The 230,686-nt window shown below is 51.5% G+C and carries 210 protein-coding genes and 13 tRNA genes (2 of these 223 running past the window's edge); 71 read left to right on the forward strand and 152 right to left on the reverse strand.

The genetic code is table 11. The features are described 5' to 3' along the window. Positions 1 to 590, reverse strand: the 5' portion of a protein-coding gene (gene rnm, locus SAMA_RS11120; RefSeq protein ID WP_011760241.1) for an RNase RNM. It extends 271 nt beyond the left edge of the window; the window shows 590 of its 861 coding nt (coding positions 1-590); its start codon is at positions 588 to 590; its stop codon lies beyond the left edge, outside the window. Between the two features lie 353 nt (positions 591 to 943). Here rnm and SAMA_RS11125 point away from each other — a divergent pair, with 353 nt between their 5' ends. The 7 genes from SAMA_RS11125 (at position 944) to SAMA_RS11155 (ending at position 8,423) form a co-directional block, all read left to right on the forward strand. Continuing rightward, complete coding sequence (locus SAMA_RS11125; protein WP_011760242.1) at positions 944 to 2,527, forward strand: anthranilate synthase component 1; 1,584 nt, start codon at positions 944 to 946, stop codon at positions 2,525 to 2,527. Further along, the gene (locus SAMA_RS11130) at positions 2,524 to 3,123 is read left to right on the forward strand and encodes an aminodeoxychorismate/anthranilate synthase component II (protein ID WP_011760243.1); all 600 of its coding nucleotides are present in this window, start codon (positions 2,524 to 2,526) and stop codon (positions 3,121 to 3,123) included. Before SAMA_RS11125 ends, SAMA_RS11130 begins: the two co-directional genes overlap by 4 nt. Further along, complete coding sequence (gene trpD, locus SAMA_RS11135) at positions 3,120 to 4,154, forward strand: anthranilate phosphoribosyltransferase (protein WP_011760244.1); 1,035 nt, start codon at positions 3,120 to 3,122, stop codon at positions 4,152 to 4,154. The genes SAMA_RS11130 and trpD overlap by 4 nt, the downstream gene beginning before the upstream one ends. Before the next feature lie 13 nt (positions 4,155 to 4,167). Then, positions 4,168 to 5,556 (forward strand): bifunctional indole-3-glycerol-phosphate synthase TrpC/phosphoribosylanthranilate isomerase TrpF, encoded by a 1,389-nt coding sequence (gene trpCF, locus SAMA_RS11140; RefSeq protein WP_011760245.1) that lies wholly within the window; start codon positions 4,168 to 4,170, stop codon positions 5,554 to 5,556. Positions 5,557 to 5,628: 72 nt separating this feature from the next. Continuing rightward, entirely contained in the window at positions 5,629 to 6,822 is a 1,194-nt protein-coding gene (trpB, locus tag SAMA_RS11145) for a tryptophan synthase subunit beta (protein WP_011760246.1), read from the forward strand. An 11-nt stretch (positions 6,823 to 6,833) separates the two neighbouring features. Next, a complete protein-coding gene (gene trpA / locus SAMA_RS11150) occupies positions 6,834 to 7,634 on the forward strand; it encodes a tryptophan synthase subunit alpha (protein WP_011760247.1) in 801 nt (266 codons plus the stop codon). 255 nt (positions 7,635 to 7,889) lie between these two features. Next, on the forward strand, positions 7,890 to 8,423 hold the full coding sequence (locus SAMA_RS11155) for a cysteine hydrolase family protein (RefSeq protein ID WP_011760248.1): 534 nt from the start codon (positions 7,890 to 7,892) through the stop codon (positions 8,421 to 8,423). A gap of 123 nt (positions 8,424 to 8,546) precedes the next feature. On the opposite strand, the gene SAMA_RS11160 is transcribed toward SAMA_RS11155, so the two are convergent. Beyond that, positions 8,547 to 9,854 carry an alpha/beta fold hydrolase gene (locus SAMA_RS11160; protein ID WP_011760249.1) on the reverse strand — a complete coding sequence of 436 codons (1,308 nt, stop codon included), beginning with the start codon at positions 9,852 to 9,854 and terminating at the stop codon, positions 8,547 to 8,549. Between the two features lie 182 nt (positions 9,855 to 10,036). Between SAMA_RS11160 and SAMA_RS11165 the strand changes: the two genes are divergently transcribed. From SAMA_RS11165 to xthA, 3 genes are read left to right on the forward strand one after another with little or no spacing between them, the layout of a single operon-like run. Then, positions 10,037 to 10,582: a septation protein A gene (locus SAMA_RS11165; RefSeq protein WP_011760250.1), complete on the forward strand. Its 546-nt coding sequence runs from the start codon at positions 10,037 to 10,039 to the stop codon at positions 10,580 to 10,582. Further along, positions 10,582 to 10,881, forward strand: coding sequence for a YciI family protein (locus SAMA_RS11170; RefSeq protein WP_011760251.1), 300 nt, complete (start codon positions 10,582 to 10,584; stop codon positions 10,879 to 10,881). The genes SAMA_RS11165 and SAMA_RS11170 overlap by 1 nt, the downstream gene beginning before the upstream one ends. Next, positions 10,881 to 11,687 carry an exodeoxyribonuclease III gene (gene xthA / locus SAMA_RS11175; RefSeq protein WP_011760252.1) on the forward strand — a complete coding sequence of 269 codons (807 nt, stop codon included), beginning with the start codon at positions 10,881 to 10,883 and terminating at the stop codon, positions 11,685 to 11,687. Before SAMA_RS11170 ends, xthA begins: the two co-directional genes overlap by 1 nt. Before the next feature lie 133 nt (positions 11,688 to 11,820). Here the strand turns inward: xthA and SAMA_RS11180 are convergent, their stop codons facing one another. The 3 genes from SAMA_RS11180 to SAMA_RS11190 all read right to left on the reverse strand — a co-directional run bounded on the left by SAMA_RS11180 (position 11,821) and on the right by SAMA_RS11190 (position 14,719). Beyond that, the gene (locus SAMA_RS11180; RefSeq protein WP_011760253.1) at positions 11,821 to 13,260 is read right to left on the reverse strand and encodes a methyl-accepting chemotaxis protein; all 1,440 of its coding nucleotides are present in this window, start codon (positions 13,258 to 13,260) and stop codon (positions 11,821 to 11,823) included. A gap of 119 nt (positions 13,261 to 13,379) precedes the next feature. Further along, a complete protein-coding gene (locus SAMA_RS11185) occupies positions 13,380 to 13,844 on the reverse strand; it encodes a DUF1097 domain-containing protein (RefSeq protein WP_011760254.1) in 465 nt (154 codons plus the stop codon). Positions 13,845 to 14,074: 230 nt separating this feature from the next. Beyond that, positions 14,075 to 14,719 (reverse strand): MBL fold metallo-hydrolase, encoded by a 645-nt coding sequence (locus SAMA_RS11190; protein ID WP_011760255.1) that lies wholly within the window; start codon positions 14,717 to 14,719, stop codon positions 14,075 to 14,077. A gap of 172 nt (positions 14,720 to 14,891) precedes the next feature. Between SAMA_RS11190 and SAMA_RS11195 the strand changes: the two genes are divergently transcribed. Both SAMA_RS11195 and SAMA_RS11200 read left to right on the forward strand, forming a co-directional pair. Next, positions 14,892 to 16,211: an alpha/beta fold hydrolase gene (locus SAMA_RS11195; RefSeq protein ID WP_011760256.1), complete on the forward strand. Its 1,320-nt coding sequence runs from the start codon at positions 14,892 to 14,894 to the stop codon at positions 16,209 to 16,211. A gap of 189 nt (positions 16,212 to 16,400) precedes the next feature. Then, positions 16,401 to 16,589: a DUF4250 domain-containing protein gene (locus tag SAMA_RS11200; RefSeq protein ID WP_011760257.1), complete on the forward strand. Its 189-nt coding sequence runs from the start codon at positions 16,401 to 16,403 to the stop codon at positions 16,587 to 16,589. A gap of 235 nt (positions 16,590 to 16,824) precedes the next feature. On the opposite strand, the gene SAMA_RS11205 is transcribed toward SAMA_RS11200, so the two are convergent. Then, positions 16,825 to 18,837, reverse strand: coding sequence for a DNA topoisomerase III (locus tag SAMA_RS11205; RefSeq protein ID WP_041409827.1), 2,013 nt, complete (start codon positions 18,835 to 18,837; stop codon positions 16,825 to 16,827). Positions 18,838 to 19,027: 190 nt separating this feature from the next. Between SAMA_RS11205 and SAMA_RS11210 the strand changes: the two genes are divergently transcribed. Beyond that, on the forward strand, positions 19,028 to 19,249 hold the full coding sequence (locus tag SAMA_RS11210; protein ID WP_157608325.1) for a hypothetical protein: 222 nt from the start codon (positions 19,028 to 19,030) through the stop codon (positions 19,247 to 19,249). A 98-nt stretch (positions 19,250 to 19,347) separates the two neighbouring features. On the opposite strand, the gene purF is transcribed toward SAMA_RS11210, so the two are convergent. The 9 genes from purF to fabB all read right to left on the reverse strand — a co-directional run bounded on the left by purF (position 19,348) and on the right by fabB (position 30,937). Then, positions 19,348 to 20,862: an amidophosphoribosyltransferase gene (gene purF, locus SAMA_RS11215; RefSeq protein ID WP_011760259.1), complete on the reverse strand. Its 1,515-nt coding sequence runs from the start codon at positions 20,860 to 20,862 to the stop codon at positions 19,348 to 19,350. 44 nt (positions 20,863 to 20,906) lie between these two features. After that, positions 20,907 to 21,395, reverse strand: coding sequence for a CvpA family protein (locus SAMA_RS11220; protein ID WP_011760260.1), 489 nt, complete (start codon positions 21,393 to 21,395; stop codon positions 20,907 to 20,909). Between the two features lie 104 nt (positions 21,396 to 21,499). Further along, positions 21,500 to 22,171, reverse strand: coding sequence for a cell division protein DedD (gene dedD / locus SAMA_RS11225; protein WP_011760261.1), 672 nt, complete (start codon positions 22,169 to 22,171; stop codon positions 21,500 to 21,502). A gap of 12 nt (positions 22,172 to 22,183) precedes the next feature. Then, positions 22,184 to 23,431, reverse strand: a complete 1,248-nt coding sequence (gene folC / locus SAMA_RS11230; protein WP_041410370.1) for a bifunctional tetrahydrofolate synthase/dihydrofolate synthase — start codon at positions 23,429 to 23,431, stop codon at positions 22,184 to 22,186. Between the two features lie 128 nt (positions 23,432 to 23,559). Next, positions 23,560 to 24,345 carry a tRNA pseudouridine(38-40) synthase TruA gene (truA, locus tag SAMA_RS11235; protein ID WP_011760263.1) on the reverse strand — a complete coding sequence of 262 codons (786 nt, stop codon included), beginning with the start codon at positions 24,343 to 24,345 and terminating at the stop codon, positions 23,560 to 23,562. Between the two features lie 118 nt (positions 24,346 to 24,463). Then, the gene (locus SAMA_RS11240) at positions 24,464 to 27,277 is read right to left on the reverse strand and encodes a FimV/HubP family polar landmark protein (RefSeq protein ID WP_011760264.1); all 2,814 of its coding nucleotides are present in this window, start codon (positions 27,275 to 27,277) and stop codon (positions 24,464 to 24,466) included. 178 nt (positions 27,278 to 27,455) lie between these two features. After that, positions 27,456 to 28,472, reverse strand: coding sequence for an aspartate-semialdehyde dehydrogenase (locus SAMA_RS11245; RefSeq protein WP_011760265.1), 1,017 nt, complete (start codon positions 28,470 to 28,472; stop codon positions 27,456 to 27,458). 5 nt (positions 28,473 to 28,477) lie between these two features. Continuing rightward, the gene (locus SAMA_RS11250; RefSeq protein ID WP_011760266.1) at positions 28,478 to 29,605 is read right to left on the reverse strand and encodes a 4-phosphoerythronate dehydrogenase; all 1,128 of its coding nucleotides are present in this window, start codon (positions 29,603 to 29,605) and stop codon (positions 28,478 to 28,480) included. Positions 29,606 to 29,725: 120 nt separating this feature from the next. Then, the gene (gene fabB / locus SAMA_RS11255) at positions 29,726 to 30,937 is read right to left on the reverse strand and encodes a beta-ketoacyl-ACP synthase I (RefSeq protein ID WP_011760267.1); all 1,212 of its coding nucleotides are present in this window, start codon (positions 30,935 to 30,937) and stop codon (positions 29,726 to 29,728) included. 142 nt (positions 30,938 to 31,079) lie between these two features. Between fabB and mnmC the strand changes: the two genes are divergently transcribed. Next, positions 31,080 to 32,855 (forward strand): FAD-dependent 5-carboxymethylaminomethyl-2-thiouridine(34) oxidoreductase MnmC, encoded by a 1,776-nt coding sequence (gene mnmC / locus SAMA_RS19160; protein ID WP_198134278.1) that lies wholly within the window; start codon positions 31,080 to 31,082, stop codon positions 32,853 to 32,855. Between the two features lie 77 nt (positions 32,856 to 32,932). Here mnmC and SAMA_RS11265 read toward each other — a convergent pair whose 3' ends face one another. The 5 genes from SAMA_RS11265 to prmB all read right to left on the reverse strand — a co-directional run bounded on the left by SAMA_RS11265 (position 32,933) and on the right by prmB (position 37,665). After that, on the reverse strand, positions 32,933 to 33,196 hold the full coding sequence (locus SAMA_RS11265; RefSeq protein ID WP_011760269.1) for a YfcL family protein: 264 nt from the start codon (positions 33,194 to 33,196) through the stop codon (positions 32,933 to 32,935). Between the two features lie 3 nt (positions 33,197 to 33,199). Further along, positions 33,200 to 34,324 carry an ATP-NAD kinase family protein gene (locus SAMA_RS11270; protein WP_011760270.1) on the reverse strand — a complete coding sequence of 375 codons (1,125 nt, stop codon included), beginning with the start codon at positions 34,322 to 34,324 and terminating at the stop codon, positions 33,200 to 33,202. A 47-nt stretch (positions 34,325 to 34,371) separates the two neighbouring features. After that, positions 34,372 to 35,523 carry an MFS transporter gene (locus SAMA_RS11275; protein ID WP_041409832.1) on the reverse strand — a complete coding sequence of 384 codons (1,152 nt, stop codon included), beginning with the start codon at positions 35,521 to 35,523 and terminating at the stop codon, positions 34,372 to 34,374. A 26-nt stretch (positions 35,524 to 35,549) separates the two neighbouring features. Continuing rightward, on the reverse strand, positions 35,550 to 36,647 hold the full coding sequence (gene aroC / locus SAMA_RS11280) for a chorismate synthase (RefSeq protein WP_011760272.1): 1,098 nt from the start codon (positions 36,645 to 36,647) through the stop codon (positions 35,550 to 35,552). Between the two features lie 73 nt (positions 36,648 to 36,720). After that, positions 36,721 to 37,665 carry a 50S ribosomal protein L3 N(5)-glutamine methyltransferase gene (gene prmB, locus SAMA_RS11285; RefSeq protein ID WP_011760273.1) on the reverse strand — a complete coding sequence of 315 codons (945 nt, stop codon included), beginning with the start codon at positions 37,663 to 37,665 and terminating at the stop codon, positions 36,721 to 36,723. 79 nt (positions 37,666 to 37,744) lie between these two features. On the opposite strand from prmB, the gene smrB reads away from it, so the two are divergent. After that, positions 37,745 to 38,275: an endonuclease SmrB gene (gene smrB / locus SAMA_RS11290; RefSeq protein WP_011760274.1), complete on the forward strand. Its 531-nt coding sequence runs from the start codon at positions 37,745 to 37,747 to the stop codon at positions 38,273 to 38,275. A 125-nt stretch (positions 38,276 to 38,400) separates the two neighbouring features. On the opposite strand, the gene sixA is transcribed toward smrB, so the two are convergent. Then, positions 38,401 to 38,871, reverse strand: a complete 471-nt coding sequence (gene sixA, locus SAMA_RS11295; protein WP_011760275.1) for a phosphohistidine phosphatase SixA — start codon at positions 38,869 to 38,871, stop codon at positions 38,401 to 38,403. 165 nt (positions 38,872 to 39,036) lie between these two features. Here sixA and SAMA_RS11300 point away from each other — a divergent pair, with 165 nt between their 5' ends. From SAMA_RS11300 to SAMA_RS11310, 3 genes are all read left to right on the forward strand, one after another. Then, entirely contained in the window at positions 39,037 to 41,826 is a 2,790-nt protein-coding gene (locus tag SAMA_RS11300; protein ID WP_011760276.1) for an insulinase family protein, read from the forward strand. 331 nt (positions 41,827 to 42,157) lie between these two features. Next, the gene (locus SAMA_RS11305) at positions 42,158 to 46,453 is read left to right on the forward strand and encodes an EAL domain-containing protein (protein ID WP_011760277.1); all 4,296 of its coding nucleotides are present in this window, start codon (positions 42,158 to 42,160) and stop codon (positions 46,451 to 46,453) included. A 91-nt stretch (positions 46,454 to 46,544) separates the two neighbouring features. Beyond that, positions 46,545 to 46,976 (forward strand): hypothetical protein, encoded by a 432-nt coding sequence (locus tag SAMA_RS11310; RefSeq protein WP_011760278.1) that lies wholly within the window; start codon positions 46,545 to 46,547, stop codon positions 46,974 to 46,976. Positions 46,977 to 47,191: 215 nt separating this feature from the next. On the opposite strand, the gene SAMA_RS11315 is transcribed toward SAMA_RS11310, so the two are convergent. From SAMA_RS11315 to fadI, 3 genes are all read right to left on the reverse strand, one after another. After that, positions 47,192 to 47,395, reverse strand: a complete 204-nt coding sequence (locus SAMA_RS11315) for a hypothetical protein (RefSeq protein ID WP_332249005.1) — start codon at positions 47,393 to 47,395, stop codon at positions 47,192 to 47,194. A gap of 172 nt (positions 47,396 to 47,567) precedes the next feature. Continuing rightward, positions 47,568 to 49,688, reverse strand: coding sequence for a fatty acid oxidation complex subunit alpha FadJ (gene fadJ, locus SAMA_RS11320; RefSeq protein WP_011760280.1), 2,121 nt, complete (start codon positions 49,686 to 49,688; stop codon positions 47,568 to 47,570). A gap of 6 nt (positions 49,689 to 49,694) precedes the next feature. Next, positions 49,695 to 51,005: an acetyl-CoA C-acyltransferase FadI gene (gene fadI, locus SAMA_RS11325; RefSeq protein ID WP_011760281.1), complete on the reverse strand. Its 1,311-nt coding sequence runs from the start codon at positions 51,003 to 51,005 to the stop codon at positions 49,695 to 49,697. Positions 51,006 to 51,232: 227 nt separating this feature from the next. Here fadI and SAMA_RS11330 point away from each other — a divergent pair, with 227 nt between their 5' ends. The 17 genes from SAMA_RS11330 to SAMA_RS11410 all read left to right on the forward strand — a co-directional run bounded on the left by SAMA_RS11330 (position 51,233) and on the right by SAMA_RS11410 (position 72,446). Beyond that, positions 51,233 to 52,189 carry an AAA family ATPase gene (locus SAMA_RS11330; RefSeq protein ID WP_011760282.1) on the forward strand — a complete coding sequence of 319 codons (957 nt, stop codon included), beginning with the start codon at positions 51,233 to 51,235 and terminating at the stop codon, positions 52,187 to 52,189. Continuing rightward, positions 52,189 to 53,145, forward strand: coding sequence for a DUF58 domain-containing protein (locus SAMA_RS11335; RefSeq protein ID WP_011760283.1), 957 nt, complete (start codon positions 52,189 to 52,191; stop codon positions 53,143 to 53,145). Before SAMA_RS11330 ends, SAMA_RS11335 begins: the two co-directional genes overlap by 1 nt. A 40-nt stretch (positions 53,146 to 53,185) precedes the next feature. After that, the gene (locus SAMA_RS19165) at positions 53,186 to 53,689 is read left to right on the forward strand and encodes a DUF4381 domain-containing protein (RefSeq protein WP_049757900.1); all 504 of its coding nucleotides are present in this window, start codon (positions 53,186 to 53,188) and stop codon (positions 53,687 to 53,689) included. Next, positions 53,683 to 54,666, forward strand: a complete 984-nt coding sequence (locus SAMA_RS11345) for a vWA domain-containing protein (protein WP_011760285.1) — start codon at positions 53,683 to 53,685, stop codon at positions 54,664 to 54,666. Before SAMA_RS19165 ends, SAMA_RS11345 begins: the two co-directional genes overlap by 7 nt. Further along, positions 54,663 to 56,768 carry a vWA domain-containing protein gene (locus SAMA_RS11350; protein WP_011760286.1) on the forward strand — a complete coding sequence of 702 codons (2,106 nt, stop codon included), beginning with the start codon at positions 54,663 to 54,665 and terminating at the stop codon, positions 56,766 to 56,768. Before SAMA_RS11345 ends, SAMA_RS11350 begins: the two co-directional genes overlap by 4 nt. After that, positions 56,762 to 58,384 (forward strand): BatD family protein, encoded by a 1,623-nt coding sequence (locus SAMA_RS11355; protein WP_011760287.1) that lies wholly within the window; start codon positions 56,762 to 56,764, stop codon positions 58,382 to 58,384. Before SAMA_RS11350 ends, SAMA_RS11355 begins: the two co-directional genes overlap by 7 nt. A gap of 163 nt (positions 58,385 to 58,547) precedes the next feature. After that, the gene (locus SAMA_RS11360; RefSeq protein ID WP_011760288.1) at positions 58,548 to 59,111 is read left to right on the forward strand and encodes a sigma-70 family RNA polymerase sigma factor; all 564 of its coding nucleotides are present in this window, start codon (positions 58,548 to 58,550) and stop codon (positions 59,109 to 59,111) included. After that, entirely contained in the window at positions 59,104 to 59,808 is a 705-nt protein-coding gene (locus tag SAMA_RS11365; protein WP_011760289.1) for a DUF3379 domain-containing protein, read from the forward strand. The genes SAMA_RS11360 and SAMA_RS11365 overlap by 8 nt, the downstream gene beginning before the upstream one ends. A gap of 272 nt (positions 59,809 to 60,080) precedes the next feature. Next, positions 60,081 to 61,529, forward strand: a complete 1,449-nt coding sequence (gene putP / locus SAMA_RS11370; protein WP_011760290.1) for a sodium/proline symporter PutP — start codon at positions 60,081 to 60,083, stop codon at positions 61,527 to 61,529. 347 nt (positions 61,530 to 61,876) lie between these two features. Beyond that, positions 61,877 to 63,178 carry an OmpP1/FadL family transporter gene (locus SAMA_RS11375; protein WP_041409835.1) on the forward strand — a complete coding sequence of 434 codons (1,302 nt, stop codon included), beginning with the start codon at positions 61,877 to 61,879 and terminating at the stop codon, positions 63,176 to 63,178. 124 nt (positions 63,179 to 63,302) lie between these two features. After that, the gene (locus SAMA_RS11380) at positions 63,303 to 63,680 is read left to right on the forward strand and encodes a VOC family protein (RefSeq protein ID WP_011760292.1); all 378 of its coding nucleotides are present in this window, start codon (positions 63,303 to 63,305) and stop codon (positions 63,678 to 63,680) included. A gap of 77 nt (positions 63,681 to 63,757) precedes the next feature. Further along, positions 63,758 to 64,474 (forward strand): SIMPL domain-containing protein, encoded by a 717-nt coding sequence (locus SAMA_RS11385; protein WP_011760293.1) that lies wholly within the window; start codon positions 63,758 to 63,760, stop codon positions 64,472 to 64,474. 135 nt (positions 64,475 to 64,609) lie between these two features. Then, positions 64,610 to 65,605, forward strand: coding sequence for an efflux RND transporter periplasmic adaptor subunit (locus tag SAMA_RS11390; protein ID WP_011760294.1), 996 nt, complete (start codon positions 64,610 to 64,612; stop codon positions 65,603 to 65,605). A gap of 10 nt (positions 65,606 to 65,615) precedes the next feature. Next, a complete protein-coding gene (locus tag SAMA_RS11395; protein ID WP_011760295.1) occupies positions 65,616 to 68,837 on the forward strand; it encodes an efflux RND transporter permease subunit in 3,222 nt (1,073 codons plus the stop codon). A gap of 25 nt (positions 68,838 to 68,862) precedes the next feature. After that, on the forward strand, positions 68,863 to 69,078 hold the full coding sequence (locus tag SAMA_RS11400; RefSeq protein WP_011760296.1) for a YgaP family membrane protein: 216 nt from the start codon (positions 68,863 to 68,865) through the stop codon (positions 69,076 to 69,078). Positions 69,079 to 69,110: 32 nt separating this feature from the next. After that, positions 69,111 to 69,500 (forward strand): rhodanese-like domain-containing protein, encoded by a 390-nt coding sequence (locus SAMA_RS11405; protein ID WP_011760297.1) that lies wholly within the window; start codon positions 69,111 to 69,113, stop codon positions 69,498 to 69,500. Between the two features lie 534 nt (positions 69,501 to 70,034). Further along, a complete protein-coding gene (locus SAMA_RS11410) occupies positions 70,035 to 72,446 on the forward strand; it encodes a S8 family serine peptidase (protein ID WP_011760298.1) in 2,412 nt (803 codons plus the stop codon). Positions 72,447 to 72,562: 116 nt separating this feature from the next. Here the strand turns inward: SAMA_RS11410 and SAMA_RS11415 are convergent, their stop codons facing one another. The 9 genes from SAMA_RS11415 to queA form a co-directional block, all read right to left on the reverse strand. Then, a complete protein-coding gene (locus SAMA_RS11415) occupies positions 72,563 to 73,102 on the reverse strand; it encodes a YaeQ family protein (protein WP_011760299.1) in 540 nt (179 codons plus the stop codon). A gap of 18 nt (positions 73,103 to 73,120) precedes the next feature. Further along, a complete protein-coding gene (locus SAMA_RS11420) occupies positions 73,121 to 74,032 on the reverse strand; it encodes a precorrin-2 dehydrogenase/sirohydrochlorin ferrochelatase family protein (protein ID WP_011760300.1) in 912 nt (303 codons plus the stop codon). 8 nt (positions 74,033 to 74,040) lie between these two features. After that, on the reverse strand, positions 74,041 to 74,400 hold the full coding sequence (locus SAMA_RS11425) for a rhodanese-like domain-containing protein (protein WP_011760301.1): 360 nt from the start codon (positions 74,398 to 74,400) through the stop codon (positions 74,041 to 74,043). Positions 74,401 to 74,477: 77 nt separating this feature from the next. Beyond that, positions 74,478 to 74,795, reverse strand: a complete 318-nt coding sequence (locus SAMA_RS11430; RefSeq protein WP_011760302.1) for a putative signal transducing protein — start codon at positions 74,793 to 74,795, stop codon at positions 74,478 to 74,480. A 200-nt stretch (positions 74,796 to 74,995) separates the two neighbouring features. Beyond that, on the reverse strand, positions 74,996 to 75,943 hold the full coding sequence (gene secF / locus SAMA_RS11435) for a protein translocase subunit SecF (RefSeq protein ID WP_011760303.1): 948 nt from the start codon (positions 75,941 to 75,943) through the stop codon (positions 74,996 to 74,998). Between the two features lie 13 nt (positions 75,944 to 75,956). Beyond that, entirely contained in the window at positions 75,957 to 77,807 is a 1,851-nt protein-coding gene (gene secD, locus SAMA_RS11440) for a protein translocase subunit SecD (RefSeq protein ID WP_011760304.1), read from the reverse strand. Between the two features lie 18 nt (positions 77,808 to 77,825). Continuing rightward, positions 77,826 to 78,161 carry a preprotein translocase subunit YajC gene (gene yajC, locus SAMA_RS11445; RefSeq protein ID WP_011760305.1) on the reverse strand — a complete coding sequence of 112 codons (336 nt, stop codon included), beginning with the start codon at positions 78,159 to 78,161 and terminating at the stop codon, positions 77,826 to 77,828. Positions 78,162 to 78,187: 26 nt separating this feature from the next. After that, positions 78,188 to 79,312, reverse strand: a complete 1,125-nt coding sequence (gene tgt, locus SAMA_RS11450) for a tRNA guanosine(34) transglycosylase Tgt (RefSeq protein WP_011760306.1) — start codon at positions 79,310 to 79,312, stop codon at positions 78,188 to 78,190. Positions 79,313 to 79,464: 152 nt separating this feature from the next. Continuing rightward, on the reverse strand, positions 79,465 to 80,502 hold the full coding sequence (gene queA / locus SAMA_RS11455; RefSeq protein ID WP_011760307.1) for a tRNA preQ1(34) S-adenosylmethionine ribosyltransferase-isomerase QueA: 1,038 nt from the start codon (positions 80,500 to 80,502) through the stop codon (positions 79,465 to 79,467). Between the two features lie 485 nt (positions 80,503 to 80,987). Here queA and SAMA_RS11460 point away from each other — a divergent pair, with 485 nt between their 5' ends. The 3 genes from SAMA_RS11460 to SAMA_RS11470 all read left to right on the forward strand — a co-directional run bounded on the left by SAMA_RS11460 (position 80,988) and on the right by SAMA_RS11470 (position 82,830). Further along, positions 80,988 to 81,581 carry an acyl carrier protein phosphodiesterase gene (locus tag SAMA_RS11460; protein ID WP_011760308.1) on the forward strand — a complete coding sequence of 198 codons (594 nt, stop codon included), beginning with the start codon at positions 80,988 to 80,990 and terminating at the stop codon, positions 81,579 to 81,581. After that, on the forward strand, positions 81,582 to 82,094 hold the full coding sequence (locus tag SAMA_RS11465) for a protein disulfide oxidoreductase (protein WP_011760309.1): 513 nt from the start codon (positions 81,582 to 81,584) through the stop codon (positions 82,092 to 82,094). A gap of 61 nt (positions 82,095 to 82,155) precedes the next feature. Beyond that, entirely contained in the window at positions 82,156 to 82,830 is a 675-nt protein-coding gene (locus SAMA_RS11470) for an RluA family pseudouridine synthase (protein ID WP_011760310.1), read from the forward strand. A gap of 20 nt (positions 82,831 to 82,850) precedes the next feature. Here the strand turns inward: SAMA_RS11470 and SAMA_RS11475 are convergent, their stop codons facing one another. The 8 genes from SAMA_RS11475 to SAMA_RS11510 form a co-directional block, all read right to left on the reverse strand. After that, complete coding sequence (locus tag SAMA_RS11475) at positions 82,851 to 83,192, reverse strand: hypothetical protein (RefSeq protein WP_232280485.1); 342 nt, start codon at positions 83,190 to 83,192, stop codon at positions 82,851 to 82,853. A gap of 417 nt (positions 83,193 to 83,609) precedes the next feature. Then, the gene (locus SAMA_RS11480) at positions 83,610 to 84,113 is read right to left on the reverse strand and encodes a CIA30 family protein (protein ID WP_011760312.1); all 504 of its coding nucleotides are present in this window, start codon (positions 84,111 to 84,113) and stop codon (positions 83,610 to 83,612) included. 92 nt (positions 84,114 to 84,205) lie between these two features. Next, the gene (gene sstT / locus SAMA_RS11485) at positions 84,206 to 85,423 is read right to left on the reverse strand and encodes a serine/threonine transporter SstT (RefSeq protein WP_011760313.1); all 1,218 of its coding nucleotides are present in this window, start codon (positions 85,421 to 85,423) and stop codon (positions 84,206 to 84,208) included. A gap of 167 nt (positions 85,424 to 85,590) precedes the next feature. Continuing rightward, positions 85,591 to 86,490, reverse strand: coding sequence for a chemotaxis protein (locus SAMA_RS11490; protein WP_011760314.1), 900 nt, complete (start codon positions 86,488 to 86,490; stop codon positions 85,591 to 85,593). A 17-nt stretch (positions 86,491 to 86,507) separates the two neighbouring features. Continuing rightward, the gene (locus tag SAMA_RS11495) at positions 86,508 to 88,034 is read right to left on the reverse strand and encodes a phospholipase D family protein (RefSeq protein WP_011760315.1); all 1,527 of its coding nucleotides are present in this window, start codon (positions 88,032 to 88,034) and stop codon (positions 86,508 to 86,510) included. A 21-nt stretch (positions 88,035 to 88,055) separates the two neighbouring features. Continuing rightward, on the reverse strand, positions 88,056 to 88,532 hold the full coding sequence (locus SAMA_RS11500) for a phosphatase domain-containing protein (RefSeq protein WP_011760316.1): 477 nt from the start codon (positions 88,530 to 88,532) through the stop codon (positions 88,056 to 88,058). 88 nt (positions 88,533 to 88,620) lie between these two features. Then, the gene (locus SAMA_RS11505) at positions 88,621 to 89,160 is read right to left on the reverse strand and encodes a methylated-DNA--[protein]-cysteine S-methyltransferase (RefSeq protein ID WP_011760317.1); all 540 of its coding nucleotides are present in this window, start codon (positions 89,158 to 89,160) and stop codon (positions 88,621 to 88,623) included. Between the two features lie 129 nt (positions 89,161 to 89,289). Further along, positions 89,290 to 90,741 (reverse strand): DNA-3-methyladenine glycosylase 2 family protein, encoded by a 1,452-nt coding sequence (locus SAMA_RS11510; protein WP_011760318.1) that lies wholly within the window; start codon positions 90,739 to 90,741, stop codon positions 89,290 to 89,292. 202 nt (positions 90,742 to 90,943) lie between these two features. Here SAMA_RS11510 and SAMA_RS11515 point away from each other — a divergent pair, with 202 nt between their 5' ends. Beyond that, on the forward strand, positions 90,944 to 92,782 hold the full coding sequence (locus SAMA_RS11515) for an ABC transporter ATP-binding protein (RefSeq protein WP_011760319.1): 1,839 nt from the start codon (positions 90,944 to 90,946) through the stop codon (positions 92,780 to 92,782). A gap of 376 nt (positions 92,783 to 93,158) precedes the next feature. Here the strand turns inward: SAMA_RS11515 and SAMA_RS11520 are convergent. The 13 genes from SAMA_RS11520 to gltX all read right to left on the reverse strand — a co-directional run bounded on the left by SAMA_RS11520 (position 93,159) and on the right by gltX (position 96,162). Then, a tRNA-Ala gene (locus tag SAMA_RS11520) sits at positions 93,159 to 93,234 on the reverse strand. A gap of 37 nt (positions 93,235 to 93,271) precedes the next feature. Further along, positions 93,272 to 93,347, reverse strand: a tRNA-Glu gene (locus tag SAMA_RS11525). Positions 93,348 to 93,381: 34 nt separating this feature from the next. Then, positions 93,382 to 93,457, reverse strand: a tRNA-Ala gene (locus tag SAMA_RS11530). Positions 93,458 to 93,494: 37 nt separating this feature from the next. Then, positions 93,495 to 93,570, reverse strand: a tRNA-Glu gene (locus SAMA_RS11535). 34 nt (positions 93,571 to 93,604) lie between these two features. Further along, a tRNA-Ala gene (locus SAMA_RS11540) sits at positions 93,605 to 93,680 on the reverse strand. A 114-nt stretch (positions 93,681 to 93,794) separates the two neighbouring features. After that, a tRNA-Glu gene (locus SAMA_RS11545) sits at positions 93,795 to 93,870 on the reverse strand. A gap of 34 nt (positions 93,871 to 93,904) precedes the next feature. After that, positions 93,905 to 93,980, reverse strand: a tRNA-Ala gene (locus SAMA_RS11550). A gap of 37 nt (positions 93,981 to 94,017) precedes the next feature. Next, positions 94,018 to 94,093, reverse strand: a tRNA-Glu gene (locus SAMA_RS11555). A gap of 36 nt (positions 94,094 to 94,129) precedes the next feature. Then, positions 94,130 to 94,205 (reverse strand) — tRNA-Glu (locus tag SAMA_RS11560). Between the two features lie 163 nt (positions 94,206 to 94,368). Beyond that, positions 94,369 to 94,444 (reverse strand) — tRNA-Glu (locus SAMA_RS11565). Positions 94,445 to 94,480: 36 nt separating this feature from the next. Further along, positions 94,481 to 94,556: transfer RNA gene (locus SAMA_RS11570), tRNA-Glu, on the reverse strand. 16 nt (positions 94,557 to 94,572) lie between these two features. After that, a tRNA-Ala gene (locus tag SAMA_RS11575) sits at positions 94,573 to 94,648 on the reverse strand. A 104-nt stretch (positions 94,649 to 94,752) separates the two neighbouring features. Beyond that, complete coding sequence (gltX, locus tag SAMA_RS11580; RefSeq protein ID WP_011760320.1) at positions 94,753 to 96,162, reverse strand: glutamate--tRNA ligase; 1,410 nt, start codon at positions 96,160 to 96,162, stop codon at positions 94,753 to 94,755. Positions 96,163 to 96,403: 241 nt separating this feature from the next. On the opposite strand from gltX, the gene SAMA_RS11585 reads away from it, so the two are divergent. The 6 genes from SAMA_RS11585 (at position 96,404) to SAMA_RS11610 (ending at position 103,323) form a co-directional block, all read left to right on the forward strand. After that, positions 96,404 to 96,631, forward strand: coding sequence for a hypothetical protein (locus SAMA_RS11585; RefSeq protein WP_011760321.1), 228 nt, complete (start codon positions 96,404 to 96,406; stop codon positions 96,629 to 96,631). Between the two features lie 268 nt (positions 96,632 to 96,899). Continuing rightward, a complete protein-coding gene (locus SAMA_RS11590) occupies positions 96,900 to 97,919 on the forward strand; it encodes a TRAP transporter substrate-binding protein (protein ID WP_011760322.1) in 1,020 nt (339 codons plus the stop codon). A 96-nt stretch (positions 97,920 to 98,015) separates the two neighbouring features. Continuing rightward, the gene (locus tag SAMA_RS11595) at positions 98,016 to 98,657 is read left to right on the forward strand and encodes a TRAP transporter small permease (protein WP_011760323.1); all 642 of its coding nucleotides are present in this window, start codon (positions 98,016 to 98,018) and stop codon (positions 98,655 to 98,657) included. Continuing rightward, positions 98,654 to 100,054, forward strand: a complete 1,401-nt coding sequence (locus SAMA_RS11600) for a TRAP transporter large permease (protein ID WP_011760324.1) — start codon at positions 98,654 to 98,656, stop codon at positions 100,052 to 100,054. The genes SAMA_RS11595 and SAMA_RS11600 overlap by 4 nt, the downstream gene beginning before the upstream one ends. A gap of 91 nt (positions 100,055 to 100,145) precedes the next feature. Next, positions 100,146 to 101,948: a sensor histidine kinase gene (locus tag SAMA_RS11605; protein WP_011760325.1), complete on the forward strand. Its 1,803-nt coding sequence runs from the start codon at positions 100,146 to 100,148 to the stop codon at positions 101,946 to 101,948. Further along, positions 101,938 to 103,323 (forward strand): sigma-54-dependent transcriptional regulator, encoded by a 1,386-nt coding sequence (locus SAMA_RS11610; RefSeq protein ID WP_011760326.1) that lies wholly within the window; start codon positions 101,938 to 101,940, stop codon positions 103,321 to 103,323. Before SAMA_RS11605 ends, SAMA_RS11610 begins: the two co-directional genes overlap by 11 nt. Here SAMA_RS11610 and SAMA_RS11615 read toward each other — a convergent pair. Further along, positions 103,298 to 104,527, reverse strand: a complete 1,230-nt coding sequence (locus SAMA_RS11615; protein WP_011760327.1) for an MFS transporter — start codon at positions 104,525 to 104,527, stop codon at positions 103,298 to 103,300. The genes SAMA_RS11610 and SAMA_RS11615 overlap by 26 nt on opposite strands. A 122-nt stretch (positions 104,528 to 104,649) precedes the next feature. On the opposite strand from SAMA_RS11615, the gene SAMA_RS11620 reads away from it, so the two are divergent. Continuing rightward, complete coding sequence (locus SAMA_RS11620; RefSeq protein WP_011760328.1) at positions 104,650 to 105,531, forward strand: LysR family transcriptional regulator; 882 nt, start codon at positions 104,650 to 104,652, stop codon at positions 105,529 to 105,531. 41 nt (positions 105,532 to 105,572) lie between these two features. Here the strand turns inward: SAMA_RS11620 and SAMA_RS11625 are convergent, their stop codons facing one another. The 7 genes from SAMA_RS11625 to phhA form a co-directional block, all read right to left on the reverse strand. Further along, positions 105,573 to 106,034: a hypothetical protein gene (locus SAMA_RS11625; RefSeq protein WP_011760329.1), complete on the reverse strand. Its 462-nt coding sequence runs from the start codon at positions 106,032 to 106,034 to the stop codon at positions 105,573 to 105,575. A 10-nt stretch (positions 106,035 to 106,044) separates the two neighbouring features. Then, complete coding sequence (locus SAMA_RS11630) at positions 106,045 to 108,162, reverse strand: S8 family serine peptidase (RefSeq protein ID WP_011760330.1); 2,118 nt, start codon at positions 108,160 to 108,162, stop codon at positions 106,045 to 106,047. Positions 108,163 to 108,585: 423 nt separating this feature from the next. Then, positions 108,586 to 109,227, reverse strand: a complete 642-nt coding sequence (maiA, locus tag SAMA_RS11635; RefSeq protein ID WP_011760331.1) for a maleylacetoacetate isomerase — start codon at positions 109,225 to 109,227, stop codon at positions 108,586 to 108,588. A gap of 91 nt (positions 109,228 to 109,318) precedes the next feature. Further along, positions 109,319 to 110,305: a fumarylacetoacetate hydrolase family protein gene (locus SAMA_RS11640; protein WP_011760332.1), complete on the reverse strand. Its 987-nt coding sequence runs from the start codon at positions 110,303 to 110,305 to the stop codon at positions 109,319 to 109,321. A gap of 238 nt (positions 110,306 to 110,543) precedes the next feature. Then, entirely contained in the window at positions 110,544 to 112,082 is a 1,539-nt protein-coding gene (gene tyrR, locus SAMA_RS11645) for a transcriptional regulator TyrR (RefSeq protein WP_011760333.1), read from the reverse strand. Positions 112,083 to 112,286: 204 nt separating this feature from the next. Continuing rightward, on the reverse strand, positions 112,287 to 112,625 hold the full coding sequence (locus tag SAMA_RS11650; protein ID WP_011760334.1) for a 4a-hydroxytetrahydrobiopterin dehydratase: 339 nt from the start codon (positions 112,623 to 112,625) through the stop codon (positions 112,287 to 112,289). 27 nt (positions 112,626 to 112,652) lie between these two features. Beyond that, the gene (phhA, locus tag SAMA_RS11655) at positions 112,653 to 113,444 is read right to left on the reverse strand and encodes a phenylalanine 4-monooxygenase (protein WP_011760335.1); all 792 of its coding nucleotides are present in this window, start codon (positions 113,442 to 113,444) and stop codon (positions 112,653 to 112,655) included. A gap of 358 nt (positions 113,445 to 113,802) precedes the next feature. Between phhA and galU the strand changes: the two genes are divergently transcribed. The 6 genes from galU to SAMA_RS11685 all read left to right on the forward strand — a co-directional run bounded on the left by galU (position 113,803) and on the right by SAMA_RS11685 (position 120,639). Continuing rightward, a complete protein-coding gene (gene galU / locus SAMA_RS11660) occupies positions 113,803 to 114,711 on the forward strand; it encodes a UTP--glucose-1-phosphate uridylyltransferase GalU (protein ID WP_011760336.1) in 909 nt (302 codons plus the stop codon). Positions 114,712 to 114,713: 2 nt separating this feature from the next. Beyond that, entirely contained in the window at positions 114,714 to 115,724 is a 1,011-nt protein-coding gene (gene galE / locus SAMA_RS11665) for a UDP-glucose 4-epimerase GalE (RefSeq protein WP_011760337.1), read from the forward strand. 28 nt (positions 115,725 to 115,752) lie between these two features. Next, positions 115,753 to 116,250: a ferredoxin-type protein NapF gene (gene napF / locus SAMA_RS11670; protein ID WP_011760338.1), complete on the forward strand. Its 498-nt coding sequence runs from the start codon at positions 115,753 to 115,755 to the stop codon at positions 116,248 to 116,250. Between the two features lie 357 nt (positions 116,251 to 116,607). Continuing rightward, entirely contained in the window at positions 116,608 to 117,024 is a 417-nt protein-coding gene (locus SAMA_RS11675) for a bactofilin family protein (RefSeq protein WP_011760339.1), read from the forward strand. Between the two features lie 211 nt (positions 117,025 to 117,235). Beyond that, positions 117,236 to 118,216: a LysR family transcriptional regulator gene (locus SAMA_RS11680; protein ID WP_198134279.1), complete on the forward strand. Its 981-nt coding sequence runs from the start codon at positions 117,236 to 117,238 to the stop codon at positions 118,214 to 118,216. 155 nt (positions 118,217 to 118,371) lie between these two features. Continuing rightward, complete coding sequence (locus SAMA_RS11685) at positions 118,372 to 120,639, forward strand: OmcA/MtrC family decaheme c-type cytochrome (RefSeq protein ID WP_011760341.1); 2,268 nt, start codon at positions 118,372 to 118,374, stop codon at positions 120,637 to 120,639. A 124-nt stretch (positions 120,640 to 120,763) separates the two neighbouring features. On the opposite strand, the gene SAMA_RS11690 is transcribed toward SAMA_RS11685, so the two are convergent. The 5 genes from SAMA_RS11690 to SAMA_RS11710 form a co-directional block, all read right to left on the reverse strand. After that, positions 120,764 to 121,456 (reverse strand): DUF2982 domain-containing protein, encoded by a 693-nt coding sequence (locus tag SAMA_RS11690; RefSeq protein ID WP_011760342.1) that lies wholly within the window; start codon positions 121,454 to 121,456, stop codon positions 120,764 to 120,766. Beyond that, positions 121,453 to 122,190: a YdcF family protein gene (locus SAMA_RS11695; RefSeq protein WP_011760343.1), complete on the reverse strand. Its 738-nt coding sequence runs from the start codon at positions 122,188 to 122,190 to the stop codon at positions 121,453 to 121,455. Before SAMA_RS11695 ends, SAMA_RS11690 begins: the two co-directional genes overlap by 4 nt. Positions 122,191 to 122,329: 139 nt before the next feature. Beyond that, positions 122,330 to 123,229, reverse strand: coding sequence for a fructokinase (gene mak / locus SAMA_RS11700; protein ID WP_011760344.1), 900 nt, complete (start codon positions 123,227 to 123,229; stop codon positions 122,330 to 122,332). 27 nt (positions 123,230 to 123,256) lie between these two features. Next, positions 123,257 to 124,048, reverse strand: a complete 792-nt coding sequence (cysQ, locus tag SAMA_RS11705) for a 3'(2'),5'-bisphosphate nucleotidase CysQ (RefSeq protein ID WP_041409837.1) — start codon at positions 124,046 to 124,048, stop codon at positions 123,257 to 123,259. A 238-nt stretch (positions 124,049 to 124,286) separates the two neighbouring features. Further along, entirely contained in the window at positions 124,287 to 125,042 is a 756-nt protein-coding gene (locus SAMA_RS11710) for a phosphatase (RefSeq protein WP_011760346.1), read from the reverse strand. A gap of 136 nt (positions 125,043 to 125,178) precedes the next feature. Between SAMA_RS11710 and SAMA_RS11715 the strand changes: the two genes are divergently transcribed. Further along, a complete protein-coding gene (locus tag SAMA_RS11715; protein WP_011760347.1) occupies positions 125,179 to 125,787 on the forward strand; it encodes a copper resistance protein NlpE in 609 nt (202 codons plus the stop codon). A 97-nt stretch (positions 125,788 to 125,884) separates the two neighbouring features. Here SAMA_RS11715 and SAMA_RS11720 read toward each other — a convergent pair whose 3' ends face one another. The 30 genes from SAMA_RS11720 to rfaH all read right to left on the reverse strand — a co-directional run bounded on the left by SAMA_RS11720 (position 125,885) and on the right by rfaH (position 158,042). Continuing rightward, positions 125,885 to 126,889, reverse strand: coding sequence for an NAD-dependent epimerase (locus SAMA_RS11720; RefSeq protein WP_011760348.1), 1,005 nt, complete (start codon positions 126,887 to 126,889; stop codon positions 125,885 to 125,887). 40 nt (positions 126,890 to 126,929) lie between these two features. Next, the gene (locus SAMA_RS11725) at positions 126,930 to 128,288 is read right to left on the reverse strand and encodes a UDP-glucose dehydrogenase family protein (protein ID WP_011760349.1); all 1,359 of its coding nucleotides are present in this window, start codon (positions 128,286 to 128,288) and stop codon (positions 126,930 to 126,932) included. Positions 128,289 to 128,394: 106 nt separating this feature from the next. Further along, positions 128,395 to 128,925, reverse strand: a complete 531-nt coding sequence (gene rfbC / locus SAMA_RS11730) for a dTDP-4-dehydrorhamnose 3,5-epimerase (RefSeq protein WP_011760350.1) — start codon at positions 128,923 to 128,925, stop codon at positions 128,395 to 128,397. Between the two features lie 289 nt (positions 128,926 to 129,214). After that, positions 129,215 to 130,120 (reverse strand): dTDP-4-dehydrorhamnose reductase, encoded by a 906-nt coding sequence (gene rfbD / locus SAMA_RS11735; protein WP_011760352.1) that lies wholly within the window; start codon positions 130,118 to 130,120, stop codon positions 129,215 to 129,217. A gap of 470 nt (positions 130,121 to 130,590) precedes the next feature. Then, positions 130,591 to 131,508 carry a glucose-1-phosphate thymidylyltransferase RfbA gene (gene rfbA, locus SAMA_RS11740; RefSeq protein WP_011760353.1) on the reverse strand — a complete coding sequence of 306 codons (918 nt, stop codon included), beginning with the start codon at positions 131,506 to 131,508 and terminating at the stop codon, positions 130,591 to 130,593. Positions 131,509 to 131,512: 4 nt separating this feature from the next. Beyond that, positions 131,513 to 131,878: a four helix bundle protein gene (locus SAMA_RS11745; RefSeq protein ID WP_011760354.1), complete on the reverse strand. Its 366-nt coding sequence runs from the start codon at positions 131,876 to 131,878 to the stop codon at positions 131,513 to 131,515. A gap of 53 nt (positions 131,879 to 131,931) precedes the next feature. After that, positions 131,932 to 133,065: a dTDP-glucose 4,6-dehydratase gene (locus tag SAMA_RS11750; protein WP_011760355.1), complete on the reverse strand. Its 1,134-nt coding sequence runs from the start codon at positions 133,063 to 133,065 to the stop codon at positions 131,932 to 131,934. Positions 133,066 to 133,579: 514 nt separating this feature from the next. After that, positions 133,580 to 134,938, reverse strand: a complete 1,359-nt coding sequence (gene glmM / locus SAMA_RS11755; protein WP_011760356.1) for a phosphoglucosamine mutase — start codon at positions 134,936 to 134,938, stop codon at positions 133,580 to 133,582. A gap of 110 nt (positions 134,939 to 135,048) precedes the next feature. After that, positions 135,049 to 136,983, reverse strand: coding sequence for a polysaccharide biosynthesis protein (locus SAMA_RS11760; RefSeq protein ID WP_011760357.1), 1,935 nt, complete (start codon positions 136,981 to 136,983; stop codon positions 135,049 to 135,051). A 51-nt stretch (positions 136,984 to 137,034) separates the two neighbouring features. Beyond that, positions 137,035 to 137,613 carry a PglD-related sugar-binding protein gene (locus SAMA_RS11765; RefSeq protein ID WP_011760358.1) on the reverse strand — a complete coding sequence of 193 codons (579 nt, stop codon included), beginning with the start codon at positions 137,611 to 137,613 and terminating at the stop codon, positions 137,035 to 137,037. A gap of 9 nt (positions 137,614 to 137,622) precedes the next feature. Beyond that, positions 137,623 to 138,456, reverse strand: coding sequence for a formyltransferase family protein (locus tag SAMA_RS11770; RefSeq protein WP_011760359.1), 834 nt, complete (start codon positions 138,454 to 138,456; stop codon positions 137,623 to 137,625). Between the two features lie 13 nt (positions 138,457 to 138,469). Further along, complete coding sequence (locus SAMA_RS11775) at positions 138,470 to 139,036, reverse strand: sugar transferase (protein ID WP_011760360.1); 567 nt, start codon at positions 139,034 to 139,036, stop codon at positions 138,470 to 138,472. Positions 139,037 to 139,042: 6 nt separating this feature from the next. Beyond that, positions 139,043 to 139,720, reverse strand: coding sequence for a PIG-L deacetylase family protein (locus tag SAMA_RS11780; protein WP_011760361.1), 678 nt, complete (start codon positions 139,718 to 139,720; stop codon positions 139,043 to 139,045). 9 nt (positions 139,721 to 139,729) lie between these two features. Further along, the gene (locus SAMA_RS11785) at positions 139,730 to 140,653 is read right to left on the reverse strand and encodes an NAD-dependent epimerase/dehydratase family protein (RefSeq protein WP_011760362.1); all 924 of its coding nucleotides are present in this window, start codon (positions 140,651 to 140,653) and stop codon (positions 139,730 to 139,732) included. Next, positions 140,650 to 141,381, reverse strand: coding sequence for an SDR family oxidoreductase (locus tag SAMA_RS11790; protein ID WP_011760363.1), 732 nt, complete (start codon positions 141,379 to 141,381; stop codon positions 140,650 to 140,652). Before SAMA_RS11790 ends, SAMA_RS11785 begins: the two co-directional genes overlap by 4 nt. Then, the gene (locus SAMA_RS11795) at positions 141,378 to 142,238 is read right to left on the reverse strand and encodes a UDP-3-O-(3-hydroxymyristoyl)glucosamine N-acyltransferase (RefSeq protein WP_011760364.1); all 861 of its coding nucleotides are present in this window, start codon (positions 142,236 to 142,238) and stop codon (positions 141,378 to 141,380) included. The genes SAMA_RS11790 and SAMA_RS11795 overlap by 4 nt, the downstream gene beginning before the upstream one ends. Further along, on the reverse strand, positions 142,239 to 142,868 hold the full coding sequence (locus SAMA_RS11800; protein WP_011760365.1) for a PIG-L deacetylase family protein: 630 nt from the start codon (positions 142,866 to 142,868) through the stop codon (positions 142,239 to 142,241). Then, a complete protein-coding gene (locus SAMA_RS11805) occupies positions 142,865 to 144,025 on the reverse strand; it encodes a glycosyltransferase (protein ID WP_011760366.1) in 1,161 nt (386 codons plus the stop codon). Before SAMA_RS11805 ends, SAMA_RS11800 begins: the two co-directional genes overlap by 4 nt. Next, positions 144,015 to 145,217, reverse strand: a complete 1,203-nt coding sequence (locus SAMA_RS19935) for an oligosaccharide flippase family protein (RefSeq protein ID WP_011760367.1) — start codon at positions 145,215 to 145,217, stop codon at positions 144,015 to 144,017. The genes SAMA_RS11805 and SAMA_RS19935 overlap by 11 nt, the downstream gene beginning before the upstream one ends. Next, a complete protein-coding gene (locus tag SAMA_RS11815) occupies positions 145,210 to 146,409 on the reverse strand; it encodes a DUF6369 family protein (RefSeq protein WP_011760368.1) in 1,200 nt (399 codons plus the stop codon). The genes SAMA_RS19935 and SAMA_RS11815 overlap by 8 nt, the downstream gene beginning before the upstream one ends. Next, entirely contained in the window at positions 146,402 to 147,442 is a 1,041-nt protein-coding gene (locus SAMA_RS11820) for a glycosyltransferase family protein (RefSeq protein WP_011760369.1), read from the reverse strand. The genes SAMA_RS11815 and SAMA_RS11820 overlap by 8 nt, the downstream gene beginning before the upstream one ends. Before the next feature lies 1 nt (position 147,443). Next, positions 147,444 to 148,517 carry a DegT/DnrJ/EryC1/StrS family aminotransferase gene (locus SAMA_RS11825; RefSeq protein WP_011760370.1) on the reverse strand — a complete coding sequence of 358 codons (1,074 nt, stop codon included), beginning with the start codon at positions 148,515 to 148,517 and terminating at the stop codon, positions 147,444 to 147,446. 9 nt (positions 148,518 to 148,526) lie between these two features. Continuing rightward, on the reverse strand, positions 148,527 to 149,108 hold the full coding sequence (locus SAMA_RS11830) for an acyltransferase (RefSeq protein ID WP_011760371.1): 582 nt from the start codon (positions 149,106 to 149,108) through the stop codon (positions 148,527 to 148,529). Positions 149,109 to 149,111: 3 nt separating this feature from the next. Beyond that, positions 149,112 to 150,068: a Gfo/Idh/MocA family oxidoreductase gene (locus SAMA_RS11835; protein ID WP_011760372.1), complete on the reverse strand. Its 957-nt coding sequence runs from the start codon at positions 150,066 to 150,068 to the stop codon at positions 149,112 to 149,114. 12 nt (positions 150,069 to 150,080) lie between these two features. Next, positions 150,081 to 151,358: a Vi polysaccharide biosynthesis UDP-N-acetylglucosamine C-6 dehydrogenase TviB gene (gene tviB, locus SAMA_RS11840; RefSeq protein WP_011760373.1), complete on the reverse strand. Its 1,278-nt coding sequence runs from the start codon at positions 151,356 to 151,358 to the stop codon at positions 150,081 to 150,083. A 16-nt stretch (positions 151,359 to 151,374) separates the two neighbouring features. After that, positions 151,375 to 152,496, reverse strand: coding sequence for a non-hydrolyzing UDP-N-acetylglucosamine 2-epimerase (wecB, locus tag SAMA_RS11845; protein ID WP_011760374.1), 1,122 nt, complete (start codon positions 152,494 to 152,496; stop codon positions 151,375 to 151,377). A gap of 188 nt (positions 152,497 to 152,684) precedes the next feature. Next, on the reverse strand, positions 152,685 to 153,668 hold the full coding sequence (locus SAMA_RS11850) for a Wzz/FepE/Etk N-terminal domain-containing protein (protein ID WP_011760375.1): 984 nt from the start codon (positions 153,666 to 153,668) through the stop codon (positions 152,685 to 152,687). A gap of 141 nt (positions 153,669 to 153,809) precedes the next feature. After that, positions 153,810 to 154,196 (reverse strand): four helix bundle protein, encoded by a 387-nt coding sequence (locus tag SAMA_RS11855; RefSeq protein WP_011760376.1) that lies wholly within the window; start codon positions 154,194 to 154,196, stop codon positions 153,810 to 153,812. Between the two features lie 241 nt (positions 154,197 to 154,437). Then, positions 154,438 to 156,921: an SLBB domain-containing protein gene (locus SAMA_RS11860; RefSeq protein WP_011760377.1), complete on the reverse strand. Its 2,484-nt coding sequence runs from the start codon at positions 156,919 to 156,921 to the stop codon at positions 154,438 to 154,440. A gap of 617 nt (positions 156,922 to 157,538) precedes the next feature. Beyond that, a complete protein-coding gene (rfaH, locus tag SAMA_RS11865) occupies positions 157,539 to 158,042 on the reverse strand; it encodes a transcription/translation regulatory transformer protein RfaH (RefSeq protein ID WP_011760378.1) in 504 nt (167 codons plus the stop codon). Positions 158,043 to 158,467: 425 nt separating this feature from the next. Between rfaH and SAMA_RS11870 the strand changes: the two genes are divergently transcribed. After that, positions 158,468 to 159,940 carry a peptide MFS transporter gene (locus SAMA_RS11870; protein WP_011760379.1) on the forward strand — a complete coding sequence of 491 codons (1,473 nt, stop codon included), beginning with the start codon at positions 158,468 to 158,470 and terminating at the stop codon, positions 159,938 to 159,940. 335 nt (positions 159,941 to 160,275) lie between these two features. On the opposite strand, the gene SAMA_RS11875 is transcribed toward SAMA_RS11870, so the two are convergent. Together SAMA_RS11875 and SAMA_RS11880 are read right to left on the reverse strand one after the other, a co-directional pair. Further along, positions 160,276 to 161,379, reverse strand: coding sequence for a response regulator (locus SAMA_RS11875; RefSeq protein WP_011760380.1), 1,104 nt, complete (start codon positions 161,377 to 161,379; stop codon positions 160,276 to 160,278). Between the two features lie 69 nt (positions 161,380 to 161,448). Then, positions 161,449 to 162,213 (reverse strand): MlaA family lipoprotein, encoded by a 765-nt coding sequence (locus tag SAMA_RS11880; protein ID WP_041409839.1) that lies wholly within the window; start codon positions 162,211 to 162,213, stop codon positions 161,449 to 161,451. Between the two features lie 358 nt (positions 162,214 to 162,571). Here SAMA_RS11880 and SAMA_RS11885 point away from each other — a divergent pair, with 358 nt between their 5' ends. Together SAMA_RS11885 and SAMA_RS11890 are read left to right on the forward strand one after the other, a co-directional pair. Further along, positions 162,572 to 164,362 (forward strand): hypothetical protein, encoded by a 1,791-nt coding sequence (locus tag SAMA_RS11885; RefSeq protein ID WP_041409840.1) that lies wholly within the window; start codon positions 162,572 to 162,574, stop codon positions 164,360 to 164,362. A 2-nt stretch (positions 164,363 to 164,364) separates the two neighbouring features. Continuing rightward, positions 164,365 to 164,667 carry an EscU/YscU/HrcU family type III secretion system export apparatus switch protein gene (locus SAMA_RS11890; RefSeq protein ID WP_011760383.1) on the forward strand — a complete coding sequence of 101 codons (303 nt, stop codon included), beginning with the start codon at positions 164,365 to 164,367 and terminating at the stop codon, positions 164,665 to 164,667. Between the two features lie 110 nt (positions 164,668 to 164,777). On the opposite strand, the gene SAMA_RS11895 is transcribed toward SAMA_RS11890, so the two are convergent. The 50 genes from SAMA_RS11895 to SAMA_RS12140 all read right to left on the reverse strand — a co-directional run bounded on the left by SAMA_RS11895 (position 164,778) and on the right by SAMA_RS12140 (position 212,760). Next, complete coding sequence (locus SAMA_RS11895) at positions 164,778 to 165,182, reverse strand: DUF2802 domain-containing protein (RefSeq protein ID WP_011760384.1); 405 nt, start codon at positions 165,180 to 165,182, stop codon at positions 164,778 to 164,780. 69 nt (positions 165,183 to 165,251) lie between these two features. Continuing rightward, on the reverse strand, positions 165,252 to 165,746 hold the full coding sequence (locus SAMA_RS11900; RefSeq protein ID WP_011760385.1) for a chemotaxis protein CheW: 495 nt from the start codon (positions 165,744 to 165,746) through the stop codon (positions 165,252 to 165,254). Positions 165,747 to 165,753: 7 nt separating this feature from the next. Next, positions 165,754 to 166,833 carry a chemotaxis protein CheW gene (locus tag SAMA_RS11905; protein ID WP_011760386.1) on the reverse strand — a complete coding sequence of 360 codons (1,080 nt, stop codon included), beginning with the start codon at positions 166,831 to 166,833 and terminating at the stop codon, positions 165,754 to 165,756. Continuing rightward, a complete protein-coding gene (locus tag SAMA_RS11910; RefSeq protein WP_011760387.1) occupies positions 166,817 to 167,608 on the reverse strand; it encodes a ParA family protein in 792 nt (263 codons plus the stop codon). The genes SAMA_RS11905 and SAMA_RS11910 overlap by 17 nt, the downstream gene beginning before the upstream one ends. 22 nt (positions 167,609 to 167,630) lie before the next feature. Further along, a complete protein-coding gene (locus SAMA_RS11915; RefSeq protein ID WP_049757908.1) occupies positions 167,631 to 168,059 on the reverse strand; it encodes a hypothetical protein in 429 nt (142 codons plus the stop codon). Beyond that, the gene (locus SAMA_RS11920; RefSeq protein ID WP_011760389.1) at positions 168,052 to 169,167 is read right to left on the reverse strand and encodes a protein-glutamate methylesterase/protein-glutamine glutaminase; all 1,116 of its coding nucleotides are present in this window, start codon (positions 169,165 to 169,167) and stop codon (positions 168,052 to 168,054) included. Before SAMA_RS11920 ends, SAMA_RS11915 begins: the two co-directional genes overlap by 8 nt. 30 nt (positions 169,168 to 169,197) lie before the next feature. Further along, positions 169,198 to 171,477: a chemotaxis protein CheA gene (locus SAMA_RS11925; RefSeq protein ID WP_011760390.1), complete on the reverse strand. Its 2,280-nt coding sequence runs from the start codon at positions 171,475 to 171,477 to the stop codon at positions 169,198 to 169,200. A 15-nt stretch (positions 171,478 to 171,492) separates the two neighbouring features. Next, a complete protein-coding gene (locus SAMA_RS11930) occupies positions 171,493 to 172,230 on the reverse strand; it encodes a protein phosphatase CheZ (protein WP_011760391.1) in 738 nt (245 codons plus the stop codon). A gap of 13 nt (positions 172,231 to 172,243) precedes the next feature. Then, complete coding sequence (gene cheY, locus SAMA_RS11935) at positions 172,244 to 172,627, reverse strand: chemotaxis response regulator CheY (RefSeq protein WP_011760392.1); 384 nt, start codon at positions 172,625 to 172,627, stop codon at positions 172,244 to 172,246. Between the two features lie 44 nt (positions 172,628 to 172,671). Further along, a complete protein-coding gene (locus SAMA_RS11940) occupies positions 172,672 to 173,391 on the reverse strand; it encodes an RNA polymerase sigma factor FliA (RefSeq protein ID WP_011760393.1) in 720 nt (239 codons plus the stop codon). Continuing rightward, positions 173,384 to 174,265 (reverse strand): MinD/ParA family protein, encoded by an 882-nt coding sequence (locus SAMA_RS11945; protein WP_011760394.1) that lies wholly within the window; start codon positions 174,263 to 174,265, stop codon positions 173,384 to 173,386. Before SAMA_RS11945 ends, SAMA_RS11940 begins: the two co-directional genes overlap by 8 nt. A gap of 4 nt (positions 174,266 to 174,269) precedes the next feature. Beyond that, entirely contained in the window at positions 174,270 to 175,661 is a 1,392-nt protein-coding gene (flhF, locus tag SAMA_RS11950; protein WP_011760395.1) for a flagellar biosynthesis protein FlhF, read from the reverse strand. A gap of 12 nt (positions 175,662 to 175,673) precedes the next feature. Beyond that, positions 175,674 to 177,773 (reverse strand): flagellar biosynthesis protein FlhA, encoded by a 2,100-nt coding sequence (gene flhA, locus SAMA_RS11955; protein ID WP_011760396.1) that lies wholly within the window; start codon positions 177,771 to 177,773, stop codon positions 175,674 to 175,676. Between the two features lie 99 nt (positions 177,774 to 177,872). Beyond that, positions 177,873 to 179,006, reverse strand: coding sequence for a flagellar biosynthesis protein FlhB (gene flhB, locus SAMA_RS11960; RefSeq protein ID WP_011760397.1), 1,134 nt, complete (start codon positions 179,004 to 179,006; stop codon positions 177,873 to 177,875). A gap of 1 nt (position 179,007) precedes the next feature. Continuing rightward, complete coding sequence (gene fliR / locus SAMA_RS11965; RefSeq protein WP_011760398.1) at positions 179,008 to 179,796, reverse strand: flagellar biosynthetic protein FliR; 789 nt, start codon at positions 179,794 to 179,796, stop codon at positions 179,008 to 179,010. Continuing rightward, entirely contained in the window at positions 179,796 to 180,065 is a 270-nt protein-coding gene (fliQ, locus tag SAMA_RS11970) for a flagellar biosynthesis protein FliQ (RefSeq protein ID WP_011760399.1), read from the reverse strand. Before fliQ ends, fliR begins: the two co-directional genes overlap by 1 nt. A 5-nt stretch (positions 180,066 to 180,070) precedes the next feature. Next, entirely contained in the window at positions 180,071 to 180,802 is a 732-nt protein-coding gene (gene fliP / locus SAMA_RS11975; protein ID WP_041409842.1) for a flagellar type III secretion system pore protein FliP, read from the reverse strand. Between the two features lie 14 nt (positions 180,803 to 180,816). Further along, positions 180,817 to 181,170 (reverse strand): flagellar biosynthetic protein FliO, encoded by a 354-nt coding sequence (fliO, locus tag SAMA_RS11980; protein ID WP_232280550.1) that lies wholly within the window; start codon positions 181,168 to 181,170, stop codon positions 180,817 to 180,819. 38 nt (positions 181,171 to 181,208) lie between these two features. Next, positions 181,209 to 181,583, reverse strand: coding sequence for a flagellar motor switch protein FliN (gene fliN, locus SAMA_RS11985; RefSeq protein ID WP_011760402.1), 375 nt, complete (start codon positions 181,581 to 181,583; stop codon positions 181,209 to 181,211). 11 nt (positions 181,584 to 181,594) lie between these two features. Then, the gene (fliM, locus tag SAMA_RS11990; RefSeq protein WP_011760403.1) at positions 181,595 to 182,623 is read right to left on the reverse strand and encodes a flagellar motor switch protein FliM; all 1,029 of its coding nucleotides are present in this window, start codon (positions 182,621 to 182,623) and stop codon (positions 181,595 to 181,597) included. A gap of 38 nt (positions 182,624 to 182,661) precedes the next feature. Further along, entirely contained in the window at positions 182,662 to 183,189 is a 528-nt protein-coding gene (gene fliL / locus SAMA_RS11995; RefSeq protein ID WP_011760404.1) for a flagellar basal body-associated protein FliL, read from the reverse strand. A gap of 85 nt (positions 183,190 to 183,274) precedes the next feature. Beyond that, the gene (locus SAMA_RS12000; RefSeq protein ID WP_198134280.1) at positions 183,275 to 185,017 is read right to left on the reverse strand and encodes a flagellar hook-length control protein FliK; all 1,743 of its coding nucleotides are present in this window, start codon (positions 185,015 to 185,017) and stop codon (positions 183,275 to 183,277) included. 155 nt (positions 185,018 to 185,172) lie between these two features. Further along, entirely contained in the window at positions 185,173 to 185,619 is a 447-nt protein-coding gene (fliJ, locus tag SAMA_RS12005; protein ID WP_011760406.1) for a flagellar export protein FliJ, read from the reverse strand. 3 nt (positions 185,620 to 185,622) lie between these two features. Beyond that, a complete protein-coding gene (fliI, locus tag SAMA_RS12010) occupies positions 185,623 to 186,963 on the reverse strand; it encodes a flagellar protein export ATPase FliI (RefSeq protein WP_011760407.1) in 1,341 nt (446 codons plus the stop codon). After that, positions 186,932 to 187,834, reverse strand: coding sequence for a flagellar assembly protein FliH (fliH, locus tag SAMA_RS12015; RefSeq protein ID WP_011760408.1), 903 nt, complete (start codon positions 187,832 to 187,834; stop codon positions 186,932 to 186,934). Before fliH ends, fliI begins: the two co-directional genes overlap by 32 nt. Continuing rightward, the gene (fliG, locus tag SAMA_RS12020) at positions 187,834 to 188,871 is read right to left on the reverse strand and encodes a flagellar motor switch protein FliG (protein ID WP_011760409.1); all 1,038 of its coding nucleotides are present in this window, start codon (positions 188,869 to 188,871) and stop codon (positions 187,834 to 187,836) included. Before fliG ends, fliH begins: the two co-directional genes overlap by 1 nt. After that, positions 188,864 to 190,549, reverse strand: a complete 1,686-nt coding sequence (fliF, locus tag SAMA_RS12025; protein WP_041410389.1) for a flagellar basal-body MS-ring/collar protein FliF — start codon at positions 190,547 to 190,549, stop codon at positions 188,864 to 188,866. Before fliF ends, fliG begins: the two co-directional genes overlap by 8 nt. A 36-nt stretch (positions 190,550 to 190,585) precedes the next feature. Further along, positions 190,586 to 190,921: a flagellar hook-basal body complex protein FliE gene (gene fliE, locus SAMA_RS12030; protein WP_011760411.1), complete on the reverse strand. Its 336-nt coding sequence runs from the start codon at positions 190,919 to 190,921 to the stop codon at positions 190,586 to 190,588. 123 nt (positions 190,922 to 191,044) lie between these two features. Continuing rightward, positions 191,045 to 192,385, reverse strand: a complete 1,341-nt coding sequence (locus SAMA_RS12035; protein ID WP_011760412.1) for a sigma-54-dependent transcriptional regulator — start codon at positions 192,383 to 192,385, stop codon at positions 191,045 to 191,047. Next, positions 192,378 to 193,451 (reverse strand): sensor histidine kinase, encoded by a 1,074-nt coding sequence (locus SAMA_RS12040; RefSeq protein ID WP_011760413.1) that lies wholly within the window; start codon positions 193,449 to 193,451, stop codon positions 192,378 to 192,380. Before SAMA_RS12040 ends, SAMA_RS12035 begins: the two co-directional genes overlap by 8 nt. A gap of 92 nt (positions 193,452 to 193,543) precedes the next feature. Continuing rightward, positions 193,544 to 194,974, reverse strand: a complete 1,431-nt coding sequence (locus SAMA_RS12045; protein ID WP_011760414.1) for a sigma-54 interaction domain-containing protein — start codon at positions 194,972 to 194,974, stop codon at positions 193,544 to 193,546. A gap of 289 nt (positions 194,975 to 195,263) precedes the next feature. After that, positions 195,264 to 195,674 carry a flagellar export chaperone FliS gene (fliS, locus tag SAMA_RS12050; protein ID WP_011760415.1) on the reverse strand — a complete coding sequence of 137 codons (411 nt, stop codon included), beginning with the start codon at positions 195,672 to 195,674 and terminating at the stop codon, positions 195,264 to 195,266. A 6-nt stretch (positions 195,675 to 195,680) separates the two neighbouring features. Beyond that, entirely contained in the window at positions 195,681 to 196,001 is a 321-nt protein-coding gene (locus tag SAMA_RS12055) for a magnesium transporter CorA family protein (RefSeq protein ID WP_011760416.1), read from the reverse strand. 29 nt (positions 196,002 to 196,030) lie between these two features. After that, the gene (gene fliD / locus SAMA_RS12060) at positions 196,031 to 197,395 is read right to left on the reverse strand and encodes a flagellar filament capping protein FliD (protein ID WP_011760417.1); all 1,365 of its coding nucleotides are present in this window, start codon (positions 197,393 to 197,395) and stop codon (positions 196,031 to 196,033) included. A gap of 25 nt (positions 197,396 to 197,420) precedes the next feature. Beyond that, positions 197,421 to 197,828 carry a flagellar protein FlaG gene (locus tag SAMA_RS12065; protein ID WP_011760418.1) on the reverse strand — a complete coding sequence of 136 codons (408 nt, stop codon included), beginning with the start codon at positions 197,826 to 197,828 and terminating at the stop codon, positions 197,421 to 197,423. A 125-nt stretch (positions 197,829 to 197,953) separates the two neighbouring features. Beyond that, positions 197,954 to 198,772 (reverse strand): flagellin N-terminal helical domain-containing protein, encoded by an 819-nt coding sequence (locus SAMA_RS12070; protein ID WP_011760419.1) that lies wholly within the window; start codon positions 198,770 to 198,772, stop codon positions 197,954 to 197,956. A gap of 249 nt (positions 198,773 to 199,021) precedes the next feature. Next, the gene (locus SAMA_RS12075; protein WP_011760420.1) at positions 199,022 to 199,843 is read right to left on the reverse strand and encodes a flagellin N-terminal helical domain-containing protein; all 822 of its coding nucleotides are present in this window, start codon (positions 199,841 to 199,843) and stop codon (positions 199,022 to 199,024) included. Between the two features lie 92 nt (positions 199,844 to 199,935). Further along, on the reverse strand, positions 199,936 to 201,141 hold the full coding sequence (gene flgL / locus SAMA_RS12080) for a flagellar hook-associated protein FlgL (protein ID WP_011760421.1): 1,206 nt from the start codon (positions 201,139 to 201,141) through the stop codon (positions 199,936 to 199,938). 12 nt (positions 201,142 to 201,153) lie between these two features. After that, complete coding sequence (flgK, locus tag SAMA_RS12085) at positions 201,154 to 203,070, reverse strand: flagellar hook-associated protein FlgK (protein ID WP_011760422.1); 1,917 nt, start codon at positions 203,068 to 203,070, stop codon at positions 201,154 to 201,156. A 21-nt stretch (positions 203,071 to 203,091) separates the two neighbouring features. After that, positions 203,092 to 204,210: a flagellar assembly peptidoglycan hydrolase FlgJ gene (gene flgJ / locus SAMA_RS12090; RefSeq protein WP_011760423.1), complete on the reverse strand. Its 1,119-nt coding sequence runs from the start codon at positions 204,208 to 204,210 to the stop codon at positions 203,092 to 203,094. Between the two features lie 27 nt (positions 204,211 to 204,237). Then, positions 204,238 to 205,329, reverse strand: coding sequence for a flagellar basal body P-ring protein FlgI (locus tag SAMA_RS12095; protein WP_011760424.1), 1,092 nt, complete (start codon positions 205,327 to 205,329; stop codon positions 204,238 to 204,240). A gap of 12 nt (positions 205,330 to 205,341) precedes the next feature. Next, entirely contained in the window at positions 205,342 to 206,016 is a 675-nt protein-coding gene (gene flgH, locus SAMA_RS12100) for a flagellar basal body L-ring protein FlgH (protein ID WP_011760425.1), read from the reverse strand. A 12-nt stretch (positions 206,017 to 206,028) separates the two neighbouring features. Beyond that, entirely contained in the window at positions 206,029 to 206,817 is a 789-nt protein-coding gene (gene flgG, locus SAMA_RS12105) for a flagellar basal-body rod protein FlgG (RefSeq protein WP_011760426.1), read from the reverse strand. Between the two features lie 12 nt (positions 206,818 to 206,829). Further along, positions 206,830 to 207,573, reverse strand: coding sequence for a flagellar basal-body rod protein FlgF (flgF, locus tag SAMA_RS12110; RefSeq protein ID WP_011760427.1), 744 nt, complete (start codon positions 207,571 to 207,573; stop codon positions 206,830 to 206,832). Positions 207,574 to 207,739: 166 nt separating this feature from the next. Continuing rightward, a complete protein-coding gene (flgE, locus tag SAMA_RS12115; RefSeq protein ID WP_011760428.1) occupies positions 207,740 to 209,101 on the reverse strand; it encodes a flagellar hook protein FlgE in 1,362 nt (453 codons plus the stop codon). 33 nt (positions 209,102 to 209,134) lie between these two features. Next, positions 209,135 to 209,863 carry a flagellar hook assembly protein FlgD gene (gene flgD, locus SAMA_RS12120; RefSeq protein WP_011760429.1) on the reverse strand — a complete coding sequence of 243 codons (729 nt, stop codon included), beginning with the start codon at positions 209,861 to 209,863 and terminating at the stop codon, positions 209,135 to 209,137. A 26-nt stretch (positions 209,864 to 209,889) separates the two neighbouring features. Beyond that, positions 209,890 to 210,303: a flagellar basal body rod protein FlgC gene (flgC, locus tag SAMA_RS12125; RefSeq protein WP_011760430.1), complete on the reverse strand. Its 414-nt coding sequence runs from the start codon at positions 210,301 to 210,303 to the stop codon at positions 209,890 to 209,892. A 2-nt stretch (positions 210,304 to 210,305) separates the two neighbouring features. Then, the gene (flgB, locus tag SAMA_RS12130; RefSeq protein WP_011760431.1) at positions 210,306 to 210,704 is read right to left on the reverse strand and encodes a flagellar basal body rod protein FlgB; all 399 of its coding nucleotides are present in this window, start codon (positions 210,702 to 210,704) and stop codon (positions 210,306 to 210,308) included. Positions 210,705 to 210,845: 141 nt separating this feature from the next. Then, the gene (locus SAMA_RS12135; RefSeq protein ID WP_011760432.1) at positions 210,846 to 211,679 is read right to left on the reverse strand and encodes a CheR family methyltransferase; all 834 of its coding nucleotides are present in this window, start codon (positions 211,677 to 211,679) and stop codon (positions 210,846 to 210,848) included. A gap of 160 nt (positions 211,680 to 211,839) precedes the next feature. Next, a complete protein-coding gene (locus tag SAMA_RS12140) occupies positions 211,840 to 212,760 on the reverse strand; it encodes a chemotaxis protein CheV (protein WP_011760433.1) in 921 nt (306 codons plus the stop codon). 203 nt (positions 212,761 to 212,963) lie between these two features. On the opposite strand from SAMA_RS12140, the gene flgA reads away from it, so the two are divergent. The 3 genes from flgA (at position 212,964) to SAMA_RS12155 (ending at position 214,624) form a co-directional block, all read left to right on the forward strand. Next, on the forward strand, positions 212,964 to 213,671 hold the full coding sequence (gene flgA / locus SAMA_RS12145) for a flagellar basal body P-ring formation chaperone FlgA (RefSeq protein ID WP_011760434.1): 708 nt from the start codon (positions 212,964 to 212,966) through the stop codon (positions 213,669 to 213,671). A gap of 74 nt (positions 213,672 to 213,745) precedes the next feature. Continuing rightward, complete coding sequence (gene flgM, locus SAMA_RS12150; protein ID WP_011760435.1) at positions 213,746 to 214,081, forward strand: flagellar biosynthesis anti-sigma factor FlgM; 336 nt, start codon at positions 213,746 to 213,748, stop codon at positions 214,079 to 214,081. Positions 214,082 to 214,189: 108 nt separating this feature from the next. Continuing rightward, on the forward strand, positions 214,190 to 214,624 hold the full coding sequence (locus SAMA_RS12155; RefSeq protein WP_011760436.1) for a flagellar protein FlgN: 435 nt from the start codon (positions 214,190 to 214,192) through the stop codon (positions 214,622 to 214,624). A 132-nt stretch (positions 214,625 to 214,756) separates the two neighbouring features. Here the strand turns inward: SAMA_RS12155 and SAMA_RS12160 are convergent, their stop codons facing one another. Both SAMA_RS12160 and SAMA_RS12165 read right to left on the reverse strand, forming a co-directional pair. Then, complete coding sequence (locus tag SAMA_RS12160) at positions 214,757 to 215,212, reverse strand: LPP20 family lipoprotein (protein WP_011760437.1); 456 nt, start codon at positions 215,210 to 215,212, stop codon at positions 214,757 to 214,759. Continuing rightward, positions 215,209 to 215,829 (reverse strand): FlgO family outer membrane protein, encoded by a 621-nt coding sequence (locus SAMA_RS12165; RefSeq protein ID WP_157608328.1) that lies wholly within the window; start codon positions 215,827 to 215,829, stop codon positions 215,209 to 215,211. Before SAMA_RS12165 ends, SAMA_RS12160 begins: the two co-directional genes overlap by 4 nt. A gap of 297 nt (positions 215,830 to 216,126) precedes the next feature. On the opposite strand from SAMA_RS12165, the gene SAMA_RS12170 reads away from it, so the two are divergent. Beyond that, entirely contained in the window at positions 216,127 to 217,302 is a 1,176-nt protein-coding gene (locus SAMA_RS12170; RefSeq protein WP_011760439.1) for a flagellar assembly protein FlgT, read from the forward strand. 54 nt (positions 217,303 to 217,356) lie between these two features. Further along, a tRNA-Arg gene (locus SAMA_RS12175) sits at positions 217,357 to 217,432 on the forward strand. 618 nt (positions 217,433 to 218,050) lie between these two features. Here SAMA_RS12175 and SAMA_RS12180 read toward each other — a convergent pair. After that, positions 218,051 to 219,715 carry a methyl-accepting chemotaxis protein gene (locus SAMA_RS12180; protein WP_011760440.1) on the reverse strand — a complete coding sequence of 555 codons (1,665 nt, stop codon included), beginning with the start codon at positions 219,713 to 219,715 and terminating at the stop codon, positions 218,051 to 218,053. An 825-nt stretch (positions 219,716 to 220,540) separates the two neighbouring features. On the opposite strand from SAMA_RS12180, the gene SAMA_RS12185 reads away from it, so the two are divergent. The 10 genes from SAMA_RS12185 to SAMA_RS12230 all read left to right on the forward strand — a co-directional run. Further along, positions 220,541 to 221,722 (forward strand): UDP-N-acetylglucosamine 4,6-dehydratase, encoded by a 1,182-nt coding sequence (locus tag SAMA_RS12185; protein ID WP_011760441.1) that lies wholly within the window; start codon positions 220,541 to 220,543, stop codon positions 221,720 to 221,722. A 10-nt stretch (positions 221,723 to 221,732) separates the two neighbouring features. Further along, complete coding sequence (locus SAMA_RS12190; RefSeq protein WP_011760442.1) at positions 221,733 to 222,890, forward strand: LegC family aminotransferase; 1,158 nt, start codon at positions 221,733 to 221,735, stop codon at positions 222,888 to 222,890. Next, a complete protein-coding gene (locus SAMA_RS12195) occupies positions 222,883 to 223,890 on the forward strand; it encodes a GNAT family N-acetyltransferase (protein WP_011760443.1) in 1,008 nt (335 codons plus the stop codon). The genes SAMA_RS12190 and SAMA_RS12195 overlap by 8 nt, the downstream gene beginning before the upstream one ends. Beyond that, positions 223,883 to 224,881, forward strand: coding sequence for an N-acetylneuraminate synthase (neuB, locus tag SAMA_RS12200; RefSeq protein WP_011760444.1), 999 nt, complete (start codon positions 223,883 to 223,885; stop codon positions 224,879 to 224,881). Before SAMA_RS12195 ends, neuB begins: the two co-directional genes overlap by 8 nt. Next, on the forward strand, positions 224,881 to 226,047 hold the full coding sequence (neuC, locus tag SAMA_RS12205; protein ID WP_011760445.1) for a UDP-N-acetylglucosamine 2-epimerase: 1,167 nt from the start codon (positions 224,881 to 224,883) through the stop codon (positions 226,045 to 226,047). The genes neuB and neuC overlap by 1 nt, the downstream gene beginning before the upstream one ends. After that, on the forward strand, positions 226,028 to 227,017 hold the full coding sequence (locus SAMA_RS12210; RefSeq protein ID WP_011760446.1) for a hypothetical protein: 990 nt from the start codon (positions 226,028 to 226,030) through the stop codon (positions 227,015 to 227,017). The genes neuC and SAMA_RS12210 overlap by 20 nt, the downstream gene beginning before the upstream one ends. Then, positions 227,014 to 227,511 carry a GNAT family N-acetyltransferase gene (locus SAMA_RS12215; protein WP_011760447.1) on the forward strand — a complete coding sequence of 166 codons (498 nt, stop codon included), beginning with the start codon at positions 227,014 to 227,016 and terminating at the stop codon, positions 227,509 to 227,511. The genes SAMA_RS12210 and SAMA_RS12215 overlap by 4 nt, the downstream gene beginning before the upstream one ends. Next, the gene (locus tag SAMA_RS12220; protein ID WP_011760448.1) at positions 227,504 to 228,562 is read left to right on the forward strand and encodes a nucleotidyltransferase family protein; all 1,059 of its coding nucleotides are present in this window, start codon (positions 227,504 to 227,506) and stop codon (positions 228,560 to 228,562) included. Before SAMA_RS12215 ends, SAMA_RS12220 begins: the two co-directional genes overlap by 8 nt. Next, complete coding sequence (locus tag SAMA_RS12225) at positions 228,562 to 229,260, forward strand: acylneuraminate cytidylyltransferase family protein (protein WP_011760449.1); 699 nt, start codon at positions 228,562 to 228,564, stop codon at positions 229,258 to 229,260. Before SAMA_RS12220 ends, SAMA_RS12225 begins: the two co-directional genes overlap by 1 nt. Positions 229,261 to 229,667: 407 nt before the next feature. Then, a protein-coding gene (locus SAMA_RS12230) for a motility associated factor glycosyltransferase family protein (RefSeq protein ID WP_011760450.1) crosses the window boundary here: on the forward strand, positions 229,668 to 230,686 show its 5' portion. The gene runs 1,462 nt beyond the window's last position; 1,019 of the gene's 2,481 nt are visible here — the first part of the coding sequence; it begins with the start codon at positions 229,668 to 229,670; the stop codon falls past the right edge of the window.

A 230,686-nucleotide genomic window follows, 5' to 3' on the forward strand; every position in this document is an offset into this window, starting at 1 on the left:
GGGTGGGCAAGCACTGCCACACCGCCGGCACGATGAATAATCGCAATCGCCGAGGCCATATCGCCCCAGTTATTGGGCACATAGCCGGTTTTGTTGCGGGCCAGAAAGCGCTTGAATACCCCGGCCATGTCTGCGGCAATGCCCCGCTCAACCAGTACCCTGGCGTAGTGGCCGCGGCTCACAGCCGCGTTTCCGGCCAGTTCCTTTGCCGCTTCAAAGGTACCTTCGATACCGGCCTTGGTCAGACGATTGCCTATTTCACGGGCACGGATTTCCCTTAGCTCCCGTTGCCGCGCAAGAAACGCCTGTAACTCAGGGTGATGCCGGTCCACCTGCAGCGCCACAATGTGGATATCGTAACTGTGCCATCGGGTTGAAATTTCTACCCCGTCAACCAGTTCGAGCGGCGACTGCGACGCATTGTTGGTGCCGTGGGCCTCTTCAAGCCCGTCGAGGGTGTCGTGATCGGTAATCGCAAGCAAATTCACGCCGCGTTCAATGGCGCGGGTGACCACATCCGAGGGCGAAAGTTGTCCGTCGGACGCTGTGGTATGGCAGTGGAGATCAACCAAATAATTTTCATCGTTCATAGGCTTATTCTACTTGAAAGCATTATGAAAAGCGCCTCAAACTTTCAGCTCTTCCCGACCGTATTCAATGGCCGAATCAGTGAGTTCCCATAGATTATGATAAATATTCAATTGACAATCCCCACCGCCTGGGTTTTTCTATAGGCCAACAACAAATTTCACAAGATAAACGCAACATGAACCCAATCATTGCTTCTTTCATCAACTGGTGGTGGCACTTCCCGAATACGCGGGTGGTGTGAAGCTTGGTGTGCGTTTAACAGACACAAGATTCATCGAAAAGGCCCGCACTACGCGGGCCTTTTTGCATCTGGCCCGGTGAAAAGCGGCACAAAAACTTGAAGGATAACCGGATGACACAACAGGCGTTTGATGCCAAGGCAGAGGGAAAGCTGGCCACAGGCAAATTGACCAAGCAGCCCTTGCCTTACCAGGATGACCCGCTGGCCCTCTACGAGAGCCTGACTCAGGATGCCCACCACACACTTTTGCTGGAATCGGCTGAAATCGACAGCAAAGAGAACCTGAAAAGCATCATCATGACCCACGCGGCCCTGAAAATTGCAGCCCAGGGCTATCGGTTGGAGTTTACCGCGCTGGACGACAATGGCCGGGTGCTGCTGCCTGCCATCGCCGGTTTTTTTAACTGCGAACTGACTGAAACCAATTACCTTGCCGTGACCTTAACACGCGACACCGGTCTACTGGATGAAGATGCCAGGCTAAAATCCACCTCGCCTCTGGATGGCCTGCGGGCACTACTCAAACATATCCATGTGGGTGAAAAGGTTGCCTTTGAGGATCTTTTCCTCGGTGGCGTACTGGCATACGATTTGATTGATACCGTTGAGCCACTTCCCAAAGCAAGGGACGGCGCCAATACCTGCCCGGATTATCTCTTTTATCTCGCCGACACCCTGGTGCTTGTGGACCACAAGGCCAAACAGGCCGAGTTGGTCTTGTCGACCTTTTCCGCGGACGGGCAAATATCCCCCTTCATAGAAGATGAACTCAAGCGCCGCGCCAAGGTGATCGAGGCCATCGCCAATCGTCCCCGCCCGGTTAAAGCCCTCAAACCGGTGAATGTCGAGGCCAGCGTCAGCATCAGTGACGAAGACTTTAAAGACGCGGTGAACGCCCTGAAAGAGCACATCATCGCCGGCGATATTTTTCAGGTGGTGCCTTCAAGAAGCTTCAGTCTGCCTTGCCCCAATACCCTTGGCGCTTATAGAGCACTGCGTAAAACCAATCCCAGCCCCTACATGTTTTATTTTCGCAGCAGCGATTTCACCCTCTTTGGCGCCTCACCTGAAAGCGCGCTCAAATACGATGCTGACAGTAATCAGGTGGAAGTCTACCCCATCGCCGGTACCCGTAAGCGCGGCAAAGATGCCAGTGGCAACATAGATCACGACCTGGATGGCCGTATCGAGCTGGAGCTGCGCCTCGATAAAAAGGAACTCTCTGAGCACCTGATGCTGGTCGATTTGGCCCGAAATGATATAGCCCGTATCAGCCAAAGCGGCACCCGCAAGGTAGCAGAGCTGTTGAAAGTTGACCGCTACAGCCACGTGATGCATCTGGTCAGCCGGGTCACAGGTCAACTGAGGCAGGATCTCGACGCCCTCCATGCTTATCAGGCCTGCATGAATATGGGCACGCTCACAGGCGCACCCAAGGTCAGGGCTTCCCAGCTTATCCGCGAAACGGAAAAGACACGCAGGGGCAGCTATGGCGGCGCCGTGGGTTACCTTTCCGCCACCGGTGACATGGATACCTGTATCGTTATTCGTTCGGCCTTTGTGAAAGACGGCCTTGCCCATATCCAGGCCGGTGCCGGTGTGGTGTATGACTCAGATCCCCAGGCAGAGGCAGACGAAACCCGTCAAAAAGCACAGGCAGTGATCTCTGCCATCAAACTGGGAGGTGGCCTGTGAAACTCTATTTACTCGATAACTTCGACTCTTTTACTTACAACCTGGTCGACCAATTCCGCGCGCTGGGCTTTGAGGTAGTGATTTACCGTAACGACGTTGACCCACAGCAGCTGGCAGCCAAGTTACTGGCCGAGCCTCAAACCGCACTGGTACTCTCCCCTGGTCCGGGTGCTCCCCACGAGGCGGGTTGCATGATGGCACTGATTAAACTGGTGGCAGGAAAGCTGCCAATTCTCGGGATATGCCTGGGTCATCAGGCGTTGGTTGAGCACTACGGCGGCAAGGTAGAGCGCGCGCCAAGTGTGGTACACGGCAAGGCGAGCCCCACGGTTCATGACGGTCAGGGGATTTTCCGAGGGCTGCCCTCCCCCTTGCCGGTGGCACGCTATCACAGTTTGGTCGCAACCAAGGTGCCTGACGCCCTTAAGGTCATTGCCACTACCGAAGGCATGCCCATGGCGGTGCTCCACGAAGAAGACAAGGCGCTGGGTTTCCAGTTTCACCCTGAGTCGATTCTGACAACCCTTGGCAGTACCTTGCTGGTGCAAAGCCTGCAATACCTCACCGGCTTGGCTGCCAAAGGAGAGCTGCAATGAGCAAGGATGTAAGACAACTCCTGGATAAAACCTACGGCGGTAACCCATTATCCCGCGAAGAAGCCAAATGCCTTTTTGCCTCGCTGGTGAGGGGCGAGCTCGATGAGGTCACCATAGCGGCGCTTTTGATGGCCCTCAAGGTGCGGGGCGAAACCATCGACGAAATCAGCGGCGCGGCCGATGCCATGCGCGAAGCGGCCAATTCCTTCCCCCGGCCCGCACTTGATGGTGGTATTTTGGATATCGTCGGCACCGGCGGTGACGGCTTCAACACCATCAACATTTCCACCACAGCGACCTTTGTGGCGGCGGCTGCAGGCGCCAATGTGGCCAAACATGGGAATCGCAGCGTATCGTCCAAATCCGGATCGTCGGATCTCCTCGGCCAGTTCGGCATCGAGTTAACCATGGCGCCACAAACGGCGGCCAATTGCCTTGAAGCCCTGGGTATTTGTTTTCTGTTTGCTCCCCATTACCACGGTGGAGTAAAACATGCGGTGCCGGTACGGCAAAAGCTCGCTACCCGCACCCTGTTCAATGTACTCGGGCCCCTGATTAATCCCAGTCACCCCGACTTTATGCTGCTTGGGGTGTACAGTGAGACGCTGGTCCGCCCCATCGCCGAGGTGCTCTGCGCCCTTGGGGTAAAACGCGCCATGGTGGTACATGGCGAAGGGCTGGATGAAGTGGCGCTCCACGGCACAACTCAGGTGTGCGAACTCAGAAACGGTGAGCTTGTGGATTACTCGCTGTCACCAAAAGACTTTGGGCTTGAACCTGTCCAGGTAACTGAACTTGAAGGCGGTAGTCCCGAAGACAATGCGCTCATCACCGCGGCCATTTTAAAAGGCGAAGGCAAGGCAGCCCACCGGGATGCTGTGGCACTCAATGCAGGCTGTGCGCTCTATGTGGCAGGGCTTGCCGACACGCCCCAGGCAGGATTCAAGCTTGCCATTGACACCCTCGCCTCCGGCAAGGCATATGAAAAACTGATTGGCCTCGCCGCCATGAGTCAGCAGGACAAGGCGTAAGGAATTAAGCCCCATGAGCAATGTGTTAACCAAGATTATCGACACCAAATACGCCCATATCGATGCCCTCAAGCAGCGATTCCCGGAAGCCAGCCTGACGCCGAAAATCTCTGACCGCAGCCTCTATCAGGCGCTGGCAGCACCCAACGCAGGTTTTATTCTGGAATGTAAAAAGGCCAGCCCATCCAAGGGGCTGATCCGTGCCGACTTTGACCCTGTGGCCATCGTCAGCATTTACAGCCGTTATGCTGCCGGCATATCAGTGCTGACCGATGAGCAGTTTTTTCAGGGCGACATGGACTATATCCCACAGGTGCGTGCCGCTGTCTCCCAGCCAGTGCTGTGCAAAGACTTTTTTATCTCGCCCTATCAGGTCAGGCTCGCGGCCCATCAGGGCGCCGATGCCATACTCTTGATGCTGAGCGTGCTGGATGACGATGATTACCGACGCCTTGCCGACGAAGCCGCCAAATATCAGCTCGACATTCTCACCGAAGTGAGCAACGAAGACGAGCTTCGCCGCGCCATCGCTCTCAGAGCTCCCATTATTGGCATCAACAACCGTAACTTGCGTGACCTGAGCACAGACCTCGCCACCACAGAAGCCCTGGCACCTCACATCCCCGCCGATACCCTGGTCATCAGCGAATCCGGAATTTACACCCACGAACAGGTAAAGCGCCTCGCCCCTCTGGTGCAGGGATTTTTGGTGGGCAGCTCCCTGATGGCGGAAGCGAACCTGGATTTAGCCTGTCGACGCCTGATTTATGGCGAAAACAAGGTCTGCGGCCTGACCCGAGAGGCGGATATCACGGCCGCCGCCAACGCTGGTGCCGTCTATGGCGGACTGATTTTTGCCGAAAAATCCCCTCGCTGCGTATCAGAAGATAGAGCACGGGCCCTGAGCGCATTCAATCGCGCCGCAAGCCAGCCGCTGGCGCTCGTAGGCGTATTTGTGGATGAAGCTGCGGCCAAGGTAGTCAGTCTTGCCAAGACGTTGGGACTGGCGGCAGTGCAACTGCACGGCAAGGAAGATGAAGCTTATATCGATGACCTGCGAAGCCAGTTGTCACAGGAGTTACCCGAAGGCTGTGAGATTTGGAAAGCCGTGGCCGTTGAAGCAGGCAAGGCATCTGCCATCCCCCATGGGGCAGACCGCATTGTATATGACAGCAAAAACAGTGCTGGCTTTGGCGGGACAGGTGTGTGTTTTGATTGGCAACTGAATCTTGCAGACAAACACAGGGCCATGCTGGCCGGTGGTCTCAATGCAAACAATGCCGCCACCGCCGCCAATCAGGGCTTTTTGGGGCTGGACTTTAATTCAGGATTGGAGGAAGCGCCCGGCATCAAGTCTGCCGCGCTTATCGAGCAGGCATTTGCCAGCCTTCGCAACTACTGACAAGCACTTAACCGAACAGAATTATTGGTGGTAAAGCCGCCATAGCAGATTGACTGACTTTGGAGAGATACAATGAGCGAGCTGAAACTCGATCCCTACTTCGGCGAATACGGCGGTATGTACGTGCCGCAAATTCTGATGCCGGCGCTGAAGCAACTGGAGACCGCCTTTGTTGAGGCCCAGCAAGACCCAGAGTTCTTAACAGAATTCCACGACCTGTTGAAAAACTATGCGGGCCGCCCCACCGCCTTAACCTTGACCCGTAATCTGTCTCCCAATCCCAAGGTGAAAATCTACTTAAAGCGTGAGGACCTGCTGCACGGCGGTGCCCACAAGACCAATCAGGTGCTAGGTCAGGCGCTGCTTGCCAAACGCATGGGCAAGAAAGAGATTATTGCCGAGACAGGCGCCGGGCAACACGGTGTGGCCACAGCGCTGGCTTGCGCCCTGTTGGGGCTCAAGTGCAAGGTATACATGGGTGCCAAAGACGTAGCCCGCCAGAGCCCCAATGTGTTTCGTATGCGTTTGATGGGCGCGGAGGTTATCCCGGTCACCTCCGGCTCTGCCACCCTCAAGGATGCCTGTAACGAGGCCATGCGTGACTGGTCCGGCAGCTACGACCGCGCCCACTATTTGCTGGGTACTGCCGCAGGGCCTCATCCCTTCCCCACCATAGTACGGGAATTCCAGCGCATGATTGGCGCCGAAACAAAAGCCCAAATGTTGGAGAAAGAAGGCCGCCTGCCGGATGCCGTTATCGCCTGCGTGGGTGGCGGCTCCAACGCCATCGGTATGTTTGCTGACTTTATCGACGAACCTTCGGTGAAGCTTATTGGGGTAGAGCCCGCTGGCAAGGGCATTGACACACCGATGCACGGTGCGCCGCTCAAGCATGGCAAGACGGGTATCTTCTTTGGTATGAAAGCCCCCTTGATGCAGGATGCGCATGGCCAGATTGAAGAGTCCTACTCGATTTCTGCCGGTCTGGACTTCCCGTCCGTTGGACCCCAGCACGCCTATCTCAATGCCACCGGCCGCGCCACCTATGAGTCGGCCACCGATGACGAAGCGCTGGAGGCATTCCAGCTGCTTGCCCGCAGCGAAGGCATTATCCCGGCACTGGAATCGGCTCACGCGCTGGCGTATGCACTGCGTCTGGCCAAAGACGCCACCGAAGAGCAAATCATTGTGGTCAATCTCTCTGGCCGCGGTGATAAAGACATTTTTACCGTATCTGACATTTTAGACGGCAAGGCCAGCGCATAAGGAGTACTGCCATGAACCGATATTCGAACGCCTTTGCCCGCTTAAAAGCCGGATCACGGGGCGCCTTCGTGCCTTTCGTCACCCTGGGTGACCCAGGCATCGACGAGAGTCTCGCGATTATTGATGCCCTGGTTGAAGGCGGCGCCGATTGTCTTGAGCTGGGCTTTCCCTTCTCAGACCCACTCGCCGATGGCCCGGTGATCCAGGGCGCCAATATCCGCGCCTTGGCCGCCGGAACAACCCCGGATACCTGTTTCAAGATGATTGAGCAAATCCGCGCCAAGTATCCCGAACTGCCCATTGGCCTCTTGCTGTACGCCAATTTGGTATTTGCCAATGGCATAGAAGCCTTCTACCAACGCGCCAAGGCTGCCGGGGTCGATTCTGTGCTGATTGCCGATGTGCCGGCAGAAGAGTCAGCGCCTTTCGTTGCCGCCGCCAGGGCCGAAGGCATAGCGCCGATTTTTATCGCGCCCCCAAATGCCAGCGCCGACACCCTGCGACTGGTCGCGTCCCTTGGGGAAGGTTACACCTACCTCTTGTCCCGCGCCGGAGTGACAGGCGCCGACAACAAAGCCGGTATGCCACTGGACTCGGTACTATCGGCCCTGAAGGAATTCAACGCGCCTCCACCGCTGCTGGGATTTGGCATTGCCGAACCTTCACAGGTTCAGGAAGCGATTGCTGCCGGGGCAGCCGGTGCCATTTCCGGCTCCGCGGTAGTCAAGCGTATCGAAGCCTTAAAGGACGATATGCCCAAGCTCCTGACTGAACTCAAGTCCTTTGCCAGCGCCATGAAGGCAGCCACCTGAGGGTCTGAATGACGCAGCTTTCCCTCAAAAAAAGGGAACGAAGACAATAGATACAGCGGGCATGCCCGCTGTTTTTTTGCCAAAAAAAGGTGGTCGACGTTGCAGTAAAAGCACATAAAGCCATGCACGACTGCAATAGATTGATTTTCTTGGCAGCGATGCCCGAAAGGTTGACTCTCAGTGGCAGCTGAAATACAACTTAATCTATCCGGCACCATTCGGCACTGAGCCGACGCAGCAGCTAAGGAGTGGCCAATGGCCAAGGCACTGCTAGTGATAGATGTTCAACGACTGCTTTTTGAAGGCGCCACGCCGCCATTCGATTCCGCCAATATCATCAAGCGTATCAATCAGCTAACAAAAACCGCCCGCACAGAAGGGGCCGTGGTTATCTTTATTCAGCATGAACAGCCAGGCACCCCCATCGCCCGCGACGCAGAGGGCTGGGAATTGGTGAGTGACCTGATACAAGATGAGAACGACTACTTCGTGGGAAAAACCACTCCGGACAGTTTTCAGGGAACCGGGCTGAAAGCCTTACTGGATGAACTGGATGTGGATGCACTGGCTATTTGCGGCTATGCCAGTGAGTTTTGTGTTGATACCACGGTAAGACGCGCCCTGGCGCTGGGATATCCCGTGGACCTTATCAGCGATGCGCACACCACAGCAGACAAGGCGCATCTGGATGCCAAAAGCATCATTGCCCACGAAAATGTGACCCTCTGCAGTATCAAAAGCTTTGGGGTTGTCGCTTCAGCCGTGAATGCAAATGCATGGCAGCCGTGAGTGACATCTCTGAGAAACCGCCTGCCACAGTAAGCTGTAAATCTCCCCGATCAATGGCCACTCCATGTGGCCAATTGTTTTTTACCCGCAGCCGAGCCTTTAGCGCCGGGCATATTATCAAGCCTACTGCGACGCTTTATCACCCGTGTCATTCATGTCAGCTTGAGGCTCAGAAGCTGATTGGGGCTCAACCAAAAGCGGCGATTCGGATAAACCGGAGTTCGTAAAGTCTGCTGTAACCAAGTCTGAGGGCTGCTCGGGTTCGATGGCATCTGGTATTGCGGCGGTAAGTATTTCCCCCTGCCATTTATTTCGCCAGCTATTAAGGGCCGCAGCCAGGGCAACGCCCTGCACTTCGGTCAGGATACCGTTGTGACCGGCAATCACCCCATCGGCAACCGCCAGCACCCATACTGCCTGACGGTTGGCATCCTCGCAGCTTTGTACGGTTTTGCGGGCGTGCAGACGAGCACGGATCTTCCAGCCCGGGCCATCCAGCACCTGCATACAGCCGGGTTTGGCATCATGGTCCTGCAGCGCCTTGGGGAGCATAAGCGTGCGGCTGCAATCCCTCCCCGGACAGGGGTCAATATCGTGGGTAATCGCCCAGGAGTTGCCCACAGCACGCTCTCCTTCTTTGAGCCAATTGAAGGCCTCAAGCACGGCATAATCCGTTTTGGACTGCAACACCAGCATGGCTGGCCCGGTATTGTCTGGGCTGCACCATTTATCCAGCGGTTGGTATTCCCTGGCTGAGGCTGCGGGGTTAAGCAGCACGGTAAGATGCCGCTCGCCCTGGCCCTTTGCCAGATTCTCCAGCAGGCTTTGTTTACGGGCATGGAGCGCCACCACGCCACCGAGGCTGTGACCTATGAGGGTATAACGACCCAGGATGCCTTCATCCGCGAGGGTATCGAGCTCAGCCAGTAAGGGCTTTACACCCCGCTCACCAACCTGTTTTGCCACTCGCTTGCTGGTGAATATGGTGGGAAAGTCCAGTGGCTCAACCACACTGTCAGGGTCGTCAGAGCCATCGAGCCAAAAAGGATCGTACTGATCGCCACGCCAACCGATATAGAGGCCCAACAGCGATGGGTTAGTCGCCGACATTTGCCGGTAAAAACGCTGAAAGGCAACAAAATTATCATCCGTTGGCGCTGCATTGTGATGCCAGCCATGGATAAAAATCAGCAGATTTGAACCCGGAGTCGTCCTCAGGCGCGCCTTCAGGGCATCAAACTGCGCGGGCAGATGCATTTGCCCGTCATCATTGAATTCGATGACGTGGAAATTGGCGAGAGCCTGTTCAGGCAAAACAGGATGATAGGCAATATCAGGGATACGAGTGGACCAAATGGACAGCCCAAGCAGCACAATCAGGGCAAATTTTACGGCCGCGATGCCTTTCAACCACTTACGCAAAACACACATCCACAAGATCAAAACCCCTGCTGGGGCGGGCGGCCATTATAGAGGTGTGAGCTGGCTTTCACCAGCGGGTAAAGTGCCATACCCAGCGGCCAATCCCCATGTTACACTCGGTTTCTCGCTGACGGCACAACACAAGCTTGCAGGCCGTCAAAGGCTTACACTTTGGGACTTCACAGGACGCCATGAAACAGCTGCTCGATTTTTTACCGCTTCTGGTCTTTTTCGCCGTTTACAAGTTTTTTGATATTTATGCCGCCACCGGCGCCCTGATTGTTGCGACGCTCATCCAGCTTATCGCCACCTACGCGCTGTATAAAAAAATCGAAAAAATGCACCTGATCACCTTTGCCCTGGTAGCCAGCTTCGGTACTGCTACCCTGATTTTCCACGATGATGCTTTTATCAAGTGGAAGGTGACCATAGTCTATGCCCTGTTCGCCATCGCCCTCATTGCCGGGCAGTTTTTAGGAAAGCCCATTCTCAAATCCATGCTCGGCCAGGAAATGCCAGTGGACGATAAGATTTGGGCCAGACTCACCTGGTACTGGGTGCTGTTTTTTGTCGCCTGTGGGCTTATCAACATCTATGTGGCTTTCAGCCTGTCCCAGGAAACCTGGGTGAACTTCAAGGTATTCGGGCTGACCGCCGCCACCCTCGTGAACACACTGCTTACCGTGGTTTACCTGTTCAAACATCTTCCCGAAGATAAAAAGAAGGAACTCAAATAATGTGGTACATGATTTCATCCCAGGACGTTGCCAACAGTCTCGAAAAACGCCTTGCGGCCCGGCCAGCTCACCTTGCTCGCCTTCAGGAGCTCGCCGATGAAGGTCGACTGATGATTGCCGGTCCACACCCGGCTATCGATAGTGATAACCCCGGTGAAGCCGGCTTTACCGGCTCTTTGGTTGTAGCCGAATTTGAATCACTGGAACTCGCCCAGGCCTGGGCCGATGCCGATCCTTACATTGCCGCTGGGGTGTATGAAAAGGTGATCGTAAAGCCCTTTAAGCGAGTGTTGCCCTGATGAAGGTCGTTTCATTTAACATCAATGGCCTGCGATCGCGCCTGCATCAACTTCAAGCGCTGATTGATACCCAGGCGCCTGATATCATTGGCCTGCAGGAAACCAAGGTGCACGACGAAGCCTTTCCCCTCGCCGATGTCGAAGCCATGGGTTACAAGGTGTATTTCCACGGGGGCAAGGCCCATTATGGGGTGGCGCTGCTGTCGAAGGTTGAACCTGAATCCGTGGAAAAGGGTTACCCATGGGATGCAGAAGATGCCCAAAGGCGGATGATCATCGGTAAATTCCGCCAGCCAAATGGCCGCTTGCTTACCGTGATGAACGGCTACTTCCCCCAGGGTGAAAGCCGGGATCACGAAATCAAGTTTCCCGCCAAGCGTAAGTTTTATGCCGATCTCCAGCGACTCCTGACCGAATCCTACAGTTGCGATGACGACATCATCATCATGGGGGATATCAACATCTCGCCACTGGATTTGGACATAGGCATTGGTCCGGATAATGCCAAACGCTGGCTCAGAACCGGTAAATGCAGTTTCCTGCCGGAAGAGCGCGAGTGGCTGCAAACCCTGAAAGACTGGGGATTTGACGACAGCTTCCGGGTACTGCACCCGGAAAAAGACGCTACCTATTCCTGGTTCGATTACCGCAGTAAGGGCTTTGATGATAACCGCGGGCTGCGTATCGATGTGATCATGACAACAAGGTCACTCACAGGCAGGCTGGTTGCGTCCGGTGTGGATTACAATATTCGCGCCATGGAAAAGCCGTCGGATCACGCCCCCGTCTGGAGCGAGTTCGAGTAAGCTGGCTGTTGGTCATAAAAAAGCGCCGATAACCGGCGCTTTTTTTATGTCTCATGCTGAATTTTCGTCAGCCATCAACGACTGAGGCTCGTTCGAGATAACCAATACCAATCAAGCTATCAGCTGCCGGACATCAGGTGCGGTACTGTCCCAGGATATCCGTCAACGCCACCGAGGCCTGTGCCAGTTCATGGGCCAATTCCAGCGCGTTGTGCGCATTATCACTGATAACGCCCGACTGGTTTCTGATTTCAGCAAGCTGCGCTGCAATCTCACGGCACGCCACACTCTGCTCCTCGGCCGATGCCGCTATATGGCTTGCCATATCAAACACCTGATTGATGGAATCTGCAATATTTCCCACATCCTCACCCACCAGCGAAACCGCACTCTTTCCCTGCTCTGCCCGGCTGACAATGTCACCCGTTATGCCGGACAGCGCCTTACTGCCGGATTGCAGGCTTTCAATCATGGATTGAATTTCCACAGTGGCCTGTTGGGTACGGCCAGCCAGGGTACGGACTTCATCGGCCACCACCGCAAAGCCCCTTCCCTGCTCACCGGCGCGGGCGGCCTCAATGGCTGCGTTCAGGGCAAGCAGGTTGGTTTGCTCTGAGATGCTGTCGATCACTGTGACCACGGCGCTTATCTCGGTTGCTTCACGTGACAGTGCATCCACCGAAGACGATGCATCCCCTATCTTGCCGGACAGTTCGGCAATGCCTGACACCGTATTGGTAATACGTTTTTGGCTTTCTTTAACTGCCCCTGCGTTGGAGCGGGTTTGAGTGGATGTTGCCGAGGCATTGGCCGACACTTCTTCAATGGCCGACGTCATCTGTGACATGGCCACAGCCACTGAATCGAGAAACTCGTGTTGCCGCCGTGCGAGACTGTCACTGCTTTGGGCCTGATTGGAAAACGCCGAGGACGCACGTTTCAGGGTGTCGGCGTTGTTACGAATGGCAGAAAGCATATCACTCATGTTGTCTGCGCAGCGGTCAATTTCCCGGGCAATGAGACTGAAGTCATCGGTGCCGAAAAAATTCAGTCGCTGGGTCAGGTCGCCATCGGCCAAACGCTTGATGGCCATGTACATATCCCATAGGCCGCCACCAAGGGACGTGGACATCCAGTAGCTGAGCTGAAACAGCGGCAGCAATCCCAAAGCGGCCCACCAGAGCATCATACTGGCATCGCTGCGGGACTCACTCTCCCAATCAGCCACATTGCGGCTAAGCGCCAGCAGCGAACCGTCAAGGTTGGTCACTGCCGTGACTGTATTGCCTTTGCGCCCGCTCTGGCCGGACTGAGACAAACCATGGCGCGTGGCAAATGCCCTGAGCGCGTCCCCTTGCAGATCGTTGTCCCGGGCGATTTCTGCATAGGCATCGAGGGCTGCGCTGACCCGCGCGTCACTGGCGGATTCTATGGTGGCCAGCTGCAGGCGATAATTCGCCAGCGCCACAACGGCTGTGATGGCAGCCACCATGGAGCACACCAACCAAAATTTACCGTTAAGACTGAATTTGATCAGAATCGCATCAATTTTACGAAAAGTTATTTGTTTCATTGATTATTCTCCGGCCCGGTCAGCGTTCCTGGTCATGGGTAAGTATAGATGGTGACCGGGCTGAGCTGAGCAAAGCGGCATATTTAGCCATGCAACATTAAAATCGCCAGACGCGAGACTCAGTCTGCTACAGCAAAGGGCATGTAACGCGCCAGCAAGCCAGAGAGAAGACTCATGGCGTATCCCATCAATGCGCCCACGAGTAGCGGCGGCAATACCACGAGGAAGTCACCATGTAATGCAAACATGGCGCAGCAACCCAAAAAGGTGCCGGGAATAAAGGCGAGCAGGCGTTTACTGGCCTGCAGGCACATAAACGCAGTCACTATGCCGGTGAGAATGGCTGCGCTGTACCCCATGGTCAGCATTTCAGCACCATGGAGAATAAGCCAGGCCCAGAACACCCCCGACAGTGTGGTTGCCCAGGTCGACATAACGCCCCGCGGGCTCAGCTCCCCTTGGGCAAAATAAGCACTGCATCCCAGAAACCCCACCCAGGTAACCCAGGAAAGTTGGCCGGATACCGCCACCCATAGGGCAGCAAGCAAGCCGGCGGCCAGTGCCACAGGCAAACGTTCAAACATAGTTGGACCCCGTTGTCTTTGTGTTATGACGCTAACAATAAGGCAAACAGCAGTGCGAAAAGCTGATCTGATTCCAAAAAGTGTAATTAAATTACCGAATATACATCACTGTTTGATCAAAGAGGCGGCTGCCGGCAGGCAATGAACAGACTGATGGAAGAAGCAGCGACAAAGAATAGAATGGCTCCGATGACAGAATCTCACGGAGCCAGGATAAGCAGAAACAGGTGTTAACCCAGCAGCTGGTCGGCCACGAAGGGGTTGTGAGCCCGCTCTTCGGCAAAGGTAGACATGGGGCCGTGCCCGGGGATAAAAGCAACCTCTTTACCCAGAGGCCAGAGCTTGGTAGTGATGGAGTTGATGAGTGCTTTGTGGTCTGAGCCGGGGAAGTCGGTTCGGCCAATTGAGCCACGAAAGAGCACATCCCCCACCAGGGCCAACTTGGTGACAGGCTCGAAAAACACCAGGTGTCCGGGCGTATGCCCGGGGCAATGCATCACAGCAAGCGATACATCGCCAATACGCAGACTCTCGCCTTCCTCCAGGTAGCGGGAAGGGGCAAAGGCGTCGCAATGGGCAAACCCAAAGTTTTGGCTCTGACGGGGCAGGTTTTCCAACCAGAAGGCGTCATCCACGTGGGGGCCTTCAATGGCAACGCCGGTTTCCGTTGAGAGCTTGGCGGCGCCGCCCACATGATCTATGTGGCCATGGGTCAGCAGAATTTTATCCAATGTCAGTCCATGTTTTTCCAGCGCCTCGTAAATACGCTCGAGGTTTCCACCCGGGTCCACCACCGCAGCCTTGCGGGTGTTTTCACACCAAATGAGAGTGCAGTTTTGCTGAAAAGGCGTCACGGGAATTATCTGGTATTTCATAGTCGCATTCTCTTTTGTATTTTGGGCGCTAGATTAAGTGATTCTAGCCATTGTGTGCCAGTTTTCCCGGGCAGAAATTGATCTTGATAGGGCTTTGGCAAGATTGATGACTTGCCAGATAGAGGCATTTGTATACAATCCGCAACAAGATGCCAGCCAAAGAGTCCTGCCCATGTCTGTTTCAAGCAAACACCCCAATGCCACAGGGTCAAAATCCACCCTTCCACAAATGATTGCGGAAAAGCTGACCTTTACCCTGCCCCTGGATTATCAGGACGCAGCAAAAGGAGAGATTAACGTCTTCGCCCGTACTTTGGTACACAAGGACAAGCAACATTTGGAATTGCCCTGGCTGGTGTATTTCCAGGGAGGCCCCGGCTTTGCCGCCCAGCGCCCGGTCAGTCACAGTGGCTGGATAAAGCGGGCGCTGACAGAGTATCGGGTACTGCTGCTTGATCAGCGCGGCACAGGGCTTTCAACCCCAGTAAACGCCACAAGCCTTGCACACCTGGATGATGCAGGGAAAGCCGACTATCTCAGTCACTTCCGCGCCGATAACATTATCAGAGACGCCGAAGCCATTCGCGCCATTTTAAGCCCCGACACCCCCTGGACCATTCTGGGCCAAAGTTTTGGCGGCTTTTGTGTACTCAGGTACTTGAGTGTTGCCGCCCATGGCTTGAAAGAAGCCTTTATCACGGGCGGTATCCCTCCCCTTGGGCGCAGTGCAGACGAAGTTTACCGGGCAACCTATAAACGGGTATTGCAGAAGAATCGTGACTTCCATCAACGCTTCACGGATGCGGCCCCACTGCTTGCTGATTTGCACCGCTACCTGCTTGAGCACCCTGTGTTATTACCACCTGGACAGCAATTAACACCGCAGATGTTGCAGCTGCTGGGAATACATCTGGGGATGGAAGATGGCCCAGAGAGCGTCTATTACCTGCTTGAGCAGGCATTGCAGTTCACGCCCTCCGGGAACCGCATCAACCCACTTTTCGTAGAGCGCTTCGCTCAAATGCTGGATTACAACACCAATCCACTCTTTGCCGTGCTCCATGAGGCCATTTACTGCGAGCAGCAGGCGTCCAATTGGGCGGCGCACCGTATTCGCGCTGAATATCCGCAGTTTGACGCCGCGCCCCCTGCACCTTTGCTGCTCACGGGCGAGATGATTTTCCCCTGGATGTTTGACTGCTTTGAACACCTCAAACCACTGAAAGGATGCGCGGAGTTACTCGCGGCGAAAACAGATTGGCCACCGCTCTATGACCCAGCGGCGCTCGCCAACAATACCGTGCCGGTTGCTGCCGCTATTTACAGTGAAGATATGTTTGTGGAAATGGACTTCAGCCTGGAAACAGCCAAGCAGGTGGCCAATCTCAAGTATTGGCTGACGTCCGAGTATGAACATAATGGCATTCGTATGGATGGTGAACGCATATTCGATCGCCTCATCGCCATCAATCGCGGCGCCTGTTTACGCTAGTCAATAGGCGCTCAGGTGATTTTAAGAAAGGCTTAAGCCCGAGTTGGCACACTCATATAGGTTCCTCCTCTATGAGCGTTTGTGTTAACCGCTTTTGGTTATCGCTTTTTGAGTGGAGTAAGCCAGGACCTTGGCTTACTCCTTTTTTTACCCAATACTGACTCTAGTACCTCAGTATGGGAGCCGCCCATGGAAATCCGTCATCCTTCACAGTTAAGCCCCGAAATCCTTGTTGGCATAGTCAATGAAAAACTTCGCCTGCAGTGTCCCGACAAGGCATCGCTTTTATACGAGCTGGGCATGCCTGAAGCCGAATTGGACGCCAAACTGGCTGACTTCGATTACCACCCCGAGACCAATCAATATCGCAGCCGCTGAGTCATCATCGGTACAACATTGACAGCCCTTAAGCTGAACTTTGAGAACAACTGTAGAGAGTGATTTTGGGGGCATTAGGGGTTGAGAAGCGATTGGTTTTATATCCTGGCTGAGATTACTCTATGCACCAGCTTCATACCAAAGTGAAGCTATTCTGAATCCTGGGATACCCTGGGTATCGCCTGATGGGTGCTTCAGTTCATCTCGGCTAGCTGGCTCACGTTGCCATATCTGCTCAAGTTGCAACCTTGCCGCTTGGGCTTGACCGGCTTTTGCGACCTCTGCCAGCACTTGCCCCGGGAGCACGCCCTTTCCCCTTGCCAGCTCTGCCTCTGAAAGACCGTTTAGGCCCTGCCGCTGTCACGCCGGCCAGAGCGGTCGGTAAACTGGCAGCGGCCTGCTCAATCAACTTTTCAAGTTCCAATACCAGTGGTGTCATAAAGCCTTTATAGGAAAGCTGACGTTGGCAAATATCGCTGAGCTGACGCTCCCACAGGGCGGTCATATCGGCAGTGGTGGCCACCTCAGGCAAGCTGGCAATTAACCCCCGCCCGGCTTGGGATGCCACGATGCTTTTACCCTGGCGCACCAGAAAGCCACGTTTAAACAGAAGTTCGATGATCCCGGCCCGGGTCGCTTCGGTGCCAAGGCCATCCGTGTCCTTCAATATACGTTTAATGTCCGGTGAACTCACATAACGGGCAATGCCGGTCATGGCACTGAGCAAGGTCGCATCGGTAAAGTGTTTTGGGGGTTGGGTTTGCTTTGCCAATAACTCACCATGACAGCACCGGGCAATGTCGCCCTTATTCAGGGCTGGCAAGGGCGTCTTTTGGCTGGCATCAGTCTCTTGTGGCTCTTTCGCCTCGTCCTGCTCTGTGCTGCGTCCCTGAAACAATACCCGCCAACCTGGGGCTCGCTCAACCGACGCCCTTGCGATAAAGCTACCGCCTTCGATAATCAGCTGGATTTCGGTATCTGCCAGAAGGCGATTGGGGTAAAACTGCGCCAAATATTGCCGTGCAATGTGCAAATAAAGCTGACGCTCCCGCTGGTTAAGTTGCGACAGCGCCGTTCGTTTGCCCGTTGGCACTATGGCGTGGTGGGCATCCACCTTACTGTCATCCCAGGCCTTGGACACCAAGTGCAAATCAGGTGACGGCGCCCCTTCCAAAAGCTCAGGGGCGTTGGCACTGACGGCCGACAGCACATCAGGCACCAAAGCAAGTTGTTCTTTGGGTAAATGACGGCTGTCAGAGCGGGGATAGGTAATCAGCTTGTGTCGCTCATACAGGCTCTGGGCCGTATCCAGCACCTCTTTGGCACTCATCCCAAAACGTTTGGCGCAATCGATTTGCAGCGCCGAGAGGCTATACAGCAATGGCGGCGCCTGCTTCTTGTCTTTATGGCTGACATGCTCAACCAGTGCCGGCTTACCGCCAATGCGGCTCACCACAGTTTCGGCGAGGCGGCGTGAAAGCACCCGCCCCTCTTCATCCATGTACGGCTGACAAGCTTCGCTGGGTTGCCACTTGGCACAAAAGGACTCGCCCTTGTCTGTGGTAATGTGAGCAAGCACCTCATAGTGATCTTTGGGCTCAAAGTGCTCAATGTCCAGGTCACGGCGAACCACCAAACCCAATAATGGGGTTTGCACCCGTCCGACAGACAACACCCCTGCATACCCCACCTTTCTGCCCTGAAGCGTGTAAGCACGGGTCATATTCAGGCCGTAAAGCCAGTCGGCACGACTGCGCGCCAATGCCGATGTGGCAAGCGGCACAAACTCCTTATTGCTGCGAAGCTGTCCCAGTGCGCGGCGCACCGCGTCGGGGTTTAAATCGGAAATCAATAAGCGCTGGGTGGAGGCCAATTTGGATGCAGAAACCTTGGCGTGGGAAATTACCTCATCCACCAGAAGCTGTCCTTCGCGGTCCGGGTCCCCTGCATGAACCAAAGAAGAAGCCTGTTTAATCAGGCGCTTTACGACTGCCAGCTGACTTTTGGCCGAACTTCGTGGAGTGAGTTTCCACTCGGCGGGAATAATGGGCAGATGGGCAAGCTGCCACTGCTTGTATTCGGGAGAATACGCATCCGGCTCGGCCTGCTCCAGTAAGTGGCCAATACACCAGGTGACACAATCGCCGTTGCCAAGCTCAATATAACCCTCACCCTTTTTATGGGGTTTGGGTAACACCTCAGCGATGGCGCGGCCGAGGCTCGGTTTTTCGGCGATATAGAGGATCATGGCGGGATATTCTGGTGCAAAAGCACTGGATGAATTTACAGTAAATGTAGCGAAAATTCCCGGTGGGCGCAACGCGCAATCCTGGCCAAGTGCAAAGCCAAGGTCAAATTTACCCTGATCCTATGTAAATTTTGTTGAGAATAGTTCTCATCAAAGCTGAAATGACCGATATCTCCCGCTCCCGGATTTTATGATGCAAAGTTCAGTGTCAATCATTCGCCATCAATGGCTGTTATATGCGGCCCTGTTAACCCTTGGATTAGCCCTGTGTCTTCCTTCGGGAGAGCGACCGTGGGTAATGCTGCCACTGTGTGCAATTGGGGTAAACTTTCTGCGGGCGACGCCTGTGACGCATCTGGGTATGGCCAGCTTATTTGCCATTTGGCTGCTGTGTTTTGCCAATGCCATGTGAGTGTGAATGTTAAATTCCCAAAAACAAAAACCAGCACCTGAGTGCTGGTTTTGATTTGCCTTGATCTTTTAGCTACCCATCATTATGGGTGTAACCCATTACGGGTGACAGACGTTGTGCAGCTCGAGATTCGTGCCCACATCGCTGTTGCGATTTGCCTTGGCATCATCGTTTCTCAGCTGAGTGAGGTGGTCAAGATACGCCTGAGTCACATCACCAGTGATGTAATCACCGTCAAACACCGATGTTTCAAAACGCTTGATTTCGGGGTTTTCCATACGCACAGCTTCAACCAGATCAGTCAAATCCTGGAAGATGATACCATCGGCACCAATCAGTTTGGCAATTTCATCCGCATCACGTCCGTGGGCAATCAGCTCATTGGAAGTGGGCATATCGATGCCGTACACGTTGGGGAAACGAATTTCAGGGGCAGCAGAGGCGAAATACACCTTCTTGGCACCGGCTTCGCGGGCCATCTCGATGATTTGCTCTGACGTGGTACCACGCACGATGGAGTCGTCCACCAAAAGCACATTCTTGCCCTTAAACTCGGTGTTGATGGCATTGAGTTTACGGCGCACTGACTTCTTACGCTCCTGCTGACCAGGCATGATGAAGGTACGGCCAATGTAGCGGTTCTTTACAAAGCCCTGACGGTAAGGCAAGTCCATAACACGGGCAATTTCCAGTGCGATATCACAGGAGGTTTCAGGAATGGGGATAACCACATCGATGTCGTTGTCGTACCATTCTTTCTTGATTTTCTCGCCCAGTTTGGCGCCCATATTTACCCGGCTGGCGTACACAGACACCTTGTCGATGGTGGAGTCTGGACGGGCAAAGTAAACAAATTCGAAAATACAGGGCGAATAGAGCGGCGCTTCGGCGCACTGACGGGTAAACAGCTGACCGTCGAGGGTGACGTATACGGCTTCGCCCGGCGCAACATCACGAATGACTTCAAAACCCACGGCATCCAGGGCCACACTCTCTGAGGCCACCATGTACTCTGTGCCGGTGGCGGTTTCATTTTTGCCAAGCACCAGCGGGCGAATGCCATTGGGGTCACGGAAGGCCACAAGACCTTCGCCAACAATCATGGCCACTACCGCGTAAGCACCACGGGTTTGGGCGTGCACTTTTGCCACGGCATCAAACACCTGATCGGCGCTCAGATGGGCGCTCTGTACCTGCTGCAGCTCATCGGCGAGCAGGTTCAGCAGCACTTCAGAATCCGACGTGGTATTCACGTGTCGACGCTGCTGCTTAAGACGAGCCGACAGGTCTTGAGTGTTGGTCAGGTTGCCGTTGTGCGCCAGAGAAATACCAAAAGGCGAGTTAACGTAAAAAGGCTGGGCTTCTGAGGAGCTGGAGCTCCCGGCGGTGGGATAACGCACATGGCCGATACCGGCGTTACCCTGCAGGCGCTGCATGTGTTTGGGTTCAAACACATCACGCACCAGTCCGTTCGCCTTACGGAGCCTGAACGCGTCATTGTCTACCGTGACTATCCCGGCTGCATCCTGACCACGGTGTTGAAGCACTGTCAGTGCGTCATAGATGGTCTGATTAACCGAGGAATGGCCAACTATTCCGACGATACCACACATGGGAGAGTGTCCTCTTTTAAGATGTTCTGTTGTTTAGCTAATTTTTATATTTTGGGTACGAAGCTTGAGGTGTTTTCCAGATAGTGGAAGAACCACTGGATCACAACCCCGAATTCGGGCACCAGTCGGGACTCCTTCCACCAGGGGGTGTTGGGAGCGCCGGTAAAGGCATCCATGAAAAACAAAATCGCACTGACAATCAGTGCGCCGCGCAAGGCACCGAAACACAAACCCAGGAGTCTGTCGGTACCCGATAAACCGGTTTTTGCCACTAATTGGCCCAGGATGTAATTCACCAGGGCGCCGAGGATAAGGGTGGTTACAAAGAGAATAGCAATGGCCACGCCGTTGCGAAGCATTTCATCCTGCAGCTGAGTCAGGTGAACGGCGAGATCTTCATAGAATTGGCTGGCGACAAAAAAGGCAGCAAACCACACCAGCAAAGACATGGCTTCTTTGGCAAAGCCGCGGATCAGACTGATAAGGGTGGACAGTCCGATAATAAAAATAATGGCGTAATCAATCCAAACCATGGAAGGTCGTTTTCCGGGTGGCTTTTCGAATCGGCGCGATTCTACCAGAGAGTGACAAGATTCTCACCCCCGTTGCCGAAATAAATCCCACGGGGGCGATTGACTCAACGCTCCAGCGGGTTGTAGGCAATGACCTTGCCCTTAAGCTGAGTGAGGGCTTCCACTTCAATTTTGAGGCGTTCAATTTTGGACTGAGACACATCGGGCCCAACAAATACCTTGGTGAGGCTGCCATCAACCGGCTTGGTGGGTAGCGTGTATGCCTTGAAACCGGCACTGCGCAGCTTTTTAACCAACGCATCCACATTGGCGGCATTACTGAAGGCCCCCAGTTGCAAGGTCCAACCGGCTTGCTGTGCCGGTTTGGGCTCGGATTTGGGCGGTGTCGTCACCGCTTTGGCAACTACAGGCTCTTCTTTGGGCTTGTCGTTTACCTTGGCGCTTTGTATTGTGGGCGGGTTTGAGGCTTGGCTTGAAGATGCCGTAGTGGATGCCTTGTCGTCTTTGAATTTATCAGTGGTAACAGCCGCCAGTGCCTGGGTTTGCTCACCATCGTCGTCAGCATCCTGGGAAGCGAGTTCCAGACTGCCCAGTTCTTCCACCTTAAAGCTTTCCTCCGGTGCATTCATCACCGGGGTTTGGGGCCTTAATGGGATCTCGGCAAACTCTTCCTGCACCCGGTCTTTTTTGCCATCCAACAAGTCGGGCAAAAAAATCACTCCCAATGCGACCATCACTATGGTGCCAACCAAACGGTTTTGAAACTGACTGGACAAAATGGCTTCCCTTTAAGCTAATGATTTAAATCCGGATACAGTGTAAAAAGAACCGAAGACAATTACCACATCCCCCTCGCCTGCATCCTTGAGTATCGCCTCTCGGGCCTGCTCAATAGTGTCGAAGGTATGGGCCTTGGCCCCGGCAGGTAGCGCAGCGGCCAGTTCAGATGCGCGGGTGCCGCGCTCGCCTTCCAATGTCACCAGATACCAGTCAGCAACCGCCGGATGCATAATATTCAATACTTCACGATAATCTTTGTCTTTGAGCATACCGCAAAGTGCCAGCACACGTTTACCCGGCCAGCGAACCAACTCAGACTTTAAAAAACGCGCCGCATGGGGGTTGTGAGCCACATCGGCAATGACCAGCGGCGATTGGCTGAGTTCCTCGAGTCGACCCGCAAGGCGCGCCGTGACTATCCCCTCTATCACCACCGTATCAGACAAATTCAGACGCTCGCCAATGGCTTCGCAGGTAGCAATTACGGTTGCGGCATTGGGCAGTGGCAATTGTGGCAGTGGCATATTGGTCAGGCTACGCAGCTTGCCCTGATACGACCATGAGCTCTGTTCCCGCTGGTAACGGAAGTCCTGCCCTACACGATATAGCAAAGCGCCACAGTGGTTTGCCACCTCAGCCACGGTTGAAGGCATATCGGGCTCGCCGACAATGGCAGGTCGACCCGCGCGGAAAATTCCGGCTTTTTCCCGTCCTACCGACTCACGGGTATTGCCCAAATAAGCCTGATGGTCGAGATCCACCGAGGTCACCACCGCAATATCGGCGTCCACCAGATTGGTCGCATCCAGGCGGCCGCCGAGGCCTACTTCCAAAATAGCCACATCCAATCCGGCCTGTTTGAACAGCAAAAGCCCCGTCAGCGTCGCAAACTCGAAGAAGGTCAGCGAAATGTCACCCCTTGCTTCTTCAATGCGCTCGAAGGCGTTAATAATGTCCGCATCGAGGGCATCAACACCATCAATACGAATGCGTTCGTTGTAATGAAGGATGTGGGGCGAACTGTATACCCCGACACGGTAACCCGCGCGGCGCAATATGTTTTCCAGCATGGCACAGGTACTGCCCTTGCCGTTGGTACCGCCCACGGTGACCACCAGGATATCACCTAACGATTTTACCCTCAGTCGCTGTGCCACTTCAGTGACCCGGGCCAACCCCATATCAATCTCGGTGGGGTGAATTGCAAGCAGATAATCCAACCACTCGCCAAGGGTGGCACCTAAACCCGGGGACATGGCTTGCTCCTGCGTCATCGATTTATCCTTGCTTCCACTGAATTTGATATGTTGTTGTGGTTGTGACTTGTTACTGACGTTCGCTTAAGTAGGCTGCCGGCTTATCCGAGGTGAATGTCGCCGCAGCCTCAGTCTGGCATAAAAAGCGGGCCGAGGGACAGCTTGGGCAAACCAAAACTCTCCGGGTAAGTCACATCGACCAAATAAAGTCCGTGAGGCTTGGCGGTGGCGGCAGCCTGGCTTCTGTCTTTGGCCTCAAGCAAGGTTGCCATCCAGTCAAGTGGTTGGTTGCCAAGGCCGATTTCCAGAAGGGAACCTACGATATTGCGCACCATATGGTGCAAAAAGGCGTTGGCCTGGATATCGACCACGATATACATGCCATGGCGGCTTACGCTGACCTTATGTACATTGCGAAACGGCGTATTGGACTGGCAGCCAATGGCGCGAAAACTGGTGAAGTCCCGCTCACCTATTAGCGCCTGTGCGGCATCATGCATGCGCTCGACATCGATATCGCCGTGATAATGGCTCACGCCCTTGCGCAAAATGCCGGGACGGAAATTATGATTGAAGATAACGTACCGATAACGGCGGGCGGTGGCAGAAAAACGGGCATGGAAATCATCGTTCACCGGCATGGCCCAGCGAACGGCGATGTCATCGGGCAGGTGAACGTTCACACCCAGTGTCCAGGCGCCTTCTTTTCTTACGGCATTGGTATCGAAATGCACCACCTGGCCGGTGGCGTGTACCCCGGCATCGGTACGACCGGCACACTGGACCTCAATGGGCTCGTTAGCAACGATGGAGAGCGCGCGTTCGAGCTCTGCCTGTACCGAGTTCACTTCGGCCTGACGCTGCCAGCCATAAAACTTGCTGCCGTCGTATTCAATCCCAAGAGCAATGCGCATTTCTATATTTCCTGCCAGTCAAAATCGATAAAGCGCGGCGATATTACCACATTCGCTGCCTATCGAGGGCATAAAAAAACGGCGCTCGGGGCGCCGTTTATGTCGGGGCTTGCCAGGATTAGCCTATGTCTTGCAACAGATTGGCCGCTTCCTGTTTTTGACGCTCGTTACCGTCCATTTCCACTTCTTTGAGCAGGGCTTTGGCGCTGTCTTTGTCGTCAATTTCGATGTAGGCACGGGCCAAATCCAGTTTGGCATTGACCGAATTTTCCTCATCGTCCACGTCGACCATGGCGGCACCGCCAATCAGGCTTTCAACTTCGCCTATATCCATATCCAACTCGCGATAAGGTTCTGGTTCGGTATCATCTGCATCATTGAGCAGCTTATCGATATCAATAAAGCCATTCTCTTTTTGGAAGTTACTGAGATCAGCATCTATTTCTGCTTTACTCTGCCGCTTGGACTTTTCACTGGCGTCGAGTGCGGCCAGCGCTTCATCCACTGTCATGCTGTGGTCGGCATCCACATCCAGCACAAAGGCATCGTCATCTGAGTCATCATGTTCTGCAGCAAAGGCCGACAGCAGCTCATCATCACTCACATCCAATGAAGGCTTTTTGGTATCCGGTGGAGCGATACTTTCCCACTCCAGCATATTGCTGCCGGCAGCGCCTTTTTTACCCTTAAGATCATCAAAGAAGCCTGAATCTTTGGCTGACACGGCCACAGGATCGGCATCATGCGCACCTTTCTCAGCGGTCTTGTCTTTCTCTGATGCTTTCTCGGACTCTTTATTTGATGTGGCCGCACTGATTGAGGCCGCCGTGGCTACCGCAGCTGCCGCTAACGCAGCGTCTTCAAGCCCAGTCTCTTCTTCTTTATCAAAACCTGCCAGTAAAGAATCAAGATCGTCATCTTCATCGCTGAGCGGCAGCTCATCACCAAGACCCGCAGTAATATCCTCAATCGGGGCTTCATCGCCTTTGTCTAAGTCAGTCAGCAGTGCGTTCAGGTCTTCGTCAGCGTTTTCGTCGGCTAAAGAAAGCTCACTTTCAAGCACGTTGGCAAAGGCATCATCAACCGGGCTGGTTGTTTCATCGGCAGCCAACACGTCATCTGCGGAGTTTTCCAGGCCGTTTGATGCTTCAGACTCGCTTTCAGTCGCGAAGCTTGCCAGCAGCGCATCAAGATCCTCTTCTGCTTCTGCTTCGGCCGCGACTTCGCCTTCGAGCTCTGCAGCAATGGCCTCTGACCAGTCCGCTTCGAGGGTTTCCGTTGACGGCGTTTTAAGGTCATCCTCGCCATCGTCGCTTGCTGATGGGGCATCAAACCCCGCTAACAGCGCGTCCAAATCCTCATCGCTGCTCACCTCATCATTGCCCGCCAGTTCAGACTCAAGTTCGGCGGCAATGGCCTCTGCCAGATCATCACTTTGAGCCTCATCGCTATCAGCCACAGACTCTGCCATGGCTTCAACCGGCTCATTAAAGCCCGCCAGCAGTGCATCGAGGTCGTCTTCGCTGACAGTGTCATCCGCAACCTCTGTCTCGAGCTCAGCCGCTATGGCATCACTCAATTCATCTTTCTCAGGCTGGGACTCTTCAGTCGTAGTGATGGTCTGCTCTGGCTCGTCAAATCCAGCCAGCAGCGCATCCAAATCTTCTTCTTTCGCGACGTCAGGGGTCTCTTCTTCAAAGCCCGCCATCAAGGCGTCCAAATCAGCTTCCGCCTCTGCGTTCAACTCACCTTCGTCCTGCTCGCCCATCGCCTCGGCCCAGAGATCATCCAGAGACTGGCCATCATCGGCAAAATCATCAGCTTGCTCGACAAAAAGATCTGCAGACGTTTCTTCAGGTAAGGTTTCAGGCGCCAGATCAACATTGCCCATGTCCAGCAGCGAATCCAGAGACTCCTCTTCTTCTGGATCCAAACGGATGGCCATTTCTTCCTCGTCGGCGCTGGCTGCCACCGCAACAGCCCCCGCGGCAGCGGCCGCTGCCAGGGGCGCATCAGCAGATTTGGCTGTCTCACCCACATCGCCATCAGCTCCGCCACGGCGACGGCGCAGGAACAGCCATACCGCCATCAAAATAAGGAGTGCGGGCACAACGGCACCCAGGATAAGCATAAGGGGGCTGTCCATGAGACTGCGCCACAGTTCGCCGGGCTTATTGGCTTCAACCTCAGCCAGTGCCTGTGCCTGCTTCAGCGTTTTATTTTCAGTCCTCAGTGCTTCTGACTCTTCCGTTGTCGCGGCCAGGTTGGCTTTCAGGGTTTGCACTTCTTCGGTCAACTGCTCAACCTGGGCGCTCAGCGACTCAACATCATTTTTGCGTACATTGAGCTCTTCGGTCAGACGACTTATCTCGGCCGACAGCGCCTGGTTCTCTTCAACCAGCTTGGGATCTACAACAGGTACGGGAGCGGGTTTCGCCTCAACTTTAGCAGGTTCGGTAACGGCTTTGGGCGCTTCCTGCGCAGCAGGTTTAGCTGTGACGGGCTTGGCTGTAGCCTGCTTTGGTTCAACCTTGCCGGTGCGCCATGCCCTGTCTTGCTCCAGTGCTCTTTGCTGAGCCAGATTTTTGGGAATGGCCAGCATTACTTCCTTGGACGGAATGAGCAGTATCATGCCCTTTTCGAGGGTATTGTAATTGGCACTGCTGAAGGCATGGGGGTTGGCATCATAAATCGCCGCCATTACCTGATAAACACTGACACTGTTATCCGGGCGAACTTTTTGGGCAATGCTCCAGAAGGTATCCTGCACCGTAGTAGGACCATACTGGCGCGACTGGGTTTCACGACTTTGACCGTCCGGACCTGTGATTTTGAGCGGCTCAGCGGCTCTGACTTCGGAGAACTGGGGAATGGTGGATACGGCCAGGACAGAGGCCAGAATGCCCACGAGATAGGAGGTACGAAAGTTCATCAATTATTCCCTTTCAAGCGCTCAAGGTACGCCCGATGACGACTTGCTTTAGGCAATTGTATTTATTGAGATTACTATAAACCAGAATTCCAAGCCCTGCTACTGTTCACAAATGTAAAACAAAAAAAGCCCGCTTATTGCGGGCTTTTTCAACAAAGTCAGCGACTTCGGTGTATTTTTACAGATAATCGCGGATGAGAATTTCACCAATTTGTACGCTGTTTAGGGCAGCACCTTTGCGAATGTTATCTGACACCACCCAAAGGTTGATCCCGTTGGGATGAGAGATGTCGTTACGCACACGGCCAACGAACACAGGATCCTGGCCAGCACCGTCGGTAACGGCGGTTGGGTAATCATCATCGTCTTCAAAAAGCACGACACCGGGGGCATCGCGCAGCAATGCTTTCACAGTGTCGGCATCCACCGGGTCACGGGTTTCGATATGCACGGCTTCGGAGTGACCGTAAAACACAGGTACACGCACCGCCGTAGGGTTCACCAGAATAGAGTCGTCACCGAAAATTTTGCGGGTCTCCCACACCATTTTCATCTCTTCTTTGGTGTAGCCATTATCCTGGAATTTATCGATATGTGGCAGCACGTTAAAAGCTATCTGCTTTGGATAAACGCTTGGCTCGATTGGCAGTCCCTGGAGCAGCTTGGCACACTGGCCCGCCAGCTCTTCGATAGCCTTTTTACCGGTACCGGACACCGACTGATAGGTGCACACGTTGATGCGATCGATTCCGTAGGCATCGTAAATGGGCTTCAGTGCCACCAACATCTGAATGGTGGAGCAGTTGGGGTTGGCAATGATATTACGGTTACGGAAATCGGCAATGGCCTCAGGGTTCACTTCTGGCACCACCAGCGGGATATCCAGGTCATAGCGGAAGTGTGACGTGTTGTCGATAACTACGCAGCCGTGCTCTGCCGCGATGGGGGCCCACTTAGCAGACACATCACCGCCCGCGGAGAAGAAACCGATTTGAGCCTGTGACCAATCAAAGGTTTCAACGTCAAGAATTTCCACCTGTTTACCGTGGAAGCTTACGGTATCACCGGCGCTGCGGGCACTGGCCAGAGGGAACAGCTTGGCAACCGGGAAATTGCGCTCTTCGAGGATCTCGATCATGGTCTGACCCACGGCGCCCGATGCACCCAAAACTACGACATTAAATTCCTGCGACATAATACTCAACCGACGTTAGAAAAACCCAAAAAGGACAACCAATTTACCTCAGATCCCTTAGCATTTTCCAGCTTAAGGGCGCTGAATTCGCGTCTGTGACGGTGATTTTTTCTCATTTTGTCAAATCCGAGTCTGTCGGTGCCCGATTGCCTGAAGTGGATATCGTCATCCCGCAGATCGTATACCGTCCGGCACAGTGTCAGCAGTGCCCTCTCGTCCCCCAACTCCCGAACTTGCATTGAGCCCAAAAAGAAGGGGGGCAGCAGGCTGTGGAAGCTATTTTCACCAGTCTTACCCATTACCCGGCAAAGCGCTTCATACAGCATAAAAGTGCCTCTGGCCTTACCTTCCAGGCTATAACCGGCAATGTGTGGCGTGGCGATATCCACCAGCGGCACCAGCGCCAACATGGGACTGGGCTCGCCTTCCCACACATCCAACACCAGTTTGATGTCGACCCGTCTTTGCTTAACTTCGATAAGGGCTCGATTGTCTATCACCTCACCACGGCAGCAGTTGAGCAGCCAGGCACCGGTTTTCAGGGCTTCAAGTCGTTGTTGGTCGAACAAATACCAGGTGGGATGATCGCCACCTTTGGTAATTGGCACATGCAGGCTTATCACATCGGCCCAGGCAATAAGCTCATCGAGCTCGTAAAATTGGCGATTGTCGCCCTGTGCTGCCAACACGGGGTCGCACAGCCGGTGTTCGACCCCATATGCTTCGAGACAACGGGCTGTGGCAGTGCCAGTGTTCCCGGCACCTATTACCGCGACTTTTTTATCTTTCAGCGGCTGCCGATAACGCTGAGCAAGCTCCAGCATGGCAATAAACGCATATTCACCTACTGCAGTGGCATTGCACCCGGGCGCATTGGTAAAGGGGATACCCCGGCTTTTCAGATAGGCTGTGTCCACATGGTCTGTCCCTATGGTGGCGCTGCCAACAAACTTAAGCTGTTGGTTTTGGCACAATAGTGCTTCATTGACCTGAGTTACCGAGCGTACCAGCAGCACATCGGCATCGGCTAACTGCTCAGGTGCCAGAGTGCGGCCATTGACGTATTCAATCTCCCCAAGCTCTCCGAAGAGTACATCCACATAGGGCATATTCTCGTCCGCGATAATTTTCATCTCTGTCGGCTTTCCTTCTTTGGCGATTGGGGCGGATTGTAACAGACAATAAAAAAGGGAAGCCTGGCTTCCCTTTTGATTTTGCGAAAACTGTGGTCGCAAATGAGATTATCGAGCCGCTTAGCGGTACTTACGCATCACCAGCGTGGCGTTGGTGCCACCAAAACCGAAGCTGTTGCTCATCACTGTGGTGAGCTCAGCATCGCGGCACTGTGTCACGATTGGCATATCTGCAGCCTGAGGGTCAACGTTTTCCACGTTGGCAGAAGCGGCAATAAAGCCATTTTCCATCATCAGCAGGCTGTAGATGGCTTCGTGCACACCGGCAGCGCCCAGGGCATGGCCCGTCAGCGATTTGGTGGAGGCGATTGGCGGAACCTGGTCTTTAAAGACTTCACGAATGGCTTCCAGCTCGCGCACGTCACCCACTGGGGTAGAAGTACCGTGGGTGTTGATGTAGTCGATTGGGGTATCCACATCGGTCAGCGCCATCTGCATGCAGCGCATGGCGCCTTCACCACTTGGGGCAACCATGTCGTAACCATCTGAAGAAGCACCGTAACCGATAACTTCAGCATAAATCTTGGCGCCGCGTGCAAGAGCATGTTCCAGCTCTTCCACAATCACGATACCGCCGCCACCGGAGATAACGAAACCATCACGGTCAGCATCGTAGGTACGTGAGGCTTTTTCAGGGGTCTCATTGTACTTGGTAGACAGTGCGCCCATGGCGTCAAAGCCCATTGTGAGTGTCCAATCCAGCTCTTCGGCGCCGCCGGCAAATACCATGTCCTGTTTACCCATTTGGATAAGCTCGGCAGCATGACCGATACAGTGAGCAGAGGTGGCGCAGGCAGAACTGATGGAGTAGTTAAAGCCCTTGATTTTGAAAGGAGTTGCCAAACATGCAGAGGCAGTAGATGCCATGATGCGAGGCACAATGTAAGGGCCTACGCGCTTAACACCCTTTTCACGCAGCGTGTCGGCAGCCTGTACCTGGTTAGAAGAAGAGGCACCGCCGGTACCCACAACCAGGCCCACACGTGGGTTGGAATACTGCTCTTCAGTCAGGTTGGCATCGCTGATGGCTTCCTGCATGGCGAGGTAAGCATAGGCGGCTGCATCGCCCATGAAGCGCAGCGCTTTTCTGTCGATGTGCTCAGCGGGATCCAGCTTGATATCGCCCCACACGTGGCTGCGAAGCTGCATCTCTTCAAACTGAGCGGAATGGGTAATACCGCTGCGTCCGGCCTTGAGTGATTCGGTCACTTCTTGTTTGTTGTTACCGATACTGGAAACGATGCCAATGCCGGTGATAACGACTCTTTTCATGTTTTACTATCCATTCCGTACTGGGAGTACCAATTTTAGTGCGCCAATAGTATCCCCTTTGGCGCTTTTAAGTGGTCAGCTTTCCATAAAGGGCGGTAAAATAATGCCAATTTCGCGACATCGAGTAAATTTTTTTAACCCCATGCCCGAGTTTTTTGCCATCGATATGGCCATGCCATTATCACTGCCCCTGCCTGAAGGCCCCTGTGTTGTGCTGTTTGAGGCGCTGCCTGAACCACCGCTTTGGCAGTGGCTGCTCGCTGCGGCGCAGGTGAATTCTGCTTATCCAGAAACAAATGCTGCCTATGCCAGCAACGCTTCAATCACCAGCATACAGCATACGAGCAAAAAGCCATTACAGATCATCATGCTGCTAAAAGATGAAGCTGAGCTTAACGCCCTGGCTATGGATGCCAGCCACCCGCTCTCGCCTTTTGCCATGGCCGCGAGCCACATTAAAGGCGGACAAAGGTTTCATCTTGATGACAACTGCTGGCTGGACTTTTACCTTTGTGAACCAAACAAAGCTGCCACACTCGCTACCTTTGATAAGGCCAGTATCGATGTGCTCATCTGCCCCAAGGGCGAATTTGAGCAGGCAGCGCTTGAGCTTGCACACCAAGGCAGCATCCTGATTGGTGATACCAAGCCAGACATGCCAGCAGCGCTTCCCATTAAGCCGCCCTTCAAACCAAGAGATATCAGCATTGTCGGCGCTGGCGTGGCCGGGGCAAGCCTTGCACTGTCGCTGCTTCGCCGTGGCCACAAGGTGACACTTTACTGCGCCGATGCCGCCCCCGGCATTGGTGCTTCCGGCAATCGGCAGGGTGCCATCTATCCGCTGCTGACGCCAGAGGACGACCATCTGACCCGGCTGTTTGTACCGGCATTTTTGTATGCTAAACGCTTTGTCGAGTCGCTGGCACACCACCCCCTGCCCTTTGATTTTTGCGGCGTACTGCAAACCGGCCATGATGAACGCGCCACTGAACGCATTGAAAAACTGTTGAGTAAAACCTGGCCCAAACAAGTGGCGGTCAGGGTTGATGCCGATGAGGCAAATCACATCGCCGGCGTCGCCATCGATAAAGGCGGTATTTATTACCCCCAAGGCGGCTGGGTTTCACCGGCCAAGCTGTGTGAAGCAGCCATTGAAGAAGCCAAAACTATGGGCCTTGAGTGCCATTTCGATGTGAACATCACATCCATAACGCGCGCTGATGAGGGCTGGCGACTGAACACTCAGACAGGCGAGATAGACGCCCATGAATTGGTGCTGGCTACCGGCCACAGGATCACTGAACTTGCACAAACCAAGTCGCTGCAGCTGGCGCCATTTCGCGGTCAGGTGAGCCATGTGCCCACCCGGGGTAAGCTTGAGCAGCTTAAAACCGTTCTCTGTGCACACGGTTATTTCACTCCGCGCGACGCTAGCAGCGGTAGCCACTGCATGGGCGCAAGTTATGTGCGCGGTGATACTTCAGTTGAGTATCGCGAGCAGGAGCAGCAGGAAAACCTGCACAAGATGCAGGAAAGTTACCCAGGCAAGGATTGGGTAGAGTATTTGGATATCAGTGAAGGCAGCGCCCGCGCCGGTATTCGAATGGTGAGCCGCGATCACCTGCCGATGGCGGGCGCCGCGCCGGATGTGGCGGCAATTCAGACACAATATCAGGCCATTGGCCACGGCCCCAAGGGAGCCCAGTACTGGCAAACCCACGCTGCGCCTGTGCATCCGGGGCTTTATATCTTCTCAGGCCTTGGCTCACGGGGATTATCCAGCGGCCCGCTGATTGCCGAATGTCTGGCTGACAGCCTCTCAGGCACACTGCCTGTGCTGGATGGCGACGTGATGGAAGCCTTAAACCCCAATCGAATGTGGCTTAGAAAGCTTAAAAAAGGCAAGGCACTGGACTGATAACAGCTTACCTACGAAAAGCAAAAAGGCAGGTTTAACCTGCCTTTTTTGTATTCAACACCTGGCGACTTCTACCGTTAAAACTGGCCGCGCAGCTGAGCCCAGGCGGCTTCCACCAGCGCATAGTCAGCATCAGACAACTCGCCGCGGGCAGTCTCGAGGCACTTTTCCATTTTGCCGTCCAAAAGTGCATTATCGATGCCGCCTTCGGTTTCAAGTTCAGCCAATGCCACGGCAAAGTGGCCCTGCAAATAGCCGCTGGCGAACAGAGCGTCATCATCGCCGCTCGCTACAATGCCCTCAATCCAGTTATCCAGGGCGGTGTCGTATTTCTCAAACATCTGTTACTCCGTCGGATTTGCGACCTGATACATCACATAGTCGCGGTAGCCTGTCACTACCCGATAATAGCCAATCAAGGCCTGGTCCAGCTCTGGGTCGCCACTATCCACGATAAGCGGTCGCCCTTCAAGGGCTTTAAGCTTGGTTTTGGTGGCAACAATCAAAATATTTTCTTTGCCCACGCGGCGAATAAGCGCCGGTGACAACTGCTGATTACCCCGGCCAAGGATATGTCCCTGGCCGCCAATGAGGGTGATAACCAGCTTAAGTGGCTGATTTTCCGTTTGCTCAAGCAGTTGCTGAGCAGTCAGATCCGAGGCGATAAGCCCGCGGTCCTGAACCAGGTCCACCCCGAGCAGGGTGTTTTCGAGCCCAAGTTCCTCCATCACGGCAGCCACTGTACTGCCAGAACCCATGATGTAAAGGCTGTCGTCCATTTCAGACACGATTTCGGCAGCAATGTCGCTGAGCACCAACTCATCGACTTCTTTTCCGCCCATTTTTACTGCCTGCACATAACGGGGCTCGGCCGGTACCAGCATCTCGCCAAAACGGCGGGCACGTACCCTGCCCTGACGAAACGCCTCTTCATCGATATCCATGACATCGGCACTCATAAGCGACACCAGTTCGCCCTGCATCAGCATCTTCAGCACCAGCCCGGAGGCTTTTGGGGTAATGCCATACACCCCTGAGTGAATTTTCACCCCGGCCGGCACCCCGAGCACCACCTGCCGCTCATCAACTTCGGCGAACACATCCCGGGCTGTGCCATCTCCGCCTGCAAACAGCAGCAAATCCAGGGTCTCACTGGCCAAGGCTTTTACTGCCTCACGAGTATCCTCGGCGGTGGTGTGCTCACTATGAGGTTGATAATACACCTGCACCTCGAAGCCAAGCTCGCGGCAAAGGTCTTCACCCATGCTCCCCGCTGCGGTATGGACGATAAAACGTTCTTTATATGGCAGTACCTGCTCCAGCGCTGAGCGCATCCGCAAATGCGCTTTGGGCTCAGCACCAAGGGCCAGAGCCTCTTCCGCCACACCATCACTGCCTTTGAGGGCTACGCTGCCGCCAAGACCAGCCAGCGGGTTAATAATCAGGCCCAATCTGAACTTATTGGCCATGGACTTCCTCTTTATTAGGGTACTTCTTATTCTGTTCTAACTTGTCTTTAAACGGCTGCCGTTTCGACTCTACGTCCCGGCAAAGGCAACACAAGCAGCGCCGCCACAAAGGCAAATCCAGCCGCCAGCACCCAACTCAGGCTGGGGTTATGGCTGTAGACCAGGCCGCAGGCCCAGGTCCCCAGCGCACCACCAACACCAAAACTGAGACTGGCATAGAGCGCCTGCCCTGTGCTGCGGCGGCTCACATCAAACTGTTGGTGAATAAACTGAATAGAGGCGGCATGCACTAAGCCGAAGGTAAAGGCATGCAACAGCTGACTCAGCGACAACCAGAAGAGACTCTCAACGCCCCAGGCCATCATCAACCAGCGAAATGCGGTAAATAAAATGCTGATAAACAGCAGCGGCTTGATGCCGTATTTGCCAAGTAGCCTCGGCGCGAGCATAAACATGACGATTTCGGCAATGACTCCGAGGGCCACAAAGAGACCGGCTGTCGCCTCGCTGTAACCGGCGTGTTTCAGATACAGCACGAAAAAGCCGTAAAAAGGTCCGGCGCTCATTTGCAGCAAGATGGCCGACAATAGAAACCAACCGATGGGACCGGCCAGTTTGACTTTCACCTTGGGCGTATCCCGGCTTAGCTTCACCCTATTGGCAGGCAGCGGCAAACAGGCCGCCAGCATTCCGGCAAAGAGGCCCATGCCGATGTAGGGCAACACTTCCGGGCCCCAGTGACCGATGGCAAAGCCGGCGGCCACCACCAGTACAATGTAACCCAGACTGCCAAAGCTTCTGATGATGCCGTAGCGCTGCGGCTTATCACCGAGGGTCTCAAGGGTTATCACCTCAAGCTGCGCCAAAATCGCATTCCAGAAAAAGGTATACACAGTGAGGCTGACCACCATGTACCAGAAGGCGCCCGGATGGAAAAAGCTCAAATAGGTAAGTGCACCGGCACCAGCACCGATTTTAATCAGCTCACTGCGCATCCCGGTTTTGTCGGCAACTATGGCCCACAGATTAGGCGCAATGATGCGGGTGGCCATTAAGATGGCAAGCAGAGAGCCGATTTCAGTGGCGTTAAAGCCGCGGGATTCGAAGAAGACGCCAAGGTAAGGCACCATGACGCCAAGAATGGCAAAGAAGAAGAAATAACAGGCGCCGAGCCAGCGTAGCTGAACCTCGGCGCTCATGGGTGACGTCTTGAACACGGTTTTCCTTAAGAGCGCATCCCCAGCACAGGGGTTTCGCTGTGCACGTGCTGATTCTGAGCACGGTGTCTGAGCAGATGATCCATCAATACAATCGCCAACATGGCCTCGGCAATAGGCACGGCGCGAATGCCCACGCAGGGGTCGTGACGGCCCTTGGTAACCACTTCCGCAGTATTGCCCTGCACTGTCATGCTCTCGCCGGGAATGCTGATACTGGAGGTTGGCTTAAGCGCCATATGGGCCACAATTGGCTGACCGGATGAAATGCCGCCAAGCACGCCGCCGGCATGGTTGCTGGCAAAGCCCTCGGGTGACATCAAATCACGATGCTCGGAGCCCTTTTGGGTCACTACCGCGAAACCATCGCCAATTTCCACTCCCTTCACGGCATTGATGCCCATCAGCGCATGGGCGATGTCGGCATCAAGACGGTCAAACACAGGCTCGCCCAGGCCCACTGGTACATTGGTGGCAATCACGCTGACCTTGGCACCGATGGAGTCGCCGGATTTTTTCAGCTCGCGCATATATTCATCCAGCGCTTCAAGCTTGCTGGCATCAGGGAAGAAAAAGGCGTTTTGCTCAATCTGCTCGCGGTCGATGTGCTCTGCCTCAATGGGGCCAAGTTGCGACAGGAAGCCGTAAATTTCGATCCCGTGAACGGCCTTGAGGTACTTTTTCGCCACAGCGCCGGCGGCAACCCGCATGGCGGTTTCTCGGGCGGACGAACGGCCACCGCCGCGATAATCCCGCAGACCGTACTTTTGTTGATAGGTGTAATCGGCGTGACCGGGGCGGAACAGGTCTTTGATATTGCTGTAGTCCTGGCTGCGCTGATCGGTGTTTTCGATAATCAGACCAATGGAGGTTCCTGTTGTTTTGCCTTCGAAAACACCTGAGAGAATACGCACTTCGTCCGGCTCGCGGCGCGCCGTGGTGTAGCGGGACGTGCCCGGACGGCGACGGTCAAGATCGTGCTGCATATCAGCTTCGGTAAGCTCGAGGCCCGGAGGGCAACCATCGATAATGCAACCGAGCGCCACCCCATGGCTCTCGCCAAAGGTAGTAACCACGAAATTCTGACCTATGCTGTTCCCCGACATCCGCGCGCGTATCCTCTTGTCTGTTTAATGTGTAACCTCAGTGGCGTGCCCCGGCGCTACCGGGGCAGCCCCATTATTCCCTATCTTTATAGATGGCGAACAGTGATTCATTTTCAACTAGCTGGTCGTAAGTGAGCACAAACACCCCATCTCCGCCACGCTCGAAGCTCACCCAGGTGAAAGGCACTTCGGGGAATTGCTCCATCAGGTGCACCATGGAGTTGCCCACTTCCACCACCAGAATGCCCGATGGCGTCAGGTAGTCGGCGGCATTGGCCAGAATGCGCTTGGTGATGTCCAGGCCATCACGACCTGAGGCCAAACCAATGGCGGGTTCATGGTGGTACTCGTCCGGCATATCGCCGATATCTTCTTCATCCACATAAGGCGGGTTGGAGACAATCAGATCGTACTGCGGGCCTTTTGGGATAGCTGAAAACAAATCAGACTGCATTGGGAACACCCGCTCTACCAGACCATGGGATTCCACGTTAATCTGGGCGACATCCAGTGCATCTTCACTGATGTCCAGCGCGTCCACTTCGGCGTCTTCAAAGGTGTGGGCGCAGGCAATAGCAATGCAACCACTGCCGGTGCACAAATCCAGCACACGGTTTACAGGCTTGTTGTATAGCCAGGGACCGAAGCGATCTTCTATCATTTCTGCGATGGGAGAGCGTGGTACCAATACCCGCTCGTCCACATAAAACTCGAGACCGGCGAACCAGGCGCGGTTGGTCAAATAGGGCACTGGCAGGCGTTCACGCACCCGACGGATAATCAGCTCAACAATTTTGTGTTTTTCGCTGCTGGTAAGGTTGGCGCCAATGACTTCACGGCCCAAATCGTCAGGCAAGTGCAAGGCATGAAATACCAGAGCGACAGCCTCGTCCCAGGCGTTGTCGGTACCATGACCGTAATATACCTTGGCATCGTTAAAGCGGCTCACGGCCCAGCGCAGCATATCGCCGATGGTGCGAAGCTCGGTAACAGCTTCATCAACAAATATCTTATCCAAAACAAGCTCCCGCTCTAAGGTTTGCGGGCATTGTAACTGAACTCTGTTCTCTTGGCACAGGATTCAATAAAATAGCGCCATGACTAAGATTATCTCCCACGAAGGCCTGGAGGATTTTCAGGCGCTGGTCGATGGCATTCGCCCTCTGACCCAGGACAAACAACACTTTGGCACGCCGCTGAAAACCAAGGCCGAGCTCACGGAGCAGGCGCCACAGCTCGCGGCCAATCATTATTTCTCCGATACCTTTCAGCCGCTATTGCCGGTAGATGGCCCCATGCGCTGGCGTGCCGAACATGCGGATAATCTGGTGCTTAAACGCTTGCGCCGGGGCGATTATGTGCCTGATTTGATTTTGGATGTGCACGGCATGCGTCAAACTGAGGCCAAGCTTGAACTTGCAGCGCTTATTGAAGCGGCCATTCGCGAGCAGTGCCAGTGTGTGAGTGTGATGCACGGCTATGGCACTGGAGTGCTGAAACAGCAGATCCCCCTGTGGCTGGCACAGCATCCCAAGGTGTTGGGATTTCATCAGGCCCCCAAAGAATGGGGCGGCGATGCCGCACTGCTGGTGTTGATTGACCTGGGCGACCAGCCCCACCGGCGCTGACCAACCCGCGTTGCAAAAGGCGATGAAGCTCAATCAGCAACCCAGACTCAGGGCCTTATCAACAAAAAAGCAGCCGGATGGCTGCTTTGCTCGATAAATATTGCCTTCAGAATGATGTGCAATGCTCAGCTGATAGTATGAGGATTATGCATCCACACCTGATGACATTGCTCAGCATGTTTATCCAGCAAGCATATACCTGAAGTAGCAAACAGCGGCGGCTCGGTTCCCGCCACCAATTCACTCACCAGATATCCCAGCAGTGGCATGTGCGAAATCACCAGCACCTTATCCGCCTTGTATTGCTCGGCATACGCCAGGATAAGACTCGCTGCTGTCGCCGGATCGGCTGAAGGCACCAATTCATCGGCCGTAACCCACTTACGCGGTTCAGGGAAATGGGTGGCAACTTCCTGCCAGGTCTGTTGCGCCCGTAAATAAGGGCTGACCAACACCAAGTCAAAATCGGTAACGAGACGATTCAAAAAGTTACTCATGAGCCGGGTATGATAACGCCCGGTATCGGTAAGGGTACGGTCTCTGTCGGATTGGGCCTGATAACCCGCCTCACCATGTCTCATCAAAAATAGCTGCATACTTCTTTTGCCGCCTCTACTGTTATTTCGCGCCAATTGTAGCCCGAATTGATACGGTGACAAACTGAAAAAGCGTTAATCTTTAGTCGACAGTCCCACGGATTGTTTGCCAAAAACCTGTCTGCCTATCAATATATAACGAACTCTTGCCGACGGAGACTTGCCTTGCCAGTCAACCAGTTCCCTCTCACCAGTCCCAACGATCACCGTCAATACCAGTATCTGGTTCTCGACAATGCATTGAGGGTACTGCTGGTTTCGGATCCACAGGCAAGTCAGGCGGCAGCCTCTATGGCCGTGAATGTCGGTCACTTTGACGATCCCGCTCAGCGCCTGGGTATGGCGCATTTTTTGGAGCACATGCTTTTTTTAGGCACCGAAAAATACCCTGACCCAGCCGAATACCATGCCTTTATCAATCAGCATGGCGGCAGCAACAATGCCTGGACGGGCACTGAGCACACCAACTTTTTCTTTACCATCAATGCAGACGTTTTTGATGAGTCGCTGGACAGGTTCAGCCAGTTTTTCATTGCCCCGACCTTTAACCGTGAGTTGGTTGACCGAGAGCGGCAAGCCATTGAGTCTGAATACAGCCTTAAGCTTAAAGATGATGTTCGTCGTATGTATCAGGTGCACAAGGAAACAGTCAATCCGGCCCATCCCTTTTCCAAATTTTCGGTCGGAAATCTTGATACTCTTGGCGGGGATCAGGATGAACTGCGCGAAGAGCTGCTGCAGTTTTATAAGACTCATTACAGTGCCAACCTGATGACCCTGTGCCTGGTTTCACCCGAGCCGCTGACAAGTCTGGATGCGATGGCACGACAATACTTCGGGGCTATCAAAAATACCGGACTGAAGAAGCACTACCCCGATGTCCCGCTTTATACCGAAACCGAACTTGGTACCTGGGTACAGGCGATTCCCCTCAAGGAGCAAAAACGCCTGACGCTCACCTTCCCCTTACCCGGCATTGATAGGTTTTACCGCCACAAACCCCTGACCTTCTTAAGCCATCTTTTGGGTAACGAAAGCGAGGGCAGCCTGCAGGCACTGTTAAAAGAAAAAGGCTGGGTAAATCAGCTCTCTGCAGGTGGCGGTGTGAATGGTTATAACTTCAAGGATTACAATATCAGCTTCCAGCTCACCGACCGGGGACTGGGCCAACTGGACGATATTATTCGTCTGACCTTTGAATACCTTGAGATGATCAGATCTCAAGGCCTGGAAGAATGGCGTTATCGCGAACGAGCAAGCCTGCTTAAACTGGCATTTCGCTATCAGGAACAAATCAAGGCCATGGATTTGGCGAGCCACTTATCCATCAACATGCATCACTATGGCGTGGAAGACCTGATTTTTGGTGACTACCGCATGGATGGGCTGGACATTGCAGAGTGCGAATCGCTTCTGTCACAGATGTCGCTGGATAACCTTCGCGTCCAATTGGTCTGCCAGGAGGTTGATACCAATCGGCAGGCAAACTGGTACCACACACCTTATGCATCGAGGCCTCTTGAGGAACAAGAAATCAACCGCTGGCGTCCCAAAGGGGAGACCAGCGGGCTAAGACTGCCGGAGCCAAACCCGTTTATCGTTGAAGATGCACAGGCCCGGCCAGATAAGAGTCAGTCACCGGTTCCAACTGTGGTCGCCGAGGCAACAGGTTACAGACTGTGGCACAAAAAAGACGACGAATTTAATGTCCCCAAGGGGCATCTGTTTTTATCACTCGACTCAGATCAGGCCAGTCAGGATCCGCGTAACGCCGCCCTAACCCGCCTCTATGTGGAAATGCTGCTGGACTACCTCACCGAGTACACTTACCCCGCAGAAGTCGCAGGCCTAAACTACAACATCTATCCCCATCAGGGTGGATTAACCTTGCATCTGAGCGGTTTTACCGGCAACCAGGAAACCTTGCTTGCCCTGCTTATCAGCAAAGCCAGAGAACGCAATTTCACTCAGGAGCGCTTTAATGTTATCAAACGGCAGCTCCTTCGCAGTTGGTACAACGCCGCTCAGGCAAAGCCTATTTCACAGCTATTCACCAGCTTAACGGTTACCTTGCAGCGCCGCTCCTATGAACCTCTGCGTATGGCAGAAATGCTGGAAGAATGCACTCTGGAAGATTTGCATGAGCACGTTCGGGCGTTCTACGAAAAAATCTACCTCGAAGGCCTGGTGTACGGTGACTGGCTCACTCAGGAAGCCCAAACTCTCGGACACCGCCTGAGTCACATTCTGTCGTTGGTTTCCACACCCAGTGGCGAGTCAGCCCGCGAGCTGGTTAACCTTACAGGTAAAGGGACCATGCTGCGCGAGCTCACTATCAGCCATCAGGACAGTGCTATTATCGTTTACTATCAGTCGCCCAGCGCAACACCTGAAAAAATGGCTCTGTTTGCACTGATGAATCACACCATGTCGTCCACTTTCTTCCACGAGCTCAGAACAGAGCAACAACTTGGATATATGGTCGGCACCGGCTATTTGCCACTGAACCGGCACCCCGGAATGATTTTTTACATCCAATCACCTTCGGCCGGACCATTACAGTTGCTTGAAGCCATTGATGAGTTCATTGCTGACTTCAGCTATGCGGTCATGCAAATCACCAAAGAGCAGTGGGAGTCCACCAAGACGGGCCTCATCAACCAGGTGATGGAACATGACGCCAATTTAAAGACCCGTGGACAACGCTACTGGGCGAGCATAGGTAATAAGGACTATGGGTTTAATCAACGGGAATTGGTGGTGGCCGAAATCGAGAAACTGACACGTGCCGACTTGATAAAATTCATGATGCAGCGGATGCGCACCAAGCACTGCGACCGACTGGTACTCTTCAGCACCGGAGAGCAGCACAGGCACCTGCAGGCGCTAAGCTCGGACAAGATGATCACAGACCTGCGGACCTTTAAGCTGCATTCAGATAAATTCCATCTGTAAGGAATTGAAAGCATGTAGGTGGTGACCCGTGAACAGGGTCACCAAGATCATCCAATTTGGGATATGTGGCGTAGAGAGGCCAGTAGCCGTTGACATGTATCTGAAGAGCAATTTCCAGCAATGATAGGCTGACCCGGGCGCTCCGTTCTTTGACATGTTCCCCAAAAAACAGTTCTTAGGCACGTTACACATAGAACGCGCGTGCTTTTTGTCCATCTGATTGCCATGAAAAGAAAAATTATTCTCAAGTGTTTTGACAAACCACCACTTTTCTGAAAAAGTGGGATAACACTTAAGTGCAATCTTTGTACGCATACAAAATCAACAACATATGCATAAAGTTCTTGCTAATCTCATAACTCTCCTATTGCTGGTAACTTGGTATGTAGATGCACATCAAGAGCCCGTGAGTATTCTGCCTCAACCGCCATCTTTAATACACTTGAACGCAGATGCATTCAGCACTGTGCAGGGATTATCTCAGAATACTGTTACATCCGTAGTTGAAGACAAAAATGGATATATCTGGTTAGGAACACTAAACGGTCTTAATCGGTTCGATGGCTCTGAGTTTAAAAAATACTACTCTGAGGATTTTAGCAACTTGAGTAGCGCTTTTATTCATAGTTTGGAAATTTTCGATGAAAAGCTAATAATTGGTACTGACAACAGTTTATTAGCTATGGATCCAGACACAGAAAAGTTAAAATTAATTCTTGAATCAAAAGAAGCAATCACTTTTTTAAAAAAAGAAAACAATAACTTGCTTTTAGGCTCAAGTAATTCAATTAAAGTCCTTGATTCAGATTACAATATCATTTTCGAGATCAAAAGCAATAAAATAGATTTTGTTAAACAGATTGTGAAAAATGATGAGCACTACTTAATTAGAAACCATGATGGTACCATTTTAAAAACCAAGAATTCTGAAAAAGATGTCGAATACATAACTAGAGAATCAATTTCCATTGGTTTTGATGGAGTTAAATTAGTTATCGATAAACCTGATGGAATTTATGAATACACAAGAAATAATGAGTTAATAAAAATCAGCAACACTGTTTATGATAACGTGACATATATAGAATCCGGAAAAATATCACTTAAGAAGAATATAGTAACAATAACAGAAAACAAAATAGAAATCTCAGGTGAAATTGACAGTACATTTTCTTTGCTATCCCCACTTATTTTTAGAGTTAAAAATGGCATCATAATTGCCAGTATGAATAATGGATTTTTATATATACAAGATCACAAAAACATTGTAAAAACTGGCTCCGCACAGAAAAATAACAATATTTGGTTCATAGAAAATCATAATGAGAATTTGTTTGTAGCCGATGAGACAGCCAACATTAAAATATACAGTAAAGAACAACTAGAACTTGTTGGCGAAGTTGACACTAAAGCAATAGGTTTTAAGGCAATATCTATTATAAACGATGATGAATTGATTTACTGCTCTACATATGGAATATTCAAACATAACCTATCAAATAAAACTCAAATTAAAATTTCAGACCGTATAGCTTACGCGTTGGCATACAACGAAAACTCCAATAAAATTTATATTGGAACCAACGATCTAAAGCTGGTATCAATAGATTTAAACTCATTTGAAGAAATTATCTTAAACTCTAGCAATCTACCTATTTTTCAGCTTAAAATATCACCAAAAGGTGGTGACTTATACATTTCACATCAAGGCGGACTATCCGTTATTAGGAATAATGAAGCGGCGATTAAAGATATCATATCAGAGCATATTGTTTATGGTATTGAATTTTTTGATACATATATAGCCGTTGCAACTAATAGCGGAATATTAAAGCACGAAATCAGTTCTAATAAAACTGAAACATTAGTTAATATGGATAAACCCGTCTATAGTTTAGGAGCATATGATGGTTGGATCTTCGGTTCATCCATTAATAGCATAGTCGTGGCGGCACAAGAGAGAGTCTATACTTTATATTCGAGTAATGGTGCTCAAGCTGAGTATAACAATCAAAGCTTTGGAACATTTGCAAATGGCGTTATCTTAGGTGGAATTCAGGGTTTATCCATTTTCAATAAAAAAGATTTTCAAAATTTTATGATGAAGGTCCCTGAAAGGCTAAACACTAACCTTACAGGGCTTTATCTTTTTAATAAAGAGGTTAAAAATGACTCTGAAATAATGAAAAAATCTATCAACTCTTCTGAGTCAATAACCTTGAAGTATTCTGACTACCCTTTTGCCATTCAGTTTTCATCGCCACTTTATAGCAATAGTAACGTTACTCATTATTACAGGCTTAAAGGACTATCTGATGAGTGGATTGCGGCGCAAAAAACAAAAATTGCCACCTACACTAACTTATCCGCTGGTAAATATAATTTTGAGGTTTATGCAAAGGACAACTTAAGCCAATTATCAGGCCCTATTAAATCAGTATCAGTGATAGTAACGCCGCCGTGGTGGATGTCTCTCGAAGCCAAGCTAGCCTACGCCTTAATTTTCTTATTAATTACATCAGGCATAATTAAAGCGGCATTGCGTCGCCGTGAAGTCCAGCGCCAAATCGCCATCAGTGAAGAGCGCCTCAAACTGTCCCTGTGGGGTAGTGGCGATGAAATGTGGGACTGGGACATAGAAACCGGAAAAATTTATCGCTCCAATATCTGGGGTTCGCTTGAGTTTCCCAAAGATGGCCATCGCTCAGGGAAAGATGATGAGGAGAGTAATATTCATCCACAGGATCAGGAGCGGGTGCGCGAGGCATTGAATCGCCACTTTTATGGTGAAACCGATCACTTTGAAGCTGCATATCGTGTCAAAGGCAAGGATGGTCATTGGGTCTGGATTTTGGACAGAGCCAAAATTGTTGAGAGGGACGACAGTGAAAACGCCCTGCGGATGACAGGGACAATCAAGAACATCAATAATTTCAAACAGGCAGAAGAACAACTGCGACTTTTCGAACGTGCCATCGAAAATATCTCTGAAGGCATGTTTATACTCGACCATGAGTTCAGATTTGTAGAAGTCAACGAGGCGTGCTGCGACATCTGTCTGATGGACAAAGACAGTTTTATTGGCACCCAACTTCAGTTCAGTTGTTACCCGGATGCCTATTCCGAGCAGGTACGGATCATTCTTCGCCAACAGGGGCGCTGGAGCGCTGAGGTAGAATCCCGCCGCGGAGACAACTCCACATTCCTGATGGAGCTCACTGTCGATGCTATTTACGACGAACAGGGCACTCTGAGCCACTTCGTTGGCGTATTCTCCGATATATCAAGACGTAAACAGCAGGAAGAAGAACTCAGAAAACTGACCAACAACGATTTGCTGACCGGTCTACCAAATCGTTCCAACCTTCAGGTCTCTCTGAACAACCTGGTGAAAAAAGATACTCACCATACCCTGATGGTACTCGATTTAGATAACTTCAAAAAAATCAATGACTCACTTGGACATCAGGTTGGTGATGAGTTGTTGCAGCTTGTTTCCAGACGTATGTCAGCTGCATTGCCGGGCCACACCAGTCTCTATCGCCTGGGCGGCGATGAATTTGCGGTGCTTCTCGACAAAGACCCGGATATCGGCAGCGCCGCCGCAATTGCCAAAGGATTGGTGGATGCCTTTGTCGCACCGTTTGAACTTGCCGGGGAAAAACTGGTGGTAGGCGTCAGTATCGGTATTGTGCTCTATCCTGAAGATGAGCAAAACGAGCAGGCGCTGCTCAGAAAAGCCGATATAGCCATGTACCACGCCAAGTCAGCTGGTGGTAACAGATACCAATTTTATTCCGAATCACTAAATCGAAACGCACTGCGTCAGCTGGAAGTCGAAAATCTTATCCGTGATGGCCTCAGGGACGACCTCTTCGAAGTCTATTATCAGCCTAAAGTCGACTTAAGAAACTCCCGTATGGCCGGCATGGAAGCGCTGGTCCGACTGAATCATCCCACTCAGGGTTTAATCCCGCCGTCAGAGTTTATTCCGCTGGCAGAAGAGACTGGGCTCATTGTTGAAATTGGCGATCTGGTGATGCGTAAAGCCTGTTTTGCTGCCCAGCGTTGGCGTGAGCAGGGCTTGTTTGATGGGCGTGTTGCCGTCAATTTGTCGTCGCGTCAGTTTGCATTAACTGATTTGCAACAACGTATTGAGTCAATTTTACGTCTGACCAAACTGCCTGCCGCCAACCTCGAATTGGAAATTACTGAAGGCACCGTAATTAAGCAGCCTGAAAAGGCCATCAAGGTGATGCAGCAACTGGCAAAGATGGGAGTTAGCCTGGCGCTGGATGATTTCGGTACCGGTTATTCGTCATTGTCCTATCTCAAGCGCTTTCCGATCCATACTCTGAAAATCGACAAGGCCTTTGTTGATGACATAGATAAATCAGACAGGGATCTTAAGATGGTAGACTCCATCATCACCATAGCCCATAACATGGGACTGACAGTGGTAGGTGAAGGCGTAGAGGTGCCCTCGCAGCTGAATATTCTAAGAGCACTGAAATGCGAAGAGGTTCAGGGGTACATCTACAGTAAAGCGGTCCCTGAAGCTGAGTTTACCACGCTGCTGAAGCAGGATATGGGTGAATTCCTGAACCAAAAATACAATCAGCGATAGATTTATTCATCAATTTGCCAACATTGGCACAACACCTGCAGTAAGTCTCTCAGAGTCAATAATCAATCACTGAACTGAGAGACTATAAAAAATGATCAAAGGAATTCTGACTACTGTTGCCCTGATGTCTGTTGCAGCTATGGCGCTCGAAGCTGATACAAAAAACGCTGGAACTCCCAACATCAAATTCTCTAATACTCAAACTGCAGGTACTCCGAACATTAAGTTCTCTGACACCCAAACTGCAGGTACTCCGAACATTAAGTTCTCTGACACCCAAACTGCAGGTACTCCGAACATTAAGTTCTCTGACACCCAAACTGCAGGCACTCCGAACATTAAGTTCTCTGACACCCAAACTGCAGGCACTCCGAACATTAAGTTCTCTGACACCCAAACTGCAGGCACTCCGAACATTAAGTTCTCTGACACCCAAACTGCAGGCACTCCGAACATTAAGTTCTCTGACACCCAAACTGCAGGCACTCCGAACATTAAGTTCTCTGACACCCAAACTGCCTAAGCAGCGGAAACTTCAAGGGAGATTAGGTTATGTTTGATTCAATCAAGAAAGCACTGGGTCTGGCCAAGCAAGAACGCAAAAAAGTGAAACTGCCAAAAGGCATCACTGAGCTTCAGGTAGTAAATGCCAAAGGCTGGTGGAATTGAGTTTCCCCGCACCCAACACAAAGGGAGCCAGAAGGCTCCCTTTGTCGTTTTAATATCGGGTGAATCGGTTCAGCAGCGGAAATCACGGCCCGACAACAACCCAGCCTTGCGCGCATTCAAGCGTTTGTGAGTCGTAAACAGCGGATACCCTACAGGCCCCATCATTGCCCCCACAAATGCCCATCGCTTTACCGGCATTCCCTGGGAAAAAGCCAGCACGCCCAAATACCAGGCAGAACCCAGACTCACAAGCAGGATCAACAGCATCAACATAAACAACCTCTGTAACGTTACGGCGCATCCTGCAAAGTACAATTCTTCATCGCGGCCGACGAGTCTACCCCAAAGACCAATAAAAATCGAACAATTTTCAGGCAAAAGTTTGCCTCGAGGCAATAAAAAAGCGGCATGATTTTGCCGCTTTTTTGTTCAAATGGCATACTGGTTAATAAAAGGTTTTGCCCTCTGCGGCCATGGCTTTAAGCAGTGCTGCTGGTGCAAACCTGTCACCATACTTGCTCTGATAACCTTCCAGCAGTCTTACCATCTTAGCGGCGCCCAAAGTATCCATATAACGGAAAGGCCCCCCCAGGAACGGCGGGAAACCAATGCCAAAGATAGCGCCAATATCACCATCACGTGGAGATGCAATTATGCCTTCCTCCAGGCAGCGAACCGCTTCATTAAGCATCTGCACCACACAACGCTCGGCGATTTCACCGGCTTCTTTACCGGTTGCCGGTGTTAAGCCAAGCAAGCTGTAAACACTTTCGTCGACTTTTTTACCTTTTTTGGCGGCTTTACCGTACAGGTAGAAACCCTTACCGTTTTTACGACCTTTGCGATCGTCGGCCATGAGTTTGTCAAACGCAGCCGGAGCCTTGAACCGCTCACCTAACTCTTTTTCAAGAATGGGCGAAATCTTGGCGCCCACATCAATGCCCACTTCATCCAGCAAGGTCATGGGACCAACAGGGAAACCAAACTTCACCAGTGCCTTGTCCAAATGATCAACTGCCTGCCCTTCCAATAAGAGCTGAGCGGCCTCATTCATGTAGAGCGCCAAAATACGGTTCACATAAAAACCGGCACAGTCCTTAACCACAATCGGGGTTTTCCCCTGCTTACGGGCAAAGGCTACTGTGGTTGCAATGGTCTCTGGCGATGTCTTCTCATGGGCAATCACTTCTACCAGCGGCATTTTTTCCACCGGCGAGAAGTAATGCAGACCAATCACATTTTCAGGACGGCTGGCCGCCGCCGCGATTTGGGTAATAGGCAAAGACGAGGTGTTGGAGGCAAAAATGGTGTGCTCGCCACATTCTCTCTCAATATCGCGCACCATCTGATGTTTGAGATTCAGGTCTTCAAATACCGCTTCGACCACGATATCGGCATCCTTCACACCACGATATTCAGTGGTGGTGGTCATCAATGCCATCAACTTGTCACGCTCTGCGCTCGTCATATGGCGGCGCTTCACGCCCTTATCCAGCAGTTTATACGCGTAGCCAAGGGCATTGGACAGGCCCTTATCGCTGATATCCTTCACCCGCACAGGCACTTTAGCCTTGGTGGTTGTAACAGAGGCAATACCGCCGCCCATCAGACCGCCACCCAGCACCACGGCTTTGGCCACCTTGCGGGGCTTGGCATCTCCGGCACCGGTTTCTTTTTTCATTTCGGTGGTCGCAAAGAAAATAGAGCGCAGCGCCGCGGACTCAGGGGTAGCCACCAAGGCGCCAAAGTGCGCCGCTTCGACTTCCAGGCCTTTCTCCATGCCCTTGGCCATACCTTCCCGCACGCAATCAATAATTTTCAGTGGTGATGGATAGTTGCCCTGCGTCTTTTTCAGAACTTGCTTGGTGGCCTGATCGAACATGATGTTGCGACCAACAGGCGTGCCTTCCAAAAGTTTGGTCACCAGCGGTTGCTTCAATGGCTTGCGGGTCTTTTTACCGGCTAACGCCATCTCAATGGCGGTATCGAGCAGAATGGACTCGGGCACTACATCATCCACCAGCCCCATTTTGACGGCCTGCTTGGGGCGCACCTGCTTACCGGTAAGCATCAAATCGAGCGCCTTGGCAATACCAATCAAGCGCGGCAAACGCTGGGTTCCACCGCCGCCGGGCAGCAGGCCTAACTGCACTTCCGGCACGCCAAGCATGGTTTTGCTGCTGTCGCTGCACACCCGCTGATGGCATGCCAGTGCCAACTCCAAACCACCACCAAGGCAGGCACCATGAATGGCGGCCACCACCGGAATATTCAGCCCTTCCAACTCGGCAAACACGTGGTGACCCTGACGGGACAGCAATCTTGCGTCTTCTGCGGTTTCACAGGCATCCAACATGGAAATATCGGCACCGGCCACAAAGGAGTCGGCTTTGCCGGAAATCAGAACCAGGCCCTTGATGCTGCTATCCGCTTTGATTTCCTGCAATATCGCGGTGATCTCCGGAGCAAACTGCGCCTTCAGGGTGTTCATGGTTTCACCGGGCACATCCATGGTCAGCAGCGCGATGCCGTCGTCACGGCGGCTTAGGCTAAAAGTCTTTTCCATTGTCTGTTACTCCACTTCCAGGATCATTGCCGCACCCAGACCACCAGCCGCACAGGCGGTAGTCAGACCCACACCGCCGCCGCGTCGCTTAAGCTCGTTACACATCTGGGTAATCAAACGGGCGCCGGTTGCCGCAAAGGGATGGCCATAGGCCAGGGAGCCACCCAGCACGTTGAATTTGCTCATGTCGATTTCACCGATCGCACGATTTTGACCAAGCTTTTCTTCGGCAAACTTCTTGGATGCAAACATCTTCATATTGGCAAGAGCCTGAGCCGCAAAGGCTTCATGCATTTCAATCAGCGTCAGGTCTTCAAGCTGCATACCGGCACGCTTAAGCGCCATGGGCGTGGCATAGGAAGGCCCCATCAACATGTCTTCCCACACATCGATGGCGGCAAAGGCATAACTCTTGATGTAACCGATTGGGGTGTACCCCAGCGCCTTGGCACGACCTTCGCTCATCAGCAAGAGTGCTGAGGCACCGTCGGTCAAAGGTGTACTGTTGGCGGCAGTGACGCTGCCGTGCTTGCGGTCAAACACCGGACGCAGCTTGGCGTACGATGCCAGATCCGAGCTTTCGCGGATATTGTTGTCTTTTTCAATGAACTGGTTGTATGGCGGCACGTGGGCCACCATTACTTCGTTTTTCATCACGCCGGAGGCCCAGGTTTGGGCGGCAAGGGTGTGAGAGCGGTGCGCCATAGCGTCCTGATCCGCACGGCTGATACCGTGAGTCTTGGCCATCTGTTCAGCCGTCTGCCCCATGGAAAGGCCAGTGGAGTATTCGGCCACCGCAGGCGGCACTGGCAGCAGGTCTTTGATACCCAGGCGTCTAAAAATTGCCAGTTTCTGACCAAATGTTCTGGCCTTGGTCAGGTCAACCAGGGCATGGGCCAGTTTTTTGGACACTCCGATAGGCAATACAGAAGAAGAGTCAGCGCCACCGGCAATACCAATTTCAATATTGCCGGTCATGATGCTTTCGGCGATGTTGACTGTTGATTGGAAACTGGTGGCACAGGCGCGGGTAACGCTGTAAGCATCGGTAGCCACATTCATGCCGGTACCCAACACGATTTCGCGGGCAATGTTCGGCGCAGCCGGCATTTGTACTACCTGGCCATAGACCAGCTGTTCAACCAGCTTGGGATCAAGCTCGCTGCGGCTTAAGAGTTCGTTCACCACCATCTTGCCCATGTCCAGGGCTGAAACCCCATGGAATGCAGTCGCCTGCTTGGCAAAAGGGGTTCTCAGGCCCGAGACGATGGCAATACGCTCGCCTCTGGCATTGGTTACCTGTTGTCTGTCACTCATTTGTCACCCTCTTTATTCTCCGCATCCGGCCGCTGTCCGTCTGCTGCTGTTTCCTTGCTGACCTGACGACTCAACAGGTCTGACCATTAAAAGTGTGACCCGATTCTAACTTCTTGTCATCGGGTTTTAAACACTTGTTTGCATTTTTGCCACTAGCCAAGGGGTAAGGGAATTTTTTACCATAGGGGATGTCTCAAGCTTATCAATAGAATAAATCGAGTTGCATCATGCCTTTGAGCCGTTTTCAAGCCTTAAGAAAATACCTGAACACCCTGATTTTGGGTCAGCCTGTTCTCACGGAAAACCTGCTTATTGCGCTGGTAGCCAATGGTCACCTGTTGGTAGAAGGTCCACCGGGCCTGGCCAAGACCCGCGCAGTCAAAGCCTTGTGTGATGGGGTGGAGGGCGACTTTCATCGCATTCAGTTTACGCCGGATCTGCTGCCCGCTGATTTGACCGGTACCGATATCTACCGTGCCCAGACAGGCACCTTCGAATTTGAGTCCGGTCCTATCTTCCACAATCTTATCCTTGCCGATGAAATCAACCGGGCGCCCGCCAAGGTACAATCGGCTCTGCTGGAAGCCATGGCCGAAGGTCAGGTCACTGTGGGCAAGAAGAGCTATAAACTGCCCAAATTCTTTTTGGTCATGGCCACCCAAAACCCGCTGGAAAACGAAGGCACCTACCCCCTGCCCGAGGCACAACTCGACCGCTTTTTGATGCATCTGAATCTTGACTACCCCGATGCCCAAACCGAGAGGCTCATCCTTAAGTTGTCGCGAAACGAGGCCCTGCAAGGCGAGTTGCCCTCGGTCGAGCCCATAGCGCAGGCAGACATCTTTGAGGCCCGTACAGAAGCTTTGGAGCTCTATCTGGCGGAGCCGCTGGAGCAATATATCGTCGACATCATCATGGCGACCCGTGAGGGCCATAAGTACAGCGAAGAGCTGGGCAACTGGCTCGATTATGGTGTCAGCCCCAGGGCCAGTCAGGCGCTGGAACGTTGTGCCCGCGCACGTGCTTGGCTCGATGGTCGCGATTTTGTGTCACCGGAAGACATTCAGGCCGTCGCCCCCAATGTGCTGCGCCACCGTTTGCTGCTCAGTTTCCGGGCGCAGGCCGAAGGTGTCAGTGCCGATGCGGTGATTGACCATATTTTGTCACAGGTGGCTGTGCCCTGATGCGAGCCCCAAAATCAGAGCGTAAAGCCTCTGCACTGTCCCTGCCGCTCTTTGCCGATGGGGTGCATCTGGATACCCCGGAGCTTTTGGCCTGCCAGGAGCTGGCCAGGGCACTGCCGGATGTGCGCAGTCAGGCCCGCGCCAGTATGGCTGGCCACAGGGCCAGTCAAATCAAAGGCAGGGGGATGGAGTTTGCCGAAGTGCGCCAGTATCAGAAAGGCGATGATGTGCGCACTATCGACTGGCGTGTTACCGCCCGCACCGGCAAGACACACACCAAACTCTTTGTGGAAGAGCGTGAACGCCCCGTGCTGCTTCTGGTGGATTTAAGCCACAGCCTCTATTTTGGCTCCACCCTGATGCTGCAGGCAGTTCAGCTGTGTCATTTGGCCACAACCCTCGGCTGGCGGGCCATAGGCCATGGCGATCGCATCGGCGCTCTTATCGCAAGCGAACATGAGCACCTGGAACTCAAGCCCAGAAGCCGTAAATCCGGCATGTTGCAGCTCATCAGCGCGCTGACCGAAGTGCATCGTCATCAGTTAACCGCCTTTGATGCGATGCCCAGAGACCCAGAGCATTTGCTGCGGGCCTGCCAGCGTCTGGAGCGTATCGCCAAACCCGGCTCACTGATTTGGCTTTTGTCTGATGGCTCTGGCTTCAGCGAGTCCTGTGTCGGCCCACTGATGAACCTGAAACGCCACTGCGAGCTTGGCGCATTTCTGGTTACAGATCCTCTCCGTGATGGACGCCTTCCTCTGGCCGACAATCTGGCACTGCCGGTACGGGAAGCCGGCAAAGAGAAACTACTCGACCGCAGAGGCTATCAGGCATGGCTTGAGCGGCAAAAGGAGCAGACCAGGGCGTTTGAACATCTCACTCTGCGGCTGGGCATCCCCCTGAAAACCATTGATTCGGGCCAACCTCTCTCGGCTCAATTGGACATATTGCGTTAATAACATGATAAATCCTTCGGCAACTTCTGCAGGCAATCCAATGCTTGCACAAATGAAAGACATTCAGCTGCCGCCAGAGGTGTCAGCCTGGCCACCCGCACCCTGGGTATGGCCCGCCCTGGCAATTCTGCTTGGCATATTGGCACTGGGATTCTGGCGCTGGCGTAAATACAGGGCAGAGAAACAGGCATTGCTCAAACCCAGAGCCGAAGCCCTTGCTTTGCTAGCCCAGCTCTCACCCACAGAGCCGGGGTTTGCGCTCGCGCTCTCAGCGCTGCTCAAACGCGTGGCCATGCGCTATTACCCAAGGGAGCAAATCGCTTCACTAACGGGGCATGCCTGGGCCGAGTTTCTCGCCACGCAGCACCCCACACCACAAGGGTCAGATGTATTTCAGCAGATGGCTCAAGCCGCGTATCGGCAAGCCCCCCTCGCTGCTGTTGATGCCGAGGCCATGAAACAGCAGGCACAATTGTGGATAGCCTCCCTACCCCACAAGTCATCGGCAGCTGACACCATCTCCGGGGAACTCAAGGCATGTTGACCCTGGCATTCCCCTGGCTCCTTTTGCTGCTGCCATTACCGCTTTTGATAAAGCCGGTTCAGCGCCAAACTCGGGGTGGATTTCTTCATTTGCCCGGTAGCGCCGATCTGGTCGCCGATGTCAGTAAAAGCACACCCAAAGCAAGGGATATGCTCAAGTGGCTGATGTGGACAGCGCTGGTGCTTGCGGTCGCCCGCCCGCAGTGGCTTGGCGACCCCATAGAGCTGCCGAGTAAAGGGCGAGACTTGATGGTTGCGGTGGACCTTTCAGGCTCAATGCAAATCGAAGACATGGTGCTGGACAACAAAACTGTGGACAGGTTTACCCTGGTTCAGCATGTAGTGAGCGACTTTATTGAACGCAGGGTCGGCGACCGTATCGGGCTTATCCTGTTTGGCGATCACGCTTACCTGCAATCGCCCATGACACAGGACAGGCGCTCCGTCGCCCAGTATCTGCGTGAAGCCCAAATCGGCTTGGTTGGCAAGCAAACTGCTATCGGCGAGTCCATTGCGCTGGCGGTGAAGCGATTTGAAAACCTTGAAGAAAGTAACAGAGTGCTGGTACTGCTCACCGACGGCACCAACAACGCAGGCAGTATTTCACCAGACAAAGCCGCTGCCATTGCCGCCGAACGCAAGGTCACCATTTATACCATAGGCGTCGGGGCAGAGATGATGGAGCGGCGCAGCTTTTTCGGCCGCGACAGAGTCAACCCATCGATGGATCTGGATGAAGAGCAGCTTCAGCGCATTGCCAATGCCACCCAAGGCAAGTATTTCAGAGCCCGCAGCAGTGAGGATCTTGCCGCTATCTATCAGGAAATCGACAAACTCGAGCCCGTGAGCCGCGATACCCAGAGTTTCAGACCCAAGCAGGAGCTGTTTTTCTATCCCCTTGCCCTCGCCTTATTCTTGAGCCTATTGGCGGCGCTGCGGGAAGGCGGTCTGTTTGCTTCCGGGAGGAATGCGCCATGATCCACTTTATCCGGCCTGAATGGCTGCTCTTGTTTATCCCGCTGCTGCCTGTGCTGTGGTTTTTAAACCGACGCCAAAGCGTATCCTCTGCCTGGCAGGGCTATATCGCGCCCCACCTCGCCAGAGTGCTGCTAACCGAGGGCGAAGGGCGCCGTTCAGGCGTCGGTCTGTGGTGGCTCGGCGTTGCCTGGACTGTAACCACCCTCGCTCTTTCCGGTCCGGCCATCACCAAGGAGCCCATGCCAGTGTTCTCAGCCGGTGCGGCCAGGGTATTGGTTATGGATATGTCCATTTCCATGTATGCCACCGATTTGCCACCGAATCGATTAACTCAGGCCAGATTTCGCGCCATCGACCTGATAAATCAGCTCAGCGACGGTGACACGGCGCTGGTCGCCTATGCGGGGGAGGCCTTTGTCATCAGCCCACTCACCCGCGATAAGGCCACCCTACTCAATCTGCTGCCCTCACTCAGCCCCGACATCATGCCGCTGCTGGGCTCATCTCCCGCCGCCGGCATTAGCCTTGCCAGAGATCTGCTGACCCAGGGCGGACATCCCGACGGCGACATAGTGCTGATGACTGACGGCCTTGATGCCGTGGACGTGGCAGATGTGAAGCGGTCACTGAAAGGCAGCCCGTTTCGGTTAACGGTTTATGGTTTTGGTACTGCGCAGGGTGCGCCCATGAAGCTGCCCAATGGCAGTTTCGTGAGAGGCAATGACGACAATCTGGTGCTGCCCAAGCTGGACGCCGAGCTTTTAGCCGGATTGGCCCAGTCAGAGCGCGGCATTTGGCAGCCATCAACCCTGGATGGCTCTGATGTCAGTCGCCTCGTTAAGTGGTTATCGCGGGAAGGCGAAGCCACTGATACAGAGCTCACCGGCGACACCTGGCAGGATTTGGGGCCATATCTCGCCCTGTTGCTGCTGTTGCCTGCCCTGCTGAGTTTTCGCCGGGGCGTGCTGGCGTCAATGCTGTTGCCGGCGATGCTGGCACTTTCCCTGAGCAGCCAAGAAGCCGAGGCCAGTATCTGGCAAACCCCGGACCAACAGGCCATGGAGGCATTTCGGCAGAAAGACTTTACCACCGCCGCCAATGAATTCGAGCGGGAAGATTGGAAAGCTGCCGCCCATTACCGGGCCGGTGACTATGAAGCGGCGCTGAAGGGCTTTGAGCAAGATAGCAGTGCTGCGGGTCTTTATAATCAGGGCAATGCCTTGATGCAGCTGGGTCGTTACGATGAAGCGGCGAAGCGCTATCAAAAAGCACTTGAGCAACAACCGGATATGGAAGATGCCAAGCGCAATGCTGCCCTCGCCAAGGCGCTCCAGGAGATGCAAGAATCTCAGCAAGAAAAACAAGGTCAGGATGGACAGTCCTCATCTGACGACTCACAGCAGCAAAACTCTCAGTCACAGCAGCAAAACTCGCAGCAATCTGGCACAGAGCAAGGCCAGGACTCGGAGCAAGGCGCTGAAAACAACAATGGAGATCAGTCGCAAAGCAGCCCACAGTCAGGAGACGAGGGCTCGCAAAGTGCCCAGGACGGACAAAGCCCCGGCGAATCACAGCAACAACACGAAAGCCAGCAAAACGAAAGCCAGCAAAACGAAAGTCAGCAAGGCGATGCCGCGCAGGAGACAACCTCCGCTGACGACGTGGCAAACCAAGGCAGCTCTGATTCAAAAAGCGAAGACACAAATAACAGCGAGTCAGACAGCGGCAAGGGCGATGGCAATAACGACGCGCCCATGAGTGCCGATATCAACGCAGAGCAGCCAAAAGCGCCAGCTCCCAACGGTGAGTCTGCCGTGAGCAGTGGCAGCACTGAGGCCGATGAGCAAACCAGTCCAGCCGAGCAGGCTGGCAGCCAGACAGTCGCAGAGCTCGCCGAGGGCGAGTCAGAAGCGGATGCAGAGCAAGCTCAGGTGGGCGTGATAGATCCCAGCCTGAAAGAATCAGATCTGCCGCCGGAGATGCTGAGGGCGCTAAAATCCGTAAACGACGACCCCTCTGTACTGCTTCGCAATAAGATGCAATTGGAATATCAACTTCGCCGCGCCCGCGGTGAACACAGACAGGAAAAAGAAAAGTGGTAAGGAATCTGATACTGGGACTCACCCTGTTTTTTTTCACCCTCCCGGGCTGGGCACTGAACCGGATAGAGGCCACCGTGGATAAAAATCCGGTGGGCCGGGACGAGAGCCTGGTTCTTACTGTGATTGCCGATGATGAAGTAGAAGCCAATCGTCTCGACACCTCGGCGCTGCTGCGTAACTTTTTAGTGGGCCGCACCAGCGTCAGCCGCTCCACCCGTATCATCAACTTCAACAGTGAAAAAGAAACCCGCTGGCAAGTACTGCTGACACCGCGAACCACGGGCACCCTCACTATCCCGGCATTTACCATTGACGGCGTATCCTCAGCCCCCATTACGGTGGAAGTCTCTGAGCAGGACAAGGTTAACCGTGATGCCCAGTACCTCTATGTTGAGGGCGAGCTGCTCACCCCCAGCGTGCATGTGGGCCAGTTGGCATTGTACAAAGTCAAACTCTTTCTGGGCCTGGACCTGCAGCGGGGCGAACTGTCAGCGCCAAAAATGGCAGGCGCTCAAATTAAGCAGCTCGGTGAAGACAAAGATGGCAGCGACATTGTCGATGGCCGCCGATTTCGGGTGATCGAAAGGATGTACGGCATTATCCCCGATAAAGCAGGCACCCTCACCCTGCAGGCACCGGTGTTTGAAGGGGATGTACTGGTGCCCGCCCCCCGTAACGGCGGTATGTTCAACTTTAACGAAAGCCGTCCCATGCGTACCGCAGGCAAAGACGCCGCTATCGAGGTGCTCGATAAACCAGAGGGATGGCAAGGACATTGGCTCGTAGCCAATCTGGTGGCACTGAAAGATGAGTTTCCTTCTGATATTGAGGAGTTTACCGTGGGTACCCCCATTACCCGCAGCATCACCCTGCTCGCATCCAATGCCGATGAAACCAGCCTGCCAAGCCTCAATCTGCCGCTGCCAGCAGAGCTTAAGTCCTATCCGGAAAAGCCCGAGACCAAAAGCTTTTTACGGGAAGGCCAGTTGGTGGCGCAGCTGAGACTAACCCAAGCCATAGTGCCCACCGAAGTGGGAACCTTTGAACTTCCCGCCATCGAAGTTCCCTGGTGGAATCCCCATTTGAAGCGGCGTGAAATCGCCACGATTCCAAGCCGAACCATCAGAGTTACGGGGCCAGCGCCCGCTGCACCTTTGCCCGCGGCTACCGAGGCAGCAGCACCTGCAGCCACATACTGGCCCTGGCTGACAGCCTTTTTGGCGCTGGGCTGGCTTGCCACGGCGCTGGGCTGGACGATGAGCGCAAAACGTACATCGCAGCAGCCAGTGGCATCTATTGAGCCGCAATCTCAGGATGCGACTGAACTCAGGCAACAGCTCGCCAGGGCGTGTCAGGGGTCAGATGGCAGTGCCATGTTAAGTGCGGCCGCCGACTACCTGTCGGCCCGTTACGGGACTAACATTACCCTCGATAAAGCCAGCGCATTGTCCGAACCACTCGGGAAGGCGCTTGGCCAGATACAACGCGCCCGCTTTGGTCAGCACAACGCAGGCAATGAGGTACCTGACGGCGGCGCTCTGATGGTGGCCATAGAAACTTTGGAGAGAGAAAACCGTCCCAACTCAACGGCCTCGCTCGGCAGTCTCAATCCCTGAATGCTGACAGCGTTTAAGGGATAGGCATTGGCTCGTCGTACCGACGTTTAAAAGTCATCTGTCCTGTGACCCAAGACATCGCTTTGGGTCACAGGCTGAAACTACCCAACACCAAGATGCCCTCGTCAACCGGGAGCTGGACACAGGCACTACAGGGATAAAAATGTTTGCATCGCTGCGAAAGAAATTCGCAACCGGGTCGGTCTCCTCTGACATGCTGACAAAACAACGACGTTACGACAGCCTGGTCAGGGCGCTTCATGCCGATGTTTACCGCTTTGCCTATTGGCTGTGCGGCGATAAACACATCGCGGAAGACATCACCCAGGAAACCTTTTTACGAGCATGGAAGTCTTTGGATTCCCTCAAGGATGACAAGGCTGCCAAGGCTTGGCTCATCACTATTTTGCGGCGGGAAAACGCCCGCCGCTTCGAGCGTAAACAGTTCGACTACAGCGACATAGAGCAGGATTCATTGGAGGATGTGTTAAGCCATACCACGGAAGATGAAACCGAGCACTATTGGCTCAGAAGACAGATAGCCAAGCTGGAACCTGAATATCGCGAACCCCTGGTACTCCAGGTCATTGGCGGCTTCAGCGGTGATGAGATTGCCGAACTGCTTGAGCTTAACCGCAACACCGTCATGACCCGGCTCTTTCGGGCCCGTAACCAGCTAAAAGACGCACTTGAACAACCAGAAAGCCGAGGTCAATCCAATGGATGAACTTGAGTTTCGCCGCCGAGCCTATGGCGAACCGCAAAGCCAGGATCCTGAGTTTTTACAGGCTCAAAAGGAGGCCAGTGGCCGCGATGCATTTGTTAACGATCTTAAGGCGCTGGACAGAAAAATCGCCAAAGCACTCAAGGTGGATGTCCCTGAAGATTTGGCCGACAAGCTACTGCTGCGCCAACAGTTGACCGTTCATCACAAACAGCGGCGCCGTACCACTTTTTTAGTGGCCATGGCGGCTTCCGTGGCTTTTGTTTTTGGTTTGAGCTTCAGTCTGCTTCGACTGGGGCCTGTGGACTTGGGTGAACATGCCCTCAGCCACGTGTATCACGAATACAAAGCCTTGCAGAGTGAAAGGGATATAGACCTTGCCGATATTAACGCCAGTCTGGTGAGTGTGCCCGGCCTGGAGTCTGCCCATTTCAGCAGCGCGCCCGGCCGGGTGGTGTTCAAGGCCTACTGTGATTTTCAGGGAGTGCGCAGTTTGCATCTGGTGCTGGAAGGCGACGCCGGTAAGGTCACCCTCTTTATCGTGCCGGTGGAAGAGCGGATGCAACTGCCCACCCAATTTGCCGACAACCGCTATCAGGGTATTGGCGTCAAAACTGAGGATGCCTATCTGCTGCTGGTTGGCGAAGAAAAATCCGCGCTCGAACACCTCGAACAAAACCTGCTGCAAAGCTTTATTTAAGTGACCAACACAGACGGCCAATCGGCCGTCTGCTTATTTTTATGCGACACAACTTCGCGCCACGCTGGCCTGTCATTTACCAATTCGACTCTCTTCATTAAGCATTCAGGCTCAGTGCTATGGCACTGCCTTTGAGCACAGCCATTTAGCCCATCAGCACTGCACTGGTCAGATATGCATCACAACTCCTGCGGCAATTGGGATCCGACCCAAACTTCTGATAGCATGCGTTGGCGAAAGTATTCCAATAAAAAACCTATGGTTGACACAGCATGAGCATAGATACACCTATTTTAGTCACCTTTGTGGGCTATTTAGCCCTGATGATGGGGATAGGATTCTGGGCCTACAAGGCCACAGACTCCGTTGATGATTACATTCTTGGTGGCCGCAAAATGGGCCCGGGCGTAACCGCTCTGAGTGTGGGCGCCTCTGATATGTCCGGCTGGTTGTTGCTGGGTTTGCCCGGTGCTGTTTACCTTGGTGGTCTCGGTGAAGCCTGGATTGGTATTGGCCTGGTGATTGGCGCCTGGTTGAACTGGCTCTTTGTGGCAAAGCGCCTGCGTATATACACCCAGCTTGCCGATAACGCCCTGACTCTTCCAGACTTTTTCGAAAAACGCTTCCACGATAAAGCGGGTCTGCTGCGCTTTGTCTCTGCCCTGACCATACTGGTATTTTTTACCTTTTATGCCTCCTCGGGCATGGTGGGCGGCGCCATTCTGTTCGAAAAGGTATTTGGTCTGGATTACACCGCCGCCCTGGTGATAGGTTCTGCTATCATCGTCGGCTACACCTTTGTGGGTGGATTTTTCGCCGTAAGCTGGACCGATTTTTTCCAGGGCTGTTTGATGCTGATTGCCCTGCTGATTGTTCCCATGGCCATTTTTACCAACAGCGAGAGCCACGCCAGCATTGACACCCTCTCACCGGAAATGCTGTCCCTGATTGGCGAAGGCACCACACTCATGGGCGTCGCCTCCCTGATGGCTTGGGGCCTGGGGTATTTTGGCCAGCCCCACATTTTGTCACGCTTTATGGCCATTGAGCGCCCGGAGCATTTGCCGGTGTCACGCCGCATTGCCATGAGCTGGATGATAGTGTCCCTAATGGGGGCATTGGCCACTGGCCTTGCCGGCAGCCTCTATTTTGCCAAAGAACCGCTCGCCAATGCCGAGACCGTCTTTATTCATCTGGCTCAGGTGGCGTTCAATCCCTGGATTGCGGGCCTGCTCATTGCCGCCATTCTGTCGGCTATTATGAGCACCATCGACTCCCAACTGCTGGTGTGTTCCAGCGTGGTGACCGAAGACTTCTATCGCAAGCTGCGCCCCAAGGCCGATGACAATGAACTAATGCGTGTCGGTCGTATCGGAGTGCTGGCCATCGCTATCATCGCCGGCGTCGTGGCATTGGATCCCCAAAGCAGTGTGCTCGGGCTGGTGAGCTATGCCTGGGCCGGATTTGGTGCAGCCTTCGGCCCTGTGGTGCTCTTGTCGCTGTTTTGGCGTGGCTACAGCAAAACAGGAGCTCTGGCGACTATCATCACAGGTGCAGTAACGGTAGTGGTATGGAAACAGCTCAGTGGCGGCTTCTTTGATCTGTACGAAATACTGCCCGGCTTTATTCTGGCCACACTGGCCGGGGTGCTCATCAGCTTGGTCGCACCAGCAAATGACAGTGTCCGGGCCGAGTTTGACAGCTTCCAAAGCAAACTCTGATAGCCCGTTTCAATCCACACATCCAAAAAAGCGTACACATGTACGCTTTTTTATTGGGTGAAGTGTAAGTTTTTGTATCTCAGCGCCTTGAACCGCTCACAGCTTTCTCAAACAAAGGGCTCGGCGGCACACCCCAAACTGGCCCGGCCAGACGGGGGTTTATAGGCTTGCCTTAAACATAGGATTGACTGGCAAAAATTCAAATTAACTGATTAATAACAATTTTTACCTAGAGTTAATACTCTGGTCGGACTTGTTGAGGTACACGCATACTCCTATGATGCCTTCCTTCATAGCCGGATGGCATCGGGGTTTCACCGGCGATAATGACAACAAGAGAAGAGACGATGAAGTACTTCAACAAGACACTGCTTGCAGCCGCCATTGGTTTGGCAAGCACCCAAACCCTGGCTGCCGGTTTTCAACTCAACAGTCACTCTGCCACCGGTGTTGGCCGCGCCATTTCCGGTGATGCCGTTATTGCCGACAACGCCTCCGTGTTGTCCCGTAACCCAGCTGCCATGGCGCTGTTTGACAACACAGCCCTGTCTCTGGGCGTGACCTATGCCGACATCGATGTGAGTGTAAAAGATGTCTGTAAAGCCGGTACCCCTATTTGTTTCGGTAGCGACACCGATGCTGCGGAAGATAAAATCATCCCCAATTTCTATTACATCAACCCCATTAACGATAAATGGGCCTTTGGTGTAGCCGCCTTCTCCAACTTCGGCACAGGTACCGATCCTGGCGCTCTGGCCAACAATGCAGTCACTCTGCCTGGCCTTGGTACCATTCCTGCGCCAGTTGACCTGCTGGGTAACACAGAAGTTATCACCATGAACCTGAATGCCAGCCTGTCATATCGTGTAAACGAACAGCTGAGCCTGGGCGCCGGTGTGGATGTGATTTACGGCCAGGGCACCCTGACCCGTAAAGGCAACCTGCCTTTTGGCCCGAACGGTGAAATGGTGCCGGTAAGTCTGGTGAACGTGGATGCCGACGGTTGGGCACTGGGCGGGATCCTGGGCGCGGTGTATGAATTTAATGCAGACCACCGTTTAGGGGTGAGCTACAGATTCAGCCCCGAGTTTAAAGCCAGCGGCGATGTGCAGACGTTGGTGCCACAGGCTCAGGCGTATGCCAACTTTGATGAGATTGTTATTCCGCTGCCGGACATTTTCCAGGTGGCCGGTTTCCACCAGCTGACCGAAAAGTTTGCCCTGCACTATACGGCGCAACTGACTTCCTGGGGCGATTTCAAAGAGATCACCCTCGAAAATGGCACTCTGGGCCAGACCAGCATTCCGTCTTCTCAGCTCAAGCACTATGCCTGGGATGACTCTTGGCTGTTCAGCATCGGTGGTACTTATCAGCTGTCTGATGCCTGGACACTGCGTGCTGGCTACATGCACGATCAGGGTGTAGTGGATGAGATCAGCTCGATTTCTATCCCTGATTCAGATCGCAACTGGTACACCCTTGGCGCAAGCTATGCACTGTCTGCCAATGCCACCCTGGATCTGGGGGTAGCACTGGTACGCGGTGAAGACACCCAGGTGCTGGAGCAAAGCGCCATTATCGGTGACGTGATTGCCCACACCCGCTCCAACGCCGTGTACTATTCACTGCAGTACAACTACAAGTACTGACAGGCAAAAGTCAGGACTGTAAAAAGCACTGAAAAGGCCGCGATTATCGCGGCCTTTTTGTAACTGTCGTCTGCCTCACCTACCCTTAAAGCTGTATTTCAGCCAATGAAAGGGGAACAGGTTTATGGCAAAGGTGATTGGCTTGGGCGGTGTCTTCTTCAAGAGTGCAGATCCCGAAGCACTGGCAAACTGGTACAAGACTCACTTGGGTATGCCGGTGGAGCATTGGGGAGGCTGTGCCTTCAGGGCACTGGACTTGCCTAAAGGCAGTTACAGTGTCTGGAGTCCGTTTGCGGCTGGCAGCGACTATTTTCACCCCTCCCGCCATCCCTTTATGTTTAATTTGGTTGTGGACGACCTAGAGGCAGTGCTGGCCCAGGCTGCAGCTGGTGGGGCCGAGGTGCTGCCCGGTCGGGAGGACACTGAATTTGGTCGTTTTGGTTGGTTTATCGATCCCGATGGCAATAAGGTGGAACTCTGGCAAATGAGTGTCAATTCGTAACTCAGTCACACTCTTGATGCAAAGCCTTGGCAATTTGCGTATTCTGGAGCGAAAACGCCGTTGAAACAGGAACTTTCATGGACAAGCCTCTTACTCCCGCCGCCCTGGTGCTGGGCGCTTTCCTGGCTGGCGGTCTGGGATTTATCGGACACAGCATTACTGAAGCCGCCACCAATTTAAAAGCCCTTGACCGCACGGTCAGCGTCAAGGGGCTGGCCGAGCAGGAGGTGATGGCCAACGTAGCCATCTGGCCAGTACGTTTTGCCGAAGTCGACAACGATTTGGCAAGCCTCTACAACACAGTGCAGCAAAAAACCGACAAGGTGGTGGCCTTTTTAAAAGCCCAGGGGTTCAGCGACGATGAAATCACCCTGACAACACCTGCTATCGAAGACAGAAGCACCCAGGGCTACTCCGACCCCAACCTCAAATATCGCTACGCAGCCAGAGTCACTGTCTCGCTCTATACCCATCAGGTCGATAAATTGCTACAAGCCCGAAAACACATCGGCGTGCTCGCCCGTGATGGCATCGCCATTGGCGGCAACGAATACGAATCCCGCAGCGAGTTCTTATTCACTGAGCTCAACCGCATCAAACCGGCCATGGTGCAACAGGCCACCGAAAACGCCCGGGAAGTAGCCGAGAAATTTGCCAGGGACTCAAGCTCAAGCCTTGGCAAAATCAAAACCGCCAGCCAGGGGCAATTTATCATCACTGACAGGGACAGTAATTCGCCCCATATTAAAAACGTGCGAATTGTCAGTACGGTTACCTATTATTTAACTGACTGATTTTGATTGAAAGGAGCCATTAGGCTCCTTTTTTATGTGTGTGAGTCACATTCCATAATTTTTTTCTAATGAAATGATTGCCGCCGTGGCAACTTTTCATTAGAATTTTCTCATAGATTAAGCGGGAGCCTTTTTATGACGACTTTCAAACAGCTCTTGGGACTGTCTCTGTTGGCCCTTGGCCTGAGTGCCCATGCTGGCCAAACCCTGATAGTAGAACACACAGAAGAAGACAGATATTTAACCCTGGACGCCCTGATTGAGCCAGTTCAGGCCGCTACAGTCTCGGCGCAAACGTCGGGCCGGATCCTGAAAATCCATTTTGACGTCAACGACACTGTGCCTGCCGGTGCTGCCCTGCTGGAAATCACCAGCAAGGAGCAGGGCGCTGCATTGGCAGCCGCAGAGGCCGACTACGCCCGCGCCCTGGCGGTGAACACTGAAGCACAGGCCACGTTGAGGCGCTATCAGGATCTTTTCCCCAAGGGCGCAATTTCCCGTGGCACCTTTGATGAGGCCATTGCCCGCGCCAAGAGCAGCGAACAGGCCGTGACTGCCGCCAATGCCGCCATAGTGCGCGCCCGCGAATCCTTAAGCTACACCACTGTGTATGCCCCATTTGGCGGCGTGCTCACCGAGCGCCATGTGGAACAGGGCGAAACCGTTAACCCAGGCCAGCCACTGCTGTCCGGCTTCAGCGCCGATAAAATGCGGGCCGTGATGCAAGTGCCCGGTCGTTATCTCGCCGCCTTGAAGGCCGCCGGTGCCGTGAGTGTGGAACTGGCGGATGGCCGCAGCATCGACAGCAATCAACTGACTATTTTCAGCTTTGCCTCCCCCCAAAGTCACAGCTTCCAGGTACGTATCCAACTGCCAGACAATGCCGATGTGCAACCGGGCAGCTGGGCCAAGGCCAGTTTTGTACAGGGTAAACGCCGCATGCTGCTGGTGCCCCAACGCGCCATTGTTTCCCGTGGTGAACTCACCGGTGTTTATATGATGCAGGGCGATAAAGCCGTGTTGACCCAGGTGCGACTTGGCAAACAACAGGGTGACCGGGTACAGGTGCTCTCAGGCCTCAATGACGGTGACGTTATTGCCGCTGATGCCTATGCCGTAATTGCCCAGTGAGGAATACAGGATGACGAGCGAAAACCTCCAACAGCTAGGGATTTCAGGCCGCATCGCCCGCGCGTTTCAGGCCAGTGCCATCACACCGCTGCTGGCGCTGTTGGCACTGCTTCTGGGGATGTTTGCCGTGATGGTGACCCCAAAGGAAGAAGAGCCACAGATTGATGTGACCTTCGCGGATGTGTTTATCCCCTTCCCCGGCGCTACACCTGCGGAAGTGGAGCATTTGGTTACCCTGCCAGCAGAGCAGGTTATTTCTGAAATCAAAGGGATAGATACCCTTTACTCCTTCTCACAACCCGATGGCGCGCTCATCATTGCCATCTTCGAAGTGGGTGTAAAACGCAACGATGCCATAGTCGCGCTTTATAACCAGATTTATTCGAATATGGACAAGCTCCCACGTGGCGCCGGTGTGGGAGAGCCTCTGATTAAGCCCCGAGGTATCGATGATGTGCCTATCGTCAGTCTGACCCTGTGGTCAGAGGCGCAGGACATCACCCCCGAACAACTGACTCATGTTGCCCGTGGACTGGAGACAGAACTTAAGCGCATTCCCGGCACCCGAGAGATCTACACCCTCGGACAGCATGAGTTGGTTCTCAATGTGCGTATCGACCCGGCCGCCCTGTCGGCCTACGGTCTGAGCTACAGCGACATCAACCGCGCCCTCTCCGGTAACAACCAAATTTCCATGCCGGTACCACTGATCCAGGACAATCAGGAGATCAAGGTACAAACAGGCCAGTTCTTAAGACGTCTGGAGGATGTTCAGGAGTTGGTGGTGGCGGTGCGTCAGGGCGCCGATGGCTACAGCGAACCGGTTTACCTCGCGGATCTGGCCGAAGTCACCCTGAAAAGCGACCTGCCACGGGCTCAGGTTCAGCACGTCACCAAAGATGGCAGCTATCCAGCAGTCACCCTTGCCATCGGCAAGCAGACCGGCATGAACGCGGTGGACATTGCCGACGCCGTGATTGAGCGTATGGGAGCGCTGGAAAACACCCTGCTGCCTGCCAATGTACACGCCACTGTGTCGCGCAACTACGGCGATACCGCGGCCGACAAGTCCAATACCCTTATTTTCAAACTGATATTTGCTACCACAGCGGTGGTGATCCTGGTGCTCTTTACCATGGGGATGCGTGAAGCCCTGGTGGTGGGCATTGCAATTATCATCACACTGGCACTGACCTTGTTTGCCAGCTGGGCCTGGGGCTTTACCCTCAACCGGGTGTCGTTGTTCGCACTCATTTTCTCCATCGGGATCCTCGTGGACGATGCCATTGTGGTGGTGGAGAACATTCACAGGCACATGAGTATGGGTAAACGCTCGCTGCGTGAACTCATTCCCGTTGCCGTTGACGAAGTGGGTGGCCCGACTATCCTCGCCACCTTCACCGTGATAGCTGCCCTGCTCCCCATGGCCTTCGTATCCGGACTCATGGGCCCTTATATGAGCCCCATTCCCATCAATGCCAGTATGGGCATGCTGATTTCGCTGGCAGTTGCCTTTATCCTTACGCCCTGGCTCAGCGGCAAGCTGTTAAAAGCCCATCCCCATGAAGGCACCAACCAAGAGAATGAATCGCCCCATGGCGGCGAAGACCCGCGCATGGTGCGGATTTTTACCCGTCTGATTGGCCCCTTCCTCAATGGCAAAGCCGGTCGTAAGGCGCGTCTTGGCCTCGGCCTGGCCATCATTGGCCTGATTATGGTGGCCGTTGCCCTGCCGGTCATGCAGGCGGTGGTGCTCAAGATGTTGCCCTTTGACAACAAGTCAGAATTCCAGGTGATGGTGGATATGCCGGAAGGCACCACCTTTGAAGAAACCCACAAGGTACTGCAAGCTCTGGCAGACGAACTGGCCACGGTCGAAGAAGTGCAGCATATGCAACTCTATGCTGGCACAGCTGCCCCCATGAATTTCAACGGCCTGGTTCGCCATTACTTTTTGCGCTCAAGCCCCGAGCTTGGCGATATTCAGGTCAATCTCAGCGATAAAAAGCACAGAAGCAGAGACAGCCACAGTATCGCGCTGGCGGTACGGGGCCCATTGCAGGAGATTGGCCGTCATTTCGGCGCCAACGTCAAGGTGGTGGAAGTCCCACCCGGACCGCCTGTATGGTCGCCTATCGTTGCCGAAGTCTATGGCCCCAACGAAGCCATGCGTCAGGACGCGGCACGTAACGTCCTTGGGGTATTCAATACCACTCAGGACGTGGTGGATATGGATATTTTCCTCCCCAGCGGACAACATAAATGGCAGGTACTGATTGACCGCAGTAAGGCCGCACTGCTTGGGGTTTCCTATGCTGAGATAGTTGACCTTGTTGCCACCTCAGTGGGCGGAAGAGATGTGAGTGTGCTGCACCTGGAGAATCAGGCCCGTCCCGTTCCCATTCGTCTGCAACTCGAGGAAAGCAGTAAGCTGGATCTGGATGCCATCATGGGCATGACACTGCCGGGTAGTCGTGGACTGGTCGCCATTTCCGAGCTGGTGACTATACGTAAAGGCGTGATAGATGCGCCCATCATCCATAAAAACCTTATCCCCATGGTGATGGTAGTGGCCGATATGGCAGGGCCGCTGGACAGCCCGCTGTACGGCATGTTTGAAATGGCCTCGACCATTTCAGACAGTGAAGAGATGGGCTACGCCCAGCATTATGTCAATCAGCCCTCAGGCCTGACCGATGTGGCCGTACTCTGGGATGGTGAGTGGAAAATCACCTATGAAACCTTCCGCGATATGGGGATAGCCTATGCGGTAGGCATGATTGCCATTTACCTCTTGGTAGTGGCCCAGTTCAGATCCTATCTGGTGCCGCTGATTATTATGGCGCCTATTCCGCTGACGGTGATTGGGGTAATGCCCGGGCACGCACTCTTTGGCGCCCAGTTCACGGCCACCTCCATGATAGGCATGATTGCCCTGGCCGGGATTATTGTCCGCAACTCGATTCTGCTGGTGGACTTTATCAATCAGGAAGTCGAGCGCGGAGTGCCCTTTGCCCAGGCCGTGATCCACTCGGGCGCCGTCAGGGCCAAGCCCATTATGCTCACGGCGCTGGCTGCCATGATTGGCGCCCTCTTCATACTGGACGATCCCATCTTCAATGGCTTAGCTATCAGCCTGATTTTCGGGATATTTATTTCAACCTTGCTGACCTTGGTCGTGATCCCCGTGCTGTACTACAGTTTTATGAGACACGGCCATGAAACCGAATAACATGCCCTACATCAGGAGAAACACTATGTCACTTGAACGTTCTATTATGGCTTTTGCCGGCTTTATGGTGCTGCTGTCTTTGGTTCTGACCGCACTGGTCCATCACAATTTTGTCTGGCTTACTGCTTTTGTCGGCGCTAACCTGTTCCAGAGTGCCTTTACCGGTTTTTGCCCGGCCGCCATGCTGATGAAGAAGCTGGGGGTAAAAACCGAGGCCGAACTTTGTAAGTTAAAACAGTAGCTGTAAATGAAAACAGTCACCAAGGAGACGCTGTGAACCCACTGGCTAAAGTCGGGCAACTTGCCCTGATTGGTCTGATGCTGATACTGACAAGCACGTTGGCTATCGGACAGGACAAAGATGCTGCCACCGCCTGGAAACTGATTGAACAGGGCGCCATGCTGGTCGATGTACGTACACCGGAAGAATATGCTGCAGGACATATCGAAGGGGCCATCAATATTCCCTACGAGGAAGTCGCCGCTGAATTTGCCAAACGTGCCATCGACAAGAACACTTCGGTGGTGCTCTATTGTCGCAGCGGCAGACGCAGTGGTGTAGCCAATGAAGCCCTGAACGCCGCTGGCTTTACCCAGGTCTACAACGGCGGTGGCTACGAGACTTTGGCGCAATCGGGCAAATCCGGGCAAAGCCAAAAGTAACGCCCTGCCACAACACGTTATCCCCATCCAAAAGGCACCCTATGGGTGCCTTTTTGTTATCAGCTTGTTTCAGGGGCGCCGCACGGCAAGCGGTATCCCTATGACTAAAGCCATAAAAATGGCGCTTAAGCGGTGATTTAGTCGCGTAACAACAGAAACCAGCCCCGACTTCACCAAAAACGAATAAGTTATAACCAAATAAAATAAAAGGCATAAAATTTTAATATTTTCACAAATTTAATATCAAAATCTTGTTTCAACTGTGTTTCACCTGCTTGTTCGAGGTTCCATTCAAGGATCCGAATATTCATTCAGCAAGCTAACAGGCGAACGAATACAGCTCACTCAATTTGCATAAATATTCTAATTCAGCACTTTTTCACCCAATCATACCCACACGCCATTCTGTTTACATTGCGTTTACAAATGTTTCATCGATGGATACATTCACTGCCGAAAATGGATTTCAGGCTTTACCGGATGGATGCCAGATAACAACGACAAGTTCTGCCTCTTGCAACATGGAAGACGAGTATGACAATGAAACACAAAAAAACTTTAGCCCTGGGTTTATCGACCCTCGCACTGGCAGTCTCTGCCGGTGTTCATGCCGCACCTACCGACGCAGTCTTCGCCAAAGGCGAAAACTCCCCGCTACCAAAGCGCTATGTAGTTAAATTCAAAAACAATGCCGCCACCGAGCTTTACAATGCTGAAGACACACTCAACAGCATGCAGTATCAGCCACGCAGCCATGAAGTCTATGGTCACCACCGTGCCCTGAATGCCGCCAGTGCCAAAGAAATGAAGCGTATCGGTCGCAGCAACGCTTACACCGTGAAGCTGGACAACAATGGCATCAAGGCCCTGCGCGCCCGTGCCGATGTTGAATTTGTGGAAGAAGACGTGCCACGTCGTCTGCTTGCTGAAACCACCCCCTGGGGTCAAACCTTTGTTGGTGCAACTCAGCTGGCCGATAACCTGAGCGGCAACCGCACCATCTGTATCATTGACTCAGGCTATGACCGTGGTCATGCCGATCTGTCAGGCAACAATGTGACCGGTACCAATAACTCAGGCACCGGCAACTGGTTCGAACCAGGCAACAACAACGCCCACGGCACCCACGTAGCTGGCACCATTGCGGCCATTGCCAACGGTGAAGGCGTGGTGGGCGTGCTGCCAAACCAAAATGCCAATATCCATATTATCAAAGTGTTCAACGAAGCCGGCTGGGGTTATTCTTCAAGCCTGGTCAGTGCCGTGGACACCTGTGTGGCTAACGGCGCCAACGTCGTCAGTATGTCTCTGGGCGGTGCCAGCTCAAGTACCACTGAGCGCAACGCCCTGGCGGCCCACTACAACAACGGCGTGCTGCTGATTGCTGCCGCGGGTAACGACGGTGATAACACCCACAGCTACCCGGCATCTTACGATAGCGTGGTATCGGTTGCTGCCGTAGACAGCACCAAGCAGCATGCTGCGTTTTCTCAGTACACCAATCAAGTGGAAGTATCCGGCCCCGGCGAAGCCATTCTGTCTACCGTGACCCGCGGCGAAGGCCGTTTGTCTGACATCGTGGTTGCTGGTCAGTCTTACTTCAACAACGGTGTTGTACCTCATAACCGCTTGGTAAAATCCGGTACCAGCTATGCTCCAGCACCAATCAACGGCACTGTGACGGCCACCCTGGCCGAGTGCAGCGTGTCTGGCAGCACCTTTAACTGTGGCAACATGGCCGGCAAGGTGTGTCTGGTTGAGCGTGTAGGCAACCAGGGTTCAAGCTACCCTGAAATCAACGCGGCCAAGGCCTGTCAAAACGCCGGTGCTTCTGCCACCATCGTTTACTCAAACACCGCCCTGCCCGGCCTGCAAAATCCCTTTGTGGTGGACACCAACAGCGAGTTGACCAAGGTGTCAGTGTCGGTTGACCGCGCCACCGGTTTGGCGCTGCGCAGTCATATTGGTTCCAGTGTGACCGTATCCAGCGAAGGCGGAAAGGACTACGAGTACTACAATGGTACGTCCATGGCGACCCCGCACGTTTCCGGTGTAGCCACTTTGGTGTGGAGTTATCATCCGGAGTGTAGCGCCGCTCAGGTGCGTGCTGCCCTGCGTACGACTGCCGAAGATCTGGATGTAGCTGGCCGTGATGACAAGACAGGTTATGGTCTGGTTGATGCAGTTGCCGCCAAAGAGTATCTGGACGCTTCCTGTGACGGCCCAACCAACGGTGGTGGCAACAATGGCGGCTCAGACGCCGAGATGACCAATGGTGTTGCCAAGAGCAACCTCGCCGGTGCCAAGAATGAAGAGCTGCACTTCTTCATCGATGTGCCTGCCGGTGCCACCAACCTGAACTTTGCCATGAGCGGTGGCAGCGGTGATGCGGATCTGTACGTTCAGTACGGTGCGGCTCCAACCACCAGCAGCTATGATTGCCGCCCATGGAAAGGGGGTAACACTGAGTCTTGCCCAATCACCACCGCACAGGCCGGTACCTACTATGTCATGGTACAGGGTTACAGCGCCTTCAGTGGTGTGAACCTGGTGGCAAGCTACACTGCCCCCACCGGCGGCAGCACTGGCGGCACCACGGGCCCTGCGACTTACACCAACACCGATAACTACAGCATTCCGGACAACAACACCGCCGGGATCAGCAGCCCTATCGATGTAAGCCGCACTGGCGATGCGGGCACTGTCACTGTGAAAGTGAACATCGTACACACCTACATTGGCGATTTGCAGGTCGAACTTATCACTCCAAGTGGTCAGGTAGCCGTGCTGCACGACAACACAGGTGCAGGTACCGATAACATCAACAAGACTTACACTGTGAATGCCACAGGTGTTGAGTCTCAGGGTACCTGGAAGCTCAAAGCCGTTGACAGCTCACGCCGCGACACTGGCTACATCGACTCATGGGAAATCTCGTTCCAATAATCGGTTGAGTCTGTGAAAAAGGAGCCTTGAGGCTCCTTTTTTATTGATGGGATATTCAGTCTGTAAATACCGCAATGTTAAGATACGCCGTGTTCTGCCGAGGCGATTGAATAGCGCTATTTGAGAACCCGGGGGACAACCACCACGTCGTATTGACCATTGGATATTCTCACGCTGCCATCCTCATCGATATTGACCGCCAGCGCCATGGTTTTGGCCACGAAGGGCAACAGGGTCTCCAGGCTTGGATTATCAAACGCGAGCACAGACAGGCTGTCGATTCGGGTGCATTTTCCTGCCATATCATCCCACCAATGAGCTAAATCCTGCCCGCCGTAGGCGAACACGACCACCTTATCGGCCCGGTGGACAGCGCGCTTTATCCGCCGCTCATCCGCCAGACCAAATTCTGCCCAAAACAGATAACGACCATCCAGCGCCTGTTCACAGAGCTCGGGCTCGTCCTGATTACACAGCTCACCGACAAATTTAAGCTCGGCCGAGGCATAGAGTGCAAAGGCCAGCAGTCTCAGCATCAATCGCTGCTCGGTCTCGGATGGATGCCGTGCCAGTGTCAGTTTGTGATAGCCAAAGTAGCCACGGCGCAGATCGGCAATCTCAAAGCTGACTTTATGGACATCGGACTTAAGCGTCATGGCGATGACGAAACGGCGTTAAAGCGCGCCAGGCCTCAGATGCCTGGCCTGAGGGAAATGGGCCCGCAGCGCCTTTATCTGGGCCGAATCAGCGTATACCAGCACACGTTTACCCGTTTCCAGCGACTTGTCCAGAGCAGCGAAAGAAGAAGGTGGCCTGCGCTCGGCGTCACGTCTGAGCAGTTCATTGAGCTCTGTCGGCAGACTGGCGTCGGTTTCAATAATATCGAGGCGCTGCAACATGGCCATGGCGGCAATGGGCAACAGCCTCGGTGAAGTATCCTCATCAATCAGCAGCAGCTCGCCCTGACCATCGAGGGACAAAAACGCATCTTCGAAATGAAGCTCTGTCTGAGCATCAAATCTGTCTCCGTTGAGGGCAAAAAACCGCTCCCAGAAACGTCGACGGGCTGGCACTGTGGCAAGGGTTTCCTGTACCTGTTGCCGCCGCGTCGCAATAAAGTCGAACAGGGGCGTCAGTGAGGGCGGCAGCCAGGCTTCCAGGCGTGCCCGAATGTCTCTGGCAAACACAGGGGCGGCGCCAGCCGTACTGATGGCGACAACCAGGCGGCCACGGTCGACGATGGAGGGCGTGATAAAGTCGCAATACGCTGGGTTGTCTACCACATTTGCCCAAATATTCCGGCGCCTGGCAACTCCGGCAAGACGCACATTCAGCGATTCGTCATTGGTGGCCAGGTACAGCAAATCCCAATCGCAAATATCATCCTCGTTGACGGGGCGCTCATGGAGCGTAATGCGGCCGCTGCGTTTTTGCGCCTGGATCTCAGCACAGGCTTCAGTGGCAATAACGGTGATCAGCGCGTCAGTGCGGCAAAGCAGCTCCAGCTTACGGGCGGCCACATCACCGCCCCCCACCACCAGAACCGAGCGATCGCGGGTATCAACAAACAGGGGAAAATATTGCATCTGCGGTCCTAGTCGGTCACCAGCGGCAGTTGACGGGCAACCCAGGCTTTGTAGCCCCCCACCAGAGACGCCACCTTGGTGTACCCCATGAGTTGCAGGTTATACGCCGCCAATGCAGAGCGATAGCCACCACCGCAGTAGAGCAACAAGGGAGTTGATTTATCGGGGAAACGGGTTTCCACATCCCGCTCAAGAATGCCGCGGCCCAGATGTCTGGCACCTGGAAGCCGGTCTTTAAGCCATTCGTGGTCTTCACGCACGTCGAGCAGTTGCCAGCTGTCGTCAGCCTGATACTCCTCAACGGTAATTTCTGTAACCTTGGGAAGTATTGATTCAACCAAGGCAACAAATCCGGGATTATGCTGCATTTTGAATTCCTTATGATGCCCTTTTGCGACCAGTGTAGTGCTATGGTCAGGGCTTCACAAGTGATGCATGCACAAGTTCAGTTATGGGCTTCGCTACGCTCAGAACTGCAGTGCCAACACAGCTCAAAGCTGGCCTCATTCATCTCATGGCAGTTCAAACATTGCCATTGGGGACGGTCGCCGCCCAGACTGTCGAGTTGGCTTTGGGCCTTGGCGAGCTCAGATTCATTGACCCACAACTCCACGTTTTGCAGATCCACCGGCAGTTCACCTACACCACCGAGCAGCGCCTCGCCTCTGAGTTCCACCTGTATACCGGCAACCTGTAACAGCCCTTTCCAGGTGTGGGCCTGCAGCAAATTGCCACCGGCCAATAAACATTTACGTTGTTCCATCGGACTTTCCTACAACTACTGCTGTCTCTTTTGATATATGCCCCACTCCCGGGCCAGCCCATGCTAGCGACAAATCGCTGTAAAATCGAGCACTGAAAAGCCGACATTGTTAACATTTTTAGAACATGCTGTTTGGTATTTACGAAAATGAGCCATAAAAAAACCACCCCGAAGGGTGGCTTTTAAGGTCGTTATGCCGCTTAAGGCATAATGGAAGGCTGGTCGGCGCCTTCCTTCTCGACTTCTACCGGCATCATGTGCTCACGGTTGATGCCAAGACGAATGGCCAGATAACTCGCCACGTAGATAGACGAATAGGTACCCACCACAATACCCAGCAGCAGCGCCGTGGCGAAGCCGTGAATAAGGGTGCCGCCCTTGAGGAACAAGGCCACCACGGTAATGAGCGTGGTACCTGTCGTAATGATGGTACGGCTCATCGTCTGGGTGATGGAGTTGTTGACCACCTCTTCCGGGGTGCCCTTACGCATCTTGAGGAAGTTCTCACGGATGCGGTCGAATACCACGATAGTGTCGTTTAGCGAGTAACCCACAACGGTCAAGAGACCCGCCAATACCGTGAGGTCAAACTCCAGCTGCAGCACAGAGAACACGCCCAGGGTCACGATAACGTCGTGAGCCAGTGCGGCTACCGAACCTGCGGCAAGACGCCACTCGAAGCGGAACGACACGTAAATAAGGATACAGATAAGCGCCACCAGTACCGCGAGGCCGCCCTGCTCTGCCAATTCCTTACCCACCTGCGGACCGACAAATTCCACCCGTTTCTGGGTAACTTCGGGGTCGAGTTCTGTGGCTTTGGCCATGACAACACGCACCTGGGCGTCACTCTTCACGCCTTCACGTACCTGCAGACGCACCAGCACGTCACGGCTCGAACCGAAGTTCTGTACCACGGCGCCGGCAACGAGAGGCTCGGTCAGGTTGTTGCGCAGTGTCTCGAGATTAACCGGCTTGGAGAACTCCATCTCCACCACGGTGCCACCGGTAAAGTCCAGACCCCAGTTAATGCCACGCGTCGCCAGCGACACCAGCGAACCCACCACCAAAATGGCAGACAGGATACTGATGGGCGCAGCGTGTCGTAAGAAATTGATGGAGCCTTTAATATCTAAAATCTGAAACATGATATGGGCTTCCTTAAATCGACAATTTCTTCACACGCTTACCACCCCAGAGGGCGTTCACGATAGCTCGTGTACCCACAATGGCAGTAAACATGGAGGTGGCAATACCAATCATCAGGGTCACGGCAAAGCCTTTTACCGCACCTGTACCCACAGCAAACAAAATCAGAGCCGTCAGGAAGGTGGTGATGTTGGCGTCGGCGATGGTCGACAGTGCGTTGCCATAACCTTCGTGGATAGCCTGCTGTACGCTGCGACCGGCACGAAGCTCTTCACGGATACGCTCATAAATCAGTACGTTGCCGTCAACAGCCATACCCACAGTCAATACCATACCGGCAATACCCGGCAGGGTCAGCACCGCACCCGGGATCATGGACATCACGCCCACCACCATGATGAGGTTGGCACACAGCGCCAGGTTGGCAATCACACCGAAGGCACGGTAGTACACCAGCATAAAGGCCAGTACCACAACCATACCCCAGATCATCGCCTGCAGACCGTTTTCGATGTTTTCGGCACCCAGGCTTGGACCAATGGTGCGTTCTTCCACGATGGATACAGGAGCAATCAGTGCACCGGCACGCAGCAAGAGCGCCAGATTCTGCGACTCGCTGTGGGTCAGACCGGTGATAACAAAGTTACGGCCAAGGCGTGCCTGAATGGTGGCAACCGAGATAACTTCCTCGATTTTACGCATCTTCACGCTGCCATCGGGGTTACGCTCACCGCTGTCCTTGTATTCAATGAACAGGGTCGCCATCGGCTTGCCGATGTTGTCCTTGGTAACGTTGGAGAAGATTTCCCCACCCTTGGCATCCAACTGAATAGCGACCTGTGGACGGCTGTATTCGTCGAAAGAAGGCTGAGCACCGGTAATATGGTCACCGGTCAGCATCACTTCTTTCTTCAGTACCACAGGGCCGCCTTCGCGGCGCTGATACAGCTCGCTGCCGGCTGGCACACGGCCATTGGCAGCAGCAGCCACGTCGGCTTTTTCATCCACCATATGGAATTCAATGGAGGCTGTGGCACCCAGAATTTCTTTGGCGCGGGCAGTGTCCTGTACGCCGGGAAGTTCCACGATGATGCGCTCAGCACCCTGACGCTGCACCACAGGCTCAGCCACACCCAGCTCGTTCACACGGTTACGGATGGTCGTGATGTTTTGCAGCAGGGCTTCCTCTTTGATTTGCTTGAGGTAGGCCTCGCTCATCACCGCCAGCAGTACCACGTTGTCACCACTGGAGATATCCGAAAACACCATGTCATTGCCACGGCTCTTCAGGAATCGTTCTGCCTGAGACAGAGTCTCGGCGTCACGGAACTTGATTTCGATACCGCGCACGGTGCGATGCACACCGGCATAGCGAATACGCTCTTCACGAAGCTGACTGCGAAAATCGGCAATCTTGGCCTCTTCCATCTTGCGGATGGCTTCGCTCATGTCCACTTCCATCAGGAAGTGCACACCGCCGCGAAGGTCGAGACCCAGCTTCATGGGGCTGCCGCCCACTGACTCCAGCCACTCAGGAGTGGCCGGTGCCAGGTTAAGGGCTACTGTGTATTTGTCGCCCAGCAATTCGGCAATGGTTTCTTTGGCTGTGAGCTGATCTTCAGCATTGGCCACACGCACCAGCAACTGGCCATTTTCAAGCTCAGATCGCTTGATGCCAATGCCCTTGGCGGTCAGCGCTGCTGACACGTCAGATTGGGTAGTTGCGGTAACGTCTGCACCACGGGTAGCCACGACCTGTACGGCATGATCCTCGCCGAACAGGTTGGGCAGCGCATAGAAGCCACCAATGGCGATGACCAGCACCACCATGATGTTCTTCCACATTGGGTATTTATTTAGCACGCCTTTCGCCCTCTTGGCTTACAGGGACTGGATAGAGCCTTTTGGCAATACCGCTGCGATGTAGTCCTTTTTGATGGTGATGTTGGTGCTGTCATTCAGCGCCAGCAGTACGTAGTCACTGTCTTCGGTAATCTTGGCGATTTTACCGAGGATGCCACCGCTGGTGAGTACTTCATCGCCCTTGGACAGGGAAGACATCAGTGCCTTGTGCTCTTTGACGCGCTTGGACTGAGGACGGAAGATCATAAAGTAGAAGATCAGGCCAAACAGGCCCAGCATGATCACAAGTTCCATGGTACCGCCACCCTGGGGTGCTGCACCGGCTGCATTGGCATACGCGTTAGAAATAAACATAGCTTTCTCTTCTTATTGCTTGATTGTTAGTCTTTTAACTCAGGAACTTCACGCCCTTGACTGGTATAGAAGTCCGCAACAAAGGCGTCTAATGTACCCGTCTCAATGGCGCCGCGCAAACCCTCCATCAACCTTTGGTAATAACGCAGGTTGTGAATGGTATTGAGCCTGGCTCCGAGGATTTCGTTGCAACGATCCAAATGATGCAAATACGCACGGGAATAATTGGTGCAGGTATAGCAATCACATTTAGGATCGAGTGGCGATGTGTCATCACGATGACGCGCATTGCGAATTTTGATAACACCTTCGCTGGTAAACAGATGACCGTTGCGGGCATTACGGGTGGGCATTACACAGTCGAACATGTCGACACCACGACGCACGCCTTCAACCAAATCTTCCGGTTTACCTACCCCCATCAGATAACGTGGTTTGTCGGCCGGGATTTGCGGACACACATGCTCAAGCACTCTGTGCATGTCTTCCTTGGGCTCACCCACCGCCAGACCACCGACGGCATAACCGTCAAAACCGATTTCGAGAAGCCCTTTTAGGCTCTCGTCACGCAAATCTTCGTACACGCTGCCCTGAATAATCCCAAAAAGAGAGTTGGGGTTTTCGAGGCGATCAAACTCATCGCGAGAGCGCTTGGCCCAGCGCAGCGACATCTGCATGGACTTGCGCGCTTCGTCGTGCGTCGCCGGATAGGGCGTGCACTCATCGAAAATCATCACTACGTCACTGCCGAGCGAGTGCTGGATTTGCATCGACTTTTCGGCATCCATAAAAATCTTTTCGCCGTTGATGGGCGAGCGGAAATGCACACCTTCCTCGGTGATCTTACGGATATCGCCAAGGCTGAATACCTGGAAACCGCCCGAGTCGGTGAGAATAGGACGCTGCCAGTTCATAAAGTCGTGCAGATCGCCGTGCTTGCGCATGATTTCTTCACCGGGGCGCAACCACAGATGGAAGGTGTTGCCAAGCAGGATATCGGCGCCGGTAGCACGCACTTCTTCCGGGGTCATGCCCTTGACTGTGCCGTAGGTACCCACAGGCATAAAGGCCGGGGTTTCTACCGTGCCACGCTCGAAAACCAGTCTGCCGCGACGGGCGCGACCCTGGGTAGTAATCAATTCAAATTTCATAATGACCTCGTCAGAGAAACAGTCTGACTGCATTGAGGGCCAAACGGCCGATTCAACTCACATGGGGGTGGCAGCTAGCCCCTTCAAGGCGCTGCCACCAAAAAAAAGCCCAACCAGATGGTTGGGCAGGCATTTTAAATCAAAAAAAGCGTTTAGGGGGCTTTTTTAGTCACAAACATGGCATCGCCATAACTGAAAAAGCGGTATTTTTGTTCAACTGCATGGCGATAGGCGCCAATTACCTCATCGAAGCCGGCAAAGGCGCTCACCAGCATGATGAGTGTCGACTCCGGCAGGTGGAAGTTGGTCACCATGGCATCGACTACTTTGAACTCGAAACCGGGGAAGATAAAGATATCGGTATCACCGCAAAATGGCTCGAGTTCACCCTCACTTGCCTTGGCGGCACTCTCGAGGGAGCGCACTGAGGTGGTCCCCACGGCAATCACCCGCTTACCTGCGGCCTTGGTGGCGCGGATTTTTTCAACCACATCGGCAGGTACTTCGGCCCATTCTGAATGCATTTTGTGCTCGAGCACGTTGTCTACCCGCACCGGCTGAAAGGTACCCGCTCCCACGTGCAGGGTCACAAATGCCATGTCCACACCTTTGGCTTTGAGGGCGGCGAGTATGCTTTCATCGAAGTGAAGACCGGCAGTAGGAGCCGCAACGGCGCCGGGGCGCTCGTTATAGACGGTTTGATAACGCTCTTTGTCGGTATCTTCATCGGGGCGATCGATATAAGGCGGCAGCGGCATATGGCCTACGGCTTCAAGCACTTCGAGGATGGTCTTATCATCCTTGAGCGACAGCTCAAACAGTGCATCATGACGGGCATCCATCGTCATCTTAAAGCCGCCGTCCAGGATAATCTCGGCGCCGGGTTTGGGGGATTTGGACGAGCGAACATGGGCCAAAATGCGCTTGTCATCAAGCATACGCTCCACCAGGATCTCCAACTTGCCGCCGCTTGCCTTTTGGCCAAAGAGACGAGCCGGTATCACCCGGGTGTTATTGAAAATCATCAGATCGCCCGGCTCAATCAGCGCCAGAATATCGGTGAACTGACGATCGGCCAAGGCACCAGTGCTGCCGTCCAGATGCAACAGACGCGACGCGGTGCGCTCTGCCATGGGATAGCGGGCAATCAGTTCATCGGGAAGATCAAAGGTAAAGTCAGCTACTCGCATCTATAACTCTCACGCCATGGCCAAAAAAGACGCGCGTAGTCTAGGGGCACAGGCGGCCGAGATCAAGACGACTTGGACCTTTGCATAGCTCTTTGAGTACTCTTGGCATGGATATGGGTGTCTGAAGCGGTGTCCAACTGCTCAAAGTGCATGCCGAACCCGACTTTTTTACGTGGCTTGTTTACGTGGCTTGCGGTGTTTATGGGGTTTGCGGGAGAGTTCGCCTGACTGGCGTATTTGACTGGGCACTTGTATGAGACTGGGCATTCGTATGACATTGGGTATTCGTATGACACTGGGCATCCCTATGACAAAGGTGCGGATAACCCCATTTCACATCCTCCATAATCTCAGATAGCAGTTACCCCGGATATGGATGTTACCTCCCTCAGGACCCAGTCGCTGTGCAGCAAACTAATATTGGGGTTTCCTGGACATCGGTGGTCGTGATACCTTGAACCCTTGCACCACACCAAGCCCAAAATATGAATTTTCTAGCACACTTGCACCTGGCAGATATCAGCCAAACGAGCCTTGCGGCCAACCTTGCCGGCGACTTTGCCAAAGGCCCCATCGACCAGTTCACCAAACCACTGCAACAGGGATTGTGGCTGCATCGGCAAATCGACAAAATCACCGATGAGCATGAGATCTTCAAAGACATGCTGGCCAAATTCCCCCGGCATTTAAGTCGAGCGGCCCCTTTACTGATTGATTTAGGTTTCGATCATCGCCTGGCCAGGGACTGGGAAGAGTATCACCATGAGACGTTGGATATCTTCTGCCAGCGTGCCTATGAGGTGCTTCGTACCTGTGACCATTTGCCGCCAAAGCTTGCCGCCATCGCCCCCAGAATGTGTGATGAAGACTGGTTGGGCGCCTATGGTAGTCGCAGTGGGATCAACGCCGCCATTGCCGGTGTTAGGCGAAGACTCTCGCGCCCCGAGATTTTCGATGGTGCCGAAGCGGCCGTTGAACAGCTCGACATGGAGTTGGAGATTGCGTTTCGCACCCTGTATCCGCAGCTGATGGCTTATTCCAGACGTCTGGCCCGCACCACACCAGAGCAATACCTGTAAATGAATGACGCCCCCGCTCCTCGCAGTAAAACCAAACGCCTGCTGGTCGAAGCCCTGATAGCTATTGGGCTTTTTTACGGTATTTCGGCTTATTTTCAAAAAGATATGCTGAAAGACACCGCGCCTGTCATTGCCGCCAAAGGGGTCAACGGCACCAGCCTGTCGCTGCCTTCCGCCACAGGTAAACCCACACTGGTGTATTTTTTTGCAAGCTGGTGCGGTGCCTGCAAGCTCACCTCGCCAGCGGTCGACAACATAGCCGGAGATTATCCGGTACTGGCCATCGCTGCCGACTCGGGCAGTGATACAGACGTGATAGCCTTCCTCAAAGAAAAAGGCTATGGATTCGACGCAATCAATGACAAGGGCACGCTTACAACGCATTTCGGTGTAAGCGGTTTTCCATCCCTGTATGTGGTGGATGCCAGGGGCGAAGTACGTTTCGTTACCCGGGGTGTGAGTACGGAACCCGCTCTCAGAGCACGGCTTTTCCTCACCGAACTGCTGCAATAGCCGTTGAAACTTCGTAGAATGCGCCACTCAACCCCAAGTGTGCGCCAACGAAGGAGGCCTGATGGAGATTTTTGACTACCGCCCCCCGGCAGTCCCCTGGCTCGATATTCGCTATATCGACCGAGACCTCATCATCATCAATAAACCATCGGGCCTGCTATCAAACCCCGGCATGGCAGCGCACACCCACGACAGTGCCATTACCCGTCTGTGCAGGCTCTATCCAGAGGCCATACTGGTCCACCGTCTGGATTGTGCCACCTCGGGCATCATGGTGTTTGCCCGCAGCAAAAAAGCCGAGTCCAATTTAAAGACCCAGTTTCAAAATCGGGACACTGAAAAACGCTATCTAGCACAAGTGGCAGGGATCATCGAACAGGATGAAGGCACGATAGACCTGCCCCTTGGCAAAGACAGAAGCAATCCGCCCTGGCAGAAGGTGGACATGGCGGAAGGCCGCCCGGCGGTTACCCACTATCGGGTACTGGCGCGGCGCGAGAATTCAACCCTGGTAGCGCTGGAGCCTGAAACAGGGCGCACCCATCAGTTACGGGTACATATGCTGTCGCTTGGGCATCCCATTCTGGGGGACGACTTCTATGGCAGAACCCAGGAATTCGGCCAAGGCACGGTGGAAGAGGCATCACCCAGGCTCTGCCTGCACGCAGAGCGACTCAGCTTTAAACACCCCTGGTCAAACAAGCCCATGACCTTTGTCAGCCGAGCGCCCTTTTAGGCCTGAATAATCGGCGGCACTCAGGCGACCAGAGTCTCTTCGCAGACAGGCGCACGGTAGAAGCAACCGCGGAAGTTGTGGAATTCCAAACCAGCCTCGGTAACAACAAAGAACTCACCGAAAAAGTTGCCGCCCACATCATCGAGACGCAAACCTTTAGTGTGTTCAGTCACAGTCATTTCATCACGGCTGTGACAGCCATCGCTGAACCAGGTCTCCAGAAAATACCGCCCGGACTCTTTGTAAAGCGACAAGCTATCGCCCTGTTCAGGCCGTTCATCGACCCAGCGGCCAACCAACTCACGTACATTCATATCTGCCTCCCGCCCCGTAAGACGTCGACGTTTTTCGAACGCTGACACGGTTGAATTCCTATGCATATTTTCTGTTGCAATAAACATGTCCAAAACACTTACTGCATGCTGCACAGACGCCATGAAACCTTTTCTCCCGAAACCCCACTCAGAGGTTAAAAACCCGTAACCAATAAGATAAAAATCAGTAAAAAATCCAGATTTGAATTTTGCTGTTTTCTTTGTGGGCAGTGTAACCCAAGAGAAAAATAAAAACGCGAGCTTAATCACTATTTATGCGAAATTCACACTTTGCTTAAGTAGGGGTGACTTGCCGGAATAGGATGTGGAAATGCCATTGGTACAAAGATGTCATTAGATAACCGATGGAAAGAGTGGTTGGCCCCATAGCGCGAAGAATCGTGTTAAGCACGATACCCCAAAAGACACAGGTTGGTGCTGCTACTTGGTTAAACTGCCGTGTGGTTAAGCCTTATAAAAGGAGATACTGCGCACCGGCAACTGAAATTCCCCTTCATCTGCACCGCCAGCCACCAAACCCAGGCTTTTTAGCTGATGAAGGTCCAGCCGCGGCGCCGTGACTGTCAGGCCCCGTCGCATGGCCACAAACTGCCTGAAGGGAATGCGGTAACGTCGCCAAAGCCCCTGCCCTGCATAGGTGTCTCCCAGCGGCGCCTGATAAACATGGCGATCGCCACAGTGTGTGTCTTTCAGGTTCACTTTAAAGGCGCGCTCTGGCGCGGCGATTTCCAGTTCAACCCCCTGAAAGGCGCTCACATCCCTCGGCGCAAAATCCAGATAGACAGAAGCAAAACCACCCCCATTGGCGCGGGAAACATAGCCGGTGAACAGTCCATGGCCCTTGGGCGATGTTTGAAATTGCGCTCTGGACAAGCCCCCCATAAGAGCGTCGGTCACACTGTACCAATCTCTGGTGCTGTCCAGCGCGGTAAAGTCCACCAGTCGCATCTGTGACCTCCCGGGATCTTTTTCGCTGACAATAAAAAAGCGGCAGTAACTTAATACTGCCGCTTTTTCAGCCATTTGTCATTGTTAGCAACTTAGGCTTTGCGCTCTGCCGCTTCACAGGCCGCTGCGGTAAAGAGCACGTCGGTGGAACTGTTCAGTGCGGTCTCAGCGCTGTCCTGGATGACGCCTATGGTGAAGCCTACGGCCACTACCTGCATCGCGATATCGTTGGAAATGCCAAACAAGGAGCACGCAAGCGGGATAAGCAGCAAAGAGCCACCGGCCACGCCTGAAGCGCCGCAGGCCGAAACAGCCGCAATAACACTGAGCAACAGCGCTGTGGCCAGGTCGACTTCAATACCCAGGGTATGCACAGCCGCCAGCGTGAGCACGGTGATGGTGATGGCGGCACCGGCCATATTGATGGTCGCCCCCAGGGGGATAGAGACTGAGTAAGTATCCTCATGCAGCTTTAGACGCTCGCAGAGCGCCATGTTCACCGGAATATTGGCTGCGCTGGAGCGGGTAAAGAACGCAGTAACACCACTTTCGCGCAGGCACTTGAACACCAACGGATAAGGGTTGCGACGAATTTTCAAAAATACAATCAGCGGGTTAACCACAAAGGCTATCACTGCCATGGCCCCAAGCAATACGCCAAGCAGTTGGGCATAGGCCGCCAGGGCCTCAAAGCCGGTTTGAGCGATAGTGGCAGCCACCAGGCCAAAAATCCCTATCGGTGCGAGACAGATAACGAAACGCACCAGCTGAGACACGCCGTGGCTGACATCATGCAGCATGTTTTTGGTGCTGGTGCTTGCGTGACGCAGCGCGATGCCCAGCCCCACACCCCATGCGAGCAGACCAATATAGTTGGCGTTAATCAGGGCATTAACCGGGTTATCCACCAGTTTGAACAGCAAGGTGTTGAGCACCTGACCTATCCCCTCTGGCGGATTGGCGCCTGCGGCCGCATCAATCAGAACAAGGCTGGTCGGGAAGGCAAAACTCATCAGTACCGCCGTCAGCGCCGCAGCAAAGGTACCCACCAGATATAACAGGATGATGGGACGCATATTGGTCTGCGCACCTGACACCTGATTGGCGATTGACGATGCAACCAGCACAAACACCAGTACGGGCGCGATGGCCTTGAGCGCTCCCACAAAGAGGTCACCCAGGAAAGCGACCTGATTGGCAGCCTCAGGGCTGAATCCGGCCAGGGCCACACCGGCGATGATCCCCACAAAAATTTGCAGCACCAGGCTGCCACCGGCAGCATTTGCCAGCAATGATTTTTCAGTACTCATGACTTGACCTGTCGTTGTTATCGTTATGGGCCACTGGGGCCTTAAGGACTTTGCATCCCGGCTTTGGGTTGTATCGAAAAGCAGAGGCTTTGTCCAGCAAAGGCTCTGCATTTGGCGGTATGAGGGGGTGCAGTGGTCGAATTGCTTTCACATCGTCAACAAAAACATCAACTCTGTGATCCGGCCCTGCGCTCTACGCCCCTGAGCATGGCGGCAATCAGCTCCTGGGCATCAAACTTGGTCAGGGCCTCATCGGCCCCTACCTGCTTGGCTTGGCTGACACTGATTTCACTGGAGAGCGACGTGTGCAAAATGATGTAAGCAGCGGCCAGCGCCGTATCATTTTTCACTTCAAACGCCAATTCGTAGCCATCCAGGCCCGGCATCTCAATGTCACTGACCAGAATGTCCACCGGCCGCTTGTCATCGGCGCTCTGAGTCATCATGGACAAGGCATCCCGGCCGTTTGACGCCACTCGGTAACTGATATTGATGGCATCAAGGGCATCGGAAAGCTGCTTTCGCGCCACCTTGGAGTCGTCCACCAGCAGAATATTCATGGGTTTGAGCTGCTCACGCTGCACATCGGTGAGAATACCTATGCGTTTGTCTTCCTTGATGGGGAAGATTTTCGACAGCAGCAGCTCAACATCGAGTAATTGGACGAGCTTATCCTGATAGCGGGTGACACCGGTTAAAAAGGCATTCCGGCCCAGATTGTCGGGCGGTGACAGAATATCGCGCCAGTTACACTCGATGATTTTATCTATGCCACGCACCAAAAAACCTATCAACATCCGCTGGCAATCGGTGATGATGATAAAACACTTGCTGCGCTCTTCGTCGGTCACCGGCGGATAGCCTACGGCGGCGGCCATGTCGATAACGGAAATGGTCTGGCCGCGTACGGTAGCTGTACCCATCACCGCGGGATGTGACTGGGGCAGTGCATTAAGCTGGGTGTAAGGCACCAGCTCACGGATTTTCAGGGTACCGATGGCAAACAGCTGCGAGCGACTCAAATGAAACAGCAGCAGACCCTGGGATTGATTGGCTTTACTCTTCATAGTTCCCCTTCACAGGATTAAAGCTGGGATTCCAGTGGAAACAGCGCCAGCACATCGGCCATAAAGCGGCGCCAAAATCCGGCCTGGGGCTCGGCATAAATATCTTTTCCCGAACTGAGTTCATGCCAGTAGAGGCCATCGCTGCCAAGCTTCACCTGGTAAGTTTTGTTGGTTAAAAACTGGGGCAGCCAGGCATGAATTTTCTGATTCAGCTCCCCCTGATTAACCATGACCCCCATTTCAGTATTAAGCCAGGCCGAACGCGGATCAAAATTAAAGGAGCCGACAAAGAGCCTGTCATCGTCAAACAAAAAGCTCTTGGCATGCAAACTGGAGCGGGAGCTGCCTTTCCAGGAATGACTCGGGCGCTTGCCGGTCGCTTTCACTTCATACAGGGAAACTCCCGCGCGAAGGAGTGCCTCACGATATCCCTTGTAACCGGAATGAACCGCCAGCACGTCGGTGGCAGCCAGGCTATTGGTGATCACGGTTACCGCGACACCGCGCTTGGCAAGCCCGGTAAGCAATCTGACGCCCTCTGTTGTGGGAACAAAGTAAGGCGAAATGATAACCAGGCGCTCCCGGGTTTGCTGAAACTCATCTAGCAAGGGCGTGATCATCCAGGCTTCCGCTTGCCCTTCTCGCTTATCATGAGGATCGGCAAGAACTTTCGCCTCCCCCCAAAACCATTCCAGACGATTGTCCGCCATGTGTCTGAGCAGCGGCGACTTGGTGAGGCGCTGTATATAGGGATGCTCCTCAAGCTGGCGCTTCTGGTTGGCAATCTGGTCATACATGGCTGCGAGCTCATCGGACTGTACGGGATGCTCGGTCAGAAGCTCGACCGGATAGGTGTTGCTGCCATTCCAATAGGCATCAAATTGGTCAGAGACCTGCTCTACCACCGGTCCGGTCAACAACACGTCGAGATCGCCAAACTCTACATCTTCGTCATTGGAGAAATATTCGTTGCCGATATTGCGCCCGCCCACCACGCTGAGGCGATTATCCACCGTCAGTGATTTGTTGTGCATGCGATGATTCATGCGACCGAAATCGGTGACAAACGACAAGGCCCTGAGGGTGCGATGAGACGATGGATTGTAGAGCCTGACGGAGACATTCGGGTGGCTCGCCATGACCGCCAACTGCCGGTCAATATTGACGCTGGCAGTATCGTCCAGCAGCAAACGTACCCGTACGCCTCGGTCTGCTGCATCCAGCAGCTGCCAGGCCAGAAGTCGCCCAGTGTCATCGTTGCGAAAGATGTAATATTGCAAATCGATGCTGGTTTCGGCGGACTTTATCAGCGCCAACCTGGCCACCATGGCATCCAGCCCCTCAAACAGGGGCAACACGCCACTTTGCCCCGGGTGACCGGCCAGTGGCTCTGCCAGGTATCCGGCTATCAGGCTATCCGGCGCCGATGTCAGCTTGTAACTCCGCGGTGCATCTTTAAGTTCAGGCAGACTACTGCAACCCCCGAGTGAGATACATCCGAGGATCATCAGCCAAAATGAACGCCAGGAAACACGTGGGGGCATACAGTTGAATTCCTTTTGCTTTCAATTGGATTCATTCTGCATTGAATATAACACGTCGTAAACTAATTGATCCCAACCTTCGGCCGTGAAGGCCTGCTCCCGTAAGCTGCGAACCTGACTGACCGCATGAACAGGCGCGGCCCCCCGCGCCATCAGATACGCGGCCATGAGTAAGCCGGTTCTGTCATTACCCAAGGCACAGTGCACCAGCACAGGAGTCTGCGCAGCTTCCATCTCAAGTACCCAGGCAAGCGCTTCACTAATGGCCTCACCAGCCCGAGAGACGTCTTCTGCCAACGGCGGAACATTCCGTTTAATAGGGCGGTGCAAATGGGCAATACCCGCCCTGGCGAGCGCATCGGGATCGCCCGCATCATCGGACAGACTCACCACAGCGCCTATACCAACAGCTTTGAGTTCACCCAGGTCCCAGGGCTGACAACAAGGGCCACAGCGTCCGGCAAGTACCCCTTCAACCATCCAAAACAGGTGTTTCATGCAAGTCCCCTCTGAGGTTATTTAGCTCATTATGCCAGAGGCTGGGCTCGGCGGGACTTGATTGAGCGCAGTATTTTTATCGACGGGATCAACGCAGCGAAGGTATTGCCGATTCGAGTTTGAGCAGACTCGCCTTCATTTTCAATCCCCATGCATAGCCAGTCAGAGCCCCGCCCTTACCTATCACTCGGTGGCAAGGAATGATGATTGCCACCGGATTGGCGCCATTGGCCGCCCCAACGGCCCGCACCGCCTTTGGCCTGGCGATTTGAAGGGCTATATCCGAATAACTGGCCGTTTCGCCCCAGGGAAGGGTGAGCAGCGCCTGCCACACGGCCCGCTGAAACTCGGTCCCTTTGGGGGCGAGCGCCAAATCAAACTGATGGCGCTTACCTTCAAAAAACTCGGCAAGTTGCGAGCATGCCGCCTGTAAATGTCCTTTTGCCCGGGTGACGGCTTGCTCTGAGTGATACACTGGCACATCGTTAAAGGGAGCGGCTTTGAGCGTCATTAAGCCATTCTCGCTCGCCCCCAGCCACAGGGTGCCCACTGGACTTTCCAGCGTACAAGTCGCCGCCATCGGCGCGGGTGCGTGCAGTTTGCAACTATTATTGGCGATTCGCATCATGGTGCCTCTTTATGAATTAATGGGTTTCCAGGGGGCCGCTCAAAACGGTTATCTTTGGCCGGTTATTGCTTCGCGTAAAATCGGCTTGATATATCGTCAGATGAACGCTTACGGCCTCAGGTCGATTTTTTAGATTTCTGTGTGCCACAGCGCCAGGGTGAGATAACTGCCCCAGGGAGAAACGTCACTTTTTAGCCTATCAGGCACCTTAGCCCAACCCATGGCGGTAAGTTTTTGCTTTACAACCAAATCACCGACCAGCAACACATCCGGGTCCGACAATCCCCGCATGCGGGCATAACTCACGGTCCAGGGGCCTATTCCTTTTACAGCGAGCAAAGTGGCATCATCGGGCACGGGATCACGGCTAAAGAGCGCCGCCATGTCCCGCAGTGCATTTTTCCGGCTTCCCGGCATTTTCAGGCTTTCGAGCGTAGCCGACGCTACTTGTTCAGCGGTGGGAAATACCCGGCAACGCCTGCCTCCCAGCTCGACTTCAGGCGTGGTTTCTGCTGTCAGCAGACCCAAGAGCCTTGTTGCCTGCACAAGGCTTACCTGTTGCCCCAAAACCGCACGGCACGCGGCCTCAAAAAAACTGCCTGCCCCCGGCAGTGTCATGGTATTGAGCACCACACCCTCGGGCATGTGGCCCTGGATATGTTCATGAATGAGGGAAAGGTTGGCGTCGATATCCAGTACCCGCTTGATTTCAGCAAGCCATTGGCTGAGCGCACTGACTCGCCCGCCCGGAAAGATACTAACCGCCAGGGCATTTTTACCCGCCAGCAAACAAGCCTCAAACCAGCCCGCATCGCCCGCAACCATGAGGGTACGGCCGTAACAGGGCTCACCTGCATCGTTAAAAAACCACTCGGCTCCGGGAATGGCCCGCGCCATAAAAAAGGCTCTGAGCCGCATAAAATCGTAAGGGGGCCTGAAACTTAACTGCAGACAGATGCCACTGTCCTTCACCTTGCTGTCGGCACGGATGGCGCTTGGCGTTAACGAGAGTCGCTCACGGAACACTTCGTTGAATCGCCGCACCGATCCAAATCCAGCCGCAAAAGCCACATCGGTAATGGGCAGTGACGTTTGATGTAAGAGCGCTTTGGCCAGCAGCAGGCGGCGATAGTCACCGTAGGCTTTGGGCGACATACCCAACTGCTCACCAAATAGCTTGCGAAGATACCGGCTGCCAACTCCTACCCTCTCGGCGAGGCTTTCCATCGCCTGAGCCTGGGTTTGAGCCGGTTGGTACGTTTCATCGTCAGTTGCATTTAATGCCCCGGCATCTATGAGCGCCATGGCCCTGAACAGAGTCGTCGCAGTACCACGCCAGGGCGATGAGCCGGGCGCCGACTCGGGACGACACCTCAGACAAGGGCGTAAACCCGCTGCTGCAGCCGCCTGAGCAGAGGCGAAATAGCGGACATTCTCCTCCTTGGGAGCGGCGGCCGGACAGATAGGCCGGCAATAGATGCCAGTGGAAAACACGCCGGTAAAAAACAGGCCGTCGAAGCGGGCGTCGCGGCTCATGCGCGCCCGTTGGCAAATTTCCGCTGAGGGCAGTTGTTGGAACACGGCAAAACCTGGATAGGGTAAATGTAAAATCACTTTACCTGAGCCCAGGGGTATCAACCAGCGGAAATCGGCCCTCAACCCAAATCCGGTATCCCCCTTCGGATTGTTATTTGAAAATCAGCATAATCTGAAACAGAAATTAACCATCACCCTTTTCTTAATTGGGATATGCTGTGGCGATTGTTAATGGAATCCAAGAATTATGATTAGACTCTTTCAACTTTTTGAGCGCTGGACTCCAGCATTACCGGACACAGACGCGACCAAGCCACCCTCTGGCTTATTCGCTTTTTGTAGACACTATACGCGTGGATTTGAAATACCACTGATCAGCATGTCGCTGCTGACAGCGCTGCTTGCGGCGCTTGAAGTATCGCTTTTTGGTTTTATGGGGCAGTTGGTGGATTGGCTGGTGAATAAAGACCCAGCTACCCTGCTGCAGGACGAAGGCAAAACGCTGCTTGGCATGACGTTACTGGTACTGGTGGCAATTCCGCTGTTGGTGCTACTGCACGCCCTGATTGCTTATCAAAGCCTCCTTGGCAACTATCCCATGTCTATCCGCTGGCTGGCACACCGCTACCTGCTCAAGCAAAGCATTGGTTTTTATCAGAATGAATTTGCAGGCCGGATTGCCACCAAGGTGATGCAGTCAGCGCTCGCGGTGCGTGAAACCGTGATGAAGCTGCTCGATGTCGCCGTGTATATTCTGGTGTACTTCACCTCGATGCTGGTGATCATAGCCCAAAGCGACTGGCGATTGATGATGCCGATGCTGGTATGGCTGTGTTTCTATGTGGCACTCCAGTGGTATTTCATTCCCAGACTGAAAAGGGTATCAACCGAGCAGGCAGATGCCCGCTCAACCATGACAGGCCGCATTGTCGACAGCTATACCAATATTTCCACCGTGAAACTCTTTTCCCATACCCAGAGAGAAGCGGACTACGCCCGTGACGCCATGGGCAGCTTCCTGGACACTGTATACCGGCAAATGCGTTTGGTGACCGGGCTTAATGTCAGTGTACAGGTCATCAACTACATGTTGGTGTTCGCCGTTGCGGCAATCGCCATTCTGTTATGGACAGAGCAAGCCATCACCATAGGTGCCATCGCCATCGCCGTGAGTTTGGCGCTGCGCCTCAATGGTATGAGCCAGTGGATCATGTGGGAAGTGAGTTCACTGTTTGAAAACATAGGCACTGTGGTGGATGGGATGAATACCCTCTCCAAACCGACCCAAATTGAAGACGCGCCGACTGCAAAGGCTCTGCAGGTCAACAATGGAGCTATTCACTACAAAGACGTGAGCTTTCATTATGGCGAAGGCAGCGGTGTGATTGACGGACTTGAGCTCAATATTCGCCCCGGTGAAAAAGTGGGACTCGTGGGCCGCTCTGGCGCAGGTAAATCCACCATGGTGAATCTGTTGATGCGCTTTTATGATGTGGAGCGCGGCGAGATACTCATCGATGGTCAGCCCATCAATGAAGTGACTCAGGACTCGCTGCGGGCTCATATCGGAATGGTGACCCAGGATACCTCGTTGCTGCACCGCACTATTCGGGAAAATATTCTCTACGGTCGCCCGGATGCGACAGAAGATGAGCTCAATAAGGCTATCGACAGGGCTCAGGCAAGAGAATTTATCGAGCAGCTCAGTGACCCATCCGGTAACCACGGTTTGGATGCCATGGTGGGCGAACGGGGAGTAAAGCTCTCCGGCGGACAGCGTCAGCGCATTGCCATCGCCCGGGTACTGCTGAAAGACGCACCTATTCTGATTTTAGATGAAGCCACCTCGGCACTGGACTCAGAAGTAGAGGCGGCCATTCAGGAAAGCCTATATCAGCTAATGGAAGGGAAAACTGTGATTGCCATTGCCCACCGTTTATCAACCATTGCCGCCATGGACAGACTTATCGTGCTCGATGAAGGCAAAGTCGTAGAGCAAGGCAGCCATAAGGAACTCGTGGCTCACGGCGGTATATACGCTCAGCTGTGGGCCCATCAGACCGGTGGTTTCCTCGGGACTGAGTAGCCTTTATCCAGTCCATCAAAGGGCACAAAGCAACTGTGCCCTTTTTTATTGTCTGTCTGTATCCAATCCTATTCCTTCTAATCACACTCAAGCCTGGCTCATATTACAGATGTAGAGAGTCGCGACATGGAAATGTAAGACAGGACAGTGAACAGGCTGGTGCCTGGATTAGCTATCACCTTGGTGGCGCGAACCGCTGGAGGCAGGACGATACCAATTCCCGGTATCAAAGGTTCAGTATCAAATTTTCAGTATATTCACTGCTCAAACGCTGTAATTGAAAGCGCCTGGAAAGAGTAATTAGTGGGGTATGAAGAATGCTGACGAGATATGTACGTCAGAAAACAAAAAACCACCCTAGGGGTGGTTTTAAATTTGGTGGAGCTACGCGGGATCGAACCGCGGACCTCTTGCATGCCATGCAAGCGCTCTCCCAGCTGAGCTATAGCCCCGAAATCTTCGCTGAAATGGCAAAAACTTCAGAAAATGTGGCATCCCCTAGGGGATTCGAACCCCTGTTACCGCCGTGAAAGGGCGGTGTCCTAGGCCTCTAGACGAAGGGGACCCCGGACTCACGATTAACGCCGTGAACACGTATTTGGTGGAGCTACGCGGGATCGAACCGCGGACCTCTTGCATGCCATGCAAGCGCTCTCCCAGCTGAGCTATAGCCCCGAAATCTTCGCTGAATTGGCAAAAACTTCAGAAAATGTGGCATCCCCTAGGGGATTCGAACCCCTGTTACCGCCGTGAAAGGGCGGTGTCCTAGGCCTCTAGACGAAGGGGACCCCGGACTCACGATTAACGCCGTGAACACGTATTTGGTGGAGCTACGCGGGATCGAACCGCGGACCTCTTGCATGCCATGCAAGCGCTCTCCCAGCTGAGCTATAGCCCCGAAATCTTCGCTGAAATGGCAAAAACTTCAGAAAATGTGGCATCCACTGGATACCGCCGTGCCATCTTTGATAGCGCGGTGTCCCACCGCCCGAAAGCTTTAGAACAGAAAATGTGGCATCCCCTAGGGGATTCGAACCCCTGTTACCGCCGTGAAAGGGCGGTGTCCTAGGCCTCTAGACGAAGGGGACCCCGGACTCACGATTAACGCCGTGAACACGTATTTGGTGGAGCTACGCGGGATCGAACCGCGGACCTCTTGCATGCCATGCAAGCGCTCTCCCAGCTGAGCTATAGCCCCGAAATCTTCGCTGAAATGGCAAAAACTTCAGAAAATGTGGCATCCCCTAGGGGATTCGAACCCCTGTTACCGCCGTGAAAGGGCGGTGTCCTAGGCCTCTAGACGAAGGGGACCCCGGACTTAAGTGTTTAGACTCGCTTAAAAGAGTGTGGCATCCCCTAGGGGATTCGAACCCCTGTTACCGCCGTGAAAGGGCGGTGTCCTAGGCCTCTAGACGAAGGGGACCCTGGACTTAAGTGTTTAGACTCGCTTAAAAGAGTGTGGCATCCCTTGCGGGATTCAAACCACTGTTACCGCCGACTCTCTATATAAAAAGAGTGGGCGGTGTCCTAGGCCTCTAGACGAAGGGGACCCTGGACTTAAGTGTTTAGACTCGCTTAAAAGAGTGTGGCATCCCCTAGGGGATTCGAACCCCTGTTACCGCCGTGAAAGGGCGGTGTCCTAGGCCTCTAGACGAAGGGGACCCTGGACTTAAGTGTTTAGACTCGCTTAAAAGAGTGTGGCATCCCCTAGGGGATTCGAACCCCTGTTACCGCCGTGAAAGGGCGGTGTCCTAGGCCTCTAGACGAAGGGGACCCTGGACAGAGAAGTTTGGTGGAGCTACGCGGGATCGAACCGCGGACCTCTTGCATGCCATGCAAGCGCTCTCCCAGCTGAGCTATAGCCCCTTGCTTCTCTTACTGCATTTGAGTGTGCTGCCAGCGCTGCTGACACCGTGTCTCGACTGCGTGGCGCATTCTATGCAGCACACCAAAATGTGTCAACGCCTTTTTTAGGAATTTATCCTATCTGCTACAAAATCAACCGCTTTGGAGATTCTTTGCTCAGAGCGGGCTTTTCCTATGAGTTCCAAGGTGATATCCAATCCAGGTGACTGCCCTGCCCCGGTCACGGCAACGCGCAGTGGCATGCCCACTTTACCCATACCGACTTCCAGTTCAGTTGCTGTCTCTTCAATGGCTTGATGAATTGCTTCGCGAGTCCACTCAGTCAGGGCAGCCAGTTTCTGCTGAACCAGTTTCAAAGGCTCGAGTGCCACACCACGCAGATGCTTTTTGGCCTGGTCGGCATCGAATTCTTCAAAGTCTTCATAGAAGTAGCGGCTTGATGCAGCCAGTTCTTTCAATGTTTTGGCGCGCTCAGACAACGCAGTCACCACGTCGGCAAGGGCCGGACCATTGCTGGTATCGATACCCTGATCCTTCATGTGCCACTCAAGGTGCTTGGCCACATACTCAGGATCCAAAGCTTTAATATAGTGCTGGTTCAGCCACAGCAGTTTTTCGCTGTTAAAGGCAGAGGCGGCCTTGTTGATGTCATCGAGACGGAAAAATTCCACCAATTCATCCATGGAGAAGATTTCCTGATCGCCATGGGACCAGCCCAGACGCACCAGATAGTTCAACAAGGCTTCTGGCAGATAACCGTCGTCACGGTACTGCATCACACTCACAGCGCCGTGGCGCTTGGACAGCTTGGCACCATCATCACCCAGGATCATGGAAACGTGGGCGTATTCAGGAATAGGTGCACCGAGTGCTTTGAGAATATTGATCTGACGTGGGGTGTTGTTGATATGGTCTTCACCGCGCACCACGTGGGTTATGCCCATGTCCCAATCGTCCACTACCACGCAGAAGTTGTAGGTTGGGCTGCCATCGGTACGGCGAATGATAAGGTCGTCCAGCTCTTCGTTGGCAATTTCGATACGGCCACGCACGTGGTCATCAAACACCACACTGCCTCCCTGAGGATTCAGGAAGCGCACTACATGAGGTTCACCTTCAGCGCGAGGGGCGGCGCCGCGGCAGCAACCATCATACTTCTGACGCTCACCCTTGGCGGCCTGCTCTTCACGCACGGCTTCCAGACGCTCTTTGGAGCAATAACATTTGTATGCCGTACCGGCCTTGAGCATTTGATCGATAATTTCGTTGTACCGGTCAAATCGCTTGGTCTGATAGTAAGGACCCTCATCCCAGTTCAGGTTCAGCCATTCCATTCCTTCCAAAATAGCGTCTACTGCTTCTTGGGTTGAGCGCTCAAGGTCGGTATCTTCGATACGCAACACAAACTCCCCCTGATTGGCGCGGGCGTGAAGCCATGAATACAGCGCTGTACGGGCACCACCAACGTGCAGGAATCCAGTGGGGCTGGGAGCAAAACGGGTTTTTACAGTCATAGGGGACACTAACCTATTAGCAAAGGGCCATCGGGCCTTAAGGGTCAAAGTGGCAGTATTCTACCAGTGTATTGGGCCGTTGGAAAATGGGCTCATGTCCGGGTTATGAGGGTAAAGATACGGGGATTCAAAACTTCACGGCATGAAATCCGCCCCGCTTATTCGACAATAGACTGAGCCCTGTTTAGGGCTGTCGGTACTTTTATTCTATGCTCAGTGAAGATAATGACAGGAATATCCCATGGCCAACGTCAGTCAATCCGCTTCGCTGGACAGCATCGCCGCTTATCTCAAGCGCCTGCACGGCTGCGATCAGGATACAGCACTTAAAGAAGCCAGAGAGGTCTTGCATAACCTGATGGCCATGAGGCAAAAGGGATTTATTAACGGCTGGTATTTTGATGAGCGCGGGCACCTCGAACTGCTGCCGAGTGATGCCGTACAAAAACACCTCTCGCCGCCGAAATAAGCCCACCTTTTTAAACGGTGCAGCTGTCTCCTTCCGATGCGCAATTTGGGTGGATTTCCACCCATCCAGGATTTTAGTGTGAGCGGCTACTCACCCACACCATTCCACCATGTGCGACAGATCACTGATTTAACCACTTCATTACCAATGAGTTAAAGCAATGTTAACCATATTGGCCTACTCTTTGCCTTGTCTTTAACAGACCTCAAGGGAAATCACAGCTGTATCCCGAGGAAAGATACGCAATAACAACTCAAGGGAATTCAAAATGAAAGTATCAAAACCAGCGACCCTGCAATCTCTCTTTACCCTAGGCAAAGCCAGCCTGCTGGCAACCGTGCTGGGATTCAGCTTCGGTGCAGTCGCCGAACCGGTAGAAATCAAGTTCTCCCACGTGGTAGCGGAAAACACCCCCAAAGGCCAAATGGCGCTCAAGTTTAAAGAGTTGGTGGAAAGCCGTCTTCCCGGTGAATATAAGGTGAGTGTATTTCCCAACTCACAGCTCTTTGGTGACAACAACGAACTGGCGGCACTGCTGCTGAACGATGTACAGCTGGTAGCGCCATCCCTGTCCAAGTTCGAGCGCTATACCAAAAAACTGCAGGTATTCGATCTGCCCTTCCTGTTTGAAGACATGGATGCGGTGGACCGCTTCCAACAGAGTGAAGCTGGCCAGCAACTGCTGAACTCTATGAGCCGCAAAGGCCTGGTTGGTTTGGGCTATCTGCACAATGGGATGAAGCAGTTTTCGGCCAACAATGCCCTGTCACTGCCAGGCGACGCCGCCGGTAAGAAATTCCGCATCATGCCTTCCGATGTGATTGCAGCGCAGTTTGAGGCCGTGGGTGCCATCCCGGTGAAAAAGCCGTTCTCCGAAGTCTTTACCCTGCTGCAGACCCGCGCCATCGATGGCCAGGAAAACACCTGGTCCAATATCTATTCCAAGAAGTTTTATGAAGTACAGACTCACATTACCGAGAGCAATCACGGCGTACTCGACTATATGTTGGTCACCTCTGAAACCTTCTGGAAGAGTCTGCCCAAGGACAAACGCGAAATCATCAAGCAGTCCATGGACGAAGCCGTTGCCCTTGGGAACAAACTGGCTCTGGAAAAAGCCAACGAAGATCGTCAGCTCATCCTCGACTCCAAGCGTGTTGAGCTGGTGACCCTGACCCCCGAGCAGCGCCAGGCCTGGGTTAATGCCATGCGTCCTGTCTGGTCACAGTTTGAAGACAAGATTGGTAAAGACCTGATTGAAGCCGCCGAGTCTGCCAACAAGCCGTAAACCCGTTTGGGGCACCAAGGTGCCCCGCTTTTGTTACTCAATAACCAGGGATGACGCTGCCACAGGGACGGTGCAGATATTCCGGGGAGAGCATCAGTGATTTCTCGTATTTTTGGTTACTTTGAAGAAGGCGTACTTAACCTTCTTATCACCCTCATGACACTGCTGGTATTCATGGAGGTCATTGCCCGATTCTTCTTTAATACCGGCTTTTTGTGGATCCAGGAGCTGACCCTCACCTTTTGTGGCTGGTTTGTTCTCTTTGGCATGTCTTATGGCATCAAGGTCGGCGCCCATATCGGTGTGGATGCCTTCGTCAAAAAACTCAAGCCTGGTGCCAGGCGCATTTCGGCGTTGCTTGCCGTGAGTATCTGCCTGATTTATTGCGCCATGTTCCTCAAGGGCACCTGGGATTACCTGTCGCAGATTTATCACATCGGCATTGGCATGGAAGATTTGGACGTACCCTCAGTGTTAATGAAACAAATGAGCGAAGACTTTGCCTGGGATGTGATGCGCATCGACCCCGAAGACCCCGCAATTCCCCTTTGGATAAGCCAAAGTATTCTGCTGCTTGGGTTTGTGATGTTGACCTGGCGCTTTCTTGAACTGGCAGTGGCCATTTTTCGTGGCACTTCCAACGGTTTCAGCTTCCATGATGAGGCCAAAGAAAGTATGCACCTGGCTGATGAACAGTCCGGCGCCAACGACAATAACAATGACGGAGCCAAGTCATGACCATAGCCACGCTGTTTTTAACCCTGTTCCTGTGCATGCTGCTCGGTATGCCCATCGCCATCGCGCTGGGATTTTCGAGCATGCTGACCATATTGCTGTTTTCCAACGACTCTCTGGCATCAGTTGCCCTTAAACTCTACGAAGCCACCTCAGAGCACTACACCCTGCTGGCGATCCCCTTCTTTATTCTGTCGTCTGCGTTTCTCTCCACCGGTGGCGTGGCACGGCGAATTATCGATTTTGCCATGGACAGTGTCGGCCACATTCGCGGAGGCCTCGCCATGGCGTCGGTGATGGCTTGTATGCTGTTTGCCGCGGTATCGGGTTCGTCTCCTGCCACTGTCGCGGCCATTGGATCTATCGTGATTGTGGGCATGGTACGCGCAGGCTACCCGCAAAAGTTTGCCGCCGGGGTGATTACCACCTCGGGTACACTGGGGATCCTTATTCCTCCCTCAATCGTGATGCTGGTGTATGCGGCTGCGACCGAGGTGTCGGCCGCACGTATGTTTATGGCAGGACTCATCCCCGGACTCCTGATGGGTGTGCTGTTGATGGTGGCCATTTACATTGTCGCCCGCATTAAAAATCTTCCCTCCCGCCCCTTCCCCGGCGTAAAAGCCCTGTCGCTTTCCAGCGCCAAGGCCATGGGCGGATTGGCACTGATTTTCATCGTGCTGGGCTCCATTTACGGCGGTGTGGCGAGCCCAACCGAGGCGGCGGCAGTGGCCTGCGTGTACGCCTATCTGGTCGCGGTGTTTGGCTATCGCGACATAGGCCCACTCAAAGAGGTGCCATGGCGCAAAGAAGGTGAAGCCATACTCGCTGCGATAGTTCGCAACCTGCTTCACGTGGGGCTGGGGCTCATCAAGACCCCCACCGACAAAGAAATCCGCAACGTGGTAAGGGATGGCGCCAAAGTCAGCATCATGCTGCTATTTATCATCGCCAATGCCATGCTGTTTGCCCACGTGCTGACCACTGAGCGGATTCCGCACATCATCGCTGAAACCATCGTCGGCTGGGGTCTGCCGCCCTGGGGCTTCCTGATTATTGTGAACCTGCTGTTGCTGGCGGCCGGAAACTTTATGGAACCTTCAGCCATTCTGCTTATCATGGCCCCCATTTTGTTCCCCATCGCCGTGCAGCTCGGTATCGACCCGATTCACCTGGGGATCATCATGGTGGTGAACATGGAGATCGGTATGTTAACGCCACCGGTGGGGCTGAATTTGTTTGTGACAGCTGGCATCACAGGCCGCAGCATTGGCTGGGTCATCCATGCGTGCCTGCCTTGGCTGCTGTTGCTGCTGGGCTTCCTGGTACTCATTACCTATGTGCCGCAGATCAGCCTGTTCCTGCCGGAGTACCTCGACAGCCTGCGAGGGTTTAAATAATCCCTGGCTGCACTGTTGATCCAAAGTGTATTTTAAGCGAGCCTAAGCCATAGATTTACTATGGCTTTTGCCTTTTTGAGAACCGCCGTACATGCAGATGACAGCGCAAATTCATCGACGCCTTCGTTACACCCTGCTCGCCCTCGTAGGCCTGGTGGGCGTGTTATATCTGACCTGGAGCTGGCATGTACGAAGTGGCGTGTCAGATCTGGCCGACACCTCCCGCGCTCAGCTGGGTGAGCTGGTCAGCCTGCTCGATGGCATGCTGTCGCGCTTTGAAACCATTCCCCACGTGTTGTCGACCAACCCCATGCTGGCCGATACCCTGCTCAACCAACGCGACATGGACAAGGTCCACAGACTCAATAAATACCTCGAGGAGCTAAGGCATATTACCGAGGCCTCCGACATTTACCTTATCGATGCCCTTGGGGTTGCCGTTGCCGCCAGCAACTGGCAGCAATCCTATTCATTTGTTGGTCAGGATTATTCGTTCAGGCCTTACTTCACCGAGGCCATCGCCGGGCGTCAGGGCAATTACTATGCGGTGGGAACCGCTTCTGATAAGCGGGGCTATTACTTTTCTTTTCCGGTGGAAGACAGCGGCACAGTACTTGGCGCCATCGTGGTGAAACTGGACGTGCTGGACATTGAAACCCAGGCCTCAGGGGTCGCACAGGCGGGTCAGTATGACTTTATTATCACGGATCCCGATAACATAGTCTTTGCCTCCAACAGGGCCGAATGGCGACTTACGTCACTGGGCCCCTTCACCGACAGCAAACGCTACGCCCTCAATGCCAGTAAAAGGTACGCAAAGCGACAAATCACAGAGCTGGATATTCATCCGGCTTACAAGGGGGTCACCGAAGGCGTCAATGCCTATCGGATTGGCAGCGGGCTCAAAGCAGCAGACTATCTCGACACCTCAACTGCCATGATCAAGGCAGGTTGGCGTGTGCACGTATTGACGCCACTGGCACCCGTGTATAGCTCCTTGTCGCAGGTGCTGCTGCTGTCTGCCACCTGCTATGGTCTGCTGCTGCTTTTTACCCTGCTGCAGCGGGAGCGTCGCCACAGCCTGGCCAGAATGCAGCAATCCCGCGATGAGCTGGAACAACGGGTGAAAGAGCGCACCGCCGAGCTTGAAGCGGCAAACACCCAGCTCAAAGATACCCAGGATGAGCTTATTCAGGCCGCCAAGCTAACGGTAGTCGGCACCATGTCGGCCAGTATCAACCATGAGCTCAATCAGCCGCTGGCGGCCATTCGAAGCTATACCCAAAACACCCAAACCTTTTTGGAACGGGATATGCCCGGCCGTGCCCGAGAAAATCTGGCGATTATTCTTGAGCTTACCGACCGACTCGCCGACATTGTCGGCCAATTTAAAAGCTTTACCCGCAAAAGCCAGGGCAAAGACGGCGTGGTTATGCTCGCCAACTGCTTACAGCAGGCCCTGACCATAGTGCAGCCCGAACTGGACAAACAAAAAGCCCAACTGACGATCCACTGTGAGGATGAATCCCTCAAAGTCTGGTGCGACGGCACCCGCCTGCAGCAGGTGCTGGTTAACCTCATCACCAACGCCCTGAATGCCATGTCGCAAAGCCCGGTGAAGCGTCTGTCCATCAGTTTACTCGGGGGCGATCCCGTCACCATACGCATCCAGGACTCAGGCCCCGGGGTGCGTGACAGCCTGATGGAAAAAATCTTTGAGCCCTATTACACCACCAGCGAGCGGCAGGGGCTGGGGCTCGGGCTGTCTATTTCGCGCCGTATTATCGAATCCATGCAAGGGGATATCCGGGTCGCCAACGCGCCTGAGGGCGGTGCCATCTTCGATATCACTCTGCCCGCTTATTTAGCCGACAAGGGACAATATGAGTCTTGAAACCCTGACAAACATCCAGGTGCTTATCGTGGATGATGAGCCCCATATCGGCACTGTGCTGATGCAACTTTTTGAGCTGAATGGCTTGAATGCCGAGGCCACCACAGATCCTCACCTGGCGATTAGCCTGATTGACCGCGATTGGCCGGGTGTAGTGATTACCGACGTCAACATGCCTGGCATGGATGGCATTTCGCTGCTGGCGCAATGCATCCGGATAGATGCCGACCTGCCTGTGGTGCTGCTGACCGGTTTCGGCGACATCGCCATGGCCGTTAGCGCGCTCAAGCAAGGTGCCTACGACTTTCTCGAAAAGCCATTCAATAACGAGCATATGCTGGATGTGGTCAAACGGGCGCTGGAAAAACGCAGCCTGACGCTGGAAAACCGCAAGCTGAAAAAGCAGCTCGAGTCACACGCCATCCCCGGCCCAAGGATTTTGGGCAACAGCCCGGGCATAGTTCGGCTGAGAAACCTCATTGATATGGTCGTCAATACCCCGGCCGATGTGCTGATTGAAGGGGAAACAGGCACAGGTAAAGAGTTGGTCGCCCGCTGCCTGCACGACCACAGCCCGAGGCACCAGGCCAATTTTGTGGCAATCAATTGCGGCGCCATCCCCGAAAACCTGATTGAAAGCGAGCTCTTCGGTGCCGAAGCCGGCGCCTTCACCGGCATCGACAAGGCCCGGGTCGGCAAGTTCGAATTTGCCAATGGCGGCACCCTGTTTTTGGATGAAATCGAGTCCACGCCCCTGTCGCTGCAGGTAAAACTGCTCAGGGTACTGGAAGACAGGAAGGTTGAGCGACTGGGCTCCAACAAGAGTATTCCACTGGATATCCGGGTGGTGGCCGCCACCAAGGTGGACCTGAAACAGCTGTGCGATAAAGGGGAATTCCGCCAGGACTTACTCTATCGACTGAATCTGGTCACCATCCCTATTCCTCCACTAAAAGAGAGACGGGAAGATATTCCCCTGCTGTTTCTGCACTTTGCCCGCATTGCCTCGGCCCGTTATCACAAGGAACTTATCTTCCCCAGTGCCGAGCATCATGCCCGCATGACGGCCCACGACTGGCCGGGGAATGTGCGGGAGCTGAGAAACCTTGCCGAGCGCTATGTGCTCCTTGGCGCCGAGTCGGCATTTGCCGCCAGCCTCGGCGGCCATGCCCAGCTGCAATCCGGCATGTCCTTGAGTCAGCGGGTAGAGTTTTTCGAGCGCATGTTGATTGAAGAAGCCCTGAGTCACAATCGCGGCTCTATCAAGCAAACCATGGAGCAGTTGGAGCTGCCCCGCAAAACCCTGTACGACAAGATGCGCAAGTACGATCTGGACCGCAAGCACTACCTTAACGATACGCAGGAAGAGGCATAGCACCCTTGCCGCGACGCAGGGCAAACCAAGCAAAAACCGCAGTAACGCCAAGCACTATCAAAGAGCCATAAACAACGCCGGCCCAGCCAGCCTGATGCCAGAAAGGCATCAGGAAAGGCCCGCCAAGCGATGCCCCAAGGTAGTAGCAGCACAGGTACAGGGCCGAGGCTTTGGCTCTGTGGCCCGTGGCCCTGAGCGCAACCTGACTGTTACAGCAGGCATGGATAAGGAAAAAGCCGCAGGCACTGAGCAAAAAGCCAAGAATAATGGCGAGTTGGGTATTAAGCAGCGTCAGTACACTGCCGGCCACCATCAGCACCAGCGACAGCCCCAGCAAACCAGGCACCCCTAAATGTTTGATGGCACTGCCGGAGCGGTACGCGCTTAAGGTGCCGCTGAGGTAACAGAGGAAAATCAAGGTCACTTCAAAGCGGCTCCAGCCGAAAGGCGGCTCCAGCAAATGCAACTGAATAAAGCTGAATTGATTCACCATCACCATAAAGGCAAGTCCGCCAATCAGGTAAAACACCCGAAGCTGCGGATTACCTAGGTGCAAAATAAAACCTTTCCAGGGCCGCCCCGCACCGCTGCCCACCTTGAGCGCGTCATTGATTGGCTTTCTGGAAGCATCACTGAGAGGCGCCAAAAATCGATGGCTTATGACCACAGCCACCAGCGTGATGCCAGACAGCAGCACCACTGATGCAACCCAGCTCAGATGCTGAGCCATAAAGCCCCCCAGCAAACGGCCAATAATGCCACCGAAGCTATTGGCCGCGATATAAAAGGCCCCGGCCTTTATCAGGGCCGGTAGAGGCAATTTATCCCGCAGATACGCCATGGCAATGGCTGGCACGGCGGCAAGTAATATTCCCTGCAGCAATCTTAAGGAGAGCATCTGCGACCAGCTGTCGACCACCAGCATCAGCGGATTGGTGAGTGCCAGCAGCCACAGGCTGATAATCAGCGGCCTGAAACGGCCAATGGCATCAGAAATCAGTGCATAGCCGAGCAACGAAAATGCCAGTGAGAAGCTGCTGACGGAGAGGATAAGCGTGGATGCCCCAGGGCTGATGGCAAAGTGTTCGGCCAGCATGGGCAGCATGCCCTGCACCAGATACAGGTTGATATAAACCACCACTGAAGCCAGGGATAACCCGTAAATTAAGCGCCGCGCGTCGGCTCTGGATATTCTGCCGTTCACGGCGCACCTCAATACCAAGACTCTGATTGCTTCAGGGTAGCGGCGCGGCTAACATTAACATAATAGATATTTCATCTATTATTTATTGATATTTTTTATATTTAGCTAAGTAGCGGTAACGGATGGATATTAAGCAGCTCAACCACCTCATCGCAATATGCGAAACTGGCAGCTTTACCCGTGCAGCAAAGCGACTGTCACTTGCCCAGCCAGCCCTGAGCCAGAGCATCAAAAAACTCGAGCAGGAGCTGGGCGTCACCCTCATTGGCCGCAGCCAGGGCATGAATGACAAGGGCATCAAGCTCACCGCCGAGGGCCAGGTACTGCTGGAACATGCCAGACGCATAGTGAACCAACTCGGTCAGGCCAAGGCACAGATTCAGGCCATGGCCGACCTGCGTCAGGGTGAAGTCAGGGTGGCGGTTCCCGGCATGTTGGGCTCCTTTTATCTGCCGTCACGGTTGATGGCCTTTCGTCACCGGTACGGTGGCCTCAAACTGAGTCTGTTTGAGGGTGGCACCCGGGATGCGCTGCGGATGCTGGAGCAGGAAGAGGTGGATATTGCCATCATCACGGCCAAAGATCTGACCCCGGCGCTGAACTCTTGCCTGCTGCTGACCGAAGAAATGGTCGTGGCCATGGGCCATGAACACCCGCTTTGCGATAAAACCAGCGTCACCCTGGAAGAGTTTTTCGACCATGAGTTGGTCATATTCAAACCCGGTTACTTTCATCGGGAATGGCTGCTCTCCCAGGCAAGGGAGCTTGGGATATCCCCCACTATCGCCTTTGAAACCAACCTGATTAATCTTATCAAACAGGTGGTTTCTCAGGGCTTTGCCATTACCAGTGTGCTGGACATGGTGATATCTGCCAAAGATGAGATAGAGAAACGGCCTTTTAACCCGAGGGTATTTCTGGACCTGCATATCGCCTGGAAAAAGAAACGTCCACTGGGTCAGGCCGACAAAGCCTTTGTCGAGTTTTTGCTGGCCAACAAATAAAAAAGCCCGGCGCTGCCGGGCTTTTTTTTAACAGCAATCACTTACATTGGCTGCTGTTTCAGTACCGCTCTATCCAGTTTCACACGTTCAACTTGTGAGTTCTGCTTCAGCTTGTCCAGAAGGGCTAAAAGATCGCTCCCCTCACTCGCCGCCAGAATCAACAGTTGGGTGTCATTTTGCCAATCGAGTCGAAGACCTGCGTCAGCAGCAAAAGTAGCAGGAATAACACCTGGCTTGACTTTAACCACAAACTTTCCAGTCAAGGTAGCGAATGGCTCACCTTCTTCAGTGACGAGTTGCTCACCCTGGATCAATCGTTTCGCCTTCTGAACACCCTTGTCAGTCTTCACATAAAAATTGTCGTTCAGTCCCAAAAAATCGGCTCTGGTAGCATTTTGTTGATACTGATCACTACTATTTTCAAAAGGATTTTTATCATGGGCCATTGCTGGTACCGCCAGCAGAGTCACACCTAGGGCCACCATTATTGCTGAATACTTCATCTGTTACTCCTTAAGAAGCTACCTTGGCCTTATGACCATGAAAACGAATCGACCACCCCTTCAGCATGCCATTACTTTCGTTTGGAATACTGATATAGCCTCTGTCATATTTTAGGAACCGGTACTCGCCACTGTTCACGTCTATCAGCTTGATAGTCCATTCTCCCTTGGCGGACTCGCCATAGAAGGCATTCGACAGCATGGGGGTTGCATCATAACCGGTGACCAGATCGCTTGGGTCTGTCGGATCCATCACTCCCTGATATACCATGCCGTTGTAGGGGGTCATCAACACACTGCGGGTACCGGCGGGTGAAATCAGCTCTACCGCCAGGTCTGGCAGGCGAAGATGATCGGCAGTCAACTCAATCTGAACAGCTTCAACAATCAAGTCTTCTGCCACATCCAAGGAATCAGATACACCGCTCAAGCTAGCGTCGGGAATGACTTTATCGAGATCCGCTTCACTGGCAATCCAGTCAGTGAGCATATAGTCACCCAAATCTGCCTTGTAATCTTGGGCCATCGCCACCGCAGCACTCACATCGACACGACCAAAGCCATATTCGTTGTGGAAATGATATCCGGCAGCATTCTCCAGCCACGCGGGAATGGCTTCATACTCGGGCGCATCCGCTTCTGAACCAATGGCTACCGTTTTGGCAGGGATATCGGCATCAACCTTGGTCGAGGTCGCAGCCAAAATATGGCGTACATCGCGCCAGGAGAGGTTGGGATTGGCGCTCATAATCATCGCAACAGCACCGCTGGTGTTGGGTGCGGCCGAGGAAGTGCCATTCATGGTGGAGCGATAATCGCACTCAAGGTTCAATGGGTGCAGGCCGCCATCAAATGGCGTGGATGGTCTCTCATTTGCGACAGAACTGCCCTTATCACAGCTGACCCGATCGGTGGTCACAATCGCGGGATCATCGACACCATATTCACCACCAGGTGCGGTGAGAAATACGTTTGAACCCACAGAAGAGTAACTGGACCGCTTGCCTTCGGCATTGATAGCAGAGACTACCAGGTTATAAACGTTGGCATTGTCCGATGACATATTGGAGTTATGGAAAGGCAACCCCTGATTTGGCGCCTTGCCTTCTTTTGGCGCGCTGAAGTAGTCACCAGGTAACCAAAAGGTCCCCATTGAACGATAATAGTCGTACCCGTTGCCAGCAGACTTCACAAAAATGCTGCCTTTTCCGTCAAAACTGTCGGTACCTATGGCTGCATAAACTTCGTTTTCATCTTCATCAAAACCGTGGGGGAAGGGTACCGAGTAACCATAGCTTTGGTTGAATACTCGGGCGGTATCGCTGTAAGCACTGGCACCATGAGATTTGGCAAAGTTTTCAAACGTCTGCACGCTCTTCACTTTTCCTGTGGGATCATGGTCCAAAAAGTTAAAACCAATCAGACTAGCTTCAGGAGCAACACCACGTCCACCAAGACCATTCCAGCCTTCAGCGGCAATAATACCGCCAACAGAAGTGCCGTGAGAGGCGCTATCGGCAAACGGAGTAGGATCAATGGTGCCGGTGATGAGATTGTATGAGCCACCAGCGATTACATTATTCTTAAGATCCGGATGACTTATTTCTAATCCATCGTCAACGACAGCAACAACAACACCCTTACCTGTCACACCAGAGGCAATAGCCTCACTGACATTCATGTCTTCACCGGCGACCCCGCGGTTTTTGGCAAATGCATTTTGCCCGGTATTTTTCAAATGCCATTGATGTTCAAACAATGGATCGCCACCATTAATTTGCACTGTCAGTGTTGAGATAGATTCGCTTTTGCCATCACTGACCTTAAAACGTACAATTTCAGTCCCTTCCATTGCATCAGTCAGATAACTGAAGCTACCTTTTTTGGCATCTTCAATCTTCAGGGTACCAAGTTTGACTTCAGTCGGGTCGACAAGAGAAAAGGTAATTCCACCTTCAGCATCTTTACCATCCAACACACCTTCCAGACGAATCGACTGACGAGCGTCATAGGTGACATCCTGGCTCACTGGCGCTGTATTCACAGGCTCTGGTTTTGCTTTGTTATCGCTACCGCAACCTGCCAATAAAACGGCAGCAACGCTCAGCGATATTATCGACTTATGCATACTTCACTTCCTTTTTTAAATAAAACGCCGTACCGCACATTTTAATTAATTGCAGTATTAGAATTATTAGTACAGCGTATCATTTTATTGTTATAACCCGGCAACAAACCTGGGCGAAATATATGTATCACATGCAACACAAAATAAAAAATTAAAATAACAATAAATATTTTCATATTTATTTAACAGTGCGTTATTCGATATATTCAAAAAGAGCTTAAATAAAATTAAAACTGACAAGCCAAATAATTACAACAGCTTAAAAAAGAACAGGATACTGTATGATTCACAGCATAACGTTCTAATTAAACAGCTAGTTACAAATAGGGAGTGAATTTAATCAGATAAGGATAATAAATTACACGAGGATGATTATCGCAAGTGTTTTAAAGCCGTACGAACGTACGGCTTTACGTTAACACATTATTGTGCGTCGGGTTGATTTTCCGGCAGTGCGTCTATAAACGCCTGAGTGGCATTACAGTGGGCCTCGATTCGAAGGATATTTGGATAATTATCCAGCGGTACATTAAACCGACGGGCATTGTAGACCTGAGGAATAAGACAGGCATCGGCAAGCGTCGGGCTATCGCCAAAGCAATACTCACCACTGTGGCGGGCAAGAAGCTTTTCAAATGCCGTAAAGCCTTCATGGATCCAATGGTGATACCAGGTATTTTTCACCTCATCACTGAGTCCCATATCACCACTGAGGTACTGCAGCACTCGAAGATTATTCAGCGGGTGGATTTCACAGGCAATGGCAAGGCACATGGCTCTGACCGTCGCTCTGTCGGTGGCAGACTCTGGCAGCAACGGCAACCCCAGGCCCGCATCTTCAAAGTACTCCATGATGGCCAGTGACTGGGTCAACACAGTGCCATCATCCAGCACCAGGGATGGCACCAGATGTTGGGGGTTAAGGGCTACATAATCGTCACTGTGTTGTTCACCGCCATTTTTCACCAGATGCACCGATAATTGCTCTGCATCCAGTCCCTTGAGGTTGAGTGCGATGCGCACCCTGTACGCCGCGCTTGAGCGCCAGTATCCATAAAGTTTCATGCTGTTCTCCTCTGCCTTGCCGGTCGCCGACATTCTACGGGCCACAATACACAAAACGGGGCCGAGGCCCCGTTTTTCATCACTCAAGACATCACGCCTTGTATTCAACCACCTGCTGATCGATGGCACCGAAAATGCTGTTGCCAGCATCGTCGAGCATTTCGATACGCACCCGATCGCCAAAGCGCATAAAGGGAGTGGAAGCTTTGCCATCGGCAATCACTTCCAGCATACGCTTTTCAGCCAGACAGCTTGAGCCGGCGCTGCGGTCGTAGTTGGAAATGGTACCTGAACCTATGATGGCACCGGCGCCCAGCGGGCGGGTCTTGGTTACATGGGCTACCAGCTGACTGAAGTTGAACGTCATGTCCACACCGGCATTGGGCTTACCAAAGAGTTCACCGTTCAGGTGAGTGATAAGTGGCAGATGCACCTTGCTGTCCTGCCATTTATCGCCCAGTTCATCCGGAGTTACGGCCACGGGTGAGAAGCTGCTTGAAGGCTTGGACTGGAAGAAACCAAAGCCCTTGGCCAGTTCGGCCGGGATCAGGTTACGCAGTGACACGTCATTCACCAGCATCAACAGCTTGATGTGTGATGCGGCGTTTTCGGCAGAGATCCCCATGGGCACATCGTCGGTTACCACGGCGATTTCAGACTCGAAGTCGATACCCCAATCTTCGCTGCCCATTTCAATATTGCTGCGTGGTGGAATAAAGCTGTCGGAGCCGCCCTGATAAAACAGCGGATCGGTCCAGAAGGTGTCAGGCATTTCTGCGCCACGGGCCTTACGCACCAGCTCAACGTGGTTTACATAGGCACTGCCATCGGCCCACTGGAATGCGCGTGGAAATGGCGACAGACACTTGGTTTCGTCAAAATCGACGGTGTTTTCAAGCTGACCGGCGTTGAGAGCATCGTACAGCTCGGTAAGCTGAGGGCTGAGCAGTGCCCAGGCATCCAGCAGCTGCTGCATGGTGTGAGCAATGGCGGGTACGGCAACGGCCTTGGTCAGGTCACGGCTTACCAGCATCAGCTGACCATCGCGGCGACCATTGTTATATGTGGCTAATTTCATTCTCTGCTCCTGTCCTCGCACCGCGCCATTGCCGGCGCGATACGGTTTTTAATGGCGTAACAAATACCCCAAGGCGCGAACCTTTGAAATAGCGTGACTCAAATCACAATTCGCGGGGGTTAAGTATCTTTTGTAAACTTTTAAATACAGCGAGAAGTGCCCCCTGATGGCATGCCCCTCTCCACTCAACACTGGTGATAAATTGCCCGGCTGGCTGGCAAATTCTTTTTACACCGTATCAGCGCTTCTTACTTATCTTATATTCCCGCAACTTGTTGGCGATGGCCGTGTGGCTTACACCTAACTTCTTCGCCAGCTGGCGGGTGCTGGGGTAAGCTGGATAAAGGCGTCGCAGCAAGCTGGACTCAAACTGACGCATGGCTTCGTCCAGAGTGCCTTCGAACTGGTTATCAAAGTAGCCAAAGCCTTCAGCGTAAGACGGCAATTTAAGCTGCTCAACCGTGAGCTCTGCCGAACCATCCCACATAGACACGGCGCGGAACACCGCGTTTTTCAACTGACGCACATTGCCCGGCCAGGCGTAGGTAAGCAAATGATCACGACAATTGGGGGAAATCCGCCGCATGGGGCTGGAGAGTTGCTGACTGTAATGCTCAAGGAACATTTCGGTAAGCGGAATAATGTCCACCTTACGCTCCCGTAGGGAAGGCATGTGGAAGGAAAGTACGTGGATACGATAGTAAAGGTCTTCGCGAAACTCACCCATCTGGCACAGTTCAGCAAGATTTTTCTGGCTGGAGCAGATGATGCGCACATCGGCCCTCACCTCTTCATCCCCACCAATGCGCCTGAAAGAACCTTCCGTCAGCAGTCGCAGCAGTTTCACCTGAGCCGCTTTGGACATTTCGGCGATTTCGTCGAGGAATACGCTGCCCCCCTTGGCCTCTTCGAACAGACCGCGCTTGACGATGTGACCATCACGCACAAAACCAAACAGTTCTTCCTCTGCCGCACTGTCGGGCAAGGCGGCACAGTTGATGGCAATAAAGGGGCGCTCACGGCGCATACTGGCATCATGGCAGGCTCTGGCCATCAATTCTTTGCCGGTGCCGGTTTCACCTGTGATGAGTAAGGGCGCGTCCAGTTGTGCCATGCGTTTGGCCTGTTTGAGCACTTCTTTCATCTTATCGCTTACGGCCAGTACATTTTCAAAGCCTGTGGTTTGGTTTTGCAGGGCATTGAACTGCTTGCCAACCCGGGCGGGGGATTTAAGCGACACCACGGCACCGGCGAGAATGCTCTTGTCATTTTCATCGGGCAGGTAAATGGGCAGCATCTCCGCCAGATATTCGTTCTGACCTATGTGGACACGGGTTGCCTGGGCAAGTACCTGGCTTTCACTGAGCCAGCGCCCAAAGCTGAAACCCTGGACCCAGTGGTTCAAAGATTCTTCCACCACCTCGTGCTCTTTCATACCAAGGGTCATCAAGGCCGATTCGTTGACGATGCGCACCCGGCCCTTCACATCGATGGAAAATACCGAGTCTGGCAGGGTTCTTAGCAGGGTTTTCAGCGCATAGTGTTCCTGCTCTGACGGCATAAAGGCCACGGTACGCACGTCGTGCACACTCTCGACCTTTCTAATCTGCGGCATCAGGGCACTCAAGGTATCGAAGCTGACTTCGGCAAACTGGAAATACAGGAACCCCCGGTTACTGGCATCGATGGCAAGCAAATTGATACCGTACTTTTCCAGTACGATAAGAATATCCTTGGCGAGCCCAACCCTGTCCTGACAACTCACTTCCAAACGCATATGTGAATGTATCCCTTTTGTAATCTTGTTCTTGGGAATGGGGACCTCGTGTCCGCGATTGGCCGGGATCCCGCTGGAGTACCTGGCGCTATACGGTAGAAGGTATTGGGAAAAGTGGCAAGTCTTGTTTACAGAACTCAGATTAACCCAGAAAAAAATCAGCGCCCAACTTAACGTAAGGCGCTGATTTAATTTAAATCCAAATCAGTCCAGCAACTGGTCTGTCTTGGCTGCCATGATGAAGTCGTTGCGGTGCAGCCCCTTGATGGAGTGAGACCACCAGGTCACCGTGACCTTACCCCACTCGGTGAAAATACCGGGGTGATGAAATTCTTCTTCGGCAAGCTCTGCCAGCTTGTTGGAGAAGGCCATGGCCAGCTTGAAGTTTTTAAATTTGTACACACGCTCCAACTGCATGATGCCGTCGCGCACTTGTACGCTCCAGTCGGGGATCATCCGGATAAGCTCAGCCAGTTCGGCGTCAGTGACCTTGGGGGCATCAGCCTGGCAGGCTTCGCACTTCATGGATGCTAATTCGCTCATTACTGCTCCTGTAATTCTTCTATTTATTTAAACGGCCTTGGCCTTGGGCTCAAACAAGGGGGCATGCAGCCCTAGTTGTCTGGCTCGGGTGACGGATTGCATGATGTCCATACGGGCAATCTCATCAAGGAAATCAATATGTTCAATTTCAAAATAGACGGGCTGCATAATATCAATACGATAGGGTGTCCGCAGCACATCCAGCAAATCAAACGGTTTTCTCAAGGGTTTATCACCCATGGCATACAGCGTTTCGCCGGGTGAACTCAGGATGCCGCCACCGTAGATACGCAGCTCACCATCCCTTGGCTTCAGGAGGCCAAATTCCACGGTAAACCAATAGAGTCTGGCCAAATACACCCGTTCCTCTTTGGTGGCCGCCAGGCCCAGCTTGCCATAGATGTGGGAAAAATTGGCAAAGGCGGGATTGGTCAGCAGTGGGCAATGACCAAAGATTTCATGAAAAATATCCGGCTCTTGCAGATAATCAAACTCTTCCCGGCTGCGGATAAAGGTGGCCACGGGAAACTGACGGCTCGCCAGCAGTTCGAAAAAGCGCTCAAAAGAAATCAGCGCCGGCACCGCCGCCGTTTTCCAGCCAGTGGTATCCAGCAGCACCTCATCAACTTCAGCCAGTTGTGGCACACGATCCTTGGGCAGCGCCAGACGCTCCAGGCCATCCAGATATTCCTGACAGGCACGTCCGGGCAGATTCACTGCCTGACGTGCATAAAGCTCTGCCCAAATTTCGTTTTCCTGATCCGGATAGGCAATTACGCCGTGCGCATCAGGTTTGCGGGCAACATACTGTGTACTCATCTCGGGTTCACTTCAGGTTAACTTCAACCCCCCAATAGTGTTCCAAGGGCGGATTTTTGTTAACTGCCTCACGTTTTATTCCTGCGTCCTCTGCTAGCAAATTTCGTAAAGCTTTTATTACAATCGCAATACAGGGCAGTAACCAAACCATGGGGTTGATGTGTATTTTTGACAGGGTGATATCCCGAATGAACAGGACTGGTTCCAGTTTGCTCAAACAGGTGAAAAATTTAGCGAATTCACCTTAGGGTCAATGGTTTTTCACCAAGGCTCCATTACAATAGGCACAGATACAGATGTCGTGAAAGCCACGGCCAGAATCGACAAATCCCTTTTTGCACAGTTGCTAAGGAACACCATGAGACAAACCAAAATCCGTAAGGCCGTGATCCCTGTTGCCGGTCTGGGTACCCGGATGCTCCCTGCCACCAAAGCCATCCCCAAGGAGATGCTGCCGGTCGTGGATAAGCCACTCATCCAGTATGTGGTCAGCGAAGCCGTGGCGGCCGGGATTAAGGAAATTGTCCTGGTAACCCACGCCAGTAAAAACTCCATCGAAAACCATTTCGACACCAGTTTTGAGCTCGAAGCCCAACTGGAACGCCGGGTTAAGCGCCAGTTATTGGATGAAGTTCAGGCCATCTGTCCCAAAGATGTTACCGTGATAAGCGTACGCCAGGCACAGGCCAAGGGCCTGGGTCATGCCATCCTGTGCGCCCGCCCGGTGGTGGGGGACGAGCCCTTTGCAGTGCTCCTGCCCGACGTGATAATCGACGGCGCCAAGAGTGACCTGACCAGTGAAAACCTCGCTGCCATGGTGAGACTCTTCGATGAAACCAGCACCGGCCAAATCATGGTGGAAGCCGTACCCCATGAGATGGTGAATCAATATGGCATTGCCGACGTTAAAGGCCACCAGATGGTGAATGGCGACTCCGTGCCACTGGAGGCCTTGGTAGAAAAGCCAGCGGTAGACGAAGCCCCGTCCAACCTCGCTGTGGTCGGTCGCTACGTACTGCCTGCAGATATCTGGCCTTTACTGGCACGCACCCCTGCCGGAGCCGGCGATGAAATTCAGCTGACCGATGCCATCGCCATGTTGATGGAATCCGCTCAGGTCAATGCCTACGGCATGGTGGGTAAAAGCCATGACTGTGGCAACAAGCAGGGTTATATGCAGGCCAATGTGGAATACGCGCTGCGTCACCCCGAGCTTGGTAAGGAATTTGCCAAGTATTTGAAGCAACTGGTTAAAGGACTCAACTAAGGATGACGATTTTGGTGACCGGCGGTGCCGGCTACATTGGAACCCACACAGTGGTGGCCCTGCAGCAGGCTGGTATGGAGGTGCTGGTTCTTGACAATCTCTCCAACGCATGTGTCGAAGCACTGAACCGGGTCGAACAGATCACGGGGCAGGCGGTGCCCTTTGTGCAAGGGGATATTCTCGATAAGCCCCTGCTGATGAAAATCTTTATGGATAACGACATTGAGGCGGTGATCCACTTCGCCGGCCTCAAGGCAGTGGGGGAATCGGTTGCTCAGCCGCTGCGCTATTACGAAAACAATGTCACCGGTACCCTGGTGCTTTGCCAGGTGATGGCCGAATTTAACGTGAAGCAGCTGGTGTTTTCTTCTTCAGCCACCGTGTATGGCGATCCCGCCAGTCTGCCCATCACCGAAGACTTTCCCACAGGGGCAACCAATCCCTATGGCCAGTCCAAGCTGATGGTGGAACACATTTTGGCTGATTTGCACCATTCAGATCCCAGCTGGAATATCGCCCGCCTGCGTTATTTCAATCCCGTGGGTGCCCATGAAAGCGGGCTGATTGGCGAAGATCCCAATGACATCCCCAACAACCTGATGCCCTTTATCAGCCAGGTTGCCGTGGGCAAACGGGAAAAATTGTCGATTTTTGGCAATGACTACCCTACCCACGATGGCACGGGGGTGCGGGATTATATCCACGTGGTAGACCTGGCAGACGGACATTTGAAAGCCCTTGAAAAGCTGAGAACCCAACCCGGTCTGGTTACCTACAACCTGGGCACAGGTCAGGGCTACAGCGTACTGGATATGGTCAAGGCCTTTGAAAAAGCCTCAGGCAAAGCCGTGCCCTATGAAATAGCCCCACGACGCCCCGGCGACATCGCCGCCTGTTATGCTGATCCCGGCAAAGCCACCAAAGAACTGGGCTGGAAAGCAAAGCTCTCTGTGGATGAGATGGCCGCCAGCAGCTGGCGCTGGCAGTCCGGCAATCCCAACGGTTACCGATAAGATTCAGGCCCTTCGGGGCCTTTTGCCTATGAAAGAGAACATTAATTTAAGTCGCCGCCGACTCTTCAGTCGCCGCAAGGACAACGCCCTGCGGCCACCCTTTGTGCGCGATGATGTGGAGTTTACTGACCTGTGCAGCCGCTGCGGTGACTGCATAACGGTGTGCGAGACAAAAATCATCGTCAAGGGAGAGGCAGGATTCCCCGAAGTTCGCTTCGACAACGCCGAGTGCACTTTCTGCGGGGAATGCGCCAAGGTCTGTCCCGAGCCCATCTTTTCCCTCGATAAGTCCCCACCTTGGACTCTGGAGGCGAGTATCCAGGAGTCGTGCCTCGCTCACCGGGGCATTTGGTGCCAAAGCTGCAAAGATGCCTGCGATGTCAGTGCCATCCGCTTCACCCCGACTCTGGGCCGTGCGCCCACGCCGGAATTATTGCTGGATGCTTGCACCGGCTGCGGCGCCTGTGTGGCCCCCTGCCCGGCCGATGCCATTGTGATGATAAAACCCCAGACCACGCCTCAGTAATCCCCGCCAAAATCAGGTCACGGCGATTAACCTTTCTGAGGTAACGCCTTGGTAAAAATTGGGGAAAGGGTGATCATAACCGGGACACGTCGATGTATCTGGTTGGATTCTCTATTCCCTTAATCCCTTAATCCCTTAATCCCTTAATCCACTATTCCCCGCTCCCCTGCTCCCGCCCATAGCGCTTCGGCGCAGAGACTCACCATCTCCAAACATCGCGCCGATGTACCCCCTGCAAACTGAGAACTGAGCCAAATTTCTGACATTAGCGCCAAATATTAGTGGTTTGCACTGGCGCAAATCGGGAGTAACATCCATCAAACAAATTTCTCATACTTCGGAATTACCTCCAGAACTATGTTTGGAAAAAATACCAAATCCAGCGCAGGCCTCACTTTCATATCGCCTGGCACCCGCCTCAGTGGCGAAACCCGTTTCGAAGGCGATGCCCTCATTGGTGGTGAACTTCTGGGCAACGTTGAAGCGCTAAACAAGATAACCATTGAACCGGGCGGAGTCATTGATGGCGTGCTGAAATGCACCGAGCTGAAAGTGTCCGGGCAATTCAAAGGTAAACTCTTCTGTGAAAAGCTCATCATTGCCGGTGGCGGAACCGTTGAAGGTGAAGTTAAATGTGACCGCATGGAAATCTTCGAGGGTGGCCAGTTTATAGGGTTCAGGACCCGCGAAAGTGTCAGCGGCGAGCTGCTGGAAGCCAAAAAAGCCGACCATCAGAAAGACTCTCAGGTACTGCTGCGCCAGGAACCCGCTTGATTGGCATCCAGCCTTATCAAGGAAGGTGCTGAAACTTGCTTCTTAAAATCTTGCCTTCACCAAAACGCGGCCTGGCCGCGTTTTTTTGCTCCCCACGAGCGCGAGGTTAAGTGATTGTTAAAAACATGACATTTATCAAAGCCACAGTCGGCAGGCTTTGCTAGTGTAGTTACATTAATCACCCTCTTTTTTGCTCTCGATGAACAAGCCTTTGGATAAACAACTGGCAGAGCTCGATATTTTTTCACTGCTGCTCTTTCGCGCCATCTTCGAGACCGGGCACGCCAACATCGCTGCCAGACAGTTGGATGTGTCTGCCCCCAAAGTCAGCCGGGCACTCGCCAGCTTACGGCTTATCTTTGCCGATGAGCTCTTCTATCGCCGTCAGCAGGGGTTCAGACCAACTCCGCTGGCAGAGCAGATCTATCCTGCCATTCGCGAGCTGACCGACAGTATTAACCTCCTTGGCATGCAGCTTAAAGACCATCAGGCATTCCACAGACAAGAGTGTCAGGTATTCGACCTGGCCGTCAGTTCCGGGATACTGACGACCCTGGCGTTGGAATTCAACCGCAGAGAAGGGCTCTGCCCTTCCGTGGTGTTACATCATTGGCAGGAAAATACGGCCGACAGGATACATGCCGGCGAGCTGGATTTGGGCCTGGCATTGGCACCTGAACCACATACCGAACTCAGTTACGAACGCCTTTGCGACGCCCCCGGTCTTTGCCTGGTCGGCGCGGCCAATCACCCTATTTGGCAATATACCGATATTTGTCTTGAGCACATCTGCGAATATCCGTTTTTGTGCATGAACTACCCCGGATTCAACGATAAAGTTGACCCGCTGGAGCTGTTTTGCCACAGGGAAGGCCTTATTCCACCCACGGTGCTGAGGGTGACGGATAAAGAAGAATGGTTTGGCCATCTTTTGTGCCAACACAGCCTGGCATTTGCCTCGCCGCTGGAATGGGGATTACTGAATGCCTTGCCCGGTGTTGAAATCAAACATCTGCCTGCAAAGGAAATTTCCCGTCTGCACAGTGGTTCTGCCGTGCCCGGCCTCTACCTTATCGAAAAGCCTGCCCATCACCGCCGATACAGCCCAGACGACAGGGAAAAATTGCTGCACATTATCTCGCTCACATTGGGATTGGTAACCGAGGATCATCCGGTAAATTTCAGCATCTAAAATTACCAATTGCCCAAATCGAAATTCACAAATAAGAGTTTAAAAGCCTGTTTCACACATTTGAAACAGACTCACAACTACCACTTTATATATATATTCATCGTCCTATAGTGGAAATACTGCAATAGCAGTCTTAAAGGCTATAAAGGGACGCGATGATGAAAAACTACAACAGATCACTGCTGACGATAGCACTCCTCAGTGCTCTGACCCTTACCGCATGCGGCGACGGTAAAGATGGTCAGGACGGCGCACCTGGTACACCGGGCACTCCCGGTACCCCAGGCGAACCTGGTAAACCAGGTACCCCAGCCGGCTCGTTCGTAACCAGTGCAGATAAAGCCGCCGATGTGACTTTCGAAATACTCCCAGCCGACATCAACGTGGCTGGTTCAGGTGACTTTGCGATTAAATTCAAAGCCATGGGCAAGAACGCTCAAGGCAGTTCAGTCCCCTTCTCCGGACTGGATATGGTCTCGCTCTATTCAATGACCCTGGCGGCCAACAGCTCTGGCAGCGGCGCGCCACTGGAATGGGTGAACAATGCCATGGTGCAGGACCTGGGCTCTTCCATGTACTGTACTCTTACTGGCACCTACAGCTCCCGTGGACAAACAGGTAATGCGTGTATTCTGGTGGAAGATGCCGACGAGCCCGGCACATACACAGGTACCTGGACCCATGAAGGCGCAGCGCCCATCATGAACCCCAATGATGACCTCAATGCCACTCACCGCTTGTTCCTGCGCGCATATAACGTGAAGGACAGCGGTGGTACTGCGCTCTCTGACAAGGTGCTCTCTGACCGACTGGACTACGTGCCAGCCACAGGTGCCATCGTTGAAGCCACAGGCAAAGACACTGTGACCGACGCAGCCTGTATCAGCTGTCACGGCAACGTGGACGGCCGTATTGCGAATATAGGCGCCCACCACAATTATCAAAGTGTGGAAAACTGTATCGCCTGCCACAACCCCGACAACCAGCCCGATGAAGATCAACTCGCCGAAGGTTGGCTGTTTGATTTCGGCCCCATGATCCACCGTATCCACGCCGGACACCATATCAGTGACTTCCTCTCAGGCGAAGCCAAGGAATACTTTGGCGAACTGGGTTTCCCCGGCGAGCTGCGTGAATGTACCAGTTGCCACAATAACGGTCCTTCCTGGAGCAATAACCTGTACCGTCAGGCGTGCGTTGGCTGTCACATTAACGTTAACTTTGAAACCGGTGAAGGCCACTCTGATTTCGACTTGGCACAAGCCGACGATACTCAGTGTAAATCCTGTCACGCCAGTGGCAGCTTGAGCCCAGCGATTGCGCACAAGGTAGGCAACAGGGCAATTGAGCAAGAACAAGTCGTGCTTGATTTCCAAGGTGTGACAGTGACTGACAACGGCGACGGCACCAGCGCACTCACTGTAAAAACTAAGGTGACTATCAATGGTGCGACACCTGCCGATGGCACTATGCTGGATCCTTACATGCCACGTCTGTCTACCGGTCTGCTAATTGGTAATGTTGACACAGACGGCAATCCAATACGTGGATTGGGTATGCCTGTCAATGGCGTAGCAATGACAGGTGGTGTCCTGACAACGACCAAGAGCTTCCCGTCTTCGCGTCTGACAGGCTCTCTCTACGTGACTGCAGAAGTGATGGTATGCGGAGCGGGCGGTAAAGCCGTGATGTGTGCCAATGGCGACTACACAGAAGTATCTGCCAGCGCCCATGTTAAATACTACAATCTGGATGATCCGGACGCGGCAGCACTGCAAGCACGAATGAGCGACTTGGACCGCGTCACCGTGAGCGAAGCCAAATGTAACAGCTGTCACAATAACCTCACTCACATTAAGGCACCACGCCACGGTGTGAGCGAGTTTACCCAGTGTATGGATTGTCACAACAACAGATACCCTGGTTCATACCATGGCAATGTTGAATACAACACTGGCGAAGTTGATGCCGATGGTAACCCAATCATGGCAACTGTTGAAGGGTTAACCTACAGCAACCGCGACCTCATGACAGTGGCACACCGCTTCCACTCTGGAACATTCGGTGGTGGCATTTACCTCGATAAAAACATGGAAACTGTTGGTTACCCTGCCCCAGCGACAGACTGCAGCGTATGTCACAAAGACGATGCCAACTTCTTCGCCAACGACGGTGGTTTAACCTCAGGTAAGCGTTCAATTCAGGTCACCTCCACAGAGTACATTACCCCTGTGGCCGAAGCCTGCCGTACTTGCCACGCTCACTCAGATGGCGCCGCACTGGCCCACTTCAAGAGCAATGGTGCTTACGTTCAGGGTGAACCTGCAACCACCAGCAACCTGCCGGTAGAAAGCTGCGCCACCTGTCACGCAGAGGGTAAAGCTTACGGTATCGATAAGGTGCACGCAGAGGCCTCTCACTAAGAGGGTACCTTTGGGCTGCCCTGCAAAGCCCAGTTCTCTGCAAACCCATCGGGGGCCTTCGGGCCCCCGTTTTCATTCCTGATTGCTATGGCTTAGTGCTATGGCTGATTGCTAGGGTTGATTGCTAGGGTTGATTACTGAGGCTGAGTTGCAGCGCCTTGAACTCCCTCAGTCGCCTGGCAACAACCACAGGTTCATCATCAAGGGCATCGGCGGGGATATAGAGGTGATAGCCAAGCCGCTTATCCAGCAGCAGGCAGCGATGGCCAAACATCGCCAGCACGCCGCGATACCGCTCGCCATGGGTGAGCAGGGGGGTAAATTCGGCGCCAAGCTGGGTTTCAAGGGATTCGAGTGTGTCGTCCTGCGCCGCAGCCGTCATCAATAACGGACGCTGTTCGGACAAAAGCCCGGTGGCAAGTCTGGGAGAGATACTATCAAGCACCGGATTGATTTTTTTAACTTTAATGCCGATAAAAGGCAAGTCCAGGCTATCCAATCCCTGGCTTACGCGGGGGACATCGATGCGCTGAATGTTCTCCCAGTCAAGCCGGTATTGCCCTCTACGATGAAAAAACACCAATCCTCCGGCGTCGCCTTTGAGCGACTCGGGAGGTTGTGACACCTTGGCATACCCCAGCACCAGGCCCACGGCCCCCAGGGTAAATAGCACCAAGCCCGGGCCAAACCAGTGTCTGGCGGTGATAAAAATCAGCAGCGAAACACACAGCAGCAGTGCACTTATTACGGTTAAGGTGATGCCGTTTCGCTTGGTGGCCGCTACGATGGAAAAATGTCCATTTCTTTGCTCTGTCATGCCCCGTACCTCAACTCAAACCACAGAGTGCCAACATATTCATGGATAGCCTTTTGTGCGCTGTTCAGGGCGTCGGCATTTAGTCGCCACCAGGTGGATTGGCGCGCAGTAAAATCGGTGGGGGCCGCGTCTGCAGTGATTCCCTCGTGGGCAAACATGGCCATGGCCCGTGGCATATGGGCAGCTGAGGTGACAAGTCTTAATGCCCCCTGAAGCCCCAGCGCCTTTATCTGCCGAGCCTCTTCCAGCGTGTCCCTGGCAAGGGGCAAGGCAATTATCTGCGCCTCGGGTACACCAAGCTCCATCGCGGCCTGTTTCATCACGTCTGCATGGGCAAAACGATTGTAGTCACTGCGATAGCCACTCACGATGAGGGTGCAATCCTGCCCGAGTGACATTTGTTTAAGCCCTTCTGTCAAACGGGCCAGCGCCACCGGTGACAACTGCTGTACTGCGCTGCCGAAGATGGCATCATCATGCTCAGATCCCAGAACCGACACTACACAGTCACCCAAAATGGGCCTTGGGTTGGCGCTGTAGCGCTGCTCAAGTGGGCTGATTATCAAATTGCTGCCGAAGGTGGACGACAAAAATACCAGCGCGGCGATGGATAACATCAGCAGTGAACGCGCCAGCGCGCGTCGTCGCCATATCAAAAGCACCAGCAGCAACACCAACACCAGCAAAGGAATGGGCATCACCAGCAGTGAGAGGAGCTTTTTGAGTAAAAACATGGATAAATCTTGCCTTAAACGCGATGAGGCAAGAGCTTACCCAAGGAGAGAAGTTGTGGCCAGCTGAAAAAACGCCTTGCCGGCATGAAAGCAGACAAGGCGTTTTCTGAGTCATCGGAAAATCGCGACGATAGCAGGATCAGCGCTTTTCCCACAGCCAGGCGGCGCCGCGGACGCCGGAAGAACAGCCATAGAGGTTCTGTACCACAGGGGTGCGGCACTCACGGCCCACAACATACTTTGGCAAAATGGCAGGCAGCCGGGCATAGATAGCCTGCACATTGGACATACCACCGCCGAGGACGATGGCATCGGGGTCGAGCATATTGATCACATGGGCAAGCGAGCGGGCCAACCGGTCCAGATAGCGGTCAAATACCAGATTGGCGAGCTCATCACCAGCATCTACCAAAGACATGATTTCCGCGCCATTTTGAGCGGTGCCACCACTGTTCCTGAAATCACGCACAAAGCCAGTGCCAGAGACAAAGGTCTCGATGCAATCTTTGTTGCCGCAAAAGCATTCGGTGGTGTTGAATTCATCCGGGCGCATCCAGGGCAAGGGGTTATGGCCCCACTCACCGCCAATGCCGTTGCCGCCTTCATGCACCCGGCCATCGAAGGCAAGCCCGGCGCCGCAACCCGTACCTAAAATGGCGCCAAACACCACGCGTTTTCCGGCAGCCGCACCATCTACGGCCTCAGAGACCGCAAAACAGTTGGCGTCGTTGGCGACCCGCACTTCCCGGTTGAGTAGAGCACCCAGGTCACGGTCAAGAGGATGACCATTAATCCAGGTCGAGTTGGCATTTTTCACCAGCCCTGTATAGGGAGAAATCACGCCGGGAATGCCAATACCGAGACTACCCTGAGTCCCCAGCGTGGCTTCGGCTTCGTTCACCAGGGTCACAACGGCATTCAGAGTGCCCTGATATTCTCTTGGCGTCGCAATACGCTTACGGAAAAGCTCACTGCCATCTTCTCCCAAGGCCACCAGCTCAATCTTGGTGCCACCGAGATCCACCCCCATTCGCATCATCTGCTTTCTCCATTTCAGCCTGGGCTGTTAATGAGTGTTCCACCCCGGGGCAGTTGCCATAAACCAAGGGTTAAGAAGCTGTTCTTTTTTGTTGTAAACCAGCGGGTTGGACTCGCCATACACCACCACCCTGCCCCCGGCGCTCTCCAGCACCGCCTGGGCAGCTGCCGTGTCCCACTCGCTGGTTGGCCCAAGACGCGGGTACAGGTCTGCCCGCCCTTCGGCAAGCATGCAAAATTTAAGCGAGCTGCCCACACTGAGAAGCTCATGGTCGCCAAGGTCGGCCAAATAACCCGCCATCTCGGCAGACTGATGTGAGCGACTGCCAACAACCACGGGAACGTCGCGTTTTTGCGCACTACCCTGCAATGGTTGCTGCTTTCCCTGACACTCGAGCCAGGCGCCCAGTCCCTCTGCTCCGAGATAACAGGTATCCAGGACGGGGGCAAACACCACACCGGCTACGGCAATGCCATCTCTCACCAGCGCAATATTGACGGTAAACTCACCATTGCGCTTGATAAACTCCTTGGTGCCATCGAGGGGATCGATAAGGAAGTACTCCTGCCACTGACGGCGGGTTTCCCAGTCAATAACGGCCTCTTCTGACAGCACCGGTGTAAACGGAAAGGCCGCAGCGAGCTGCTCGATTATCACGGTATGGCTGGCCAAATCAGCGGCAGTCACCGGGCTGTCGTCGCTTTTCTGAGTCACGGCCACGTCACCCTGCCCGTACACTGCCATTATGGCCGCACCAGCCTGACGGGCTATCTGCCCCAGCTTATCCAGTGTCGTTTTATCCAATGCCACCAATGTCATATATCCTCCTGCAACCTGTGGTCCGTGATGTTCTGGCCAAGCAAAAACCGCCATTATGCCACTGGCACCCGGTAGGAAATAATAACAATTTCGTTAAATTCAGTGCCAAAGATACTAAGGCAGCACCTGCTCTGAGAAAAGACCTGCCTGAGGCTGTGCATTCGTATTCAGGGCGAACACGGGTGGCCCAGCCGCCATATCCAGCTGCGAGGTCTGGCAACCCAATCAAGCGGCCAGTTCAGAGCACCGGCCTGAAATAGCGGATGAGTTCGTCAAGATGTTGATGGCCCCGTTGCTGTAAAAAATGCAATAACGCCATAGGGCTCTCATTAAGGAGCCGCTGGCGGGGATAATCGGCGGCATCCACAATAGCCAGCGAGCGGTCAAATCCCCCCAAATCAAAGGCAACGTGGGCATCAGATCCCATCACCAATTGGGCGTCCAATTTTGTGGCCATTCGCGCTATGGCAAGACAATTCTCTTCGCTGCCCTTACGGGAAGCCGTAAAAGAAGAGTTGTTGATTTCCAGCGCCACATTGCATGCCTTGGCAGCACCGACCACCGCCTCCACATCAATGGGGTACGCCGGGTTACCCGGATGCGTGATGATATCTACCAGCCCCGACTCCATGGTGGCTATCATGGCGCGGGTGTGGGTAAGCCTGTCGGCGGGGGCAAACACAGGCTCATGAAATCCGGCCTGCACCAGATCAAGCTCCGACAGATACTCGCCGAAATAATCAATTTCGCCTTTTTCATTCATGATGTTGGCTTCAATACCCCGCAGAATCCCCACCCCATTCCATATTCTGGGCAGCACACGTAAATTCACAAAATGCCAGAAATGCGGTGCATCTTTCATCGCCGGACCATGGTCCGTGGTGGCAAACAGGCGAATGCCCTTTTCCTTCGCCACCGCCAGATAATCATGGATGGTACTGTAGGCATGGGTGGACGCCACTGTGTGGCTGTGAGTATCGACCGGAAACTGCATGGGATTCTCCTTCATGGCTTTGGATAACACTCTAGCAGTTGTCACAGCTCAGTTTCGAGATGAGTGCCCATCTTTTATTGTCTGCTCATCACGGCTCTCAAGCTCAGGTACCGGGCCTCTGTGAGGGCATACTTGCATGTTTAGCATCGGAAAACATAGCGACTTCACCCCATCCTGCGTATCGCGTATGCTGGGTGATCTCCACTTTGTTAATCAGGGTACAGCCATGAAATTCTCCCGCTATTTTTTCAGCTTACTCACGACACTGCCGCTGTTGGCCTGCACTCAGGTAGAAGCCCCAGTTCCAGAGGCGCTTTCGCAATCAACAGGTCACACTGCTGGGGCGGCACAACCTCAGGAAAGCGTAATCGGCGGATCCCTGCCCATTGGAGACAGCAGCCGTACTTCGCTTGATTGGCAAGGCAGCTATGAAGGCGTGGTTCCCTGCGCCAGTTGTGAAGGTATCAAAACCCGACTGACATTGAATAACGATGGAACTTACCTGCTGCAAAGCCAATATCTGGGCAAAGAACAGGATGGTAAAGAACCCAAGGTTTTTGAGGAGCAAGGCAAGTTCAGCTGGAATGCCAGCGGTGGTGCCATCCAGCTTGAAAACGGCGCCTGGTATCAGGTAGGAGAGAATCAACTGTTTATGCTGGACAGGGAAGGAAAGCGCATAACAGGCGTTCTGGCAGGGCACTATCGCCTGCTGAAAAAGCAGAGCGCTTTGCTGCCTAGATTCTAGATTCTAGATTCTAGATTCTAGAAGCAGTGTTTACTCTGCGCCCCAGATACACTAAGTGTCGACCGAAAAGCGTCTTGGCAGCCCGCTTGCGGCGTTATCAGTGATAGTAGTTTAGATACCAGTCGGCAAAGGCTTTTACCCCCTGCTCTATCCCCACCTTGGGGCGCACGCCCGTGATGGCAAACAAATCTTCTGTATCCGCCCAGGTGGCTTTTACATCGCCGTCCTGCATCGGTAAAAACTGCTTGATGGCCTTACGGCCAAGGGCATTTTCGAGGGTTTCGATAAAGTGCATCAGAGATACCGGGCTGCCGTGGCCGATATTCAGTACCCGGTAAGGCGCTGAGCTTTCACTGCTGGAGCCACTTTCTACCGACCACTGAGACGATGTGCTTGGCGGCAGCGGCAGCACGCCTATTACGCCCTCAATGATATCGTCGATAAAGGTAAAGTCGCGGCTCATATCGCCTTGATTAAACACCTTGATGGGCTCACCTGCCATAATCGCCCTGGCAAACAACATGGGCGCCATATCCGGTCGGCCCCAAGGTCCATAAACGGTAAAAAACCGCAGCCCCGTGCAGGGCACGCCATAAAGGTGGGCATAACTGTGTGACATCAACTCATTGGCCTTTTTAGTGGCCGCATAGAGGGAAACGGGGTGATCTACCGAGTCACTGGTGGCGAAGGGCAGCTTTTTGTTAAGCCCGTACACTGAGCTTGAGGACGCATACACCAGATGCTTTACGCCGGTTTGGCGACACCCTTCAAGAATATTGAGATGCCCCACCAAATTGGCATCGGCATAAGCATGGGGATTGTCGATGGAGTAACGAACCCCCGCCTGAGCACCAAGATGCAGCACCCAATCGGGCTTTATGGTCGAAAAAAGCGTTGCAATCGCCCCGCGGTCGGCAAGCTCCATTCGCTGAAATTGAAAGTGGGGATGAGATGCGAGAGCAGCCAACCTCGCCTGCTTCAAAGAGACATCGTAGTAATCGTTAAGATTATCGATGCCATGAACCTGATGTCCCTGCGAAAGCAGCCTTTTGCATGCGGCAGCGCCAATAAATCCGGCGGCGCCTGTGACCAATATTTTCATGGATTGGCTCACTTAATTCTCCTTACACTGCCATAAGTCATCAGAGTACCTTGCGCACATCAGGATGCTTTACCGAGCGACCACGGCCAATACCGTAATAGGCAATGCCTTTGGCCTCAAGCCTTGCCGGGTCGTACAGGTTTCGGCCATCAAAAATCACCGGCTGCTTCAAAAGGCGCTTGATTTCATTAAAGTCCGGCGCCCTGAAACTCGACCACTCGGTGCACACGATAAGACCATCGGCGCCACTTAGCGCCGCTTCCTTGGTACCAAGCAGCTTAAGCTCGTCGCGCACACCGTAAATGCGCTGTGCTTCGGCCATGGCCTCGGGGTCAAATGCCTGCACTGTGCCGCCTGCAGCGATAATCGCTTCGATGACCACCCGGCTTGGCGCCTCACGCATATCATCGGTTTGGGGTTTAAACGACAGGCCCCAGAGCGCAAACACCAGCCCGGACAAATCATCGCCAAAGTGTTGTTTCACCAGCTCAGGTAAGCGCTGCTTTTGCTTGAGATTAACCGCTTCCACTGACTTGAGCACCCGAGCGTCAACACCAATTTTTTCAGAGGTTTTCACCAGAGCTTTAACGTCTTTCGGGAAACAGGAGCCCCCATAACCACAGCCGGGGTAGATAAACTGATAACCGATGCGCGGATCGGAGCCAATCCCCTTACGCACCATTTCAATATCGGCGCCAAGGTGTTCGGCGATATTCGCCATCTCATTCATGAAAGAAATTTTGGTGGCCAGCATGCAGTTGGCCGCATACTTGGTCAGTTCGGCGCTGCGCACATCCATAAAGATCATGCGGTCGTGATTGCGGTTAAAGGGCGCGTAAAGCTCCCGCATCACGTCCTGGGCGTCCTGCGAATCGCTACCAACAATAATGCGATCAGGGCGGCGGCAGTCATCAAGGGCAGCCCCTTCTTTGAGAAACTCAGGGTTAGACACCACATCAACACAGATATTCAAATCCCGTGAGGCCAATTCAGCCGCTATGGTGTCCCTCACCTTATCGGCCGTGCCCACGGGCACAGTGCTTTTATTGACCACAATTTTGGGGTCAAACATGTGCAGCCCAATGTCTCTTGCCACCGCCAGCACGTGGGCCAGGTCAGCGCTGCCGTCTTCATCAGGGGGCGTCCCCACGGCGATAAAAAGCACCTCACCATGGGCAACGCCGGCAATGGGATCCGTAGAAAATGACAAACGTTTATGGGCAGTTTGTTCCTTTACCAGGGCTTCGAGACCTGGCTCATAAATCGGGATCTGACCTTTATCGAGGCGCTCAATCTTAGCGGCGTCTATGTCTATACACAAGACATCGTGTCCCACTTCCGCAAGCACTGCGCCCTGTACCAAACCAACGTAACCTACACCAAACACTGTGACTTTCATCGGTGTCCCCGTTTCTCCACATTATGTTTAAGCATGCCATACGTTTTGTCGCAAGCATATGACAGAACGCATAAAAAATGCGCAGCGGGTATTGCACAGCGACAAACTAACGAGGTGTAAAAAGCGGCGCCATGGCGTCTTTGGCTGAAAGTAAAGGTAGCCCTTCAATAGGCCATTGAATTGCGAGGGATGGGTCATCCCACCGAATACTGCGCTCGTCCTCGGGATGATAAAAGTCGCTGCATTTGTAACTGACGATGGCACTTTCTGACAGCACATAAAAACCGTGGGCAAAACCTTTGGGGATAAAGAGTTGCCTGTGATTTTCTGCAGAGAGCGTTTCCCCCACCCATTTGCCATAGGTGGGCGATTCGGGACGAATATCGACGGCCACATCAAATATAGTGCCCGACAGCACTGAAATAAGCTTGTCCTGCGGATGCGCTTCCTGCCAGTGCAACCCCCTTAAGGTGCCCCTTTTGGACAAGGATTGATTGTCCTGCACAAAGGTGACCGGCGCGACCAGCTCGGCAAATCGCTGCTGCTGCCAGCTTTCGAAAAAGTATCCCCGTTCATCCTCAAATACACTGGGGATAATAAGTTTTACTTCATTGATTGCAGTGGTTAACACCTGCATAAGTGGCTCCTGCAATGTAAAAAGATAGGGGCTGTTGACGTTTCACGGTTATTTTTGCAGTAATTTGGCTGGTGTTTTTGCAAGGCAAAGTCCGTGCTGTGTAGTGACTCTACATAAACGGACGCTAACGTAGCAGAAACATCAGCCAAATGCTGCCCGAAGGGTTCGCCTGGCAAGCCTTGCTCTTTGTCACTCGTCACTTGAGTAGAATAACTACACATCATTCCTCGTTTCGTGAGCACAGGCTCGCCAGAGCGAACAAAATTTAATCTCGAAGTGTCAACAGCCTCTAACAACCAGGGTTTGTAACTGAGGTCACGGCCCTGGCCTTGGCTTTCAGAATGTTAACTAACTCACTCTGCCAGTCTGCGGCAGCAACCCCATATAATGCTTTGATTTTACTGCCATCAAGCCTCGAGTTTGCAGGCCTCTGCGCAGGGGAGCCGAACTCACTGGCGCTGATAGATGTTATTGTTGGTAGTTGGTGGATGACGCAAAGCCTGTATGCCTCAGTCAAAATGCTCCTGGCAAACTCGTACCAACTGACAAAGGGTTGGCCGGAAAAGTGATAGACGCCCCAAGGGCCATTTCTCTCCACCGATTGCCTGGCAAGTTGCCAAATCGCCCGGGCCAGTTCAGATGCGGGCGTCGGTCCCCCAACTTGGTCTGCCACAACCCGTAGCTCTGACCTGGATGCCGCCAAACGCAGCATGGTATTGACGAAGTTGTTACTGTCAGCATCAAAAATCCAGGATGTTCTGACGATAAGATGCTTGGCACAGTTGGCGACTATGGTTTGCTCTCCCAACCACTTGGAATGTCCATACACAGACAAAGGGGCTGGCGAGTCTTCTTCGTTGTATGGACGGTCGAGGAGACCATCAAACACATAATCGGTAGAGAGATGTAGCAGGACGGCGTCAGCCGCTGCTGCTGCCTTGGCGAGATGCTCGCAAGCCCCGCTATTGATTCGCGTACACAGTGCTGTCTCTGCTTCAGCCTTATCCACAGCAGTATACGCCGCGCAGTTGATGACCAATTGCGGCTTATGAAATAACACATAATCAGTGATGGATTCAGGTTGCAAATAATCCACTTCGCTTCTGCCTGGGACCAGTAACTTGTAACCTGCAGGCTTGAAGGCCAGCAACGCTCTGCCGACCTGGCCGCTGGAGCCCAGCAACAACACTCTCATCACACCATCACCTTGATTGTAAGAAAACAGAGCGGGCTAAAGCTCTGCCAGAAAAAACAGAGCGCTTCGCTTCGCTTCTAGATTCTAGATTCCAAGTTCCAGGAAAACGGAACGCTTCGCTTACAGAAAACCGAACATTCGCAGGCTCACTACCGAACGCTGCGCTACTAGAAAGCAGAAAAAGCAGAGCGCTTCGCTTCTAGATTCTAGAAGCCCGCTTTGCGGGCGCTCTGTAGCTGCGAAGCAGCGTTCGGTAGGCCGAAGGCCTTGCTGTAGCCACGAAGCAGCGTTCCGTAGCTCGCCTCGCGAGCGTTCTAGCAGCAGCGATTTTTGCTGCGTCCTAGAGACACGAAGTGTCGTCCTAGAAGCCCGCTACTCGGGCGCTCTGTAGCTGCGAAGCAGCGTTCTGTAGGCCGAAGGCCCTTCTGTCGCCACAAAGTGGCTTTCTAGAAGCTGGCTTCGCCTCCGCCCTAAAGCGAAGCGTCCCAGACCAGCTGCCGTAAATAATCCCCATACCCACTCTGACTAAGCGCCTTTGCGTGCTGCAACAAGGTCTCTGTCGATATCCAACCGTTGCGGTATGCAATTTCCTCCAAGCAGGCAATTTTCAGCCCCTGACGCTTCTCTATGGTTTGCACAAAATGCCCGGCTTCCATTAGAGCATCGTGGGTCCCCGTGTCCAACCAGGCAAAGCCGCGACCAAGCACACTGACCTGCAACTGGTTGGCTGCGAGATAGGCATTATTGATGTCGGTAATTTCAAGCTCTCCGCGTGCCGAGGGCCTAAGGCTTTTTGCAAACTCAATGACCTGGTTATCGTAAAAATACAAGCCGGTGACAGCGTAATGGGACTTGGGCTCGCGAGGCTTTTCTTCAATGCTGACAGCACGGCCTGTGTTATCAAACTCCACCACGCCAAATCGCTCGGGGTTCGTGACATGGTAGGCAAAAACCGTAGCGCCAAGGGAGCAATCCGCGGCCTGCTGCAGCTGCCGGGAAAAGCTTTGGCCGTAGAAAATATTGTCACCCAGGATGAGGGCAACCTTGTCATTACCGATAAAGTCTTCACCGATTAAAAACGCCTGGGCTATCCCTTCGGGTTTGGATTGAACTGCATAACTGATGCGAATGCCAAGGCCACTGCCATCACCGAGCAAAGATTGGAAACCTGCAAGGTCACTTGCCGTGGATATCAGCAGGATGTCGCGAATGCCGGCAAGCATAAGCACCGACAGTGGATAGTACACCATGGGTTTGTCGTACACGGGCAACAACTGCTTGGATACGCCGCGGGTAATAGGATAAAGCCTGCTACCGGTACCGCCCGCCAGGATAATGCCTTTGGTCTTTTGAGTGTTAAATGCTGAATGCTGAATGTTAAGTGACATGACTTTACTTAGTTTGATTCTGCTGAGCAGATTTTACGATAGCAACAATGAGCTTGATTAGCTCTTCACTTTGTTCCAACAGCGACAGAACATGGGAATCATTGCTATTCAGGTAATCTGTTTCACACAACAGCAATAGCCAATAGTGAGTCTCTCTGGCTTCCTTGCTCGCTATCGCCATTTTCGCAATAAAATCAGCATGGCTTTGAGCGGATTGGGCTTCATTCACATTGGCCCCAATCGAAGTCCCCGATCTGAGTAACTGCTTTGAGAGCACGAATTCTTTTTTATTTTTCACTAAGTGCTGGCTGAGCTTCACTATCCTAACAGCAAATTGAAACGACTTATAAAGCACGGCGTTACCAGGCATCAGCGTTACTCCATAAGTTCACAATTAACCATTCACCATTCACCATTCACCATTCACCATTCACCATTCAGAACATACCACTCAACCGTTTTACGCAGACCGGATTCAAAGGTCTCCTGCGGTTTCCAGCCAAGCTGCTCGGTAATTTTGCTGGCATCAATGGCGTAGCGCACATCATGGCCGGGTCTGTCGGCCACGAAAGTGATGAGACTCTCGTAATGTAGAGTATTGGGGGATGCATGATGAGGATTGAGCTCCTGTGTGCGTTCATGCAACGGAGCCAACTCATCGAGGATCGCACAAATGCTTTTAACCACCTCGAGATTTTGACGCTCGCTATTGCCGCCGATGTTATATGTCTCGCCTACCCGCCCACGGGTCATTACGGCCAGCAGTGCCCGTGCGTGGTCCTCCACATAAAGCCAATCGCGGCTTTGGTTTCCTTGGCCATACACGGGTAACGCCTTTCCCGCCAGTGCATTTTGAATAGTCAGCGGAATGAGTTTTTCCGGGTATTGAAATGGCCCATAGTTATTGGAGCAGTTGCTGACAACGATTGGCAAACCATAAGTCCGGTGCCATGCCCTAACCAGATGATCGCTTGAGGCCTTGGAGGCGGAATAAGGTGATGACGGCGCATAAGCACTGCTTTCGGTAAATGGCGCGGCTGTTTTTAACGTTGAATCATGAATGCTCAATGGTGAACTTGCACCATCAGTGTTCAATTCAGCATTCTCAACCAAACATTCAGCATTAACCTGGTCAGCCAGATCCCCAAATACTTCGTCGGTCGAAACATGATGAAATCGAAATGCGTTTTTACGCATGTCGTCGAGCTGCCGCCAATATTCACGGGCAACTTCCAACAAGGTGTAAGTGCCCACTATGTTGGTTTGGATAAAGGCATCCGCACCTGTTATAGAGCGATCGACATGGGTTTCCGCAGCTAGATGCATCACCACATCGGGCTGATGGCGAGCAAAAACCGCCCCAAGTGCCTGCCTGTCACAGATGTCGACACGCTCAAGCGCGTATCTGGCGCTTTCTGCTGCCTCAGCGACAGATAACAGATTTGCCGCATAAGTTAGCTTGTCGACATTCACCACGCTGTGTTCAGTGTGACTGATTAAATGTCTGATTACCGCCGAACCGATAAAGCCGCAGCCACCTGTAACAAGAATCTTCATGGACAACCTCAATAAAGCAGAGCGGGCTAAAGCCCTGCCAGAAAAAGCAAAGCGCTTGGGCTTCTAGAGCGTCGCTGCGCGACTGCCAGGATCTAGGTTCTAGGTTCCAGGAAAACGGAACGCTTCGCTTACAGAAAACCGAACATTCGCAGGCTCACTACCGAACGTTTCGCTTCCAGAAGCCCCCTTCGCGGGCGCTCTGTAGCCGCTTGCGGCGTTCCGTAGGCCAAAGGCCGTTCTAGAAGCCCGTTTTGCGGGCGCCCTAGCAGCAGCGATTTTTGCTGCGTCCTAGAGACAAGAAGTGGCGTCCTAGAAGCTGGCACCGCCAGCGCTCTGTAGCCGCTTGCGGCGTTCTGTAGGCCGAAGGCCGTTCTGTAAGCTCGCCTCGCGAGCGTTCTAGCAGAAGCGTTTACGCTGCGCCCTTAAGCCCAGCTAATAACTTTGCCCAGCCAAAATACAAAAAAGCCAGCAAGTTTACCCTGCTGGCTTTAAGTGTGGCAAATAGGTCCAGGGCTTATGCTGGAAATACGGCCCTTACTGCATCCGCAATCAGCTCAGCATATTGATTGGCCTTTACGGCGTCTTTGGCTTCAACCATTACACGGATGAGGGGCTCAGTACCTGATTTACGCAGCAATACGCGCCCATCGTTGCCAAGAGCCGATTCGGCCGTTGCAACCGCATCGGATACCGACGGATGCGACAAGCCAACGGCTGCATTGCCATTGAGACGCACATTAATCAGCACCTGAGGAAACATATTTAGCTCAGTAATGGCATCAGCAAGGCCTGCACCAGATTCCAGCAACGCCCTCAGCACCTGCAGCGAAGCGACTATAGCATCCCCAGTTGTGGTGAAATCAAGCATCAGCAGATGGCCGGAGTTCTCACCGCCGAGGCGCCATCCCGTTTCTTTAAGCAGCTCAACAACGTATCTATCACCCACTTTGGCACGCTTGAAAGGGATACCAAGATTGGCAAGAGCCTGTTCAAACCCAAGGTTTGACATCAGGGTGCCAATAACCCCGGAAACCTGCTCACCTCGCTGCTGGGCGGATTTAGCCAGCAAATACAATAACGCATCGCCGTCAATGACCTGACCTTTACTGTCGACCATCATTAACCGGTCGGCATCGCCATCCAGCGCAATACCCAAATCCGCTTCGTGGATCATTACGGCTGTTTGCAGGCTATCCATGTGGGTAGCACCACAATGCTCGTTAATGTTAATCCCATCGGGCTTATCGTTGATGCTGATGACTTCAGCCCCCAACTCACGATACACATTCTTGGCAATGTGATAGGCCGCGCCATGGGCACTGTCGACCACAATTTTAAGGCCAGTTAAAGAAAGGCTGTTTGGGAAAGTGCCTTTACAAAATTCAATATAACGCCCTGCGGCATCGTTAATGCGTCGAACCTTACCCAGCTTGTCGGAAGCAACACACGTCATGGCACCACCTTCGATAGCTGAAACCAGCAGTCGCTCGATTTCGAGTTCTTGCTCATCGGTAAGCTTGGTACCTGTATTAGAAAAAAACTTAATACCATTATCGTAATAAGGGTTATGTGAAGCACTGATAACCACACCGGCATCGGCCCTGAAGGTAGAGGTAAGATAGGCAATCGCAGGGGTTGGCAGTGGGCCGGTTAAGGCCACATTGACACCGGCCGCACAAAAGCCAGCTTCCATGGCAGATTCGAGCATATAACCACTGAGGCGGGTATCCTTGCCGATAATCACTTCTTTGGTACCTGATGCTGCCATCACAGTACCCGCAGCCCAGCCCAGTTTCATCGCAAAATCAGGAGTTATCGGAAACTCTCCCACCTTTCCACGTACACCATCGGTGCCAAAGTACTTCCGTGACATACAACACATCTCCAAAAACAGAAGGCCAGGCATAACCCTGGCCTTGAACAACTACACAATGTTAAATACAAGCGCATTCAATGAACAATTTATTGATGCCTGACTGCCACTTACTGGCCTTTCAACGCCACAACGTTTGATCTGTCTTCGACATGGCGCCGGTTTAACCATACAAGATCACAGATCCCATCTGTTGGATTAAAACCTGTGGGCGCCTTCAGCATCAGCTCGCGAATGGATTCATGATCAAACGCGTGACAAGCCATATCCAGTTTGTCGAGTACTGGCTTGAGCTCTTCCCACGTTAAGAACACTTCATGGGCTGTCATAATCCGCTCGTGCCCAGTGCCTTCAACGTTATCGCCGATAAGCAATTCTTCGTACAGCTTCTCCCCGGGACGAAGACCACTAAACTGGATTTCGATATCCCCATCTGGATTATGCTCATCTTTCACTTCGAAGCCTGACAGCCGAATCATCTTACGGGCAAGGTCGACAATTTTAACGGATTGCCCCATATCGAGTACAAAAACGTCGCCACCTATACCCATAGCCCCGGCCTGAATAACCAGCTGTGATGCTTCAGGAATTGTCATAAAAAATCGGGTAATTTCAGGATGAGTGACCGTAACGGGGCCACCGTTAGCAATTTGTTTACGGAACAAAGGCACCACAGAACCACTCGAGCCAAGTACGTTACCAAAACGCACCATACAAAAACGCGTACCGGAATTCAGTTTCGAAAGCGCTTGAAGCACCAGCTCGGCCATTCGTTTGGTGGTACCCATCACATTCGTGGGGCGCACCGCTTTATCCGTTGAAATGAGAACAAAAGTCTCAACACCGGTCGCTATTGCCGCTTGAGCCGTATAAAGGGTGCCAAATACATTATTGCGAACCCCTTCTACCACATTGTGCTCAACCAGGGGAACATGCTTATAAGCCGCTGCATGATAAACAGTTTGTACTTTAAACGCTTCCATGACGGCCTGAACACGATTTTGGCGTTGTACTGAGCCCATCATAGGGAATAGTTCAACGTCGAGACCGAGCTCTGCTCTAATCGCCTGAAGTTCCCGTTCGATGGAGTAAAGACCAAACTCGGACAACTCAAACAACACCAGCTTGCGTGGCGCCAGTCGTAATATCTGCCTGCACAGTTCAGAGCCGATGGAACCACCCGCACCTGTCACCATCACGACTTTACCGGTAATGTTAGCCGCCATTAAATCCTTTCTTGGCGCTACCGCATCCCTGCCAAGTAAGTCTTCAATCTCTACTTCTTTTACGTCACTGAACAGCTTATTACCACTGACTAAATCAGCCATGGCGGGCAAGGTCATTACCTTTACCGATAAAGGTTCAAGAGTCTGCAAAATTTGTTGACGACGTGCCCGGCTCGCACTTGGCATGGCCAAAAGCACTCTTGACGCTTTTTGCTGCTTAATCAGTTTTTTTATGATTGAAGGGGAATGCACATGTAGCCCCTGGATCACAGTGCCATGCAAGGTTTCATCGTCATCGACAAACGCGAAAGGATGGTATTCATGACTTTGTGCAAGCGCCAACGCGGTTTGCCTTCCACTTACACCAGCACCATAAATGATGACAGGCTCACCTCGACGGTTAATGCCATTCCCCACCAGTGACCGCATCAGCGCTCTGGCCCCGCCTACGAATACCAACGCAAAGGAAGCAAAGATAAATGGAACCGTTCGCGGCAAGTCTACCGACAAAAAGTAAGCAAAACTCACCATGGCAAGCGTGCTAACAATCACACCAAGCACTATGGCTGTCATTGCCTGAGTACCGAGATACCTGAGCACTGCACGATAGAGACCCAGCTTGACAAACGCCGCAATACTCACTGGGCAAACCAGTGCAATAAGCAGCCAAAATTGACTGTTAAGCACTACCTCAACAGAGTCCAGCCTCACGAACAACGCAAACCAGAAGGACAAGACCAAAAACACTGAGTCAACCGCCACGCTAACCATACGTTTGTGTGGCCGCTTAAGCGAAAATAAAAATTGGAAAAAGTCCATTTTTCTACCTCCCTTTGAACAAAAAGAGCGAATCAACCAAGCCCAGTGCCTTTACAGGGTTAAGCATGTCGGTGGTGCAAGGGTTACCCAATCAGCGACTGATTCTCCGTAACTCAAGGCTGCTCCAGGGAGTACCCAAGCTCCGACCCCTAATAGGGATGTACCAGCCATTACTGCTCCAACGCCAAGATGGCTATAGTCACCCATTGCAGTATCATGGTCTGCAACAGCATTAGGATTTAGTATGCACCCAACTCCTATTGTTGCGAATGCACCTACAACAGCACCAGCCATTACCAATGCACCTCGACCGACTTTCGCCAACGGACTAACAAATGCTTTGGGGTGGAAAATGTTAACCAAGTTAGCCCCGCTAAGTAGTACGCTCTCAATTTTGTCTTTCCTGATACGATTATTACCGATAGCAACTACAACACCATCGTATTGCGAAGAGAAACTGGCAAAACTGTCAGTTTTTCCAATCACTTTAAACTGAACAGGCCCCGTATGTGAAGGGTAGCTATCGTCTAAAAAATCAATAATCTGCCAATCACCAGACATCATTGCGGCCTCATAAACCGTTCTACCGAAACTACCAGCGCCAATAATAAGCAAAGATGATCCAGCCACAGCACGACCTCACTTGACGTTAATTAACTCATATTCCAAAATCTGTAATTGTCCATCATAGAAATTAATGGTTCTATCTGAAAGACGAGATTTAGATATAACTGCCTTCCAAACGACCACCTTTATACCATCAACGAAATAGAATGCACCTGGATACGGCCGCGTAAGAGCTCTTACCATCCTATGTGCATCAAAAACTGAACCTGTTAAATCAATTAAGCCATCTTCGGGTTTACGCCCTGGCCATTCAGTAGCTAACGACTCGTCTTGCTCTTTTAATACTAAATCGTCTGCCATCAATGAAGGAATTACCTTCTTGATCAAACTAATATGAGCAGCATCAACTTCCTGATATAAAATGTTAGCATCAACTTGATTGTCTAGGGCAATTTCAATTTGATCAACCACTGGACCGGTGTCTACTCCGGAATCCAATTTAAATAAGGTAACACCCGTCTTAGATAAACCTTTAAGAATGGCCCAAGGAATAGCTGCGCGGCCACGGCCAGTGGGTAGTAGCGTTGGGTGCATACCGAGAACGCCCCGCTTTGGCGCTTCTAGAACCTCCTGAGAGGCAATTTGAGACCAGCCAATGATAAAAAGCCAGTCCAATTGGGCATCTTTGATTGATTGAATCACCTCGGGATTATTTACATGGGATGCCTTTAGCAAAGGTATACCCTTTGAGTTACAAAAGGAGTCCAAATATATCCTACCAGACTTTGATTTAGCTTGATTATCTAACAACGATATAGCCAAATCCAATTTACCACCAACCTCATATATAGCCTCCATACAGGAGTAGCCGAGTTGTACACAAGTTACAAAACCAACTTTAATCATAAATAAACCTTAGTTAATAAACAGGTGGCGGCTTAAGCAAATAAGTGAATGTACGAAGGATTATTTTAACATCAGTTAAAAACGAGACCTTTCTAGCATATTCAGCATCAAAAGCAGCTTTCTGCTCAACTGTCATCCCGTCAAACGCGCTAACTTGAGCTAATCCAGTCAAACCTGGTCTACACGCTATTGCGCCATTCTGCTTTCTAAGCTCTACCAATTGCCGCTGAGATACAATTGGTGGACGTGGACCAACAATACTCATATCACCTTTCAAGACATTAAATAACTGTGGTAATTCATCAAGATTAGTCCTTCTAATAAGCCTACCAACCCAAGTAATGTCTATTGAGCCCAATTTATCGGACGGAATGTCCCCTGTGTTAACCGGCATGCTTCTAAATTTATAAAAATCGAATTCTTTCGCATTCCGACCAATGCGTTTTTGCTTGAAAATAATTGGACCGGGATCAAAGACCTTAATTAAAAAGCAAACAGCAATCAGTAAAGGAAACAAAAAAACTGTTGCAAACAAAACAATAAATAAATCGAAAATACGCTTAATTATCTTTGAGTACATTTAAAATCACACTCCTTGTTTAAATACAAGCTGAAATGCCTCAGCATATTTAAGACCAGCCTGTCCTCCTCGATAAGCAGCCAAGCCTGTTACTACTTCATCACTACGTGGGTGTGGAAACGGACGCATTACATTTCTATAGTGATGCAAGGCTGCTAGCTTCTTCTCAAGCTCACAAGTAATCTCAACGAAAGTTGTAGGTTTAAATCCATCACCAACGGCGGGAAAAGCCCAATCAGTTGATGACAAAATCTCCATAAAATACAAGGCCTCAAGAGCTGGTAAGTCGTTTCTACGTTGAAACAACCTAGACGCGGCCAAACATGCATTAGACACCTGTGTATGGTCGTTATTTAAATCATTTGGATGATGAGTAAAAATTCTGTTTGGCCGAAATTTCTTTATCTGCTCTTCAATAAACTGCACAAGTTCAACATGAGGCACAGTGTTCATGCTAATATTCGGGAAATCGCCTAAAACAGGTTTAGAAAAACCAACCAAAGAATTAGCCTTTAGCATATCAGAATGAAGCTCTTCGTCGGTCGGTCGCAAAGTGCGTGCATCGACGCTGCCGCATAAAATAATAGGCTGGACAACTTCACCTTTGGCAGCCAACTTTGCACCTGTGGCACCAAATCCCAAAATTTCGTCATCCGGGTGAGCAACTACAACAATATTTAACATAGCAAGACCTTAAACAAAATCATTCTTTTCTGGCTTTTCGAGCGGCTTCCAAGATATCACTTTAGTTGCTTTAGTATTATTTATCTCAAGAGAACCATACAACTTGGTAGAGACATCACCAAACTTACTCCAAAAAAAAGCCAAAAACGTGAAAATAAACTTAGGAATAGGAAAAATAAACGACTTTGAATTTGAGCACGACTTTATCAATGAAAATATATCTTTAGTGCTTAATACATAATTATCTGCAACATTATAAATTTGATTATTTGTATTTGGGTCATTAGCAACTGCGACTATAAATCTACAGAGGCTGTGCACACTTATCAAACTTCTTCTATTAGAAGAGGTAAAATAAGGAAATGGCAAAGAATATGAGAGCCCTCTTGCAATACTCTGCAAATTCGCTTTCGCAGACTTACCATAAACTAAAGGAGGACGTATTATAGTGTAATCTAAACCGCTATGCTTACATTTTTCTACTACCAACTGCTCTGCACGAGCTTTCGTAATACCATAGTAGTCAGCTGGATTGTATTTATCTGATTCAGAAAAAGCATCGCGACCGTCAGTTGATTCTCCTAATGCCTTAATGCTACTTAAGTAAATAATTCGCTTTACGCCTAAGAAAATGCAGTCATCCAATAGTTTAGATAAACCCAAAACGTTGGTCTTAGTAAAGTCCTCTTTTGCAGCTTCAGAGTGATTGTCAGAACTATGTGCTCGAGATGCTAGATGCACAACGACGTCAACGTTTTTTAAAGCATGTTTCCAATCAGTATGTTGGTCTATAGCAGGAATCGTATAAACTGGAAAATCACTAATATTTGATTTACACCTGCTAGTTATTGCGACATCGTATTCATCCGAATTAAAATATCCTTGCAAATACCTTCCGACAAATCCTGAACCACCTGTAATCAGAACTTTCATGATAAATGCAATCCACCATTCACAGGAATGTCCGCTCCTGTGATATAAGCTGACTTATCGTCTAACAAAAATGCAACTGCATGTGCAATTTCGATAGGTTTGGCTAAGCGCTTCATCGGAACTGAATCTTTTATTGACTGCAGAATATCTGTTGGAATATGCGAGAGCATTTTAGTATCAGTATATCCAGGTGAAACGCTATTCACAGTAATGCCAGACTTAGCGCCCTCTAGTGAAAGCGCCTTTGTAAAACCCAACAAGCCAGCTTTAGCCGCACAATAATTAACCTGACCAAACTGACCTCTATGTGCATTAACCGAAGAAATATTAACGATTCTACCACTTCCTGACAAAGCCATATGATTAAAAATGCATTGAGTTAAAGAAAAAACGGAAAACAAGTTGACATCCATAACTTGTTTCCACTGTTCAGAAGTCATCTTTTTAAAAGATGAATCTCGTGTGATCCCCAAATTATTAACTAATCCATAAATAGAGTGGCCGTTAGCAACCTCAATTAACGTATCTATTGAAAGGTTGTCAACGTTAGAGTCGTATTTAATTAACACTCCTCTCTTATCTGCCATTTCTATCCATTGTTCACAGGCTGATTGAGGAGCACGATGGGTAGTGCCGATAACGAAATATTCAAGAGACATTAGGTATTCGGCAATAGTCCAACCAATTCCTCCTGTGGCACCTGTAACTACGACTGCTTTAGTATTCATTTATTACTCCTTAAAATCTTTGATGGATTCCCTGCCGCGATTACATTGGAGTCTATGTTTTTAGTCACTACAGCACCTATTCCTATTAAGCTATCACTTCCTATACTGGTTTTTTGAATTATGGAAGAGTTTGGTCCAAGCCAAACATTATCACCTATAGAAACACCACCACTTAGCACGGCTGCGGCTGTTAATATTGAGTTGTTACCTATTGTACAATTATGAGCGATGTGTACATGTGCGTCAGTCTTCACATAATCGCCAATGATTGTATCCGACAAAGTACCACAGTTAATAGAATTAAAAAGCCCAATCTCGCAATACTTACCTATTTTAACGCCTCCTAGGTGAAGAAATCTTATATTATTTCCATCAGCTGATTTCGCAATACCAAATCCTTCACTACCTACGCAAGTAAAGGATCTAATCAAGGTCCCTTCACCTATGATGGTTCCAGACTTTACAGAAACAAAGTCTTCGATTACGACATCGTCAGCGATCTGTACACCGAAGTCAATTGAGGCGGTTGGAGAAATTATAGCTTTGGGACTGATAAAGTGGGGATGAACATCCGAAATTAGATTCTCAGATTTTAAAACAAGCAAAGCTTGAGCAAATAGATCTCTCGGATTATCGACTAAAACAAAGCCATTATCTGGATCATTCTCTTTTGAAAAACAAATACCGCACATCTTCTTATAATCAGTTTCTGCCGTAAGAAACGTTAGGCTATTCTGATTCGCACTGACATACGGTGATATATTTGTAATCAAACTGTTAATAGGAAAGTCAAATTTAACTTTTAGTAATTCGAAAAGATCTTGAGCATATATACCACGATTAAGTTGAAAGCCCATTTACTTTACCACCATTCTTATAACTTCAAACTTTTCAGCCAAATCGACTCCTACAATAGCGCCGCGTATTATAGCCAACGACTGCAAAAACTCTTGAGAAGTATACTTTCTAAATTTTTGAGATCTGTAACATCTTAAGGAATTAACCTTTTTGTCTAAGTCTTCATAGGAAATCTCATAAAAGAAAATCTGCTGTTCCAACAAATTGTTCCATGGAAGATCAAAACCTAAAATTGAAGTTCCCTTAAACGCCCTGACGACTTCATTATAGACTACTGAATGATCTTGGTGTACATCCTGAGAAGATGGACACAAAATCAAGTCGTAGTTATTTTTCTTAAGAGCAACCAAAATTTCTAAAATTTCTTGCCTGTGCTCGCTTAGCCTTCTCACTGGAAAACGGTGAATAATTAAATCTTCGCAACTTAGACCGAAAGACTTAGCGGACTCTAAAGCCTCTTGCCCAAGAATTTCCCGATCTAATCCGGTTGGAACAGAATCCTCAGCTATGCATAGAGTTAAAAAAGTTACCTTAGCACCTTTTTTTATCTGACTCGCTATAAATCCACCAGCCCCCAGTTCTCCATCGTCAGTATGTGGAGATACGACTAATATATTATTAAACTTCACTTAATCACCTGCTGTAGAAAAGCCTTATAGTGAGATTTTTCGTTATCCCAAGAAATTTCAGATAGTTTTTCTTTTGCCTTTGAGACTAAAGAGAATGTATCTTTCGGATGGTCCAAAGCGTTACAAACCGTGTCAAACAATCTATTTTTTTCAGTTACATCAAAAAAATTCACGCAGCCTTCAAAATATAATTTAGTAGTAGTTAAATCAGTACAAATCGCAGGGACTGAGTGAGAAATATACTCAGTTAGCTTAACTGGAATTGCGAGATCATGCTGCGCGCTTTTATCGGCAACAACAAAGCCCAGCCCTTTATTCGCTAGTATCACCTCTACATCGTCAGGTTCAAAGCGCCCATAAACTTTACAATAATCAGCTATATTTAATTCGTCAATTAGTTTTTCGATTGATTCCAAATAGGGACCATAGCCATAGATACTTAGGTTAATTTTTTGATATCGTTCTTTCAACGTAGGTAAAATTGAAACTAGTCGTTGAAGGCCATATCTCTCGTGTATATTCCCGTGAAATACTAGATTAAATCTACTAGCACAATAGTTTTCATAACTTCTCGACCTTACAGCTTTACTAGTTAATGGACCGTTGTGAGTTACAAAGTATTTTTTTTTATTCCTTCTACTCAAATAAGTTGCTACTTCATGATTTACAGTAATTAATTGAGTAGCGAATGCATGACTTATACGTTCCTCAAAAAGCAACAAAGCTTTAATTAGTCGACTCTGACTCATCATGCTCCAAATCTCTGGCATTAAATCGTGTACATCGAGAAGTACAGGAACACCTCTTAATTTAGGGAAAAGTGCACTGAATACCAAAAAATTTGGCATATTATGAGCAATTACCAGATCTGGTTTCACCCTATATAAATGAATTAATGAAAAAAAGAAAAACCTCACATATTCTATTATATAAGATAATGTAGTCCTCAATTTGCCAGGAGTTCTAGAAACGTCTTTACGATTAATCTTAACTAAATTAAAAATTTCAAATTCAGATTCTCGACCTCTATTTAGACAAATAACATTTACATCATATCCCTCTGAAGCTAAAAATTCACATTGCTTTCTTACCCGGGTGTCTTCAGTATAATATGAATGAACGACAACATATATCTGTGTACTTTTTTTATTCTCCAAAACATTTCTCCAATTTGAAAATAACTAAAGAATAATATATCAAGCCCAAACTATAGGTTATTAATGTAGAGAATGCAGCACCGAGCAAAGAAAAATAGGGGACAAGAGATAAATTTAATATTATGTTTGATAAAAAAACGAATATATTTACTTTAAGAATCGTATCTTGCATATATTTCAATTTTAGTATTGTTACCAAAGATGTATAAATAAAAAAAACTATAACTGATAAAGCCAATACCAAAAGAAAGAAGATAGATGGTCTATCTATGCTGAATATTTTAAAAAAATATGCGTAGAATGTTAGTATAATTAAGGACAGAAAAAGCAATAAATAGAACAATCCACTTAATACGTTTTGCCTATATGAACGATAGTCATGTGAACGATACAAACTTTGAGCAATCTTCAAACAAAAAGGTGTTGAAAAGAATCGATGTATTGAAAAAACAATCATGTAACATACTGAATAGATCGCTAAGACTTCTTTAGATTGCATTGCTCCTAATATGATTCTGTCTACAACAGCAATACCCGTGTTAAGTAGTGACACAAAAAACATATTCCATGTAAAGCTTAGGTTGACATATTTAAACTTATTAAATAGTGACTGACTAACATCAAGAAAGATTAGCGCACCTGTAGACCTTGATATTAGTATGCAAACTACAACCATAAAAATTGAAATGATAGTGATTAAAGTTTCAATTTTCATTATTAAGTCTTGAGTCCAGAAAATACACATTAAAACAAAATAGAGCGATAATACGACTATCCAATATACGAATATTGCTTTATATTTTTGTAAGACTATGAGAACAGCCTCTAATAAAATTTCGATGGCTTTATAAAACGATAGTAGTCCTACAACAAAAATTATCAGTCGGATGTCACCAGATTCATAAAAGATGGAAAAAATCGATAAAATTAAAGTAAAAATAACTGTACTAAGAAATACAAGACTAAAAGCAAAAGAAAAAATGTATTTCGCTTTCTTATTGCTATATGACAATCTTTCAATATATGAATTGATACCTAGTGGTATTGCTACAGAGAGAAAACTGGCTATAGCCAAATAATAAAAATATACTCCCAATTCTTCAGATGTATAGTTATTCGATATAATAAAGACCAAAAGATATGAGGATAGTGCTTTAACAAGGGTTGATGAGTAATAAAAGATGTTATTCAATATTCTTCCTATTTAATAATTGAAATAAAATCATCATTAACAAAAATGCATCTACATAAACAACATTCTGAACAATAGCAAATCCAACTATCCAGAATAAATATACTCTCGGAACATTACTCAAGAACCGATAAAACATGAATATTAAAATTGATAAACCAACTAATCCGTATTTAATGAAAGAAACGAAAAAAAAGCTATCTGAGCTAACCTGAAATGGATCGATACCTCTATACACAAACCAAGGTATGTAAAACAGAAATCCACCACCACTACCAAATAAAAGTGTATAAGCGTCCAAAGTGTACCCTCCTTCTAACGCTGGTGCTGCAAATCTGTAAAACAACGAAATATATATACCTTCGATCGAGGAAATCTCCTTAAAACGCTGCAACATTTCCTGGTCTTTAAAGATTAGTAAGTTATTTATAAAATCTTGACTAAAAGTAAGTATCAATAAGAAGGCAATAACGCTGTAAAAAACAACTGATTTTATTGATATACTTTTTAAGTAAAATAGATAGCAAATTAATGTAGATATGAGTAGAACTCTTTCAGCACTTATCGCTGGTATAATAAATATGATAAGTGCCCAAAGCATTCGCCCTCGGCTTTGAAAAAAGAAATAGATACTTAACGCATATAAAGTAATAGATAGTACGTCAGCATATCGAAGAAAACCGGTTCGCGAGAGTACCTCCCCTCTAATACCTTCTATAGAAATTTGGAAATGCAAAATTATGAAATAGCTGAAAATATCAATTACTACTGCAAAAATCACCCAATATTTAAGCCAAAGCAATTCAATTGAAGTTCGCTTTTTTAAGTAATCTCCCACAATAATTGTGCAATAAAGCAAGCTTAATCCGAATAAGTCACGCACTAAGCTCCACACATTCCCGAAGTCATTAACAGTATAACTAAAAATAGAAACAAAGCAGATCAAGAAAAATGATATTAAGTACGTTGAATTTAGCCTAATATCACTAAATGGAATAGTGAGAATAACAAAAAAAGCACTAGAGAAAATAAATACTCTAATATAACTAAACGCCATTAACTTGACATCAAAAACAAGACCTAAAGGCAGAGTCGCAATTACGAACAAAAATACTTTAGTCCCCTGTCTAGGGTATGTCACGACAAAAAATGCAGATAGAAACGCTATGAGAATAAAAAAATAGTCAGCCATTAAACTTTCGATATAATTGTTTTATTTTTGAAATTTGATAGGACCAAAGTAATCTTTCTTTCTGCCTCTGCGATACGGCACCTTGGTCGCTATCTAATACTCTCGTAATAGCATGTGCAATTTCCTTTGGCTCATAACCTAACGATACTACGACATTATTAATTACGCCTTCGTCAACAAGCCTCAATAAATAGCCTGATGGTCCAACGACAGTTTTTAACATATAGTATTCGTGTTCAAATATCTTTGTGGGCGCACAATATATGTTATTTAAGTTAGTTGGCTTGTAGAAAGCAAAACTAAAATCATAATGAATATACTTACTTAGTAGTTCTGCCCTAGAAACACTTCCACAATAGTTTACAAATGAGTGAGATTTGATAACTTTGTTTACACAGTCGGTCTTTGCACCATATAAATCTAGCACAATTTTATAGCCAATTCCTATTAGCAATTCTATCGCTAAACATATTTCAGATAAAGCTCTCACCTCTGTAAAAGTACCTGCGTAAAAACAACGTAGCTCCCTTTCATTGAACTTAAAAGTTTTTGGCACCGAATTAAAGTTTAAATCTTCTGTTGATAGTTCCTTATCATTAAGTAAATTCTCGACAACTTCGTACTTTATTGTTCTATCCCTATCTTTAAAAAACAATTGAGCGCGTTCTTCATTTGGAATCAATACGAATTGAGTACTTTTTAAAAGTAGCTTTTCTATATAAAAAAACAACTTCCGAATAATAGAGTTTTTGAAATATGAAGAGTAGATCTCATGCATGTCATATACATGCACAGAGTTCCATTTAAAAATTTTTACTAGTATACATGACACTATATCATGTGATTGGTATATAGTGCTTCTTGAATTCACCAACTTCTTTAAAACATCAAAAACTCTTGCTACTCTAGAACCTTCTTGCTTTGAGTCAATAAGCTCTAATTCGGTTACACCTATTTCTGCCGAAAAATCTATATAAGTCTTGATTATTGGATGTTTAATTGAGTTACCAATGTACACATGTGCTATTTTCATTCTATTTATCCATCATGTAACCATGCATTGGTAAGCTAAATACAGTTTTAGCTAATCTGCTTGCGACGGGAAAATCTGAATCCTGATATCCTAAGGCTTCGAATGCAGTTTGCTGGTGCATACAAGTGCCATAATAAATCATGGTAGGAATCCCCTTGCTCTTGTACATTTCTATCTCAGCATTTCTATCTTCGGCTACAACAGTATATTGCGCCCAAGAACTTAAATATCCTACTGGTGTTACAGGTGTTTTATAGATTGAGCTTAGCTCTCTTGAGTACCTTTTTGCAGCTTTATTTCTACTAATCAGCTCTTGCGGAAAAGCGGCTAATTTTTCAAGTAGTACTGCTGCTTGTAAAGTATCTAAGCGACTATTCATTCCCACACGTATATTGTCATATTTGTCCTTACCTTTGCCATGAACACGCAGCGATCTAATTAGCTCAGCATAGTGGTCATCATTAGTGAATATTGCCCCTCCATCCCCGTAACAACCTAATGGTTTTGCTGGAAAAAAACTGGTTGTTGCAATATCACCAAAAGAGCCCGCTCGCTTATCTTCAATTTCACCACCGAAACCTTGAGCGGCGTCTTCTACAAGCTTAAGTCCATATTGCTTGGCTATTTTTTCAAGTTCTGGATAGTTGGCAGGAAGACCAAATAAATCTACTGCAATGATAGCTGCCGGTTTAAGTTTCCCTTCCGCAATCACTTTTTGAATTTGCTTTTCTAGATCGAGGGGACAAATATTAAATGTATCCGCATCTGAATCCACAAATACAGGAGTCGCCCCTTCATATGCAATGACCTCTGCAGTTGCGAAAAAGGTAAAAGTTGGGCAAAACACCGCGTCGCCTTCTTTTATACCTAACGCCATCATGACAAGAGTGAGTGCATCAGTGCCATTCGCACATGTAATAGCGTGCTTTACACCTACATATTCGGCCAATTTGTCTTCTAGTTCAGCAACCTCTGGTCCCATTATATAGTGACCATGTTCCAACACAGCTTGAATACGTGCATCAATTTTTTCTTTCAGATGCTTATATTGCGCGGCCAAATCAATAAACTGCATGTACATTCCTTACTTAGATATCAACTCGACGAGCCCGTCGCGCAATACGTATATATCGCCAGTATGTGGGCATGTCGCCTCACCATCACCCTGTAGTGGCAATGTCAGTTGTTCACCATACTTACTTATCCAGCCAATTTGCTTCCCTGGTACACCGACCACTAACGCGAATGGCTTAACATCTTTGTTAATAACGGCACCTGCACCAACAAGGGCGTATTCTCCAATGGTAACACCACACACAATGGTACAGTTTGCGCCAAGTGTCGCGCCACGCTTGACCAAAGTATCACGATATTCGGTTTTTCGTTCGATAAACGAGCGAGGGTTGTAGACATTGGTGAATACCATACTTGGCCCACAAAACACATCGTCTTCTACAAACACGTTGTCGTAAATAGAGACATTATTTTGAACTTTTACGTTATTACCAATCGTTACACGGTTACCAACAAAAACGTTTTGGCCAAGAGAACACCCAGAGCCAATTTTTGCACCACCGCATACATGCACAAAATGCCAAACCCGTGTATTTGCACCAATTTGTGCGCCATCATCAACGATAGCGCTTGGATGTACTTGATAATCCATGTATTACAAAACCTTTGTTAGCAATGGGTGAGCTTTATCACCGGCCGCTATAACAGTCTGAGTTCTGATATTTTCTACCGTCTCAATCGCGATACGGTTTTCATCGATACCAAAACCATTACCCGCAAGTACGTTTTGATAGCTGACCGTATGTAAATCGGTGAAACCGCCCGAAAACTCAAGCTCTACTGTATTTTCACCGTCACTAATTGTGATACTACGGTAGGTTAATTTTTCGCCCTGAACCGCGTTATCAGGCAGGTTATTTGCGTCAATAGAGAGGAACCATTTTACTCGTGCACGCTCATACTCTAAGTAACCGCTAGCCGTTTTTTCGTCTCTGTAATGAACTTCATTACATTTCAAATCCCCGAAGATGAAATGCAACATATCATAGAAATGCACACCAATATTTGTCGCAACCCCCCCAGATTTGTGGTCAAACCCTTTCCATGACTTCATGTACCATTTGCCACGAGATGTCATGTACGTTAGGTCAACATCAAAAACTTTGTCCGCTGGCGCGGCAGCTACTTTTTCTCGCAGCGCAATGATTGACGGATGTAGGCGCAATTGCAGAATTGAGTTTACCTTTGCACCATACTTTTGCTCATACTCTTTGAGTACATCCATATCTTCGGAATGAAGTACTAATGGCTTTTCACAGATTACATCTATCCCGTTTTTTAGCGCATACTTCATATGAGGCGCATGCAGATAATTAGGGCTACAAATTGAGATATAATCTAACTTCTTTCCTTTAAGCGCTTGATCTTCAACAAATGCGGTAAAGTCTTCAAATTCAGTAAAAAACTCTGCTTCTGGGAAATGACTATCCATAATGCCGACTGAATCATTGATGTCCATAGCAGCAACCAAATTATTACCCGTATCTTTAATTGCTCGTAAGTGACGAGGTGCGATGTATCCTGCAGCACCGATTAATGCAAAGTTTTTCATTGTCATTTCCTTTTACAAACGGATATCTGAATCATTCAAACCAAATACGTATTTTACATCGTACACCACATGATTAGGCCTACCTAAAAGTCGTACTTTTTGAATACCCATCTGTTTAAACTCTGAGTGATCAACCGCAACAATAATGCCATCATAGTATCCATTAAAGAGCTCAGAAATCATCTTAATACCATACTCATGTTCTACTTCGTCTGGATTTGCCCAAGAATCATAGACATCAACGTTAATATTGAAACTTTTGAGTTCTTTAACTATTTCAATAACCTTGGTATTACGTACATCTGGACAATCACCTTTAAATGTAAAGCCCATTATTAGTACGTTAGCTTCGTCTATGTGTATTTTTTTACTGGCTAATTTTTTAACCATCTGGGTAGCTACATAGCTTCCCATACCGTCGTTTATTCTACGCCCAGCCAATATCACTTCAGGAGAATAACCAACCTCTTTCGCTTTATGGGTTAAATAATATGGGTCTACACTTATGCAGTGCCCACCAACCAAGCCTGGTTTAAAGTGCAAAAAATTCCATTTAGTACCAGCAGCCTTTAAAACTTCTTCTGTGTCAATTTTTAAGCGGTTGAATATTTTTGCAAATTCGTTAATCACTGCAATATTCAGATCTCTCTGAGTGTTTTCAATAACCTTGGCAGCCTCCGCAACTTTTATCGAAGATGCTTTATGAGTTCCCGCACTAACAATTGATGAATAAACTGCATCGACAAAGTCCGCCACTTCTGGAGTGGACCCTGAAGTAATTTTCACAATGGTTGTTAAACGATTTACCTTATCACCTGGATTAATTCGTTCTGGGCTATAACCAGCATAAAAATCACGATTAAACATCAAATTAGAAACACGTTCAATTATAGGAATACAATATTCCTCTGTTGCACCTGGATAGACTGTAGACTCAAAAACCACGATATCATCAAGCGAAATGACCTTACCTAACGCCTCGGATGCCTTTTTTAATGGAGTCAAATCTGGTGCATTACTTTCATCGATGGGTGTTGGCACTGTAACTATATAGAAATTGCAGTCTTTAATGTCTTCCAAAGTAGATGTATACTTTAATAGACTCGCTTCTGACAATTCTTCTGCAGTACATTCAAGTGTCGCATCTCTCCCCTGACTTAACTCTCTTACACGTAGTTCATTAATATCAAATCCCAATGTTGGATATTTTTTGCCAAACTCAACGGCCAAAGGGAGACCAACGTAACCTAAGCCAATAACGCCTATTTTTAATTCTTTCAACGACATCATATCTAATGACCTATTACTAAATTAATGCTTTAAGAATTCTGTGACACGCTTTCCCATCTCCATAAGGGTTATGGGCAACACTCATATGTTGATAAGCTAAATCATCACACAATAATTCATTCAAGCTTGAGACTATTCGTTTGACATCTGTACCAACCAACTTAACTGTACCAGCCTCTACGGCTTCAGGACGCTCAGTTGCATCTCTCATAACTAATACAGGCTTACCTAAAGATGGCGCTTCTTCCTGTATTCCACCAGAATCCGTAAGAATGATATACGCCTTGTCCATGAGGTAAATGAAAGGAAGATATTGTTGAGGTTCGATCAAAAAAATATTATCTATATCCCCCAAAATACGATTTACTGGTTCTCTTACATTGGGGTTCAAATGCACTGGGTATAGGATTTGTACGTCAGAATGCATTCTCGCGACAGTTGCCAATGCTTCGCAAATACGCTCAAATCCACCACCAAAACTTTCCCTACGATGACCAGTAACCAAGATCAGCTTCTTGTTTTCATCTATGAAAGGGAACTGTTCAGCTATCGTGTGGTTAAGGTCTGTGTCTGAGTCAATTTTTTCTTTCACCATCAATAACGCATCGATAACAGTATTACCTGTGACAATGATATTGCTTGGTTCAAAGTTTTCTTTTAGAAGATTCTGCTTCGATGTTTCTGTTGGCGCAAAATGATATTTAGTCAGCACTCCCGTTAAGCGACGGTTTGCTTCTTCTGGCCAAGGCGAGTAGATGTTGCCAGTGCGCAGACCTGCTTCTACATGTCCTACTGCAATCTGTTCATAGTAAGCAGCAAGGCTCGCAGCGAAAGTCGTTGCTGTATCACCATGCACAAGCACGACATCTGGCTTAAATTCTTGAAGGACTGGTTTTAATTTTTGAATAATACCGGCGGTGACTTCATTAAGTGTCTGCCCTGCTTTCATCAAATCAAGATCATAATCTGGTGTTATTTCAAATAATTCTAGTACTTGATCGAGCATTTCCCTGTGTTGAGCTGTTACGCAACACTTTGCTTCAAAACGGTCATCGGATGCTAAAGCATTAACCAGAGGGGCCATTTTAATTGCTTCAGGACGTGTACCAAAAACAGTAAGCACTTTCTTTTTTGCCATTACTTATGACCTTTTTTTCGTTTTACCTAAAATTAAACACCTATATTACCTGTTTGAAATTTTAAACTTTCAAATTCGGCTGAGATTATTTTGGTTCATTTTGCGATGTTTGTGCGATTGTTATTCCGTGAGAAACTAGATTTTCTTTGTTCATCGAGAACGTTACCGATAGGCCCTAAAAATTGCCACTAACTTTCTTTTCTAGAAAAACTCCTTACCATCACCAACATCATTCCAAACATACCGCCCAGCACTGTTCCCAGTGCACAAATCAAAGCTCGTTTTGGCTTAGCCTTTTCTTCAGGTACCAATGCCGGGTCCAGGGTTTTAAAAACATATTCATCACGCACTTCAGCAAACATGATGGTTTTAGCCTGCTCTTCCACCAGTTTGTATAAAATAGCGCGGATATCGGCTACGTTTGTTTGTTCTATTTGTTTATTCAAAAACTCTATGCTTCGCATGGCCTCTAACACATCACGCTCTTTCATCACGCGGTTAATGTCAGCTACCAGCCAGTCTACCCACTGTTTGGCAACAAGAGGCGATTGGTGCTCCACCGAAAGCTTAACCATCCCGCTTTCTTTGTCTTTGCTAACAGCCAGGATTTTTAAAAACTCTTTGTGTGCTTCGAGCACTGACGGTTCGGGCTTAAATGGAGGTTTAACCTCGCGGATCCACGTTTTGGTGTCGCTGTTATAAAGCTCTGGATCGAAGCTTAGGTTGTTTTCTGCCATGTGCCATTTCTTCACCGCCATCAGCTCAGGCAGTATTTGGTGTTTTTCAATAAATTCACCCACAAATTGGCGCGATTTTAACACTTCAATGGCAAGTTGGGTTTTATCTGTTCCGCCGCCACCGCCCAAATTAATGCCCGCCATACTGGCGAGGCCGCCAAACTGGGATGCCAGTGCAGCAAGACCACCGCTACTGCCATCTGCTTCAGCTGGTGCCAATAATGCTTCAGCTTTGTAGATATTTGGCTGCATGATGGCAAAAATCACCGAGCCAATGGCAAATACGGCGGTAATGGCGAAGATTAGCCATTTGCCTTGCCTGATGACAGCAAAAAGTTCTCTTAAATCGATTTCTTCTTCCCGCGCCATTTGCGGGAATTGGGCATCGACGTTTGATTTAGAAGTATGTGGGTTTTGAGTGATTTGTGTAGTCATATTTTTAGGTTTTAGATGCTAGGTACTAGGCCCTAGGAAAGCTTAAAGATATTTAAAGAAGGTTCTAGGTTCTAGGTTCTAGGTTCTAGGTTCTAGGTTCTAGGTTCTAGGTTCTAGGTTCTAGGTTCTAGGTTCTAGGTTCTAGGTTCTAGGTTCCGAATCATAATCAGCTAAATCTTCCCGAACACTGCCTTTGCGGATTTTAATCAGAGCAGCGATCATCGCAGAGAGCTCTTTCACTTCTTTAATCAGCAACATTCCTCTTTGCTTCTCAATTACTCCAATTTCTATTGCAATATAGATTTGAGTAATCAACTCACCAGCTGAGCCCTTTGCAAAGTATAAGAATCTCGCTGACTCTGCTTGAGATTCTCTCTCCTCACCCTCTGCAATATTCGAAGGTATCGATACAGCGGCTCGGGTCATTTGATCCTTTAGCCCATAATCTCGACAGTCTTTTAATGCTTTATAAACATCACAAGCAAGTCGGGAAGCGCGTTTCCAAACATCCAATTGTTCAAAACGCATCTGGGGACTCCTTAAGTTCAAGGCTCTTCTAGGTTCTAGGTTCTAGGTTCTAGGTTCTAGGTTCTAGGTTCTAGGTTCTAGGTTCTAGGTTCTAGGTTCTAGGTTCTAGGTTCTAGGTTCTAGGTTCTAGATTCTAGGTTCTAGGTTCTAGGTTCTAGGTTCTAGAAACCCGCTTCGCGGGTGTCCTAGCAGTTGCGAAGCAACGCCCTAGATTCTAGGGCCTGCTAACTCGCTTCGCGAGTTACAGCCCTGAAATCGTCGCTACTGCAACTGCGGTGTTATAGATGATCTGCGTTACCTGGCTCCACAATGTCAGGTTGTCTTTGTACTCTGTATCCAGCGGCATGACGATGGTGTCACCGGGCTGCATCTCTTCGTCAGTGCTGAACCAATAGGAGCTGCCAGGCATGGCGACAGAGCCATCGGCACGCAGGATGTATGCTCGGTCGTCATCGGCGCGTTTACGAGGGCCACCGGCCAGCTCAAGATACTGGTCGAAGGTAAAGCCCTTTTTGTATCTGTGGGTGCTGGGGTGCTGTACCTGCCCCATTACAGATACGGTTTGATTTTGCGCCGGGATAAACAAGGCATCGCCGTCTTCAAGCTTAAGGTCGGCCTCATCGATACCGAGTTGAATGGCGTTGATATCCACCACCAAACGACCCAGTACCTCTACATTTTCAAGCTCTTTGAGCATGTTTTGGGCATCGGCGTAGCCCACTGTGGGGGTATCCTTGGTGAGCGCCTTGGCAGCAATTTCACGGCGCAGCTCGTCGGATAACTTCAGCAGCTCGGTCTTTTCTTTTTGCTTTACCGATTCGCGCAAGAACACGGCACTGCGTGGCGCAGCATCCTCACTCAGACCGCCTGCACGGCTGAGCACGTGCTTAAGAGTTTCACCACGTTGAATACTGTAGGTACCCGGGAACCGCACTTCACCTTTTATGGTTACCCAACGGGTGTCTTGCCAGTCGGGCAAATCGCGCACAGTTAACACATCACGACTTTGCAGAGCGATATTGGCGGATGGGTCATTCAATAATACGTCCTGCAAACTCAGCTGTTGATGGGTTACGGTAACGCCGGTTTGCTCGGAGATATTCTGGCGGGTAAGTTCAGCAGAAAGCGTATAAGCCCCCTCCTTCAGGCCACCAGCAGCGACCAGCAAATCTTTAATGGTGGCGCCTTCTGTAATCGGGTACTTACCGGGGAAACGCACACTGCCGTTAATATCGGCGAGCTTTATCGCATCTCCAAAGCGGCTTTGCTGGCGCAGTTGGGTAATCACAGGCTCGAGCAGTGTGGCTCTGTCGGCATAATCAAATACCATCAGGGTGTCTCTCGGCTGCAGGGCGATATTGGCACTGTCATCACCGCTAATGGCTTTGCCCACAGAAACCTGAATCACCTTTACATCACCACGCTGGTTAATTTCACGTACCAGCAGGCCGTAATCCAAGTCGGCATTCAGGGTTAAATCACCCCAGATTGACGGCAACATATCGCGAAGGCGCATGCCATTGCGGTACTGATATTTACCCGGACGAACAACTGCCCCCACCAGGGTTACAGCATTATCAATACGGGTAGAGGTGGATTTTACTCTCACCAAATCTCCCGCTTTGGCCTTAACACTGAGGCCTGAAGCCTGAGTTAAATCCACATTAATTACGGTTTTTACATCTTTGCTGAAACGCTCAATGGTACTGGCTTCTGGATAGGCGCCCGGTTTGGCACCACTGGCCATGTTAAGTACGTCGGCCATGGTGTCATTGGCTTTGATTTCATATATAGCTGGGCGGCGAACCTCTCCTGTTACACTGACCAGGCCACCAACTGAAGGAATAAACACCACATCACCTGATTGCAGGCGCAAATCTTTTGAGGCATCTCCGGCGAGCAACAAGTCGTATAAATCGAAGGTACCCACGGTGCGGCCAGCACGCTTGAGCTGAATGTTACGCAAAGAGCCAATTTCGTTGATGCCACCAGATACAAACAGTGCCTGAGTGATGGTAGAGAGGCTGGAGACGGTATAGGAGCCGGGGCGATAGGCATCACCGGCCACAAAAATGCGGATGGAGCGCAGCTCACCCATGGTGATATTGGCCTGAATACCAATCATGGATTGTGCGATTTTATCAGTGAGGAAATTTTTGGCTTCAGAGAAGCTCATCCCCACCAGGGAGATGGGGCCCAAATCGGGGAATTGCACCAAGCCATCGCGGCCAACAGTAAGGCTGAAATTCTTATTCTCTTTGCCGTAAAGCTGCACATTTAGTACATCACCCGGACCCATCATGTATTCGGCTGGTACGGGTACGTCAGACACGGGGGCAAAGGTAGAAGGCTCACCGGCAAACATGTCGTATCCGAAGCGCTTGAGCTGCTTCTCCAGTTCTTCTTCACGGGCCTCTATCTGAGATTCGGTTTTTGTGGCCTGATTAAATGCGTCAGTCTCGCTTTGGTTAACGACTTCGGTCGTTGAACCTGTATTTCGCGGTGCTACAACTTCAGGATTAACGATTGTCGGTTGGGTGGCTTGGCCGGAAAGCATACTCGGGTCTATGCCATATTGCCGTGCAATACGCTCCTGCTCCGCTTTGGGCAGATTTTTAAATTGTTCAATCATTTGCGGCGACGGCGTAATTGCTGCAACAGGGCCCCCAACCAAAACCAGTGCTCCCACACCGGCAATCAAGAATCGTTTTAGTTGTTGTAACACCAGATGTCTCCGTAAAAGGTGATTGAATAAATCGAAAACGAGGGCGCCCCAGAGGGGCTTCTAGAATCTAGGTTCTAGGTTCTAGGTTCTAGGTTCTAGGTTCTAGGTTCTAGGTTCTAGGTTCTAGCAGCAGCGTTTACGCTGCGCTCTAGAGACACGAAGTGTCGTCCTAGAAGCCCGCTTTGCGGGCGCCCTAGCAGCAGCGCTTTTTGCTGCGTTCTTCGCCACTACGTGGCGTTTAGGCACGCTACCGCCCATGGATTTTGGCTTCCAACGTGCCCCTCGATTAACGAGTTCCATATTTTTCAGTGAGTTATTAAAAACTCATCACTGCTTGTCACTGAACCAAATTGAACACTCAATGTTGAGCGCTATCCGCTTGGCTTTAAGCAGCTTTGGGAGTGTACCCGAAGTCTGTGCCCACCCCAGCCCAAAAATGCAGCAAACACTCTTAAATTCAATGGTTTTGCTTATTATTGAACAGTCAACAAACTGCCGATTTACACAGTGATAAAGTAAATCGCTGCTTTAAAACATATTTATCAGTCAACAAAATGACTCCACCACAGAGTACAACAGTCACTCTATGGCAAAAATCTTACAACCTTTGAGGGGGATCACGCACATATACGAACGATACTTGAAGACTCAACGTCGAGCTGCTTTTGCTGCCCCATAAACTCAAACAGCACCTGACAGCGCTTGTTACCATCCGATTCGAGGAAAATGGCTTCCAGGTCAGAAAAGGGGCCGGCACAAAACTTTACCCGCTCGCCCGCTGCCAATGGCTTTTCACAGGCAAGCTTTTCAACCTGCAATTCTTTACGCTTGAGGGCACGAATTAACGCATCATCGATGGGAGTCATTTGTTCGCTGCATCCGACAATGCGAGACACACCACGTGTTGCGTGTATGCTTCTTACGCTGGTGACTTCGGGATCAAACTGAACAAATAAATAATTTGGAAACAGCACTGATTCAGAGACAGATACAGCTCCTCCACTCGCTTTTACCTGCTTACGATGCTTTGGCAGGTAAGTTTCGAGGTTCTGCATGGAGAGATTCTGCTGTGCCCGCATTTCGTTGCGGGGCTTACAGTAAATGAGATACCAAGCCTTCATCTAATGTCTCTATTACGGTTGGGTGACGTCCTATTCACGGCCAAGAAGCTTACCCTAATCGTGCGCCAATTTGAACGATTATTTGTAGCTTTGATTGTTACATCGAGTAACAGCTCTAGAACAATCGCACTACACCTTGCCTCGCGGTTTACCACCTTTAAGGGGAAGGAATCCAAACAGCTTAAATTACCTCAAAATTGACTTTGCGGTAGGCTAAAGGGTATATAAAGAAGGCCTTTTTAGGGCATAACCCTGTTACATTAGGGGTTTATTATAAAAACGACGTATAGACGCTCCTGCAACAAGTTGTAAAAAACATTTACTAACAGATGCTTAATGTTAATTGTGTTGTCCGGAATGTCACATTTTATGTTTCGTAGAGCCACTGCTTTACGTGCAATCACAAGCTTAAGGTGGAAGACTTAATGAGCGAAAATTCCCAGGGTACGATGCTCGGGCATCCAAAGGGGCTGTTTCTGCTGTTCACAACGGAACTGTGGGAACGATTCAGTTATTACGCCATGCGTGCCATTTTGGTGCTGTATCTGGTTGACCGCGTACAAAGTGAGGGCGGTCATGGCTTAGGTTGGAGCCAAGCCGATGCAATTTCTCTGTACGGTACTTTTACCGGCTTGGTGTACCTCACCCCGCTGCTGGGTGGCTGGTTAGCCGATAATTTCCTTGGTCAACGTAAAGCCATCATGATTGGCGGCACCCTGATGGCTGCCGGCCAATTTATTCTGGGTACTCCACACGCCTGGGTTCAAGGCATGGAGACCGAAGTATTCTACCTGGGTCTGGGTGTCCTTATCCTCGGTAACGGTCTGTTCAAGCCCAACATTTCTACCATGGTGGGTGATCTGTATGCCGAAGGCGACCATCGCCGTGACGGCGCCTTTACCATCTTCTACATGGGTATCAACGTAGGCGCCTTCCTGTCAGGTATCATCGTTGGCTCTGTAGTGAGCGCTTATGATGGTAACTTCCAGGCTGGCTTTATCTGTGCCGGTATCGGAATGGTGCTTTCACTCATTATCCAATTCCTGTTTGCCCAAAAGTTGCTGGGCAATATCGGTACTGTGCCTGCTGCCAAACTTGAGAAGCAAAAAGACGAGGCCCGCGGTCAGGTGCGTAAAGAGCCGCTGACTAAAGTTGAGCGCGACCGTATCAAAGTGATCATGGTGATGGGTCTGTTCACCATCGTATTCTGGGCAGGTTTTGAACAGGCCGGCGGCCTGATGAACCTGTTTACCAACGATTTTACCGACCGCATGATTGGCAGCTGGGAAGTACCCACTACCTGGTTCCAATCTCTGAACGCCATGTTCATCGTGATTTTTGCCCCTGTGGTTGCTTCTATTTGGGTACGCCTGGGCGACCGTGAGCCAAACTCACCGGTTAAATTTGCGCTTGGCTTGGTTCTGCTGGCCATTGGCTTCCTGTTTATGATTGGTGCCGTGGTTGAGATGGGTGGTGACCCAACTGCCAAGTCCAGCATGTGGTGGCTGGTTGGTGCCTACTTCTTCCACACCATGGGTGAACTGTGCTTGTCTCCAATCGGTCTGTCTATGGTGACCAAGCTCGCTCCCCTGCGCATTGTATCGCTGATGATGGGGGCATGGTTCCTGTTCATCGCCGCGGCCAACAAGATTGGTGGTGTCGTTGGCTCCTTTATCGGTCATGGTGGTGAGAAAGAAGAGCAGCTGGCAAATGCCATGTCTATCTTCGCCGGTATCGCCATCACCGCCGCTATTTCAGGTGTGATCCTGTACTTCATGGCTGACAAACTGGTTGATTGGATGCACGGCGCCGAAAGCAAAGTGCACCACACCGAAGAAGAAGCCCTTGAAGAGGAAATCGCCGTTACCGGCGAGCATGAAGCGATGAAGCGCAGCTGATAACAGCAGCGTCGCTACGCGACTTCTAGAAAAAGCAGAGCGCTTCGCTTCTAGAACGTCGCTACTCGACTTCTAGGTAATAGAAACAACAAAGCCCGCATAGCGGGCTTTGTTGTTTTAAGGAATACAGAACGTTCGCAGGCTCACTTACAGAACGCTTCGCTACTAGAAATAACCGAACGCTACGCTACTGGAAAAGCAGAAAAAACAGCGCTTGAATTCAAGCATCTCGAAGCCCGCTCCGCGGGCGCTCTGTGGCTGCGCAGCAGCGTTCTGTAGCCGCTTGCGGCGTTCCGTAGGCCAAATGCCGTTCTGGAAGCCCGCTTTGGGGCGTCCTAGAAGCTCGCCTGCACATACCCCCCGGCAAGTACCCCATCACTGCAGACAAGGCCATCAAACCGGTCGCCGAGCAACATTTGTTTATGGGCGGGATCTGAGGTGGCGATACAGAGTTTCTCACCGGGCAATAACGAGCGGAACTGGCTGCTGGGCTTTCCCCAATCAAGAAGACCGAGCTGGAGCGCATCAGGTAATGCCAGCGGCGTAAGGCCTTTATCATTTCGAAGATAACAGCGAAGACCATGCCCTGCTTGCGACACTGATGCGCGGTAATGTTTAAGCTCAACAGTGAGATAAACAATGTCCACGGTGATTTCAAGCCCAGACTTTACAATGCGCTCATTCAGGTAACTGAGCATATTAAAGGGCTCAACCACAGTGGTACTCACCCCATTGCGATAGGCTTTCAATTTATGATTAACAAAACTTCTCAGCAACACACTGGCGAAGGCAGCGCGATTGTCTTCCGGATGAAAGTGCGCCATGTAAAGAATTAGGTGGTCGCTGTCTGCCATGGTTGAATCGATAAAGAAGGCACTGATCCCATCATTTTTATACAGGCTGTAATCGATTCTGACCTTTGGATAAAGCACCTGGGAGGCAGGAAACAGCTCTTTTTGGATGTGCTTGGCGGCCTCGGTATTTTGCTCAAGCAGTCGCAGGTTTTCTTCCAGCTCAACCCGGGAGAGCTCGTCCATATCCTGTAGTTCCGAACTCTGCGCTCCCATACTGCCAAGGCTTTGGCGAATGGACTGCTCGATAATGTATAAGTCAGCCACCGGCTTAACCAAATAGTCTGAGGCCCCTATTCTGAGCGCCTCGACCACATCGGCCATCACGTTATTTCCGGAAATCACAATGGAAGGCATGGCGGGGTCAAGACGATACATTTCCCGCAGCATATCGAGTCCGCCCAGATTTGGCATACTCAGGTCGGCCAGCACTACATCAAAGTTTTGTCGTTTAAAGCAATCCAGGCCCTGAACACCGTCGTCGGCTTCGGTCACCAAAGCGCCACGGCTGTCCAAAAATGACGCGACGACCCTGCGAAACACAGGATCGTCTTCAACCAACAACACAGATACATCTTTTAGCGCCATATACTTCCCTCAGGGAGCAGATAGCGCATAGGAGGGGGACTCTCCGCCGGAGTTATCCCTTGAGGACGGCTATTCTAGCTCCTGCATATATTCATCAAGAAGTTCATCATCTTCTTGATTTGATGGTACATTGCCATCATACACCTTGTAGTCCATGTGCTGTAAATATGCATCTTTTACAAAGGTGTAGGGATCCAGAGCATTGTCGAGCAGACGTTCCTGATCGATGGCTTCTGTCCGCACATGCAGGCTTTTGATGCCCCATTTGACCACAGACTGCCACATCGTCAGCTCTGACAAGGGAAAGTATAGTCCATCGACCCAATCACTCGCGAGTTCACGGGTAACATAAGGGCCAAAAAATGGCGCCATAAAGTAAGGACCATTGGGCACACCGTAGTAACCCAAAACCTCGTTAAAATCATCCTGCTTCCGATGCATGCCCATCATGTCGGCCACATCAACGACCCCGAGCAGACCTATGGTGGAGTTCACCACAAAACGTCCGCCGGCGTTGGCCGCCCAACCAAACTTCCCCTGAAGTGTGTTGTTCACCAAGGCATTGGGCTCTTCAAGATTGCGGACAAAATTATGCAGTCCCGACTTTACCGGACTGGGCACATAATCTTTGTAGGTGTGGGCGACGGGACGATAGATATAACGGTCAAGCACGTTGTAGTTAAGATCCCACATGGCGCGGTTAAACCCTTCGAAAGGGTCACGGGGATCGTTGTAAACAACGTCTACCTGCTTCTCTGAGACCGAATTGTCCTGCTCTGCCTGAGCCAAGCCTGCCAACAACATGAATGGCAAGGCAATCCATTTCAACTTCATAACTCTCTCTATACAAAAGGCCGAAATCGGCTTTAGAAAGCGCCGTGGCTGACGATAATAAAGCATAACACTCTGAACCACGTCTGCTACTTTGACGGCTAAGCATACTTTTCCTCACAATAAGATCAATCGATAAATTGTGTAAGTTGGTGTATGCAGGCAACTTATACTTTTTGGCAAAGCGACATATCAAGACGCTATGAAGTGATTTATTCAGTATCCAGGCTCTTTACATAGCACAGCACCGCAAATTCAGGACCGCGACGAGACTCACTTGCACCCGAGCTAAAACATGACTCAAATCAGCGCACTCACATCAATACTGACCAGCAATTCAAGCACAGGAGCTGAAACAAGTTTGCTGCCAGTCAGGCTGAGTCAAACACAGGGCGCTGCGATACTCACCATCGCAAATACCAGCTATCTCATAAAGCCGCCGGTTGACCTGTCCCAATTTTCGGCACAAACACTGATGTTGAAAGTGCCCCAGCAGGCAGCCGTTTCGTCTCTCACGGCCGCGACTCTGGTCGCCCTCGCCCCCAGCATCCAGCTCCCCTTCCCTGGCGCCTTGGCAGAACAGATTCGCCGCCTTGGCATTGATACAGAGAAGCTGCTGTCGCTGACCAAGAGCCCTGGTGGTTACCTGCTGGGAGACGCCAGCTATACCAATGGGCAGTTGCGCTTTAAAGGCGGCTTTCAGTTGCCCTTACCCTCGCTGAAACCGCCACAGCCTGAGCTGATGAGGGCCAGAATCGTCTTAAAGGAAGGTGAGCTTAAACTCATGGTCGACCCTATTAAGGCCGAAGCAAAAGTCAGCCTGGAGGCCATCGGTGGCAAAACAGCTCCTGTGACGAAAAACCTATTAACGGCCCCTGTGACACAAGAAGCCATTCTGAGCTCGCTGCAAAGAAAACTGACGGGCCAAACTGTCAATCACATCAACACCAGCAGCACAGAAAACACCAGCAAACCTGCGATGCCAGCACCCAAGCCATCGGATGGGAGTGGCCAAAGCAATATCAAAGCAGAAACTCCGGTAACAGACAGTAAATCCAGCGCGCCAAACACACTCGCCGCCCCTGATAAGCCCGAAAAGGCACCCGCCCCTTCTGTTGCTGAGGCCAAAAAGCAACTTACAGAACCTGTTAGCAGCAAAATGGCAGATAGTGCGGATAAGGCTCAGGCCGATAAGCAGTTACAGGTAAAAGCGTCTGACTTTCAGTCAGGTAAGACAGTCGGCAGCGAAACTGCTCTTCTCCAAAAGAGCACTGCAGACATGAACGGTGAGCCAGAGCGTAAAGCGCAAGTAGGCACTCACCTTGCTGCAGAGAAAAGACTCTTAATGAACCTCGATAAAAGCGGGGCGCTTCCCCCGCTAAAATTAGCAGACATTGAAGAAACGTCTCCCATCACAACGCCAGACGCGGCTCGTCGTTTACTTGCCCTGTTGAAACCACTGCCAGTGAACATGCTACTGGGCGGCATGGCGATACAGGAGACCATCTCTGCTTCAAACGGAAACCAGCTTTTGGCCCGCCACGGAACCATTGCTGATGCGGTATTGCACCAACCCCTGGCGATGGTGTTTCAATTGCTGCTTGGAGGCGCCGCCCTTAAACGCGAGCACTCACTTACCCCACTGATGACGCAGTGGCTCAATGTGGCGGCTAAGGGCACCGGGATCAGCCTGGCAGACGCCATAACCCTCGCCGATGACGATACCCTTGATTCGTTAATGCAACTTGCGCAGGTAAGGCGTGAATATGCAGAAGCCAGTAATCCAAGGGACGGTTGGTTCTTTTGCCTGCCTTACCTTATGGGTGAAAAGCAGCGGCAGCTGGAAGGCCATTGGCAACGTCAAGCTAACCAGGAGCAGGATGACCACCAAGAAAGCTGGCGTCTCAAGCTTAAGTTTTCTTTGAATGATGCAGATCTGCTGGTTGACGCCAAACGCACGCCCAGTGCGCTGGATGTGCAGCTTGTCTGCAGTCAGGAGAAACTCAATAACCGGGTAGGAAATTATCTGCCTGTGCTGCAGGCACACCTGCAGTCATTGGGCTTTGGCACCACAATACTTTCCTGTCGCCACGATACCGTGCCCGGCAGTCTGCTGCCCGGCAAATCCTTTGCCGTGGATTTAAGGGCCTGAGCATGAATAAACAAGACAAGATAGCGGTAGCCTTAAGTTACGACGGTAACGGGGCGCCCAAAGTCACAGCCAAAGGCGAGGCCTTACTTGCAGAGGAGATTATTGCTCTCGCCCGCGAATGTGGCATCCACATTCACGAAGACCCTGCGCTGGCCAATTTTCTGACCATGATGGAACTCAACGAAAGCATTCCGAAAGAGCTTTATGTACTCATCGCTGAACTGCTGTCGTTTGTGTACATGTTGGATGGTCGCTATCCGGAAGAATGGGCAAACATGCACAACAAGATAAAGACATCGGTGTAGTAGAAAAAAAGCTGCCGACGGCAGCTTTTTTTCTACTACATCAAAGACAGGGTGATAGTTGCTATCGTCCTGTCTTAAAACCCATCTCAAGGATTCGCAACAGCGACTGACTACCCCTTGCGGTGAAGACGCAGCAACAACTCTGCTTCGGCCCTTGGCAGCTCGCACTCATGCATCAGCTCTTCAATACCGGCACCGAGCGAGACCATTTTCATCGCCCGGGTATAAAGCCTGGCCTGTGGGTCTTGCTCGCGGGTTTCATCGATTCTAGCATCCTGTGCCACCAAGCGCTTTTCCAACTCGAGCACCCGCTTACCCACGCCTATGGTGCCACTTCTGAGCTCATGCAATTCCCGCTTGAAACCCTCACGCTGCTTATCGGCCTCTTTAAGCAGCAACGACAGCGCATCCACCTTGGTGCGAAGCTTCCCGAGCTGCTTTTGCAGGTATAGCACCAGCGCCAAACACGCGACAACGTACACCAAGGCTGCGATTAGAAACCCATTTTCAACCATGCAGCAATACCACTCCCTGAGTCAGATACGCCACAGGCCGCCATTGGCGGCCTGTGGCTTGGTATCTCATTAAATCTGAGCAAGCTCTGCCCATTCTTCATCAGACAGCAATTTGTCCAAATCAACCAGAATCAGCAGCTCATTATCCCTGTTACTCACGCCCTGAATAAACTTGGCACTCTCTTCGGTACCCACATTTGGCGCATTGTCAATTTCAGAGCGGCGCAGATAAACCACTTCTGCCACACTGTCGACCAAAATCCCGATGACCTGTTTTTCAGCTTCGATGATCACAATTCGGGTAGAGTCATCGACTTCAGCAGGCTGCAGCCCAAAACGTGAACGGGTGTCGATAACCGTCACCACGTTGCCACGCAGGTTGATAATACCCAAAACGTAGTGAGGGGCTCCCGGTACAGGGGCAATCTCGGTATAACGCAGCACCTCCTGAACCTGCATCACATTGATGCCATAGGTTTCGTTATCCAGTCTGAAGGTCACCCACTGTAATACCGCATCATCCTTTCCGGCAGCCACTGCCGCTACATTTCTCGAGTCTGTCATACGTACCTCAGCTAATAGGATCCTGACAACCTAAACCTGCATTGAGCATTTGGATCAATGCCCTGACATTCAAGATGCCACACATTTGTTCTTTCACTACACCAGCCAACCAAGGGCGTTTACCCGCTGTGGTGCGCCAATTGACTTGGGACTGCTTAATCCGTACCGAGTTGACCAAAGATTCGCAGGCCAAGCCCCAATTACTGTCTTCCAATAATACAAGATATTGATAATTTACGTTTTGCGCCAGTTCTTCATTGTATTTTTCCGGCATTACCCACGCGCAGGTGTCCACCAGATTGAGTTGCGACTCTCTGTGGGTCTGCACGCCCAAAAACCAATCCGGACGACCGAAAATATGATTGATGCGCTCAACCTTGACTATCCCACCCAAACTGACCAAGGGCACAGCCAGGGTTAATCCGGCTACTTTAAAGAATAGTACCTGAAACTCGTCATCCAGCTCTTCACGCAGGTCTTTTGTAATGCTGGGTGGCGTTGCTCCCGTTTGTGTCTGTGGCGCAGTTTGCACGGGCGCTACCGGGGTGACATCTTGTTCAGTCTCAAGCGTCACCTGAGCTTTTACGTTTTCCTGAACCTTAGTCCTAACCGCAATCTTTGGTTTGGTGACAGTCTCTGCAACCACTGGTGGCGATTCAACTGAAGCAGCCTTTTGTTCAACTACAGGCTGCTCAACTGCGGGGTGCTCAAGTGGTTTTGCAACGTCAAACACCGGCGCCAGCAACTTCTCCAACGAGGCCTTATCCAGCGGGTCCCGACTCGGAGCGATCCTTGGTGATTGTGCTGACTCAGATTTTGCTATCTGGAGCTCAGTTTTTACGGGTTGGGATTTCGAAGGGGCTGATGCCATCTCGCCAGCTGCAGAGCCGGTCAAGGTCTCTTGCGTGGGCGCATTGGCATCGGTAAAGGCGTTACCAACGCCAGTTGATACAACAACGGATATATCGCCAACCGGAGCATTTTGGGTGTGGACTTTGGTCAGCGAAGTGTCATCCGATACCTGAGCGTCTTCAGTCAGCAGCAATCGGAAAAAATCGACAACGGTTTCGTCAACTGACTTTGACATGGTCAAATTCTCCAGCCATCAAAAAAGTCAGCAAACGTTCATATGCTTTAATTCCGCGGCTAGTGGCTGCGTAATGTGACGCAGGTAAATGCGCCAAACTGGCATCGCGAAACTTGGTGTCAACCGGGATAACGTCAGGCCACAGAGTATCGCCGTATTGCTGGGCCAGCGCTTCGAGCGCCGCCGGTGATGCCTTGGTTCGCCGGTCATACATAGTTGGAACAACAGTATAACTATATCGGGTATTTTTGGAGCGGCCCATTAGCTCCATGGTTTTGATCATACGATCAAGGCCCTTAATGGCCAGAAACTCCGTTTGTACCGGTATCACAATATGCTGGCTTGCTGCGAGCGCATTGACCATAAGGACACCCAATACCGGCGGGCAATCAATCAGTGCCACATCGTAGTCGTCTTCCATCAATTTGAGCAGATTGCGCAGCACAAGCCCCATACCTTCCTGATGGCCCAGTGCTCGATCGAGAGTCGCCAACGCCATGGTCGCCGGGATCAAATCCAGATTTTCAACCAGGGTAGGCACTGTATGTTGCCTGATAAGGTCTTTGGTCAGGAATTTATGTGCGACAAAAACATCATACAGGGACCCAGGAACCTCTTCAGAGTCGATTCCAAGGTAATAGCCCAAGGATGCATGGGGATCGGTATCAACCATGAGCACGCGCTTGCCCTGCTTGGCCAGCAGGCCTGCCAAACTTGCCACGGTTGTGGTTTTACCCACGCCACCTTTTTGGTTTGCAATGGTCCAGACGTTCACGTCTCAGGCCCCCAGTAAGCGTTTATTGTTTTTTTTCGGTATTTTCGTCACGGGTTGTCACCCTGATGCCCCCATTGGGGAGTGCTATGACTTTCACTCCATCGCTGTTTTCTGAAATCACTTCAGGCACCAGCGACCTGGGTATGCTTCCGGCCTCTTGACTGTTGTCCTCCCTGACGCCATCCCCCTCATTTGCATTGATTTCGACCTGCTTGAGTAAACGCTCTGTCTCTCGGGGATGTGACTCCAGCCATTGCGCCAGAGCCTCGGCCTGACTGTCTGGTACCATCAGCAGCACCTGGCTTGCAGCGAGTTCAGCATTTCTGTCTTTCAGCTCGGTGTATTTTACCCGCAAATCAAAATAAAGCACCGTGATCACTACACTGAAAAGCACCAGCAAAAAGATGACCAGTGTCATCCCACCAGAGCCATCACGGCGCATATCAGCCACGACCTGACTCTTTTAAAATTGCGTCGGCCATATTTTCAAGCCCGATGGACAGAGAAGATATCCCGGCAGCAGTCACAGCCTGAGGCATACCGTAAACCACACAACTGGCTTCGTCCTGAGCCCAAATGGTCGCGCCCAGATTTTTGAGCATGCGCGCCCCTTCGCGGCCGTCAGCGCCCATACCTGTCAGCACCACTGCCAGCACATCACCGCCATACGCCTTTGAAGCAGAGGCAAAGGTAATATCAACACAGGGCTTGTAATTCATATCTGCGTTACCTGCGACTATCTTGACACGCCCGCTGGCACCGGCCTTTTCTATCATCATTTGCATACCGCCGGGCGCCAGATAGGCACAACCAGGCTGCAGCAAGTCACCGTTCGCGGCTTCTTTCACCGAAATGCGACACAGGCCATTGAGCCGCTGAGCAAAAGCCGGGGTAAACGCCGCAGGCATGTGCTGGATAAGCACAATAGGCAACGGATAGTTGGCGGGAAACTGTGTCAGGATTTTCTGCAGTGCGACAGGGCCGCCGGTGGACGTGCCTATCGCCAGCAATTTGTATTGTTTACCACTGGCACGTACGCTCACAGGTGCGGCAGCAGGGCTCTGAGGACGTTGCAATTGCACCTGAGGCCGCGAGCCAATGGCTGGGCGTAATGGTTCAGGTGCTGGAGCAGGCGTTCTGGAGATGACAGGTCTGAACAGCCTTCTTCTGCCAAGGGCTTTAACCCTCTGCTGCAGCAGCTTAATCGCCTCGTCTTTGTTGGTGGCGATGTCTTCAAACCGCTTTGGCAAAAAATCCAATGCCCCGGCATCCAGCGCATCCAGAGTCGCCTTGGCGCCATCGTGAGTCAAAGAAGAGAACATCAAAATGGGCGTTGGTATCTTGGCCATAATTTCACGCACAGCCGTAATACCGTCCATCACCGGCATCTCAATGTCCATGGTGATGACCTGAGGCTTGTGCTCCAAGGTCATCTTAATGGCTTCCATACCGTTGGATGCCGTTGCAACCACCTCCAACTCGGGGTCCTGAGTGACTATTTCACTGACCCGACGTCGGAAAAAGCTTGAGTCATCAACGACCAATACTTTTATTGTCATTTATATTCCTGCCAACAGCACGCGCTTGAGCTACTTCCGCTTGGCATAATGTTTCAATAATCCGGGAACATCCAAAATCAGCGCTATTCCACCGTCTGACGTAATGGTGGCACCGGCCATACCCGGAGTGCCATGAAGCAAAGCGCCAAGCGGCTTTATCACCACTTCTTCCTGTCCGATTAAGGCATCGACCACAAAACCGATTTGCATTGTTCCCAACTGCACAATCACCACATGGCCATGCTTTTTATCGCCATGCTTGAACTTGGTTTTGCTGCGACTCAGCCACTGCTCCAGATAAAAGAGTGGAACGGCCTTATCCCGGAAAATCACAGTCAACTGACCGTCCACTATGTTGGTCTTGGTCAAATCCAGGTGGAATATCTCATTAACGCTCGACAGAGGTAAGGCAAAGACCTGCTTGGCCACTTCCACCATCAGCGTTGGCATAATCGCCAGCGTTAGCGGCACCTTAATCTCAAGGATGGTACCCTTGCCTTTAACCGAATCGATGTGCACGGTTCCGTTAAGCTGGGTAATACGGGTTTTCACCACGTCCATACCCACACCACGGCCTGAAATATCAGAAATTTCGGTTTTGGTGGAGAAACCGGGGGCAAAAATCAGATTGTAGGCCTCATGGTCCGACATACGGGCCGCAGCATCTTCATCAAGCACACCACGTTTAACGGCGATGGCCTTGAGTTTCTCTGGGTCCATCCCCGCGCCGTCATCTTCGATTTTCAGGAGAATGTGGTCCCCTTCCTGGCTTGCCGACAGCGTAATGGTACCTGTCTTGGGTTTACCACTGGCAACACGATCGGCGGGCATTTCAATCCCATGATCGACAGAGTTGCGCACCAGGTGCACCAGCGGGTCAGCGAGGGCTTCCACCAGGTTTTTATCGAGATCGGTTTCCTCGCCTACCAATACCAAATCAATTTCTTTATTCAGGCTGCGTGCCAGGTCACGAACTACCCGCGGGAAACGGCCGAATACCTTCTTGATGGGCTGCATCCGTGTTTTCATCACAGCGCCCTGCAAGTCGGCAGTCACCAAATCGAGGTTAGCCAGCGCTTTGGACATTTCCTCATCTTCGCGGGTAACACCCAGGCTGACCAAGCGGTTACGTACCAGCACCAGCTCACCGACCATGTTCATTATCTGGTCGAGTCGGGCGGTGTCGACCCTTACCGTGGTCTCGCCCTGAGGCACAGAAGCGCCGGCTGCCGGTGCGGCTTTAGCGACAGGTGCTGGACTTTTTTCTGCGGCCACAACAGGTTTTGGTGCTTCAACAGGTGATGAGGGTTTTGCAACGGGCTTTGGCGACTCTGCAGGCGCTGCCGCTGATTTGGGTTGGCTCGTGGCGGGAGCGGCAGGTTTGGCTGCAGAGACAACGCCTGGCCCTGTACCCTTACCGTGAAGTTCATCCAACAACTTTTCAAACTCGTCATCGGTAATTTCATCGGTATCTACATGATCAGCAGGGCTATCTTCCACTTTGGCAACCACTTTATCGGTGGTGGCTTTAAACTTGCCCGAACCATGGAGTTCATCGAGTAAGGCTTCAAACTCGTCATCGGTAATTTCATCACCGGCCGGTGCGGCTTTGGCGGCAGCTTTGTCGGCACTTGGCGCAGCGCCAGACGTCCCGGTGACACCTGGACCTTTACCACTTCCGTGCAGAGCATCCAAGAGTGCTTCGAATTCGGCTTCGTTGATTTCATCGATGCTGGAATCGCTGGCGGGTGAGTCAAACAGAAAGTCATCCGTCATGGCAGGAGCCTGGGTAACAGGCTCGGCCGCCGCAGGCTCTTCAAGGTCGCCAAAAAGTTCAACGCCGGGGATCTCATTGTCCACGTTTATCGTGGGTTCAGATGAAGACGATGAGGAGGCTTCTCCGCCTTCTGACGGTAAGGGTGCACCGGAGGAGAGGAGCTTGAGTTTATCGAGTAACTCGGCAGACGCTGGCTCTTGCGCTTGTCCTGCCTGAGTTTGGGCGAACATGGTATTGATTGCGTCCACCGCCTGCAGAATGATATCCATCAATTCAGCAGTAACGTGACGTTTACCTGTTCGGAGTAAATCAAAGGTATTTTCCGATTCGTGACAGACGTCCACCATGGGTGCGAGCCCCAGGAAGCCTGCCCCACCTTTAACAGTGTGAAAGCCGCGGAAAATGGCATTGAGCAAATCCGTGTCTTCCGGATTATTCTCAAGAGCGACCAATTGTTCCTGCAGAAGCTCGAGAATTTCGCCGGCTTCTATCAAAAAATCCTGCAGAATCTCTTCATCAACATCAAATGACATTAAATTGACTCCTTATCAGAAACCCAGGCTGGACAGCAGGTCATCGACTTCATCCTGACCAGTCACCACATCCTGACGAAGCTCGGCATTCATGATGGGGCCTTCCGCTTCTATGCTGCTGGTACTCTTCTGGGTAACTTCTGTGGCTGGTTGCTCGCCAAAGACGGTCAACATTGACACCAGGCTATTCTCGACTTCACGAACCAAATCGATAACACGGCGGATCATCTGTCCGGTCAGATCCTGGAAGTCCTGCGCCATTAAAATCTGATTCAAAAGCTCGCGCAGTCTTTCTGAGTCCATCGCACTGCGATTCATCAGCTGTTGTACGTCATGGCAAAGGCTTTTGAACTCAGTAATGTCGATATCACGCCGCATGAGCTTATCCCAGGCTGGCATGACGGTTTGAATATGGTTGATAAGGGCGTCAGCGAGGGGCAAACACTCTTCCACAGCATCCATGGTTTTGTTGGCTGCCTGCTCCGTCATATCTATGACGTAGTTCAGTCGCTCTTTGGCGTCAGGAATATCGATACTGGCCAGTTCCATCAGGCGACTGTCCAACTGAAAATCAACCAGCGCACTGTGTAACTGGCGGGTCAGCTTACCCACTTCGTCAAACAGCTCTTTCTGAATGGGGACCGCAAGGTCCCGCAGCAGTAAATCAGCCTTTTCCTGCTCACCCGCACTCAGGAGCGTGACGAGTTCCTGTGCCTGTTCGAGACTAATGAGCCCTGATGTGTTTGCCTGCATAGCCCATCCTTGCTCAACCAAGTCGTTCGAATATCTTGTCCAGCTTCTCTTTCAGTGTCGCTGCAGTAAAAGGCTTAACCACATAGCCATTTACGCCAGCCTGAGCGGCGGCAATAATCTGCTCACGCTTGGCTTCAGCGGTCACCATCAGTACCGGAATATGCTTTAGGTTTTCATCGGCGCGAATCGCTTTGAGCAAATCGATACCCTGCATGCCCGGCATGTTCCAATCGGTAACCACAAAATCGAAATCACCCTTTTGCAGCATCGGTAAGGCGGTTGAGCCATCATCTGCTTCCTGGGTGTTATTAAACCCCAAGTCTCGCAACAAGTTCTTGATGATACGTCTCATTGTTGAAAAGTCGTCAACAATGAGAATCTTCATATTCTTGTCCAAGGTTTCCTCCGGTGAGCTGACACTCTAGCTGCTCAAATAATAATTTATACTTGTGTCCAATGCTTGAGCTTACCTTTGAGCCTGAGCATAGCCTGACTGTGGATCTGGCATACCCGCGACTCACTCACATCAAGAATGGCGCCTATTTCTTTTAAATTCAGTGCTTCATCGTAATAAAGTGATAACACCAGCGCGTCCCGCTCGGGTAACTGGCGAATGGCATCTGCCAAGGCCTGCTGGAACTGGCTCTGAGCCAGGTCATCATAAATGTCGTTGGTTTGCTCCCCGTCGGGAACCAGAACATCATGTGATACGCCTAAATCTTCTATCCCTATGATTTTACCAACAGAAACATCATTGAGGATATGATGGTATTCCTCCATCGACATATCAAGTCTTTCGGCAATTTCTGTGTCCCGGGCATCACGTCCGAGCTCTTGTTCCAGTTCGTCTATCACCTGGGCGACTCTGCGCTGATTACGGTGAACAGAACGTGGAACCCAATCACCTTTACGGATTTCATCCAACATGGCACCACGAATACGAATGCCAGCAAAGGTTTCAAACTTGGCGCCTTTGCCGCCGTCAAATTTGGCCGATGCCTCAAGCAGGCCAATCATGCCCGCCTGCAGCAAGTCGTCCAACTGTACGGATGCCGGCAATCTGGCCAACATATGGTGCGCGATTCTTTTAACCAGCGGTGCGTACTGTTCAACGATGGAGGTTTTACTCTCCATGGAGGTATACGCCGCGGCTTTATTCACTCGCTCTGTCCTCTTGATAATCGGGACGATGTACCAGACGCTCTACGAAAAATTCGAGATGGCCACCGGGTTGCTGCGGGATAGGCCAGCTCATCACCTTATTCGCCAGACCGTGGTAGGCAATGGCAGCAGGTGATTTGGGGTAAGCCTCTACAATCAATTTTTGCTTACGTACTGATTTTCGCAAGTTTTCATCGAAGGGAATGGTTGCAACCAATTCAAGTGCCACGTCGAGAAAGCGGTCAGTCACCTTGCTGAGTTTAGCAAAAAGTTCCATGCCTTCGCGCAGGCTACGAACCATATTTGCCACAATCTTGAACCTGAACACACCGTGCTCACGGCTGAGGATTTTGATGAGTGCGTAGGCATCTGTGATTGACGTAGGCTCATCACATACTACAACCAACACATCCTGGGCCGCACGGGAGAAACTGAGCACCATATCGGAGATACCGGCTGCGGTATCCACAATAAGCACGTCGAACTGGGTGCGCATTTCGCTGAAGGCCCGGATAAGCCCTGCGTGCTGCGCAGCTGTCAGCTCGACCATCGCCTGAGTACCCGAGGTAGCAGGCACTATGCCAATGCCCTTGGGACCACGCAGGATGATGTCGTCCAGCTCGGCGTCCCCGGATAATACATGGGAAAGATTTTTTTCGGCACGCAGACCCAACATCACGTCCACGTTGGCCAAACCGAGGTCGGCATCCAGTACCAATACCCGTTTGCCCTTTTCTGCCAGAGCCACAGCCGTATTGATGGAAACGCTGGTCTTACCTACCCCACCTTTGCCGCCTGTCACGGCAATGACTTTTACTTTTTCGTTATATGGCTGATTCATCATACGTAAACCGCTTGCTTGATCACGGGTCATAGCTTTACTCGAACGCAAAGGTCGTGCTTTCCGACCACATATTGTTGTCGATGCCCTGATACTCAGGTTCATTCAGGGCATCAAGCGCCTGTCTTGCCAACGCCAGGGTGTCTGCGACTTTCATATCTTCAGGAACTCTTTGCCCATCAGTCACATAACTCAGTGGCAGCCCACTCTGGATAAGTACGCTTAATGCACCGGCCAGAGAAACAGATTCATCCAGTTTGGTCAGTACAGCGCCGGATAAAGGAATGCGCTGGAAATGTTTAACCGCATCCTGAAGCACACGACGTTGCGACGTTGCTGACAATACCAGATAACTGCGGATCGGCAAGGCACTGTTAGCCGTCAAATTATCCAATTGCTCCACCAGTCGCATATCTCGCTGTCCCATACCGGCGGTATCTATCAATACTAGCTTGCGATTGCGCAGCTGATAAAGAATTTGTTGCAACTCATTGAGATCATGAGCTTGCTTAACAGGGCACCCCATGATTTTGCCATAAGTTGCCAATTGCTCAAAGGCTCCAATGCGATAATGGTCGGTGGTGATGAGCGCAACCTGATCCGCGCCATGATGAGCAGCAAATCGGGCGGCAATTTTGGCAATAGACGTGGTTTTACCAACACCAGTTGGCCCAACAAAGGCGACAACTCCACCACGCCTTACAATATCATCACCTTGATTGTCCAGCATATTTGCCAAACTTTGGGGCAGAGCCTTGACCAGTTCCGCTGGGTTGTAGTGCTGAGACAATCCCGCCAGTTTTGCGGCCACAGCGGGAGAGAACTCTGCCTCCAGCAGGCGGGTTTCGAGCATGGCGCCCACAGGATCGGTACGATTTTTCTGTTCCATCATCAGGGAAGAGACCTGATGGGTCAGTAAATTGCGCAGTGATGCCAGCTCTTCTTTCATGGCGTCCAGTTCAATTTGCTGGCGGCCCGGAGCACGGTTTTTATCGGCATCGGGAGTAAACGAGGCCTGACGGGGAGCTTCTTTCATTTTGGGCGCAGCCGGCGCTTCGAGTCCTCGGGCCCAGGCAGGCATGTCATCGGCTTCAACCGAATGGCCCATCTGCTGGTTCATGCGGCTTTGTTGACGCTCAAGCAAGGCCTGCAATGAGTCGGCCGGTGCCTCGTTGACTTTTTGACGGTTGGTACGCACAGGCGCACGCCCCCCCAGGGACACCTTATCGTCACTTATGTCGAAAGGGTTGGGTGCAGCGACCTTGGGCTCCATCGAAGGCTTGGGCTCGTCATAATCAACCGCTGCCACGATTTCGATCCCGCCGGTGACTTTTTTATTGGACATGATAACAGCGTCAGCACCGAGGGTTTCTTTTACCTGCGCCAGAGCGGCACGCATATCTTTTGCAAAAAAACGTTTTATTTTCAATTTACTACCCTCTTACTGGCCCACGGCTGACACTATTCTTATCTGCTTCTCATCGGGAATTTCCTGATAGGAAATCACCCTCAGGTTGGGAATGGTGTATTTCACAAAGCGCGACAGGGTCGAACGCAGCATTCCCGAGGTCAGCAGTATGGCGGGTTGACCCACCATTTCCTGCCGCTGAGCGGCGTCAGCCAGTGACTGTTGCATCCGCTCGGCCAATCCGGGTTCGATGTTGGGACCATCGCCACCGGAAGCCTGCATCGATTGATGCAACATCTGTTCCAACTCTGGTGCCAAAGTTATGACAGGGATTTCGGCCTCTGGCCCGGCTATTTCTTGAACAATCATACGTTTAAGAGCAATACGCACCGCCGCTGTGAGTACTTCGGTGTCACCGGACTTGGTACCATACTCCAGCAGTGTCTGCACTATGGTCCGCAGGTCGCGCACCGACACCCCTTCATTAAGCAGGTTTTGCATCACTTTCACCACGGTGCCGAGGGACATCACATCGGGGATAAAGCCGTCAACAAGCTTGGGCGAATGCTTGGCAAGAATATCCAGCAGCTGCTGTACTTCCTCATAACCCAGTAACTTGGAGGCATTATTGCTGAGAGTCTGACTGATGTGTGTTGCCACCACAGTGGCTGCATCAACCACGGTGTAACCCAGCGTCTGGGCATGCTCACGCAGCTCAGGTGCAATCCAAACCGCTTCGAGTCCGAAAGCCGGGTCCCGGGTCGTTACGCCATCGAGTTGCCCAAACACCTGCCCGGGGTTGATGGCCAGTTCACAATCGTGGCGAATTTCAGCCTCACCCACCACTACGCCCATCAGTGAGATGCGATAGGTGCTGGGGGCAAGATCCAGGTTGTCGCGAATGTGCACTGCGGGCACCAAAAAGCCCAGCTCCTGCGACAGTTTCTTACGTACACCCTTGATACGGGACAGGAGCTCGCCCCCCTGCCCCTTGTCCACCAGCGGGATCAGGCGGTAGCCCACCTCAAGTCCGATGGTATCCACATGGCGCACATCGTCCCAACCGAGCTCCTTGGGTGAATTATCGAGCTTCTCAACACTGCCGCTTGCCGCCGCTTCAAGGGCCTGCTGCTTACGCTTCTCGATGCGTTTATGCAGGAAATAGGCGCCGGCACCAGTTGCCACGGCGAAGGTTAAAAAAGCCAGATGGGGCATGCCGGGTACTATGCCCATAATAAAGAGCACCCCTGCGGCGATGGCCAGCGACTTGGGATTGTCAAACATCTGACTCATCACCATGCCACCCATGTCGCCTTCTTCATTCTGACGGGTCACCATCAGCGCTGCGGCAATGGAAAGCAGAAGCCCCGGGATCTGGGCCACCAGACCGTCACCAATGGTCAGCAGGGTATAAATCTCCACTGCATCCATAAAGGCCAGATCGTGCTGCACCATACCGATAACAAAGCCACCGAGGATGTTAATCACCAGGATCATGATCCCGGCGATGGCGTCGCCTTTCACAAACTTGGACGCACCATCCATGGCGCCGTAAAAGTCGGCTTCCTTGGTCACTTCAGCGCGGCGGGTACGGGCCTGTTCCTGGTTGATAAGCCCGGCGTTAAGGTCAGCATCGATGGCCATCTGTTTACCGGGCATGGCGTCCAGAGTGAAGCGGGCGCTCACCTCGGAAATGCGTCCGGCACCCTTGGTGACCACGGCGAAGTTGATGATGATAAGAATTAAAAACACCACCAGACCCACGGCGTAGTTTCCGCCAATCACCACAGAGCCGAAGGCTTCAATCACCTTACCGGCGGCATCTGCGCCGTTGTGGCCTTCGAGCAGTACAACACGGGTAGAGGCGACGTTCAGCGCCAATCTGAGCAGCGTTGCCACCAGCAGAACTGTCGGGAAAGCAGCAAAATCCAGGGGCCTGTTGGTATAGATGGCAACCAACAGTACCACCAGCGCGAGAGCAATGTTGAATGAAAACAGGATATCGAGCAGAAATGCCGGCATGGGCAGCACTATCATTGCCAGGGCCGCAAGCACCAATGCCGGGGTACCAAGCCCCTGCAGGTTTGCCGGTTTCATTTTTTTGATTTGACCCAGTTGGCCCATGACATCCATCAGACGCTACCCAAAATTGACACTTTGGTCCTACAAAGCAAATTTCAAGCCAAACTAAGGGGCAACCTGAGACACTGCAACGGCGAATATAACAACCGCTCAGTATTTAAACTCGTCGGGGATGGGTTGATTGAGAGGAATGGGCGTTGGTTTGCGGCCACGGCCTTTACGGTATTGCCGGAGCTGAAACACATAGGCAAGTACCTGAGCCACCGCGGTAAAGAGACCTTCGGGAACTTGCTGATTGAGCTTGGTAGTGTGATAAATCGCCCGCGCCAGCGGTGGCGCCGAGACAATGGCAATATCGTATTCCCGGGCTATCTCGCGAATTTTAAAAGCCACGGCATCCACGCCTTTTGCCAGTACAAAGGGGGCTGGCGAACGTTTTGCATCGTATTTCAGGGCAACGGCAAAGTGCTCGGGGTTAACCACTATGACGTCGGCCTTGGGCACTTCCGCCATCATACGGCGCATGGCGATTTCCCGCTGCATTTGACGAATGCGGCCTTTCACTTCGGGCTTGCCTTCGGTGTCCTTGTACTCATCTTTGACCTCTTGTTTGGTCATTTTGAGCTGCTTCTTGTGGTTCCAAATCTGAAAAGGCACATCGATAACGGCGATGATGAGCATGGAACTGCACAGCAACAGAAACATCCAGGTGAGTAAATCCAGAGCATGGAACACATTGGAGGGCAAATGCTCGGCAGATATCTGAATAATCTCAGGAAAGTAGAACGACAACAGAAAATAGGCCGCCACCGCCACCACAGAAAACTTAGCCAGCCCTTTCCCCAATTCCATCAGCGCCTGCAAACCGAACATGCGCTTAAAGCCCGCCAGTGGGCTCATTTTGCTGGCCTTGGGCAGCACTCCGTTACTGGAGAAAATAATGCCGCCGAGCACTATGTTTCCCGCAAAAGCCAGGGCAGCCAGCACCAGCACCAATCCGAGCACAGGCAATCCCAGCTCTTTGGCAATAGGAATCCAGATGTTAAGCATGCTGTTGGTATCAAACACCTGCTCGCGACTTTGCACCATGGTCATGGTCATCACATTGTGCATGGCCTTGCCAAGGCTCGGGCCCAACATCAAAAAACCAACGGCAGCAGCCAGCAGCACGGCCGCGGTGCCCAGTTCTTTGGAGCGGGCGACCTGGCCTTTCTCTCTGGCCTGTTCAAGTCGCCTCCCCGTGGGCTCCTCTGTACGTTCCTGACTGGTATCGTTTTCTGCCATGTCAGTTCACCCGGCATTGAATATGGGTAATGTCACACAACAACACCTGGGCCGCTTCCCAAATCTCACCGAAGTGGGACATCACAGGTGCCAGGGTCAACCAGAGGATAAAGAGGCCACTAATCATCACCACCGGGAAACCGATGGCAAAGATATTTAGCTGCGGAGCTGCCCGGGTCATGACCCCAAACGACAGGTTGATCAGCAGCAGCGCAACAATTGCCGACAGCGACATGGTGAGCGCCGCACCGAACATGTAGCTGCCCCACAGCGCCAGGCTGTGATAGTTAGCCAGGGTGATGCCAGTCATAGACACAGGCAGGGTATCAAAGCTCATCACCAACATGCGGATCATGGTGAGATGGCCGTCCACGGCAAGGAAAATCAGGGTGGCAAGCAGGAGGAAGAAATTACCCAGCACAGGTGTTTGCTGCCCGGAGCCGGGGTCCACCATGAATGAGAATCCGAGACTCGTCTGCATCCCTATGATTTGACCGGTGAGTACGAAAATCTGCAACATCATCAATGCAACCAGTCCCATGGCAACACCAATCAGGACTTGTTGGGCGCTGATAAAGACTGAGCTTAAGGCAAACAGCTCGCCCTGGGGCATGGGCGGTAACATGGGGCTCACGGCAAAGGTCACGGCAACGGATAACAGCAGCCTCACCCGCACCGGCGTTGTATTGGCGCCAAACACCGGCATCACCATAAACATCGCGGAAATGCGAAACAAGGGCCAGGTATAGGCCTTGATAGTCTCCATCAGAGTATCAAGGAGGACGTCCATCACCCTACTACCGACGGAATGAGATGCACCATCTCCAAAAAGAAGTCCATCATGGTTCTCACCAACCAATGCCCCGCCATCATCAACGCCAACAAAGTCACCAGCAGACGAGGCAGAAAGCTCAAGGTCTGTTCGTTGATGGACGTCGCCGCCTGAAACACAGCCACAATCAGGCCAACAACAAGTCCAGGCACAATAATGACGGCCACCATCATTACTATCACCGCCAGTGCTTCGCGGAAGATATCAATCAGGGCTTCTGGAGTCATAGGCGTCAGGTACCAAAACTGTTGGCTAACGTGCCCATCACCAGGCTCCAGCCATCCACCAGCACAAACAGCATGATTTTAAAGGGCAATGACACAATCATTGGCGACAGCATCATCATCCCCATGGCCATCAGGATACTGGCGACCACCAGGTCGATAACCAAAAAGGGCACAAACAGCATAAAGCCAATCTGGAAGGCGGTTTTCAACTCGCTGGTGATAAAGGCAGGAATAATCACCGTCATGGGCGCCTCTTCGGGTGACTTGATGTTGTCGTAGCCGGCGATATTCACGAAGGTTTCCAAGTCGGTGATACGCACCTGCGACAACATAAAGGCTTTCAGCGGCTCTTTACCTCGCTCGAATGCCTGGTCGATGGGCAAGGTTTCTTCCATATATGGTTTCACGCCCTGCTCATAAATTTTGTCGAACACGGGCGCCATGATGAAAAAGGTCATAAAGAGACTCAGGCCAATCAGTACCTGATTCGAGGGTGCCTGCTGCAGGCCGATAGCCTGTCTGAGCAACGACAGGGTGACTATGATACGGGTAAAGGAAGTGAGCATGATAACCATGGCGGGCAAAAAGCTCAGCGCCGTCATCAGCATCAGAATTTGCAGTGTGACCGAGTACTGTGTGCCCCCATCCGGTGTGGTGGTGACGGTTACCGCAGGCAAGACACCATCTGCGCCGAAGGCTGGCAGCGAGGCCATGCCAGCCAATATCCAGAATAACATCGCTAACACGCGGGTCACTTTTGGCCATCCTTAGCCATTTTGAGGCGACTGGCAAAGGAGTCCTGCACAACAGTCAAAGGCTCGTCCAGCTTATCTATCAGGGTTATCTGCGATGCTGTCACCCCCAGGAGATACTGTTTCTCCCCAACCTGGGCCAGCACCAGCTTTTCACGCTGACCGAGCGGGGTTACCGCCAGGGTACGCACCACATTGCCACCGGATGACACCAGATTGAGCCTGCGCACCACATAAGCCAGCACAAAAATCACTGCCAGCACTAAAATCAGACCGCCAATCATACTGGCGAGTGTGGTGGCATAACCCGCAGAGCCGGCGACATCTGTGCCGGCAGAACCTGTGGATGCCAGTGAGAGTAGAGTTAAAGACACACAGGCTCCCTATTGTTTTACTTGAGCTTTTTAATTCGCTCGGTTTGACTTATCACGTCAGTGAGGCGAATACCAAACTTGTCGTTTACCACCACCACTTCGCCGTGGGCTATCAGAGTACCGTTAACCATCACATCCAGCGGCTCACCGGCCACGCGGTCGAGCTCCACCACTGAGCCCTGATTGAGCTGCAACAGGTTGCGGATGCTGATATAGCTGCGCCCCACTTCCATAGAAATGGTCACTGGAATGTCCAAAATGGCATCCAGCTTGGCGGCCTCCTCACTGCTCAGGGGTTTGGTCTCATCTTTCAGCTCTTCAAACTCGGCGGCCTTGGCTTCTTCCAGGGCCTGCTCGGCCATTGCTGCGGCCCAATCGTCTTCGGTATTCATCTCATATCACCTTAGAGGTCATTGATATCTCTGGCTTTGCCCTTTCGGGTCACCAATTGTAATTCGGTTTTCACAGTCTCTGGACGAGGGATCTTTTCACATATTTTGAGCGCCAACTGTTCACGGGATTTACCCAGCTTGCAGCGGTAAGTGGGCAGCTCTTCAATCTTCATCAAAACATATTCAGGGAGCTCGACCGGGATCACATCGCCTGCCTGCATCTCCATGACGTCCCTCAGGCTTATCTGGTGTTCAACCACTGTGGCTTCAAAGCCCACTTCGACATCCATGATTTCATCCTTAAGCGCCTGAGACCAGCGCATGTCGGTATCCTGCTTATCGCTCTGGACACCCGCATCCAGCAGTTCACGGATAGGTTCAATCATGGAGTAAGGCATGGTGATGTGGAAATCACCGCCACCGCCGTCCACCTCAATATGGAAGGAGTTCACCACCACTACTTCTGTAGGACTGACGATATTCGCCATGGCCGGGTTCACTTCTGAGTCGAGATAATCAAACTCAACATCCATCACCGGCGCCCAGGCGTCTTTATAATCTTCGAAGATGATTTTCAGCAGCAGCTGCACGATGCGCCGCTCTGTCGGGGTAAATTCACGACCTTCAATTTTGGCGTGGAAACGGCCATCGCCACCAAAAAAGTTGTCCACCAAAATAAACACCAAGCGGGCTTCCATGGTGATAAGTGCGGTGCCTTTCAGGGGTTGAAACCGCACCATATTCAGGCTGGTTGGTACAAACAGGGTATGAACGTATTCGCCAAACTTGAGCATCTGCACGCCGTTAATGGACACCTCAGCGGCGCGGCGCATCATATTGAACATGCTTATGCGCAAATGGCGGGCAAATCGCTCGTTAACGATTTCCAGCGTTGGCATCCGGCCACGAACGATTCTGTCCTGTGAAGAGAAGTCGTAGGAGCGCGCCGACGCACCGGCCTCGCTGACCTCTTCTTCTTCAACATCATCCACGCCGTGAAGGAGCGCATCAATTTCGTCTTGGCTAAGTAAATCCGTCACAATCTTGCCTTATTCATTTGATAGCAATAACACCTGTGTTATTGCATCACAAAACCGGTAAAGAGGACCTTTTCAACCACTTTGCGACCGGTAACGGGTTGCAGGGTATTTTGTACGTTCAGCAGCGCCAGCTGTCTTAGCTCGTCCTTCCCCGCCTGGGTGGACAGCTTTTGCACATCACCACCACTGAATGTGGTCAGCAAGGCATCTTCAATCAGGGGGATGTGTTTTTTGATAAGCACATCATCGTCGGCACCGCGCACCATCAGCTGCACCTTGATTTCCACGAGGCGGCTGCGCGGTTGACCGGGCAGATTGAACAAAAAAGGCCTGGGCATGGCCACATAAAAGGCTTCACGTGAATTTGACTCTGCAGACGCTGCGGCTCCGCCCGCGGCTTCCGTGGCAGCCTCAGCGGCAACCGGCTCAGGGTCGCTGCTGCCCAAAAACAACCAGGCACCAACGCCCAGTAATGCGGCTACGACCACGCCGATAATGATGAAAAGGCCTTTCTTACTTTTCTTGGCACCGGTATCTTCCAGTTGTAGGGACTCTTCTTCTGCCATCTGGCTTATCCTTTTTTTGCTCTGCACATGGGTGCATCAAGGCTCACTCAAGCCTGAACTAAACAAGTGTCTATAGGTTACCTGCTTAAGCGTAATAATCTATACCCGAGCTATAACTTGTTGTCTGATTTGCGCTTAATTGTAACTCTTCTGCTGGAAATTCATCCATGGTCACAAACTGGCTGCCTTCCGGGGTGTCCTGACGTCCGCGGCCTTCGCCTCGACGCTCATGGGATACCTGTCCATCGGTCAATTCCATCCCCTGCTGAGCCAACAGCTCTCTGAGTCTGGGCATGGCCTGCTCGACTACATCTTTGGTTTGCTGAGCGTTAACGTGGAACTGAACCTGGGTTTCATTACCCTGTACCTGAATGCGAACCATCATGGAGCCAAGTTCGGGTGGGTCGAGGCGGATTTCGGCCTGTTGTATGCCGTCTCTGACCATGGCAATAAGCTGGGTATGCATCACGGGAGCAAATCGGGCAACCATATCCGGTTGTGTCATGGGCCGCTCTTGAGCCGTACGCAGCGACATTGTCATGGCAGGTGTCTCATGGATGCGGCTGGTTTGCAGCGGGGATGGCGGCTTAATGTCGGCCACAGACTCTATTGAAGCCTGGCCCTTGGCATCTATGGCAGGCAGCTCCGCTTTAAGGTTGCTGTCTGCCGCACGGCCGGCGGCCTCCAATGATTTAACCGACAGAGCCTCTTTGACCGTATCCTGTTGTTCAGCGTTAACTTTGCTTGAGGCATCAGCGCTGACCTTGGTTAAAGCTTCAACACCAGCCTGCGGTGTTATTCCAGAAACGCCTTCATTACCAAAGTCGCCCAGTTCTTTCCCTGCCACAGCGTCAGGAGCGAGCCCCCGTGTAGCCTCCAATGCGCGGGTGAATGCCTGCCCGGCGTCACCCTTTTTTGTGTCCGTCTCGGCGCGGAAAGTCTCAGTTCTTGCAGCCTCAGTGGAACCGGCCATAGCCTTGCCAGTTACAGCAGCATTGTCCACCTCGGGATCACCGCCAACGCGCGCCATGGCCACATCCAACCCCCGCGTCTGTTCGGGAGCAAGATTGGCAGCCTTATTCAGCGCAGCCTCGGCTGAACTGCCCCCAAGCCTGATATCGGCTGGATGTTCTGACGGATTGTCAGCGGACACATTCTGCTGCACCGGCGCGCCAAGCAGAGTTTGCATCAACAACGCGACCTGATTTGCGGCGTCGTTATCTGTGTCAGCGCCCGGCGCATCTGCTTGCAGCAACAAAGCCAAGCCGTCTTTGAGGGAGGGATTGTCTGCCATCAGTGTATTAAATGCCGTTTCATCCAGTGCCATAAGCGCCGACAGAGACATGCCAAGCTCAGATGCAATTTGCTCTCTCTCACCCTCATCTGCCTGTTTCATCAGGTCGCTGAAACGTAAAAAAAGCGCGTCAGCGGCAATGTCCACGGATGCATCATCGATAACAACATCTGTCGCCACCGGCATTTCTGACGCTGCCGCTTCCGGCGGCAAAGCTTCGCCGCCTTTGACGGCAGCCTTATCGGCGGCAAATTGACGGGAAAATTGGATTTGGGCCAGTACGGAAGACACGCCATCGCCAGAGGCATCGCCATTGACCTCACCGCCTTGAGCCTGGGAGATGGCATCACCGGCGTTGTCGGAACTTGGGCCTTTGACCTGCACACTTTTGACGGAAGATTCTTCGTAAGCAACTGTTTTTGAAATGATAGAGTCAAAATCAACACCATCAGCCGAGATGGCGGATGATTCAGGATTGGCTGGACCGGCAGCAGCGCCAGCCGAACCCAAAAGCACATTGAGGATCTGTTGCATCAGTGGTTCTCCCGCATTGTCCAGGGCACGCCGTGCCATCAAAAACAACGCCGATTGGGACTAAGTCTATGAGTCTGACAGGATTCCAGCAAATGCCATGCCAATCGTTACAGCTACTCGGCTCCTGTTCGCATCCCGCCTCTTGCTTAGCCGAGCTAGTGTGAGCCTTTGCGAATAAATTGCTGCATGGCAAACTCGTCCAGCAATTTTTGCTCAAGTCTCGCCTCTTTGGCTTCCCGTTTGTCAGCCTTGTGTTTAAGCAGCAGCTCGACCGCTTTACGCTTTTGCTGCTTCTCCAGCCAGTGGCGGCGCCTGTGCTCCAACTGGGTTTCTGCGCCGGTCACACTTTGCACCTGTTGGCCTATCGCTTGGTCGATTTGCTTAATAAACCGATGAAACTGCTGATAGTAGCTGGCACTGATGTTCTTTCCTTCCTGGCCGGAAAGTTGACGCATATAGTCGAGTCGGTATTGATTGAGGGCGTCCAGTTGCTGCTTCAGGCGACCGAGTTCCAACTGCGCACTGCGAAGTTGCAGCGCCGCCTGCTCCTCGGCATCCTGTGCCAGTTTCAAAACAGTCAGCAGCGGATTGGGGCGCGCCATGGTTTAGCCCTTACATTGAGCGGCAATTTGGCCGAGCATGGTTTCACTGTCGGACAGACTGATGGCATCACGCATCCCCTGACGCAGAAAAGCATTCATGGCCGGCTGCAAGCGAATGGCATTGTCGATACGTGGGTCACTGCCGGCGGCATAGGCGCCGATGGAGATCAGATCGCGATTTTGCTGATAGAGAGAATACGTTTGTTTAACCCGCCGCATTGCCTCCAGGTGCGCCGGGCTGATGACCATGGGGGCGACCCGGCTGATGGAGGCTTCAATATCGATGGCGGGATAGTGACCTGAGTCAGCCAAGGTGCGTGAGAGCACTATGTGACCATCCAGGATGGCGCGGGCCGCATCGGCAATGGGGTCCTGCAAATCGTCCCCTTCGGTCAATACTGTGTAAAACGCGGTTATGGAACCCTGCCCAGGCCCACCGTTTCCGGCCCGCTCGACGAGCCTTGGCAGTTTGGCGAACACAGAAGGTGGATACCCCTTGGTTGCAGGAGGCTCTCCCACTGCCAGGGCAATCTCACGCTGCGCCTGAGCGTAACGGGTCAGACTATCCATAAGCAGCAGCACATTAAATCCCAAATCGCGGAAGTATTCGGCGATGCGGGTAGAGGTTTCACAGGCACGAAGGCGCATCAAAGGCGAGGTATCGGCGGGCGCCGCCACCACCACAGAACGCGCACGCCCTTCGGGCCCCAAAATCTCCTCAATAAACTCTTTCACTTCGCGGCCACGTTCGCCGACCAGCCCGACCACAATCACATCGGCCGTGGTGCCGCGGGTCATCATGCCAAGGAGCACCGACTTACCCACGCCCGAACCGGCAAACAGCCCCATGCGCTGCCCCTTACCGACAGTCAACATGGCATTGATGGCACGAATGCCCACATCAAGCGGCTCATGAATGGGTCTGCGTGCAAGTGGATTAATGGCAGGGCCATGACGGGGGGCAATGTCTGTGGTGCCTAAAGGACCCAGACCGTCGAGGGGCTCGCCACCGCCATCCAGCACACGGCCTAGCAGCGACATGCCCACGTGGATACCGGTTTGCTCACCCAATGGCCGGACTCTGGCACCGGGCAGCACGCCCTTTAACTCTTCAATGGGCATCAAATACAGCAGGTCTTCATCAAAACCGACCACTTCGGCAATAAGCTCTCCACCCATGGTGTCGATGGCACAGAGACTGCCGACGGGGGCACGGCAACCACTGGCTTCCAGCGTCAGCCCCACCACGCGCACGAGCTGACCTTCGGCTACCGGACGATTGACCGGTAAGGATTGCCGCAGCTGACGCAGGTTATTCAGTAGATGGTGGCGACGATTTATCATCCCCAGGCTCCTCTTCAGCCCCCTTCACCCCGTCCGCATGACCGGGCTCAGCGGCCGCGCCCTGAGCTTGTTGCTGCAATACCTGCGCTTCACGCTCCAGCGTTTCATGACGCTCTATCGGCGCCGCCAATACTGCCGCAATGCGGTTTTCCAGCCGCATATCCACCCGGGAACGCTGACTGTCGATCACCAGCTCGCCCTGCGCCAGAAGCGGGTCGCTTTCCAGTTGCCATTGCTTACGGGTGATTTCGTCGGGGCCATACAGGCTGCTGACCAGGGTAACGTCTTGCGGATTGAGCCGGATTTTAACTTGTTGCTCTTTCAATGGCAGGCAATCAACCCCTTCACGCAATGCTGCAAGTACGTGTTCGGGATGCGTTTTTAACTCGTGCTGCAGAATTTGCTTTGCCAACCCCATGGCGAGCGAAAGCAGTTCCTGCTCAATTTCGTTATCCAGTACCGCCATGGGGGCGGCGAACTGCTCAATCAGACCTTCAAAGCGGGCTATCATTCGGGCGGCATCTTCCAGTCCCTGTGCCATTCCCTGCTCATGGCCCTGACGCACACCTTCTTCGTGGCCTTCTTTCAAGCCCTGTAAGCGACCGGCCTCCAGCCCCTGAGCCAGCCCTTCCGCATGCCCTGCCGCCAGACCTTCCTGTTCGGCCTCGGCTCGTATCGCCTCTATTTCGGCCAACGTGGGCGGACGGATTTCCTCTTCTTCCTGAGGCACAAAGGTTTGCCCCGGACGCCTGCCCAGCAAGTTGGCAGGTTCCTCTTCCCGCGCAGAGGACATGTCAGGTAATCGCCAATGGGCGAATTCATCCTGCTCCTCACCGCGCAATAGGTTTTTAGGGCGTTTGCTGTCAGTCATCAGATGAACTCTTCACCGCCGCCACCACCGAGCATGATTTCACCGGCATCGGACAGGCGTCTTGCAATGGACAGAATTTCCTTCTGGGCCAATTCCACTTCACTGATACGGATTGGGCCCATGGCTTCGAGATCATCACGCAGCAGCTCTGCCGCGCGCTTGGACATATTGCCGAGGATCTTGTCTTTGAGCGGCTCGTCGGCGCCCTTGAGGGCCTTCATCAGCACATCCTGCTGCACTTCACGCAGCAAGGTTTGAATACCACGGTCGTCCACATCGATGAGGTTTTCGAATACAAACATGAGATCCTGAATTTGCTGCGCCATTTCTTCGTCGGTTTCGCGCATGGTTTCCATGAGCTGGCTTTCGATGGCGGTATCCAGGTAGTTCATGATGTTGGCGGCCGCCTTCAGGCCACCCATCTTGGCCGCCTGAGCACCACCCTGACCGGCAAATTGCTTCTCCATGATATCGTTCAGTTCCTGCAGGGCCGCAGGCTGTACTTCCTCAAGATTGGCAATCCGCATCAAGAGGTCAAGACGGGTGTTTTCCGGGAACTGAGAGAAAATCTCAGCAGCCTGATCCGGCTCGAGATAGGAGAGCACGATGGTTTGAATTTGCGGGTGTTCGTTCTGGATAATGGTGGCTACCTGACGGGCGTCCATCCACTTGAGTGAATCCAGGCCCTTGGCACCGCTGCCCATGATGATTTGTTCAATCAGGTTGCCAGCCTTGTCTTCACCCAAGGCCGCCGTCAGCGCCTTACGGACAAATTCTTCGCTGTTAAAGCCGATGGAGGAGAATTTCTGAATGTCATCCAGAAATTGCTTGTGTACCGCGATGACTTTTTCCTGACCAAAGTCTTCCAGTGCGGCCATGGCCATACCCACTTTTTGCACCTGCTTGGGCTCCAGGTGCTTGAGGATAGAGGCCGCGTCGGCCTCACTCAGACTCAGCAGCAGGATGGCCGTTTTTTCAACGCCGCTTAAATTGCTGACTTTGAAACCGGATTCGGATTTTTCTTTATTTTCAGCCATTGTCCTGTTGCAACCAATTTTTCACGACTTGAGTGGAAAGCTCAGGTTCGTTGGCAACCAGAGCGCGGATAGCCTTAATCATATCATCATCTTTGTGCAGATTCGGGATGAGAATCGAACCATCATCCGCATAGCTGTACTCAGCATCGCTGGCATTGAGCATGCCCAAAGTGTCTGCGGCGAACTGATCTTCAATCTCAGCCAGTTCATGACCCAGGCGGCCATCGTCAGGCATATCGACCTTGTCGGTGAGCAGCAGTTTCTTCAGCAGTGGCCGCACGACAAAGAGAATGAGCACCAGGATGGCCAGAGAGCCGGATGCCAGTTTCATGGCCTTCCAGAACCAGGGTTGCTCCCACATAGGCAACTCTGGCACTTCCTCAACAAGCTGATCCATAAAGGGAACAGTGACGACTTCTATGCTGTCACCGCGTTGACCGCTGAACCCCACAGCGCCCTCAAGCAGACGGCGAATATTGGCAAGCTCGGCCTCGGTGCGGGCTACACGATTCACCTGACCTTCGGTATTGGCTTCACCGGTTTTATAGTCCACCGCCACAGATACACTTACCCGGCGCACCACGCCAATCTGTTGACGGGTATGGCTGATGGTGGTGTCCAGCTCGTAGTTACGGGTCGCTTCACGGTGTGAATTTCCGTTGGCCTGGGCCTTATCCTGCGCTTCCTGCAGGGTTTGAGGAATGTTTGACTCCATCGGCGGCTGATTCGAGAGCGCACCGGGGATCCCCATGTTGGCTTCACCGCTGGTTTGGGTTTCCAGGGTCATTTCGCTGCGCACCGCAGGCAGATCCGGGTTGAAACGCTTGGACGTTTGTTCCACGGCAGTAAAGTCCATGGTCACATCCACCTGGGAGGTGTAATTTTCCGGGCCCAAAATGGGCATCAGTATGGCATCAACCTTGGCACGGTATTCGGCTTCTTTTTGTTTGACGAGCTCGAGTTCACGGCGGGCACGGGCAGAAGCGCCGTCCTGGCTGCCGGAGTTCAGCAAACGACCGTTGGAATCGGTTACCGTCACCCGGGTAGGCTCGAGTCCCTGTACGGCGGACGCCACTATATCGACTATGGCATCCACTTCTTCCTGCCCCAGACCGCCACGACGACTGGTGACGACCACAGTGGCACTGGCCTTGGATTGGTTACGGGCAAACACGTTTTCTTTGGGCAGCGCCAGGATCACCTTGGCACGGCTGACGCTTTTCAGCTCTTCGATGGTGCGGGCGAGGTTTTGCTCCTGGCTGTGCTTGAGTCGGGCCTGCTCCAGACGCTGGCTTACGCCAAAGCCCATGTCCTGACTCAGAAAATCCTGATTGGTGGTACTGGCAGCATCCACACCGTTACGGCTCAAAAGCAGCCGGATGTCTTGATACTTATCTTCCGGGACTCGCAGCACATCAAAATCCACCTGATAGGGAATTTTGTTTTTATCGAGCACATCCAGCACCTGGATCATTTCCTGGGCTTCAAACTTACCCAATGGACGGTATTCAGGCTCCTGTGCCCACATCATCACAAACACCGCCAATGCCAGACAGATGGCAAGGGCCAGGATCATGGTGACCTGTCTGAGCATATCGGCGCTGCCGAGGTTACCCAGCACCCCGGATTTATTTTCCTGTTGTACACCGCTCATGCCGCTGTCGGTGCTGACAATCATATCTGTGCTCACGTTCAGTATCCTTCAGTGGCCGCTTTAAACGGGCATGCTCATGATTTCTTTGTAGGCTTCGACAAGCTTGTTGCGCACCTGCACAGTGGCCTCAAAGGCAACACTGGCCTTTTCGCGGGCGATTACTGTATCGGACAGGGTCACGCGGGTATCGCCCATGTCCAGTCGGGTGGCCAGGCTGGAGGAGCTTTGCTGCAGTTCGTTTACGTGTCCTACTGCGTTGGCGAGCAGACTGGCGAAATCAGCGCCGCTGGTGTTGCCGACCTGGCGAAGCGGCTGAGGCTCGATACCCATAGATGGACTGAGTTCGCCCTGGAGTTTCTGCATTTCCTGCATGAATGAAGATGGACCTATTTGCATATGCTGCTCCCTTCGCCATGAAATTGACGGGATAAATCGCTGATATTGGGGTACTGCAAAAGCCTTGCCAATAAACTAAAAAAGCAGGCTAAGCCTGCTTTTTGTGATGTTCTTGCCCAAATATCAGGCAGGTAGCTGAATACCCATTTCCCGCATACGGGCCATCTTGTACCTCAGGGTCCTGGCACTGATCCCCAGACGCTCAGCCACCAGTTTGCGACTGCCGCGGCACTGGCTCAGGGTCTCAAGGATTATCACATGCTCCTGGGCCTTGAGCTCATCTCCCAATCCTTCGGGCTCGGCCTTGACGGCTGTCTCTTCCTGAGTGATTTGAGTAACGTCCATGGCGTCGATAATGATGTCCTGCACGCCTATCTTAACGCCGGCGGACAGGATCAACGCCCGCTGCACCACATTATCGAGTTCTCTGACATTCCCCGGCCAGCGATGTGCCAGTAATCTGCGACAGGCCGCTTCGTCAAATTCGGGTACTTCTGTGCCCAGACGCTCTGCATGGCGTGCCAGCAAATGCCGCGCAAGTGGCAAAATGTCTTTCGGACGCTGGTTCAGAGCCGGCCAGGTCAGTGGGAATACGTTGATACGGTAATAAAGATCTTCACGGAAATCCCCCCGCTCCGCCATAGCCTTGAGCTCACGGTTGGAGGTGGCAAGCACACGCACATCCAGCTTAATAGTTTTACGGCCACCGAGACGCTCAACTTCCCGCTCCTGCAATACCCGCAACAACTTGGCCTGTAATCCCAGATCCATTTCGGAGATTTCATCCAGCAGCAGGGTGCCTCCCTGAGCCTGCTCGAATTTTCCGGGGCAGGCCTGATAGGCACCGGTGAAGGCGCCCTTTTCATAGCCGAACAGTGTGGCTTCGAGCATATTTTCCGGAATGGCAGCGCAGTTGATGGCCACGAAGGGGCCATCTGAGCGCAAACTTTGCTTATGGATATAGCGGGCCAGCACTTCCTTACCCGAACCAGAAGGCCCGAGGATCATCACAGACGCCTCGGATTTGGCTACCCGTCCGGCAAGGGCAAGCAGCGCCTGACTGCGCTCATCGGCCACCACGGGTGCGCCCGTATCGGCTTGCGCGGGCATGTAGCGACTGACCTGGTTAAGCAGTACTTCGGGTGAAAACGGCTTGGCAAGATAATCCACCGCACCAAGTTTGATGGCACTCACGGCACTGTCTATGGTGGCGAAGGCCGTCATCAGCAATAACGGGACCTTGGGATGATACTGCCGCAAATAGGCCAAAAGCCCCATGCCGCCGATGCCTTCCATTTGCACATCGCTGATGACCATGTCAAAACGTGATTCTTTCAACGCAAGAATGGCTTCTTCAGCGCTGGGAAGCGCCACACAGTCAAACTGCGCCAGCATCAGGGTGTCGAGCAGCGCCTCACGCAGAGACGCATCGTCCTCGACAAGTAGCAGTCTGCCTTCAGGCATGGCTAACCTCCTTTACTGAATCTTCTGAAATCACGGGGAATTTAAGCATGACACTACAGCCACGGTTGGCAGCACATTGCATTTTGAGCTCACCACCATGGTTACGCACGACTGTCTGTACCACGGCTAAACCGAGGCCTGTACCCTGTGCCTTGGTCGTAAAAAAGGGTTCCATCACCCGCTGCTCACTGCCGGACTCCAATCCTTTACCATCGTCCACCACAGCCAGAACCAAACGACCGTCCTGTATGCTGCCATGGAGCAGTATATGGTGGGCGCCTGCTTCGAGGCTGTTCATCAAAAGATTATTAATGGCCGAGCTCAGTGCGCTCTGGGAGGCCGCCATCATGGCGCCAAGGGTTTCATCCTGAAACCGTACTGCACAGCCTTTATCGGTGGCGATGGGCTCACAGGTTGCCAGCACAGGGGCAATGATGTCTGCCAGTGGCATGGAAGACATGGGCGCTTCCACTTTGCCCCTTGCCATCAACAACATATCGTTCACCTGTCGCTCCAGCTCATTCAGCCTGTCCACCAACTTCTGTTGGAAACGACTGCGGGAGTCCTGGTTGAGTTTGGGACTGGCAAGGTTTGCTGCGTAAAGCAGTGCAGCCGACAGGGGAGTTCGGATTTGATGTGCCAGGGTAGCCACCATTTTGCCAAGGGCCGACAGACGCTGCAGATGAGCAAGGTTACGCTGCAATAGGCGGGTTTCTGTGAGATCGGTCAGCAAAATCAGCTGTCCGGGTTCCAGTGGCGTAATGGCCAGCTTGACTCTGCGGCCATTCTTCAGCGATACCTCATGGCCATCGTCATCCTGAGGCGAAAAGGCTCTGGCGATGACACTGAGCCAGCGCTCACCTTCCAAAGGCCGGTCCAGCAGCTGAACCGCAACGGGATTTGCCAGCGTGACTATGCCATCGGCATTCAGTATCACCACGCCAGAGGGCATGGCCTCCAGGATTTGCGCCATTTGCTCGGCAGATGCAACGCCGCTGGACTTCACCTCTTGAAGGCGAGCCCGTACCGGAAAGTCGGCTATCTTGGCTAAAGCTTTGGTGGCCATGGAAACCCCGTCAAAATTACGTTATTGACGGGGTTAATGCAGGGACTGTGCCAGAGTAGAAATTTAGAGAATTGGGTGGGACCTGAGTAAAATTAATCTTTACTCATCCCGTACTTACGCATTTTTTCAACCAGAGTGGTTCTGCGGATCCCGAGCATTTCAGCTGCGCGGGCAACGACGTTATCCTGTTGCTCCAACGCCTGACGTATCATGTCGATTTCAAGCTCGGCCAACAAATCTTTAAGATTTACCCCTTCCGGAGGCAATTCGCTGGGGAAGCGGGTTTCCGGAATTTCCACCGGCTCATCATCATTAAAGATAGACGCCAGCGCATCGCGCTCCAACATCTCTTCACTGACTTCGACACAGTACTCGGGGACGTCGATGTGGCGATATTTAACGGGTAGATCGTTCACATCAACCAAACCGCCCGGATACAGGATAGTGAGTCGCTCAACCAGGTTGGAGAGTTCACGTACGTTGCCGGACCAGTCATGTTCCTTGAGAGACTCAATGGCGCGTTGGGTGAAACGCACTTTACCACGGCCTTCGTTAAAGACCCGGCTGACAAGCTCCTGAAGTAGCAGCGGAATATCTTCACAGCGCTCAGACAGCGACGGCATTTCTATGGGGAACACATTGAGACGATAGAAAAGATCCTCACGGAACTCATTATTTTCTATCATGTTCTCAAGGTTTCTGTGGGTCGCTGCCACCACACGGACATTGGCTTGAATGGGTTTGCTGCCACCAACGCGTTCAAATACGCGCTCCTGCAACACACGTAGCAGTTTTACCTGCATGGCCAGGGGCATATCACCAATTTCATCCAGAAACAGGGTACCACCTTCAGCCAGCTCAAAACGGCCTTTACGGGAGCTGATTGCTCCGGTAAAAGAGCCCTTCTCATGACCAAAGAGTTCACTCTCAAGCAGTTCAGGCGGAATGGCACCACAATTGACAGGAATAAAAGGACCGTCGCGACGCTCCGACAGGTAGTGAATATTGCGAGCAACCACTTCCTTGCCAGTACCAGACTGCCCCAGCACCAACACAGTCGCATCCGATGGCGCAACCTGACTGATAAGATGACGCACGTTGACTATGCCTTCACTGCGACCAACGAGGCTGCGGAATAACTTGGTCTGGTTACCGCTGGTAGGCACGTCCGGACGCCTCTGCTGGCCAAAGACCTGACAGAAGTGCAGCAATTCGGTGAGTTGGGGATAATTGAACGGCTCTTCAACGCTACCGATGAGATTTGCGCTGAGATCATCAGTTGCGCCAAGCAGTAAAATTGGCTGCCAAGGTATTTTGGTAGCAAACACTTTTACCTGCTCCAAAGGCAGGGATTCAAGGTCAACAATCAGTGCCCGAAAACGGGTTTCCTTGACGGCTTGTTCCAGACCACTTGGGTCCAGGGTCTCTAGTTGTTCACCTAAAAACTCAAGAATGCAGGAAAGACGACCGATACGTTCGGTCTGGTTTCCTACAAGCAAAATTCTCTGGTCTGTCTGCATCATTCAGTTGGCCGTAACGCTCGAATATCTAACGAATCGCATTAATTATTGGTGTTCGTTGCTCACAGGGCGTCAATGCTGTTACTCCGGGAAAACTGCCGGTCATTCACACCATGTCGAATATTGTATTATCGGCAGTCGAGAAGCAAGTCTCTGCTTTACAATAAACTCTTTTGCTTCTGATTCTAGACCAATTTTCCCGCGCTTCCGACCCTTTTGGTCAATTCTCTGGCTAATGTCAAAAAAGGCGCATTCACAGCGCCTTTTTATTGGGGAGATTTATGTGCAAAAATCAAACAGCTTCATCGTGGGAAGTGATGTTATGTTGATCTGCGGGGATGGCATCCCAACCTTCTTTCAAGGTGCGCAGCAACCCCATCACGTCATCGATAGCCTGAGGATCGTTATTAAGGTTTGCCTCGCTGATTTTGCGCAGCATAAAGTCGTAGAGGTCACCCAGGTTTTGGGCTATTTCACCACCCGCCTCCATATTCAGGCTATTAGATAAACCGGTAATAATACCTATGGCCTTATTGATGAAAATGCCTTTATTGGTTAAGTCATTTTGCTCAATTGCATAACGACTCTGGGCCAAGCGCTCCAGGGCGCCTGCAAACATCATCTGAATGATACGGTGGGGGGACGCGACGGCAATTTCACTTTCCAGTGATACCTTGCGATAAGATTGCAGTGACCCTCTCATATGTACCTACCTATTTGCATCGATTGTTCTGTAAACATTGAGTTGGCGTTTACTTTTACTGCCGGCATGCAATAACTGCTGCCTGTGATCCCTGAGAGCCGTGGCCTTGGCTAAAAACTCCTGACTAAGTCGCAACTCCTTATTCAGAAAGTAACGATCTTCGTCTTCTTGGCCAGCTTCCGTCTTTTGCAATAAAAATTGACGCTTGAGAATCATCTCTTGCAATTGTGATACCAAGTCATCAGCACTTTCATCTTCAGCTGTGGTTTTCTCCAGCTTTTCAAACAATAAAATTAAATCTTTATTGAGTGCTTCCAGTTCGTGCATATCGTTCTCCCGTTGGCGCTCTACTCAGTTTAGCCTTTTACCACGCCTGGGAGCGAGTTCAGTCTGTCAATCAGGCCTGTGGTTTGCTGGTTGAGGCTAGCAACCACCAAATCCATCGCATTAAACTGTTTAAACAACCGTGTTTGCAATGCATCCATCTTGCGTGTGAAGGCTTCCCGCTGATCATCAAGACGTTGCTTTTCACTGTTGTACGTATCGTTGCGGGTACTGATTACACCGCCCGCCTTGGTGTAGGTGCTGGCAAGATCGGAAAGACGATTTGCAAGGCCAGTATTTGTGGTAGAAAACAAACCTTCCAGCGAGCTCATGTCTTCTGAAATAGCCTTATCCAGCTTGGCGCTGTCAATTTCCAGCTTGCCATAGCGGTCGGTCTTGATACCCATATCGTAAAGGGCGACTGTTTCACCATTAACATCGACCCGTTCGCTGATCATCTTACGCAGCTGGGACTCCAGGGAACGAATCATGGAATCACCCTGCAGAGCGGCAGCTTTTTTCTTGTCTGCATCGTAGGAGGACAGCTTGTTGATTGAATCTAAGAGCGCGTTATAGGCGTCAACGAAGCCTGTAACGTTTGCCTTCACCGCCTCGTCGTCCTGAGAGATAGTCAGGGTACCTACTTCACCAATGTCGGCCTTGGTCAACTCCAAAGTCACACCCGTGATGGCGCCTTTCACCTCATTGCTGCCTGAGGTGATTTTTTGATTATCAACGTAAAAAATGGCATCTTGGGCAGGTTGCAGCTCAGACAAACTGGCACCATTAAACATGTCATTTAGACCTGTGCCAGTGGTATCAGTGGCTATCACGCTAACCTGATTGGCTGTGCCTGTTGCTTCCGAAGAAAATACCAAGCGACTGCCCGCATCACTGGTGATGACGGTCGCAATCACGCCTTTATTGTCACTGGCATCATTAATTTTTTTGGCAATGGCATTTAAATCGTCGGCAGCGTCAACATCAACGCCAAAGCTTTCACCATTCACAGTGAAATCAAGACGCCCTTCCCCCACTGTATCGGTTGCTGCTGAGGTATTGGTACCTGCGACCTTATGGGAAAAAGCCAGTTGCTCAACTTTGATTGAATAGGTGCCACTTTGGGCAAATTTGTCAGCCGTCGCTTTAAAAAAGAGACTGTCACCGGTCGTCACTTTACGAATACTGAGTTCACTGCCCTTTTGCAGCTTTTTCAGGGCATCCTGGAATTTGGCCAGTTCGCTCTTTAAGGTACCTATGGCAGAAACCTTGGCATTGATGGTGTCCTCTGTTCGGTTGAACAGAGCTTCCTTGGGCGCTTTCTCTGCGTTAACAATGGCCGAAACCATGTCATTGATGGGCAGATTAGAGCCAATTCCGGTTGCAGTTAATGCCATATCGACCTCGTATTACGTATGCACCTCAAGCCTCTGTTTTCATCAGAAGCCCAGTGACTTCTGACAATTTTTGGGCAATTTTAAGTGCTTCTTCACTGGGGATCTGTCTGATGACGTCTCCCGATGCTATATCAAGCACACTGACCACAGGTTGCCCGGAGGACTCATCCACCCGAAACTCCAACCCCTTTTGCATCATAGACATCATACTTGACATCTCTTCTGCGACGGCAGCCAGTTGCTCTTTTTCAGCTTCAACCTGTTGCTTCTCTTCCTCTGCCTTGGCGTTCGCCTGGCCGGCATCTACCGGCTGGGCAAGATCTGCGCGATTAAGCTCCGCATCCTTAGGTGCCAAAGGTTTGACAGGCGTTGCAACGAGCTCAGCCCGCTGATGTTGCTGTGGCGCTGTGGCGCCAGCCAATGCAATATCCATACCTCACCTCATACCTTCCCAGCCACACATCTCGAACAAATCGGGATTTCGTGACTGATTTCCAGATATGGCAAAGGGAGATCCGTTGCCGAACCTCCCTCCACCGTGCTTCAATCCCTGAGAAATTACAGCAGAGACAGGGCGATTTGAGGCAACTGGTTGGCCTGGGCCAGCATGGCAGATCCAGTCTGCTGCAGTACCTGATTCTTGGTCATGGTAGAGGTTTCTTTGGCGAAGTCCACATCCACGATACGGCTCTTGGCGTCAGCAACGTTGGCCTGGGTGTTGGCACTGTTGCTGATGTTGTGAGCCAGACGGTTCTGGATAGCACCGAGTGAAGCGCGCTGAGTGTCAATGCTCTTGATAGCAGCGTCGATTTTGAGCATTGCAGTGCTACGACCACCAGATGTAGTCACATCCAAGGCTCCAACAGACAAGGTGCCAGCGTTGTTGGTCTTCACAGTAACAGTAACATCTTCAGCATTCTGGTGACCAACCTGGAACTTCTTGCCATTTGAGAATCCGCCGGTCATTAGTTTGGTGTCACCGAAAGCTGTGGTGTTACCGATGGCGGTGATTTCCAGCGCCAGCTGGTCCATCTCATTTTTCAGAGAGGTTAAGTCATCTGCACTGTTGGCACCGTTCTCTGCCTGAATAGACAGGTCACGCATACGCTGCAGCATGTTGGTCTGCTCCTGCATCGCACCTTCGGCAATCTGGGCGATGGAGATAGCATCGTTGGCGTTACGCATACCCACTTCCAAACCACGAACCTGGCTGTTCAGACGGTTGGAGATGGCAAGACCTGCGGCGTCATCTTTGGCACTGTTAATGCGCAGACCGGAAGACAGACGCTCCATGGAGGTTGCCAGATCACGGTTAGACAAGGTCAGGTTCTTTTGCGCCTTCATTGAAGTGACGTTGGTGTTTACTGTAATGGCCATGATCGATTCCTCTTGGTTACCTGGCTCAGGACTAGCCTGTCTTGTTCAGCCAGGCGGTCATACTCGTTACAGTATATTTAGCGGCAGCGTCTTTTTATCCTTTAGGGCTTTTTTGAAAAATTCTGACTTTTTTTTAATTCTTTTTATAACTCAAATATTTGCTTTATAAAAAAACAGAGCGGCTAGCCTGGCCAGTGGCAAAAAGTTGCCGCCTGGCAGGCATCGCCGCGTACTGATGCCCGTCAAATATCAGCCGAGCAGGGACAAGGCAACCTGGGGCAATTGGTTGGCTTGCGCCAGCATGGCAGAGCCAGTCTGCTGCAGTACCTGATTTTTGGTCATGGCAGAGGTTTCTTTGGCGAAATCCACATCCACGATACGGCTCTTGGCATCGGCAACGTTGGCCTGGGTGTTAGCGCTGTTGCTGATATTGTGAGCCAGACGGTTTTGTACCGCACCGAGAGCGGCGCGCTGTGTATCGATTTTCTTGATTGCATTATCAATCTTCAGCAATGAAGAGTTACGACCAGCAGAAGTAAGTACAGTTACAGCATTCACTGACAATGAAGTGGCATTGTTTGTGTTTACAGTGATAGTAACGTCCTCACCTTCCTGGTGCCCCACCTGGAACTTTTTGCCAGCGGAGAAATCACCGGTCATCAGCTTGGTGTTACCAAAGGCGGTGGAGTTACCAATAGCGGTAATCTCGGTGATCAGCTGAGTGATTTCATCCTGAATCGCCTGCAGGTCATCGGCACTGTTGGCACCGTTTTCGGCCTGGATTGACAGGTCACGCATACGCTGGAGCATGTTGGTTTGCTCTTGCATCGCACCTTCAGCAATCTGGGCAATGGAAATACCATCGTTGGCATTACGCATGCCCACTTCAAGTCCGCGCACCTGGCTGTTCAGACGGTTAGAAATTGCCAGACCAGCGGCGTCGTCTTTCGCGCTGTTGATGCGCAAACCGGATGACAGACGCTCCATGGAAGTCGCCAACTGACCACTGGACATGTTCAGGTTCTTTTGGGCCTTCATGGAGGTCACATTGGTATTAACAGTAATAGCCATGTTGAGTTCCTCTTCCTAGTGTTACCGCCAAGGCTTGGAGCTTGGCTAAATTAGTTAACAAAATTGCTTCCAGTGAGTGGCTGTGCCTGTCGCTACAAGTAGTCGAACAAAGACACAGAACCAACTCTGCTAAACACATTGGAGACTGCGTTCAATGCAAGCTGCTGCTTTTCAAATTCCGTAATCGCCGTTGCGTAATCCAGATCTTCCAGCAATGACAGCGCCGAGGTATTGACGACCTGCTCTTCTGCGTGTCGTCCGGCGTAACTCTCAAGACTCTTGAGGTTATTACCTGCCACGCTTCTGGCGGTGCTGAGCTGATTCAATCCGCTGTCAGTGTCATTCAAGAGCTGTGCCAACTCTGCGATACCAGCGGGAGAATTCATGCGACTATCGTCTTCTATCAGGGCGATAGCCTTATTAATGGTGTCGAAAATGCTGACTTCAGCCTGAGGAGCCAGGGAAATACTGTCGCCAGCGGCTGGTGTGCCTTCCAGCTTGACGTCTATTCCGTTGAAACTAACAGGATTGGTGGCATCAAAGTTGTTCACTGTGGTGACCAGCCCATTGGCACTGTCACGCACTTCCAGGTTTACGCCGCCTGAACCATTATCAATAAAATTAAAGGTATAAGTGTCTTCCACATGAGCTGCTGGGTTGGTTATCGCAGCGCTTTGAACCTTAAAATCACCTGCCTGGCTCGACAAATAATTGACGGTATAATCGCCAAGTGCGTTGGGCGACGTCATAAACGCCATATCGCCGGGCACATTGGTGCCCATGGCGATGCCACGGGAAATCATGGCGTCACGCACGCCGGCATCACCGCTATAAACCATGTTGCCGGCACCGTCGAAGGCAAAGGGTTCTGTGTCTGTTTTAAAACCGGAGAACATAAAGTTGCCGGACTCATCCCGGGTGTTTGCCACATTCAGCAATTCCTGCAGGCTGCCACGCATCTCATCGGCAATCATTTGCCGCTCGGAGGGCGAAAGGCCACCATTTACCCCGCGCAGAATTTGTTCTCGTAAACCGGTAACCAACTCCTCGGCGCTGCCAAGCTTACTCTCGGCAATGCCTAAATGATTTTTGGCGTAGTCGATGTTCTTCAGAAATTGATCCACCAGCGCCTGCTGCTGGTTGAGATTGTCGATACCCAAGGCCGCCACAGGGTCGTCACCCGAGGTATTCACCTTCTTGCCACTGGACAGCTGTTCGAGCAGCTTCGCGGTCTCTGTCTGCTTTTGCAGTATGTTATTGGTGTTCTGGGTAAACATTTGCGAGGTAGAAATACGCATCACTCAATCCTCTTAACGCACCGACGCAAACAGGGTGTCAAAGATTTGCTGGGCCGTGGTCATAATGCGTGCCGACGCCTGGTATGACTGTTGGAACCTGAGCAAATTGGCCGCTTCTTCATCCAGGTTGACCCCGGAAACTTCCTGAACCCGCCCATAGGCCTGCTGGTAAATGGCTTCGGCAGATCCCAAACGCACTTCGGCAGCCTTGGTGCCTGAGCCAATTTGCTGTTTGGTTTTTTCGAACACATCAATGAGGGTCGACTTGCCGCCGTTCATCAGCTTGGTGTCGGCCAACTGTGCCATGGCCAGCGCATTGGAGTTGTCGCCTTCACCGTAGCTCAAATCAAAGGTAAAACTGTCAGTGGCAGCCCCAATGGACTCCACCTCAAAGGTAAAGCCAAAAGCACTGATAGAAGGCGGCGTGTAGGCCACACCAGCCGCAAGCACTGTGCCGTCAGCAGCGGTCACATCATAGGTATTGGCGCCAGTATTCAGGGTAAAAGTCAGCTCGCTGCCGGTAACCGGGAAGTTGGCTGCCAGACGATTGTCGATACTGGTAACTGTAACCTTGGTGTTACCCGAATTGGTTGCATCGGCAGTAATTTTTGGCGCTGCTGCGGCAATGGCTTTGGGATCTGTCATGACCACCGACATCTGCGCAGCTGCCCCTGATGTCGGCCGGATAAGAAATCTGTCACCGTCGGCAAAAGCACCGGCGCCGATGTTGATATTAAAACCAGCGCCACCGGTGAGGGTGGAACCACTTAAGGTCAGTGGCGTCACATCGCCTGTGAGGGTATCGGTTAATTCATAGGTGCCGGGAGCTGTGTATTTGAGCTCGTATGCTCCCCCCGAAAGTGCTCCCACATCTTCTATTGATACGCTGAGGGACGCAGTACCCGTATTGCTCCCATACTGGCCAACACGGCTCTGGGCGATGAGCGGGTCGTTGATATCGATGAAAATATTGCTACCAACCTGACCATTCATGTCGAATCCGGCCTTCTGCGCCTCATTAAAGGCATTGGCAATACCCAGCGACAACTGCCCCAGTTCATTTTCAGCCGGAATAAGGGTTTTATCCCTGAATTCATACAAGGCCGAGAGCTGTCCGCCCAGCTTGGACGGGTCGACAACCAGCGTGGAAGAGCCTGTCGTCGCGGTGAGCCTGAGTTCATCTGAGTAGGGGTCACCCTGGGCCGTCCCCATGCTCATAGCCACTTCCGCTGACACCAGCATCACAGCGCCGCCCAGCATGATGCTTTTGGCACCGTTTTCCAGCGGTATCACATTCACCTGAGCGTATTCACTCAGCTCCATGATCAACGCATCCTGCTTGTCCAGTAGCTGCATGTCTTCGCCCATGGTTTTCATCAGCTCACGATTGATATTGGCAAGCTCAGTGCTGATTTCATTGACGCGGGTCGTGATGGCATCAATCTGCTCATGGGTTTGCTTCATCTGCCCTTCAAGCTGACGTTGCATCTCGTTGATGGCGCTGGCCATCTGCTGAGCAGAACCCAGCACACCGCCACGGATGCCGAGATCCGATGGCAAATCTGCCAGGCTGTTGATGTTTTTGAACATATCGTTAAGCGACTGGGGAATAGCCTTGCCTATCTGGGAAAACAGCTGATCGAGTTCACTCATCTTGGTGTGACTGACTTCGGCTGCACCTTTTGCGGTTTGGCCGATGCGCAGCTCGCGGGCAGCATATTCGTTGTACACCCGTTTGACACTGGACACATAGGTTCCCGTGCCATAGAAACTGTTGCCGGAGCGTTGTGACAGGTGAGTGGCCTGAGTGGCAACCTGGCGGTTATAGCCTTCGGTATTGACATTGGCAATGTTGTTACTGGTCACCCCGAGCTGTGCCTGAGATGCCAGTACCCCGGTCCGGGCGATGTTCAATAAATCTATGCTCATTTCTTTCTCCGCCTGTCAGGGTCAGTTGCCAAGGGCCATGGCCTTGATTTCAGACGTTACCGCCTGCATTACCCGCATCACCTTGTCGGCATATTGAGGGTCTGTGGCATACCCGGCATTTTGTAACCCCTGCACAAAGGATGCAGGCCTCGCCGCTTGTTTCAGGGCATCACCGTAGCGCTCGCCGCTTTTCAGGAAATCGACAAAATCGTTGAAGCTCTGCTCCAGGGTGTCGTAAACCCGGAAGTCAGCTCGTTGCCGTACCGCAACGCCCTGCTCAAATTCCAGGGTATTGACTGCCGCTTTTTCCCCTTCCCAGCGCTTGTCGGCTTTGATGTTGAACAGGTTATTGCTCATGCTGCCATCCGTCCGTCTTACCAGCTTCTGGCCCCAACCGGTTTCCAGTGCCGATTGGGCAATCAACACCTCGGGCTTGGTACCCAGACGCTTGGCAGCTTCGCTCGCCAGTGGCATCAGGGCACGAATAAAGTCCTGACGGCTCTCAAAATTCGGATTGTCCCGCTCACTTTCAATCTGCTGACTGGGCGTTTGTTTCCCGGCGAGCAATTGGTCGAATATAGGTGCTGCGGCGCTGGAAGCAGGAGCCGATGCGGCTGTTGGTGCATCCAGAACCGGGGCTTCATGGAACCCCATGTTTAGGGACATATCGCTGTGCCGCTCGACAGGTTGACGTTCAGCCATCTGAGGCGTTTCAATCCCTTCGAGTGATGCCTTTGCCTCAGCGTCCTTGCCACGGCGCAGCATCATGGGGACCTCCCCCAGATCAAAGCGCTTATCGCCGCCCAGTACTGATGACGGTGTTATCGGGCTGTCCTTGGGAGACAGCTGTTGCACCATCAAATCCACCAGCCCCAGCATGCCTTTTTGGGACATGTCGACGGCCATTTGCTGATCGCGCATTTCTTCATAAAACTTGGTGTACTGGCTGTTGAAGGGACTATCGGATTCAAATACGGCATTGGCATCACGCATGCTTTTCATCAGCATCTGCACAAAAATCCCCTCGAATTGCTTGGCAACTTCCCGCAGGGCTGCCTTGTTATCGGCCTTGGCCTGGGCTCTTAATTTGTCCAGGCCACCGATGTCGAGGAAATGTGAGGCGTTTGAAAGCTTTTCCATGGTGAGTTGCCAATTTTCCGACAAGAATCAAATGACGATAAGCTCACCATGCAAGGCGCCTGCCATTTTTAACGCCTCAAGGATCGCAAGCACATCTGAAGGTGCAGCACCAACCAAATTCACGGCCCTGACCAATTCATCCAAGCTGGTTCCCGGATTAAACAGGAACATACGGCTATTGGCCTGAGACGCATCTATGGTGCTTTGGTTGGTTACCACGGTATCGCCACCGGCAAGAGCATTGGGTTGGGACACCTGCTGATTTTCAGCAATGGTCACTGTCAGACCACCATGGGTCACAGCTGCTGGTAATAACTTCACATTCTGACCAACGACTATGGTGCCGGTGCGCGAGTTGACAATCACCTTGGCCGACTCATCCGCAGGCTCAACTTCGACGTTCTCCAGTGTCGCGAGAAACGACACCCGCTGTGAGGCATCCCGTGGGGCATACACCTGAACCGAGGCTGCATCGAGTGCGCGAGCCATTTCCGGCCCCAACAAATCGTTAATGGCATCGGCCATCCGCTTGGCGGTAGAGAAGTCGGCTCGGTGCAGGTTAAAGGTAAGGAAGTCTCCATGGGCAAAAGCAGACGGCACGGCCCGTTCCACCAGAGCGCCGTTGGGGATACGGCCCACTGTTGGGGTATTCTGAATAACCTTGGATCCATCAAGCCCTTCGGCACTGAAACCGGACACCACCATGCTGCCCTGCGCAATGGCGTAGATGTTGCCATCCACCCCTTTAAGGAAGGTTTGCAGCAGAGTTCCACCACGCAGACTCTTGGCCTCGCCTATGCTGGACACTGTGACATCCAGCGTCTGGCCGGGTTTGATGAAAGGTGGCATATCGGCATGCACTGCCACTACGGCCACGTTTTTAATCTTGGGCTTTACGTTGGTCGGCAAATTAATGCCGAAGTTTTTCAGCATGGTGGTAAAAGTTTGCTCTGTGTAATTTGCCTTTTCACCCGTGCCCGGCAAACCCACCACCAATCCATAACCAATCAATTGGTTACTGCGCACACCCTGAACGGCGGCGATATCTTTAATGCGCTCGGCTTTAACCGGCACTGTCATGGCCAGCAAGGCCACGGCAAGCAGAACCTTGATTTTCATGTCCAAGCTCCTTTAAAAGGGCCACCAATCGCTGAGGAAGAACTGACTGAGCCAGCCCACCTGCTGCGAGTTGGCAAAGGTGCCAGTGCCACTGTATTGAATTCGCGCATTGGCGACCCGGGTAGATACAACCGTGTTGTCGGTGGTGATGTCCTGAGGGCGGATAACCCCGGTGACCCGAATAAACTCGTCACCGTTGTTGATGCTTATCCACTTTTCTCCGCGAATAACCAGGTTGCCATTGGCCAGCACCTGAAGCACATGGGCAGAGATATTGCCCCTGAGACTGTTGCTCTGATCGGCGTCAGCCTCACGCTTGGTGTTCATGCTGTCGGAATACCCCAGACTCAGCGGATTACCACTGATGGTGACCGGGCCGCCGAGCGCCTGAATGGCATCCATGTTGAGGTCTGAACCCTTTTTGATTTCGTTGTTGGCACTCTTGGTTGCCTGGGTCGACTCTGTCAGCACCACGGTAATGATGTCCCCTACCCTGTGGGCGCGAATATCCGTGTACAAACTTGCCGCCTGTGAGTCGAGGAAAATAGAGCCCGTAGGTTCCAATGCGACCGGAGGCTCTTCAGGCACCACAGGGGCATAGTAGGGATCGTCCGGAATAGGTTTGTGTTCGGTACTGGCACATCCTGCGAGCACCAAGAGCGAACCAACCATAAGGTATCTGAGCATAACCATCGCCTCTTACAGATTCTGGTTAACGTAGGCCAGCATCTGATCCACTGCTGAAATCACCTTGGAGTTCATTTCATAGATGCGCTGACTTTCGATGAGATTGACCAGCTCCTCGGTCACATTCACGTTGGAGGTTTCAAGTGCCCCCTGACGAATCGCCCCCATACCATCCAGTGAGGCTGTGCCCTGAATGGGCGTGCCGCTGGCACCGGTTTCCAGGTACAGGTTCTGACCTATAGGGTCGAGGCCGGAGGGATTGATAAAGTCAGACAGGGTCAGCTGCCCCACGATCTGGCTTTCTGCGGCACCCGGGGTTTTTACAGACACTTCGCCTTCGGCAGACACAGTGATACTGGTGGCGTTATCGGGAATGGTGATGGCTGGCTGAAGCACATAACCAGAGCCAGGCGTCACTATCTGACCGGTATCGTCCAGCGAGAACTGACCGTTACGGGTATAAGCTGTGGTGCCATCGGGTAACTGGATTTCAAAAAAGCCCGGGCCTTCAATCATCATGTCCAGCGCATTATCCGTGGTCAGCATGTTGCCCTGGGTAAACATCTTTTGAGTTGCCACCACCTTGGTGCCGGCGCCTATATTCAGGCCATTGGGTAACTTGGTGTTGGACGCGCTGATACCGCCTGCCTGATTCACAGTTTGATAGAGTAAATCTTCAAACACGGCGCGGCTTTTTTTGTAGCCGACGGTACTGGCGTTGGCGACGTTGTTGGATATCACGGCGATATCCGTTTGCTGAGCATCTAAGCCAGTTTTACTTATCCATAATGCGGGATGCATAATCCTGTCTCCTTAGCCAATACGTACGAGTTGGGCAGAAGCTTTATCGTTCTCTTCTGCGGTTTTCATCATTTTTACCTGCAGCTCAAACTGCCGCTGGATATCAATCAGGGCCACCATCTCTTCGACGGGGTTGACGTTACTGCCTTCCACTGCACGGCTCTCCAGAGCCACGGTTTCATCCTGTGGCGCAGTCGTTCCGTTCATCATCCGAAACAGTCCATCGTCACCGCGCATCAGGTTTTGATTGCCTGGATTGACCAGCTTTATCCGCGCCACTTCTTCCACCACTTCGGCAGTAGCCCCCTGAGGCCGTACCGTGATAGTGCCGTCCTGGGCAATTTCCACCTTGTCGATGGGCAGCGGCAGAACGATTGGGCCAGCATCGCCCATCACAGGACGCCCCTGTGAATTGGTCAGCAAACCGGTTTCGTCAAATTTCAGGCTACCGGCACGGGTATAGGCCTCGTTGCCATCGGCATCTTCCACCGCAATCCAGCCATCACCTTTCACGGCCACATCCAGATCCCGAGCAGTGCTGTTAATGGGACCGTGACGGAAACTGGCCTGGGGATTTTCGGTCATGGCGAATACCCGCGTGGGCAATCCCTCTCCAAAGGCTTGCATGGAGCGGGATTGCTCCAAATCGGCCTTGAAGCCATCGGTGTTGGCGTTGGCCAGGTTGTTGGCCCGAATGGAAAGCGAATTGAGATTCTGCTTGGCACCACTCATGGCGATATAGAGAAATTTGTCCACGCTGGGCTCCGTCAAAGATCTAGCATGCACTCACTAAAGCAAACTGCATGCCAATTAACCAAGAGCGTGTCCTGCAAGGGCGGGGAAGGCAGAGATAAGAAGGATAAGGAGGACGTAAACAGGCAAAAAATTGCCGCCCGAAGGCGGCAACCAAGGAGAGAAAATCTTAACGGATCTGCAGAATGGTCTGCTGCAGCGTGTTATTCACTTCCAATGTACGGCTGTTGGCCTGGAAGTTACGCTGCGCTGAAATCAGGTCCACCAGCTCTGTGGTCAAATCCACGTTAGATTGTTCCAGCGCCGCCGAACGAATAGCGCCAAAAGTACCACTGTTGGCTTCACCGGCAAGGGCCGTACCCGAGGCCAGGCTTTCTTTCCAGGAAGTGTTACCCACCTGGGTCAATCCCTGCTCGTTGGCGAAACGCACCAAAGCAACGCGGCCAAGGGGCACTGTACTGCCATTGCTGTAGGCGGCTTTAATCAGGCCATCTTCACCTACTTCCACGTTGGTCAGGCGGCCCACAGTGGTACCATCCTGAGTCAGCTCGGTTACTTCAAAAGCAGAAGCGTACTGAGTCGGGTTGGCAAAGTTGATGGTCAATGTTTGGCTACCATCGGCGCCGGGTCCAAGAATACCGGCACCACCAATCCCCAGAGGTTCTGTGGTGATTATGGCTGGGTTGGTGCCTGTATAAGTACCTGTGCTGTTAAAGGTCAGCACAGAACCAGTCCAGCCACCGGTAGTTTGCGCGGTTGCAGGTGTGTCTGGGACGCCATCACCGTCAGTATCCGTCTGGTAAGTACCTGCGCCACCACCCAGATTCACAGGCTGACCATCGAGTGCATAGTAAGCCACCCAGTTGTTTTCCCCTGTGTAGGCACCATCGTTTGGCCGTACAAAGTAGGTGGTCAAAATGTGTGGCTCACCCAGGGAGTCATAAATGGTCGACGAGGTAGAGTTGTTGAAGGTGGTTGGATCATCCGGATCAAAAGCCGCAGGGTCTTTGGTCTTTTCACCGGCGTTCAGGTTCATCTGAACCCCCACATTCTCAGTCATCACTGGGCTACCGGCAGTGTCAGGAATTTGAACCGGACGAGTGGTGGTCAAACTCACTGAGGTAGAGTTCCCGAATTTGTCCACCGGGAAGGTTTGCAGGAAGTTGCCTGCGGAATCCACCAAGTAGTTGTTACTGTCTACCTTAAAAGCGCCGGCACGGGTAAAGCTGTAATCACGGGCCGAAGGGTCGGCGGAGGTCACAAAGAAACCGCCGCCGCTAATGGCCAAATCCAGCGCGTTGCTGGTGAATTGCAAACTGCCCTGATGGAACTGCTGTGCCACCTGGGTAGTGGTTACACCGCCACCCACCTGGGTTTTGCTGTTGGAAAATATCGACGCAGCATACACATCGGCAAACTCAGCACGTGACTCTTTAAAGCCCGTGGTGTTGACGTTGGCGATGTTGTTGGCTGTGGTGTTCAAATCTTTCTGGGCGGCAGCAATGCCACTGAGTGCGATATTGAAAGACATAAGTCAGTTACCTCTTTAGTCTGGTTTTCTGGATCAGCTCTCAGCCACAGCCAGAACATCCGATAGTTTAATGCCGCCAATGCCACGCAAATTCAGAATGGCGCCTGTTGCTGCTGTCCCAAGCGACACGCTGGTCACGTGGGCATAAGTTGAAACCGGTAATTCCTCGGCCTTGCCATCGACCCGGCCACTGGCCTTGATGGTGTAAGTACCATCGGCAACGGGCTTGCCTTCCGCATCGAGGCCATCCCAATTCACATCGATGTTGCCGCCGTCACTGCCATCCACACTGAAGGTTTTCACCAACTGCCCCTTGTCATCTTCAATGCGCACCATGATTGTCTCGATGGGCTTGGAGGTGCTGATGACACCCTTTAGGTTGGGCTCTTCAGCAGATACATGGCCAGACGCCGATGGGATCAATACCTTCTGCCCAACCAGCCCTGATGCCTGCAGTGCCTGGCTGGAGGTCATCACGGTATTCAGATTCACAATGTGATCGTTCAGATTGGCGATACCGTCCACGGTAGAGAATGACGCCATCTGGGCAATCATCTGGTCGTTTTCCACCGGCTTGAACGGATCCTGCATCGACAACTGCTGCGACAAGAGGGCGAAAAAATCCTCTTGAGTCAATTCCTGCTTTTTAGCCTCTGGCACTGCCTCTTTGGTCTGCAACCTGACACTGTCCAGAAAGGGATTTCCCGTGCTCTGGGTTGACTGGGCCGCCGATGCCTGACTGATAGAGTTAAGAAAACTCACGGCTTACCTCCTTAGCGCCACATCCGTTATTTGCCCATTCTCAAAGTCTGCATCAGCATACTCTTGGCGGTATCGGCCACCTGGACATTCATTTGATACGAACGCGAAGCGGAAATCATGTCGGCCATTTCTTCCATCACGTTCACATTGGGTTTGTAAATAAAGCCATCGGCATCCGCCATGGGATGGTCCGGGTTGTATTCTTTTTGCAGCGGCTTATCACTTTCGACTATGCCTTTGACATTCACCCCACGGGCAGATTGCTGCTGGCTGGCTTTGGCAAGTTCAGCCTCAAACACAGGATGACGCGCCCGGTAGGTTTTATCGACGCTGCTGGACACTGAATCTGCGTTGGCAATGTTGCTGGCGGTGGTATTGAGGCGAACCGATTGCGCACTCATCCCGGAGCCAGACACATTGAAGATATTAAACAAGCTCATTGTCAGTCTCCTTTAATAGCCTTTTTCATACCGTTGAACTTGCCTTCCAGAAAGCCCAGCGACATCTGATATTCGAGCGCATTCTGCATAAAGGCAGACTGTTCCTGCTGAATATCCACCGTGTTACCATCACCGGTGTCGGGCTGATTGGGAACACGAAACTGCACGTGCTGCCGGCTCAATGCTTGCAAGTCAAAATGCCCTTCACTGGTTTGGGCCATTTGCATGCCACGCTGCTGGCTGCGTGCCGCTTGCAGCGCATCGGCAAAGTTCACATCCCGTGCTTTATAATGGGGGGTATCGGCGTTGGCGATATTGCTTGAGAGGACTTCTGCCCGCTCTGCTCTGATGCCAAGGGTAAATTGATGCACCCCGAGCGCCTTATCGAAACTGATCGCCATAAAATTGCCTCCACACCATGATGTCAGATGAAAAGCAATTCGTGTGCCAAATCTGGGACGTTCCCCCTTACAAATGACAGACAACAAAAAAGCCGACTTAGCAATGTCGGCTTTTTTGTTTTTATTCATTAGGTTATTTGGCTATGTCTTCTTCTGGTAGTAAATACCCGGGTTGCAGCGCACCATGTCAAATTCATCGGTCAAACCAGCAATAGACTCGGAAGCGCCAAGAAACAAGATGCCCTTGGGATTGAGAGCGGCAGCAAATTGCCGCAGTATTTTTGCCTTTGCCTCAGGGGCAAAGTAAATGAGCACGTTACGGCAAAAGATGATGTCAAACTTACCAAGCAAGGCATAGCTTTCCAACAGGTTATGTGCCCGGAAACTCACCATGCGCCGCACATTGTCTTTTACCCGCATATTGCCGCTTGGCAGGGTGTCGAAAAACGCTCTTTTTCGTTCATCCGATAAGCCCCGTCCCAGCGCCAGGCCATCGTACTCGGCCTGTTTACAACGCTCCAGCATCGAGGGGGATAAATCCGTTGCCTGAATTGACGCGCCAGCGGGTAAGCCGCCCGGACGTTTTTGCTGATATTCCAAAATCGTCATGGCCAGCGAATAAGGCTCTTGCCCGGAAGAACAGGCGGCAGACCAAATTTTCAGCGGCCTGCCAAGCTTGGCATAGTCTGGCAGCAGCGCATTGGCGAGCAATTCGAAGGGGTATTTATCACGAAACCACAGGGTTTCGTTTGTGGTCATGGCATCAATGACCTCGGCGCGCAGTTGCCGCTCTGTGGGTTTCATTGAATGTTTAACCACTTCAGATAATGAAGGCAGGTTGTATTTGCCCATCAGAGGCGCAAGGCGGCTGCGGACCAGATACTGCTTGTTTTCGCCAAGCACTATGCCGCTGTGTTGTTCAAGGAACAACCTGAATTGATTATATTCCGCTTCAGCCAGTGATTTGTCTGACACCGTTTCTCATCCTGCACCTGATAGAGAAAATTAACTCAATAACTGGTTAACCTTCTGATTTTATTCCCCAAAAATAAGCGCTGCTTTATACATTATCCAGTGACTGAATACAAGCGCCCTTGGAGGAGTATAACCCCGCCCAAGGGGAATGCCATCCTGCTCAAAGACTCAGATGCTTGTTCACGGCCGCGGCCAGTTCGTCAGGGTTGAACTTGGCAATAAAGTCATTGGCACCCACTTTCTGAACCATCGCCTGATTAAACACGCCGCTCAGCGACGTGTGTAAAATCACCTTGATGTCTTTGAGTTTGGGATCATCACGGATTTCGGCGGTCAGGGTGTAACCGTCCATTTCCGGCATCTCGATATCGGAGATAATCAGCGGGATCTCGTGAGCCACGTTGGTCATTTCCGCCGAAATGGCTTTCAGTTTTTCCAGTGCTTCACGGCCATCTTTTGCCGTATCAATCTGCAGCTCGAGAGAGGTGAGCGCACGGATGATTTGCTTGCGGGCCACGGCAGAGTCATCAATCACCATAATGTGGAAGTGCTGCCCACGATCAATGGTTAACTGTGCGTCAGTGTCTTCACTGATAGCAGTACGGACCGGACTGATTTCATCAAGAATTTTTTCAACGTCCAGGATTTCAACCAGCTCTCCATCAATCTCAGTGACCGCTGTTAAATAGGAGTAGCGACCCGCCCCCTGGGGCGGCGGCATTATGGCTTCCCAGTTCATGTTGATGATGCGCTCGACTGAATTCACCAAAAAACCCTGAACACTGCGATTATATTCAGAGATAATAATAAAGCAGTTTTGAATGTTCTCTATGGGTTTGCCACCGGTGGCCGCGCTGAGGTCAATCACAGAAATGGTGGTTCCACGAATATGGGCCACACCGCGCACGAAAGGATTGAGCTTGGGTAATCCGGTCAGGGGGGGGCACTGCAATACTTCTTTTACTTTAAAGACGTTAATACCGAAGCGCTGACGGCCGTTCAGCTTGAACAGCAGCAGCTCCAATCGGTTTTGCCCCACCAGTTGGGTACGCTTGTTGACTGACTCAAGAATGCTCGACATAAGTTCGCCTTAGTGGTCTTGATGGAATGACGCCCCGAACACCTCGGAGCATAGGCATGTAACTTGCTTTTGTTATTGTCACCGACAACCCTTGCCCCAACTTCGTCAAACTTCTGACGGCCCGTCTAAGCGCTTGGACGAGGTACTTTGGTGCTGAATGAAAGTATAGGTGTAATCTGGCGCCACACGCTAGTCTGTTCATTATGAAAGTAAAGTTAGCACAAGTTTTGGTGATTCTGACGTTGTTACCCAGGGTATCAATCGCAGAAGAACCTCATACCCCGAGTATATCGGCCATCGCATCGGCGGCTGAAGCCGTGGTTATTGAAAAAATTGATGCACCGGCCAATGCCAAAATCAGCGTACAAGCCCAAAGCCTGGAAAGCCGAGGTAATCTGCCTCGATGTGAAGGACCTGTATCAGCAAGACTTGCCACCGACAGACCTATTTCCCGAAACAATACGGTGCGCATCAGCTGTGTTAGCCCGGATCTGGACTATCCTTGGCAGATGTACCTTTCAGTACGCGCAGAAGTGCTTTTCCCTGTGGTGGTGGCTAAACGCCCGCTCGGTAATGGTGATTTACTGGACGCAGAGAGCATAGAAGTCAGATATGTCGACAAAACACTGCTGCGTGGCCAACAGTTTTCGCACTTACAGCCCCTCTATGGGTCTCGGGTGAAGCGCCGGATCCCTCAGGACGCCCCCATTTTTGCCGACAACCTGTGTTTTGTGTGCAAGGGAGATGCAGTAACCATATACGCAAAATCGGCCAGCTTTGAGATAAAAACCCAGGGAGAGGCCTTGGCCGATGGAAACGAAGGCGATAGGATTAGGATTAAAAATATCAATTCAGACAGGGTATTAGAGGCTACTGTCATTGGCGTTGGCGAAGTGGAAGTCAAAATGTAAAATACCCTAAAGCTTTGCTGGCTGCGGCCGATAATAATCACAAGAAACCCAAATCCGTGACACTGGAGCCCGAAATGGCCATCGAATTACCCAAAAACAATGCCGCGTCCAACCGCGTCGGCAACACCAGCAGTCCACTGACCAGTGCCCGCACTGCCCAGGCATCGGCAGCTCAAACCGCGCAGCCACAGGTACCTCAAAAGGCCGACTCGGTGATGATCACCAGTCAGGCTCAGCAATTGCAAAGCGTGCAGTCAAAGCTGTCTTCTCTGCCTGAAGTTGACCAAAAGAAAGTGGCCGAAATCAAGCAAGCCATAGCGGAAGGGCGTTATAAAATTGACCCTGAGAAGCTCGCGGCCAATATCGCCAGCTTTGAAGCAGAATTACAGGAATTGGGCCGCGACGCCTGATTTTCAGCACGGATTGGGAAACATCCAAAGCCGGCCATTTGATTATGGCCGGCTTTTTGCATTCATTTATTACTACCCCTGATGTCAATAAAACCGGGATGCAACACCATGGACCACGTCAATGAACTCAATCAGTTGCTCGATGCGCAACAAAGCCTGCTGGAGCAACTTCTGGCCGCTATGGCAGCTGAACGTGCAGCCTTGATTGCCCAAAACGCTTCTGAGCTGATGGCCATCGCAGAGCACAAGTCATCTGCCCTGTTACGACTGAAGCAAAATGATGATGCAATGGCGGCTCATCCAGGTCACAGCCTGCTGACAAGCGATAACGCCCTGGCAGCCAAGGTAGAGTCGATACAACACACACTTGCACGCTGTAAGCACGAAAACGAAGCCAACGCGCAGCTCATCGAGCACAGTCAGGCCAGTGTTAACCGACTGGCACAGGCGCTACAGGTAAGTCGTAACGCAAGTTCTCTTACCTACACGGATAAGGGTAAAACATCGACCATCTCTACCTTGGGCAGCAGCATCGAAGTTTGATGCGCCCGGGCCATACACACTTCGTTTCTACCTGCGCCCCCAGGCGAAATACCCTACAAAACGCCCAATATAAAAGCCCCATTCTCAGGGGCTTTTTTTACAACGCGGTTACCATCAACAGGGATGTCCACCTTAAAAGTAAGTCACTTCCTTCACCTTCGAGGGACGATTCTGCTGCTGATAGATATCCCACACACGAGCAAAATCCAGTTCCAGCTCAGTCACATAATGCTCGCCAACTGGATAAGCCTTGACCACTCTGGCTCCTCTTATCACGCCCGATACTGACGCTTTAATGCTGTCACTGCCCATGGCCCAATCATTCACGCTGGCGCCGGCACTGATTTTTTGACCGTAAACCTGCTCTGCCAGCTCTCGGTATGCCGCAAGTTTGGAGGCCTGCATCGCCATTAACACCTTTTCGGCCTGGGTTTTGGCGGGTTGGGTTGCCAAAGGCGCGTAACCAATAGCGGTCAACTTGGGAAAACTGGCAGGCGCCTCTGTTTCCCACTGTACATAACGGTCATCACTGCTTGCACAACCGGCTAAAAACACCAACGCCAAACAGGTGTAAATCCACTTTTTCATTTGTCTTCTCCAAGCAGAGTGACTCTGTCCAATCCAGGCGCTTCATAGCGATACAATAGCCCGTCTTTGGAGACCACTTGCTGAGAGTAACCCAGGTAATCTCTGAGATCGCCCGGACGACTGAACGATTGTGAGGCTGCCACCACCCGGTTATTGGCAATGTCGACCAGGCGACTGTTTACTGTCATGCCATCACGTCCCAGGCTGTAAGTGGCCACCAGCACATGCTGGGTCTGGGCAGTGTCCCGCAGCTTTTGCCAATCGCGGCTCAGCAACAAGTCCCCTTGCTCTGTAACTCTCAGGGTTTGGCTAATGGCGGTATCCACTACGTTAAAATACCGGGCGTGAAGCGCCGCCATCATTCCCTGCTGTAGCTGGCGAGCGAAACTGCCACTATGGACCATGTCATCCACGTTAACCGGTGTCGCAACCACGATGGGATCGGTGGAGGAAAGTACGTCATTGGTCAGCAGTAGCTCATTGACTATCTGCTGTGCCAGAACATTGACTTGCTCCCGTTGAGGATAGCCTTCGTTCCCATAGGATACACTCTGGGGAACTTTGGGTTGTCCCATTGCGGGCAACCAGACAAAAGCGAGTGCCAGAGTTGTGAACATTCGCGCCTTCATAGAGTCAACTCCATGATTTAATATAAGTTAATAAGAGAACCCAGTACCAGGTTTTCCAATCCATTACACAACTATCGGCAACTGTGGCAATTACTTTACTTCAAAACTCCATAATCCCACCTGAGGGAATGCCGATGGCGGCACGTAACTTGCTTAGCCCATACCACGACAGAACCATCCAGTCTCAAACCAGTGCCGCGGCAACATAAAGTGGCTTGCACGCCTTGTGCCAAAGACATCGACGGATGGAAACCTCAACCCTTTGAGATGTGGCAGGACAGGCATATGGGATTGATAAAATCCGCCCTTGTATTCAGTGCGCTCCTTGTGAGCATTCAGGCACAAGCCGACTGGGTGACGGCTCAGGGCGAGGCTGTGATTGTGAATGGCAACATCACCAAAGCACGTGCAGAAGCGATAGAACAGGCCGTCAGCTATGCAAGCCTGCAAGCAGGTGTCAGCATTGAATCCAGTCAACATATGGTCGATGGCCATCTCATTGATACCAGCACCCAGCTGATGCAACAACTGATGACCGGGCCCGTACAACTCATCAGTGAGCAGATTGAAAACAACCGCTTACGGGTACAATTGCGGGTCGAGCTGATGGAAGCGCCTCAAAGTCAGTGCCAGAGTACACATCTGAAAGCCGCAATCTTATTGCCGGAAGCGGCAGTGAGTCACCGCAGCCAATTGGCACAGGGGCAGATAAACAGTCTGGGAGCAGCCGTATCCCAGCAGCTCGCCCGCAGACTGGACAGTACCTCAGGCGCGGCCTTCGCCAACTTGCGACCGGGCGCACGGCTTGATTTGGACGCAAGACAACTTGCCGCCCCCGGCTATCGTTTGCCGGGTTACCTTGCCATGGCAAGCGACAGCCAATACGTGTTGGTCCCGCAGATCACCGATGTCTCTACCGAACCTGCACAGAGCAGCTATTTTGGTCTGATAACAGACGCTCCCGAGCGCCAATTTGCCCTTACCCTCACCCTGTTCCAGGGGATCAGTGGCGAAATTATCTGGCGTGACGAGTTCAACACCTCTGCTCCCTGGGAGTTTGAGCGTACTGAGCAGGTCTCTCCTGCCCATGACAGATTCTGGCGCTCCGCCTACGGCATGGCGGTGGATAAACTGCTGGTACAGGCGATAAAAGAACTCGACAAGGCACTGCTGTGCCGACCTGTACTGGGGCAAATTGTTGCCAGGCAGGGGCAAACCCTGATCCTGAATTTGGGCCGCCGTCATGGCATCAAGGTGGGGGATGAACTCGCAGTCGTGCTCGCCAAACACATTCCAGACAGGCTAAACGAGACCCGCGCCACCGGGAACAACACTAAAACAACCATCAGCATAACCCAGATCACCGAAGACAGTGCCCGCGCCGAACTCTCTGGTCTTGGCAGCGTCGACAACATCCAGGTAAGCGATATTGCGATAAAAACCGGGCAGAACAAGAATTAACCAGTTAAATATCAAGACTTTTAATCAAAGGTAAAATAGGTATAATCAGCGGGTCTCCCTATAGCTCAACAGGATAGAGCAGTCGCCTCCTAAGCGACCGATCGGGGTTCGAGTCCCTGTGGGGAGACCAGTCACTTCTGCTTGTGACTGCTTGCACAAGTTTCAAGCTTTTCTTTCAGTTCCTCTTTTCTCTGTCGACTCCGATGATTCAATTCCGCTTCTTTACTCGCTGACAGAGCCTTTTGTGTTAACTGTAACGCCTATCTACCGCTTGCACGGTGGTTATCTCTTTTTTGGTTACAACTTCCGGTGTGGGGTGTAATCAATCACCTGCAGTGGGCTTTCGTAAATCCCCCCCAAGTGACACGCTGCAAGCACATCCAAGTAAGCTCGACGACAGCATCCTTGCAGTCGACGGTCACTTGCGGGGATATGCCTGAAATTGGCGTGACCTTCAGCTTGGCTACCAGCTTGAGCAATGTGTTTGTTAAAATACCGCATCTCAGGAAATATGCTGAGGGCTCACCTTAGGTCGACCATGGTGACTCACTCTCTCTAAGTCCCGTCCTGTCGGGGTAATGACCCAAGGCCGGAGTCTTTGCTGATTAGATGTTGGGGGGACATAACACTTGAGGTGGGTTTCTGAGTCCTCCCCAAAAGGGGCGATCATCAATCACCGCTCGCTCCTTCCCTCGCGCCAGAAAGGCTACTGGGCTGCACGGGGCGGGCGAGCGGTGAATTCGAGCCGTTACACCTTAAATACCGCGATCAACTGCGCCATCTGCCTGGAGTCTTCTGCAATCCGGTCACTGGTGTGACCAACAGTTTCACTCTTGGACAGGTTTTCTACTGAAATCTCATTGATTCTATTAATATTTTCATTCAGCTCCGCAATCACGGCACTCTGTTCATCAGTCGCGGTTGCGATTTGCAGGTTCATATCATTTATCTGACCTATGGCCTGTTTAATCAGGCCGAGGGCATCCATCACCTGTGCCGTTTCATCTACCGTATTATCCGATTGCTGACGTGCTCTGGCAACCGATGCATTGACTTTGTCGACGGCGCCACGAATGGCTTCAATGATGGCATTGATCTCCTGAGTGGATTGTTGAGTACGGCTCGCCAGGGTTCTGACCTCATCCGCAACCACAGCAAAACCGCGCCCCGCCTCACCTGCACGGGCGGCCTCAATGGCAGCATTGAGTGCCAGCAAATTCGTCTGCTCGGCGATGCCCACTATCACATCGAGAATTTGCCCGATTTCACCCGAGCTGACTTTGAGTGCCTTGGCGATCTCTGAGGTCTCTTCCAGCTCGCTCGATAGCTGCCGAACATTGCCCATGGCATGGGTTACCACCAGGTTGGTACTGTCAGCCTGGCTGTCGGCATTTTTTGCCGATTTTGCCGCAAGCTGGGCATTCGCCGCCACTTCACTGGCCGTGGCAGACATTTGATTGATAGCAGCTGCCACACTCTGGGTTTCCTGTTGCATGCTGTTTGTGGCATGGGCCGCCTGGTGGGCAACATTCGAAAGCGAGGAAGATAACTGCCGGCTGTGGTCAACCGAATCGCGCACCGAGATCACCAGTGACTGAATACGACCAACAAAGGCGTTAAAGTATACCGACACCTGTGATAGCTCATCGCGGCCGCGCTCCTCCAGTCTCAAGGTCAGGTTGGCCTCACCTTCGGCAATGTTTTTAAAAGCCATCAGGGTTCGCTGCAAAGGCTCGGTCACACTGCGACTTATCATCAACAACAATGCCATCACAGGCCCCCACACCAACAGGAACACCAGCAAATATTGCCAGGTAAACTCCTGTTTCTGGGCCGCAATATCATCCACATAAATACCTGTGCCCACTATCCAGCCCCACTCACTAAAGCGCTTTACCACACTCATTTTAGGACTGGGGGCGTCAGCGTCTGGCTGATTCCACATGTAATTGACCAGAGCTGAATCACTGTTTTGCGTGAGGCGGATCATTTCGGCGAACAACTTCACCCCGTTGGGATCAGCCATTCCCAACACATTGGTATCAACCAATTTTTTGGCAAAGGGATGCTGGATCATCATCCCCTGTCTATCGATGGTGAAGTAGTATTCTTTGCCCGAGTACCTGAGGTTATCCAGGGCGGACAACGCCTTTGCCTTGGCATCGGCTTCGCTAAGCTCCCCGGATTGGGCCTTGCCCTGAAAGTCTGTGATGATGCTGATAGCGATATCTGTCAGTGCATTCAGCCGCGCTTCTTTTTCCTGCACCAGCACCGTATCCATGTTGCGCAGGGCAAACACAAACATCAGCAGGGTCGCGACCAATGACAACAGCAACATCACCCAAATTCGGCGTGAAATATTGTAATTTCTCAGATAGTGGCCAAGCATAAGCACCTCGATATTCGACAACATTGCCAGAGGGTTTTGGGGCGAACGTTATCCGCTGGATATGCTCTCATTCCCGGGAGCAGCCCCCAAAAATCCGACAAACCTTGAGTAAAGACGGGGTCAGCCGACACATCGCTATAAGTGACATGGTACAGCGCCACAGTCACTCAGCCCCCGGTCGTTTCAAACCATAGTATGTGCTGAAGGCGTGACTAAAAACTGCACTTTAGTCGGTGGTAAGCCAGCTTAAATCATGGAATTCAAAGAAAAGTATTAGCGAAAATATGCCAGCAGCGCCAGTGCGGCCGCTGGACGATGACAATAAATAGACGCCCCTGATCGTCAGCCACGGTCTCTATGGAACATCAGGCCATTTTCACGCGGATTGCCAGCGTGTACTTACGGCCATTGTTGGGTCCGACCTGGTCGATTATGCGCAGCCAGCAATCAGGCGACAGAGTCGGGTCTTGTAGCGGTAAGCATGCCATATAGATGAACCTAGTGCGCGCCCGGACTAATCAGATAGCCTGAAGCCTTCGCGGCTTTACTCAAATTTGCCTGTAACCCATATTTCACCTCAGCAACATCAGTCCATTAATCCTGCACCCGTCAACTTTCTGACCCCAAAGCTGGAACATGTTTTGCACTGATACGTGTCTTGCGATTGTGTAACTGAGTAAACTGAGGATGACTCCTCATACCCAGGGTGAAACGAGTGGAAGCTTTCGAAGAGTAAGGGGATGATTGATATGCATTTTCCCACAGGACTATCATCTCTCCGCCCTTGTAATATTCCATCTGTTTATATTACATTTATCAATGGGTTATTAACTTTTCCAAGGACACCCTATGCTTGAACTCATCGGACGACAAACCGAACTTTTTGAAGCCGATCTCAATGTACTGTCAGAGCAACTGTCAGCCAGAGTATCGGAAGCGTCCTTTCTTGTATTGGGTGGTGCCGGTTCAATTGGACAGGCAGTCGTCAAAGAAATATTCAATCGCCAACCGAAAAAGCTACATGTAATTGATATTTCGGAGAATAACCTGGCAGAACTTGTCAGGGATCTTCGCAGTTCCTATGGTTATATTCAGGGAGACTTCCAAACGTTTGCCTTGGATATAGGTTCTCTGGAATACGATGCATTCATCAGACATGACGGTAAGTACGATTATGTCCTTAATTTGTCAGCACTGAAGCATGTTCGCAGTGAGAAGGACCCCTTCACCCTGATGCGGATGATAGATGTAAACGTGTTTAACACCGACAAAACCATCAAGCAATCAATCGCATCAGGTGTAAAAAAGTACTTTTGTGTATCCACTGACAAAGCAGCAAATCCGGTAAATATGATGGGCGCATCCAAGCGCATCATGGAGATGTTTTTGATGCGCCACAGTGAGCAAATCACGATTTCCACTGCACGCTTTGCTAATGTGGCATTCTCAGACGGCTCGCTGTTGCATAGCTTCAATCAAAGACTACAGAAGCAGCAGCCCCTGGTGGCTCCCAATGACATCAAGCGTTATTTTGTGACCCCAAAAGAAGCGGGCTTACTCTGCCTCATGTCATGTATCTTAGGAGAGAATCGCGATATCTTTTTCCCGAAGTTAAATGAAGCGCTGCATCTGATGACCTTCGCAGATATTGCGGTTAAATACCTTTCAGCAAGGGGGTTTGAGCCGTTTGAATGTCAAAGCGAAGACGAGGCAAGGCAGTTGGCGGCAACCTTGCCAGCACAGGGGAAATGGCCATGCTTTTTCACTGCCAGCGACACAACCGGTGAAAAAGATTTTGAAGAATTCTTTATGGCGCATGAAACTTTGGATATCACGCGTTTCCAGGACTTGGGGATCATCAAAAACGATGCTGTTTACCAGCCCGAATTACTGGACGAATTTGAAATACAGATCGAGCGAATGAAATCTGCCGGGCAATGGAGTAAGGCTGAACTGGTCGAAGTGTTCACCAGGATGATACCTGACTTTGGACACAAGGAAACCGGTAAGTACCTTGACAGTAAGATGTGAGACCAACGACATGAAGCCTGAAACGCTCGTTGAGTTTGTACGAGACATATACCAAAGCAATGAGCAAATCCCTTTGCATGTGCCGAGCTTCGACGGCAATGAAAAGTCGTATGTACTCAACTGCATAGACAGCACTTTTGTGTCGAGTGTCGGCCAATATGTCAACAGGTTTGAACGCCAGATAGCGGACTTTACCGGTTGTGCCGGCGCCGTCGCAACCGTCAATGGTACTGCTGCTCTGCATACAGCTCTTCACCTCGCAGGGGTTGAGCGTAACGACTTGGTGATCACTCAGGCCCTGACATTTGTCGCAACGGCAAATGCGTTGTTTCATATGGGCGCGCAGCCGATATTTGTCGATATCTCACCACTGAGCTTGGGGCTGTGCCCAAAAGCGGTAGCGTGTTATCTGCAGGAAAACGCGAAACTGACAGAGTTTGGCCCCGTTCATAAGCAAACTGGGCAAAGAATTAAGGCTGTGGTGCCAATGCACACATTTGGGCATCCGGTGGAACTTGACGAACTGGTCAGTGTTTGCGCCAAATGGCAACTCACCCTGGTCGAGGATGCAGCAGAAAGTCTTGGATCCTATTACAAGGGGCACCATACCGGAACCGTAGGAAAATTCGGTGCCATCAGCTTTAACGGTAATAAAATCATCACCACAGGAGGCGGCGGTATGCTGCTTTGCAGCGATGAGCAAAGCGCATTGCATGCAAAACATGTGACCACCACAGCCAAAGTACCCCACCCCTATGAGTTTTATCATGATGAGCCGGGATTTAATTACCGAATGCCTAATATCAATGCTGCATTGGGTTGTGCTCAGATGGAATGTTTACCGCAATATCTCGCTCAAAAACGGCAGCTTGCCCATCAGTACGAAGCATTATTTGCGTCGAGTGACCTTAAATTCGTCACAGAGCCGGCATATGCCCAATCTAACTACTGGCTCAATGCCATCGTTTGTGCTGATCGTCAACAGCGTGACCAGTTACTGCAATTTACCAATGTTGCAGGTGTTATGACCCGGCCTGTTTGGCAGCTGATGCACCGTTTGCCCATGTATCAATACAGTCTTCGGGGTGAATTGACCAACGCCGAGTTCTTTGAAGCCCGCTTGATTAACCTGCCCAGCACGCCGGTAGCCGAGGTGGTCAATGATTGAACTGGATGTTAATGCATTAGCCTCAGATATTTACTACCGGCGAAGCTATATTTCCTTGTATGAGAATGACGCTGAATACTTTGAGTATACTTATCAAGAAGGTCAGTCTCGCATCAGGTTTTGCTCTCTCAAGCGCAGAATCGACAATGTATTGGGCGTTCCTATAAGTGACGAGTTATACGACTTGGAAACCCCTTATGGTTATGGAGGCCCCTTAAGTAACTCTGAGGATCAAGGCTTTCTCAATCGTGCTTTTGCTGCCTATAAAAGTCACTGTAAACAGCATAATATTGTTTGTGAGTTTATCCGGTTTCACCCGCTTAACCCGTTAGCCAAACACAGCTTTCTTTTTAATATGTGCCGTATTGAGCGACACGTGGTCGCAGTAGAGCTTACCGAAAAAGACACTCGTCGAAGCCAGTATTCAAAAACGACAAGAAACATCATAAAAAAAGCGGAGTCGCAGTTAGATATTGAGCATAACGCGCTAGAAATAGATCAATTCTCTCAATTTTACTTCCATACCATGGAAAGAAACAAAGCCGAGAAATTTTATTTCTTTGACAACAGTTATTTTCATGCGTTGTTAGCAACTGGATGGACAGAATTACTGGCGGTAAAATATCAGGGTACTTACGCGTCCTTAGGTTTGTTTATGATAGGTAATGAGTTGGCCCACTATCATTTATCTGCCAACAATCATGAACTAATGCACAAAAATGGGAACTACCTGTTACTTGATGCAGCATTCGAACTTGCTCGTTCCCATGGATGTCAATACATGCTTTTGGGTGGTGGAAGAACCGCTCAAAAAGAAGATAGTTTATTTCTCTTTAAGTCTAAATTCTCAAAGAAAACCTTACCTTTCTATATTGCTGGTATCGACTTTATGCCCGAAAAGCGTATAGAACTGAACAAACTTTGGTGCGAATTGAGTACCACAGCAGAGATACCGGCAAGATTTCAGCTTTATAGAGCTTTGGAGCCCAATCATGGTTAAGACTTTTATCATCGCCGAAGCGGGCGTAAATCATAATGGCAATATTGCTCTGGCAAAGCAGCTAATTGACTCTGCAGTGGAAGCCGGCGTTGATGCAGTAAAGTTCCAGACTTGGAAAACCGAATTGCTTGTCAGCAAAGATGCTGAAATGGCTGCATATCAGATTGAAAACACACACAAAAAAGAGTCTCAATTTGAAATGCTCAAGAGACTTGAGCTGAGTTATCCCGACTTTATCGAGTTAAAGGCGTACTGTGATACTAAAAATATCTTGTTCCTTTCAACCCCAGACGAGCATGAAAGCGCTCGTTTTTTAAACGGATTACAGAGTGTCTTTAAAATTGGATCCGGTGAACTGACCAACGTTCCATTCCTCAGGTTAATTGCAGGTTTTGGTAAACCTGTGATCCTATCGACTGGCATGGGATACCTTTCAGAAGTGGAACAAGCACTGTTTGTGCTAACAGAAGCAGGACTGGCACTAACGGATATAACGGTTTTACATGCAACCACCGACTACCCCACGGCGCCACAGGACGTAAACTTACGTGCCATGCTGACTATTCAAAATGCGTTTCCCGGAGTTAAGGTCGGTTATTCCGACCATACTTTGGGGATTGAAGTATCTGTCGCGGCAGTCGCCTTGGGTGCAAGTATCATTGAAAAACATTTTACGCTGGATAAAGCAATGCCGGGCCCCGATCACAAAGCGAGCCTTGAACCTGCTGAACTGAAAGCGTTGGTGCAAGCCATTCGAAATGTCGAAGCATCCCTTGGGGATGGCCGAAAGCTCCCCACGTCAACTGAAATGGTTAATCGAAAGCTCGTCAGAAAAAGTATCATCGCAAATACTTATATCAGCGCGGGCACAGAGATAACCGCCGATATGTTGGATGTCAGACGTCCGGGAGATGGAATTTCCCCTTCTCGCTGGGATGAGGTAATCGGCAGTATCGCCAAAAAGGACTATCAATCAGGAGACCTCATTTAATGCGGAAGATTTCCGTTGTGACAGCAACCCGAGCAGAATATGGATTGTTGAGAGGATTACTCGAGGACATCAATGCAGCATCGGAGCTGGAATTACAGCTGATCGTTACCGGCACTCACCTTTCTCCGGAATTTGGACTCACGCTTCGACAAATCGAAGAGGATGGCTTTTGCATCAACAAAAAGGTGGAAATACTCTTGTCATCCGATACAGCTGTTGGCGTCAGCAAGAGTATGGGACTGGCATTGATAAGTTTTGCCGAAGTGTTTGATGAGCTGAAACCCGACATACTCGTGGTATTGGGCGATAGATATGAACTCATTCCGATTGTTTCTGCTGCCAATATCGCCAGGATACCAGTGGCACATCTGAGTGGTGGAGAGCTTACTGAAGGGGCAATTGATGAACTGATTCGCCATTCAGTAACAAAGATGTCTCAACTGCATTTTACCGCGATGGAGGAGTATTCAAGACGAGTCGTTCAGATGGGTGAACTCCCTTCGAGAGTGTTTACCGTGGGCGAGATAGGCCTGGATAATCTCAAACGTATTCAACTGAGTTCTAAAGTTGAATTTGAAAACAGCATACACCGTAAATTGATGCCTAAAAACTTGCTGATTACTTATCATCCGGAAACTACCCAAGAGGTTGAGAAAGTTCGTAATGATTTTGAGCTTATCCTAAAGGCCCTTGACCAATTAGATAACACGCTGCTCATTTTTACGAATGCAAATTCCGACGTAGGCGGCCGCTCTGTCAATATGATGATCGACGAATATGTCGATAGCCACCCAGAAAAATCTATCGCATTTACTTCTTTGGGAGTAAAAAGGTATTTATCCGCATTACAGTATGTTGATGCGGTTGTAGGTAACTCATCCAGTGGAATCGTTGAAGCCCCTTCATTCAGGATAGCTACCATCAATATTGGTGAAAGACAAAAGGGAAGAGTGCGTGCATCAAGCGTTGTAGATGTCGACGTGGATAGTGAGCAAATCCTCAAGGCCTTAGAAGCCATTTATTCTGACGACTTTAAAGCACACTTGAAAGAAACTGTAAACCCATATGGAAAGGGTGATAGCGTCCAAAAAGTGATTGCTGTGTTGAAATCTGTTGACTTAGATAGCTTAAAGAGAAAGCCATTTTATGACCTCACTATTGGCTGATAAACTCCCGATTGGTGGTGAGCAAGAAATAGCTTTTGATGGCCTATATTATGGGACTACAAACAGTGGACGCTCGTCGCTTCGTTGGGCATTGCACTCTATGGATCTATACGCCAAGCGAATACTGGTTCCTGATTTTGTGTGCCAAGTGGTTATTGATGTTTTGCTGGAGTTCTCTATACAACCTGTGTTTTATGAGGTCGGGCTGGATTTAGACTTCAAGTTACCTACAGATGCAAAAAATTGTGACGCGCTATATTTAGTTAAATACTTTGGCCACAGTTCAAAATCTTTTAGCATAGCGCTAGAGCAGTCGAATATTCCATTGATAATTGACACAGTGTTCGATGCTGAACTACCAACTGTAAAAACAAATAGCCACTGGTGTGCATTTAACAGCCTAAGAAAAATATCCAGGATTGCTGACTACAGCCAACTAGCCTCAAACAAACCACTTATTCCAATCGAACGCACCAGATTGGAAACTTTTTCCAGGTTGAAGTATCAAGCTAAAAATATAAAACATCAGTTTTTAACTAAAAAAATTGAAAGCGAAGAACGTTACTTGAATCTATTTTCAGATGCTGAATCCATCCTTGATGATAGCAAGGGAGTCTATTATCCGGAAGATAATAGTATATTTTTATCAAACATTTTTCACCACAACCTTTCAGCTGAAACAGAGCTAAGACGTTCTAATTTGGAGATAGCAAAAGCAACCCTTAGCGATGTCACATATATAGACATCAACCCTTGCTTACCGAGTTTCCTGCCAATACTTTTAAAAGATAGAGATAGGGTTAGAGAAAAACTAAAGAAAAACCATATGTACCTAGCTATTCATTGGCCATCGCTATCTACTCTGGGCAATAAGCTATCACCTAACATACTCTCTATACCATTAGACTCCAGATATCAGATGTCTGATATACAGCGGATGTGCCAAATTATAGCCAAGGAGGCACTGTGAACATTCGACTAAAACAGGCAGAGATAAAAGATTTTGATGGTTTCTTAGCGATACGTTCGGAAGCAAAAAATGTTTATTGGTCTGGTTTTAGCGCCGCGCCCCGGTCAGAAACCTTACGCCAGCACTTTATTAATGCCATAAACAGTGAAACCAGAAAATTTTATCTGTTATTTATGGACGAATTGGTAATCGGATATCTATATATTGACTATGACTGCGCCAGCAACATTGCTGAAGTTGCTTATGGTGTTTCGGAACATTTTTCTGGAAAGGGCCTGGCAGCGAAGATGATCGATATGGGAATGTCTTCACTTCCTGTAGACTGCAAGGCGGTGATTGCATGGATTGCTGAATCAAACGTTGCTTCGACTAAATCCATCGAGCGTCTTGGATTTATCAAATCGAATGAGTCACTACTCCGAACATTTGCCCAAGAAGAGCAGCCTTTAAAATTCTATAAATTTATCAAAAACATCGGTGAACACCATGACTGAAAAGTGGAAATCTGTAACTCTTTCAGCGACATCTACCATCCGCGAGGCGCTTGAAATTATCAACAGAGAAGCCTTAAGAGTAGCGCTGGTGGTTGATAAAGATCGAAATCTTGTGGGCGTTGTCACCGATGGTGATATTCGAAGAGGTCTGCTAAAGAACTTATCTCTTTCAGATGGCATCGCTTTGGTAATGAATACCAATCCAACCACGGCAGAATCGGGTACGCCGAAGCAAGACCTCGTTGAATTGATGCAACGCAAAGGGATTATCTCAGTACCACTGTTGAAAAACGGTAAAATCGTCGGGCTGGAAACTCTCCAAAGTGCGCTGACCAGACCTACTTACCCCAACCCTGTTCTGATCATGGCGGGCGGCTTTGGCACCAGGCTAAAACCTTTAACCGATGACTGTCCAAAACCAATGCTTAAGATAGGTCAACGCCCCATTCTTGAAACCTTGATTATGCAAATGGTGAAATGTGGTTTTGAGCATTTTTACGTATCAACCCATTACATGCCTGAAAAAATCCATTCTCATTTTGGTGATGGTAAAAATTTTGGTGCGAATATCACCTATGTTCACGAAGATGTCCCTCTCGGAACGGGAGGTGCGTTAGGATTAGTGAAAGATAAACTACAGGATGACCTGCCGTTAATCGTGATCAATGGGGATGTATTAACCACAGTCAACTTTGAGCGACTTCTTGAGTTCCATTTAATCAATCAAGCAGATGCGACAATGTGCGTGCGGGAATATGAGTATCAGGTGCCCTACGGCGTAATCACTACCAAGGGAAAGAAAATCTCCGGAATGGTGGAAAAGCCTGTACAGCATTTCTTTGTAAATGCAGGGATCTATGTGGTATCCCCTGCTGTATATAAATCCGTCGAACCAAACAGTCACATAGATATGCCAGCTTTACTTGAAAAACACATGCATGCACGTGACAGAGTCTACACATTCCCTATCCATGAATATTGGCTGGATATTGGTCGAATGGATGAGTTCAACAAAGCACAATCTGACATAGAAGTGTTAGGGATTAATTAATGCTTAACGATAAACGTGTGCTGGCTCTCATACCTGCTCGAGGCGGCAGCAAACGCCTTCCGCGTAAAAATATTCGTCTACTTAAGGGTATTCCCCTTATTGGCTGGACCATTACAGCGGCTAAACAGAGTCAATACATTGATGAAATATTCATCAGTACTGATGACCAAGAAATACTCAGTTACGCCCAAACATTAGCTGTTTGGGCCCCAGAATTACGCCCCGCTGAACTGGCAACTGACTCAGCCACAAGCTCTGATGTGCTTGTATATACATTAAACAAGTATGCTCATAATTATGACTTGGTAGTTTTGTTGCAGCCAACCTCTCCATTCAGGAATGCTCAGCACATAGATGAAGCGTTGGAGCTGTTTATTGCAAATCAGGCGGAGGAGCTTGCATCTGTAACCCCGTGTGAACATTCTCCCCTGTGGACCAATACCTTACCCGCAAACCATTCGCTCAATGGGTTCATCAAAACAGAAAACTTGAAAAGATCCCAGGAATTACCAGACTTTTACCGCTTCAACGGTGCCATTTATATATTTGATATTAAGTGTTTTTTAATCAAAAAAAGCATTAGTTACGGTGAAAATAGCTTCGCTTATGTCATGGATAATGAACACTCGCTCGACATCGACACTGAGTATGATTTCAAGCTAGCCGAGGCCATCAGTAGCCTACAGACCCAGGCCTGATGGCTATTACCAACATAATTTTTATTAAATCAGATAATTATTGGTTAACGTGCGGATAGATATCGACATTCACCTTACATCAAACCCACCTGAGAATACGTCCGTTAACGCACCTTTTTACGGCAAGTGTACAGTGAAAGCTGGTCTCCCTTCCCCCTAGTTAAACAAACTACCATATTTCATTTAAATACCAACAAAACAAATGCTTAAAAAACAATCAATTGAACATTATTGGCCGCTACACTGAGTAATATGCCCCCCCCTTGAGGATGAACAGGTGAAGATGGACTTGAACACTGGCAAATTACTTGCGTAGACTGCAGCTCTATCTATACATTGTTCTAAAAACATACCGCAGCGTCAAAGAAGTGGCTATTTGGTATCCCGATCCAGCAGGAGTTTCAGGCATGAGTATCGAAAGTTCCGTAACCCCCATATTTTCGGTAACTCAGTTTGGTGAGACCTACCTTCCCAGCGTCAATCGTACCTTGTTCGAAAATCAACCTTCAGAAAAGTTATTCGAACGAGAATATCCAAACCTTTTCACAAAAGAAAATCACCTCTATGTGATAGTAGGGACAGATTCCGGTTTATTGGCAAACTACGTACTTGAACACAAGCTTCCAAAGGGCAGTCGCTACCTGTTTGTCGAACTGGAATCAGTGATGGCTTTAATGAATATAGAAATACCTGAAAACGTGAAGGACAGAGTAAAGGTACACTCTCTCGCCACGTTTGCTGAGGCCATAGAACAAGACCCTATACCGGTGTACTTTATAAAAAAAGCGACCAGAACCTATAAATCCCAAGCCGCAAAATATGCCTATATCACTGAATATGTGTCCCTGCTAAGTAACGTTGAAAAGATAATGGAGCAGCAGACCTTTGTTCATTCAGAAACGCTGAACCAAAAACTGTTTGTAAAACGTCAGCTGGAAAATGTGGCAGACAATCTTGTACCGGCCAAAGTACTTTCCGAAAGTTTTTCAGGCAAGAGCTGTATCATCCTCGCCGGCGGCCCCTCCCTTGATGAAAGCTTACCCTGGGTAATAAATCATCAAGAAGAGCTTGTCATTTTTGCAGTTTCAAGAATTTGCCGCCAGTTATGCTCAATTGGCTTAATCCCGGATATTGTCGTATCGGTTGACCCCTACGAAGCAAGCTTTGATGTCAGTAAAGAAATGCTAACGCTTCCTGAATCGGTATTGTTTATCAACAGTAATCATATCGAACCCCGATTACTGGCTAATTGGAGAGGTCCCTCTGTTTACACAGGTAGCTATCTTCCATGGAACAGTGAGGAAACTGACGCCAATATCTCAACGGTTGGCCCCACTGTTACGAATGCAGCAGTCAAAGTTGCAGCCAGTATGGGATTCGAGCAGATCTTATTGGCTGGTACCGATCTTTGTTTTTCCAGCTCTGG

The sequence above is a fragment of the Shewanella amazonensis SB2B genome, from assembly GCF_000015245.1.
Lineage (GTDB): Bacteria > Pseudomonadota > Gammaproteobacteria > Enterobacterales > Shewanellaceae > Shewanella > Shewanella amazonensis.

Bases quoted from the DNA above. Each gene is read 5' to 3' on its own strand.
- fliR (WP_011760398.1), bottom strand. From the start codon at position 179,796: ATGGACGTCCTCCTTGATACTCTGATGGAGACTATCAAGGCCTATACC.
- flgB (WP_011760431.1), bottom strand. From the start codon at position 210,704: ATGGCGATCAGTTTCGATAAGGCGCTCGGGGTGCATCAATTTACCCTT.
- SAMA_RS11775 (WP_011760360.1), bottom strand. From the start codon at position 139,036: ATGTACTCAAAGATAATTAAGCGTATTTTCGATTTATTTATTGTTTTG.
- SAMA_RS11220 (WP_011760260.1), bottom strand. From the start codon at position 21,395: ATGGTTTGGATTGATTACGCCATTATTTTTATTATCGGACTGTCCACC.
- SAMA_RS11625 (WP_011760329.1), bottom strand. From the start codon at position 106,034: ATGAAGTATTCAGCAATAATGGTGGCCCTAGGTGTGACTCTGCTGGCG.
- SAMA_RS12040 (WP_011760413.1), bottom strand. From the start codon at position 193,451: ATGGCCACCAAAGCTTTAGCCAAGATAGCCGACTTTCCGGTACGGGCT.
- flgJ (WP_011760423.1), bottom strand. From the start codon at position 204,210: ATGGAAAAGCTTTCAAACGCCTCACATTTCCTCGACATCGGTGGCCTG.
- SAMA_RS11710 (WP_011760346.1), bottom strand. From the start codon at position 125,042: ATGCAGTTTCCGGTCGATACTCACAGCCACACAGTGGCGTCCACCCAT.
- SAMA_RS11470 (WP_011760310.1), top strand. From the start codon at position 82,156: ATGGAGATTTTTGACTACCGCCCCCCGGCAGTCCCCTGGCTCGATATT.
- SAMA_RS11815 (WP_011760368.1), bottom strand. From the start codon at position 146,409: ATGGCTGACTATTTTTTTATTCTCATAGCGTTTCTATCTGCATTTTTT.
- galU (WP_011760336.1), top strand. From the start codon at position 113,803: ATGAGACAAACCAAAATCCGTAAGGCCGTGATCCCTGTTGCCGGTCTG.
- folC (WP_041410370.1), bottom strand. From the start codon at position 23,431: ATGTCCCCGGGTTTAGGTGCCACCCTTGGCGAGTGGTTGGATTATCTG.
- SAMA_RS11585 (WP_011760321.1), top strand. From the start codon at position 96,404: ATGGCCAACGTCAGTCAATCCGCTTCGCTGGACAGCATCGCCGCTTAT.
- SAMA_RS11375 (WP_041409835.1), top strand. From the start codon at position 61,877: ATGAAGTACTTCAACAAGACACTGCTTGCAGCCGCCATTGGTTTGGCA.
- flgA (WP_011760434.1), top strand. From the start codon at position 212,964: ATGAAAGTAAAGTTAGCACAAGTTTTGGTGATTCTGACGTTGTTACCC.
- SAMA_RS11490 (WP_011760314.1), bottom strand. From the start codon at position 86,490: ATGAAGAGTAAAGCCAATCAATCCCAGGGTCTGCTGCTGTTTCATTTG.
- trpCF (WP_011760245.1), top strand. From the start codon at position 4,168: ATGAGCAATGTGTTAACCAAGATTATCGACACCAAATACGCCCATATC.
- SAMA_RS11685 (WP_011760341.1), top strand. From the start codon at position 118,372: ATGATGAAAAACTACAACAGATCACTGCTGACGATAGCACTCCTCAGT.
- SAMA_RS12140 (WP_011760433.1), bottom strand. From the start codon at position 212,760: ATGTCGAGCATTCTTGAGTCAGTCAACAAGCGTACCCAACTGGTGGGG.
- SAMA_RS11410 (WP_011760298.1), top strand. From the start codon at position 70,035: ATGACAATGAAACACAAAAAAACTTTAGCCCTGGGTTTATCGACCCTC.
- rfbD (WP_011760352.1), bottom strand. From the start codon at position 130,120: ATGAGAGTGTTGTTGCTGGGCTCCAGCGGCCAGGTCGGCAGAGCGTTG.
- SAMA_RS11415 (WP_011760299.1), bottom strand. From the start codon at position 73,102: ATGACGCTTAAGTCCGATGTCCATAAAGTCAGCTTTGAGATTGCCGAT.
- SAMA_RS11335 (WP_011760283.1), top strand. From the start codon at position 52,189: ATGCGAGCCCCAAAATCAGAGCGTAAAGCCTCTGCACTGTCCCTGCCG.
- flgG (WP_011760426.1), bottom strand. From the start codon at position 206,817: ATGCATCCCGCATTATGGATAAGTAAAACTGGCTTAGATGCTCAGCAA.
- SAMA_RS11165 (WP_011760250.1), top strand. From the start codon at position 10,037: ATGAAACAGCTGCTCGATTTTTTACCGCTTCTGGTCTTTTTCGCCGTT.
- neuB (WP_011760444.1), top strand. From the start codon at position 223,883: ATGGTTAAGACTTTTATCATCGCCGAAGCGGGCGTAAATCATAATGGC.
- maiA (WP_011760331.1), bottom strand. From the start codon at position 109,227: ATGAAACTTTATGGATACTGGCGCTCAAGCGCGGCGTACAGGGTGCGC.
- flhB (WP_011760397.1), bottom strand. From the start codon at position 179,006: ATGGCAGAAAACGATACCAGTCAGGAACGTACAGAGGAGCCCACGGGG.
- trpB (WP_011760246.1), top strand. From the start codon at position 5,629: ATGAGCGAGCTGAAACTCGATCCCTACTTCGGCGAATACGGCGGTATG.
- SAMA_RS11715 (WP_011760347.1), top strand. From the start codon at position 125,179: ATGTTTAGCATCGGAAAACATAGCGACTTCACCCCATCCTGCGTATCG.
- fliH (WP_011760408.1), bottom strand. From the start codon at position 187,834: ATGACTGACAGCAAACGCCCTAAAAACCTATTGCGCGGTGAGGAGCAG.
- tgt (WP_011760306.1), bottom strand. From the start codon at position 79,312: ATGAAATTTGAATTGATTACTACCCAGGGTCGCGCCCGTCGCGGCAGA.
- flgE (WP_011760428.1), bottom strand. From the start codon at position 209,101: ATGTCTTTCAATATCGCACTCAGTGGCATTGCTGCCGCCCAGAAAGAT.
- SAMA_RS11430 (WP_011760302.1), bottom strand. From the start codon at position 74,795: ATGGAACAACGTAAATGTTTATTGGCCGGTGGCAATTTGCTGCAGGCC.
- flgL (WP_011760421.1), bottom strand. From the start codon at position 201,141: ATGCGTATTTCTACCTCGCAAATGTTTACCCAGAACACCAATAACATA.
- SAMA_RS11930 (WP_011760391.1), bottom strand. From the start codon at position 172,230: ATGCAGGCAAACACATCAGGGCTCATTAGTCTCGAACAGGCACAGGAA.
- xthA (WP_011760252.1), top strand. From the start codon at position 10,881: ATGAAGGTCGTTTCATTTAACATCAATGGCCTGCGATCGCGCCTGCAT.
- fliP (WP_041409842.1), bottom strand. From the start codon at position 180,802: ATGTTATTCTGGATATTGGCTGGCATGGCCTCGCTGCCAGCCTTCGGC.
- fliD (WP_011760417.1), bottom strand. From the start codon at position 197,395: ATGGCATTAACTGCAACCGGAATTGGCTCTAATCTGCCCATCAATGAC.
- yajC (WP_011760305.1), bottom strand. From the start codon at position 78,161: ATGTTTATTTCTAACGCGTATGCCAATGCAGCCGGTGCAGCACCCCAG.
- truA (WP_011760263.1), bottom strand. From the start codon at position 24,345: ATGCGCATTGCTCTTGGGATTGAATACGACGGCAGCAAGTTTTATGGC.
- SAMA_RS11190 (WP_011760255.1), bottom strand. From the start codon at position 14,719: ATGAAATACCAGATAATTCCCGTGACGCCTTTTCAGCAAAACTGCACT.
- SAMA_RS11835 (WP_011760372.1), bottom strand. From the start codon at position 150,068: ATGAAAAACTTTGCATTAATCGGTGCTGCAGGATACATCGCACCTCGT.
- SAMA_RS11850 (WP_011760375.1), bottom strand. From the start codon at position 153,668: ATGACTACACAAATCACTCAAAACCCACATACTTCTAAATCAAACGTC.
- fliQ (WP_011760399.1), bottom strand. From the start codon at position 180,065: ATGACTCCAGAAGCCCTGATTGATATCTTCCGCGAAGCACTGGCGGTG.
- SAMA_RS11750 (WP_011760355.1), bottom strand. From the start codon at position 133,065: ATGAAGATTCTTGTTACAGGTGGCTGCGGCTTTATCGGTTCGGCGGTA.
- SAMA_RS11890 (WP_011760383.1), top strand. From the start codon at position 164,365: ATGAATAAACAAGACAAGATAGCGGTAGCCTTAAGTTACGACGGTAAC.
- SAMA_RS11330 (WP_011760282.1), top strand. From the start codon at position 51,233: ATGCCTTTGAGCCGTTTTCAAGCCTTAAGAAAATACCTGAACACCCTG.
- SAMA_RS11620 (WP_011760328.1), top strand. From the start codon at position 104,650: ATGGATATTAAGCAGCTCAACCACCTCATCGCAATATGCGAAACTGGC.
- SAMA_RS12210 (WP_011760446.1), top strand. From the start codon at position 226,028: ATGACCTCACTATTGGCTGATAAACTCCCGATTGGTGGTGAGCAAGAA.
- SAMA_RS11875 (WP_011760380.1), bottom strand. From the start codon at position 161,379: ATGGCGCTAAAAGATGTATCTGTGTTGTTGGTTGAAGACGATCCTGTG.
- galE (WP_011760337.1), top strand. From the start codon at position 114,714: ATGACGATTTTGGTGACCGGCGGTGCCGGCTACATTGGAACCCACACA.
- flgH (WP_011760425.1), bottom strand. From the start codon at position 206,016: ATGCTCAGATACCTTATGGTTGGTTCGCTCTTGGTGCTCGCAGGATGT.
- SAMA_RS11780 (WP_011760361.1), bottom strand. From the start codon at position 139,720: ATGTTAAATATTGTTGTAGTTGCTCACCCGGATGACGAAATTTTGGGA.
- SAMA_RS11380 (WP_011760292.1), top strand. From the start codon at position 63,303: ATGGCAAAGGTGATTGGCTTGGGCGGTGTCTTCTTCAAGAGTGCAGAT.
- SAMA_RS11795 (WP_011760364.1), bottom strand. From the start codon at position 142,238: ATGGGCTTTCAACTTAATCGTGGTATATATGCTCAAGATCTTTTCGAA.
- aroC (WP_011760272.1), bottom strand. From the start codon at position 36,647: ATGTCGGGGAACAGCATAGGTCAGAATTTCGTGGTTACTACCTTTGGC.
- fliF (WP_041410389.1), bottom strand. From the start codon at position 190,549: ATGATTGTCAGCACCGACAGCGGCATGAGCGGTGTACAACAGGAAAAT.
- SAMA_RS12155 (WP_011760436.1), top strand. From the start codon at position 214,190: ATGGACCACGTCAATGAACTCAATCAGTTGCTCGATGCGCAACAAAGC.
- flgC (WP_011760430.1), bottom strand. From the start codon at position 210,303: ATGAGCTTGTTTAATATCTTCAATGTGTCTGGCTCCGGGATGAGTGCG.
- rfaH (WP_011760378.1), bottom strand. From the start codon at position 158,042: ATGAAGGCTTGGTATCTCATTTACTGTAAGCCCCGCAACGAAATGCGG.
- SAMA_RS11275 (WP_041409832.1), bottom strand. From the start codon at position 35,523: ATGAGCGCCGAGGTTCAGCTACGCTGGCTCGGCGCCTGTTATTTCTTC.
- rfbA (WP_011760353.1), bottom strand. From the start codon at position 131,508: ATGTCACTTAACATTCAGCATTCAGCATTTAACACTCAAAAGACCAAA.
- SAMA_RS12055 (WP_011760416.1), bottom strand. From the start codon at position 196,001: ATGCACGAACTGGAAGCACTCAATAAAGATTTAATTTTATTGTTTGAA.
- SAMA_RS11305 (WP_011760277.1), top strand. From the start codon at position 42,158: ATGCATAAAGTTCTTGCTAATCTCATAACTCTCCTATTGCTGGTAACT.
- trpD (WP_011760244.1), top strand. From the start codon at position 3,120: ATGAGCAAGGATGTAAGACAACTCCTGGATAAAACCTACGGCGGTAAC.
- SAMA_RS11345 (WP_011760285.1), top strand. From the start codon at position 53,683: ATGTTGACCCTGGCATTCCCCTGGCTCCTTTTGCTGCTGCCATTACCG.
- SAMA_RS11180 (WP_011760253.1), bottom strand. From the start codon at position 13,260: ATGAAACAAATAACTTTTCGTAAAATTGATGCGATTCTGATCAAATTC.
- SAMA_RS11125 (WP_011760242.1), top strand. From the start codon at position 944: ATGACACAACAGGCGTTTGATGCCAAGGCAGAGGGAAAGCTGGCCACA.
- queA (WP_011760307.1), bottom strand. From the start codon at position 80,502: ATGCGAGTAGCTGACTTTACCTTTGATCTTCCCGATGAACTGATTGCC.
- SAMA_RS11360 (WP_011760288.1), top strand. From the start codon at position 58,548: ATGTTTGCATCGCTGCGAAAGAAATTCGCAACCGGGTCGGTCTCCTCT.
- flgM (WP_011760435.1), top strand. From the start codon at position 213,746: ATGGCCATCGAATTACCCAAAAACAATGCCGCGTCCAACCGCGTCGGC.
- SAMA_RS11925 (WP_011760390.1), bottom strand. From the start codon at position 171,477: ATGTCATTTGATGTTGATGAAGAGATTCTGCAGGATTTTTTGATAGAA.
- SAMA_RS11690 (WP_011760342.1), bottom strand. From the start codon at position 121,456: ATGACAGAGCAAAGAAATGGACATTTTTCCATCGTAGCGGCCACCAAG.
- neuC (WP_011760445.1), top strand. From the start codon at position 224,881: ATGCGGAAGATTTCCGTTGTGACAGCAACCCGAGCAGAATATGGATTG.
- fliJ (WP_011760406.1), bottom strand. From the start codon at position 185,619: ATGGCGCGCCCCAATCCGCTGCTGACTGTTTTGAAACTGGCACAGGAT.
- tyrR (WP_011760333.1), bottom strand. From the start codon at position 112,082: ATGCGTTTGGAAGTGAGTTGTCAGGACAGGGTTGGGCTCGCCAAGGAT.
- flgK (WP_011760422.1), bottom strand. From the start codon at position 203,070: ATGAGCATAGATTTATTGAACATCGCCCGGACCGGGGTACTGGCATCT.
- SAMA_RS12065 (WP_011760418.1), bottom strand. From the start codon at position 197,828: ATGGATATTGCATTGGCTGGCGCCACAGCGCCACAGCAACATCAGCGG.
- SAMA_RS11725 (WP_011760349.1), bottom strand. From the start codon at position 128,288: ATGAAAGTCACAGTGTTTGGTGTAGGTTACGTTGGTTTGGTACAGGGC.
- SAMA_RS11825 (WP_011760370.1), bottom strand. From the start codon at position 148,517: ATGCAGTTTATTGATTTGGCCGCGCAATATAAGCATCTGAAAGAAAAA.
- SAMA_RS11210 (WP_157608325.1), top strand. From the start codon at position 19,028: ATGATGCAAAGTTCAGTGTCAATCATTCGCCATCAATGGCTGTTATAT.
- fliN (WP_011760402.1), bottom strand. From the start codon at position 181,583: ATGAATACCGAAGACGATTGGGCCGCAGCAATGGCCGAGCAGGCCCTG.
- fabB (WP_011760267.1), bottom strand. From the start codon at position 30,937: ATGAAAAGAGTCGTTATCACCGGCATTGGCATCGTTTCCAGTATCGGT.
- SAMA_RS11770 (WP_011760359.1), bottom strand. From the start codon at position 138,456: ATGATTAAAGTTGGTTTTGTAACTTGTGTACAACTCGGCTACTCCTGT.
- SAMA_RS11395 (WP_011760295.1), top strand. From the start codon at position 65,616: ATGACGAGCGAAAACCTCCAACAGCTAGGGATTTCAGGCCGCATCGCC.
- SAMA_RS11785 (WP_011760362.1), bottom strand. From the start codon at position 140,653: ATGAAAGTTCTGATTACAGGTGGTTCAGGATTTGTCGGAAGGTATTTG.
- fliI (WP_011760407.1), bottom strand. From the start codon at position 186,963: ATGATAAATCGTCGCCACCATCTACTGAATAACCTGCGTCAGCTGCGG.
- SAMA_RS11760 (WP_011760357.1), bottom strand. From the start codon at position 136,983: ATGGACTTTTTCCAATTTTTATTTTCGCTTAAGCGGCCACACAAACGT.
- SAMA_RS12190 (WP_011760442.1), top strand. From the start codon at position 221,733: ATGAAGCCTGAAACGCTCGTTGAGTTTGTACGAGACATATACCAAAGC.
- tviB (WP_011760373.1), bottom strand. From the start codon at position 151,358: ATGATGTCGTTGAAAGAATTAAAAATAGGCGTTATTGGCTTAGGTTAC.
- SAMA_RS11945 (WP_011760394.1), bottom strand. From the start codon at position 174,265: ATGACCCGTGATCAAGCAAGCGGTTTACGTATGATGAATCAGCCATAT.
- SAMA_RS11870 (WP_011760379.1), top strand. From the start codon at position 158,468: ATGAGCGAAAATTCCCAGGGTACGATGCTCGGGCATCCAAAGGGGCTG.
- SAMA_RS11820 (WP_011760369.1), bottom strand. From the start codon at position 147,442: ATGAAAATAGCACATGTGTACATTGGTAACTCAATTAAACATCCAATA.
- SAMA_RS11200 (WP_011760257.1), top strand. From the start codon at position 16,401: ATGGAAATCCGTCATCCTTCACAGTTAAGCCCCGAAATCCTTGTTGGC.
- SAMA_RS12225 (WP_011760449.1), top strand. From the start codon at position 228,562: ATGCTTAACGATAAACGTGTGCTGGCTCTCATACCTGCTCGAGGCGGC.
- SAMA_RS11630 (WP_011760330.1), bottom strand. From the start codon at position 108,162: ATGCATAAGTCGATAATATCGCTGAGCGTTGCTGCCGTTTTATTGGCA.
- SAMA_RS11365 (WP_011760289.1), top strand. From the start codon at position 59,104: ATGGATGAACTTGAGTTTCGCCGCCGAGCCTATGGCGAACCGCAAAGC.
- SAMA_RS11610 (WP_011760326.1), top strand. From the start codon at position 101,938: ATGAGTCTTGAAACCCTGACAAACATCCAGGTGCTTATCGTGGATGAT.
- SAMA_RS11880 (WP_041409839.1), bottom strand. From the start codon at position 162,213: ATGAAGTTGAAATGGATTGCCTTGCCATTCATGTTGTTGGCAGGCTTG.
- fliE (WP_011760411.1), bottom strand. From the start codon at position 190,921: ATGCAAATAGGTCCATCTTCATTCATGCAGGAAATGCAGAAACTCCAG.
- SAMA_RS11855 (WP_011760376.1), bottom strand. From the start codon at position 154,196: ATGCGTTTTGAACAATTGGATGTTTGGAAACGCGCTTCCCGACTTGCT.
- cysQ (WP_041409837.1), bottom strand. From the start codon at position 124,048: ATGACATTGGTGGCATTGGATAAAACGACACTGGATAAGCTGGGGCAG.
- SAMA_RS11185 (WP_011760254.1), bottom strand. From the start codon at position 13,844: ATGTTTGAACGTTTGCCTGTGGCACTGGCCGCCGGCTTGCTTGCTGCC.
- SAMA_RS12035 (WP_011760412.1), bottom strand. From the start codon at position 192,385: ATGCCTGAAGGCAGACTGCTACTTGTCGAGGACGATGCGTCTCTGCGT.
- fadJ (WP_011760280.1), bottom strand. From the start codon at position 49,688: ATGGAAAAGACTTTTAGCCTAAGCCGCCGTGACGACGGCATCGCGCTG.
- SAMA_RS12000 (WP_198134280.1), bottom strand. From the start codon at position 185,017: ATGCAACAGATCCTCAATGTGCTTTTGGGTTCGGCTGGCGCTGCTGCC.
- fliG (WP_011760409.1), bottom strand. From the start codon at position 188,871: ATGGCTGAAAATAAAGAAAAATCCGAATCCGGTTTCAAAGTCAGCAAT.
- sstT (WP_011760313.1), bottom strand. From the start codon at position 85,423: ATGAGTACTGAAAAATCATTGCTGGCAAATGCTGCCGGTGGCAGCCTG.
- SAMA_RS11790 (WP_011760363.1), bottom strand. From the start codon at position 141,381: ATGAATACTAAAGCAGTCGTAGTTACAGGTGCCACAGGAGGAATTGGT.
- SAMA_RS11310 (WP_011760278.1), top strand. From the start codon at position 46,545: ATGATCAAAGGAATTCTGACTACTGTTGCCCTGATGTCTGTTGCAGCT.
- SAMA_RS11240 (WP_011760264.1), bottom strand. From the start codon at position 27,277: ATGAACTTTCGTACCTCCTATCTCGTGGGCATTCTGGCCTCTGTCCTG.
- SAMA_RS12180 (WP_011760440.1), bottom strand. From the start codon at position 219,715: ATGTTGTCGAATATCGAGGTGCTTATGCTTGGCCACTATCTGAGAAAT.
- SAMA_RS11460 (WP_011760308.1), top strand. From the start codon at position 80,988: ATGAATTTTCTAGCACACTTGCACCTGGCAGATATCAGCCAAACGAGC.
- SAMA_RS12095 (WP_011760424.1), bottom strand. From the start codon at position 205,329: ATGAAAATCAAGGTTCTGCTTGCCGTGGCCTTGCTGGCCATGACAGTG.
- SAMA_RS11250 (WP_011760266.1), bottom strand. From the start codon at position 29,605: ATGAAAATTATCGCGGACGAGAATATGCCCTATGTGGATGTACTCTTC.
- glmM (WP_011760356.1), bottom strand. From the start codon at position 134,938: ATGTCACGGAAGTACTTTGGCACCGATGGTGTACGTGGAAAGGTGGGA.
- SAMA_RS11155 (WP_011760248.1), top strand. From the start codon at position 7,890: ATGGCCAAGGCACTGCTAGTGATAGATGTTCAACGACTGCTTTTTGAA.
- flhA (WP_011760396.1), bottom strand. From the start codon at position 177,773: ATGGATGTCATGGGCCAACTGGGTCAAATCAAAAAAATGAAACCGGCA.
- mak (WP_011760344.1), bottom strand. From the start codon at position 123,229: ATGATGCGAATGGGGGTGGATCTCGGTGGCACCAAGATTGAGCTGGTG.
- SAMA_RS19165 (WP_049757900.1), top strand. From the start codon at position 53,186: ATGCTTGCACAAATGAAAGACATTCAGCTGCCGCCAGAGGTGTCAGCC.
- SAMA_RS11205 (WP_041409827.1), bottom strand. From the start codon at position 18,837: ATGATCCTCTATATCGCCGAAAAACCGAGCCTCGGCCGCGCCATCGCT.
- SAMA_RS11420 (WP_011760300.1), bottom strand. From the start codon at position 74,032: ATGCAATATTTTCCCCTGTTTGTTGATACCCGCGATCGCTCGGTTCTG.
- secF (WP_011760303.1), bottom strand. From the start codon at position 75,943: ATGTTTCAGATTTTAGATATTAAAGGCTCCATCAATTTCTTACGACAC.
- SAMA_RS12195 (WP_011760443.1), top strand. From the start codon at position 222,883: ATGATTGAACTGGATGTTAATGCATTAGCCTCAGATATTTACTACCGG.
- SAMA_RS11745 (WP_011760354.1), bottom strand. From the start codon at position 131,878: ATGCCTGGTAACGCCGTGCTTTATAAGTCGTTTCAATTTGCTGTTAGG.
- SAMA_RS11315 (WP_332249005.1), bottom strand. From the start codon at position 47,395: ATGTTGATGCTGTTGATCCTGCTTGTGAGTCTGGGTTCTGCCTGGTAT.
- SAMA_RS11160 (WP_011760249.1), bottom strand. From the start codon at position 9,854: ATGTGTGTTTTGCGTAAGTGGTTGAAAGGCATCGCGGCCGTAAAATTT.
- SAMA_RS12160 (WP_011760437.1), bottom strand. From the start codon at position 215,212: ATGAAAAAGTGGATTTACACCTGTTTGGCGTTGGTGTTTTTAGCCGGT.
- SAMA_RS11270 (WP_011760270.1), bottom strand. From the start codon at position 34,324: ATGGCCAATAAGTTCAGATTGGGCCTGATTATTAACCCGCTGGCTGGT.
- trpA (WP_011760247.1), top strand. From the start codon at position 6,834: ATGAACCGATATTCGAACGCCTTTGCCCGCTTAAAAGCCGGATCACGG.
- SAMA_RS11675 (WP_011760339.1), top strand. From the start codon at position 116,608: ATGTTTGGAAAAAATACCAAATCCAGCGCAGGCCTCACTTTCATATCG.
- mnmC (WP_198134278.1), top strand. From the start codon at position 31,080: ATGCCCGAGTTTTTTGCCATCGATATGGCCATGCCATTATCACTGCCC.
- SAMA_RS11195 (WP_011760256.1), top strand. From the start codon at position 14,892: ATGTCTGTTTCAAGCAAACACCCCAATGCCACAGGGTCAAAATCCACC.
- SAMA_RS11600 (WP_011760324.1), top strand. From the start codon at position 98,654: ATGACCATAGCCACGCTGTTTTTAACCCTGTTCCTGTGCATGCTGCTC.
- SAMA_RS11515 (WP_011760319.1), top strand. From the start codon at position 90,944: ATGATTAGACTCTTTCAACTTTTTGAGCGCTGGACTCCAGCATTACCG.
- fadI (WP_011760281.1), bottom strand. From the start codon at position 51,005: ATGAGTGACAGACAACAGGTAACCAATGCCAGAGGCGAGCGTATTGCC.
- SAMA_RS11465 (WP_011760309.1), top strand. From the start codon at position 81,582: ATGAATGACGCCCCCGCTCCTCGCAGTAAAACCAAACGCCTGCTGGTC.
- SAMA_RS11390 (WP_011760294.1), top strand. From the start codon at position 64,610: ATGACGACTTTCAAACAGCTCTTGGGACTGTCTCTGTTGGCCCTTGGC.
- putP (WP_011760290.1), top strand. From the start codon at position 60,081: ATGAGCATAGATACACCTATTTTAGTCACCTTTGTGGGCTATTTAGCC.
- napF (WP_011760338.1), top strand. From the start codon at position 115,753: ATGAAAGAGAACATTAATTTAAGTCGCCGCCGACTCTTCAGTCGCCGC.
- smrB (WP_011760274.1), top strand. From the start codon at position 37,745: ATGACTAAGATTATCTCCCACGAAGGCCTGGAGGATTTTCAGGCGCTG.
- SAMA_RS11425 (WP_011760301.1), bottom strand. From the start codon at position 74,400: ATGCAGCATAATCCCGGATTTGTTGCCTTGGTTGAATCAATACTTCCC.
- SAMA_RS11650 (WP_011760334.1), bottom strand. From the start codon at position 112,625: ATGAGCGAATTAGCATCCATGAAGTGCGAAGCCTGCCAGGCTGATGCC.
- SAMA_RS11500 (WP_011760316.1), bottom strand. From the start codon at position 88,532: ATGAAACACCTGTTTTGGATGGTTGAAGGGGTACTTGCCGGACGCTGT.
- phhA (WP_011760335.1), bottom strand. From the start codon at position 113,444: ATGAGTACACAGTATGTTGCCCGCAAACCTGATGCGCACGGCGTAATT.
- SAMA_RS11640 (WP_011760332.1), bottom strand. From the start codon at position 110,305: ATGAAATTAGCCACATATAACAATGGTCGCCGCGATGGTCAGCTGATG.
- SAMA_RS12165 (WP_157608328.1), bottom strand. From the start codon at position 215,829: ATGTTCACAACTCTGGCACTCGCTTTTGTCTGGTTGCCCGCAATGGGA.
- SAMA_RS11695 (WP_011760343.1), bottom strand. From the start codon at position 122,190: ATGTTTTTACTCAAAAAGCTCCTCTCACTGCTGGTGATGCCCATTCCT.
- wecB (WP_011760374.1), bottom strand. From the start codon at position 152,496: ATGGCAAAAAAGAAAGTGCTTACTGTTTTTGGTACACGTCCTGAAGCA.
- SAMA_RS11350 (WP_011760286.1), top strand. From the start codon at position 54,663: ATGATCCACTTTATCCGGCCTGAATGGCTGCTCTTGTTTATCCCGCTG.
- SAMA_RS11720 (WP_011760348.1), bottom strand. From the start codon at position 126,889: ATGAAAATATTGGTCACAGGCGCCGCCGGATTTATTGGCGCTGCCGCA.
- SAMA_RS11265 (WP_011760269.1), bottom strand. From the start codon at position 33,196: ATGTTTGAGAAATACGACACCGCCCTGGATAACTGGATTGAGGGCATT.
- SAMA_RS11400 (WP_011760296.1), top strand. From the start codon at position 68,863: ATGTCACTTGAACGTTCTATTATGGCTTTTGCCGGCTTTATGGTGCTG.
- SAMA_RS11505 (WP_011760317.1), bottom strand. From the start codon at position 89,160: ATGATGCGAATCGCCAATAATAGTTGCAAACTGCACGCACCCGCGCCG.
- SAMA_RS12075 (WP_011760420.1), bottom strand. From the start codon at position 199,843: ATGGCTATTACTGTTAATACCAATGTGACCTCCATGAAGGCCCAAAAG.
- SAMA_RS12045 (WP_011760414.1), bottom strand. From the start codon at position 194,974: ATGATGCAGACAGACCAGAGAATTTTGCTTGTAGGAAACCAGACCGAA.
- rfbC (WP_011760350.1), bottom strand. From the start codon at position 128,925: ATGCAGGTGTTAACCACTGCAATCAATGAAGTAAAACTTATTATCCCC.
- SAMA_RS12220 (WP_011760448.1), top strand. From the start codon at position 227,504: ATGACTGAAAAGTGGAAATCTGTAACTCTTTCAGCGACATCTACCATC.
- SAMA_RS12185 (WP_011760441.1), top strand. From the start codon at position 220,541: ATGCTTGAACTCATCGGACGACAAACCGAACTTTTTGAAGCCGATCTC.
- SAMA_RS11895 (WP_011760384.1), bottom strand. From the start codon at position 165,182: ATGGTTGAAAATGGGTTTCTAATCGCAGCCTTGGTGTACGTTGTCGCG.
- SAMA_RS11830 (WP_011760371.1), bottom strand. From the start codon at position 149,108: ATGGATTATCAAGTACATCCAAGCGCTATCGTTGATGATGGCGCACAA.
- SAMA_RS11905 (WP_011760386.1), bottom strand. From the start codon at position 166,833: ATGTCAAAGTCAGTTGACGAAACCGTTGTCGATTTTTTCCGATTGCTG.
- fliS (WP_011760415.1), bottom strand. From the start codon at position 195,674: ATGAGAGGGTCACTGCAATCTTATCGCAAGGTATCACTGGAAAGTGAA.
- SAMA_RS11385 (WP_011760293.1), top strand. From the start codon at position 63,758: ATGGACAAGCCTCTTACTCCCGCCGCCCTGGTGCTGGGCGCTTTCCTG.
- SAMA_RS12070 (WP_011760419.1), bottom strand. From the start codon at position 198,772: ATGGCCATTACAGTAAACACCAACGTCACTTCAATGAAGGCGCAAAAG.
- SAMA_RS11605 (WP_011760325.1), top strand. From the start codon at position 100,146: ATGCAGATGACAGCGCAAATTCATCGACGCCTTCGTTACACCCTGCTC.
- SAMA_RS11245 (WP_011760265.1), bottom strand. From the start codon at position 28,472: ATGTCGCAGGAATTTAATGTCGTAGTTTTGGGTGCATCGGGCGCCGTG.
- SAMA_RS11900 (WP_011760385.1), bottom strand. From the start codon at position 165,746: ATGACAGACTCGAGAAATGTAGCGGCAGTGGCTGCCGGAAAGGATGAT.
- fliL (WP_011760404.1), bottom strand. From the start codon at position 183,189: ATGGCAGAAGAAGAGTCCCTACAACTGGAAGATACCGGTGCCAAGAAA.
- gltX (WP_011760320.1), bottom strand. From the start codon at position 96,162: ATGACTGTAAAAACCCGTTTTGCTCCCAGCCCCACTGGATTCCTGCAC.
- purF (WP_011760259.1), bottom strand. From the start codon at position 20,862: ATGTGTGGTATCGTCGGAATAGTTGGCCATTCCTCGGTTAATCAGACC.
- SAMA_RS11920 (WP_011760389.1), bottom strand. From the start codon at position 169,167: ATGACAATAAAAGTATTGGTCGTTGATGACTCAAGCTTTTTCCGACGT.
- SAMA_RS12170 (WP_011760439.1), top strand. From the start codon at position 216,127: ATGGGATTGATAAAATCCGCCCTTGTATTCAGTGCGCTCCTTGTGAGC.
- SAMA_RS11590 (WP_011760322.1), top strand. From the start codon at position 96,900: ATGAAAGTATCAAAACCAGCGACCCTGCAATCTCTCTTTACCCTAGGC.
- SAMA_RS11495 (WP_011760315.1), bottom strand. From the start codon at position 88,034: ATGCCCCCACGTGTTTCCTGGCGTTCATTTTGGCTGATGATCCTCGGA.
- SAMA_RS11170 (WP_011760251.1), top strand. From the start codon at position 10,582: ATGTGGTACATGATTTCATCCCAGGACGTTGCCAACAGTCTCGAAAAA.
- sixA (WP_011760275.1), bottom strand. From the start codon at position 38,871: ATGCAGCTATTTTTGATGAGACATGGTGAGGCGGGTTATCAGGCCCAA.
- SAMA_RS11480 (WP_011760312.1), bottom strand. From the start codon at position 84,113: ATGCGACTGGTGGACTTTACCGCGCTGGACAGCACCAGAGATTGGTAC.